190 protein-coding genes, 1 tRNA gene and 2 pseudogenes (1 of these 193 only partly in view) are annotated in these 230,686 nt (G+C 72.1%); 119 read left to right on the plus strand and 74 right to left on the minus strand.

The features are described 5' to 3' along the window. Positions 1–361 precede the first annotated feature (361 nt). Together ACIBCM_RS15735 and der are read left to right on the plus strand one after the other, a co-directional pair. Positions 362–955 (plus strand): lysophospholipid acyltransferase family protein, encoded by a 594-nt coding sequence (locus ACIBCM_RS15735; RefSeq protein WP_399243864.1) that lies wholly within the window; start codon positions 362–364, stop codon positions 953–955. A 56-nt stretch (positions 956–1,011) separates the two neighbouring features. Then, positions 1,012–2,460 (plus strand): ribosome biogenesis GTPase Der, encoded by a 1,449-nt coding sequence (der, locus tag ACIBCM_RS15740; protein ID WP_399243406.1) that lies wholly within the window; start codon positions 1,012–1,014, stop codon positions 2,458–2,460. A gap of 97 nt (positions 2,461–2,557) precedes the next feature. On the opposite strand, the gene ACIBCM_RS15745 is transcribed toward der, so the two are convergent. Next, positions 2,558–2,830, minus strand: coding sequence for a hypothetical protein (locus tag ACIBCM_RS15745; RefSeq protein ID WP_399243408.1), 273 nt, complete (start codon positions 2,828–2,830; stop codon positions 2,558–2,560). Between the two features lie 141 nt (positions 2,831–2,971). Next, complete coding sequence (locus ACIBCM_RS15750) at positions 2,972–3,787, minus strand: hypothetical protein (RefSeq protein WP_399243866.1); 816 nt, start codon at positions 3,785–3,787, stop codon at positions 2,972–2,974. A 560-nt stretch (positions 3,788–4,347) separates the two neighbouring features. Between ACIBCM_RS15750 and ACIBCM_RS15755 the strand changes: the two genes are divergently transcribed. The 5 genes from ACIBCM_RS15755 to ACIBCM_RS15775 all read left to right on the plus strand — a co-directional run bounded on the left by ACIBCM_RS15755 (position 4,348) and on the right by ACIBCM_RS15775 (position 9,143). Then, entirely contained in the window at positions 4,348–5,145 is a 798-nt protein-coding gene (locus ACIBCM_RS15755) for a transglycosylase family protein (protein ID WP_399243410.1), read from the plus strand. Positions 5,146–5,318: 173 nt separating this feature from the next. Continuing rightward, a complete protein-coding gene (locus ACIBCM_RS15760) occupies positions 5,319–5,906 on the plus strand; it encodes a transglycosylase family protein (protein ID WP_399243412.1) in 588 nt (195 codons plus the stop codon). Between the two features lie 192 nt (positions 5,907–6,098). Then, on the plus strand, positions 6,099–7,382 hold the full coding sequence (locus tag ACIBCM_RS15765) for a glycosyltransferase family 4 protein (protein ID WP_399243414.1): 1,284 nt from the start codon (positions 6,099–6,101) through the stop codon (positions 7,380–7,382). A 73-nt stretch (positions 7,383–7,455) separates the two neighbouring features. Continuing rightward, positions 7,456–8,412, plus strand: coding sequence for a helix-turn-helix transcriptional regulator (locus ACIBCM_RS15770; RefSeq protein WP_399243416.1), 957 nt, complete (start codon positions 7,456–7,458; stop codon positions 8,410–8,412). A gap of 515 nt (positions 8,413–8,927) precedes the next feature. Further along, entirely contained in the window at positions 8,928–9,143 is a 216-nt protein-coding gene (locus ACIBCM_RS15775) for an I78 family peptidase inhibitor (RefSeq protein ID WP_399243418.1), read from the plus strand. 206 nt (positions 9,144–9,349) lie between these two features. On the opposite strand, the gene ACIBCM_RS15780 is transcribed toward ACIBCM_RS15775, so the two are convergent. Beyond that, positions 9,350–10,330: a phosphatase PAP2 family protein gene (locus tag ACIBCM_RS15780; RefSeq protein ID WP_399243420.1), complete on the minus strand. Its 981-nt coding sequence runs from the start codon at positions 10,328–10,330 to the stop codon at positions 9,350–9,352. Between the two features lie 429 nt (positions 10,331–10,759). On the opposite strand from ACIBCM_RS15780, the gene ACIBCM_RS15785 reads away from it, so the two are divergent. Further along, positions 10,760–12,544, plus strand: coding sequence for an MFS transporter (locus ACIBCM_RS15785; protein WP_399243422.1), 1,785 nt, complete (start codon positions 10,760–10,762; stop codon positions 12,542–12,544). Positions 12,545–12,754: 210 nt separating this feature from the next. Next, positions 12,755–13,951 carry an acyl-CoA dehydrogenase family protein gene (locus ACIBCM_RS15790; protein WP_399243424.1) on the plus strand — a complete coding sequence of 399 codons (1,197 nt, stop codon included), beginning with the start codon at positions 12,755–12,757 and terminating at the stop codon, positions 13,949–13,951. A 43-nt stretch (positions 13,952–13,994) separates the two neighbouring features. Here the strand turns inward: ACIBCM_RS15790 and ACIBCM_RS15795 are convergent, their stop codons facing one another. After that, positions 13,995–14,429, minus strand: coding sequence for a cell division protein SepF (locus ACIBCM_RS15795; protein ID WP_399243425.1), 435 nt, complete (start codon positions 14,427–14,429; stop codon positions 13,995–13,997). A 292-nt stretch (positions 14,430–14,721) separates the two neighbouring features. Here ACIBCM_RS15795 and ACIBCM_RS15800 point away from each other — a divergent pair, with 292 nt between their 5' ends. The 6 genes from ACIBCM_RS15800 to ACIBCM_RS15825 all read left to right on the plus strand — a co-directional run bounded on the left by ACIBCM_RS15800 (position 14,722) and on the right by ACIBCM_RS15825 (position 22,421). Beyond that, the gene (locus ACIBCM_RS15800) at positions 14,722–16,011 is read left to right on the plus strand and encodes a DUF5685 family protein (RefSeq protein ID WP_399243427.1); all 1,290 of its coding nucleotides are present in this window, start codon (positions 14,722–14,724) and stop codon (positions 16,009–16,011) included. 1,047 nt (positions 16,012–17,058) lie between these two features. Further along, entirely contained in the window at positions 17,059–18,291 is a 1,233-nt protein-coding gene (locus tag ACIBCM_RS15805) for an LLM class flavin-dependent oxidoreductase (protein WP_399243429.1), read from the plus strand. Beyond that, the gene (locus ACIBCM_RS15810) at positions 18,288–19,571 is read left to right on the plus strand and encodes an LLM class flavin-dependent oxidoreductase (RefSeq protein ID WP_399243431.1); all 1,284 of its coding nucleotides are present in this window, start codon (positions 18,288–18,290) and stop codon (positions 19,569–19,571) included. Before ACIBCM_RS15805 ends, ACIBCM_RS15810 begins: the two co-directional genes overlap by 4 nt. Positions 19,572–19,574: 3 nt before the next feature. Beyond that, positions 19,575–20,519 (plus strand): DUF1684 domain-containing protein, encoded by a 945-nt coding sequence (locus ACIBCM_RS15815; protein ID WP_399243433.1) that lies wholly within the window; start codon positions 19,575–19,577, stop codon positions 20,517–20,519. A 258-nt stretch (positions 20,520–20,777) separates the two neighbouring features. After that, positions 20,778–21,686 carry a S1 family peptidase gene (locus ACIBCM_RS15820; protein WP_399243435.1) on the plus strand — a complete coding sequence of 303 codons (909 nt, stop codon included), beginning with the start codon at positions 20,778–20,780 and terminating at the stop codon, positions 21,684–21,686. Positions 21,687–21,941: 255 nt separating this feature from the next. Beyond that, a complete protein-coding gene (locus ACIBCM_RS15825) occupies positions 21,942–22,421 on the plus strand; it encodes a hypothetical protein (protein WP_399243868.1) in 480 nt (159 codons plus the stop codon). 254 nt (positions 22,422–22,675) lie between these two features. Here ACIBCM_RS15825 and ACIBCM_RS15830 read toward each other — a convergent pair whose 3' ends face one another. Continuing rightward, complete coding sequence (locus ACIBCM_RS15830) at positions 22,676–23,608, minus strand: DUF4231 domain-containing protein (protein ID WP_399243437.1); 933 nt, start codon at positions 23,606–23,608, stop codon at positions 22,676–22,678. 219 nt (positions 23,609–23,827) lie between these two features. Between ACIBCM_RS15830 and fxsA the strand changes: the two genes are divergently transcribed. From fxsA to fxsT, 5 genes are all read left to right on the plus strand, one after another. After that, positions 23,828–23,986: an FxSxx-COOH cyclophane-containing RiPP peptide gene (gene fxsA / locus ACIBCM_RS15835; RefSeq protein ID WP_399243439.1), complete on the plus strand. Its 159-nt coding sequence runs from the start codon at positions 23,828–23,830 to the stop codon at positions 23,984–23,986. A gap of 20 nt (positions 23,987–24,006) precedes the next feature. Further along, positions 24,007–26,361: a radical SAM/SPASM protein FxsBH, inactivated beta-hydroxylase extension form gene (fxsBH, locus tag ACIBCM_RS15840; protein WP_399243440.1), complete on the plus strand. Its 2,355-nt coding sequence runs from the start codon at positions 24,007–24,009 to the stop codon at positions 26,359–26,361. Next, the gene (locus tag ACIBCM_RS15845; RefSeq protein ID WP_399243441.1) at positions 26,354–27,130 is read left to right on the plus strand and encodes an aminoglycoside N(3)-acetyltransferase; all 777 of its coding nucleotides are present in this window, start codon (positions 26,354–26,356) and stop codon (positions 27,128–27,130) included. Before fxsBH ends, ACIBCM_RS15845 begins: the two co-directional genes overlap by 8 nt. Positions 27,131–27,229: 99 nt before the next feature. Further along, positions 27,230–28,591 (plus strand): TIR-like protein FxsC, encoded by a 1,362-nt coding sequence (locus ACIBCM_RS15850; protein ID WP_399243443.1) that lies wholly within the window; start codon positions 27,230–27,232, stop codon positions 28,589–28,591. After that, entirely contained in the window at positions 28,575–32,519 is a 3,945-nt protein-coding gene (fxsT, locus tag ACIBCM_RS15855; RefSeq protein WP_399243445.1) for an FxSxx-COOH system tetratricopeptide repeat protein, read from the plus strand. The genes ACIBCM_RS15850 and fxsT overlap by 17 nt, the downstream gene beginning before the upstream one ends. A 586-nt stretch (positions 32,520–33,105) precedes the next feature. Here fxsT and ACIBCM_RS15860 read toward each other — a convergent pair. Continuing rightward, positions 33,106–33,972 (minus strand): alpha/beta fold hydrolase, encoded by an 867-nt coding sequence (locus tag ACIBCM_RS15860; RefSeq protein WP_399243447.1) that lies wholly within the window; start codon positions 33,970–33,972, stop codon positions 33,106–33,108. 442 nt (positions 33,973–34,414) lie between these two features. Here ACIBCM_RS15860 and ACIBCM_RS15865 point away from each other — a divergent pair, with 442 nt between their 5' ends. Continuing rightward, a complete protein-coding gene (locus tag ACIBCM_RS15865) occupies positions 34,415–35,500 on the plus strand; it encodes a S1 family peptidase (RefSeq protein ID WP_399243449.1) in 1,086 nt (361 codons plus the stop codon). 172 nt (positions 35,501–35,672) lie between these two features. On the opposite strand, the gene ACIBCM_RS15870 is transcribed toward ACIBCM_RS15865, so the two are convergent. After that, complete coding sequence (locus tag ACIBCM_RS15870) at positions 35,673–36,758, minus strand: DUF3533 domain-containing protein (protein WP_399243451.1); 1,086 nt, start codon at positions 36,756–36,758, stop codon at positions 35,673–35,675. Between the two features lie 287 nt (positions 36,759–37,045). On the opposite strand from ACIBCM_RS15870, the gene ACIBCM_RS15875 reads away from it, so the two are divergent. After that, complete coding sequence (locus ACIBCM_RS15875) at positions 37,046–37,957, plus strand: esterase/lipase family protein (protein WP_399243453.1); 912 nt, start codon at positions 37,046–37,048, stop codon at positions 37,955–37,957. Positions 37,958–38,034: 77 nt separating this feature from the next. On the opposite strand, the gene ACIBCM_RS15880 is transcribed toward ACIBCM_RS15875, so the two are convergent. Together ACIBCM_RS15880 and ACIBCM_RS15885 are read right to left on the minus strand one after the other, a co-directional pair. Further along, entirely contained in the window at positions 38,035–39,033 is a 999-nt protein-coding gene (locus ACIBCM_RS15880) for a lytic polysaccharide monooxygenase (protein ID WP_399243455.1), read from the minus strand. A gap of 438 nt (positions 39,034–39,471) precedes the next feature. After that, positions 39,472–40,161: a response regulator gene (locus tag ACIBCM_RS15885; protein WP_399243457.1), complete on the minus strand. Its 690-nt coding sequence runs from the start codon at positions 40,159–40,161 to the stop codon at positions 39,472–39,474. A gap of 130 nt (positions 40,162–40,291) precedes the next feature. Between ACIBCM_RS15885 and ACIBCM_RS15890 the strand changes: the two genes are divergently transcribed. From ACIBCM_RS15890 to ACIBCM_RS15905, 4 genes are read left to right on the plus strand one after another with little or no spacing between them, the layout of a single operon-like run. After that, positions 40,292–41,275 carry a Bug family tripartite tricarboxylate transporter substrate binding protein gene (locus ACIBCM_RS15890; RefSeq protein ID WP_399243458.1) on the plus strand — a complete coding sequence of 328 codons (984 nt, stop codon included), beginning with the start codon at positions 40,292–40,294 and terminating at the stop codon, positions 41,273–41,275. Between the two features lie 26 nt (positions 41,276–41,301). After that, a complete protein-coding gene (locus tag ACIBCM_RS15895) occupies positions 41,302–41,829 on the plus strand; it encodes a tripartite tricarboxylate transporter TctB family protein (RefSeq protein ID WP_399243870.1) in 528 nt (175 codons plus the stop codon). 3 nt (positions 41,830–41,832) lie between these two features. After that, positions 41,833–43,323, plus strand: a complete 1,491-nt coding sequence (locus tag ACIBCM_RS15900) for a tripartite tricarboxylate transporter permease (protein WP_399243460.1) — start codon at positions 41,833–41,835, stop codon at positions 43,321–43,323. An 8-nt stretch (positions 43,324–43,331) separates the two neighbouring features. Continuing rightward, positions 43,332–43,772, plus strand: a complete 441-nt coding sequence (locus ACIBCM_RS15905; protein ID WP_399243872.1) for a GNAT family N-acetyltransferase — start codon at positions 43,332–43,334, stop codon at positions 43,770–43,772. A 44-nt stretch (positions 43,773–43,816) separates the two neighbouring features. Here ACIBCM_RS15905 and ACIBCM_RS15910 read toward each other — a convergent pair whose 3' ends face one another. Next, entirely contained in the window at positions 43,817–44,296 is a 480-nt protein-coding gene (locus ACIBCM_RS15910) for a DUF402 domain-containing protein (protein ID WP_399243461.1), read from the minus strand. 38 nt (positions 44,297–44,334) lie between these two features. On the opposite strand from ACIBCM_RS15910, the gene ACIBCM_RS15915 reads away from it, so the two are divergent. Further along, positions 44,335–44,709 (plus strand): GntR family transcriptional regulator, encoded by a 375-nt coding sequence (locus ACIBCM_RS15915; RefSeq protein ID WP_399243463.1) that lies wholly within the window; start codon positions 44,335–44,337, stop codon positions 44,707–44,709. A 133-nt stretch (positions 44,710–44,842) separates the two neighbouring features. Here the strand turns inward: ACIBCM_RS15915 and ACIBCM_RS15920 are convergent, their stop codons facing one another. The 5 genes from ACIBCM_RS15920 to ACIBCM_RS15940 all read right to left on the minus strand — a co-directional run bounded on the left by ACIBCM_RS15920 (position 44,843) and on the right by ACIBCM_RS15940 (position 49,741). After that, positions 44,843–45,937, minus strand: a complete 1,095-nt coding sequence (locus ACIBCM_RS15920; protein WP_399243465.1) for a DUF5925 domain-containing protein — start codon at positions 45,935–45,937, stop codon at positions 44,843–44,845. A gap of 195 nt (positions 45,938–46,132) precedes the next feature. Beyond that, a complete protein-coding gene (locus ACIBCM_RS15925) occupies positions 46,133–46,927 on the minus strand; it encodes a polysaccharide deacetylase family protein (RefSeq protein WP_399243874.1) in 795 nt (264 codons plus the stop codon). Between the two features lie 20 nt (positions 46,928–46,947). Continuing rightward, positions 46,948–48,009: a glycosyltransferase family 2 protein gene (locus ACIBCM_RS15930; protein WP_399243467.1), complete on the minus strand. Its 1,062-nt coding sequence runs from the start codon at positions 48,007–48,009 to the stop codon at positions 46,948–46,950. Continuing rightward, complete coding sequence (locus ACIBCM_RS15935) at positions 48,006–48,884, minus strand: glycosyltransferase family 2 protein (RefSeq protein WP_399243468.1); 879 nt, start codon at positions 48,882–48,884, stop codon at positions 48,006–48,008. The genes ACIBCM_RS15930 and ACIBCM_RS15935 overlap by 4 nt, the downstream gene beginning before the upstream one ends. Before the next feature lie 398 nt (positions 48,885–49,282). Then, positions 49,283–49,741: a hypothetical protein gene (locus ACIBCM_RS15940; RefSeq protein ID WP_399243470.1), complete on the minus strand. Its 459-nt coding sequence runs from the start codon at positions 49,739–49,741 to the stop codon at positions 49,283–49,285. A gap of 173 nt (positions 49,742–49,914) precedes the next feature. On the opposite strand from ACIBCM_RS15940, the gene ACIBCM_RS15945 reads away from it, so the two are divergent. Further along, a complete protein-coding gene (locus ACIBCM_RS15945) occupies positions 49,915–50,724 on the plus strand; it encodes an SGNH/GDSL hydrolase family protein (RefSeq protein ID WP_399243472.1) in 810 nt (269 codons plus the stop codon). On the opposite strand, the gene ACIBCM_RS15950 is transcribed toward ACIBCM_RS15945, so the two are convergent. From ACIBCM_RS15950 to ACIBCM_RS15965, 4 genes are all read right to left on the minus strand, one after another. Further along, entirely contained in the window at positions 50,708–52,363 is a 1,656-nt protein-coding gene (locus ACIBCM_RS15950) for a serine/threonine-protein kinase (RefSeq protein ID WP_399243474.1), read from the minus strand. The genes ACIBCM_RS15945 and ACIBCM_RS15950 overlap by 17 nt on opposite strands. A 56-nt stretch (positions 52,364–52,419) precedes the next feature. Next, complete coding sequence (locus tag ACIBCM_RS15955) at positions 52,420–54,024, minus strand: hypothetical protein (protein ID WP_399243476.1); 1,605 nt, start codon at positions 54,022–54,024, stop codon at positions 52,420–52,422. A 167-nt stretch (positions 54,025–54,191) separates the two neighbouring features. After that, positions 54,192–55,520, minus strand: coding sequence for a tetratricopeptide repeat protein (locus ACIBCM_RS15960; protein ID WP_399243478.1), 1,329 nt, complete (start codon positions 55,518–55,520; stop codon positions 54,192–54,194). A gap of 521 nt (positions 55,521–56,041) precedes the next feature. After that, positions 56,042–57,595, minus strand: a complete 1,554-nt coding sequence (locus ACIBCM_RS15965; protein WP_399243480.1) for a DUF4331 domain-containing protein — start codon at positions 57,593–57,595, stop codon at positions 56,042–56,044. Positions 57,596–57,862: 267 nt separating this feature from the next. On the opposite strand from ACIBCM_RS15965, the gene ACIBCM_RS15970 reads away from it, so the two are divergent. Next, positions 57,863–58,129 (plus strand): hypothetical protein, encoded by a 267-nt coding sequence (locus ACIBCM_RS15970; protein WP_389271757.1) that lies wholly within the window; start codon positions 57,863–57,865, stop codon positions 58,127–58,129. 132 nt (positions 58,130–58,261) lie between these two features. On the opposite strand, the gene ACIBCM_RS15975 is transcribed toward ACIBCM_RS15970, so the two are convergent. From ACIBCM_RS15975 to hmgA, 4 genes are all read right to left on the minus strand, one after another. Continuing rightward, a complete protein-coding gene (locus tag ACIBCM_RS15975) occupies positions 58,262–59,470 on the minus strand; it encodes a CaiB/BaiF CoA transferase family protein (RefSeq protein WP_399243482.1) in 1,209 nt (402 codons plus the stop codon). A gap of 70 nt (positions 59,471–59,540) precedes the next feature. Beyond that, a complete protein-coding gene (locus ACIBCM_RS15980; RefSeq protein ID WP_399243484.1) occupies positions 59,541–60,713 on the minus strand; it encodes a type ISP restriction/modification enzyme in 1,173 nt (390 codons plus the stop codon). 187 nt (positions 60,714–60,900) lie between these two features. Beyond that, entirely contained in the window at positions 60,901–61,653 is a 753-nt protein-coding gene (locus ACIBCM_RS15985) for a GntR family transcriptional regulator (RefSeq protein ID WP_399243486.1), read from the minus strand. Between the two features lie 12 nt (positions 61,654–61,665). Continuing rightward, a complete protein-coding gene (hmgA, locus tag ACIBCM_RS15990) occupies positions 61,666–63,033 on the minus strand; it encodes a homogentisate 1,2-dioxygenase (RefSeq protein ID WP_399243488.1) in 1,368 nt (455 codons plus the stop codon). Between the two features lie 206 nt (positions 63,034–63,239). Here hmgA and ACIBCM_RS15995 point away from each other — a divergent pair. The 3 genes and pseudogenes from ACIBCM_RS15995 (at position 63,240) to ACIBCM_RS16005 (ending at position 67,859) form a co-directional block, all read left to right on the plus strand. Then, a pseudogene (locus ACIBCM_RS15995) lies at positions 63,240–63,892 on the plus strand (TetR/AcrR family transcriptional regulator). 257 nt (positions 63,893–64,149) lie between these two features. Next, complete coding sequence (locus ACIBCM_RS16000) at positions 64,150–65,640, plus strand: CitMHS family transporter (protein ID WP_399243489.1); 1,491 nt, start codon at positions 64,150–64,152, stop codon at positions 65,638–65,640. Between the two features lie 860 nt (positions 65,641–66,500). Beyond that, positions 66,501–67,859 carry an ABC transporter ATP-binding protein gene (locus ACIBCM_RS16005; protein ID WP_399243491.1) on the plus strand — a complete coding sequence of 453 codons (1,359 nt, stop codon included), beginning with the start codon at positions 66,501–66,503 and terminating at the stop codon, positions 67,857–67,859. A gap of 122 nt (positions 67,860–67,981) precedes the next feature. Here ACIBCM_RS16005 and ACIBCM_RS16010 read toward each other — a convergent pair whose 3' ends face one another. After that, complete coding sequence (locus tag ACIBCM_RS16010; protein WP_399243493.1) at positions 67,982–68,626, minus strand: TetR/AcrR family transcriptional regulator; 645 nt, start codon at positions 68,624–68,626, stop codon at positions 67,982–67,984. 193 nt (positions 68,627–68,819) lie between these two features. Here ACIBCM_RS16010 and ACIBCM_RS16015 point away from each other — a divergent pair, with 193 nt between their 5' ends. After that, positions 68,820–69,443, plus strand: a complete 624-nt coding sequence (locus ACIBCM_RS16015; protein WP_399243494.1) for a TetR/AcrR family transcriptional regulator — start codon at positions 68,820–68,822, stop codon at positions 69,441–69,443. Between the two features lie 137 nt (positions 69,444–69,580). On the opposite strand, the gene ACIBCM_RS16020 is transcribed toward ACIBCM_RS16015, so the two are convergent. Further along, a complete protein-coding gene (locus ACIBCM_RS16020) occupies positions 69,581–70,042 on the minus strand; it encodes a MaoC family dehydratase (protein ID WP_399243496.1) in 462 nt (153 codons plus the stop codon). 113 nt (positions 70,043–70,155) lie between these two features. On the opposite strand from ACIBCM_RS16020, the gene soxR reads away from it, so the two are divergent. Beyond that, a complete protein-coding gene (gene soxR / locus ACIBCM_RS16025; protein WP_399243498.1) occupies positions 70,156–70,638 on the plus strand; it encodes a redox-sensitive transcriptional activator SoxR in 483 nt (160 codons plus the stop codon). Between the two features lie 880 nt (positions 70,639–71,518). Here the strand turns inward: soxR and ACIBCM_RS16030 are convergent. The 3 genes from ACIBCM_RS16030 to ACIBCM_RS16040 form a co-directional block, all read right to left on the minus strand. Beyond that, complete coding sequence (locus ACIBCM_RS16030) at positions 71,519–72,130, minus strand: hypothetical protein (RefSeq protein WP_399243500.1); 612 nt, start codon at positions 72,128–72,130, stop codon at positions 71,519–71,521. 545 nt (positions 72,131–72,675) lie between these two features. Next, on the minus strand, positions 72,676–74,232 hold the full coding sequence (locus ACIBCM_RS16035; RefSeq protein WP_399243502.1) for a serine-threonine protein kinase: 1,557 nt from the start codon (positions 74,230–74,232) through the stop codon (positions 72,676–72,678). A gap of 98 nt (positions 74,233–74,330) precedes the next feature. Beyond that, positions 74,331–75,590 carry an exo-beta-N-acetylmuramidase NamZ domain-containing protein gene (locus ACIBCM_RS16040; protein WP_399243503.1) on the minus strand — a complete coding sequence of 420 codons (1,260 nt, stop codon included), beginning with the start codon at positions 75,588–75,590 and terminating at the stop codon, positions 74,331–74,333. Positions 75,591–75,841: 251 nt separating this feature from the next. Between ACIBCM_RS16040 and ACIBCM_RS16045 the strand changes: the two genes are divergently transcribed. Together ACIBCM_RS16045 and ACIBCM_RS16050 are read left to right on the plus strand one after the other, a co-directional pair. Next, the gene (locus tag ACIBCM_RS16045) at positions 75,842–76,606 is read left to right on the plus strand and encodes an SDR family oxidoreductase (protein ID WP_399243505.1); all 765 of its coding nucleotides are present in this window, start codon (positions 75,842–75,844) and stop codon (positions 76,604–76,606) included. A 216-nt stretch (positions 76,607–76,822) separates the two neighbouring features. Continuing rightward, positions 76,823–77,416: a TetR/AcrR family transcriptional regulator gene (locus ACIBCM_RS16050; protein WP_399243506.1), complete on the plus strand. Its 594-nt coding sequence runs from the start codon at positions 76,823–76,825 to the stop codon at positions 77,414–77,416. 363 nt (positions 77,417–77,779) lie between these two features. Here the strand turns inward: ACIBCM_RS16050 and ACIBCM_RS16055 are convergent, their stop codons facing one another. The 5 genes from ACIBCM_RS16055 to ACIBCM_RS16075 form a co-directional block, all read right to left on the minus strand. Beyond that, a complete protein-coding gene (locus ACIBCM_RS16055) occupies positions 77,780–78,994 on the minus strand; it encodes an acyl-CoA dehydrogenase family protein (RefSeq protein ID WP_399243508.1) in 1,215 nt (404 codons plus the stop codon). An 8-nt stretch (positions 78,995–79,002) separates the two neighbouring features. After that, positions 79,003–80,025: a phosphotransferase family protein gene (locus ACIBCM_RS16060; protein WP_399243510.1), complete on the minus strand. Its 1,023-nt coding sequence runs from the start codon at positions 80,023–80,025 to the stop codon at positions 79,003–79,005. A 333-nt stretch (positions 80,026–80,358) separates the two neighbouring features. Further along, the gene (locus ACIBCM_RS16065; RefSeq protein ID WP_399243511.1) at positions 80,359–80,745 is read right to left on the minus strand and encodes a DUF202 domain-containing protein; all 387 of its coding nucleotides are present in this window, start codon (positions 80,743–80,745) and stop codon (positions 80,359–80,361) included. A gap of 4 nt (positions 80,746–80,749) precedes the next feature. Continuing rightward, entirely contained in the window at positions 80,750–81,148 is a 399-nt protein-coding gene (locus tag ACIBCM_RS16070) for a YidH family protein (RefSeq protein ID WP_399243513.1), read from the minus strand. Positions 81,149–81,356: 208 nt separating this feature from the next. Continuing rightward, positions 81,357–81,872, minus strand: coding sequence for an NUDIX hydrolase (locus ACIBCM_RS16075; protein ID WP_399243876.1), 516 nt, complete (start codon positions 81,870–81,872; stop codon positions 81,357–81,359). A gap of 123 nt (positions 81,873–81,995) precedes the next feature. Here ACIBCM_RS16075 and ACIBCM_RS16080 point away from each other — a divergent pair, with 123 nt between their 5' ends. Beyond that, a complete protein-coding gene (locus tag ACIBCM_RS16080; protein ID WP_399243515.1) occupies positions 81,996–83,651 on the plus strand; it encodes an FAD-binding dehydrogenase in 1,656 nt (551 codons plus the stop codon). Positions 83,652–83,793: 142 nt separating this feature from the next. Here the strand turns inward: ACIBCM_RS16080 and ACIBCM_RS16085 are convergent, their stop codons facing one another. Continuing rightward, a complete protein-coding gene (locus tag ACIBCM_RS16085) occupies positions 83,794–85,191 on the minus strand; it encodes a gluconate:H+ symporter (RefSeq protein WP_399243516.1) in 1,398 nt (465 codons plus the stop codon). A 100-nt stretch (positions 85,192–85,291) separates the two neighbouring features. Beyond that, positions 85,292–85,801, minus strand: coding sequence for a gluconokinase (locus tag ACIBCM_RS16090; protein WP_399243518.1), 510 nt, complete (start codon positions 85,799–85,801; stop codon positions 85,292–85,294). Between the two features lie 150 nt (positions 85,802–85,951). On the opposite strand from ACIBCM_RS16090, the gene ACIBCM_RS16095 reads away from it, so the two are divergent. The 3 genes from ACIBCM_RS16095 (at position 85,952) to ACIBCM_RS16105 (ending at position 89,165) form a co-directional block, all read left to right on the plus strand. Continuing rightward, positions 85,952–86,665: a FadR/GntR family transcriptional regulator gene (locus ACIBCM_RS16095; protein WP_399243520.1), complete on the plus strand. Its 714-nt coding sequence runs from the start codon at positions 85,952–85,954 to the stop codon at positions 86,663–86,665. 785 nt (positions 86,666–87,450) lie between these two features. Then, the gene (locus ACIBCM_RS16100) at positions 87,451–88,536 is read left to right on the plus strand and encodes an S-(hydroxymethyl)mycothiol dehydrogenase (RefSeq protein WP_399243521.1); all 1,086 of its coding nucleotides are present in this window, start codon (positions 87,451–87,453) and stop codon (positions 88,534–88,536) included. Continuing rightward, positions 88,536–89,165, plus strand: coding sequence for an MBL fold metallo-hydrolase (locus ACIBCM_RS16105; RefSeq protein ID WP_399243523.1), 630 nt, complete (start codon positions 88,536–88,538; stop codon positions 89,163–89,165). The genes ACIBCM_RS16100 and ACIBCM_RS16105 overlap by 1 nt, the downstream gene beginning before the upstream one ends. A 7-nt stretch (positions 89,166–89,172) precedes the next feature. On the opposite strand, the gene ACIBCM_RS16110 is transcribed toward ACIBCM_RS16105, so the two are convergent. Further along, positions 89,173–90,087 (minus strand): pseudouridine synthase, encoded by a 915-nt coding sequence (locus tag ACIBCM_RS16110; protein WP_399243525.1) that lies wholly within the window; start codon positions 90,085–90,087, stop codon positions 89,173–89,175. 209 nt (positions 90,088–90,296) lie between these two features. Beyond that, positions 90,297–90,381, minus strand: a tRNA-Leu gene (locus ACIBCM_RS16115). Between the two features lie 188 nt (positions 90,382–90,569). On the opposite strand from ACIBCM_RS16115, the gene ACIBCM_RS16120 reads away from it, so the two are divergent. The 3 genes from ACIBCM_RS16120 to ACIBCM_RS16130 all read left to right on the plus strand — a co-directional run bounded on the left by ACIBCM_RS16120 (position 90,570) and on the right by ACIBCM_RS16130 (position 93,252). After that, positions 90,570–91,895, plus strand: a complete 1,326-nt coding sequence (locus ACIBCM_RS16120; RefSeq protein ID WP_399243526.1) for a M20/M25/M40 family metallo-hydrolase — start codon at positions 90,570–90,572, stop codon at positions 91,893–91,895. A 194-nt stretch (positions 91,896–92,089) separates the two neighbouring features. Further along, the gene (gene chpH, locus ACIBCM_RS16125) at positions 92,090–92,323 is read left to right on the plus strand and encodes a chaplin ChpH (protein WP_399243527.1); all 234 of its coding nucleotides are present in this window, start codon (positions 92,090–92,092) and stop codon (positions 92,321–92,323) included. A gap of 149 nt (positions 92,324–92,472) precedes the next feature. Beyond that, complete coding sequence (locus ACIBCM_RS16130; RefSeq protein ID WP_399243529.1) at positions 92,473–93,252, plus strand: chaplin; 780 nt, start codon at positions 92,473–92,475, stop codon at positions 93,250–93,252. A gap of 178 nt (positions 93,253–93,430) precedes the next feature. On the opposite strand, the gene ACIBCM_RS16135 is transcribed toward ACIBCM_RS16130, so the two are convergent. Next, complete coding sequence (locus ACIBCM_RS16135; RefSeq protein ID WP_329114830.1) at positions 93,431–93,619, minus strand: DUF5703 family protein; 189 nt, start codon at positions 93,617–93,619, stop codon at positions 93,431–93,433. Between the two features lie 47 nt (positions 93,620–93,666). On the opposite strand from ACIBCM_RS16135, the gene ACIBCM_RS16140 reads away from it, so the two are divergent. Then, complete coding sequence (locus tag ACIBCM_RS16140) at positions 93,667–94,320, plus strand: hypothetical protein (protein ID WP_399243531.1); 654 nt, start codon at positions 93,667–93,669, stop codon at positions 94,318–94,320. 719 nt (positions 94,321–95,039) lie between these two features. Here the strand turns inward: ACIBCM_RS16140 and ACIBCM_RS16145 are convergent. Further along, the gene (locus ACIBCM_RS16145; protein ID WP_399243533.1) at positions 95,040–97,385 is read right to left on the minus strand and encodes a helix-hairpin-helix domain-containing protein; all 2,346 of its coding nucleotides are present in this window, start codon (positions 97,383–97,385) and stop codon (positions 95,040–95,042) included. After that, entirely contained in the window at positions 97,382–98,365 is a 984-nt protein-coding gene (locus ACIBCM_RS16150) for an aldo/keto reductase (protein WP_399243535.1), read from the minus strand. Before ACIBCM_RS16150 ends, ACIBCM_RS16145 begins: the two co-directional genes overlap by 4 nt. Positions 98,366–98,541: 176 nt before the next feature. Here ACIBCM_RS16150 and ACIBCM_RS16155 point away from each other — a divergent pair, with 176 nt between their 5' ends. Then, positions 98,542–99,591, plus strand: a complete 1,050-nt coding sequence (locus ACIBCM_RS16155) for an LLM class F420-dependent oxidoreductase (RefSeq protein WP_399243537.1) — start codon at positions 98,542–98,544, stop codon at positions 99,589–99,591. A 437-nt stretch (positions 99,592–100,028) separates the two neighbouring features. Continuing rightward, positions 100,029–100,814, plus strand: coding sequence for a ferritin-like domain-containing protein (locus tag ACIBCM_RS16160; protein ID WP_399243539.1), 786 nt, complete (start codon positions 100,029–100,031; stop codon positions 100,812–100,814). A gap of 181 nt (positions 100,815–100,995) precedes the next feature. On the opposite strand, the gene corA is transcribed toward ACIBCM_RS16160, so the two are convergent. Then, positions 100,996–101,991 (minus strand): magnesium/cobalt transporter CorA, encoded by a 996-nt coding sequence (corA, locus tag ACIBCM_RS16165; protein ID WP_399243541.1) that lies wholly within the window; start codon positions 101,989–101,991, stop codon positions 100,996–100,998. A 368-nt stretch (positions 101,992–102,359) separates the two neighbouring features. On the opposite strand from corA, the gene ACIBCM_RS16170 reads away from it, so the two are divergent. The 4 genes from ACIBCM_RS16170 to mshC all read left to right on the plus strand — a co-directional run bounded on the left by ACIBCM_RS16170 (position 102,360) and on the right by mshC (position 105,974). Further along, positions 102,360–103,055 carry a histidine phosphatase family protein gene (locus ACIBCM_RS16170; protein WP_399243543.1) on the plus strand — a complete coding sequence of 232 codons (696 nt, stop codon included), beginning with the start codon at positions 102,360–102,362 and terminating at the stop codon, positions 103,053–103,055. Between the two features lie 107 nt (positions 103,056–103,162). Then, on the plus strand, positions 103,163–103,753 hold the full coding sequence (locus ACIBCM_RS16175; protein WP_399243545.1) for a DUF3090 domain-containing protein: 591 nt from the start codon (positions 103,163–103,165) through the stop codon (positions 103,751–103,753). Then, complete coding sequence (locus ACIBCM_RS16180; protein WP_399243547.1) at positions 103,717–104,547, plus strand: SCO1664 family protein; 831 nt, start codon at positions 103,717–103,719, stop codon at positions 104,545–104,547. The genes ACIBCM_RS16175 and ACIBCM_RS16180 overlap by 37 nt, the downstream gene beginning before the upstream one ends. 197 nt (positions 104,548–104,744) lie before the next feature. Further along, entirely contained in the window at positions 104,745–105,974 is a 1,230-nt protein-coding gene (gene mshC / locus ACIBCM_RS16185; protein ID WP_399243549.1) for a cysteine--1-D-myo-inosityl 2-amino-2-deoxy-alpha-D-glucopyranoside ligase, read from the plus strand. A 218-nt stretch (positions 105,975–106,192) separates the two neighbouring features. Here mshC and ACIBCM_RS16190 read toward each other — a convergent pair whose 3' ends face one another. Continuing rightward, a complete protein-coding gene (locus ACIBCM_RS16190; protein ID WP_399243550.1) occupies positions 106,193–107,269 on the minus strand; it encodes a PAC2 family protein in 1,077 nt (358 codons plus the stop codon). Positions 107,270–108,225: 956 nt separating this feature from the next. Here ACIBCM_RS16190 and ACIBCM_RS16195 point away from each other — a divergent pair. Continuing rightward, entirely contained in the window at positions 108,226–108,348 is a 123-nt protein-coding gene (locus tag ACIBCM_RS16195; protein ID WP_399243552.1) for a hypothetical protein, read from the plus strand. Positions 108,349–108,373: 25 nt separating this feature from the next. On the opposite strand, the gene ACIBCM_RS16200 is transcribed toward ACIBCM_RS16195, so the two are convergent. From ACIBCM_RS16200 to ACIBCM_RS16220, 5 genes are all read right to left on the minus strand, one after another. Further along, positions 108,374–109,045: a FadR/GntR family transcriptional regulator gene (locus ACIBCM_RS16200; RefSeq protein ID WP_399243554.1), complete on the minus strand. Its 672-nt coding sequence runs from the start codon at positions 109,043–109,045 to the stop codon at positions 108,374–108,376. A gap of 98 nt (positions 109,046–109,143) precedes the next feature. Then, entirely contained in the window at positions 109,144–110,754 is a 1,611-nt protein-coding gene (locus ACIBCM_RS16205; protein ID WP_399243556.1) for an FAD-dependent oxidoreductase, read from the minus strand. A 15-nt stretch (positions 110,755–110,769) separates the two neighbouring features. After that, positions 110,770–112,317: a glycerol kinase GlpK gene (glpK, locus tag ACIBCM_RS16210; protein WP_399243558.1), complete on the minus strand. Its 1,548-nt coding sequence runs from the start codon at positions 112,315–112,317 to the stop codon at positions 110,770–110,772. A 103-nt stretch (positions 112,318–112,420) separates the two neighbouring features. After that, positions 112,421–113,203 carry an MIP/aquaporin family protein gene (locus ACIBCM_RS16215; RefSeq protein ID WP_399243560.1) on the minus strand — a complete coding sequence of 261 codons (783 nt, stop codon included), beginning with the start codon at positions 113,201–113,203 and terminating at the stop codon, positions 112,421–112,423. Positions 113,204–113,948: 745 nt separating this feature from the next. Continuing rightward, the gene (locus ACIBCM_RS16220) at positions 113,949–114,713 is read right to left on the minus strand and encodes an IclR family transcriptional regulator (protein WP_399243562.1); all 765 of its coding nucleotides are present in this window, start codon (positions 114,711–114,713) and stop codon (positions 113,949–113,951) included. 375 nt (positions 114,714–115,088) lie between these two features. On the opposite strand from ACIBCM_RS16220, the gene metH reads away from it, so the two are divergent. From metH to ACIBCM_RS16235, 3 genes are all read left to right on the plus strand, one after another. Further along, positions 115,089–118,628 carry a methionine synthase gene (metH, locus tag ACIBCM_RS16225; RefSeq protein ID WP_399243563.1) on the plus strand — a complete coding sequence of 1,180 codons (3,540 nt, stop codon included), beginning with the start codon at positions 115,089–115,091 and terminating at the stop codon, positions 118,626–118,628. 193 nt (positions 118,629–118,821) lie between these two features. Further along, the gene (locus ACIBCM_RS16230; protein ID WP_399243565.1) at positions 118,822–119,523 is read left to right on the plus strand and encodes an HAD family hydrolase; all 702 of its coding nucleotides are present in this window, start codon (positions 118,822–118,824) and stop codon (positions 119,521–119,523) included. A gap of 532 nt (positions 119,524–120,055) precedes the next feature. Next, positions 120,056–121,639 carry an ABC transporter substrate-binding protein gene (locus ACIBCM_RS16235; protein ID WP_399243567.1) on the plus strand — a complete coding sequence of 528 codons (1,584 nt, stop codon included), beginning with the start codon at positions 120,056–120,058 and terminating at the stop codon, positions 121,637–121,639. An 81-nt stretch (positions 121,640–121,720) separates the two neighbouring features. Here the strand turns inward: ACIBCM_RS16235 and ACIBCM_RS16240 are convergent, their stop codons facing one another. Continuing rightward, a complete protein-coding gene (locus ACIBCM_RS16240; protein WP_399243569.1) occupies positions 121,721–122,392 on the minus strand; it encodes a response regulator in 672 nt (223 codons plus the stop codon). Between the two features lie 15 nt (positions 122,393–122,407). Next, complete coding sequence (locus ACIBCM_RS16245) at positions 122,408–123,286, minus strand: RecB family exonuclease (protein WP_399243571.1); 879 nt, start codon at positions 123,284–123,286, stop codon at positions 122,408–122,410. A gap of 131 nt (positions 123,287–123,417) precedes the next feature. Here ACIBCM_RS16245 and ACIBCM_RS16250 point away from each other — a divergent pair, with 131 nt between their 5' ends. From ACIBCM_RS16250 to ACIBCM_RS16260, 3 genes are all read left to right on the plus strand, one after another. Further along, entirely contained in the window at positions 123,418–124,665 is a 1,248-nt protein-coding gene (locus tag ACIBCM_RS16250; RefSeq protein WP_399243573.1) for a site-2 protease family protein, read from the plus strand. A 458-nt stretch (positions 124,666–125,123) separates the two neighbouring features. Further along, entirely contained in the window at positions 125,124–126,011 is an 888-nt protein-coding gene (locus tag ACIBCM_RS16255) for a tRNA (adenine-N1)-methyltransferase (protein WP_389270124.1), read from the plus strand. A gap of 269 nt (positions 126,012–126,280) precedes the next feature. Further along, entirely contained in the window at positions 126,281–126,868 is a 588-nt protein-coding gene (locus ACIBCM_RS16260; RefSeq protein ID WP_399243575.1) for a hypothetical protein, read from the plus strand. 131 nt (positions 126,869–126,999) lie between these two features. Here the strand turns inward: ACIBCM_RS16260 and ACIBCM_RS16265 are convergent, their stop codons facing one another. Continuing rightward, entirely contained in the window at positions 127,000–127,320 is a 321-nt protein-coding gene (locus ACIBCM_RS16265) for a ferredoxin (RefSeq protein WP_399243577.1), read from the minus strand. 266 nt (positions 127,321–127,586) lie between these two features. On the opposite strand from ACIBCM_RS16265, the gene arc reads away from it, so the two are divergent. The 5 genes from arc to prcA all read left to right on the plus strand — a co-directional run bounded on the left by arc (position 127,587) and on the right by prcA (position 133,331). Continuing rightward, positions 127,587–129,353, plus strand: a complete 1,767-nt coding sequence (gene arc, locus ACIBCM_RS16270; RefSeq protein ID WP_399243579.1) for a proteasome ATPase — start codon at positions 127,587–127,589, stop codon at positions 129,351–129,353. Positions 129,354–129,609: 256 nt separating this feature from the next. Beyond that, entirely contained in the window at positions 129,610–131,121 is a 1,512-nt protein-coding gene (gene dop / locus ACIBCM_RS16275) for a depupylase/deamidase Dop (RefSeq protein ID WP_399243581.1), read from the plus strand. Positions 131,122–131,281: 160 nt separating this feature from the next. After that, positions 131,282–131,500 (plus strand): ubiquitin-like protein Pup, encoded by a 219-nt coding sequence (locus ACIBCM_RS16280; RefSeq protein WP_011027899.1) that lies wholly within the window; start codon positions 131,282–131,284, stop codon positions 131,498–131,500. Between the two features lie 170 nt (positions 131,501–131,670). Then, positions 131,671–132,516, plus strand: coding sequence for a proteasome subunit beta (gene prcB, locus ACIBCM_RS16285; protein WP_399243584.1), 846 nt, complete (start codon positions 131,671–131,673; stop codon positions 132,514–132,516). A 35-nt stretch (positions 132,517–132,551) separates the two neighbouring features. After that, positions 132,552–133,331 carry a proteasome subunit alpha gene (gene prcA, locus ACIBCM_RS16290; protein ID WP_399243586.1) on the plus strand — a complete coding sequence of 260 codons (780 nt, stop codon included), beginning with the start codon at positions 132,552–132,554 and terminating at the stop codon, positions 133,329–133,331. Positions 133,332–133,475: 144 nt separating this feature from the next. On the opposite strand, the gene ACIBCM_RS16295 is transcribed toward prcA, so the two are convergent. Further along, complete coding sequence (locus tag ACIBCM_RS16295) at positions 133,476–134,540, minus strand: hypothetical protein (protein ID WP_399243588.1); 1,065 nt, start codon at positions 134,538–134,540, stop codon at positions 133,476–133,478. Between the two features lie 33 nt (positions 134,541–134,573). Further along, a complete protein-coding gene (locus ACIBCM_RS16300; RefSeq protein WP_399243590.1) occupies positions 134,574–135,572 on the minus strand; it encodes a LacI family DNA-binding transcriptional regulator in 999 nt (332 codons plus the stop codon). A 419-nt stretch (positions 135,573–135,991) separates the two neighbouring features. Here ACIBCM_RS16300 and ACIBCM_RS16305 point away from each other — a divergent pair, with 419 nt between their 5' ends. The 12 genes from ACIBCM_RS16305 to ACIBCM_RS16360 all read left to right on the plus strand — a co-directional run bounded on the left by ACIBCM_RS16305 (position 135,992) and on the right by ACIBCM_RS16360 (position 150,069). Beyond that, complete coding sequence (locus ACIBCM_RS16305) at positions 135,992–137,284, plus strand: MFS transporter (protein ID WP_399243592.1); 1,293 nt, start codon at positions 135,992–135,994, stop codon at positions 137,282–137,284. Between the two features lie 9 nt (positions 137,285–137,293). Then, the gene (gene pafA, locus ACIBCM_RS16310) at positions 137,294–138,655 is read left to right on the plus strand and encodes a Pup--protein ligase (protein ID WP_399243594.1); all 1,362 of its coding nucleotides are present in this window, start codon (positions 137,294–137,296) and stop codon (positions 138,653–138,655) included. Between the two features lie 678 nt (positions 138,656–139,333). After that, positions 139,334–140,272 carry an FKBP-type peptidyl-prolyl cis-trans isomerase gene (locus tag ACIBCM_RS16315; protein WP_399243596.1) on the plus strand — a complete coding sequence of 313 codons (939 nt, stop codon included), beginning with the start codon at positions 139,334–139,336 and terminating at the stop codon, positions 140,270–140,272. A 43-nt stretch (positions 140,273–140,315) separates the two neighbouring features. After that, entirely contained in the window at positions 140,316–140,687 is a 372-nt protein-coding gene (locus ACIBCM_RS16320) for an FKBP-type peptidyl-prolyl cis-trans isomerase (protein WP_399243597.1), read from the plus strand. A 172-nt stretch (positions 140,688–140,859) separates the two neighbouring features. Continuing rightward, positions 140,860–141,840: a helix-turn-helix transcriptional regulator gene (locus ACIBCM_RS16325; protein ID WP_399243599.1), complete on the plus strand. Its 981-nt coding sequence runs from the start codon at positions 140,860–140,862 to the stop codon at positions 141,838–141,840. 18 nt (positions 141,841–141,858) lie between these two features. Next, the gene (locus ACIBCM_RS16330; RefSeq protein WP_399243601.1) at positions 141,859–142,815 is read left to right on the plus strand and encodes a helix-turn-helix transcriptional regulator; all 957 of its coding nucleotides are present in this window, start codon (positions 141,859–141,861) and stop codon (positions 142,813–142,815) included. Between the two features lie 352 nt (positions 142,816–143,167). Then, complete coding sequence (locus tag ACIBCM_RS16335) at positions 143,168–143,431, plus strand: hypothetical protein (protein WP_399243603.1); 264 nt, start codon at positions 143,168–143,170, stop codon at positions 143,429–143,431. A 14-nt stretch (positions 143,432–143,445) separates the two neighbouring features. Further along, complete coding sequence (locus ACIBCM_RS16340; RefSeq protein ID WP_399243605.1) at positions 143,446–143,646, plus strand: hypothetical protein; 201 nt, start codon at positions 143,446–143,448, stop codon at positions 143,644–143,646. 248 nt (positions 143,647–143,894) lie between these two features. After that, positions 143,895–144,191, plus strand: coding sequence for a Sec-independent protein translocase subunit TatA (tatA, locus tag ACIBCM_RS16345; RefSeq protein ID WP_399243607.1), 297 nt, complete (start codon positions 143,895–143,897; stop codon positions 144,189–144,191). A 102-nt stretch (positions 144,192–144,293) separates the two neighbouring features. Then, positions 144,294–145,196 (plus strand): twin-arginine translocase subunit TatC, encoded by a 903-nt coding sequence (gene tatC / locus ACIBCM_RS16350; protein ID WP_399243878.1) that lies wholly within the window; start codon positions 144,294–144,296, stop codon positions 145,194–145,196. 300 nt (positions 145,197–145,496) lie between these two features. Continuing rightward, positions 145,497–148,325 (plus strand): DEAD/DEAH box helicase, encoded by a 2,829-nt coding sequence (locus tag ACIBCM_RS16355; protein WP_399243880.1) that lies wholly within the window; start codon positions 145,497–145,499, stop codon positions 148,323–148,325. A 493-nt stretch (positions 148,326–148,818) separates the two neighbouring features. Continuing rightward, positions 148,819–150,069 (plus strand): class I SAM-dependent methyltransferase, encoded by a 1,251-nt coding sequence (locus ACIBCM_RS16360; protein WP_399243609.1) that lies wholly within the window; start codon positions 148,819–148,821, stop codon positions 150,067–150,069. Positions 150,070–150,311: 242 nt separating this feature from the next. Here the strand turns inward: ACIBCM_RS16360 and ACIBCM_RS16365 are convergent, their stop codons facing one another. From ACIBCM_RS16365 to ACIBCM_RS16385, 5 genes are all read right to left on the minus strand, one after another. Then, the gene (locus ACIBCM_RS16365) at positions 150,312–151,682 is read right to left on the minus strand and encodes a cryptochrome/photolyase family protein (protein WP_399243611.1); all 1,371 of its coding nucleotides are present in this window, start codon (positions 151,680–151,682) and stop codon (positions 150,312–150,314) included. A gap of 157 nt (positions 151,683–151,839) precedes the next feature. Beyond that, on the minus strand, positions 151,840–152,583 hold the full coding sequence (locus ACIBCM_RS16370) for an anti-sigma factor domain-containing protein (RefSeq protein ID WP_399243613.1): 744 nt from the start codon (positions 152,581–152,583) through the stop codon (positions 151,840–151,842). Next, positions 152,580–153,164 carry a sigma-70 family RNA polymerase sigma factor gene (locus tag ACIBCM_RS16375; RefSeq protein ID WP_399243614.1) on the minus strand — a complete coding sequence of 195 codons (585 nt, stop codon included), beginning with the start codon at positions 153,162–153,164 and terminating at the stop codon, positions 152,580–152,582. The genes ACIBCM_RS16370 and ACIBCM_RS16375 overlap by 4 nt, the downstream gene beginning before the upstream one ends. A 262-nt stretch (positions 153,165–153,426) precedes the next feature. Then, a complete protein-coding gene (locus ACIBCM_RS16380) occupies positions 153,427–154,269 on the minus strand; it encodes a siderophore-interacting protein (protein WP_399243615.1) in 843 nt (280 codons plus the stop codon). A 273-nt stretch (positions 154,270–154,542) separates the two neighbouring features. Further along, positions 154,543–155,448, minus strand: a complete 906-nt coding sequence (locus ACIBCM_RS16385) for a 5'-3' exonuclease H3TH domain-containing protein (protein ID WP_399243882.1) — start codon at positions 155,446–155,448, stop codon at positions 154,543–154,545. Positions 155,449–155,799: 351 nt separating this feature from the next. Between ACIBCM_RS16385 and ACIBCM_RS16390 the strand changes: the two are divergent. The 3 genes and pseudogenes from ACIBCM_RS16390 to ACIBCM_RS16400 form a co-directional block, all read left to right on the plus strand. Further along, positions 155,800–156,915: pseudogene (locus ACIBCM_RS16390) on the plus strand (glycine betaine/L-proline ABC transporter ATP-binding protein); the annotation flags it as partial. A gap of 280 nt (positions 156,916–157,195) precedes the next feature. Continuing rightward, positions 157,196–159,004 carry an ABC transporter permease/substrate binding protein gene (locus ACIBCM_RS16395; RefSeq protein ID WP_399243617.1) on the plus strand — a complete coding sequence of 603 codons (1,809 nt, stop codon included), beginning with the start codon at positions 157,196–157,198 and terminating at the stop codon, positions 159,002–159,004. A 156-nt stretch (positions 159,005–159,160) separates the two neighbouring features. After that, complete coding sequence (locus ACIBCM_RS16400; RefSeq protein WP_399243619.1) at positions 159,161–159,751, plus strand: helix-turn-helix domain-containing protein; 591 nt, start codon at positions 159,161–159,163, stop codon at positions 159,749–159,751. A 36-nt stretch (positions 159,752–159,787) separates the two neighbouring features. Here ACIBCM_RS16400 and ACIBCM_RS16405 read toward each other — a convergent pair whose 3' ends face one another. Next, entirely contained in the window at positions 159,788–160,951 is a 1,164-nt protein-coding gene (locus tag ACIBCM_RS16405; RefSeq protein ID WP_399243621.1) for a TDT family transporter, read from the minus strand. A 70-nt stretch (positions 160,952–161,021) separates the two neighbouring features. On the opposite strand from ACIBCM_RS16405, the gene ACIBCM_RS16410 reads away from it, so the two are divergent. Further along, positions 161,022–161,951: a LysR family transcriptional regulator gene (locus ACIBCM_RS16410; RefSeq protein ID WP_399243622.1), complete on the plus strand. Its 930-nt coding sequence runs from the start codon at positions 161,022–161,024 to the stop codon at positions 161,949–161,951. A 272-nt stretch (positions 161,952–162,223) separates the two neighbouring features. On the opposite strand, the gene ACIBCM_RS16415 is transcribed toward ACIBCM_RS16410, so the two are convergent. The 3 genes from ACIBCM_RS16415 to ACIBCM_RS16425 form a co-directional block, all read right to left on the minus strand. Next, positions 162,224–162,907, minus strand: coding sequence for a gamma-glutamyl-gamma-aminobutyrate hydrolase family protein (locus ACIBCM_RS16415; RefSeq protein ID WP_399243624.1), 684 nt, complete (start codon positions 162,905–162,907; stop codon positions 162,224–162,226). A 150-nt stretch (positions 162,908–163,057) separates the two neighbouring features. Next, positions 163,058–164,515, minus strand: a complete 1,458-nt coding sequence (gene eat, locus ACIBCM_RS16420; RefSeq protein ID WP_399243627.1) for an ethanolamine permease — start codon at positions 164,513–164,515, stop codon at positions 163,058–163,060. 404 nt (positions 164,516–164,919) lie between these two features. Continuing rightward, entirely contained in the window at positions 164,920–165,678 is a 759-nt protein-coding gene (locus ACIBCM_RS16425; protein ID WP_399243629.1) for a FadR/GntR family transcriptional regulator, read from the minus strand. Positions 165,679–165,755: 77 nt separating this feature from the next. On the opposite strand from ACIBCM_RS16425, the gene ACIBCM_RS16430 reads away from it, so the two are divergent. From ACIBCM_RS16430 to ACIBCM_RS16440, 3 genes are all read left to right on the plus strand, one after another. Continuing rightward, positions 165,756–167,120 (plus strand): glutamine synthetase family protein, encoded by a 1,365-nt coding sequence (locus ACIBCM_RS16430; protein ID WP_399243631.1) that lies wholly within the window; start codon positions 165,756–165,758, stop codon positions 167,118–167,120. 148 nt (positions 167,121–167,268) lie between these two features. After that, positions 167,269–168,636, plus strand: coding sequence for an aldehyde dehydrogenase family protein (locus tag ACIBCM_RS16435; protein WP_399243634.1), 1,368 nt, complete (start codon positions 167,269–167,271; stop codon positions 168,634–168,636). A 3-nt stretch (positions 168,637–168,639) separates the two neighbouring features. Then, positions 168,640–169,425, plus strand: coding sequence for a 3-oxoacyl-ACP reductase (locus ACIBCM_RS16440; protein WP_399243636.1), 786 nt, complete (start codon positions 168,640–168,642; stop codon positions 169,423–169,425). Positions 169,426–169,650: 225 nt separating this feature from the next. Here ACIBCM_RS16440 and ACIBCM_RS16445 read toward each other — a convergent pair whose 3' ends face one another. After that, complete coding sequence (locus tag ACIBCM_RS16445; protein ID WP_399243638.1) at positions 169,651–171,729, minus strand: restriction endonuclease; 2,079 nt, start codon at positions 171,727–171,729, stop codon at positions 169,651–169,653. Between the two features lie 362 nt (positions 171,730–172,091). Here ACIBCM_RS16445 and ACIBCM_RS16450 point away from each other — a divergent pair, with 362 nt between their 5' ends. Continuing rightward, the gene (locus tag ACIBCM_RS16450; RefSeq protein WP_399243884.1) at positions 172,092–173,165 is read left to right on the plus strand and encodes a DUF2510 domain-containing protein; all 1,074 of its coding nucleotides are present in this window, start codon (positions 172,092–172,094) and stop codon (positions 173,163–173,165) included. A gap of 109 nt (positions 173,166–173,274) precedes the next feature. Here the strand turns inward: ACIBCM_RS16450 and ACIBCM_RS16455 are convergent, their stop codons facing one another. Beyond that, a complete protein-coding gene (locus ACIBCM_RS16455) occupies positions 173,275–174,477 on the minus strand; it encodes an amino acid deaminase/aldolase (protein WP_399243641.1) in 1,203 nt (400 codons plus the stop codon). A 763-nt stretch (positions 174,478–175,240) separates the two neighbouring features. On the opposite strand from ACIBCM_RS16455, the gene ACIBCM_RS16460 reads away from it, so the two are divergent. From ACIBCM_RS16460 to ACIBCM_RS16470, 3 genes are read left to right on the plus strand one after another with little or no spacing between them, the layout of a single operon-like run. Then, positions 175,241–176,719 carry a hypothetical protein gene (locus ACIBCM_RS16460; RefSeq protein ID WP_399243643.1) on the plus strand — a complete coding sequence of 493 codons (1,479 nt, stop codon included), beginning with the start codon at positions 175,241–175,243 and terminating at the stop codon, positions 176,717–176,719. After that, positions 176,716–177,939 carry a type VII secretion-associated serine protease mycosin gene (gene mycP / locus ACIBCM_RS16465; protein ID WP_399243645.1) on the plus strand — a complete coding sequence of 408 codons (1,224 nt, stop codon included), beginning with the start codon at positions 176,716–176,718 and terminating at the stop codon, positions 177,937–177,939. Before ACIBCM_RS16460 ends, mycP begins: the two co-directional genes overlap by 4 nt. A gap of 9 nt (positions 177,940–177,948) precedes the next feature. After that, on the plus strand, positions 177,949–178,680 hold the full coding sequence (locus tag ACIBCM_RS16470; protein WP_399243647.1) for an SseB family protein: 732 nt from the start codon (positions 177,949–177,951) through the stop codon (positions 178,678–178,680). 29 nt (positions 178,681–178,709) lie between these two features. Here ACIBCM_RS16470 and ACIBCM_RS16475 read toward each other — a convergent pair whose 3' ends face one another. Further along, the gene (locus ACIBCM_RS16475; protein WP_399243649.1) at positions 178,710–179,111 is read right to left on the minus strand and encodes a DUF1844 domain-containing protein; all 402 of its coding nucleotides are present in this window, start codon (positions 179,109–179,111) and stop codon (positions 178,710–178,712) included. A gap of 316 nt (positions 179,112–179,427) precedes the next feature. Here ACIBCM_RS16475 and infC point away from each other — a divergent pair, with 316 nt between their 5' ends. The 10 genes from infC to ACIBCM_RS16525 all read left to right on the plus strand — a co-directional run bounded on the left by infC (position 179,428) and on the right by ACIBCM_RS16525 (position 191,242). Beyond that, the gene (gene infC, locus ACIBCM_RS16480; RefSeq protein WP_399243886.1) at positions 179,428–180,108 is read left to right on the plus strand and encodes a translation initiation factor IF-3; all 681 of its coding nucleotides are present in this window, start codon (positions 179,428–179,430) and stop codon (positions 180,106–180,108) included. Positions 180,109–180,231: 123 nt separating this feature from the next. Continuing rightward, positions 180,232–180,426 carry a 50S ribosomal protein L35 gene (rpmI, locus tag ACIBCM_RS16485; RefSeq protein WP_100106297.1) on the plus strand — a complete coding sequence of 65 codons (195 nt, stop codon included), beginning with the start codon at positions 180,232–180,234 and terminating at the stop codon, positions 180,424–180,426. Between the two features lie 117 nt (positions 180,427–180,543). Further along, positions 180,544–180,930, plus strand: coding sequence for a 50S ribosomal protein L20 (gene rplT, locus ACIBCM_RS16490; RefSeq protein ID WP_006350245.1), 387 nt, complete (start codon positions 180,544–180,546; stop codon positions 180,928–180,930). Between the two features lie 524 nt (positions 180,931–181,454). Then, on the plus strand, positions 181,455–182,291 hold the full coding sequence (locus ACIBCM_RS16495) for a TrmH family RNA methyltransferase (RefSeq protein WP_399243651.1): 837 nt from the start codon (positions 181,455–181,457) through the stop codon (positions 182,289–182,291). Between the two features lie 140 nt (positions 182,292–182,431). Continuing rightward, positions 182,432–183,562, plus strand: a complete 1,131-nt coding sequence (locus tag ACIBCM_RS16500) for an ATP-binding protein (protein ID WP_399243653.1) — start codon at positions 182,432–182,434, stop codon at positions 183,560–183,562. 170 nt (positions 183,563–183,732) lie between these two features. After that, positions 183,733–184,860, plus strand: a complete 1,128-nt coding sequence (gene pheS / locus ACIBCM_RS16505) for a phenylalanine--tRNA ligase subunit alpha (RefSeq protein ID WP_399243655.1) — start codon at positions 183,733–183,735, stop codon at positions 184,858–184,860. Further along, entirely contained in the window at positions 184,860–187,388 is a 2,529-nt protein-coding gene (pheT, locus tag ACIBCM_RS16510; RefSeq protein ID WP_399243657.1) for a phenylalanine--tRNA ligase subunit beta, read from the plus strand. The genes pheS and pheT overlap by 1 nt, the downstream gene beginning before the upstream one ends. Positions 187,389–187,945: 557 nt before the next feature. Then, positions 187,946–188,986, plus strand: a complete 1,041-nt coding sequence (locus ACIBCM_RS16515; RefSeq protein WP_399243889.1) for a PP2C family protein-serine/threonine phosphatase — start codon at positions 187,946–187,948, stop codon at positions 188,984–188,986. 274 nt (positions 188,987–189,260) lie between these two features. Next, positions 189,261–190,601 carry a transcriptional regulator gene (locus tag ACIBCM_RS16520; protein ID WP_399243659.1) on the plus strand — a complete coding sequence of 447 codons (1,341 nt, stop codon included), beginning with the start codon at positions 189,261–189,263 and terminating at the stop codon, positions 190,599–190,601. Positions 190,602–190,711: 110 nt separating this feature from the next. Continuing rightward, on the plus strand, positions 190,712–191,242 hold the full coding sequence (locus ACIBCM_RS16525; RefSeq protein WP_399243661.1) for an NUDIX hydrolase: 531 nt from the start codon (positions 190,712–190,714) through the stop codon (positions 191,240–191,242). 347 nt (positions 191,243–191,589) lie between these two features. Here the strand turns inward: ACIBCM_RS16525 and ACIBCM_RS16530 are convergent, their stop codons facing one another. Further along, positions 191,590–192,450 (minus strand): 3-hydroxybutyryl-CoA dehydrogenase, encoded by an 861-nt coding sequence (locus tag ACIBCM_RS16530; protein WP_399243663.1) that lies wholly within the window; start codon positions 192,448–192,450, stop codon positions 191,590–191,592. A 203-nt stretch (positions 192,451–192,653) separates the two neighbouring features. On the opposite strand from ACIBCM_RS16530, the gene ACIBCM_RS16535 reads away from it, so the two are divergent. Further along, the gene (locus tag ACIBCM_RS16535) at positions 192,654–193,892 is read left to right on the plus strand and encodes a glycoside hydrolase family 10 protein (protein ID WP_399243891.1); all 1,239 of its coding nucleotides are present in this window, start codon (positions 192,654–192,656) and stop codon (positions 193,890–193,892) included. Positions 193,893–193,952: 60 nt separating this feature from the next. On the opposite strand, the gene ACIBCM_RS16540 is transcribed toward ACIBCM_RS16535, so the two are convergent. Beyond that, positions 193,953–194,147: a DUF1918 domain-containing protein gene (locus ACIBCM_RS16540; protein ID WP_399243665.1), complete on the minus strand. Its 195-nt coding sequence runs from the start codon at positions 194,145–194,147 to the stop codon at positions 193,953–193,955. A gap of 186 nt (positions 194,148–194,333) precedes the next feature. After that, positions 194,334–195,242 carry a DMT family transporter gene (locus ACIBCM_RS16545; RefSeq protein WP_399243667.1) on the minus strand — a complete coding sequence of 303 codons (909 nt, stop codon included), beginning with the start codon at positions 195,240–195,242 and terminating at the stop codon, positions 194,334–194,336. Here ACIBCM_RS16545 and ACIBCM_RS16550 point away from each other — a divergent pair. Further along, the gene (locus tag ACIBCM_RS16550) at positions 195,241–196,716 is read left to right on the plus strand and encodes a PLP-dependent aminotransferase family protein (protein ID WP_399243670.1); all 1,476 of its coding nucleotides are present in this window, start codon (positions 195,241–195,243) and stop codon (positions 196,714–196,716) included. The two genes, ACIBCM_RS16545 and ACIBCM_RS16550, sit on opposite strands and share 2 nt — an antisense overlap. Positions 196,717–196,802: 86 nt before the next feature. Next, complete coding sequence (locus tag ACIBCM_RS16555) at positions 196,803–197,378, plus strand: histidine phosphatase family protein (RefSeq protein ID WP_399243672.1); 576 nt, start codon at positions 196,803–196,805, stop codon at positions 197,376–197,378. 97 nt (positions 197,379–197,475) lie between these two features. On the opposite strand, the gene ACIBCM_RS16560 is transcribed toward ACIBCM_RS16555, so the two are convergent. Next, positions 197,476–198,081, minus strand: a complete 606-nt coding sequence (locus ACIBCM_RS16560) for a CGNR zinc finger domain-containing protein (RefSeq protein WP_399243893.1) — start codon at positions 198,079–198,081, stop codon at positions 197,476–197,478. 140 nt (positions 198,082–198,221) lie between these two features. Between ACIBCM_RS16560 and ACIBCM_RS16565 the strand changes: the two genes are divergently transcribed. Both ACIBCM_RS16565 and ACIBCM_RS16570 read left to right on the plus strand, forming a co-directional pair. Next, on the plus strand, positions 198,222–199,853 hold the full coding sequence (locus ACIBCM_RS16565) for an MFS transporter (protein ID WP_399243674.1): 1,632 nt from the start codon (positions 198,222–198,224) through the stop codon (positions 199,851–199,853). Positions 199,854–200,202: 349 nt separating this feature from the next. Beyond that, entirely contained in the window at positions 200,203–201,318 is a 1,116-nt protein-coding gene (locus tag ACIBCM_RS16570; protein WP_399243676.1) for a hypothetical protein, read from the plus strand. Between the two features lie 231 nt (positions 201,319–201,549). Here ACIBCM_RS16570 and ACIBCM_RS16575 read toward each other — a convergent pair whose 3' ends face one another. Next, positions 201,550–202,302: a beta-glucanase gene (locus ACIBCM_RS16575; protein ID WP_399243678.1), complete on the minus strand. Its 753-nt coding sequence runs from the start codon at positions 202,300–202,302 to the stop codon at positions 201,550–201,552. A gap of 297 nt (positions 202,303–202,599) precedes the next feature. Between ACIBCM_RS16575 and argC the strand changes: the two genes are divergently transcribed. The 5 genes from argC to ACIBCM_RS16600 are packed head-to-tail and all read left to right on the plus strand — an operon-like array spanning position 202,600 to position 207,654. Continuing rightward, a complete protein-coding gene (gene argC, locus ACIBCM_RS16580; protein ID WP_399243681.1) occupies positions 202,600–203,628 on the plus strand; it encodes an N-acetyl-gamma-glutamyl-phosphate reductase in 1,029 nt (342 codons plus the stop codon). A gap of 34 nt (positions 203,629–203,662) precedes the next feature. After that, the gene (gene argJ / locus ACIBCM_RS16585; RefSeq protein ID WP_399243683.1) at positions 203,663–204,817 is read left to right on the plus strand and encodes a bifunctional glutamate N-acetyltransferase/amino-acid acetyltransferase ArgJ; all 1,155 of its coding nucleotides are present in this window, start codon (positions 203,663–203,665) and stop codon (positions 204,815–204,817) included. Further along, a complete protein-coding gene (argB, locus tag ACIBCM_RS16590; protein ID WP_399243685.1) occupies positions 204,814–205,746 on the plus strand; it encodes an acetylglutamate kinase in 933 nt (310 codons plus the stop codon). Before argJ ends, argB begins: the two co-directional genes overlap by 4 nt. After that, positions 205,746–207,110 carry an acetylornithine transaminase gene (locus ACIBCM_RS16595; protein WP_399243895.1) on the plus strand — a complete coding sequence of 455 codons (1,365 nt, stop codon included), beginning with the start codon at positions 205,746–205,748 and terminating at the stop codon, positions 207,108–207,110. Before argB ends, ACIBCM_RS16595 begins: the two co-directional genes overlap by 1 nt. Before the next feature lie 7 nt (positions 207,111–207,117). Beyond that, positions 207,118–207,654: an arginine repressor gene (locus ACIBCM_RS16600; protein WP_399243686.1), complete on the plus strand. Its 537-nt coding sequence runs from the start codon at positions 207,118–207,120 to the stop codon at positions 207,652–207,654. Positions 207,655–207,849: 195 nt separating this feature from the next. Here ACIBCM_RS16600 and ACIBCM_RS16605 read toward each other — a convergent pair whose 3' ends face one another. Next, on the minus strand, positions 207,850–208,437 hold the full coding sequence (locus ACIBCM_RS16605) for a pyridoxamine 5'-phosphate oxidase family protein (protein ID WP_399243689.1): 588 nt from the start codon (positions 208,435–208,437) through the stop codon (positions 207,850–207,852). Positions 208,438–208,584: 147 nt separating this feature from the next. Here ACIBCM_RS16605 and ACIBCM_RS16610 point away from each other — a divergent pair, with 147 nt between their 5' ends. Together ACIBCM_RS16610 and argH are read left to right on the plus strand one after the other, a co-directional pair. Then, entirely contained in the window at positions 208,585–209,781 is a 1,197-nt protein-coding gene (locus ACIBCM_RS16610; RefSeq protein WP_399243691.1) for an argininosuccinate synthase, read from the plus strand. A gap of 198 nt (positions 209,782–209,979) precedes the next feature. Beyond that, a complete protein-coding gene (gene argH, locus ACIBCM_RS16615; RefSeq protein ID WP_399243694.1) occupies positions 209,980–211,407 on the plus strand; it encodes an argininosuccinate lyase in 1,428 nt (475 codons plus the stop codon). A 178-nt stretch (positions 211,408–211,585) separates the two neighbouring features. Here the strand turns inward: argH and ACIBCM_RS16620 are convergent, their stop codons facing one another. Next, the gene (locus ACIBCM_RS16620) at positions 211,586–212,092 is read right to left on the minus strand and encodes an HAD domain-containing protein (RefSeq protein WP_399243696.1); all 507 of its coding nucleotides are present in this window, start codon (positions 212,090–212,092) and stop codon (positions 211,586–211,588) included. Between the two features lie 189 nt (positions 212,093–212,281). Between ACIBCM_RS16620 and ACIBCM_RS16625 the strand changes: the two genes are divergently transcribed. Both ACIBCM_RS16625 and ACIBCM_RS16630 read left to right on the plus strand, forming a co-directional pair. Next, positions 212,282–212,836: a TetR/AcrR family transcriptional regulator gene (locus tag ACIBCM_RS16625; RefSeq protein WP_399243698.1), complete on the plus strand. Its 555-nt coding sequence runs from the start codon at positions 212,282–212,284 to the stop codon at positions 212,834–212,836. Further along, on the plus strand, positions 212,833–214,371 hold the full coding sequence (locus ACIBCM_RS16630) for an MFS transporter (protein ID WP_399243700.1): 1,539 nt from the start codon (positions 212,833–212,835) through the stop codon (positions 214,369–214,371). Before ACIBCM_RS16625 ends, ACIBCM_RS16630 begins: the two co-directional genes overlap by 4 nt. Before the next feature lie 516 nt (positions 214,372–214,887). On the opposite strand, the gene ACIBCM_RS16635 is transcribed toward ACIBCM_RS16630, so the two are convergent. Further along, positions 214,888–215,553 (minus strand): lysophospholipid acyltransferase family protein, encoded by a 666-nt coding sequence (locus tag ACIBCM_RS16635; RefSeq protein WP_399243897.1) that lies wholly within the window; start codon positions 215,551–215,553, stop codon positions 214,888–214,890. A 235-nt stretch (positions 215,554–215,788) separates the two neighbouring features. Here ACIBCM_RS16635 and ACIBCM_RS16640 point away from each other — a divergent pair, with 235 nt between their 5' ends. The 3 genes from ACIBCM_RS16640 to ACIBCM_RS16650 all read left to right on the plus strand — a co-directional run bounded on the left by ACIBCM_RS16640 (position 215,789) and on the right by ACIBCM_RS16650 (position 218,357). After that, positions 215,789–216,973: a glycerophosphodiester phosphodiesterase gene (locus ACIBCM_RS16640; RefSeq protein ID WP_399243702.1), complete on the plus strand. Its 1,185-nt coding sequence runs from the start codon at positions 215,789–215,791 to the stop codon at positions 216,971–216,973. A 218-nt stretch (positions 216,974–217,191) separates the two neighbouring features. Continuing rightward, positions 217,192–217,815 (plus strand): sigma-70 family RNA polymerase sigma factor, encoded by a 624-nt coding sequence (locus ACIBCM_RS16645; protein WP_399243704.1) that lies wholly within the window; start codon positions 217,192–217,194, stop codon positions 217,813–217,815. Between the two features lie 38 nt (positions 217,816–217,853). Next, the gene (locus tag ACIBCM_RS16650; RefSeq protein WP_399243706.1) at positions 217,854–218,357 is read left to right on the plus strand and encodes a GNAT family N-acetyltransferase; all 504 of its coding nucleotides are present in this window, start codon (positions 217,854–217,856) and stop codon (positions 218,355–218,357) included. A 167-nt stretch (positions 218,358–218,524) separates the two neighbouring features. Here ACIBCM_RS16650 and ACIBCM_RS16655 read toward each other — a convergent pair whose 3' ends face one another. Together ACIBCM_RS16655 and ACIBCM_RS16660 are read right to left on the minus strand one after the other, a co-directional pair. Then, positions 218,525–218,986 (minus strand): hypothetical protein, encoded by a 462-nt coding sequence (locus tag ACIBCM_RS16655; RefSeq protein ID WP_399243708.1) that lies wholly within the window; start codon positions 218,984–218,986, stop codon positions 218,525–218,527. 2 nt (positions 218,987–218,988) lie between these two features. Continuing rightward, entirely contained in the window at positions 218,989–219,348 is a 360-nt protein-coding gene (locus ACIBCM_RS16660) for a hypothetical protein (protein WP_399243711.1), read from the minus strand. 656 nt (positions 219,349–220,004) lie between these two features. Between ACIBCM_RS16660 and ACIBCM_RS16665 the strand changes: the two genes are divergently transcribed. The 7 genes from ACIBCM_RS16665 to cobA all read left to right on the plus strand — a co-directional run. Next, on the plus strand, positions 220,005–221,102 hold the full coding sequence (locus ACIBCM_RS16665; RefSeq protein WP_399243713.1) for a methionine ABC transporter ATP-binding protein: 1,098 nt from the start codon (positions 220,005–220,007) through the stop codon (positions 221,100–221,102). Further along, a complete protein-coding gene (locus ACIBCM_RS16670; RefSeq protein WP_399243715.1) occupies positions 221,099–221,863 on the plus strand; it encodes a methionine ABC transporter permease in 765 nt (254 codons plus the stop codon). The genes ACIBCM_RS16665 and ACIBCM_RS16670 overlap by 4 nt, the downstream gene beginning before the upstream one ends. Positions 221,864–222,012: 149 nt before the next feature. Continuing rightward, complete coding sequence (locus ACIBCM_RS16675) at positions 222,013–222,846, plus strand: MetQ/NlpA family ABC transporter substrate-binding protein (RefSeq protein WP_399243716.1); 834 nt, start codon at positions 222,013–222,015, stop codon at positions 222,844–222,846. Positions 222,847–223,025: 179 nt separating this feature from the next. Then, the gene (locus tag ACIBCM_RS16680; protein ID WP_399243718.1) at positions 223,026–223,661 is read left to right on the plus strand and encodes a GNAT family N-acetyltransferase; all 636 of its coding nucleotides are present in this window, start codon (positions 223,026–223,028) and stop codon (positions 223,659–223,661) included. Positions 223,662–224,091: 430 nt separating this feature from the next. Continuing rightward, on the plus strand, positions 224,092–225,336 hold the full coding sequence (cbiE, locus tag ACIBCM_RS16685) for a precorrin-6y C5,15-methyltransferase (decarboxylating) subunit CbiE (RefSeq protein ID WP_399243720.1): 1,245 nt from the start codon (positions 224,092–224,094) through the stop codon (positions 225,334–225,336). Between the two features lie 344 nt (positions 225,337–225,680). Continuing rightward, positions 225,681–229,643, plus strand: a complete 3,963-nt coding sequence (gene cobT / locus ACIBCM_RS16690) for a nicotinate-nucleotide--dimethylbenzimidazole phosphoribosyltransferase (protein ID WP_399243722.1) — start codon at positions 225,681–225,683, stop codon at positions 229,641–229,643. 413 nt (positions 229,644–230,056) lie between these two features. After that, positions 230,057–230,686, plus strand: the 5' portion of a protein-coding gene (gene cobA, locus ACIBCM_RS16695; protein ID WP_399243724.1) for a uroporphyrinogen-III C-methyltransferase. Its footprint extends 615 nt past the window's final position; only the first 630 of its 1,245 coding nucleotides appear in the window; its start codon is at positions 230,057–230,059; its stop codon lies beyond the right edge, outside the window.

A 230,686-nucleotide genomic window follows, 5' to 3' on the forward strand; every position in this document is an offset into this window, starting at 1 on the left:
AGGTTGAGGGTGCCGAGCGAGGTACGAGTGAGGTGGACTCGGCCGGAGCGGAGTCGAGGCTGAGTGCGACCGACAGTGGCGTGCGGCGGAGTCGGGATGCAGCGCAGGTTGAGGGTGCCGAGCGAGGTACGAGTGAGGTGGACTCGGCCGGAGCGGAGTCGAGGCTGAGTGCGACCGACAGTGGCGTGCGGCGGAGTCGGGACGCAGCGCAGGTTGACGCGGAGTCGGAGCGACGTGCGGCCGACGGCACAGGCGGCACCGACGGCACCGGCGGGGCCGGGGACCGGAGTGTCGTGAAGTGACGGTCTCGGAACCCTCGCCCAGGGGGGCGGCGGTCGGGCGGCGTATCGGGATCGGCCTGATGTACGGCCTTTGGAGGCCGCGAGTGCTCGGCGCCTGGCGCGTCCCGGCGGCCGGGCCCGTGATCCTCGCCGTGAACCACTCGCACGGCATCGACGGCCCCATGCTGATGGGCACCGCGCCCCGGCCGGTGCACTTCCTGATCAAGAAGGAGGCGTTCGTCGGCCCCCTCGACCCGTTCCTGCTGGGAATCGGTCAGCTGAAGGTGGACCGTACGGGCACCGACCGGACCGCCGTCGCCGGCGCGCTGGGGGTGCTGGAGCGCGGCGGAGTGCTCGGCATCTTCCCGGAGGGCACCCGGGGCGAGGGCGACTTCGCCTCGCTGCGCGCGGGCCTCGCGTACTTCGCCGTACGCACCGGAGCCCCGATAGTGCCCGTCGCGGTCCTGGGAAGCGGCGAGCGGCCGGGGCGGCTGATCAAGGCGCTGCCCCCGCTGCGCGGCCGGGTGGACGTGGTCTTCGGAGACGCCTTCGAGGCGGGGGACGGCAGCGGCCGTCGTACGCGCAAGGCGCTGGACGAGGCCACCCTGCGCGTCCAGGGGCGGCTGACCGCCCACCTGGAAAACGCCAGGCGCCTGACCGGGCGCACCGGGTAAGACTTGAGCTGTGGATCACCCCATGTGATCCGGTTGAGACACGAGGAACGGACTTCATGAACGACCAGCACGACCACGGAGCGCTTGGCGACGCCGAGTACGCGGAGTTCATGGAGCTTGCCGCGGAAGAGGGCTTCGACACGGAGGAGGTCGAGAGCGCCATCGGCGAGGCCGGTCACGGCCCGCTGCCCGTCCTCGCCGTCGTCGGCCGCCCCAATGTCGGCAAATCGACGCTGGTGAACCGGATCATCGGCCGTCGTGAGGCCGTCGTCGAGGACAAGCCGGGCGTCACCCGCGACCGGGTCACCTACGAGGCCGAGTGGGCGGGCCGCCGTTTCAAGGTCGTCGACACCGGCGGCTGGGAGCAGGACGTCCTCGGCATCGACGCGTCGGTCGCCGCCCAGGCCGAGTACGCCATCGAGGCGGCCGACGCGGTCGTCTTCGTGGTGGACTCCACGGTCGGCGCGACCGACACCGACGAGGCGGTCGTCAAGCTGCTGCGCCGGGCCGGCAAGCCCGTGGTGCTCTGCGCCAACAAGGTCGACGGCCCGAGCGGTGAGGCGGACGCCGCCAGCCTGTGGTCGCTCGGTCTCGGCGAGCCGCACCCCGTCTCCTCGCTCCACGGCCGCGGTACGGGCGACATGCTCGACGCCGTCCTCGACGTACTGCCCGAGGCCCCCGCCCAGACCTTCGGCGAGGCCCTCGGCGGCCCGCGCCGGATCGCGCTGATCGGCCGTCCGAACGTCGGCAAGTCCTCGCTGCTCAACAAGGTCGCGAACGAGGAGCGGGTCGTCGTCAACGAGATCGCGGGCACCACCCGTGACCCGGTCGACGAGCTGATCCAGCTCGGCGGTGTCACCTGGAAGTTCATCGACACCGCCGGTATCCGCCGGCGGGTCCACCTCCAGGAGGGCGCCGACTACTACGCCTCGCTGCGCACCGCCGCCGCCGTGGAGAAGGCCGAGGTGGCGGTCGTCCTGATCGACGCGAGCGAGTCGATCAGCGTGCAGGACCAGCGGATCATCACCATGGCGGTGGAGGCGGGCCGCGCGATGGTCATCGCCTTCAACAAGTGGGACACCCTCGACGAGGAGCGCCGCTACTACCTGGAGCGCGAGATCGAGACCGAGCTGGGCCAGATCGCCTGGGCCCCCCGGGTCAATGTCTCCGCCCGCACCGGCCGCCATATGGAGAAGCTGGTCCCGGCGATCGAGACCGCGCTGGCGGGCTGGGAGACCCGGATCCCGACCGGACGGCTGAACGCCTTCCTCGGTGAGATCGTCGCCTCGCATCCGCATCCGATCAGGGGCGGCAAGCAGCCCCGTATCCTCTTCGGCACCCAGGCGGGCACCAAGCCGCCGCGGTTCGTCCTCTTCGCGTCCGGTTTCCTGGAGCACGGCTACCGCCGCTTCGTGGAGCGCAGGCTCCGCGAGGAGTTCGGCTTCGAGGGGACGCCCCTGCACATCTCGGTACGGGTACGGGAGAAGCGCGGCCGCAAGAAGTAGCGCGGCCGGACACGGACGAGGGCCCTGTCGCCACCGGTGTGTCCGGTGGGGGCGGGGCCCTCGTCCGTCACGGCGCCCGCACGCGCCGGAGGGTCGCTCAGTGGCTGCGGCGCGGGGCCGGCGGCAGCGCCGGGGGGTGGTGCCCCGCGTGGGAGCGGGGGTACGGCTGCCAGCCCACGGTCTGGTGGGTGGTGTAGAGGCCGTAGCCCCGGCTGCTCACCGGAGCGGCGCCGAAGCCCTGGAGGCCGAGGTCCTCCTCACCGGTCCGGTCGCCGGGCAGTGCCCGGAACGCCCTGCGGTACTCCGAGTACAGCGCGTCGTAGATGGGCGTGGGGGAGGGGCCTGCCGATACCTCGCGCGCGGGGCGCATGGCGGGGATCTGACTCTGGTACGGCTGGCGGGACGCTTCGTATGAGTGCACGTAGGTGCAACGACCCACGACCCCGGCCCGTCACTGTCCACCACCCTGTCCCGGTCCATGAAGCACCAGGACAGGGCGGGAAACGGAGCGTCAGGTACCGGCTAGAGGCATGGCCGCGGCCACCAGCCGGCCGCCCGCCGACGCCTTCTCCAGCGCGTCGCGCAGCAGATCCTCGCGCGGCTGCTGACCGATCGAGCCGACCGGGGCGGCGAACACCAGCACCCGGTGCGACTTGTTGGCGGCGGTGCGCCAGCCGTCGGTGACCTGGAGCGGCTGGTGGGCCTGCCACCAGGCGACCGGGCCCCCGCCGGGGGCCGAGGGCTGGAGTACGGCGTGCAGCTGACCCATGGCGAGCAGGACCGACCAGCCGGGCAGGGTCCCGGGCATCTGGTTCACATCGTGGACGGGCACGAAGCCCTGTTCGATGAGGAGCGGCAGGAAGTCGTCCCCGCCGTTGCCGGTGGTGCCGGGGCGGGCGATGGGCGCGGTGGGCTCGACGACCAGGGCGGGGTGCAGCTCGCCGTTGATGAGGACGAGCCCGCTGGTGACGCCGAGGACCGCCTGGCCCCCGCCGGTGCCGGGGGAGCCGGCGGGGGCGGTCGCGGCGGCGCTGTGGGCGGGGGCCGCGGCACCGGGCTCCTCGCCGGTGATGGACCGTACGGCGCCCTGGAGATGCTCCTCCGCGACCTGGACGACCTGTGAGGGAATGCAGGTGGCGTGGGCGAAGGCGAGCACCGCGGTTTCGGCGCCGACGAACAGCACCGTGCTGGTGCGCTCCTGCCCGGTGTCGCCCGGGGTACGGCAGGAGGTGCAGTCATAGCTGCCCGGGGCGGTCTCGCCGGCGAGCAGCCGCTCGGCTTCTTCGTCGCCGATCTCGGCGCGGACGTCCTCGCTGACGTCGAGCATGCGCGGCACGGGTGGCTCCTCGGAACTTGATCTTGTGCGCCGGGCGGATCCCGGCTCATAAAGGGTTCAACGGACGATCTGTGGCAGGGGTCACGCATCAGTGGAACGGAAGGGAACGGCCCGCTGCGGAGCGTGAGAATCGCCCGGGGAATTGACTACTCGCTGTCAATGGCGGGCGAGTGGGCGGACGTTGACGTGGTGAACCGGCTCACAGCGGCACCCGGCGGCTGACCGGGATATGCCGACTTTTTCCCATCAAGTGGGTGGCCGGAAATCGCCGCTACGGTGAGTAATAGTCAGCTGGCCTGGGAGGACGGGCGATTGGTTGATGGCGGGGCCGCCGGCTCTCTAGATTCCACCGCCGAGTGCACAGCGCACCGCCCTGGGCCAGCCCGCCCCGGCCGCCGCACAGCCAGTGCGGCCCATCGCGTCACCGGCCGCGCCGGCCGAGCACCACGGCGCGGCCCCTCAGACGGGCTGGGCGGAGCGGACCGGGACACGCCTGACGTGCCGCGGCCCGCCACCGTCTGAGGACCCCCGGGTCCTTTGAGAGGTCACTGATGTTCACGAGTTCCCGGAACACCCCCGGTTCCCCTCGGCGGCGCACCACGGCGGCGCTGGCAGGCGCGGCCCTGGTGGCGCCGCTGGCCCTCCTCGCCGCCACGGCGGGCGAGGCACGGGCGGCGGACGGCGGGGTGTGGGACCGCATCGCCGCGTGCGAGAGCGGCGGCAACTGGCGTATCAACACCGGCAACGGCTACTACGGCGGGCTCCAGTTCTCCGCCTCCACCTGGAACGCGTACGGCGGCAGGGCCTATGCGCCCACCGCGGACCGCGCGACCAGGGCCCAGCAGATCGCCGTCGCCACCAAGGTCCAGAAGGGCCAGGGCTGGGGCGCCTGGCCGACCTGCTCGAAGCGGGCGGGGGCGTACGGCAGCGCGCCCGCGGTCGCGAAGCCCGCGCACAAGTCCTCCGGCACCCGGTCCCGGGCCGACTCCACGGCCAGGACCCGGGCCGGGACGAAGGCCAAGGACCACTCCCGGACCAAGGACCACTCCCGGACCAAGGACCGGTCCGGGACCAGCGGCCAGTCCCGGAACCGGGCCGAGGATCAGACCAGGGACCAGACCAGGCACCAGGCCGGGGCCCTGCCGAAGGCCAAGGCCAAGGCCCCGCGCCCCGCGGCCCGCACCGGACGGGTCGGCGCCCGCGGCGGCTACACCGTCCGCGCCGGCGACACCCTCAGCGCCATCGCCGCCGCCCACGGCAGCAACTGGCGCGCGGTGTACGCGGCCAACCGTGCCGTCATCGGCGGTGACCCGGACCTCATCCTGCCCGGGCAGCGGCTCTCGCTCTGACCGTCATTCTCCGGGGCCCCGCCCGGATGCGGGGCACTCCCCCCGCCGCACGGCCCCGCCCGGGTCCGACCGGGTGGGGCCGTGCGCGTTCCGTGCGCGGCGGGGGCCCGCCCGTGACCGCTGTGCCTAGCGTGATCCGGGTGCCGAACGCTCTGCCACACGCTCTGTCACCGGTGAAACGAGCGCCGGACCCCGGTGTCCGCCGCCGCCCCGGGGCCGCCGCGGCGGCCGTGCTGCTCACGGCCCTCGCCGTCCTCACCGTCGTACCACCCGCCGCGGCCGCGCTGCCGCCACCGCCCGCGCCCGGCAGCCCCGGCGTCGGCACCGGTCCGGGCACGTACGCCTGCGCGGCGACCGGATGGCCGTGGAACTGCGTGGCCGAGTGCGAAAGCAGCGGCGACTGGAGCGCCAACACCGGCAACGGCTACTACGGAGGGCTTCAGTTCGGGCAGCCGACGTGGGAGGAGTTCGGCGGCCCGGCGTTCGCCGCCCGCGCCGATCTCGCCACGCGCGCCCAGCAGATCAGGGTCGCCGAGGAGGTCCTGACGGTCCAGGGCTGGGGCGCCTGGCCCGTGTGCTCCAAGCGGTACGGTCTCAGCGGCCGGGTCCACACCGTCCGCGCGGGCGACACGCTCTCCGCCATCGCCGTGCGCTACCGGGTCACGGGCGGCTGGCAGGCGCTGTACGAGGCCAACCGGGACGTCATCGGCAGCTCGCCCGACCGGCTGGCCGTCGGGATGATGCTCGCCATCCCGGGCTGACCGCGCGGGGCCCCGCGCTCGTCCCCACGGGCCGCGATCCGCCCTCCACCGGCTCCGATCGCCCTCCCGCCCGCCTTCCGGCCGCGCCCCCGTCCCTCGTATCACCGGGAGACTTCCGCCCGGGCCCGGCGGAGGGGTCAGCGCGCAGTAGAGTCGTCGCGACCACATCTCAACAGGGGGACGCCGCAGCACATGCGCATCTCTTTTCTGCTGCACAACGCGTACGGAATCGGGGGCACGATCCGTACGACCTTCAATCTGGCCCAGGTGCTCGCCCAGCGCCACGACGTGGAGATCGTCTCCGTCTTCCGCCACCGTGAGCAGCCGATGATGGGGGCACCCGCCGGGGTCACCATGCGTGAACTCGTCGACCTGCGGAGGAACAGTCCGGGGTACGCGGGTGACCACCCCGACCACCGGCGCCCCGCGAAGGTCTTCCCGCGCGGGGACGGCCGTCACAGGCAGTACAGCCGTCTCACCGACACCCGGATCGCCGAGCATCTGCGCTCCCTGGACGCCGATGTCGTCATCGGCACCCGGCCGGGGCTCAATGTGCATATCGCGCGCCAGACCCGCCGGGGTCCCGTCCGCGTGGCCCAGGAGCACCTCACCCTGGACGGCCACGGCTACCGGCTCCGCCGTGAGCTGGGCTACCGGTACGGGCTCCTCGACGCGATCACCACCGTCACCGAGGCGGACGCCCGCGCCTACCGCACCCGGCTGAAGCTGCCCGGCGTACGGATCGAGTCCGTGCCCAACAGCGTGCCCCGGCCCACCGTGCCGCCCTCCGACGGGAGGGGCAAGTTCGTCGTGGCGGCCGGGCGGCTCACCGGTGTGAAGCGGTACGACCTGCTGGTGAAGGCATTCTCCAAGGTCGTCGCCGCCCGGCCGGACTGGCGGCTGCGGATCTACGGCAGCGGGGACGCCACCGGCAATGAGCGCGATGCCCTCACCGCTCTCGTCGAGGAGCGGCAGCTGAAGGACCACGTCTTTCTGATGGGCAACGCCCACCCGCTCGAACCCGAGTGGGTCAAGGGCTCGATCGCCGCCGTCACCTCCAGCAAGGAGTCCTTCGGCATGACGATCGTCGAGGCGATGCGCTGCGGGCTGCCGGTCGTCTCCACCGACTGCCCCCACGGGCCGCGCGAGATCATCGAGGACGGCGTGGACGGGCGGCTGGTGCCGACCGGTGACGTGGACGCGATCGCGGACGCGCTCCTGGAACTGATCTGCGACGACGAACTGAGACTGCGTACCGGGGCGGCCGCCCTCGCCGCCTCCGAGCGCTTCGACCCCGTGCGGATCGCCGCGCGCCACGAGGCGCTCTTCTCGGAACTGGTCGAGCAGGCCCGGACCAGGGGGTCCCGCACCGCCGTGCGCGATGCCGTTCTCCGTTTCCGGGGCACGGTCTACGGCAGTGTGTACGCCCTGAGATATCTGGCCTCCGCCGTGCTCCGCCGGGCGGGCCGCTCCTAGTCTTCCGGGGAACGTCCCCACCCGGACGGACTTGAGGACAGAACCTGTCCGGGTGCTTGGCAGAATGCCTCTCATGCTGGAGACCTCGGCACGGCTGCTGCGCCTGCTCTCACTGTTCCAGACCCACCGGGACTGGTCCGGCGCCGAGCTGGCGCGACGGCTCGGCGTCACCCCGCGCACCGTACGGCGTGACGTCGAGCGGCTGCGCGAGCTGGGCTATCCCGTCAACGCCAGTCCCGGTACGGGCGGCGGCTACCAGCTCGGCGCGGGTGCCCGGCTGCCCCCGCTCCTGCTCGACGACGACGAGGCGGTCGCGGTGGCGGTCGGGCTGCGCACCGCGGCCGGCCAGGGAATCGAGGGCATCGGTGAGACCTCCGTACGCGCCCTGGCAAAGCTGGAGCACGTCCTGCCCGAGCGGCTGCGCCGGAGGGTGAGCGCGCTGAACTCCTTCACCGTGCCGATGCTGCACACGCCCCGGTCCCAGGTGGACGCCTCCGTGCTGACGGAGCTGGCCAACGCCTGCCGGGACGGTGAGCGGCTGCGGTTCGAGTACCGCGACCACGGCGGCTCCCTCACCCGCCGTACCGTCGAACCGCACCGGCTGGTGTGCACCGAGCGCCGCTGGTATCTCGTCGCCTGGGACACCGACCGGGCCGACTGGCGTACGTTCCGGGCGGACCGGATCGTTCCGACGCCGCCGCACGGCCCCCGGTTCACCCCGCGCACCCCGCCCGCCGAGGATCTGGCCGCCTATGTCTCCCGAGGGGTGTCCACCTCCGCGTACACCGACACGGCGGTGATCCGGCTGCTCGTACCGGCCGAGCGGGCGGCCGAGGTGGTGACGCCCTCCGACGGGGTGCTGGAGCCGGTCGACGACACGAGCTGCATTCTGCGCACGGGCGCGGCCGGCCCGGAACTGCTGGTGGTCCATGTGCTGCTGATGGGCGTGGACTTCGAGGTGATCGAGCCGGCCGGGCTGACCGAGTACATCAGGGCGGTCCGGGACCGGCTGTCCCGGGCGGTCGATTGACGAGGTCCTTCTCCGCCGTGGTTTCGCGGGCCGCGAATCGGGGCGGCGCAGTTCGAAAACCGGGGATTGCGACCGGAGCCCGGGGAGTGCGGTGACGCCGTGGCGGGCGGCATGTGTCTTCCCGCTGTCCGGGGCCGTATGCCGCACGGGCGTGTTCATGCCGGAAGTCATGCGGGACCGGGAGCTCCGGGGGCGGTCGGGGGCCCTCTTCGGGGACCGGCCGGGGACCCGATCGGGCGCGGGGATTCCGTAAGGAACCCGTGAATTGTTCACGGTCCGTCAATTCGTCCTCCGATGCTCGCCCGGGACAATTCGCCGCCGGAATTCCACCTGATCGACAGGCCGTCCGGAATTACCGCGGAGGCGGTGTCGAACTGCTCGTTCGGGTGACGGAGTGTGGGCTGAACGCGTGTCGCGGTCCTGTGACAGAAGCGTGACCGGTGGGGTGCGGGAGATCGCCGACGGCGGTCCCGGCTCCGCTACCGTCACCGTCCGCTGCCGCCTACCGTGGACGCATGGCACCCATACCGACCCCTTCGGCGGAGCCCGCCGACCCCACCGAGGCATATGTCGGCCTCGCCGCCGACGCCGCCGAACGACGGGCCCGCGAGCAGGGCTGGACTACGGTCAGATCCCTGCCGCCGGGCGCGATCATCACCCTGGAGTATCTGATCGGCCGGATCAACTTCGAGGTGGAGGGCGGTACGGTCATCCGCTGCTGGCGGGGCTGAGTGCGGGTGGGCGCCGGGGCCTTCCACGGCCGTTCCGCCCGGCCGCGCGATGGGGGCCGCGCGCAGGCCGGCGCCGTCCCGCGCGGGGTGCCGTCACCCGTACGGGCCCAGGGGCCGGGCGGCGCCTGGGCCGGGCCCGTACGGACAGCGCGAAGGCCCCGGCCGTTCCCCGGCCGGGGCCTCGCGTACACCGCTGGGAGAAGGGCTCAGCCGCCCGTCACCGACCGCGAGGAGGGCGGACGGCGGCTGCCCGACGGGGTGACCGGCGACCGCTCCGACCGCACCGTGTGCGACCGCTGCGGGGCGAGCTGCGCGGTGGACCTGCCGGACGGGCCGGGCATACCGCCCATGGCCCCCACCGGCTCCCGCGCGGGCTTCTCCTCCACCGGGCCGCGCGGTACGACCAGCGCCGGCCTCGGGCCGCCCGCCGCCACCGGCAGCGAGGGGGCGAGACGGCGGCGCGCCCGCCACTGCTCGCGCCGCGCGAAGATCCACGCCTCCGTCCGGCCGATCAGCGGCTCGCACCAGGGCAGCGCCAGCAGGATCAGCAGCCCCGCCGCCCAGCCGAGCAGAACATCGCTCAGCCAGTGCGTACCGAGATAGACGGTGGTGAGACCGACACCGAGCGAGACCGTCGCCGACAGTGCCGACAAATAGCGCCGGGTCTTCGGGGTCGTCGCCAGATACGCGAGGATTCCCCAGGTCACCACCGCGTTGGCGGTGTGCCCGGAGGGAAATATATCTCCGCCGGCGAACAGTTCGGGTGATCCGATCTGGGTCGCGTAATGGGGGCCGAGCCGGCCGAGACCGATCTTGACGGCGCCGACGGTCGCGTTGAGCAGCAGCAACGAGACGCCGAGCACCAGCAGGGGCCGCACGGTGTGCTGGCGCCAGGAGCGCCAGCCCAGCCACGCGGCGACCATCACGGCCGTGGGACCACGCTGGCCGAGCACCACGAAGTAATCGAGAAAGGGGTGCAGCTCCGGCCACTGCTGATAGGGCCGGAACAGCATGATCTTCCAGTCGATGATCACCAGCCAGGTCGACGCCAGAACGGCGACAACGATGGCGACGTAGAGCGCGGACGTCCCGCCGAAGAGGGCGAGACGGGTGCGGCTCATCCGCGGGATCTCTATCTTCGGCGGTTCCGGCTCCCGGTCCAGGCGGGCGAAGATGTCGGTACGCACCCAATCGACGTTACAGCGAGTGAGGGCGTGACTAGGCCGATCCAGCGGCTTTGTGATGACGATGTGATGTGGGGTAACCCGCTGACGCGGGATTTATTACTGGCCAATTCGGAAATCCCGCGAGGTCACGCCCGCCGTAATGCCGGGGCCGGTCCGACGGGGTGTCATTGGGCCGCGTAAATGACCGTTACCCGGTTCCCCGGATTAATTTTCTCTCATGTTCCGGGCCGCTGGATCCGGCCATGGCACACGGGGCGTGGCGCACACCACACACCCGTCCGCCAAGTGTGTGAGAGATGAACCACGCGCCATCGGCCGGAACTCGCGTACGCTGACGGCTCACTCGTCCGTCGATGCCGGACCGCCTGAGGGACCGTCCCCGTCCCCGGCTGGCCCGCCGAGCGCGAGGGAACCACTGGAGGTAGGTGCATGGCAGGGACGACTACGGCCGTGGCACGACTGCGTGCCGCAGGCGGCGGGGCCAACCGCTGGGTCGTCCTCCTCGTTCTCTGCGTGAGCCTGCTGCTGGTCGCCCTGGACGCCACCGTGCTCCATGTCGCGGTGCCGTCCGTCACGGAGGATCTGCGCCCCAGCGGTGTGGAGCTGCTGTGGATCGTGGACGCCTATCCGCTGATCTGCGCCGCGCTGCTCATCCTCTTCGGGACCCTCGGGGACCGCGTCGGCCGCCGCCGGGTGCTGATCATCGGATACGGCATCTTCGGCGCCGCGTCGGCGCTGGCCGCCCTCGCCACCACGCCCGAGGTGCTGATCGCCGCGCGTGCCCTGCTCGGCGTGGGCGGCGCGATGATTATGCCCGCGACGCTCTCGATCCTCCGCGCGGTCTTCCCCGACCGCCGGGAGAGGGCCATGGCGATCGGCATCTGGACCGCGGTGGCAGCCGTGGGCGCCGCCACCGGACCCGTCGTCGGCGGCTTCCTCGTCGAGCACTTCTGGTGGGGCTCCGTCTTCCTCGTCAACATCCCCCTGATGGCCCTCATCCTCCCGCTGGCCCGGTGGCTGCTGCCCGAGTCACGCGGCGCCCTCGGCGGGCCCTGGGACGTGCTCGGCGCGCTGATGGCCGCCGCCGGGGTGCTCGGCGTGGTCCTCGGTATGAAGCGGCTCGGCGCGGGCCACGGCCCGCTGGACGCCGGGACCGTCCTCCCGCTGCTGGCGGGCCTGGTCCTGCTGGCCCTGTTCGTACGGCGGCAGAGGCGCCGCGAGCATCCGCTGATCGACATCCGGATGTTCGCCACCACGACCTTCTCCACCTCCGTCGGCTGCATCGTGCTCGCCATGCTCGCGCTGGTCGGCCTCCAGCTCATCGCCGTCCAGTACCTCCAGCTGATCCTCGGGCTCAGCCCGCTGGAGACGGGCCTGCGTCTGCTGCCGCTGACCTTCGCCGCGATGGCCGCCGGTGCCACCGGCTCCTCCACCCTGCGCCGTCTCGGGCCGCGCCGGATGGCCGGCTGGGGATTCCTGCTCACCGCCGCGGCCGTGCTGCTGCTCACGCCGATGGGACAGCACGACCGGCCGCTGCTGCTCACCACCGGTTTCGTCCTGCTGGGCTTCGGGCTCCAGACCACGCTCTTCGCCGCGTACGAGTCGATGCTCAGCGAGGCGCCGCCGGAGCGCGCGGGCGGCGCGGCCGCGATCGGGGAGACCTCCTACCAACTCGGCGCGGGCATGGGGATCGCCCTGCTCGGCAGTGTGATGAACGCGGCCTACGCACCCGCCTTCAGCTCCCTCGCCGGGGTCCCCGCCTCCGCGGGCACCGCCGCGTCCCACTCGCTGGGGGAGGCGTACCAGGTCGCGGACCGGCTCGGCGGGAGCGCGGGCGAGGTGCTGCGCACCACCGCGCGCCACTCCTTCGTCCACGGCCTCCATGTCACGCTCCTGGTGAGCGCGGGTCTGCTGCTGCTCGGCGCACTCGCCGCGCTGCGGCTGCCGCGGATCATGGAGTGCGCGGAACCGGGCGAGCGCTGCGAGAACGCCGTACGGGCGGCCTTCCACCGTGAGGTCCCGGTCCCGGCGAGCCGTGAGCCCGCCGACCTCACCGGTATCCCCGGGATGTCCGGCGGCCCAGGGATCTCCCCGGCGGCCGGGATCCCCGGCGGTGCCTCGGGTGCCTCCGGTGTCTCGGTCGTGACGGTCGCCCGCGACACGGCCGCTCCGGCCGGCGGGGAGAGCCCGCGGATCCGCCCGGCCGCACGGTGACGGACCTCCGGAACCCCTGAGAGGCCCGGTCCGCGGAGCCGCGGGACCGGCGGTCCGGTGAACCGCGAGATCGTCGGACGGCCGTGGTTCCCCGTCCGGGGTTATCGCTGCTAGTTTTTCCGGACAGCCCTCGGCCGGCGGGCGTCCGCCGGCGCGTGCCCCGGTGCGCCCGCCCGCCGACTCCGCCCATCAGCCGCCGGAGGCCCCGCCATGCCCGTATCCCCGAAGCCCGCGCCCTTCGACCCGTACGACCCGCTCGGCATCGACGATCTGCTCAGCCCCGAGGACCTCGCCATCCGCGACACCGTGCGCGACTGGGCCGCCGACCGCGTCCTGCCGCACATCGCCGACTGGTACGAGCGCGGTGAGCTTCCCGGGATCCGGGAGCTGACCCGTGAACTGGGCGCGCTCGGCGCACTCGGCATGTCGCTCAAGGGGTACGGCTGCGCGGGGGCGAGCGCCGTGCAGTACGGACTGGCCTGCCTGGAGCTGGAGGCCGCCGACTCCGGCATCCGCTCCCTGGTCTCCGTACAGGGCTCGCTCGCCATGTACGCGATCCACCGGTTCGGCTCCGAGGAGCAGCGGCAGCGCTGGCTGCCCGGGATGGCGGCGGGCGAGATCATCGGCTGCTTCGGCCTCACCGAGCCCGACCACGGCTCCGACCCCGCCTCCATGCGCACCCACGCCAAGCGCGACGGCACGGACTGGGTGCTCAACGGCCGCAAGATGTGGATCACCAACGGCTCGGTCGCCGGGGTCGCCGTCGTCTGGGCGAGGACCGACGAGGAGGGCGGTATCCGCGGCTTCGTCGTCCCCGCGGGCACACCCGGATTCTCCGCCCCCGAGATCAAGCACAAGTGGTCCCTGCGCGCGAGCGTCACCAGCGAACTGGTCCTGGACGGGGTACGGCTGCCCGCCGACGCCGTACTGCCGGAGGCCACCGGGCTGCGCGGACCGCTGAGCTGTCTCGGTCACGCGCGGTACGGAATCGTCTGGGGCGCGATGGGAGCCGCCCGCGCGAGCTTCGCCTCGGCGCTGGAGTACGCCCGCACCCGTGAGCAGTTCGGCCGGCCCATCGGCGGTTTCCAGCTCACCCAGGCCAAACTCGCCGATATGGCGGTGGAGCTCCACAAGGGGATTCTGCTCGCCCACCACCTGGGACGCCGGATGGACGCGGGCAGGCTCCGCCCCGAGCAGGTCAGCTTCGGGAAGCTCAACAATGTGCGGGAGGCCATCGGGATCTGCCGCACCTCGCGCACGATCCTCGGCGCGAACGGGATCTCCCTGGAGTATCCCGTGATGCGGCACGCGACCAACCTGGAGTCGGTACTCACCTACGAGGGCACTGTCGAAATGCACCAGCTCGTCCTGGGCAAGGCGCTCACCGGCCTGGACGCCTTCCGGTGACCCGGCGTACCGGGCGACCGGACACGGCCGGCGAGCGCCCTGCTCAGCTCTGGTTGTAGAAGCCGTCCTGGACGCGGCCCGGGGCCTCGCCGTTGACGACCTGCGTGTGCGCGGGGCTCAGCAGGAAGACCCGGGTCGCCACCCGGTCGATGGAACCGCGCAGTCCGAACGTCAGCCCGGCGGCGAAGTCCACCACGCGCTTGGCGTCGGAGGGGTCCAGGGAGGTGAGGTTCACGATGACGGGCACACCGTCGCGGAACAACTCGCCGATGCCACGGGCGTCCCGGAAGCAGGAGGGAGAGACCGTGGCGATCCGGCGGCCCTCTTCCTGGGCGGAGTCGGAGGCAACACGCACTCGCGGGTCGGTGACCCACGCGTCACCGGTCTCGGCACCCTCGGCGTACTCATCGTCGTAGTAACGCTCGTCGCTGTCCTCGACGAGCCCCAGCCAGGCACTCGCCTTGCGCACAGATCCCATCGACGCCTCCTTTCGCTGTGGTCCGCTCACTAGCGGTCTCTTGTTCTTCCCTGTCCCTATGGTCGTCCATCATGCGGATCGCGTGCCACGTGGATAGCCGCCGTGCAGGGGATTCGTGACGGTACTGGTGCAGAGGATGTGGCGGTTCGTCAGGGTTCTTCCCAGATAAGACGCATGATCTGCTCAAAATATGAAAGTCGGGCCAGATGGGTGAAGCTGGGGACGTACAGATGAGCGGATCCCGTCCGGTTACGATGCCTGGATCGCACAACGACTCACGGGGGGCCGTGTTGTGTTCGGAATCGTCAGACCATGCGCCCATCGGCTCACCGACGGGCTGAAGGCCGAGTGGACGGCCCATCTCTGCGGGCTCTGTCTCGCGCTCCGCGCGGACCACGGGCAGTTCGCCCGGGTGGTCACCAACTACGACGGCCTGATCATCTCCGTTCTGACGGAGGCTCAGTCCGTCCGCACCCCGGACGCGCGGCGCACCGCCGGGCCCTGCCCGCTGCGGGGCATGCGGACCGCGCCCGTCGCCAGGGGGGAGGGCGCCCGGCTGGCGGCGGCGGTGTCCCTGGTGCTGGCGTCCGCGAAGGTACGCGACCATGTCGCCGACCGGGACGGGATGCTGGCGCGCAGGCCGGTGGCCGCCGCCGCGCGCAGGGTCGCGGCCGGCTGGGACCGGGCCGGTGCCCGCACCGGGGCGGAACTGGGCTTCGACACCGCCGTCCTGGTCGACGCGGTCGACCGGCAGACCGGGATCGAGACCCTGGCCGGCCCCGGCACCCCGCTGCTCACCGTCACCGAACCCACCGAGACGGCCACCGCCGCCGCGTTCGCGCACACCGCCGTGCTCGCCGGGCGGCCGGAGAACGCGGCCCCGCTCGCCGAGGCCGGAAGGCTCTTCGGCCGTCTCGCGCATCTGCTGGACGCGGTGGAGGACCGGGACGCCGATGCCGCGTCCGGCGCCTGGAACCCGCTGACGGCCACCGGTACCCCGCTCACTGAGGCCCGAAGGCTCGCCGACGACGCCGTTCACGGAGTACGGCTCGCGCTGCACGATGTGCGCCTGACCGACCGCCGGCTGGTCCATGTCCTGCTCGCCCATGAACTGGAGGTCGCGGTGAACCGCGCGTTCCGGGCGGCCTCCTGTGCGCACGAGGGGCAGGTCTCGACGCCGAACCCGCCCCCGGGCGGGGGCAATCCGTACGGCGGCGGCAATCCGTACAGCGGTGGCAGCGGTGGCGCCGGCGCCGGCTCCTGGGGGGCGGGCTCCGGTTCGGGCGGCTCGGGCGGCGGGCGGCGGTTCGGCGAGCTGCCGCCCGAGCCCGAACCACCGAAGGGCGGGGCTCCGAAGGGAGGACGGCGCAGCTTCCTGGGCGGCTGTCTGGCCGCCACCTGGCTGTGCTGCACGTGCCAGCCCTGCTGTGCCGACACCTTCGAGGGGCCCTGGTCCCGCAAGAAGCGCGAAGGCGCCGGCGGGGACTGCTGCCAGAGCCCGTGCGGGGGTTCCCATGCCGACGCCGGTACCGCTACCGGCGGCGACACGGGGTGCTGTTGCTCGTGCGACTGCGGGTCCTAGACCGTGTCACGGACAGCCTGGACACGCTGTGCGGCGAGGGGGAGAGGTACGTCGCTCGTGCGGTGACGGCGTGCGGGTGAAGGCGCGGGGCGGGCTTCGCTCAACAGGAACAGGACCACACACGACCGAAGTCGATGTGGGAGCGGGTGACCAGCCTCGGCTGCGCGTACATGGCACCCAGTGGAACAGGCATGCGGTGCCGCGTCAACTGCCGTAAGACGCACGGCTCACACTGTGGACAGCCTTGACATCGAGCACTGTTCACCCTCTAGCCTCACATCGAGGATCGTGCTGAGGGGCTCGGTCCGTGTCGTGCTGATGTGTCGCGTGCCGCCGTGCCTGTGGTGAAGGCCGTCCCGTGTTCGATCCCGTATCCACGGAGCCTTCGCATGGCTGTGCCCGCCTTTCCGTTTCCCGCAGACCGCCGTCCGGCCGGGCGTATCGCGTGGTGACGCCCTCGCCACCGCCGTCCGGGCGCGCCTCGTCCGCTGCCGGATTCTCCTCGTACGCCGGGGCCGCTCCGTCCGGAAGGAGCCGACTGTGTGCCCGGGCCGGACGACCGGGCAGGGAAGGGCCGCGGGGACCCGGCCGCCGGTGCTCACTGCGCGGATACGGGCGCCCGGCTCCGGGCCGTCCACGGTCCCCCGTGACGCCGTCGCGTGGATCCCCGGGACGTACGGTGGATCACTCCGCGCTCGGCTCGGTCTTCGCGCGGCCGGTGGCCTCCGCTGCTGTGCCGGAGTCCGCTACGGCCCCGGGGGACGACGCCCACGCCCTGAACCGGGCTGCGTCCGGGGGCGGTTGGCCGGGCCCGGTGCCCGGTGCCGGTCGGGGCGTGCAGCGGCGGGACGACGTCACCGCGCGTACGGCTCCCGATCGGCCGCGCGATCCATCCCGTCGGCCCGGGCGCCCGGCTCCCCGCGTCGGACGGCGCCGGGTCCCCGACCTCGCGGAGACCGCCCCGGGCCAACGGCCGGATCCCGGAGCCGACCGGCTCCACCCCCCGTCCGCCCGGCCAGGAACCGACCCTTCCGGAGAGGCCCCGACATGACCCCCCATCGCCCCCTGCATCTCGCCGTCGCCCTCGACGGGCCCGCGCGGTACGACGCCGGTCACTATGTCGATCTGGCCGTGCTCGCCGAGCGCGGGGCCCTCGACTTCGTCACGCTCGGCGACTCGTTCGCCCGGCCGGGTCCCGACGCCCTCGCGGTGCTGGCCCGGCTCGCGCCCGCCACCCACCGGATCGGTCTGGTGCCGACGGTGACCACCACGTACACCGAGCCCGTCCAAGTGGCCACGGCTCTCGCCACGCTCGACTGGGTGAGCGGCGGCCGCGCGGGCTGGGTGATCGGGGTCTCGGCGACCCAGGCCGAGGCAGGGCTCTTCGGCCGGGGGGCCGCCCCGGCGACCGCCGCGCTCTGGCGTGAGGCGGGCCGGGTCGCCGACACCGCCGGGCGCCTCTGGGACGGCTGGGCGGACGGCCCCGGAGCCGCCGGGACGGGACGGAGAGCCATCCGCGCCCCCGGATCCGCCCGCGCCCATGACACCGGACGTCACACCACCGGGCGCCACACCACGGGATGTCACGGCACAGAGCGTCAAGGCACAGAGCGTCAAGGCACAGAACGTCAAGGGACGGGGACAGATCGACCTGTCGACGAGAGCGGGCTACGCCATGTCGACTTCCGGGGGCCCTGTTCCGCCGCCCGCGGCCCGGTGACCGTCCCCGGGCCTCCCCAGGGCCGTCCCGTCACCGTCGTCGACATCAGCGGCACCCGCGACGAGGGCCGGCGGACGGCCGCGCGGTACGCCGATGTCGTTCTCGTCCGGGCCACCTCGCCCGAGCAGGCCGCCGCGCTCCGCTCCCGTATCCACCGGGACGCCGGGGCCCTCGGCCGCGACCCCCGGGAACTGCGGGTCCTCCAGTCGCTCCCCGTGGACCTCGGCGAGCGGGAACAGGGCGCGGAGCCGGGCCTCACCGGCCCCTACGGACGCGACGGCGGACCGCGGCTCGCCGCCCGGGGCACGTACTACAGCGGCGGACCGGTCGATCTCGCCGAGCTGATCACCCGCTGGCACCGCGGGGGAGCCGTGGACGGTTTCCATCTCGCGCCCATCGCCCCGCAGCGCGATCTGGAGCGGATCGTCAATGGAACGGTCGCGCTGCTCCAGCACCGCAGCCTGTTCCGGGTGTTCCACCCCGGCGGCACGCTCCGGGAGCACCTGGGGCTCGCCCGGCCCATGAACCGGTACGCCGGCGCGGCCCGGAGCACCTCATGACCGGCGCCCGACGGCTTCACCTCGCCGTACGCCTCCCTGACACCGGAGCCGACGGCGGTACGGGCGGCCGGGCGGACTTCGCGTCCCTCGTGCGGAGTGCGCGAACCGCCGAACGCGGGCTGTTCGACTTCCTGCTCCTCGGCGGCGGGACCCTTCCGTACGGAGCAGGGGACGGCGTCCACGACGGCGTCGACGCGGCCCTCCGCCCCGAGCCGGTCACCCTGCTCAGCGCGCTGGCGGCCGTCACCGACCGGCTGGGGCTCGCCGCCGCCGTCCTCGCCCGTACCGCCGAGCCGTTCACGGCAGCCCGCGCGCTCGCGTCCCTGGACCACCTCAGCGGCGGGCGGGCCGCCTGGCATATGGCCGATCCGCCCGGCGCCGGCGGTCGGGCGGAGGAGTTCATCCGTACGGCACGCCGGCTGTGGGACTCCTGGCCCTCCGGCGGCGAGGCGCGCCCCTTCTCCCACTCCGGCCCGTACTTCACCACGGAGGGCGAGTTCACCCTCCCGCGTCCGCCGCAGGGCCACCCCGTGATCATCCGGGCGGCCGTCCCCGGCGAGGACCCGGAGGAGGCCGCCGGCGTCGCGGACGTCCTGATCACCCGGTACGAACCGCAGGGCCCGCCCGGTACGGGCCGCGCGTCGGGGGCCGGGGCCGTAGGCGGTTCCGCCGCACATGAGGGGGAGCCCGGCGGCCGCAGCGTCATGGCGGATCGCAGGACACTGGCCGAGGTCACCGTGGTCCTCGGCGCGAGCGATGCGGAGGCACGGGAGAGGGCCGCCGAGATCCGCCGCCGGAGGATCCCGGCGGAGCGCGCGATCCCCGCGGTGGAGCGGATCCGGGGCCGGGACCTCCCCGACGGGCCGATCCCCGGCCTGCCCGGGGTCCCTGGTCCGCATGGTTCGCCTGGTCCGCAGGGTTCGCCCGGCTTCGACCCCGCCCCCGACTCCGTACTCACCGGGCGCCGGGTGCCGGAGGGGGACCGCGGGGCGATCCCGGAAGCGGGAGAACGGCCGGCCCGGGAGACCGTCGCCGAGGCGAGCGGTCGGCAGTCGTTCATCGGCACTCCCGGCCGGGTGGCCGCCGCGATGGAGGAGTACGTCCGCGGGGGCGCGGCCGACGGATTCGTCCTGGTGCCCCAGCCCGGCGGGGGCGGGCTCGGCGAATTCGTGGCGGGGGTGGTGCCGCTGCTCCAGGAACGAGGAGTGTTCCGTACGCGGTACACGGGGACGACGCTCCGTTCCCACCTCGGGCTCACCGAGCCGGTGTGGAAAGGTTGACGTATGAGCACGGACCCGAACCCAGCAGACCCGAGCGGTCACGACGGCCCCACGGGATCCGGCGGGCGCGGTGGCCCCGGCGGCCGGGAGGCCCATGGCGGCCCCGGCGGCCGGAGCGGGCGGGCGCGCCCCGCGCACGAGGAAGCGGAGCGCCCCGGCCACGGCGAACGGGAGCGCCGGCACTGGCGGAAGTGGCACGAACGGCGGCTGGAGACGATCACCGCGCCGTACGGGCCGCTCTCCCTGACGGCCACCCACTGGCTCGACGACTACCCGGAAGGGCGAATTCCGGCCGTGCCCGGCGACTGGCGGGCCGAGGGCGGCGAGGTGGTGCTCACCGCGGACCACGGCGACGGGCTCACGGTCGACGGCAAGCCCCTCACCGGCTCCGTCCGGCTGGGTGCCGACCATGGGCCGATCGACGGCGCCCGGGTCGGCTACGGCGCGCGGCGCCTGGTGGTGATGCGCCGTGAGGGACTGTGGGCGGTGCGTGACTTCGACCCCGACGCTCCGGCGCGGCGGGCGTTCGCGGGCATCGAGACGACGGAGTACGACCCCCGCTGGGCGGTGCCGGGGCACTTTCGCGCGTACCCGGAGAGCCGAGGTGTACGGGTGGAGAACGCCGACGGGCGCGAGCGCGGCCTCGGTCTCGCCGGGGAGATCGTCTTCCGGCTCGGTGGCGAGGAGCACACGCTGAGCGTGGCGATCGAGGACGACGGTTCACTGTGGGCCGTCTTCGCGGATGCCACCAGCGGAAACAGTAGCTACCGCTTCCGCTTTCTGCGGCCCCCGGCGCCGGACGGCGACGGCGCGGTGACGGTCGACTTCAACCGCGCGCTGCTGCCGCCGTGTGCCTTCGCGGACCACTTCATCTGCCCCTTCCCGCCGCCGGGCAACACCCTGGCGACGGGTGTGCCCGCGGGCGAGCGGAGGCTGCGCGCCCGATGATCGGCCACCGCTGACGCGAGCATTCCCCGACCCCGGCGACGCACAGGCGCCGGGGTCACGTCCGGCCCTCGCGTCCCACCGGCGCACTCACCCCTCACTCGACCGAAAGACGGCCTTGCGCGGGCGGTCGGCCGGTCGAATACTCCGAGCAGCGCTTGTCAGGGGCACGACGAAAAAGCCGGAGAACGGACCGTGCTCCATGGCCGCGCCTCACGGGCCCCACCCGACGGGCCCCCGATTCCCTCGGAGGAACGCGAAGTGAGGATCAAGCGCACCACCCCCCGCAGCACCCTCGGCAGACGGATGCGTCTGCTCGCCGTCACCACAGGGCTGTCCGTCGCCGGAGCGCTCGCCGTCGTCCCCGCGGCCGGTGCCGAGCCCGCGCCGGCCGCTGCATTTGACGCCCGGCAGCTCGGCAACGCGAGCGACGCCGTACTCGAAGCGGATGTGCCGGGCACCGCCTGGCACATCGACCCGGCGAAGGGAACCCTGGTCGTCCTGGCCGACAGCATGGTCTCCCGCGCCGGGATCGACAGGATCAGGCGGGCGGCCGGGCCCGACGCGGGCGCGATCCGCGTCGAGCGCGCCCCCGGTGTGCTCTCCATGCTCATCTCCGGCGGCGACGCGGTCTACGCGGCCGCCTGGCGCTGCTCGGCGGGCTTCAACGTCCGCAGCGGCAGCACCTATTACCTGCTGACCGCCGGGCACTGCACGGAGGGTGCCGGCACCTGGTACGCCAACTCCGCCCGTACCACCGCCATCGGCCCCACGGCCGGATCCAGCTTCCCGGGCAACGACTACGGCCTGGTGCGGTATTCCAATGCCGCCCTGCCCCGCCCCGGCACGGTCGCTGGCGTCGACATCACCGCCGCCGCCAGTGCCACGGTCGGTATGGCCGTCACCCGCAGGGGCTCCACCACGGGCATCCACAGCGGTACCGTCACCGGGCTCAACGCCACGGTCAACTACGGTGGCGGCGACATCGTGCAGGGGCTGATCCGGACCAATGTCTGCGCCGAGCCCGGCGACAGCGGCGGCCCCCTCTACTCGGGTACCCGGGCCATCGGACTGACCTCGGGCGGCAGCGGCAACTGCAGGTCGGGCGGTACGACCTTCTTCCAGCCCGTCACCGAGGCGCTCGGCGCCTACGGTGTGAGCGTCTACTGACCCGCTGACCCGCTGACCCGCTGACCCGCTCGCCGGCGTGACGGCGGACCGGCCCCGCTCCCGGACCGCTCCGGCGTCCGCCGGCGGGCGGAAGAGCCCGGTCCCGCGTCCCCGGGAAGGAACCGTGCGCCCGTCCCCTGAGTACCGCGACGGCCGAGTCCCCGTCCGTATGAAGGACGGGGACTCGACGCCACGCCCTCGTCTGGGACGATGTCAGAGCATCGGGAGCACGGCGGAGACGGGGGTCGCGAAGCAGTGAAGCGCATCGGAGTGACCGGTCACCGGAACATCCCTCCCGAGGCATACGCATATGTCCGCGCCGGGATCCACACGGCGCTGCGCCATCACGAAGGAGCGCTGGAGGCGTTCTCCAGCCTCGCGGTCGGCGCGGATCAGCTCTTCGCGGATCTCGCCCTGTCCTTCGGGGCCGAACTGACCGTGGTCATCCCGAGCGGCGACTACGAGGACGGCTTCAGCGCCCCCGGCGAGCTGGCGAGCTTCCGGCAGTTGCGGGGGCGTGCCACCCGGGAGGTCCGGCTCGCCTTCCCGCACTCCACGGACGAGGCGTACTACGCGGCGGGGGCGTACATCGCCGACAACTGCGACCGGCTGGTCGCCGTCTGGGACGGGGGCCCGTCGCGGGGGCTCGGCGGCACGGCGGACATCGTCCACTACGCGCGCGGCCTCGGAAAGCCGGTGACGATCATCTGGCGCGAGGGCGTCCGGCGGCCCTGAGCCCCGGGCGCGGGGCGCCCTAACCGGCGTTCCGGGCCCGGGTTCGCCCCGGGTCGCGGGCGCGTGGGCGTCCTGACACTGCGGTGGCTCACCACCGTACGCGGGCCGTGAACCCCCGACCCGGCACCCGTTCCGTCACTCGACCCGGCACCTGGCCTTCCGCGTACCCAGCCGTGTCCCGTACGCGCGCGGTCCTGGGCCATGTCCCGTGGCGGGCCCTGGTGTTCCCGTGCGGTCCGTCGCGTTCCTCCCGGTCAGCTGCGGTGGCGTACGAGCCAGTCCGTGTGCTGCGGGGAGACGATGCGCTCCGTCTCGTACACCGCGGAGGGCCACTGAGTGTCCGTCACCGTCGTCTCCATCGCCGTGTGCATCGCCGCGAGGTCCTCCTCCACGAGTGAGTGCGCGGCGATGAGGGGCTGATGGCGTCGGATCTCGCTCCAGGCCAGGCACGCCGCCGCGGCGGCCGAGAGCATGCCGACCACATCGACCGACTCGGCGAGTGAAAACGTGTGCAGAAGCGAAAAGAAGAAGGCGAGAAGCGTCAGTATCCCGATCGTCCCCGACCACAATAAGGTGGCCTTGCGGGAGATCTCCGCACTGCGGTGGTACCAGTTGCGCTGCTCGATCAGACGGTCCCTGATGTACGTCTCCTTGCGGATGCCGAACGGCTTGTCCCGCAGCCGCCGCATCGCCGGGGTGATGAGTTCTCCGTCCGCCACATCGGGAACATCCGTCCGGGGATCACGCCAGCCGACCTTGGAGAGCTCCCGCAGCCCTTCCTCCAGCCGCCGGGTGAACAATTCGTCCCCGTCCGGCGAGGACGCGTCGAACGGTGTTCCGTGCACCGAATAGCGCCAGCACATGGACTTGATGTACTCGGCGGCCGACCTGTTCAGTTGCCACTGCGACTTTGCCTTCCGCCGTGACACGCGGTAACCGAGCACCAGTACACCCGCGTACGCCAACGCGCTGAGAGCCCCGGGGAGTTGGAAGCTCTCGCCGAGCTTCCAGGAGGCGGGCAGGGCCGCCGCCGCGGCGCCCACCACCAGAAACAGCAGCTGGCGCCGGGTGGAGCCCACGGCCTCCCGCTGACGGGAAATGGCTATGGCGTCCGTGTGATGGAAGAGCGCGGGCAGATCACTGTTACGGAACACCGTGCTGTGCAGTGGGCCGGGAATCCCGGACATGCGCCCCCCTGTCTGCTGTTATGCCGTCACCCATTGGACGGAGTCACCCATTCCGCTCTGTTTTGCGGGAGTGTGACGCAACTCTTCCGACCGATGTTCACGTGCTGAGTTGCTGCGCGTGGCTGTGAGAGTAAAGTCGTGCCGCCGGGCACCGCAATGGTGCCTGGTTCCCGTGCTGTACAGCTGGATCATGTACACAGATCACAAGGACGGCCCCCCATGACGACCTCCGCATCCTTCGCCGCCGCGAAGCAGAACCGAGTCCCCCTGGCGCGGCTCGACGTCCGCGGTGGCGACGCCGCGAAGAAGCTGGCCCGGGTCGTCCCGGCTCCCGCCGACCGGACCGTGCGCGTCTCCACCTTCAACTCGTCGCTGTAGCCCGGCTCTAGACTGGTGGAATGACAGGCCCTCTGGTCCCATTCCGCGAGATCGTGCTGAAGGTCCACAGCAGATGCGATCTGGCCTGTGACCACTGCTACATCTACGAACACGCTGATCAGAGCTGGCGTACCCGCCCGAAGGCGATCTCTGACGAGGCGATTTCCTGGACAGCTCTGCGACTGGCCGAGCATGCCAAACATCATGCCCTGCCCTCCGTGTCAGTGATCCTGCACGGAGGGGAGCCGCTGCTGGCGGGGCCCGCGCGGCTGCGCCGCGTCTGCGAGGAACTGACCACGGCACTCGACGGCGTGGCGGAACTCGATCTGCGTATCCACACCAACGGCTTACAGCTGAGCCCCCGGTTTCTCGACCTGTTCGGCGAGTTCGACGTCAAGGTGGGCATCTCCCTCGACGGCGACCGCACCGCGAACGACCGGCACCGCCGGTTCGCCGACGGACGCACCAGCCATCCGCTGGTCCTCAGGGCCGTCGACCTTCTGCGCGAGGAGCGCTACCGCCCTCTCTACCTCGGTCTGCTGTGCACCGTCGACGTGGCCAACGACCCCGTCGCCGTGTACGACGCGCTCGCCGAGCTGGAACCCCCGCGCATCGACTTCCTCCTTCCGCACGCCACCTGGGACGAGCCTCCCGCCCGACCCGACGGCTCGCCCACCGCGTACGCCGACTGGCTGCTCACGGTCTTCGACCGCTGGGACGAGCGGGGCCGCCCCGTCCCGGTCCGGCTCTTCGGGTCCGTCCTGTCCACCCTCACCGGCGGCCCCAGCCTCACCGAGTCCCTGGGCCTCGCTCCCACGGACCTCGTCGTCGTGGAGACCGACGGAGCCCTGGAGCAGGTCGACTCGCTCAAGAGCGCCTACGAGGGAGCCGCGGCCACCGGATTCGACGTCTTCACCCACACATTCGACGAGGTCGCCGCCCACCCCGGGGTCAGAGCACGCCAGCTGGGGCTCTCCTCGGTCAGCGGGACCTGCCGGAGCTGCCCGGTCGTACGGTCCTGCGGCGGCGGGCTCTACACCCACCGTTACCGCACCGGGAACGGCTTCGACGACACCTCCGTGTACTGCACCGACCTCGAAGCGCTCATCCGCGGTGTCGAGCGGCGCACCGCCGACCGGCTGGTGCCGCTCTCCGTGTCCGAACCGGGCGCCCTGCTCGCCGACGACCAGGACGTGACCCGGCTGCTGACCGCCGCGCTCGGCCGTGAACTGGACGGACGCGGCGGCCGGGCGTGGCAGGACGCCTGGGAGCTGACCGTCGAGCTGGAGGGCAGCGGTGACCTCCTGGACACCGTCTGGGGCCACCCCTACACCCGTACCTGGCTGGAGGACGCGCTCGCCGCGCTCCGTGAGGACCGTCCGGACGCGGTCGCGCTCGCCCTGCGGCTGCCCGCGTATCTCGCCGCCGCGCTGATCGGGGCCGGCTCGGGACCCGCGCTCCGGGTGCCGTACGAGCGGGGGCTGCTGCGGCTGCCCATGCTCGGTGAGCTGACGCTCGGCGGCCCGGGCGAGGGCAGAAGCGGCCCGGGACCGGGCGGGAGCGAGAGCGGGCCCGGTGCGGGCAGAGGCGGCCCGGGTGGGAGCGGATCCGGTACGGGTGGGCCGGGCGAGAGCGGTCACGCACGGGTACAGCCCACCGGGAACGGCGGATTCCGGGTCACCGCCGAGGGGCGCGCGCCCCTGGCCGTACATCCCGGGGAGGACACCCCCGGCTGGCGGCCCGTGCGCACGGTGGGCGGACGGGACGGCACCCCCCTGCTGCGGCTGGACGACCTCGACCCCTACCGCGACCGCTTCGGCGCCCCCGCGCGAGGTCGGCTCGACCCGGCGGAGGCGGCCCTGTGGGACGAGCGGCTGACCGGGGCCTGGGCGCTGCTGCGCGCCGCCGCGCCCGCCCAGGCCGCCGAGGCGGCCGACTGCCTGACCACGCTGACCCCGCTGGCCGCCCCCGTACCAGCGGGATTTGGCCGGTCCTCCACGCGTGAGCGGGCCGTCGGCGGGCACGGTTATGGAGCGCTGGGAATCGCCCTGCCCCCCACCTCCCGCGAACTCGCGGTCGAGCTGCTGCGCGGTTTCCGGCGTACGAAGCTGAACGCCCTGCTCCAGGTCAGTGATCTCTACGCCCAGGACGGCCACTGGCGCCACCCGGCTCCCTGGCGGGACGAGGAGGTTCCGGTGTCCGAACTGCTGGCGGACGTCTGGGAGCGGGCCGGACTCGCGGCCTTCGAACCCCGGGGAGCGATTTCGGCCACGGCGGCCCTGGACACCCTTCAGGGCGCGGCCGAGTTCACCGTCGCCGGGCGGCGGCTCCTCGCCGGCCTGCGCGCGGAGCTGGACGGAGCGGGCCGTGGCTGAGACCCGCCACGCCGATCCGCTGGTGCTCTCACTCACCCGGCTGGGCGTGGACCACGGCACCACGCTGCTCGTGCACGCCTCCCTGAGCGGCACCGGGCTCGACGCGGACCCCCTCCGGGACGCCCTGCTCGCCGCGGTCGGCCCCGGCGGCACCCTGGTCGTCCCCGCCTTCACCGAGCAGAACTCCGACACCTCCCACGCCTTCCGCGCCCGGGTGCGCGACATGACACCCGAGCAGGCGGCGGCCTTCCGGGCGGACATGCCCGCCTTCGATCCGGCCACGACCCCGAGCCAGGGGATGGGCCGGCTGGCCGAGTCGGTGCGCCTCGCCGTCGGGGCCGTACGCAGCACCCATCCCCAGACGTCCTTCGCCGCCGTCGGCGCACGCGCCGGGGAACTGCTCGCCCGCCACCCGCTCACCTCCCACCTCGGCTGGGACTCCCCGCTCGGGGCCCTGTACGGAGCGGACGCGAAGGTGCTGCTGATCAATGTCGGATTCGATGTGTGCACCGCTTTCCACCTTGCCGAGTACCACCCGAAAGCTCCCAGAAGGCGCTACTCCTGTGTGGTTCGGCCGCCCGGCGGGGGTAAGGAATGGACGGAGTACGAGGACGTCGTCCTCGACGACGGCGAATTCGGCTCCATCGGCGCGGATTTCCCCTGGGGGATGGAACGGAAGGGACAGCTGGGAGGCCGGCCCGCGCGATTGTTCGCGATCAGGGACGCGGTCCGGCACGCGGAACACTGGATGTCCGAAAAGCGGCGGTGAATGACTGAAGGACGGGGGAAGGAGTGGGCCCGGCTCCGGAATGATTAATTCGCTCGCATCTCTCACCGATGCAGGGTGCGGAGGCCGGGTGGAGGGCGAGTGCTTACACAGGACGGGGGTCGTGTGTCGGATTCAGCGCAACGTGCGGCGGATCATCGGCCGTACTTTTTCTTGAGTTACGCCCACACACCGCGGTACGGGGCGGGGGGCCCCGACCCGGACATGTGGGTGGAGCGGCTCTTCCGGGATCTGTGCGGCCATGTGATGGCCATGACGGATCTGCCGGCCGGGGCACCGGCCGGATTCATGGACCGGGAGATCCGCTCGGGAGAGGGCTGGTCCGAGAGACTCGGTGAAGTCCTCGCCAACTGCCGGGTGTTCGTCCCCCTGTTCTCCCCCCGCTACTTCGCCAGCGAGATGTGCGGCAAGGAGTGGTACGCCTTCGCCCAGCGGGCCATCTACCACCAGGCCAAGAGCAACCGTCCCGCGGACGCGATCGTTCCCGCCCTGTGGGTGCCGATGCCCCCCGAACAGCTTCCCGGCCCCGCCGAGCGGCTCCAGTTCAACCACCGGGCCTTCGGCGACCGCTATGTCACCGACGGTCTCTACGGCCTGATCAAACTGCGGATATTCGCCGAGGAGTACGAAGCCGCCGTCTACGAACTGGCGAAACGGATCGTCGCCGTCGCGGACACCACCCGGGTCACCCCCGGCAGCCCGGTCGACTACCGCCATGCCCCCAGCGCGTTCGGAAAACCCACTGGAGGACCCCGGCCGATGCATCTGACGGTGGCCGCACCCACCCATCACGATCTCCCCGAAGGCCGCGCCCCCGACTACTACGGCAAACAGTCCCAGGACTGGAACCCGTACCACCCGGACTCGGCGCGGCCACTGGCGTATGTGGCGCAGGACCTCGTCCGCTCGCTGAACTACCAGGCGACGGTCTCCTCCTTCGACCACGAGACCCCGCCCGAACCCGGCCAGCCCCCCAGCCGCCCCGAGATCCTCCTCATCGACCGCTGGGCACTCGCGGACGACGAGAGATGCGCACGGCTCGCCGCCTTCGACGCCCAGCCGCGCCCCTGGGTGACCGTCGTCGTCCCCTGGAACCGCGACGACCCCCAGAGCCGGATATCCGAGGCCGAACTGGCCGAACGGCTGGAGCGGACCATGCCGCACCAACTGCACCACGGCCGCCCCGCCTGCCGGGCCGCCGCACGAGGCATCTTCAGCATGGAGGCGTTCGGGCAGATCCTCCCCCAGGTCGTCGAGGCGGCGGCCCAGGAGTATCTGCGCCACGCCGAGGTCTTCCCACCCGCACCACCACCGGGGACGGCGGCCCGGGGCGAACGCCCCAGACTCCGCGGCCCCATGGCCGAGTACGGCACCACCCAGTACGTCCCGGACATGCGCTCAGCAGCCCCCGATGCGGAGGACACGGATGACAGCCAGTCGTGACGGACGCATCGTCACCTTCTACTCGTACAAGGGGGGTACGGGCCGCACGATGGCCCTCGCCAACACGGCGTGGATCCTTGCCGCCAACGGCAAGCGGGTCCTCGCGGTCGACTGGGACCTGGAGGCGCCGGGCCTGCACCGCTTCTTCCACCCCTTTCTCGACCCCTCCACCCTCGGTGCCACCACGGGCATCATCGATCTGATCACCGAGTACGCCTGGGCCGCGATCACCCCCGACACCGTCCGCCGCGACGACTGGCACACGGACTACGCCCGGATCCAGCCGCACGCCGTCTCCCTCACCCCCGAGATCCTCGGCTGGGAGTTCCCCGACGGGGGCACCCTCGACTTCGTGTCCGCGGGCCGGCAGAACCGCGAGTACTCCGCCACCGTCTCCACCTTCGACTGGGACAACTTCTACGACCGGCTCGGCGGCGGCCTCTTCTTCGACGCGCTCCGAGACGACATGAAGGCCAACTACGACTACGTCCTCATCGACAGCCGTACCGGACTCAGCGACATAGCGGATATCTGCACCGTCCATCTGCCCGATGTGCTGGTCGACTGCTTCACCCTCAGCGACCAGTCCATCGACGGCGCGGCCTCCGTCGCCCGGCAGATCGACGAGCGCTACGGCGGCCGGGGCATCAAGATCTACCCCGTGCCGATGCGGATCGACGAGGGTGAGAAGGAGAAGGCGGACGCCGGACGGGCACTGGCCCGCGTCAAGTTCGACCGGTTTCCCAGCGGGCTCGCCGGAGACGAACTCACCTCCTACTGGGGCGCGGTGGAGATCCCGTACCGCCCCTACTACGCGTACGAGGAGACGCTCGCCACCTTCGGCGACGAGGCCGGTCTCACCAACTCGCTGCTCTCCGCCTTCGAGCGGCTCACCGCCGTCATCACCGAGCAGCAGGTCACCTCGATGCCCACCATCGGGGAGGACACCCGGCTGCGCATCAAGGACGCCTTCACCCGGCGCCGGCCCGCCCTGCCCGCCGATCTCTTCCTCAGCTATGTGGCGGAGAACCGGATGTGGGCCGACTGGATCGAGGCCCTGCTCACCCGCGCCGGATTCCGTGTCGTGCCCCGCGATGTCTCCGTCGACCGCGAACCGGGCGCCGACGACGGCATCGCCGCCGAGAACGCCGCACGGACCGTGGTGCTGCTCTCCGGCGCGTATCTGAAGTCCTCACGCGCGGTGGAGGTCTGGTCGCGGGCCGCCGCGGAGGACCCCAGCGGCGGACGGCACCATCTGCTGCCCATCCGGGTCGGCGACGTCAGGCTGACCACCCCCTACATCGACCGCAACCCCGTCGATCTGTTCCGCCTCGACGAGGTCCAGGCGACCAGCGCCCTGCTGCGCGCGCTGGACCGTCCCGTCCAGCTCCCGGACAGCACGTCGCCCGGTCCGCGCTTCCCCGGCACCGTGCCGAAGATCTGGAACGCGCCGCCCCGCAACCCCGGCTTCACCGGCCGGGCGGTCGCCCTGGAGCGGATGCGCGACCAGCTCGGCGGCGGGATGTCGGTGGCCGCCGTACTGCCGCAGCCGCAGACCCTGTACGGGCTCGGCGGCGTCGGCAAGACCCAGGTCGCCATCGAGTACGTCCACCGGTTCATGGCCGACTACGACCTCGTGTGGTGGATCTCCGCCGAGCAGAACGACGACGTCATCGCCGGGCTCGCCGAACTCGCCGTACGCCTCGGCGCACAGGGCGGCGACGACATGGCCGCCGCGTCCAGGGAGGCCATCGACCTCCTGCGGCGCGGAGTGCCCTCCACCCGCTGGCTGCTGGTCTTCGACAACGCCGACGATCCCGAGCAGCTCAAGCGGTTCTTCCCGCCGCAGGGCCCCGGGCACATCCTCGTCACCTCCAGGAACCAGACCTGGTCGCAGTACGGCGACGCCCTGCCCATCGACGTGTTCACCCGCGAGGAGTCCATCGAACACCTCCAGCGGCGGGCCCGGGGGCTGACCGTCGACGAAGCCGACCAGGTCGCCACCGCCGTCGGCGATCTGCCGCTCGCCGTCGAGCAGGCCGCGGCCTGGATCGCGGAGACGGCGACGCCCATCGCCGCGTATCTGGAACAGCTCAAGGAGCAGACCACCAGCGTTCTCGCGCTCAACCAGCCGGCCGGATACCCGGAGCCGGTCGCCGCCACCTGGAACGTCTCCATCGAGCGGCTCAAGGAGCGCTCGCCCGCGGCCGTCCGGCTGCTCCAGCTCTGCGCCTTCTTCGCCCCCGAGCCGATCTCGGCCAATCTGCTCTACAGCAAGGAGATGATCGACGCGCTCAAGCCGTACGACGCCTCCCTCCAGGAGAAGCTGGTGCTCGGCCGGGTCATCCGGGAGATCGGCCGGTTCGCCCTGGCCAAGGTCGACCAGGTCTCCAACAGCATCCAGGTCCACCGGCTCGTCCAGGCCGTCATCAGGGCCCAGCTCTCCGAGGAGGAGCAGCAGGCGGCCCGGCACGCCGTCCACCGGGTCCTCGCGGGCGCCCGGCCCGATGACGACGAACCCATCGACAACCCCGAGACCTGGCCCCGGTTCGCCACCATCTGGCCGCATCTGAGCACCTCGGAGGCGCGCAACTGCCGGGAGCCGGAGACCCGCCGGCTCCTCATCGACCGGGTGCGCTATCTGTGGAAGCGGGGCGACTGGGCCACCGCGGCCTCCCTCGGCAACGAAGTGCGCGCGAGCTGGCGGGAGATGCTGGGGAACGACGATCTCCAGTACCTCTACCTCCGCTTCCACCTCTCCAACATCTACCGTTCGCAGGGCCGCTACGTGGAGGCCAAGGAACTCGACGAGGTGACCCTGGAGCGCCAGCGCAAGGTGCTCGGCCCCACTCATCCGCACACCTATATGACCACCAGCGGTCTCGCGATGGACCTCGGCACCCTCGGGCACTACGGGAGGGCGATGGAGCTGGCCACCGAGGCCCATGAGGGCTTCAGCCAGATCTTCCACGAGTCCCATCCGCGTACGCTCGCCGCCGCCAACAACCTGGCGCTGAATCTGCGCATGGTCGGGCAGTACAGCAGGGCCCGCGAGATCGACCAGGAGGTCTTCGACCGCCGTACCGAGGTCCTCGGCCCGGAGCACCCCTACACCCTGTCCTCCGCCACCTCCCTCGCGCGCGATCTGCGCGAGGTCGGCCGTTACGAGGACTCCGTCAATCTGCTCGCCCGTACCTACGGACTGCTCAAGCAGCAGCTCGGACGTACCTTCCCCGGCACGCTGGCGGCGGGCAAGAGCCTCGCCGTGTCCCTGCGCAGGGCGGGGCATCTGGAGGACGCGCGGCGGCTGACCACGGCCACCCGCAACCGCTACCGCACCCAGTACTCGTCGGCGAACCCGGACACGCTCGCCTGCGATCTGAACCTGGCGGCCGACCTGTTCGCCGCGGGCGAGCCGGTCGCGGCGCGGGATCTGGCACAGGAGGTCGTCGACCAGTACATGCTGGTGCCGGGGGAGCGGCATCCGTACACCCTCGCCGCCATCAACAACCTGGGCATCTTCCACTGGGGATGCGGCGACCCGGAGGCGGCGGAGCAGCTGCTGATCCAGGTGACCGAGAAGATGACCGACATCCTCGGGGAGAGCCATCCGCACGCCCTGTACTGCACCATCAACCTCGCCAACGCCCTCGCCGACCTCGGTAATCTGCGGGACGCCCTGGACATCGAGCAGCGGACCGTGACCCGGCTGCGCGAGGTCCTGGGACCGCACCACCCCGAGGTGCTGGGCATCGCCTCCAACCTCGCCGTCACCCTGGGAATGCTGGGCCGCAAGGACGAGGCCGCGCAACTGAGGGCGGAGACCGTGGACGAACTGACCCGGCTGCTCGGGGAGGAGCACGCCCTCACCCGCATCGCCCGCGACGAACGCCGGGTCCACCGCGATCTGGAGCCCCTTGCGGTCTGATCCAGCCACACCCGGCCGGTCTCGGGGGCGCGCCCGCACCGGTCCCGGTGCGGGCGCCGGCCCATCGGGAGAAACCCAGCTCCGCCGGCGATTGCGGCGGCGTCCCGGGGGGGTTCGGGGGTGGGGGGGACACTTTTCAGCCTCGTCGGCGTCTGAGGGGCCGTCCCCGGGGTTCGGCCCTGGTTGCCCGGGGTTCGGGCGCCGGGCCCATCGGGACAAACCCAGCCTCGCCGGCGTTCGAGGCGCGGGGTCCGGGGCGGAGCCCCGGGGGTGCGGTGGCCGGCCTCTGGTTGCCCAGGGTTCGGGGTGGGGGCACTCCAGCCTCACCGGCATTTGAGGCGGCGCCCCCCGGGGTTCGGCCCTGGTTGCCCGGGGTTCAGGGTGGGGGGAACACTCCAGCCCCGCCGGCGTTTGAGGCGCCGGGTCCGGGGCGGAGCCCCGGGGGCGCGGAGCTCCCCTGGTAGTACGGGGCCCGGCCCCGGAAGCCCGAACCCGGGGGCCGGGCCCACCGGGAGAAACCCAGCCCCGCCGGCGTTTGAGGCGCCGGGTCCGGGACAGCGCCCCGGAGACGCCCCGGGCGCGGGTCTCACTGGTCCAGCAACCAGTTGAGGATGCCCGGCAACGCGTGCAACGCGTCAAAGTGCGCGGCGGCCGGTTCGAGGACCGCCGTCGCCCCGGGAATGCGCTCCGCGAGCCAGCGGGAGTGCCCCACGGGCGAGAAGACGTCCTTCTCCCCGTGCCAGAGCATGACCGGGCCCGTGATGTCCGCCGGGTCGAAGCCCCAGGGGCTGCAGAACGCGAGCGCGTCGTCGATCCAGCCGTACGCCGACGTACGCAGCGCCTCCTGGTAGTTGCGCAGCAGCATCCCCCGTACGCCCGCGTCCGCGACGACCATCCGGTCCGAGTCGGTCAGCTCCCTGCGCAGCTCGTCGAGGAGCCGGATCGGATCCCGCCGGATCTCCGCCGAGCGCAGGATGAACCGCTCGGCGAGCCCGGCCGGGTCGTCCAGGGCCGAGGTGTACGCGTGGACGTTGGACGCGGCCATGCCCTCGAACCAGTCGAGCCCGTCCGCGTCCCGGGGCGCGAGGGTGACCAGCGCGGCCGTACGGGTGACCCGGTCGGGCATCAGGGCGGCGCAGGCCAGCGCGTGCGGGGCACCGCCCGAGCGGCCCACGACGGCGAACCGGTCCAGTCCCAGCTCGTCCGCGATCGCCCGGACGTCCTGGGCCACATCGCCCACGCTCCGCCCGGCCAGCCGGTCCGAACCGCCGTAGCCGGGGCGGTCGTAGGCGATCAGCTGTGTACGGCGCTGGTAGAGCACCATGCCCCGTGGTGCCGGGCCGAGCCTGCTGCCCGGTGTGCCGTGGAGCAGGAAGACCGGCTTGCCGCGCGGATCCCCCAGCCGCTCCACCACCAGATGCCGCCCGTCCGCCGCGCGCACCCGACGTCGCACCCCCGCCCCCTTATCCGTGGATGCCCTGCGCGGGCACACACCACGACCTTGGCATTCCCCGCCCCCATGATGATGACCCATCGGTGGCCGGGAGCGGCTGTGATTTGTCATCACTTGGCGGCGGGTTCGATCGCTCCGAGGGACGGTGTGCCGGACTCCGGTCCCGTACGGGAGCGCGTTCCGGGCAGCGATGGTCGAAAACCGGACAGGTCCAGTCCTCACCCGTTGCCTCTGCTCCGGTCGCTCACGGTGTTCGCGGAGGTGACGTTCCTGCGGCGGGATGCCCGGTGAAGGCAGCGTGCGGGCGCCCGCGTTGCCGGGCCCGCGTCCTGAAGTCGGCCTTGTGCGGCGGCGATCCGCATCGGAATAGTGGGCCGTTGATCCTCCGTGTCCGCAACGCTCCCCACGCGCGCGCGGATACGGCCCCCACAGGAGGTCGACGTTGAAGCACCGACGCATACCGAAGCGAAAACTGGCCATCACCGGCGGCTCCGTTCTCGCGGTGATGGCGGCGGGCCTGACCTTGCAGAGCGCGAACGCGAGCGATGTCACCCAGCGGTATCCCGTGAAACCCCTGTCGGTGACGGCGGCCGGAAAACTCGCCTCCAGCCTGAGCGACGAACTCGGGCCCGATCTCATCGGCACGTACTACGACGCGGCGGCCGGATCGCTGGTCGTGAACGTCGCCGACGAGGCCGCCGCCGACTCGGTGCGCGACGCGGGCGGCCGGGCGAGGGTCGTGCAGAACACCCTCGCCGAACTGGCGGGCGCCCGGCGGACCCTCACCGACAAGGCGGCCATCCCGGGCACGTCCTGGGCCGTGGACCCGGTCACCAACAAGGTCGTCGTCACCGCCGACCGTACGGTCACGGGCGCGAGCTGGAACCGGCTCAGCGAGGTGGTCGAAGGGCTCGGCCACAAGGCCGAACTGAGGAAGTCCGCCGGGGAGTTCAAGCCCTTCGCCGCGGGCGGCGACGCCATCCACAACGACGGCGGACGCTGCTCCCTCGGCTTCAACGTCGTCAAGGACGGCGCCCCGCACTTTCTGACCGCCGGGCACTGCGGAGCGGTGGGCAGCCGCTGGTCCGCGTCCCCGGGCGGGCCGGACCTCGGGCGGATGGTGGACTCGCGGTTCCCCGGCGACGACTTCGCGCTGGTCGCGTACACCGCGGGCGGACTTCAGCCGAGCGAGGTCAACCTCTACGACGGCGGGACCCAGCGGATCACCGGAGCGGCCGAGGCGACCGTCGGGATGCCGGTGCGGCGCAGCGGCTCCACCACCCGGGTCCACGACGGCCAGGTCACCGGCCTCGACGCTACCGTGAACTACGGCAACGGTGACATCGTCAACGGACTCGTCGAGACCTCGGTCTGCGCCGAGCCCGGCGACAGCGGCGGCCCGCTGTTCTCCGGTGACCGGGCGGTCGGCCTCACCTCGGGCGGCAGCGGTGACTGCGCCTCGGGCGGACAGACGTTCTTCCAGCCCGTGACGGAGGCGCTCGGGGCGTACGGCGCGACCATCGGCTGAGGCTTCAGCGGTACGCGGGCACGGCGCGCCCGGGTGCCCCGGGCCCGGATCCCGTGCCCGGGGCCCCGCGCCCGCTCCGGCGGCCCGGTCCGCGCCCGCTCCGGTCCCGCGCGCTGACCCCGGGGGTCCTTCCGGCCGGTCCGGCGGCGGGCGTCCCGGGGCGCCGGGTTCCTCAGCCGGCGGGCCGGCCCTCACCCGGCGTCACGGTGTTCGCCGACCGGCGCCGCAGCAGCGCGCACACCATGGTGACCACCGTTCCACCCACCGCCCAGGCGGCGAGGACCAGCATCGGGCCGCCCGCGCCATTGCCCCGGAAGTACGCGATGGAGCGGGCCGCGAACGTCCCCGCGCCCGGCGGCAGCGCGGGCCCGATCGCCCGCCAGAACGACGGCAGCAGCGGATACGGATAGGCCCCGCCCGCGCTCGGATTGCCGAGGACGACCACCAGCAGGATCGCCAGCCCCACCCCGACGATGCCCGCGAGCCCCTGAAGGGCCAGGGTGACCGCGCCCACCGCGAAGACCAGCAGAGCCCCGAGCCCCCACAGGGCGGGCACACCTCCGGGCAGCGCGTCCAGCACCGGGCCGGCGATCACCGCGCCGAGCAGCCCCGCGACGATCGCGTACACCAGCAGTACCCCCAGCCGGATCAGGGCGCGCTCCGGGTTGGCGGGCCGCGCGCCCGCGCTGATGGCCAGCGCCGCCGCGCACAGATATCCGCCCACGCACCACCCCACGGCCAGATAGAAGGACGAGAGGCCCCGGGCGTCGCCGGGGGAGCCGGGGACCACGTCCACCACTTCCAGGGCGCGCCCCCGGGACTTCTCCACCGTGGCCACGACCTCGGTGAGGGCCTGGGCGAGCGAGGCGCCCGACGCCCCGGCGACGAGGAGGCGGTCGGGGCCCCGGGGGCCGATCACCAGTGCCCCGTCGACCTCCCGGTTCTCGATCTGGCGCCGTGCGGCGGCCTCGTCGGCGACGGCGCGCGGGTCGAGCGGATCGCCCGGAAGCGAGGCGAGCAGCGCCACCGTCTCCTGGCCGGCGGCGGCGGAGGGGGTGACGACGGCGAGCGGGATCCTGTGCGGTTTCGGCTCGTGGAAGGCTCCGATGTACGAGGCGATGAAGGCGAGCTGAAGCGCCAGCACCCCGATGACCAGGAGCGCGGCGCGTACGCCGACCGCGTCCCGGACCTCGGCCCGGAACCCGGTACGGGAGGGGGCAGGCGGGTCCTGGTGGGGGCCGTCCGATGTCCGCGTCATGGGCTCACGGTCGGCGGAGCGCCCGGATCGCGCAGTCGGGGCGGGGCCGAATGGCGGATGGCCGCGTCCGCCCGGGCTACCCGGGAACCCGCCCGCTCGCCGGGGCGACCCCGGGTGCCGGCGCTCGCCCGGGCGCCCGCCGAGCGTACTGACAGGGAATCAGTTTTTACCGACGCGTAACTTCCCAGCCACGGTTACCCGTGCGTAGCTTGTCGTGGGCACCACAATCTTCGCCGCCCCGATCCCCGCTCGTCGCCACTCCCCTTTAGCCGCAAGGAGACTGCTCGATGCTGCCCTGGAAACGCCTGCTCGGCCCCGCCGCCGCCGTGCTGCTGGCCGCGGCCGTCGGTCCGGCCCCCACCGCCACCGCCGTTCCCACCACGATCGCTTCCGCCTCCTCCGCTCCCGCCGCTGCCGGGGTGTCCACCGCCCCGGCTCCCCGCAGCGGCTGGAACGACTGGTCCTGCAAGCCGTCCGCCGCGCATCCCCGCCCGGTCGTCCTCGTCCACGGCACCCTGGGGAACGCCATCGACAACTGGCTCGGCCTCGCCCCCTATCTCGTCGCCCGCGGATACTGCGTCTACTCCCTCGACTACGGGCAGCTGCCCGGTGTGCCGTTCTTCCACGGCCTCGGCCCGGTCGACGCCTCGGCCGGTCAGCTCGGTGCCTTCGTCGACAGGGTGCTGGCGGCGACCGGAGCGTCCGAGACCGATCTCGTCGGCCACTCCCAGGGCGGCATGATGCCGCGCTACTACCTCAGGTACCTGGGCGGCGCCGCGAAGGTGAACGCGCTCATCGGCATCGCCCCCAGCAACCACGGAACCACCCTGTCCGGCCTTATCCGGCTGCTGCCGTACTTCCCCGGAGCCCGGGAGCTGATCTCGTCCGCCACCCCCGCGCTCGCCGATCAGATCGAGGGCTCCGCCTTCCTGCGCAGGCTCAACGAGGGCGGGGACACGGTGCCCGGGGTGCGGTACACCGTCATCGCCACCAGGTACGACCAGGTGGTCACCCCGTACCGCTCGCAGTTCCTGACGGGACCGGACGTCAGAAACGTGGTCGTCCAGGACCTGTGCGCGCTCGACGCGTCCGAGCATCTCGCCATCGGCCTCTTCGACCGGATCGCCCACCACGAGGTGGCCAACGCCCTCGATCCGGCGAAGGCCACCACAACGAACTGCGCGTCCGTCTTCGACTAGACGGACGCGCAGTTTCACCACCGGCGGTGCCGTGGGGGGAAGGTCGGTTTCACCACCGGTGGTGCCTTGGGGGAGGGTCAGCGGCCCCGGCCGCCGACCGCCCTGCGCCGCGCCGCGGCGAACATCACTCCGGCGCCGATCGCGAGAGCCGTGGCACCGCCCAGCGCGATGTACGGCGTGTTGCTGTCGCCGCCGGTCTTGGCGAGCCTCTCGGTGCCGCCGCCCTGGGCCTCGGGGGCGCTGCCGGAGGTGCCGGTCCCGGCCGTGGCCGTACCGTCGGCGGCGGTGCCGTCACCGGCCGCCGCGTTCTCGGCGTACGTCTCGTTCCGCTTGGCCTCGGCCGGAGTGTCGCCGCCGTGGCCGTTGTGGTCGACCGAGGACTTCGCCGTGCCCTTCTTGATCTGTCCGTCCGAGGGAGCCGCCGCGACGACGGCGCCGCCCGCGCCGCCGAAGACGACGTCGGAACAGGTGTAGAACGCCTCGGGGGAGTCCGAGCGCTGGAGGATCGAGTACACCAGGTGACGGCCGGACTTGTTCGGCACGGTGCCCTTGAAGACGAACGCGCCGTTCTCCAGCGACGGGTCGGTCACCGAGGCGAAGGGCTGCTCCTCCAGGTCCGACCACTTCAGCGGCTGGGCCGGGTCGTAGCCGTCCTTGGTGATGTACAGCGACAGCGTGCCCTTGTGCGGAGCGGTGGCCCGCCAGCGGAAGGTGTGGTCGCCCGCGGCCATCTTCGTGGACGGCCAGTCCGCGCGGGGGGCGTCCAGACCCTTGTACTTGTCACGTCCGGCACTACACAGCTTGCCGTCAGGGATCTTGCTCTTGTGGGCACCGGCGGCGTCGCCGATGTTGACCTCGTTCCAGTCGTACAGCGGCTGGGTGCCACCCGTCGAGACGAGAGACCTGCACGCGTCGGAGTCCGGGCTCTCCGGGCCCTCGGCGTAGCACGCGGCGATCCGGCTCACCGGGTCCGTCATGGAGCCGTGGGCGGAGGCCGGAGCTGCCGCCAGCCCGGCCAGCGCGAGCGGCGCGAAGCCGAGGGCGACGACCGTGGTGACCTTACGGCGAGCGGTCATGGTGACGTTCTCCTCAAGACGGGCATTCGTGGGGGTCCAGGGCTGGTCCGAACGGGCGGCGCGGCCCGTGTTCACCTCTTGCGCACTGGTTCGGACCAAGCCCCGGCGAGCAGCAAGCTAGCCCCTCGGCGCACCGGAATCGCCTCGGAGGACGACAACATCGTCATCCTTATCCTTGGCTTAAGGAGGCGCTAAGTACGGGCTGAGGAAGCGGCCGGAAAACGGCCCAGGAGCGGCATCGGGAGCGGGACCGGGGGCGGCTTCCCGGCCATCGGGCGCCCGCTCGGCCGGGCAGCGCACGGCCGGAGAGCGCACGACCGAGCAGCCCATGAATGAACGGCGCGCGAATGATCAGCGCACGACCGAGCAGCCCACGAAGGAACAGCGCGCGGATGAACGGCGCCCCGACTCCGGGCGAAGGAGCCACGGGAGCCGCTGTCAGGAGCCGCCGAGCAGACGGTAGCGGCGTTCCGGGCGTCCCGTACCGCCGTAACGGAGGGTGACCTCGACGCGTCCGGTCTCCACGAAGTACTCCAGATAGCGGCGGGCGCTGACGCGGGACAGCGAGCCCGCCTCGGCGCACTCCGAGGCCGAGAGATCACCGGGGTGCTCGCGGAGAATGCGCTCGACGAGCTCGGCGGTGTGGGCCGCGAGGCCCTTGGGGAGTTCACGGGAGCCGGGCGGGCGGGTGCCGAAGATCTGGTCCACGTCCTCCTGGCGGGCCTCTCCCAGCCGCTCGAAGCGGGAGCGCAGCGTGGCGACATGGCGCAACTGCTCCTGGAGGGCCGCCTGGTTGAACGGTTTGATCAGATAGTGCAGCGCGCCGGCGCGCAGCGCGGCCCGCACCAGGCCGGCGTCCCGCGCGGCCGTGATGAACAGCGCGTCGACCGTGGTGCGCGTCGCGTCCCGCTCCTCGGCGGCACGCAGTTCACGCAGCACCCTCAGACCGTCCATATCGGGCAGATAGATGTCCAGCAGGACAAGATCCGGCCGCAGCCGCTCCGCCGCGCGCAGCGCCTCCGCACCGCTGTGGGCCACCCCGACGACCCTGAATCCCTCCGTCGCCGCCACATAGCGGCAGTGCAGTTTGGCGACCATGAAGTCGTCGTCCACCACCAGCACACTCATCACGCGCACACGCTATGGCGCGACCACAACGACCACAACGTCCGTTGATTCCGGAAGAGAGACACTTCCTTAACGCACCGGCAACATGTGGGCCACCTCACACCTTCCCCCTACCTGAGAGGCGGCTCACGTGCGATTGCGCACTCCCCTCGCCCTGCTCGGGGCCGCGTTGCTGGTGATCGTGGGGCCGCCCCTGCTCAGCACCGGCGACGCCTCCGAAACCGGTACCCAGATCCCCGGTCTGCGGTTCATGGTCCCCAACACCCCCGGCGGGGGCTATGACATCACCGCACGGACAGCGGCCAAGAACGCCGAGGACGCCGATCTGACCCACAACATCGAGGTGTTCAACCTGCCCGGCGCCGGCGGCACGGTGGGTCTGGCCCGGCTGGTCGGCGAACACGGCAACGGCCGGCTCGCCATGTCCATGGGCCTGGGCGTCGTCGGAGCCGTACACACCAACAAATCCCCCAAGACGCTCTCCGACACGACCCCGATCGCCCGGCTCACCGAGGAGCAGGACATCGTCGTCGTCTCCAAGAGCTCCCCGTACAAGACCATCCAGGACCTGCTCACCGCCTGGAAGAAGAACCCCGGCAAGCTGGCCGTCGGAGGCGGCTCGTCACCCGGCGGGCCCGACCACCTCGCCCCCATGCTGATGGCCCAGGCCGCCGGGATCGCCCCCAAGACCGTGAACTACATCCCCTACGACGGCGGCGGCGAACTGCTCTCCTCCATCCTCGGGAACAAGGTCGCCTTCGGAGTCTCGGGCGTCGGCGAGTACCTCGACCAGATCAAGTCCGGTGAACTGCGGCTGCTCGCCGTCACCGGCCCCAAGCGGGTCCCCGGCCTGGACGCCCCCACGCTCCGCGAGGCCGGACTCGACACCGAGTTCACCAACTGGCGCGGCATCGTCGCCCCGCCCGGACTCTCCAAGGCCGAACGCGACAAGCTCATCAGCCTCATCGAGGCTCTCCACGACTCCGACCAGTGGCGGCAGTCGCTGACGAAGAACGGCTGGAGCGACGCCTTCCTCACCGGTGACGAGTTCGGTGACTTCCTCAAGGAGCAGGACAAGCGCGTGGACTCGGTGCTGAAGGAGCTGGGACTGTGAACTCGCAGAAATCTCCCGGGCCGCAGATGGCGGACAGCCCCCCGCGCGCGGGCGGTCCGGGCCGTACATGGCTGCGCGAACACTCCGAACTCGGCGTCAGCGTCCTGCTGTTCGCCATCGGAGTACTCGTCCTGACCGACGCGCTCACCATGGACGTCGAGATCGCCCAGCGCGGTCCCGTCGGCCCCAAGACCGTGCCCGTGGTCGTCGGCATCGGTCTGCTGCTCGTCGCCGTACTGCTCGCCGTCGACGTCCTGCGGGGCGGGCGCGGAGAGGCCGAGGGCGGTGAGGACATCGATCTGAGCGAACCCAGCGACTGGCAGACCGTCCTGCTGCTCGCCGGGGTCTTCCTCGCCTTCGCCGTGCTCATCGGCCCCATCGGCTTCCCCATCGCCGGAACCCTGCTCTTCTGGGGAGCGGCCTTCGCCCTCGGCAGCAGGAACTACACCCGCGACCCGATGATCGCCGCCGTACTCGCCCTCCTGACGTACTACGTCTTCAACGACCTGCTCGGCGTTCCCCTGCCGGGCGGCCCGCTCATGGGGGTGCTGTAGCCCGTGGACGCATTCAATTCGCTGCTGGACGGCTTCGGCACCGCCCTGACCCCGGTCAACCTCCTCTGGGCGGCGCTCGGCGTCCTCCTCGGCACCGCGATCGGTGTGCTGCCGGGCATCGGACCGGCGATGGCGGTGGCCCTGCTGCTGCCCGTGACGTACGGCCTGGAACCGACGGGCGCGTTCATCATGTTCGCCGGCATCTACTACGGCGCCATGTTCGGCGGCTCCACCACCTCCATCCTGCTCAACACCCCGGGGGAGAGCGCGGCCGTCGTCGCCGCCATCGAAGGCAATCCGATGGCCAAGGCGGGCCGAGGGTCCCAGGCACTGGCCGCCGCCGCGATCGGCCACTTCGCCGGCGGCATGATCGGTACGATCCTGCTGGTCGCCCTCGCCCCCAAGATCGCCGAACTCGCGGTCGACATCGGCGCCCCCGACTACTTCGCCATCATGGTGCTGGCGTTCATCGCGGTCACCTCCGTCCTCGGCTCCTCCCGGATCCGCGGACTCGCCTCCCTGCTGATCGGCCTCACCATCGGACTCGTCGGCCTCGACCAGATGACCGGCCAGCAGCGGCTCACCTTCGGCTCCCTCCAACTCGCCGACGGCATCGACGTCGTCATCGTCGCGGTCGGGCTCTTCGCCATCGGCGAGGCGCTCTGGGTCGCCGCCCATCTGCGCCGCAACACGGCGGAGCCGATACCCGTCGGCCGCCCCTGGCTCGCCAAGTCCGATGTACGGCGCACCTGGAAGTCCTGGCTGCGCGGCCCCGCCATCGGCTTTCCCTTCGGGGCGATCCCGGCGGGCGGTGCGGAGATCCCGACCTTCCTGTCGTACGTCACCGAGAAACGGCTCTCCAAGCACAAGGAGGAGTTCGGCAAGGGCGCGATCGAGGGTGTGGCCGGACCCGAGTCGGCGGCGTCCGCCTCGGCGGCGGGCACCCTCGTCTCGATGCTCACGCTCGGTCTGCCGACGACGGCGGTCGCCGCGGTGATGCTCGCCGCCTTCCGGCAGTACGGCATCCAGCCCGGACCGCTCCTCTTCGAGCGCGAGCCCGATCTGGTGTGGGGCCTGATCGCCTCCCTCTTCGTCGGCATGGTCCTGCTGCTCGCGCTGAACCTGCCGCTCGCCCCGGTCTGGGCGAAGCTGCTGCGGATCCCCCGTCCGTATCTGTACGCGGGAATCCTCTTCTTCGCCGGGGTCGGCGCGTACGCGGTCGGCGGCGAGGCACTCGATCTGGTCATCCTGCTGGTGATCGGTCTGATCGGCTTCGGGATGCGGCGGTACGGACTCCCCGTCCTGCCCGCCGTGATCGGTGTGATCCTCGGCCCGGCCGCCGAGCAGCAGCTGCGCCGGGCGCTCCAGATCAGCAACGGCAGCGTCTCCGGGCTGTTCAACACAGCGTTCTCCGTCACGGTCTACGCCGTGATCGTCATCCTGCTCGCGTGGCCGTGGTTGAAGAAGCTGATCATGCGCCGCAGTAACGTATAGGTATGAAAATGGACACTCGCCCCGCCGCACCCGAAGACGTTGTTCTGGTGAAAACCGTGACCGATGCGGCCTATCACCACTACATCGACCGGATCGGAGTCGTGCCCGCCCCCATGAAGGCGGATCACGCCGCCGATGTGGCGGCGGGGCGGGTGTTCGTCACGGGGGAACCCGTCCGGGGCGTCATCGTCCTCGTCCCGCACGACGACCATCTCTTCCTGGAGTCCGTCGCCGTCCACCCGGACGCCCGCGGCACCGGACTCGGCCGCGCGCTGCTGCGCCTCGCGGAGGCCCGGGCGCGTGAGCTGGGACTGGGGGAGATCCGCCTCTACACCAACGCGCTGATGTGGGAGAACCAGAACCTCTACGCGCGCTACGGCTACGAGGTGGAGGCGCGGCGCGCCGACGGCCGGTACGACCGCATCCACTACCGCAAGGCCGTCGCGTAGCTTCCCACCGGCCCCTCGCTGCGGGCCCTGTCACGGGCCGCCCGCTACCGGTGCGCCAGCAGTCCCTCCAGACCGCCGTCGAGCGACAGCGCCTGAAGTTCGTCCAGCGCGCTCACCGCGCGGGCCGCCGCCTCGGGGTCGCTCCCGGCGAGACCGCTCCGCGCGAACTCGTCCTCGTCCAGGCGGAGCACCTCGGCGCGATCCGCCGACACCCACAGATCGAGGTCCAGGTCCTCCACCGTCAGCACGCCCCCGCTCAGCTCGGCGGGCCGCGTGATGTCGCAGTACCAGCCCTTGAGGACTCCGTCCCCGGACCGTACCTCCTTCACCGCGTACCACCTGTCCCGCCAGTAGTGCTCGGTGAACACATCGCCCGGCTCGAAGCGGACGAAGCCGAAGTCGCGGACAGCGCCGGACGCCCAGGGGGCACGCACCACCAGATGACATCCGTCGTCCGCGACGGGCGCCGCCGGATAGCGGATCTTGGTTCTGCCCGCCTTGACCAGGTGTACCTCGACGGTCATACCGGCCGCCTCTCATATTGATGGGGGAGAATCCCCGTGTGACCTTGAAGATCGCCGTCGACGCCGATTCGGGCGTCGCACCATTCGAACAGCTCCGCGCCCGTATCTCCGAACTGGTCCGCTCCGGCGCGCTCCCCGTGGGCTACCGTCTGCCGACCGTACGGGGCCTCGCGGAGGACCTCGGCCTCGCCCCGAACACCGTCGCGAAGGCCTATCGCGCCCTGGAGTCCGACGGGGTCGTCGAAACCCGCGGCCGCCACGGAACCTTCGTCGCGGCGACGGGCGGCGCGGCGGAACGTGAGGTCGCCCTCGCGGCGAGCGCCTACGCGGAGCGGGCGAGGCGCCTGGGCCTCAGCCGTGACGAGGCACACGCGGCCGTGGACGACGCCCTGCGGGTGGCGTACGGCATCTGACCCCGCGCCACGGGCCGTGGACAGGCGGCCCCGAGTGCGGGCGGGCCGCCGGGTCCGGGCCGGGGCGCCCCCGCGAAAGCCCGGGCGGCGCCCCGGGGCGCTCCGGCCCCGGTCAGAGCCCGGCGCCCATGCCTCAGAGGTAGAGGCCCGCCGTCGGAGGGGCCTGGTCGGGGATCGACGGCGGCGTACTGCCCCGCCGCAGCGCGTACAGCTCCGCCAGCGTCGCCCCCTCACGGCGTACCCCTTCCTCCGTGCCCAGCCAGCCCACCGACTCCTCGCGGGTCAGCGGACCCACCTCGATCCGGGCCAGACAGCGGCCCGGCCGCACCACCGCGGGATGGAGGCGCTCCAGATCCTCGTTGGTCGTGACGCCGACGAGGACATTGCGGCCCTGGCCGAGGAGACCGTCCGTGAGGTTGAGCAGCCGGGACAGCGCCTGGCCCGCCGTGTGCTTCGCCTCACCCCGGATCAGTTCGTCGCAGTCCTCCAGCAGAAGCAGCCGCCACCGGCCCTTCGCCGTGCCCTCGTCCTCGCCGATCGCGATGTCCATGAGGTAGCCGACGTCGTTGAAGAGCCGCTCGGGGTCGAGAACGCAGTCGACCTGGCACCAGTCGCGCCAGGAGCGCGCCAGCGTCCGCAGCGCGGAGGTCTTGCCGGTGCCGGGCGGCCCGTGGAGGAGCAGCAGCCGGCCGGAGATGTCGTCCGGTGTGACCTTCATCAGCCGGTCCATCGCCTCGGCGACCGGCGCGGTGTAGTTGCCGCGGACCTCGTCCCACGTACCGGCCGCGATCTGGCGCGTGGTCCGGTGCGGACCGCGCCGCGGGGAGACGTACCAGAACCCCATGGTCACATTCTCCGGCTGCGGCTCGGGCTCGTCGGCCGCGTCCGCGGTCGCCTCCTTGAGGACGCTCTCGGCGAGTTCGGCGGTGACGGCCGTCACGGTGACATCGGCTCCCCGGCTCCAGCGGGAGACATGCACGGTCCAGCCGTCGCCCTCGGCGAGCACCCGGCTGCCGTCGTCGTCACGCGCGGTACGCAGGACGGTCGCTGCCGCCGGGAGCAGGGTGACCCCGGGCCGTACGCGGTCGATGCTGCTGCTGACGGAGTACGGCTGCGCCCCCGTCGTGAAGCGGCCGAGGAACAGCGCGTCCACGACGTCCAGGGGTGAGTCGCTGTCGTCGACGTTGAGCCGGATCGGGAGTGCTTCATGGGGCTGTGCGGGAGGCATGCGCCCATGATCCGGCACCGGCCCGCGTGTCGCACGGAGTTTTGTCCCGGGGCGCGGCGGGCGCGCGGTCCCCGTGACACGGCGGGCGGAACCGCCACGAGTCACGGCGGGCGGAAGCGTTACGGGTACGCGGATCCCCCGTCCGGCGGCTCCACCGGTCACAGCACCGGCCGGCCACCCGTGTCCCGCCGTGACTCAGTCGCCCGCCAGTGAGGCCGCGGCATGCCGGAGGACCGTGACCGCCCTGCGGGTCCGCCGTACCGCCGCGTACCCCTTGGTCAGGGCACGGTCCCTGGCGAAGTTCCGGCCGATGGCCCGCCCCTCGACGAGCCGTTCGAACTCCTCGATACCGGTACTGCGCCGCACGGTCACCCGTTCGATGGCGTACGGCCCCTGAGCGGGCCGCGCCAGCGCGTTGCCGACGGCGAAGGACTGCGCGAAGCCCGCCGCCCGTACGGTGGCCCGCACCCGGCGGCTGGAGTAGCCGTAGGGGTAGGCGAAGGAGACGGGCGCGCTGCCCAGTTCGTCCGCGATGATGTCGCGGCAGCGGACGGTCTCGTACCGCAGCCGCTCGTCGTCGAGCTGGTCCATCTGCGGATGGCTGTGGGTGTGGCCGCCGATCTCGGTGCCCGCGGCGGCCAGTTCCCGCACCTGGTTCCAGTCGAGCATGGTGTCGATCGCGCCGCCCTCGTCGTACTCCCCGCGCAGCCAGCCGGTCGAGACGAACAGGGTCGAGGCGAAACCGTGCTTCGCCAGAAGGGGGAGGGCGTGCCGGTGCACGCCCTCGTAACCGTCGTCGAAGGTGATCAGCACCGGCCGGCCGGGCAGCGGTTTGCGGCCGCCCGAGCGCCAGGACTCGCCCAGCTCGGCGGTGGAGACGGGGGTGAAGCCCCGCTCGCCGAGCAGTTCCATCTGCTCGGCGAAGGCCCCGGGGGAGACGGAGAGCCCCAGGGTCTCCTTCGCCGGGCGGTGTCCGACGGCGTGGTACATCAGAACGGGGACGGGCAGGTTCACCGGGCGGCCCCGCCCTGTGCGACGGAGGACGGGGACGGCGAACCGTCCGTGTCCTCGGCGGGCAACGGCCGGATCGGTCCCGACGAGAACGTCACACCGCCCTTGCGCGCCCGGGTGGTTCCGACCACATAGCCGCCCGCGGCCACCGCCACACCGGCGATGATCGCGCCCGCCCGGCCCGCTCCGCCCCGGCGTCCGCGGGCCGCGTCGCGCAGCCCGCGCACCACTCCGGCGGGCAGCACCCGTGTGGTGTAGCGGCGCTCGGACTCCAGACCCTTGCCCGCGCCCACGCTCTTGGCGACGAGCGCCTTGGACAGGCCCTCGGCGTAGGTGCGCGTACGGAAGTAGGCGAACCGCTCGCGCACGGCGGGGACCTTGTGGTGGATCACCGCACGGTCGTCGATGAGCAGCACCGCGCCCGGTACCGCCTCGGCGAGGCGGATGCACAGCTCGGTCTCCTCGCACCCGAGCGGGCGCTTGTCGCCGTCGCGCCCGATGCCGGTGGCGAAGCCGCCCGCAGCGTCGAACGCGGTACGCCGGAAGGAGGCGTTCCCCCCGAGTACGTTGCGCACCCGCACCTTTCCGGCGGGCAGTCCCCGGTAGGTGCAGCCCACGACCCAGTCGAACTCCTCGGGGAACCAGGCCGGCCGGCGCCCGGAGGCCCAGGCCGCGTCGGTCCGTCCCCCGACGGCCATGACCGCCGGGTCGTCGTACGCCTCGGCGAAGTACCGCAGCCAGTCCCGCTCGGCCACCGCGTCGTCGTCGAGGAAGGCGACGAATTCCCCGCGGGCGGCCGCGATCCCGGTGTTGCGGCCGGAGGACAGACCGCGGGGGCCCGCGTTGGCGAGCACCCGCACCCGAGCGCCCCCGGCCTGCTGCCCGTCCTCCTTGTACTCCCTGGTGAGCCGCTCCAGCAGCGCCGGATTGTGGTCCACCACGAGCAGCGTCTCCAGCGCGGGCAGCGACTGGCCGCGTACCGAGTCGACCGCCGCGAGGATGTCCTCCCAGCGGTCCTCGGTGTACGCGCAGATCACCACCGAGAAACGGTGGTCGCTCAAGACGTCTCTCCCCGTGCGACCCTCACACCGAGCGTGCCCGCACCCCGACGGCGTGCGGCACGGGTCACACCCTTCTCCTTGAGGATGACCTTGAGTACCCGGATTCCGTCGCGGACGGCGCTGAGGTTGCTGACGCCGTGGATGCGGTTGTACTCGTGGCTCGGAACCTCCTGGACGCGCAGCCCGGCCTTGACCACCCGGATGTTCATCAGGGTCTCGATCTCGAAGCCGGTGCAGTCGAGGGTGATCTCGTCGAGGCAGTGCTTCCAGAAGGCGTTGTACCCGTAGCAGAGATCGGTGTAGCGGGCGCCGAACTTGGCGTTGACGACGCTGCACAGGGCCCAGTTGCCCAGCTTGCGGATGAAGGTCATGTCGTCCGTGCCGCCGCCGTTGGCGAAACGGGAGCCCTTGGCGAAGTCGGCGCCGGAGACCAGCGCGGAGACATAGGAGACGATCTCGTTGCCGTCGGCGGAGCCGTCGGCGTCGACCATGACGATGATGTCGCCGGTGCAGGCGGCGAATCCGCTGATCAGCGCGTCGCCCTTGCCCTTGCCCGCCTGCTTGACCACCGTGACGTCGGGCCACAGCTCACGGGCGACCTCGACGGTGTTGTCGGTGGAGTTCCCGTCGACGAGGACCACTTCATGGATCCAGTCGGGCAGGGTCTTGAAGACGTACGGCAGGTTCTCGGCCTCGTTCATCGCGGGGATGACCACGCTCACGGGCGGGGTGATCGCCAGATGGGACGAGATCGGACGGTAGTGGGACTCCGCGGTTCCCGCCGTCGGCTGTATCGGAATTCGCACAGCGGATCGCTCGGCGGTCGACAAAGACGGATCTTGCCCCGGAGCGGCCGGGCGCAGGACTGAACTCATGGGTCTGTTTTCCCTCTCCACCGGTGGATCGCCCGCCCCCGGGCGATCCGGATCAGTGTCCGGTTTAAAGGGGGGTTACTTCTTCACCGGCCCATGGCGGAGCAGCACTCCGTACAGGTCCGGCGAGTTGCAGAACTGGCCGCGCGGCACGGCTCGGCAAGAGCACGAAAACCGAGCACGGCACCCCCCTACCGCACCCACTCGCTCCGGGCCATCGCGACGCTTGAGCCCTCCCCTAGAGCCGCTTAGCTGATGAACCATTGCGGGTGGAAGTGTGACGGTATTGATGTTTGCGACTGTATGACAAGCCCAGGAACGTGGTCTTGCTTTTTACATTTTTGATACCGATTTGGTGGCCAGTTGTGCAACTGCGCTGATCGGATTTCCTTGATCTTGTTTCATGGACGATCAAGTGGACTTGCGTCGTCCGTTTCCTCCTCGCGGAGGGGCCCGGCGACGCGGTCCGGCCTCCGGGTGGAGAGGGTCCGCCCGTTCCGGCGACCCCCCACCGCCCACAGGAACAACAGCGCGGTAACTACCACGATAGCGGCCACTCCGCCGTTTGCGGTCGGGGTGTTCAGAGGTGACAGCGCTCCGGCGACCGCGAGGTCGATGGCGACGGCCCCCGCGGCGGCCGTGGTGGCGCGGGTCGTGAACTCCAGTCCCCGCAGGGCCGCGTACAGTCCGGAGGCCGGTCCGACGAACAGGAAAAACAGGACAAAAGGAGCACGCAGGGGTGAATCCGCGTCGGCGAGCGCCAAGGTAACTCCGGTGCCCGAAATGGCGAATGTCACACCGGAAAGGATCGCCGGAAGATCATTTCCGACCAGAAGGGGTTTGCCTTTGATGCCCTGCATGACCGGATTTGCTCCCAGGCTGCCCGATATCGGTTCCTCATGCTGCTCAGCCTGCGGGCTTCCGTCAAGGACGCGAGCGCGGCGGTCTCCTGGAATTTTGTCATGGACACTTCCGGTGAAGTGGTCGGGCTGCTACGAAAGTTGTGGCAGAGATCCTGCTACAGGGAGGTTCCATGAAACTGTCCCGTATCGCGGCTTTCTCATCGTCACTCCTCCTCGCCGCCGCACTCGCTCTCACCGGAGCGAACCCGGCGCAGGCCCATGAAGACCCCGCCGCCCTGGACTACGCGGCGCTGGGCGACTCCTACTCATCGGGCGTCGGAGCCGGCGCCTACGACGGCGCGAGCGGCTCCTGCAAGCGCAGCGAGCGCGCCTTCCCCCGGCTCTGGGCGGCCCGGAACTCACCCTCGTCGTTCGTGTTCGCCGCTTGCTCGGGCGCTCGTACGGGTGATGTCACGGCGGACCAGCTCACCGCCCTCGGCCCCGCCACCGATCTCGTCTCCCTCACCGTCGGCGGCAACGACGCCGGCTTCGCCGACGTCATGACGACCTGCGTCCTCAAGTCCGAGTCCGCCTGCCTCGACCGGATCGACCGGGCGCGCTCGTACGTCGACCGCACCCTGCCCGGACGGCTCGACAGCGTGTACGCGGCGATCCGGGCCAAGGCTCCGTCCGCCCGGGTCGTCGTCCTCGGCTACCCCCGCTTCTACAAGCTCCGCGGGACCTGCGTCGCCGGACTCGGCGAACGGGAACGGTCCGCGATCAACGCCGCCGCGGACCATCTCAACACCGCCACTGCGAAGCGCGCGGCCGACCACGGCTACACGTTCGCGGAGGTCGTCACGGCCTTCACCGGGCACGAGATCTGCTCAGGGGCGGCCTGGCTGCACAGTGTGAACCCGCTCGGCATCGGTGAGTCGTACCACCCCACCGCCGCCGGTCAGTCCCGCGGCTATCTGCCCGTCTTCACCACGCACGCCTGACGGCCGCACCCGCCCGGGCGTCCGGCGAGCGGGAGGCGCTCTCCGAGGGCGCCTCCCGCACACAGGTGACCGAGAACGCGATCCAGCCGGACGCCGCCTCGACCGGGCTCCGGACCTCCACCCGGATCCGGTCCCGGCGCGTGCCGTCCTGCGGATACGCCAGTTCGGTGTGCTCGACCGTCTTCTGCTTCTCCCCGCCGGACGCGAACCTCAGCGTCCGCCAGCCGGCGTACGAGCCGTCCCCGCCCTCGGTCACCCAGCGGTACTCGACGGTCGCGGGGGTGCGCCCCACCGTGATCCGGGCCTGGAACGCAGGCGCCCCGGACGCGGGCGGCGGGCAGTCGCCGGAGTACGCGTCCCGTACGGCCTGGGCGTGCACCGTGACCGTCTGCGGCCGGTCGTCCGGTGGTGAGGTGTCGTCGCCGCCGGTGTTCCGGCTCTCCTCCCCGCCGCCCGGGTCCGGGGCACCACTGCCCGGCGCGCCCGCGATGGAGCCAGAGGGGGACGGGGGCGCGGACGACGACGTGCTGCCGGACGGGTCGCCGCCCTCGCCCCGGTCCCCGCCGTCCTGGTTCCGGTTCAGCAGCGCCCACGCGATACCGCTCACCGCGAGCAGCAGCACGGCGATCCCGGTGGCCAGCACGGCCACCGACCGGCGCGTATACGGCTGTGGCACCGGGCCCGTCGTGTCCGGTCCGCCCGGCGCCCCCGGCGGACCGGGGGCGGCGGCCGGCCCCGGACCGGCCCCCGTCGCCCGGGCCGAGACCGTCGGGCTGTACGGACCCGGTGGCACCGGCGCCGTCCGCGTCGTCCCTCCGGCACCCACCAGCCGCAGCAGACGCCCGGCCTCGGCGGCCGACATCCGCTCCGATGGCTCCTTGCGCAGCAGCCCGGCGATCACGGGCGCCAGCTCACCGGCCCGGCGCGGCGGCGGCAGTTCCTCGTCGACCACCGCGCGCAGAGTGCTGAGCGGGGTGTTCTGCCGGAACGGCGAGATGCCCTCCACCGCCGCGTACAGCAGTACGCCGAGCGACCACAGATCCGACTCGGGCCCCGGGGTCCGTCCCAGGGCCCGCTCGGGGGCGAGGAATTCGGGCGAGCCGATCAGCTCGCCGGTCATGGTCAGCTGGGAGGTGCCCTCGACCACCGCGATCCCGAAGTCGGAGAGCACGACCCGGCCGTCGTTGGCGATGAGGACGTTCCCCGGCTTGACGTCGCGGTGCAGCACCCCCGCGTCATGAGCCGCGTTCAGCGCCGCGAGGACGTCGGCGCCGATGAGCGCCGCGCGCCCGGGGGCGAGCGGACCGTCCGACTCCAGCGCGTCGGCCAGGGACAGCCCCCGGATCAGCTCCATCACGATCCAGGGGCGGCCGTCCTCGGTGGCCACGTCGAAAACCGTCACCACGTTGCGGTGCGAGATACGGCCGGCGGCCCATGCCTCCCGCTCCAGCCGCTGGTACAGCCGTCGTTCGTCGGCCGTACCCAGCCCGGCCGGGGCCCGTACCTCCTTGACGGCGACCTCGCGGTCGAGCACCTCGTCCCGGGCGCGCCAGACCACGCCCATACCGCCCTGGCCCAGTGGGCTCAGCAGCCGGTAACGCCCTGCGATCAGCTGGTTCTCCGGCACGCGAGCCCCCATCCGTAGCAGCAGCACGGCATCTCGTGGAATCCCGGTGGAAACCACTCCAAGCTAGCTCAACTCCAGGCCGCTGCCGCCCCCTTGAACAGCAATCCGCAGCCGAGGAGCAGAACCGTGCACGCGGTGCCCAGCGGAGCCGCGCGATGGGCCAGGGCGAGGAGCCGTCCGCCCGGCCTCCTCGGGGCCGCGAGCAGCGCGGCGGCGCGCTCGCCGAGCCGTGCGGCGAGGACACCAGCGGCGGCGAGCGTGAGGGCGAGTCCGGCGCCGTACGCGAGGACGAGGAGGAAGCCGAACCACGCCTGGCCGAGGGCCGCCGCGCCGACCAGGACGACCACGGCGGACGGGCTGGGCACGAGCCCGCCGGCGAAACCGAGGAGCAGGGTGCCGAGGGGGCCGCGCCGCTGGTCGCCGTGCTGGTGGTGACCGTCGTTTCCCTGGTGCCCGTCGTTTCCATGGCGCCCGTGATGCCTGTGGTGTCGGTCGTGCCCAGGGTGCGTGTGGTGTCCGTCGGTGTCCGCGCCTCGGCTGTGGTCCTCACTGTGCCGCTCGTGGCTGCTCGGGTGAGGTCCGTGGTGCCCGGGGGTTCCCGCGTGAGGGCCGTGAGGGTCATGGCCGTGGCGGTGCTCCTGTCCGGCACGGGAGTGGCCGTGATGGTGGTGATGGTGTGCGTGGGGCGGTAGTCCCCGGCGGCGCCAGGCCCTGCGGACGAGCGCGGCACCGGCCGCCGCCACGAGCGCGCCGCTCGCCACCCCCAGCCACGCCACCACCGAGGGAGCCGCGGCCGATCCGGCCGCCACCAGCCCTCCCAGGGCGAACACCCCGAGCGTGTGGGTGACGGTCACCGAGGCGCCGAGCACGAGGACGTCACGGATCGAGCGACGCCCGCCCGCGGCCGCGGCGGCGGCCATCAGCGTCTTGCCGTGACCGGGCGCCAGGGCGTGCATCGCGCCGAGCCCGGCGGAGACGACGATCGCGAGGGCGGCGAACGGCAGGGTGATGTCCCTGCGTTCCACGAGACCGGTGAGCGCCTGTGTCCAGCGGTCGGCCCCGCGCGGGAGAGCAGGGAAGACGCCGTCCGCGCCCGTACTCCCGTCGTCCGTCAGCGCCGGGCCGCCCGGGACGGCGGTCAGCTCCGCCCGCGTACGGCCCGGCGGTCGTGCGGGGCCGTCCTGCGGATAGTCCGTCAGCCGGCGGGAGGAGGACGCCTCCGGTGCGTCGGACCTCGTCAGCGTCATCCGGTCGCCGCGTGCCGTGATCTCACGCCAGCCCGGGGCGCCGTCACCTCCCGGGGCACGGAAGAGGACGGCCGCCCTCCCGTCCGGCAGCGGGGCCGTCAGCCGGCACTCCACCCGAAGGGTCGGCAGCCCCGCCTGCCCGGGGCGCAGTTCGGCCCGGCTCGCGCCCGGACTGAGCGCCACCGGGCGCCCGTTCACCTCGACGCGCCCCTCATGCGCCGCCCGGGCGCACCGGGCGCGGGCCCAGGAGGGCAGCCGCTCCGGCGTCCGCGAGGACGGGTCGATCTGCGCCGTGGGGATCTCGGCCAGATCCTCCACATGGTCCACCCGCAACTCGCCCCGGGCGACGACCAGTCCGTCGTAGCGGTTCACGGTGAAGTTGCCGAGAGGATGCGCGGTCGCGCTCCCGCCGAGGAGCAGGAACACCCCGGCGACCAGCGCCGCCGTGACGGCGATACGGCTCCGGGCGCGCCGGCCCCCGCCGGTCCGGCGCCCCCTCCGGCTTCCTCCCGTGGTGCCGTGGTCTCCACCGTTCCCACGCCCCGTCCGGTCTTCTCTCCCGGCGCCACGGACGCCGCCGTGCCCGGCGGACCTCACGCGTCCTCCCCGAGCACGCGCCGCGCGGTGGCCGCGCCGAGTGGTGAGAAGGCGGGGTTCAGCCGCAGCGCCTCGGTGAGGGTCCGCCGGGCGGCGGCCCTCTCGCCCGAGGCATGCTCGATCATGCCCCGGTGGTAGAGGAAGGCCGCGTCGCGGTACCCGCTCGCCGTGGCCTTCCGGGCGTACGGCAGCGCCTCCTCTGTCCTGCCCGCCCGGTGCAGCGCCCACGCCAGCGCGTCGGCCGTGTGCACGGTCGGGCGCCGCCGGTACTCCTCCCGGGCCGCGACCAGCGCCGCCGCCCGGTCGCCGTGGCCGGCCGCGGCGAGCACGGTGTCGGAGTCCGGGTTCACCCCGGCCGCGCGGGCGAGCGCGGTCCAGGTGCCGATCAGCGCGTACTGGCGGCGGGCGGGCTCCCGCCGCCCCGCCGCCTCGTACAGCTCGCCCAGCGCCACGGCCCTGCCGGGAAGCGGCGAGCGCGCCACGATCCGCTCGTACTCCGAGATCGCCTCGGCCGTACGCCCCCGTGCCGCGTACGTCCTCGCCCGGCACTCCTCCGCGGCGATGTTCCCCGGCTCGGCGCGCAGCGCGGTCGCGCAGTGGCCGAGGGCGGTGGCGTACCGTCCCCGCGACCAGGCGAGCTGTCCGAGCGCGGTCGCCACATAAGAGGTGTCGGCGGGTGTGCTCGCGGAGCGCAGCGCCAGCTTCAGCACCCTCTCGGCCTCCCCGGTGTTCCCGCGCAGCTCGTGTACGTACGCGAGCCGGGTGAAGACGGGGACGCCGGGGCGCCTGCGGTCCGCCTCCCCGGCGGCCCGCAACGCCTCGTCGTAGCGCCCGAGTTCGACGAGCGCGTCGATACGGACCGCGAGCCCCCGCTCGCTGTACGGGTTGACGGCTACGGCCCGCTCCGCGTCTCTGAGCGCGGCGGGGAAGTCGTGCCGGGCCGCCGCGAGCGAGGCGCGTCCGGCCAGCGCGGTGTCGTTGCCGTCCGGCCGCAGCGCGAGGGCCTCGGCGAACGCCTCGTCGGCGCGGGGGTAGCCGCCGGGGTCGCCGGAGGTCCGCGACCGTTCCACATACGCCGAGCCGAGGGCGGCCCACGCCCCGGCGTCCCGGGGCTGATCGCGCACCCGCGCCTCCAGCGCGGGCACTCCTGACGCGGGTCCGGGGGCGGCCCCCACGGAGTTGGGGGGAGCGGCCCCGTCACCGCCCCACACGGCGGCTCCCGCGCTGATCGCCAGCGCGACCCCGACGGCTCCGAGTCCGGTGGCGACCCGCCGCCGGATGCCGGTGCGCGGAGCGCGGAGGGCTTCGCCGGTCTGCTGAGACATTCTGTCGCCGTCCTCTCGGGTGGGGTTCGTCGGTGAGCGCGCCGGACGGGGGAGCGGGACGCGCGGGCGCTTCGGGCCTCCACCGGAACCGGGGGCGCCCGTCCCGGGGAGCGGGCCGCTCGATGACGGGAGGCGGTGTCGGCCCGCAGCCGGACCGCGTGCCCCGGCCGGGGCTCGGGGAACCCGGGCCGTGCTCCCCGGTCTTGGTTCCGGGGAGCCCGGGTGGTCCCCGGGGAACGGACCGCTCCGGTACGCGGAGGCCCGGTGGCCCGCAGCCGGACCGCGTGCCCCGGCCGGGGCACGGGAACCCGGGCCCCGCTTCCCGGCCTTGGTTCCGGGAGCCCGCTTGCTTCCGGGGAGCGGGGCCCCCGGGGACGGGGAACCCCGGCGGCCCGCAGCCGGAACCCCGTATCGGGCGCGTCCCCGGTCCGGCTTCCCGGACCGCCCGGTCACCCGGAGCCGGCAGCGCTGTCCGGGCGGCGCCCGGCGAACCTCCGGGCCCGGTCCGCCGCGCCCCGCACTCAGTAGTAGCCCTGGTTCCGTGTGCGCCTGCGCCACCAGGCCAGGGCCGTGCCGATCAGCAGGACTCCCACGACCGCGCCCCCCGCCGCCGTGTACAGGACGGTCTCGTCGGTGCCGCCGCCCGACGCCGACGACAGCGAGGCGCCCCCGTTCAGCGCGTCGCGGGAGCCGCCCTTCGCGGCCGGACCGCGCGAACCGGCGGTCGGCAGCGCGACATACGGGAAGCTCGTCCCGAACTCCTGGTCGTTGGCGTCCACCGCGTCGCCCAGATCGTTCGCCGCGCCCACCAGCTCGCCCTCCATGACCTGGAGCGCGATGTCGAGCACATCGTCGGTGAGCCTGCGTCCGTTGGGGAATCCCGCGTTGTCGCCGTCGAGTACACCCAGCCGTTCGGCCCGGGCGGCCGGCGGGACGGCCGTGTTGAGCCGCAGGGTCTCGGCCGGCCGGACACCGGGCGGCTGATTGAGGTCCTTCACACCGGTGAGGAAGACCGACACCAGGTCGTCCCGTGGCTCGGCGGGGGCCTTGATCCGGTGCACGGCCTCGATCAGCCTCGGCAGCTCGGGGTTGGTGACCGACTTCAGGAAGCCTGCGTCGTCACGGGGCGCGGACGCGTTGAACCCGTCCTTGTCCTTCAGCGGGATGACGACCTCGTTGACCAGCGGCATCCCCAGCCGCGACACCTGGGCGAAGCCGCCGCCCGCGGTCCTGCGCCCGGTCGTCGACCAGACACCGATCACCGGCTGCCGGGCGGACTGCCTCAGATAGTGGCTGGGGATCTGGAGGGCGACGGTGTTGACGTTGTAGCCCTTGAGCGTGTCGTTGCCGACCTCGGAGAGATCGCCTCCGTACAGCAGGTCGAAGACCCGCAGATCGAGGAAGAAGGGGTCGTCGGCCTGGCCCGCGAAGGCGGTGATACCGCTGGGCAGCCGGTGGACCGCCTGGTCGCGGAGGTCCGCGTACCGGGGCATGGACGCCTTGCCCACGTTCGACGGCGCCACCCGTACATCGTCGGCGATCTTGGTCGTGGAGTGCACCCGGTGGTGCCGCATCCGGAGGAGGTCGATGTCATAGGTCTGGCCGACGTTGAGGTCCGGGTCGTCGAGGCTGGTGACCGGGCCGGTGTTGTAGAGGAACGTGTCACCGTTCCGGATGCGGTCGGTGAAGGTCCAGCGGTAGACGAGGTCGGCCATCGCGTCGCCGTCGCTGTCGATGTTGATGTCGTACCGGGCGTCCTCGGCGAACCGGAAGAAGTTCGGCCCGCCCGCGGGCTCGGAGAACGGCAGCCAGTTGGCGACCAGCGTGGTGGTGTCCGGCCGGTCGGGGCTGACGAAGGCGTACACATCGGTGTTGTCGAACTGAGGCTGCCCCGAGACCAGCGGGGCCTCCCGGTGGCTGGAGGCGGTCGCCGGCGGGGGTGTGAGAGCACTCACACCGGCGGCGGTCAGCGCCCCGGCCGCCAGTGCTCCGCAGACGAGCGCGGCGAGGCCCCGGCGCCCCCGGACGACCCCGGCGGTACCGGGCCTCCACCCGCTCCTGTCGGTAGCGGTCATCGGTCCCTCCGTTCTGAGCAACGGGTTCGGTTGCCTTGCGCACGCCATTCGTGGCCGTGCGACGGATGGATTGGTGGAGCCCCGAAACTGTCCAACTCGCCCTGGAATCGGATGTATTCGTGGTGATGCCGTCAACTCCGATACCGGAGTGGTGAATCCTGCCGCCGGGATACACGGGTGTCACTGCGGGGCGATAGGGTTAACCTGCCCGGGCCGGGTGCGTCGTCCGGGTGGGCATGACGGTGGGGACTGACGGTGGGGAGTGACATGGAACAGATAACAGTGCGCAGCAGGCCGCGTGTGCCTGCGATCACCTGCGGGAACAGCGCGACCAGCTCGCGTCTCGACAGGCATCTCTCGGTGCTCGGCGGCCCCGCCGTCCCGCAGCGCGAGACGGTCGAGGCGACTTCGCTGATGCGTGAGCTGACCTCACGCGATGTGACGCGCGACCGCAACAAGTCCAAGAGCGGACGGGTCTCCCTCTTCGCGCCGCTGCGGAGACTGCGCCGGACGCTGTTCGGCAGCCGCCGCTGACACCGGGCCGCCGTCCGCCGGTACCCGTACCACTGCCGTCTCCGAACCCTCATGTGGCACCGCCTGTGCGGCCCCGCGCCCAGGCGATCACACTCCCCGGCGCCCGGGACACGGGCGTCCGTCACCACCTCCTCAGGCGATCACGCCGTCCCGGCGCAGCGCGGCCGTCCCCTCCCCGGTCATCCCCAGGGCCTTCAGCAGGGCGTCGGTGTGCTCACCCAGCGCCGGGACCGCTCCCATACGTGCCTCGGGACCGCCCGGCAGGGTGATCGGGGGCAGCAGCGCCTTCAGCGGTCCGGCCGGTGAGCCCACCTCCCGCCAGCGCTCCCGCGCGGCGAGCTGCGGATGCCCCGCCACATCCGTCACCGTGTTGAGCCGCGCGCAGGCGATGCCCGCCGCCTCCAGCCGAGCCACCGCCTCCGTGGTGGAGAGCCGTCCCAGCGCCTCGGCCACCGCCGCGTCCGTCCCGGCGCGGTTGGCGGTACGGGCCGTATTGGTCGCGAACAGGGGATCGAAGCCCAGCTCGGGCCGCTCCAGGACCTGTTCCGCCAGCCGCCGCCACTCGCGGTCGTTCTGCACCGACAGGAGCACCTGTCCGCCGTCGGCGGTCGGATAGGCGTCGTACGGCACGATGACGGCGTGCGCCACACCGGTACGCTCCGGGGGCTCGCCCCCGTGCATACCGAAGTGCAGCGGATGCCCCATCCATTCCGCCAGCGACTCCAGCATCGAGATCTCCACCGGGCCGCCGCGCCCCGTGACCCCGCGCCGCACCAGCGCCGCCAGCACCCCCGAGAAGGCGTACATGGCGGCCGCGATGTCGGCCGCCGGAATGCCCGCCTTCACGGGCTGTCGCGCGGTCCCGGTCACCGACACCAGACCGGCCTCGCACTGCACGAGCATGTCGTACGCCCGCTTGTGCGCGTACGGCCCCCGCGCGCCGTACCCGGAGATGTCCACGGCGATCAGCCGGGGGTGGACCGCGCACAGGGACGCCGCGTCCAGACCGAGCCGGGCGGCGGCGCCCTGGGCCAGGTTCTGGACGAACACATCGGCGTCCGCGATCAGCCTCCGTACGATGTCCCGTCCGCGCGGGTCCTTGAGATCGACGGCGAGGGACTCCTTGCCGCGGTTGCACCACACGAAGTGGGAGGCGAGCCCCCGGGCCGCCGTGTCGTAGTCCCGCGCGAAGTCGCCGCCGTCGGGACGCTCCACCTTGATGACCCGCGCGCCGAGATCGGCGAGCTGGCGGGTGGCGAAGGGGGCGGAGACCGCCTGCTCGACGGCGACGACGGTGATCCCGTCGAGGGGCAGCGGCGATGACGGTGGCTGAGTGCTCATGGTGCCGTGACTACCGTGTGTACGGTGCATTTGTCACGTCCCACCCGGGGGGCTCAGCGCGGTACCCGGCTCAGAGCAGGGCGAACTGACCGTCCGGGCCCTCCTCCGGATGGTCGAGCACGGACGCGGGACGACGGGCGGACCCGGGCGGCGGCAGTACGCCGGGCAGTTCCGTGATCTCGTGGTGGACGCTCAACTCCGCCTGCTGCCCGGCCAGTTCGCCCAGCAGTGCCAGTACGGTGATCAGCTCCAGCAGATCCGAGGTCCACTCCTGGGGCCAGGCCGGCGGGCGGATCGCGTCCAGTGTGCCGGGCGCGGCGGGAGCGGTACGCCGCTCGAACCACAGCTGGAGAACCCGTACGCCCCCGATCCGGAAGTCCCAGGCCGGCGCGGGCACCGGGGAGATACGGCCCTCACCGAGACTCAGCGTCTCCGTTCCCGGCTCGTATCCGATGTCCCCGGGCCGTGCGGGCACGGCGGCGCGCACATACGGTCGGCGCCCGCCCGGCAGCCGGGGCCGCTCACCGCCGCGGGCACCCCGGAGCTGGATCTCCAGCAGGCGCCGTCCCAGTTCCACCCCGGTCAGCCACACCTCGGGGTCGGCGGGCAGCGGCACCCTGCACCCCGAGGCCGAGGGCCGCGCCGCCGCCACGATCCAGGCGAACACCGCGTCCGCGTCGACCGGACGGCCGTAACGGGCCCCGAGCGCCGCGGGCAGCCCGGGCGCGAGATTCGGCTCGGCGCCACCGGGCCTGCGGTACAGCGGGCGGATCCGGCCCGGCCGGCCGGCGGGCGAGTACCCGTCGGGCAACTGCGCGGACACCACGACAGCCGGGCCCGGGGCCTCGGTGCCCGCCGGAAGCGGCCCCTGCTCGACCAGGAACACCTGGTGTCCGTCCGCGACCCGCCACAGCTCCGGGCGGGCCACATCGATCAGCCGGTGGTCCGGGATGATCCACTGCCGGTCGAAGGGGCCGTGGTCCATCCGCACGGGCGCCGGACACCGGCCGTCCTCCCCGGCGAAGGGACCCGTCCCCGTGGTCTGTCCGGGCAACTGGCCGACCGCGCTGCGCGGGGTACGGGCCCGGGTGCCGCCGAACAGCGCGTCCCGCTCGGCACCCCGCGCCCGTACGACCGTGTCCCAGCGTGCGATCAGCGACGCGGCGTCCGGGGCCATCACCCAGGTACGCCCCGTCCTCAGGGGGCGTACGCCCCAGGGCATCAGCTCGTCGAGCATCGGCATACGGACATTCTCCCGGACGCGGCGCGGGGGTCCCTCCGGCGGTGTGACGCACGGAACCGGGGCGCGTACGGGGCCGGAGCGCACCGGAGGACCCCGGCGTTTCCCACCGGAGCGCCGACGGAGAACCGGGCCGCTCCCCGCCGGGGACACGGCACGCGGGATCCCGCCGTTCCCACGGCAAGGGGGATCATTCCGCGTCGAGCGTGACCGAGAAGGAGAACCGGTCCCCCCGGTACCGGATACGCGCCACATCCACGACCCGCCCCGCCGTGTCATAGGTGACGCCCGTGTAGTGCAGGATCGGGCTCAGCAGCGGCACCTGGAGCAGCCGGGCCGTCGGCGGATCCGCGAGCCGGGCCTCCACGGTGTCGGTGATCCTGCCGATCCGTACACCGAGCGCGTCCCGCAGCACCTTCGTCATCGGCCAGCGCTCCAGATCCGCGAGATCCAGCCCGGCGGCGATCTCCGGACGGACCGCGTTCTCCGCCCAGTTGGTCGGCTCGCCGCTGTCGCCGTCGCAGCGCAGCCGGCGGTACGTCATCACCTCGGCCGTGTCCGGGAAGTGCTCGGCCAGTTCGACGGGCACCGGCTCGGGGCCGTGGTCCAGGATCGTCGTGCGCTCGCCCGACTGCTGCGCCACGATCGCGTCGACCGACCCCAGCAGCCGCCGTGGGGCGCCCCGGCGCGCGCCCGGCTCGATGAAGGTGCCGCGCCGGCGGTGCCGGCTGATCAGCCCCTCCTCCTCCAGTTCCTTGAGCGCCTGGCGCATGGTCAGCACGCTCACGCCGTAGTGGGCGGCGAGCTGCTCCTCGGTGGGCAGCCGCAGCGACGCCTCGGGCGCCCGGCCGAGTATGGAGGCGCGCAGCGACTGCGAGACCTGGTACCACAGCGGCAGTTTGCGGTTCAGGACCAGCGAGTCGGGGGCGAAGGAGGAGCTCACAGGGACTCCGTATCAGGACAAGAAATGACGCTCAAGACCCTGCCACACGTTGTCGTACCCCTTCTGCAGCTGATCCGCCCCCGCCGCCTGCCCGGTCACGGTCAGCGGCCAGCGGGTCTCGAACATGAACGCCAGCCCGTCGTCGACCCGCTGCGGCCGCAGCTCGGCGGCGCTCGCCCGCTCGAAGGTGTCCCGGTCGGGGCCGTGTGCCGACATCATGTTGTGCAGCGAGCCGCCCCCGGGCACGAAACCGCCCTGTCCGGCGGTCTTGGCGTCGTACGCGCCCTCGATCAGGCCCATGTACTCGCTCATCACATTGCGGTGGAAGTACGGCGGCCGGAAGGTGTCCTCGCCCACCAGCCAGCGCGGCGCGAAGACCACGAAGTCGACGTCGGCGAGACCCGGGGTGTCGGAGGGGGAGGTGAGGACCGTGAAGATCGACGGATCGGGGTGGTCGTAGGAGATGGTGCCGATGACATTGAAGCGGCGCAGATCGTAGACGTACGGCACGTGGTTGCCGTGCCAGGCGACCACATCGAGCGGGGAGTGGCCGTAGGCCGCGGACCAGAGGTTGCCGCAGAACTTGGTGACGACCTCCACCGGACGCTCCACGTCCTCGTACGCGGCGGCCGGCGCGAGGAAGTCACGGGCGTTCGCGAGGCCGTTGGCGCCGATCGGGCCGAGGTCGGGCAGCTGGAACGGCTGCCCGTGGTTCTCGCAGACGTAGCCGCGTGCCCGCCCGTCCAGCAGTTCCACCCGGAAGCGCACACCGCGCGGGATCAGCGCGATCTCGCCGGGGCGGGCGGCGAGCACGCCCAGCTCCGTGACCAGCAGCAGCCCGCCCTGCTCGGGGACGATCAGCAGTTCGCCGTCCGCGTTGCCGAACACCCGGTCGGTCATGGGGGAGTCGGCGTGGTACAGATGCACGGCCATGCCGGTGCGGCGGGCCGGGTCGCCGTTGCCGCCGAGTGTCCACAGCCCGTCCAGCCAGTCCGTGCCGGGCGCGGGCTCCGGCAGCGGGTCCCAGCGCAGCCGGTTGGGGTCGGGGACGGTCTCGGTGAACGGTCCCCCGCGGATGCCGCCGTTGTCGATGCGGTGGAACGGCGGGTGCGCCGCCGACGGACGGATGCGATACAGCCACGACCGGCGGTTCCGGCCGCGCGGTTCGGTGAACGCGGAGCCGCTCAGCTGCTCCGCGTACAGCCCGAGGGGGGCGCGCTGGGGTGAGTTGCGCCCGATGGGGAGCGCGCCGGGGACGGCCTCCGAGCTGTGCTCATTGCCGAAGCCGGGGGAGTACGTCAGGGACTCGGCCCTCTTGCGGGCGCTCTCCGCGCTCTTTCCGGACCCGGCTGTCCGGCCGGATGCCGGTCCTTCCGGCACCTGTGCCTCTTGCGGTTCTCCCGGCTCATCTGTTCGGCCGGGCTGGTGCGGCCGGTGTGGCTGATGGGGCCCCGTCCCTTCCGGTTGTGCCCTTCCGGACTGCGTCCGCCCGATCCCGCTCATCGTCAGCTCCCGGTACCCGAAGTAATCCTATGGACAACCGTAGGATTGCGGTGAGGTCCCGTCAACGCCATCGGGACGCCATCATGGTCGGCGTGTCCCGCGCTCCTCTCCGCCGTGAACCCGTCCAGCGGCGAGCACCCAGCGGCTCGCACGGATCCTGGACGCGTGCGCCGAACTCCTCGATGAATCGGGTTACGAGAAACTGCCCACGCGTGCGGTCGCCGAGCGGGCCGGGATGCCGATCGGGTCCGTGTACCGCTTTCTTCGGCAATAGGCGCGCTCTCGCGGACGCGGTGGCCGCGCGGAATCCGGACCGGTTCGCCGAGCGGGTCGGCACACGGCTCCCCGCCCTGGCCCCGGGGGACTGGCGGGGGCTCCTGGATGTCGTTCTGGACGAGTAGCTGGCGATGAAGCGCGCGGTTCCCGGGTTCTGTCCGGGGACTTCGGCCAGGGGACTCCGGTGGGCGCGCTTCCGGCCGTCGCGGACCACGGGGCCGGGAACCACCGGGCCGCGGACCGGCTGGTCCTCCTCGTCGCCGCGGGGGCCGGCCGGGAGGTGGACGAGGAACTGTCCCGGGCGGTCCCGGTGGCCGTGGAGGCGGCGGACGCCCTGCTCCAACTGGCGTTCAGGGTCGGCGCGCACGGCGACGAGGGGATCGTCATGGAGACGCGGAGGCTGCTGCGGGCGTATCCGGGCGGTGTGCCGGAGGGCCCGCCCGGTCCCTCGGGCGGCTGAGGGCGGACGAGGCCGGGGCGGTTCGTCCGGGGGCTGGAGGGGACCCTGTCCGGGAATGACCCGCCCGGCGGCCCCGGGAGCCCCCGCCCCCGGGTGCCCTCACCGCCGCCGGAATCAGAGACCCGCCCGTGACCTGGGGTTTTGCTCTTATTGCTCACGCGTCAACATCTTGTTAACGCTATTGGCCGCGTCCTAACGTCATCCGGACCGCCCACCCCCCCCGTGGTAGTTCGAGAATGAACGTTAGGTAACCCCCCATGCTGACAATGCTCGGCTTCGCCATGATCGCGACCTTCCTGGTCCTGATCATGACGAAGAAGATGTCGCCCATCGCGGCCCTGGTCCTCATTCCCGCGCTCTTCTGTGTGATCGTCGGGCAGGGCGCGCAGTTGGGGGACTACGTCATCGAAGGCGTCGGTAATCTCGCCCCCACCGCGGCGATGCTGATGTTCGCGATCGTCTATTTCGGCGTGATGATCGACGTCGGTCTCTTCGACCCGATCGTCCGCGGCATTCTGCGTTTCTGCAAGGCGGATCCGATGCGGGTCGTGGTCGGCACGGCGGTGCTCGCCGCGATCGTCTCGCTGGACGGCGACGGCTCGACCACCTTTATGATCACCGTCTCGGCGATGTATCCGCTCTACAAGCGCCTCGGGATGAGCCTGGTGGTGATGACGGGCGTGGCCGCGACGGCCAACGGTGTCATGAACACCCTGCCCTGGGGCGGGCCCACCGCCCGCGCGGCCACCGCGCTGAAACTGGACGCCGCCGACATCTTCGTGCCGATGATCCCGGCGCTCGCCGTCGGACTGCTCTTCGTCTTCGTACTGGCGTACGCGCTGGGCCTGCGGGAACGCAAGCGGCTCGGGTATCTGACGCTGGAGGAGGCCCTGGAGACCGAGCCGGACACCGAGACCGTGCTGGTGACGGCGGGCGGCGGCGCCGATGACACCCGTACGGCCTCCGGGGCCACGGGCGGCACCGAGTCCTTTGAGGGCGACCACGGTGACGACGGCGCCGAGCACCGGGGCCCGGACACCGGGCGGGACCCGGACCAGGGCGGCGGCCACGGACGCGCCGGCGCGCACGGGGAGGAGACCGGCGGCTTCCAGGGGCTCGACCCCCACCGCGAGACGCTGCGCCCGAAGCTCTACTGGTTCAACGCGGGCCTCACCCTCGCCCTCCTCACCGCGATGATCATGGAGTTGCTGCCCATCCCGGTCCTCTTCCTCCTCGGCGCGGCCCTCGCCCTCACCGTCAACTACCCGAAGATGGCCGACCAGCGGGCCCGTATCGGAGCGCACGCCGAGAACGTCCTCAATGTGTCCGGCATGGTCTTCGCCGCCGCCGTCTTCACCGGGGTCCTCACCGGCACCGGCATGGTCGAGCACATGGCGGACTGGCTGGTCGGCGCCATCCCCGACGGGATGGGCCCGCACATGGCCATCGTCACCGGAGTGCTCAGCCTCCCGCTCACCTACTTCATGTCGAACGACGGCTTCTACTTCGGCGTCCTGCCCGTACTCGCCGAGGCCGGCGCCGCCCACGGGGTCTCCCCGCTGGAGATCGCCCGCGCCTCACTCGTCGGCCAGGCGCTCCATATGTCCAGCCCGCTGGTCCCCGCCGTCTACGTCCTGGTGGGGATGGCCAAGGTCGAGTTCGGCGACCACACCCGGTTCACGGTCAAGTGGGCCGCGCTCACCTCGCTCGTGGTGCTGGCCGCCGGAGTCGCGATCGGCATCATCTGACGGCCTGCCGCCTGCCGCCTGCCGCCTGCCGCCTGCCGCCTGCCGCGTTCCGCCGTCCGTCTCCTGCCTCCTGCCTCCTGTCTCCGTACGGGACTCCGTCCTCGCCTTCGCCTTCGCACAGACAGCGGGGCGGCCGGTGAGGCCCACCGGCTCCTGCCGCGCTCCCACCTTCCCCGGGGTGCGCGGCAGGAGCGTTCCCGCCGGGCGGGTGCCTGCGGCGGCCCGGCGCACGGGGATGCTTCTCGGCCATCCGGGCGCCAGCGCCGACGCGCAGCCCATGGCCGGCGGCGGCTCGGCGTCCCCGGGCCGGGAGCCCGTTTCGGCCAGACGCCCCCAACTGCCCGCCGCCGCCCGGCCCGGACCCGGTCGCCGCTCCGGACCGGGCGACCGCGCGGGAGGGATCTCGCCCCGTGGGGCACCCCACCTCTGCGGCTCCCCCTGGACAGCCGGAGAGCGGCGCCCTGCTCCGTACCCCTGAGAGTCATGAGCCGACTGCCCGGTGACGGCTGCGACAGCCCGCGGCCACCGCCACGGGCCCCGGACCCGGGGACCCGGCCTCGTTCCCCGCGCGACGGTCCTCGCAACCGCCTCCGGCAGGGGGCTGCTGCGCGGTTCACCGCTCCTGCGGCGGCTTTCGTCCCACTTGATGCACTTCTTCTCCGAGGTGCGGCCCGGTATCCCCGAGCCGATTCCCCGGACGGAAAGGGAAATCAGTGGCACGGGCGTTCAACTACCGGCGCAGGCAACAATCCTGCATAAACCCAGAACGCCAACATCATCCGTCCGACTTATTCCCCGACAGGGATTGGTCGGCTAGTTTTCAGGGTCTCAGCCGCTCCCCCACTTCTCGGCGGATACATATGACTCGCGCCATCTCTCTTCGCAATGTCAGCAAGCGCTACGGACGCGCCTCGCGTGCCGTCGACCGTTTCACCCTCGATATCGAGCCAGGAGAATTCGTAGTTCTCCTCGGGCCGTCGGGCTGCGGAAAATCGACAGTGCTCCGCATGATCGCCGGTCTGGAGGAGATCACCGACGGTGAATTGCTTCTCGATGGCGAACCTGCCAACGAGATGCCCCCGCGCGACCGCGCCATGGCCATGGTGTTCCAGAACTTCGCCCTCTATCCGACCATGACCAATCGGGACAACATCGGCTTCCCGCTACGGCTGGAGAACCGCCGCTGGGACCGAAAGCCCCGGGTCGAGGCCACGGCCAAGGTTCTCGGGATCGAGGATGTACTCGACCGATACCCCAGCCAGCTCTCCGGCGGCGAACGCCAGCGGGTCGCGATGGGCCGGGCCATCTCCCGCCGGCCCACGGCCTTTCTGATGGACGAACCGCTGTCCAGTCTTGATGCCAAACTTCGCAACTATTTGCGAGCAGAAATTTCCCAGCTCACCCGGCAGCTGGGCGTCACCACGGTCTATGTCACCCACGACCAGGCGGAGGCGATGTCCCTGGGCGACCGTGTGGCGGTGATGCGCGGCGGTGCCCTCCAGCAGGTGAGCAGCCCGCGCGAGATCTATGCCCTGCCGGAGAACGTCTTCGTCGCTGCCTTCATCGGCACACCCCGGATCAATCTGCTCCAGGCCGTCGTGTACGCCCCGCTGGCCGACCATATGTCGCTTCTGCTGGGCGCCCAGCGTCTGCCGCTGCCCGAACCCCTCCGGCCGGACCACCAGTTGCTCCGTATCCACCAGGGCAAACAGCTCATCCTGGGGCTGCGCTCGGAGGCCGCGAGAATCGCCGCACCCGGCCAGGCGCACCCCGGGGAGGCCCTGCTGACCGGAACCGTGGAGTACGTGGAGTACCAGGGCCACGAGGTGCTGGTGCATCTCGACACCGGCTCCCGGCCCGCCGTGGTGCCGGAGCTGGAATCGGCCCGAGGACCTGAGACGCCCCCGCGCCGCCGTATGACCAGGAATGTGCCGAGCATGCTGAGCCGGCTGAAGGAACGGGCCGCCGCCCATGTCGGGGCGGCCCTGGTCCCGGTGGGGGAGCCGGAACCGCTGCCGTACGGGGCCTATGGACCGTACGACCCCGAGTGCCCGCCCGTCCCGTCGAGCGATCTGGTCATACGGACCAGCCCCGACACCTGGCTGCGCCCGGGCGCGCAGGTGCCGGTGCTGATCGATCTCGCCCAGCTGTACGTCTTCGACCACCGGGGCCGCAGGATCTGCCCGGCGCCCGCCCATCTGCTCGGTTTCGACGTCTGAGTCCCGGCCGTCTCCCGCGGTCCGCTCCCGCCGGGGTCCCGTGCCTTCCCGTACGGGGCCGCGGCGGAAGCTTTCCCCTTAACGGCGGCCGGGTCGCGGTCCCGGGCGCTCGCGGGACCGGCTCAGCCGTGTGCGACGGCCGCGTACTGGACGGCCAGTCCGTCGATGATCGCCCGCAGCCCCGTCTCGAACGCGCCCTCGTCCACCCGCTGCCCCCGCTCGGCGAGCAGATGGGCCTGGCCGAGGTGGGGATAGTCGGCGGGGTCGTACGCCGCCGCGTCGTCGACGAAGCCCTGGGCGAACGAGGCGAGCGCCGAGCCCGTGATGAAGTACCGCATCAGCGCGCCGATGTGCGTCGCCTGGGCGGGCGGCCAGCCCGCGCGCACCATGGCGCCGAAGATCGCGTCCGCCACCCGCAGCGCCGCCGGACGGCGACCGGGACCCCTGGCGAACACCGGGATGATGTGGGGGTGGGCCTTGAGAGCGGCACGGTAGGAGATCGCGCAGTCGTGGAGCGCGGTCTGCCAGTCCCGGCCGTCGCCCTCGTCGAACATCGACAGATCGACCTGGGCGCTGACGGCGTCGGCGACCGCTTCGAGAATCTCGTCCTTGGTGCGGAAGTGGTTGTAGAGGGAGGGGCCGCTGACTCCCAGTTCGGCCGCGAGCCGGCGGGTGGAGAGCCCCTCCAGACCCTGGGCGTCCACGAGCGCGCAGGCGGTCTCGACGATGCGTTCCCGGCTGAGGAGCGGCTTGCTGGGTCGGGCCATGCGGCACATAGTAGGGCCGCCGCCCGGAAGCGCGCCCCGGCGGGCGCCGGGGCGGGAACGCGGGCGGCGGCGCCCGCAGGGGACCGGGGCCAGAGCCGTGCGGGGGGTCTTCGGGGCCGTCCGCCCGGAGCCCCTAAGCGCTTGCTCAGCTTCACGGTATGGTGTTCCCCCCTGATGAGCCGAAGGAGAGCCGATGACTGCGGCGGAGGACACGAGCGGCGAGGACGTGCCGTGGGGCGAGGTAACGCCCGAAGCGGCGAGGAAGCTGCTCGTCGCCGCCGTCGAGGCGTTCGCCGAACGGGGGTACCACGCCACCACGACCCGTGACATCGCGGGCCGTGCCGGAATGAGCCCCGCCGCGCTCTACATCCACTACAAGACCAAGGAAGAACTCCTCCACCGGATCAGCCGCAACGGCCACACCCGCGCGCTGGAGGTCCTGGAGCGCGCGTCCGCCGGGGGCGGGACGCCCGGGGAGCGGCTCGCCGAGGCCGTCAGCGCCTTCGTCCGCTGGCACGCGGTACGGCACGACACCGCGCGCGTGGTCCAGTACGAACTCGACGCCCTCTCACCCGGGCACCGGGTGGAGATTGTGGAGCTGCGTCGCCGCTGCGACGCCGTGGTGCGCGGGATCCTGCGCGAAGGAGTGGAGTCGGGGGAGTTCGACGTACCGGATGTGCCGGGGACCACGCTCGCCGTGATGTCGCTCTGCATCGACGTGGCGCGCTGGTTCAACACCCGGGGGATCCGGACCCCGGAAGAGGTCGGCGCGCTCTACGCCGACCTCGTCCTGCGTATGGTCTCCGCGCGCCGATAGCACCGGATGGATCGCGTGCGAACGCGCGGGTACGCGAACGGGCCTGGGTGCACGCGCGCGGGCACGGACGGACGGCCGCCCGGCGCGCGCGGAGGTGTTCCGGCGCCTGCCGTTCCGGCACCGGCGCGGTCGGGGCGTCAGAAGTAGTAGCGGGACACCGTCTCGGCCACACAGACCGGCTTCTCGCCGCCCTCGCGCTCGACCGTGACGATGGAGGTCACCTGGACGCCGCCCCCGGCTTCCTCCGCGCTCTTCAGGGTCACCGAGGCGCGCAGCCGTGAGTCCACGGGTACGGGAGCGGGGAAGCGGACCTTGTTCGTCCCGTAGTTGATGCCCATCTTCATGCCCTCGACCCGCAGGACCTGGGGGAGCAGCGACGGCAGCAGCGAGAGCGTCAGATAGCCATGGGCGATCGTCTTCCCGAAGGGTCCGTCCGCCGCACGCTCGGGATCCACATGGATCCACTGGTGATCGCCGGTCGCCTCCGCGAACAGGTCGATCCGCTTCTGGTCGACCTCCAGCCAGTCGCTGTGCCCCAGCTCCTCGCCGACCCCGGCGCGCAGCTCCTCTGCGGAGGTGAAGATCCTCGGCTCGGCCATGTCCCTCGTCCCTGCCTTTCGCACACTGTGAGCATCACGCCGTCGACTGAGCGCTTGCTCAGCATGAAGTGCCCGTGTGCTCCTGTCAACGGACCACCAGTAGGCTTCGAGAGGTGCCCCAGATTTCCGAGAACCCCGTCGAGCTCACGGTCGGCCAGCTGTCGTCGCGCAGCGGCGCCGCCGTCTCCGCCCTGCACTTCTACGAGTCCAAGGGCTTGATCCGGAGCCGCAGGACCAGCGGCAATCAGCGCCGCTACACCAGGGACACTTTGCGCCGGGTGGCGTTCGTCCGGGCCGCGCAGCGGGTGGGCATCCCCCTCGCGACGATCCGGGACGCCCTTGCCGAACTGCCCGAGGAACGCACGCCGGACCGCGAGGACTGGGCCCGGCTGTCCGAGGCATGGCGGGGTGAGCTGGACGAACGGATCAGACAGCTCGGACGGCTGCGGGACACGCTCACCGAGTGCATCGGCTGTGGCTGCCTCTCACTGGAGACCTGTGTGCTGTCCAACCCGGAGGACGCGTTCGGCCGGACGCAGGCCGGATCGCGGCTGATGCCGGTGAGCCGCAAGAAGAACTGCGAAGGCGACTGCTGAGCACCAGCTGCCGACCTGTGCTGAGTACGGGCCGCCGACCTCCGCCGTGCGCTGCGCCGCACCGGACGCCGCCAACGGCAACCCTTCCCGGCCACAGCACCAGATCCCGGGGCGGGCCCGCACCCCCGTCGCGGGCCCGCCCTCGCGGTCTGAGGGCCCCGGGGAAGAGGTCCCGGGGCGTGTCTCATCCGGGCTCCACTCTCCCGGCGGGAATCCGGTGGGGCGAGTGAATTTCCGTCTGCTACGGTCTGCCCCGCCCTCGCCCTCGACCGACCGGCTCCGCGGTCGAGCAGGGCCAGCGGTCCGGTCGGGGACCCTCTCGGAACATCGCCGGCGTCCGGACTGCGGAAGGGGGCGTACTCCGGGCCCGATGCGGGGCGGCCGCACCGCCGCGGTGACCGGCTCGGCGCCGTCCTCGCTCGGCCAACCGGACCTGGCCCCGGCCACGGCCGGGCCCGATTGCCGTATTCACGCGCCCGGCCGCGTCGGCTCCCACCGCGCGACGCCGGTACGCCACCGGATCCGGCGCCGTCCCCGCATCTGTCGTCCCAACGGGAACGACCCCGTCCAGCGGCCCGGCGACAACGGGCCCCGACGGGGTTCCGCCGCCGCACGGCGTCCGGGTGACAGCTCGTCGGCACCGGTCACCGCCGTCCGCCGGCACGGGGGATGCCGTCAGCGGCCCGGCGGCACCCTCCGGGCAGATGTGAAGCATGAGTCCGATGGTGCCGGACACCACTGACAGCGGCCGGGTGCCCGTCGGCGAACCGGCACCCGGTCATTGTCGGTGTCCACCAGCGCCGCGGCGACGGCGCTGCCGTGCGTCCGGCCCACCGCACCACGGGGGCGTGCCACCCACCGAGGCCCGCCCCCGGGCCGCTCAGGCCACCGACGCCAGTGCCCGGCGTCCGGCCTCCTTGGCCGCGGCGACGGCCTCGGACGTCAGAACGGGCCGCGGCACCAGGATGCCGCAGCCCGTGCACACCGGTCCGGTCCAGGGTTCTCCGGCCAGGTCCTGCCGCCATACGATGCCGGTCGACCCGCAGACCGGGCAGGCGGCACCCGGCTCGTCCTCCAGCGCGGCGATCAGCCGCCGCAGCACCTCGTCGAGGGGCGCCGAGGGATGCTCGGCCGGGCTGTCGCAGCGCGCGACCCCGTTCCCGCCCCAGGTGTGCCGGTGCCAGTCGTCGATCGGCGACGGCCGTCGCAGGCCGAAGTGCTTCTCGCGCTTGCGGCGGTCGGCGAAGTTCTCCTCGTACGCGAGCCAGACGGCCCGCGCCTCTTCCAGTTCATCGAGCGCGGCCACCAGTCGCGCCGGATCGGGAGCCCGGTCCTCGGGCTCGATACCGTGCCGGACGCACAGGTGGTCCCACGTCGCCCGGTGTCCATAAGGGGCAAATCGTTCCAGGCACTTGCGCAGCGAGTAGCGCCGCAGCGCCAGATCACATCGCGGATCGCGCACCTGTCTAGCAAGACTCCGGAAACCGGCCATCGATACTGCCACCTCCGTCGCTGGTACATCGGCGTTGAGATATGGACGTACGAGTGCCCAATCCGGCTCCATCGAAAATCCGATGGCCCCCATCAGCGAACCCACCCCGACCGCCCACCGACACCCCCAGAACCCGCCCCACGGTCAACCCGCGCCACAAGAAGCCCAGGTGAGCCCGTAACGCCGAACACTCGTAGACCCTGCGCCCCTTGACCAAGTGAGTTGTAGCGCCGCTCGGGGTGCCGAGCATTCGTAGACCCTCTGCCCGTTGGGCGAGTGAGCCGAAGGGCCGTGCGGGTGTCGAAAGGGAGAGCGCGCGGAGGTCCCGAGGAACGAGGGATCGAGCACGGTCGACCGTCGACGCACGCTTAAGCGGCCCGGAGGTAAACCGAGCCACAAAAAAGAAGACCGCGCGTCGGTCACCGTACAGAGACCCTCCGCCCGGCCCCCCCCGTTCGAGCACGGTCGACCGTCGACGCACGCTCAAGCGGCCCGGTGGGGGTCCCCCCGGACGGAGTCTGGGGGAGAACCGAGCCACAAGAAAATCAACGCCCGATACGCCCCGCCGAGACGACCACCTGTGCCAGTTCCCGGTGGCAGATGTCGCTGTGCGCGCCCGAGGGCGGGCCGCCGCGTCGGACCACCGACGCCGCGTCCACGCTGACGCAGCCGGCGGCGGGTACTCCGTGTGCCAGTACCTCGTCGAGGTCGAGGCGGGCCGACGGCCGGACGGCCTGGAAGCCGTCGTGGCCGATCGCCCACCAGCGCTTGTCGGGCCGGATCGGGACGGTGAACGCCCGGTCGTCCCTGGCGAGGCTCGACGCCATCGGGTAGATCGTGCCCAGCGCGCTGTCGTGCCGGGAGTAGCAGGCCACCACCGGCCCGTCCACGCGCTGTTCCAGGGACCTCAGAGCGCCCGCGTGTCCCGGGGCGTGCGGCAGGCTCGGGGAGAACGCGTAGTGCGAGAACGCGCCCTGGAGCAGCGTCACAGATTTCACGTTCCGGGCGCCGTCGGGCAGCCCCCGCAGGGCGAAGGCGACCAGCCGGGCACCCTGGCTGTGACCCACCAGGTGCACTCGCATCGCCGGGCGGCTGCGGGCGAGCTGCCCGAGCAGCGGCCCGAGACCCAGCTCGCCGACCGTGCCCGCGCGGCGCTTCATCGCGTAGTACGTGGTCTGCCGCAGCAGCTCCTTGGCGCCCTTCCAGGTCTTCTTCAGCGCGCCGGGTACGGGGATGGCCTCGGGGGCCGCCTCCCCGCCCGCCACCGTGGCTTCCGGGGATCCCTCCAGGGCCCGGGTGAATCTCCGGCACATCGTGAACGCGTCCTCGAACAGGACGGCCGGCGGGCCCTGTTCGTCGTCCGGGAGATCGTCCGTGAAGCAGGACGTCTCCAGTCCGCCCGCGGGTGCCTCCGCGAGCCGCCGTGCGAGCCTGCCGAACTCGGCGAACGCCTCCGGCGACTCGGGCCGCTCGTCGAGGAGCCGCGCCAGCCGTTCCACGGTCTCCCCGTGCCCGGGGAACAGCGCGTTGAGGGCGAGCCGCGTCTCCGTGTCCAGGGCGATGTCCGGGTCGTCCGGCCCGCCCCGGGCGCCGTCGCCGAAACCCGCCTCAGCCGACGGGGACGCGGACGGAGAAGCAGACGCGGACCGCGGCGGGACCGGTACCTGAACCGGGCTCGCAGAAGACACGGGAAGCCCCTCCGGCGCGCTCCCCGGAGCGGCCCGTGAGCCGTCCGCCGCGCTCTCCGGAGCGTCCCGCCCGGCGTCCCGCGAGCCGTCCGGCCCGGTGCGCGGGCCCGCCGGCGGTACGGCCCCGGCGGCCCTCGGCGCGAAGTCGGGAATCGGCTCGTCGGTGAACTTCATCGACGGCCACACCACACCCGCGTACCCCAGCCGCACCCCTTCCCCCAACAGTTCAGGGAAGGGCGCGAAGAACGCGGAGTACAGCCGGCCGGCGACCGAGGGGGAGTTGTTCCAGCCATGCGCGAACATCACCAGATCGGTGACCTCCATCCCCAGCAGCCGGTCGCGCTGCGCGCGGTCGACATCGCCGTCCTTGTCGAACGTGATGTCCTGGTACGGCCCCACACTCATCCCCGCCATGACGGCCTCCCCCTGGTTGTCGCTCTGTCAGCAGGATGCTGCGCAAGGGGGGATACGGCCATACCCCGCGACGCGCGCGGTGGGCGCAGTACGCCCGATCAGTACCGCAGATACCGCTTCCGTACGGCCCGGAACGCGGTCAGATCCTCCTGCCACGCGCCCACGACCTCGTCCGTTCCGGCCCTCGCGTCGATCATCGTGCGGACCCTCGCCGAGCCCGTGAGCTTGTCGATCCAGGTCGGATCGGTGCGCAGCCAGGCGAAGTCGCGCCAGCTCCGCCGGGCCGTCACCAGCAGGCCGATACCGGTACGTACAGGGTCGTACACGCTCCGGTCGTGCACATGCACCTGAACCCCGCCGATCGTCTGCCCCGCGAACTTGGAGAACGTCGGCGTGAAATACGCCTCGCGGAAACGTACGCCCGGCAGCCCCAGCGCATTGGCCGCCTCCGCCCATCTCCAGTCGACGTCCTTCGCCCCGAGCAGTTCGAAGGGACGGGTCGTGCCGCGCCCCTCCGACAGCTCCGTTCCCTCGAACAGACAGGTGCCCGCGTAGACGAGCGCCGTCGAGGGTGTGGGCATATTGGGGCTCGGCGGCACCCAGGGCAGCCCCGTCTGGTCGAAGAAGTCGGAGCGGCGCCAGCCCGACATCCGTACGGTCTCCAGTTCGGCGGGCCGCTCCCGCAGGAACTCGCCGTTGAACAGGTGCGCCAGTTCCGCGACGGTCATCCCGTGGGCCTGCGCGATCGGCTCACGGCCGACGAAGGTCCCGAACGCCCGGTCCAGTACCGGTCCCAGGGCGGACCGTCCCGTCACCGGGTTCGGCCGGTCGAGGACGACGAATCGCTTGCCCGCCGTCGCCGCCGCCCGCATGCAGTCGTACAGCGTCCAGATATAGGTGTAGAAGCGGGCGCCCACGTCTTGGATGTCGAAGACGATCGTTTCCACCCCCGAGGCGGTGAAGACGTCGGCGAGCGGCTGCCCGTACTTCCGGTACGTGTCGTAGACCGGCAGCCCGGTCGCCGGGTCGTCGTAGCGCCCCTGGGAGCCGCCCGCCTGCGCGGTGCCCCGGAAGCCGTGCTCGGGGCCGAAGACGGCGACGAGGTTCACGCGTTCGTCGGCGTGCATCACATCCACGATGTGGTGGACGGCGGAGGTGATCCCGGTCGGGTTGGTGACGACACCGACGCGCTGCCCCGCCAGCGTGCCGTAGCCGTCGGCGACCAGGCGGTCGAAGCCGGTGCGCACCCGTGGGCGCGCGGCGGGGGAACCACTCGCCGCCCGGGCGCCGGAAGCACCCGCGGCGAGCGCGCCCGCCGCCCCCGACACGGCGAGCAGACCCCGTCTGGACAGGCTCATCGGACTCCCTCCGGAAGGATGTCTGTCATGACCACGCACGCTAGCGCGGAGGGCGGGCGCGAGGAACGATCCGGGCCGTCGTGGCGGTATCACATCGTCGGCGCAAGGGTGTCACCGTCCGCGCGGCCCGGGGGCGGGCCTCCCTTCCCTAGAACATACCGACTGGTTAGTCTGTTCGGAACGCGGTCCGGGCAAGGGCCCGGGAGAGGGCCTGAGCGGCCTGGGAGTGGGCCCGGGAGAGGTGGAGAGCGATGAGCACGATGCAGGGCGCCGGAGTGGTGGTCACCGGCGCGGGCGGCGGTATCGGAGCCGCGCTCGCCCGCAGATACGCGGCGGAGGGCGCCCGGGTCGTCGTCAACGACATCGACGCGGACCGGGCACGGGCCGTCGCCGACGAGATCGGCGCGAGGGCCGTCCCCGGAGACGCCTCCGGGATCGTCGAGGCCGCGCGCGACGCCCTCGACGGCACGGTCGACGTCTACTGCGCCAACGCGGGACTCGCCTCGCCCGGCGACGCGTTCGCCGACGAGCAGGTCTGGGCGGCGGCCTGGGACGTCAATGTGATGGCCCATGTCCGGGCGGTCCGTACCCTGCTGCCCGACTGGCTGGAGCGCGGCGGCGGACGCTTCGTCTCCACCGTCTCCGCCGCCGGGCTGCTCACCATGGTCGGCGCCGCCCCCTACAGCGTTTCCAAGCACGGGGCGTACGCCTTCGCCGAATGGCTCTCGCTCACCTACCGCCACCGGGGCCTGAAGGTGCACGCCATCTGTCCCCAGGGCGTACGTACGGACATGCTCACCGCGGCCGGATCGGCGGGCGAACTGGTCCTCGCCCCCGGCGCGATCGAGCCCGAGGACGTCGTGACCGCGCTCTTCGAGGGCATCGCCGCCGACCGCTTCCTGATCCTGCCGCACCCCGAGGTCGCCGGGTACTACCGCGCCCGCGCGGCCGAGCCCGAGCGGTGGCTGTCCGGAATGAACCACCTCCAGCGGAAGTGGGAGGACGCCGGGACGTGAGTCCGGCGGCGGCGGGCGGGCTCCCGCGCCGGCCGTCGGGGAGAAACGGTGAAGGCGTACACCAGTACGTGCCCCGCGGCCGAAGCTGAGCGGGCGCTCCCCGCGCTCACCGGCGCGCGGAGCCGCGCGGGGCGACAAGTGGGAAGATCCTCGGGCGGGGACTCCGCTTTCCCGGAAACGTTACCGAGTGTTACCGATTGAGAGGTGGGTGGCGGCATGGCCAGGACGACGGACGGGGATGACACCCCCGTACCGCAGAAGCTGCTGGCCGCCGCCACCAGGCTGTTCGCCGAGCGCGGATACGACCGCACCTCCGTCCAGGAGATCGTCGAGGCGGCAGGGGTCACCAAGGGCGCGCTGTACCACTACTTCGGGTCCAAGGAGGACCTCCTCCAGGAGGTCTACGCCCGGATGCTCCGCCTCCAGCAGGAACGCCTCGACGCCTTCGCCGACGCCGACGAGCCCGTGGAGCAGCGCCTGCGCGGGGCCGCGGCCGATGTCGTCGTGACGACCATCGACAACCTCGAGGACGCGCACATCTTCTTCCGCTCGATGCACCATCTGAGCCCGGAGAAGCTCAAGCAGGTGCGGGCGGAGCGGCGCCGGTACCACGAGCGCTTCCGGGCGCTGGTGGAGGAGGGGCAGGCGAGCGGGGTGTTCTCGTCGGCGACCCCGGCGGACCTGGTCGTGGACTACCACTTCGGGTCGGTCCACCATCTGTCCACGTGGTACCGCCCCGACGGCCCCCTGACCAAGCAGCAGGTCGCCGGCCACCTCGCGGACCTCCTGCTCCGCGCCCTGCGCCCCTGATCCGCCGCGGGGGCAGGGGCGGGGAAGGGCCGTTCGCCCGGTCAGCCCGGGACCGGACCGGCCCCGGCCCCGGTTCTTCACGGGCCTCGGACCCGGCCCTCAAGGCCGTCGCCTTGCGGCAGGCGCCCCAGCCTCCCGCCGAGCGCCGGTGCCGGGAAGCGGGCCTCCGTGACGGGCAAGGGGCCGGACCCGGGGGCCCACCCCGGATCCGGCGCCTCGTCCCGGCCATGGCCTCAGCCACGGCTACGCGTACGGCTTCAGCTACGTCTACGCGTACGGCTTCAGCTACGTCTACGCGTACGGCTTCAGCTACGTCTACGCGTACGGCTTCAGCTACGTCTACGCGTACGGCCTTCGCCACGGCTACGCGTACGGCTTGAGCTCACGCCTCGCCAGTGACCGCTGATGCACCTCGTCCGGCCCGTCCGCCAGCCTGAGCGTCCTCGCCGCCGCCCACAGCTCCGCCAGCGGGAAGTCCTGGCTCACCCCGCCCGCGCCGTGGAGCTGGACCGCCTGGTCCAGGATGTCCACCACGGCCCGCGGGGTCGCGATCTTGATCGCCTGGATCTCGGTGTGCGCACCCCGGTTGCCGACCGTGTCCATGAGCCACGCGGTCTTGAGGACCAGCAGCCGCAGCTGCTCGACCGTCACCCGGGCGTCGGCGATCCAGTTCTGGATCACACCCTGCTGGGCGAGCGGCTTCCCGAAGGCGGTACGGGACACGGCCCGCCGGCACATCAGCTCGATCGCGCGCTCGGCCATACCGATCAGCCGCATGCAGTGGTGGATACGGCCCGGACCGAGCCGTGCCTGCGCGATCGCGAACCCGCCGCCCTCCTCGCCGACGAGGTTCGCCACGGGCACCCGGACGTCGTCGAAGGAGACCTCGGCGTGCCCGCCGTGCCAGTGGTCCTCGTAGCCGTACACACGCATGGCGCGCCGGACCTCCAGCCCCGGGGTGTCCCTCGGCACCAGGACCATGGACTGCTGGCGGCGGATGTCCTCGCCGTCCGGGTCGGTCTTGCCCATCACGATGAAGATCCGGCAATCGGGGTTCATCGCACCGGAGATGTACCATTTGCGGCCGTTGATGACATAGTCGTCGCCGTCACGGTCGATCCGCGTCCGGATGTTCGTCGCGTCCGACGACGCGACCTCGGGCTCGGTCATCGCGAAGGCCGAGCGGATCTCGCCGGAGAGCAGCGGCTCCAGCCACTGCTTCTTCTGGGCTTCGCTGCCGAACTGGGCGAGCACCTCCATGTTCCCGGTGTCGGGGGCCGCGCAGTTGACCGCCGCCGGGCCCAGCTGGGGGCTGCGGCCGGTGATCTCGGCGAGGGGCGCGTACTGAAGGTTCGTCAGGCCGGCTCCGTGCTCCTCGTCGGGCAGGAAGAGGTTCCACAGGCCCTGCTTGCGCGCCCGGGCCTTGAGGTCCTCCAGGATCGCGGGCGTCTCCCACGGAGAGGCGAGCCGCGCGCGCTGTTCCTCGGCCACGGGCTCGGCGGGCAGGACGTGCTCCTCCATGAAGGCGAGCAGCCGGCCCCGCAGCTCTTCGGTACGGGCGTCGAATGCGAAGTCCATGGGTGTCCTCAGCCTTTCTGGAGGGTGTTGAGGCCGTGCTCGATGAAGACGGGCACGAGGCCGCCGATCCGGTCGAAGCCGTCGCCGACGGTCTGCCCGAGGGTGTACCGGTAGTGGATGCCCTCCAGGATCACGGCGAGCTTGAACCAGGCGAAGGCCGTGTACCAGGAGATGGCGGAGGTGTCCCGGCCGGACCGGGCCGCGTACCGCTCGATCAGCTCGGCGGTCGGCGGGTGGCCCGCCGCGGCGGCCGTGGTGCTGATCGGCGCGTCGGGCACATCCAGCTTCTCGCTGTACATCGCCAGCAGCCCGAGGTCGGTCAGCGGATCGCCGAGGGTGGACATCTCCCAGTCCAGGACTGCCTTGATCTTCTCGTCCCCACCGACGAGAACGTTGTCGAGCCGGTAGTCGCCGTGGACGACGGCGGGCGCGGGGGAGGCGGGCAGTGAGCGGCCGAGTGCGGCCTGGAGTTCGTCGATCCCGGCGAGTTCGCGGTTGCGGGAGGCGTCCAGTTGCTTGCCCCACCGCCGCAGCTGCCGGTCGAGGAAGCCCTCGGGGCGGCCGAAGTCGCCGAGGCCGACCGACTCCGGGTCGACGGCGTGCAGCTCGACGAGGGTGTCGACCAGTGCGAGTACGACCTCCCGGGTCCGCTCGGGGCCGATCGGCGCCAGCTCCTCCGCCGTGCGGTACGGCGTACCCTCCACGAACTCCATGACGTAGAACGGCGATCCGACGACCGACTCGTCCTCGCACAGCAGCACCGGCTCGGGCACCGGGACCCTCGTGGGGTGCAGCGCGCTGATCACCCGGTGCTCCCGCTTCATGTCGTGCGCCGTGGCCAGGACATGTCCGAGCGGGGGACGGCGCACCACCCAGCGGCCCGTGCCGTCGGTGACGGAGTAGGTGAGGTTGGAGCGCCCGCCCTGGATCAGCCGGGCGCTGAGCGGTCCGCTCACCAGGCCCGGCCGCTCGCGGTCGAGGAGACCGCGGAGGTTCACGGGGTCGAGGCCCGGCGGGGGGACATGGCTCATCAGGGCACCTCCGGGGGAGGACGGACATGACCTCCCGATAATGACCGACCAGTCGGTATGTAGTCCAGTGCGCAACGGAAACGGGGTCCGGATCACATCCGGGGAGTCGGTGGCCTGCCGGAATCCGCGGCCGGGAAACGCACGGCTCCCGGGGCGCGAGCCGCACGGGGAGCCGGAGAACGGAGTATCAGGGGCAGGATCGGGAGGCGGGAAACGGGGGCGGGGCCCCGGCGGTACGCCGGTGCGCGAGGCGGAGTCCACGCGACGCCCACCGCACCGCAGGGCCCACGCGCCCCCACTGCACCGATGGCCCCACGCGCCGCCCACCGGGCGTCACCTCACGATCGCCGCCGCCGAGGCCGCCACGGTCACCGTGAACCCCACCGCCGCCAGCGCCGCCCGCACGGGAAGGACCCCCGGGCGGGCGCCGGCCCCCAGGAGCCGTATGCGCCGCTGCGCCACCAGAAGGAATCCGAGCCACATCAGCAGAGTGAACGCCAGGCCCACCACCGACGCCGTGCCCATCTCCTCGCCGCTCACCGTCCCCCGGGCGGCGAGCACGGTCACCACCGTGAACGCCAGCGTGGTCCGGCGCCACGCCAGCCGGGTCCGCTCCGGCTGGAGTCCCGGATCCCGCGCCGAAACGCCCGGGTCCTCGGGGGACGCCGTCACCGTTCCGCCCCGGTCCACACGGGCGCGGTGCCCGGTCCGGCGGCGCACGGGTTCACCGGGCGCCCTCCCAGCCGAACAGCACCACGACCACCATCCCCAGCGCGACGAGGCCGATCACCAGACTCAGCAGCGCGGGCAGCCGGGACACCGGCAGATCCTCCCCGCGGCGCATGGCCCGCTCGCACCGCACCCAGTGGTTGACCGCCCGGAGCGCGCACAGCACCCCGGCCGCCAGCAGCGCCAGCGCCATGCCCGCCCGGACCGCCCACCGCAGATCGGGCAGGAACTGGTCGACGGCGAAGCCGCCCGCGATGAGTGCGAGGGCCGTCCGGAGCCAGGCGAGAAAGGTCCGCTCATTGGCCAGCGAGAAGCGGTAGTCGGGGGTCTCGCCCTCGTCCCGCACCCGCTCGGGCGCGAACCACAGCCGCATACTCCGTACGAATTCCGTCACCTTTCGCACCCTACTCGCACCATGATCACGGGGCTTCGTGGTCCCTGTCACGTCCCGGGCGCCGGGCCCGGGACGCGCCGGGCCCTGGAACGCGGGAGGCCGGGGGCACCCGGCTCCAGGCCGCGCCACCGACCCGCCCCGGCTCCAGGCCCCCCGGCACCGGCCCGCACGCCTGCCCGCCCGGCCCCGGTCCAGGCTCCGCTGCGGGTCAGACCCCCGGTCGCCCCGCGCGCAGCCGTGCATAGGCCGCGAGCCCGTCGGGCACCCACTCCCACTCGCCGAGCCGCCGCCCGACCTCGTCCTCCGTCAGAAAGGCGTGCCAGGCGACCTCTTCGGCCCGGGGCCGCACGGGCAGCTCACAGCGGACCTCGTAGACCGCCGACCACCAGGACCGGCCGCGGCCGTCGTCGTACAGAAATCTGAACAGGGGTACGGGCCGGGGGAGCCCCCGTACGCCCAGCTCCTCCCCGGCCTCCCGCAGCGCCGCGTCGTCGTAGCTCTCGCCCGCCCCGACGACTCCGCCCACGAACATGTCGTACAGCGAGGGGAAGATCAGCTTGCCCGCCGTCCGGCGGTGGACGAAGATCCGGCCGTCCGCGTCCCTGACCAGGACGAACACGGCACGGTGGCACAGCCCTCGGGCGTAGACATCACCCCGGCGGGCCCGGCCGACGACCCGGTCGGACGCGTCGACGACATCGAGGATCTCGTCGGCGGAACCCATCCCCTCACTCATGCCCCTTATTCCATCACCACCCCGTCCGCCCCTGCGGTTGACTCGTTACCGGCCCGTACGGAGGATCGGACCAGCCCAACTGCCCGACCCGGCCGGACAAGGATGGACACCATGGCGTACGACGCTGATGTGATCGTGATCGGGGCGGGCCTCGCCGGTCTGGTGGCCACCGCGGAACTCGTCGACGCCGGGCGCAAGGTGATCCTCCTGGACCAGGAGCCGGAGCAGTCCTTCGGCGGCCAGGCGCACTGGTCCTTCGGCGGACTGTTCCTCGTCGGCTCGCCCGAGCAGCGCCGGATGAGGATCAGGGACAGCCGGGACCTGGCGTACCAGGACTGGCTGGGCACGGCCGGGTTCGACCGCGAGGAGGACCGCTGGCCGCGCCGGTGGGCCGAGGCGTACGTCGACTTCGCGTCCGGGGAGAAACGGGCCTGGCTGCACGAGCGGGGTGTGCGGTTCTTCCCGGTCGTCGGCTGGGCCGAGCGGGGCGGTTACGACGCCACCGGCCACGGCAACTCCGTCCCCCGGTTCCACATCACCTGGGGTACGGGCCCCGGGCTGGTCGCCCCCTTCGAGCGGCGGGTCAGGGAGGGGATGGCACGCGGGCTCGTGCGGACCGCGTTCCGGCACCGGGTCACCGCGCTCGGCAGCAGCGGCGGCGCGCTCGACACCGTCAGCGGCGAGGTGCTCGAACCGTCCGCCGCCCGGCGCGGCACCGCCAGCAGCCGTGAGGTCGCCGGGGCCTTCGAGTTCCGCGCCCAGGCCGTGATCGTCACCTCGGGCGGCATCGGCGGCAACCACGACCTCGTACGCGCCCAGTGGCCGGGCCGGCTCGGCGCGCCGCCGGAGCGGATGCTCTCCGGGGTGCCCGCGCACGTCGACGGTCTGATGCTGGGCATCGCGGAGCGCGCGGGCGCCAGCCACATCAACCGGGACCGGATGTGGCACTACACCGAGGGCATCGAGAACTGGAACCCGGTCTGGGCCCGGCACGGCATCCGTATCCTGCCCGGCCCCTCCTCGCTCTGGCTCGACGCGCGGGGGAAGAGGCTGCCGGTACCGCTCTTCCCCGGCTTCGACACCCTCGGCACGCTCGAACACATCATGCGGTCCGGCTACGACTACACCTGGTTCGTCCTCGACCGGAGGATCATCGGCAAGGAGTTCGCCCTCTCGGGCTCCGAGCAGAACCCCGACCTCACCGGGAAGTCGGTGCGCGGGGTCGTCGGGCGCGCCAGGGCCGATGTCCCGGGCCCGGTGCGGGCGTTCATGGAGCGCGGGGCGGACTTCGTCGTGGAGGACGACCTCCCGGCCCTCGTACGCGGGATGAACGCGCTCACCAAGGAGCCCTTGATCGAGGAGGCGGAACTGCGGCGCGAGATCGTCGCCAGGGACCGTGAGATCCGGAACCCGTTCACCAAGGACCTCCAGGTCACGGCCATTCGCGGGGCCCGCAACTATCTCGGCGACAGGCTGATCCGTACGGCGGCCCCGCACCGGATACTCGACCCCGCCGCCGGTCCGCTGATCGCCGTGCGGCTGAGCGTCCTCACCCGTAAGTCGCTCGGCGGGCTGGAGACCGATCTGTCCTCCCGGGTCCTCACCGAGGACGGTGCCCCGCTGCCGGGACTGTACGCGGCGGGGGAGGCGGCCGGCTTCGGCGGCGGCGGGGTCCACGGGTACCGGTCCCTGGAGGGCACCTTCCTCGGCGGCTGTATCTTCTCCGGGCGTGCGGCGGGGCGCGCCGCCGCCGCGGCGACCGCCTGAGCCCCGCCCTCGTCGTCCAGACGGCGCGGCGGGTATCGGCGGGCACCCGCGTCAAACGCGGGTCCACCCCGGGACACGCGGATGTCCCGCGGTCGGGGCGGACCCACCGCGGGACATCCGGTGCACGGGCACCGCTCCAGCGCTACAGCACCAGCGAGAGCAGCAGCACGAAGACGATGCCGACGACCGAGATGATCGTCTCCATCACCGACCAGGTCTTGATCGTCTGGCCGACGCTCATGCCGAAGTACTCCTTCACCAGCCAGAAACCGGCGTCGTTGACATGGCTGAAGAAGAGGGAACCGGCACCGATGGCCAGCACCAGCAGCGCGGACTCCGTCGTCGACATCCCGGCCGCGAGCGGTGCGACCAGACCGGCCGCGGAGATCGTGGCCACCGTCGCGGAGCCGGTCGCCAGCCGGATCGCCACCGCGATCAGCCAGGCCAGCAGCAGCGTCGGGATCGACCAGTTCTCGGAGAAGTCCAGGATCATCTGGCCCACGCCGACGTCGATCAGGGTCTGCTTGAAGCCGCCGCCCGCGCCCACGATCAGCAGCACACCCGCGATCGGGGCGAGCGAGGTCTCGACGGTGGTGGAGATCCGCTCTTTGGTGAACCCGGCGGCGCGGCCCAGGGTGAACAGCCCCACGAGCACGGCGGCGAGCAGCGCGATCAGCGGTGAGCCGATGACGTCGGTGACCTTCTGCACCGGGTTCCCGGGGTCGTCCACGACGATCTCGACGAGCGCGTTCGAGAGCATCAGCACCACGGGCAGCAGCACGGTGAACACGGTCGCGCCGAAGCCGGGGCGCCTGTCCAGGTCCTCCGAGGGGCGCGCCGGGATCATCTTCTCCGGTGCGGGGATGTCGACCCAGCGGGCCGCGTAACGGGAGAACAGCGGACCGGCGATGATCACGGTCGGAATGGAGACCAGAACACCGAGCGCCAGGGTGACCCCGAGGTTGGCGCCGAGGGCGTCGATCGCCACCAGCGGGCCGGGGTGCGGCGGAATCAGACCGTGCATCACCGAGAGTCCGGCCAGCGCGGGTATACCGATCCGCATCAGCGAGTAGTTGCCGCGCTTGGCGACCATCAGCACCACCGGGATCAGCAGGACGATGCCGACCTCGAAGAACAGCGGCAGACCGATGACCGAGGCGATCAGCACCATCGCCCAGGGCATCGTCCGGCCGTTCGCCCTCGCCAGGATCGTGTCCACGATTCTGTCGCCGCCGCCCGAGTCGGCCAGCAGCTTGCCGAGGATCGCGCCCAGCGCGATCAGCACACCCACACCGGCGACCGTCGAGCCGAGGCCCTTGGAGAACGCCTCGATGGCCTTGCCGAGCGGGGCGCCCGCGAACGCCCCGAGCGCGAGCGACCCGATGGTCAGCGCGAGGAACGCGTGCATCTTGAACTTGGTGATGAGCAGCACGATGACGGCGATGCCCGCGAGGACGGCGATGCCGAGCTGGGCGTTGCCCGCCGAGGTGATGGGCTCGGTGGCGCCCGCCGCCAGCGTCTCGACGCTGAGACTGGTCACGGTGATTCCTTCGTGGAGGGAGACTGGTGTCGTACGGAGGACACAAGGAACGACACAGGGGACACGGGGGACACAGGGGAGTTGCGGGAGGTACGGGAGGTCATGGCGCCAGGCGGCTCAGTCCGGTGAGTGCCCGTGCGGTGATCTCCTCCGGGGTGCCGGTCACCTCGACGGCGACGCCCCGCTCGTCCGCGTCGAGCGACTGGAGCGCGGCGAACTGGGAGTCCAGCAGACGGGTGGGCATGAAGTGCCCCTTGCGCCCGGCCATCCGGCGCTCGATGAGGTCCCGCTCCCCGGTGAGGTGGAGGAACACCGCGTCCGGGGCGGCGGCCCGCAGCCGGTCGCGGTAGGCCCGCTTGAGCGCCGAACTGGAGACCACCCCGCCCGCGCCCGCCCGCCCGTGCGCCCACTGCCCGATCGCGTCGAGCCAGGGCCACCGGTCGTGGTCGCCCAGCGGTGTACCGGCGGACATCTTGGCGATGTTCTCCGGCGGATGGAAGTCGTCGCCCTCGGCGTAGGGAACGCCCAGTGCGCGCGCGAGCAGGGGCCCGATCGTGGTCTTGCCGGTTCCTGCCACGCCCATCACCACGACGACCTGTGGGGTGCTCATCTCTGGGTGCCTCGCTGTCTGGGACGCCGACTCCGCTGTCGACATCGGTCCGTCGCGCTACTGAAACCCATTACGTATGACTTATTCAAGAGGTCGAGACCTAAACGTCATACTTTTTAGGTGTGAGGTACGCCCCGTAGGCTGGGATTCATGACCACAGCGGGCCCTGGCCTCCATACACATGTGCTGGACACCCTCGGCCTCGCGATCACGGCGGGCGAGTACGGACAAGGCAGCGTGCTGCGGACCGACGAGATCGCCCGGCGCTTCGACGTCTCGCGTACGGTCGTCCGTGAAGTGGTCCGCGTCCTGGAATCGATGCGCCTGGTGGAGTCCCGGCGGCGGGTCGGTGTGACCGTACGGCCCATCGAGGAGTGGAACGTCTACGACCCCCGGGTCATCCGCTGGCGGCTGGCCGGCGCCGACCGCCCCCGCCAGCTGCGTTCACTGACCGTGCTGCGCTCCGCGATCGAGCCGGTCGCCGCCGGACTCGCCGCCCGCAACGCCACTCCCGAGCAGTGCGCCCGGCTCACCGAGTGCGCGCTCGGCATGGTGGCCACCTCGCGCGGACAGCAGCTGGAGCGCTATCTGGAACACGACATCGCGTTCCACCGGATCGTGCTGAGCGCGTCCGGCAACGAGATGTTCGCGCGGCTCGGCGATGTGGTGGCGGCGATCCTCACCGGCCGTACGCACCACCAGGTCATGTTCGACGACCCGGATCCGGCCGCCGTCACCCTGCACGTGCAGGTCGCCGAGGCCGTACGGGCGGGGGACGCGGTCCGGGCCGAGGAGGTCACCCGGCAGATCGCGGTCGGCGCCCTCGCCGAGCTGGACGTCCTCGCGCCGGACCCGGCGACCTGACCCTCAAGGCGTCGACCCCCTGATGTGCCCCGGCGACATCAAGCCGCGCCCGCGAGGGCCCACTCCTGCTGAAGCCCCGGCATTCCTCAAGCTCCGGCACTCCTCAAGCTCCGGCACTCCGGAAGTCCCGACGCGGAGGTCCCCCGCCCGGCCGGTACCCGGCGGTCCTCACCCGTGACGCGCCATTCGGCGCCCCGACCGGGCCTTCCGTCTGTTCTCCGGCACGGTCTCCCGGCGCGTTCTCCCGGCCCGGAGGCAACCGGCACGGTCCCCGTCCATATCCCCAACCTCAGAAATAGCTCAGATCTCTGTCTGCGCGGCCTGAACACTGACACCATCCGAGAGGTGCCCCGGTGTGCCGTCGGGCGGTTTCCCCGGTGACCACCCCCCATCGTGGCCGAGGCCCGACCGGCACCCCGAGCACCCGGCACGGGCGCACCGCGCCCCGGCCTGAGCCCTGAAGCGCAGGGCCCCTGAACGTATACCGCACAGGTATACAGGCAGGGCTCGCGGAGACGGCGGATTCCGCGGGCCCTGCCGGACAGGCCGCCGCCCTCGCCGCCCCGTCGTCCGGGACCGAGCCCCGCACCCCGGACCGAACCCGACCGTCACCCTCCGCCCCCGTATGCGAAGTCCGCCGCGCCACAGCACGGTGTTCCCCGGGCTCCGCGCCGAGGGCTCACCCGTAAGGACCGGTGTGCCCCCTATGTCCGGGCCGTCGCGGTCCACCGCGGGTCCGGTCCGTAGGGTGGTCGGAACCGATATGCGCAGAAGGGCAGGGTGTGATGTCACAGCAGGTGCGGGGTGTGATCGCTCCGGGCAGGGACGAGCCGGTACGGGTGGAGACGATCGTCGTTCCCGATCCCGGTCCGGGCGAGGCCGTGGTGACGGTGCAGGCGTGCGGCGTCTGCCATACCGATCTGCACTACAAGCAGGGCGGGATCAGCGACGACTTCCCGTTCCTGCTGGGCCATGAGGCGGCGGGCGTGGTCGAGTCGGTGGGCGAGGGCGTCACCGATGTGGAGCCCGGGGACTTCGTGATCCTCAACTGGCGTGCGGTGTGCGGCCGTTGCCGTGCGTGCCGGCGGGGCCGGCCGTGGTACTGCTTCGACACCCACAACGCCCGGCAGAAGATGACGCTCACCGATGGAACGGAGCTGTCCCCGGCGCTGGGCATCGGGGCCTTCGCTGAGAAGACGCTGGTCGCGGCCGGGCAGTGCACCAAGGTCGACCCCGGGGTGCTGCCCGCTGTGGCGGGTCTGCTGGGGTGCGGGGTCATGGCGGGGATCGGCGCGGCGATCAACACCGGCGAGGTCGGCCGGGGCGACAGCGTCGCGGTGATCGGGTGCGGCGGTGTGGGCGACGCGGCGATCGTGGGGGCGAAGCTGGCGGGTGCGGCGCGGATCATCGCGGTGGACATCGACGACCGCAAGCTGGAGACGGCGACATCGATGGGCGCCACCCACACCGTCAACTCCCGTGCGGTGGACCCCGTGACGGCGATCCGCGAGCTGACCGGCGGGTTCGGCGCGGATGTGGTGATCGAGGCGGTGGGCCGCCCGGAGACGTATCAGCAGGCGTTCTACGCACGTGATCTGGCGGGCACGGTCGTACTCGTGGGCGTGCCGACACCGGAGATGAAGCTGGAACTGCCGCTGCTGGATGTGTTCGGGCGCGGCGGCGCGCTGAAGTCGTCGTGGTACGGGGACTGTCTGCCGTCGCGTGACTTCCCGATGCTGATCGATCTGCACCAGCAGGGCCGGATCGATCTGGGAGCGTTCGTCACGGAGACGATCGGGCTCGACGAGGTCGAGACCGCGTTCACCCGGATGCACGAGGGTGACGTCCTGCGCTCCGTGGTGGTGTTCTGATGACCGCGCGCATCGAACGGCTCGTCACCTCCGGCACATTCTCCCTCGACGGCGGCACCTGGGACGTCGACAACAACGTCTGGATCGTCGGCGACGACTCGGAGGCGATCGTCGTCGACGCCGCCCATGACGCCGCCGCCATCGAGGCCGCGCTGAGCGGCCGGGCCCTCCGCGCGATCGTCTGCACCCACGCCCACAACGACCACATCGACGCGGCCCCGGCCCTCGCCGCCGCCACCGGCGCGCCGATCCTGCTGCACCCCGGCGATCTGCCGCTGTGGCAGCAGACCCACCCCGACCGCGCCCCCGACGGGGAACTGGCCGACGGCCAGACCCTCACCGTCGCCGGCACCGAACTCACCGTGCTCCACACCCCGGGGCACGCGCCGGGCGCGGTCTGCCTGTACGCCCCCGCCCTCGCGACCGTCTTCACCGGTGACACCCTCTTCCAGGGCGGCCCGGGCGCGACCGGCCGGTCCTTCAGCGACTTCCCCACCATCATCGGCTCGATCCGCGAACGGCTGCTGACGCTGCCGCCCGCGACGGAGGTCCTCACGGGCCACGGCGACCCGACCACCATCGCCGCCGAGGCGCCCCAGCTGGAGGAGTGGATCCGGCGCGGCCACTGAGCCGTTGTCACCGCCAGCGGGAGAGCCGCAGCCGGCTGTCAAAGCGGTACGGCTCTCCCGTCACCGGATCGGTGAACTCCAGTACCTTCGCGAGGAGTTGCAGCGGCCGGGACCAGTCGCCCTCCTCGGGCTCCCGGACGACGGGGAACAGCGGATCGTCCAGGAGCGGCAGCCCGAGCGCGTTCATATGCACCCTGAGCTGATGGGTGCGCCCGGTGGTGGGCAGCAGCCGGTAGCGGCCGAGCCCGCCCCGACGCTCCACCAGTTCGATCCGGCTCTCGCTGTTCGGCTCGCCCGCCACCTCATGGGCCGCCATCACCCCGTGCTCCTTCACGATCCGGCTGCGTACGGTCCGGGGAAGCTCCACCCCGGGATCGTGGCGGGCCACCCCCTCGTACTCCTTGCGCACCCTCCGCTCGCCGAACAGCCTCTGATACGCGCCCCGGTCCTCCTCCCGTACGACGAAGAGCACCAGCCCCGCCGTGAGCCGGTCCAGCCGGTGTGCCGGCTGGAGCCCCGGCAGCCCGAGATCCCTCCGCAGCCGCGCGAGCGCGGTCTCGGTGATGTGGCGCCCGCGCGGTGTGGTGGCGAGGAAGTGCGGCTTGTCCACGACCAGCAGCCGCTCGTCGCGGTGCACGATCCCGATCTCGAACGGAACGTGCTCCTCGGGCGCGAAGTCCCGGTGGAACCAGAGATACCGCCCGGCGGTGTACGGCTCGTCCGCCGTGACGCTCCCCTCCACGGAGACGATCCGGCGCCCGGCGAACATCGCGCCCGCCCGCTCGGGCCCGTACCGCGCCGCGACATGGTCGTACACCGTCGCCCACCGCCCGCCGGGGTCCTCCGGCAGCCGGATCCGGACGGGGTCGATCCCGTCACGCTGGGGGAGCGGGCTGGGCGGCGGCCGGCGTCTGCGTCTCACCGACGTGACTGTATGCGGCGACGGCGGGCACAGCGGACAGCGGCACCGGGGCACCTGCTGCTCCACGCCCCCCGGCCCCACCGGGAGGCCGCTGCCACACAGGACCCAGGATCCAGTCGGACCAGGCGGACCAGACGGGCCACGGACACAAAAAAGCGGGCCGTGACCGCTGAGTCACCACCCACTGCCCGTACCGCTGTGAAAAAGTGTGTCCGAGGGGGGACTTGAACCCCCACGCCCGATAAAGGGCACTAGCACCTCAAGCTAGCGCGTCTGCCATTCCGCCACCCGGACCAGGTGTCTGCCGGAGGGCCTGGGCCGTTCCGACGTGGGAAACCATAGCAAACATTCGGCTGTGCCCGATCCCCCTCCACGGCCGCCCCGGGCGGGCGGGCGACGGGCGGCCGGGCTCTCTTGGGGTCCGGCCCCGGGCGCGGGAGTATGAGGAGGAACCACCAGCGGCGACATCGGGAGGAATCAGCGTGAGCGAGTCGAATACGGCCCGTACCGTCTCGGGCGAGGACGAGGTCGTCGACCTCTGCCGTGAGCTGATCCGGATCGACACCAGCAACTACGGGGACCACTCGGGTCCGGGGGAGCGGGCGGCGGCCGAGTACGTCGCGGAGAAGCTCGCCGAGGTCGGGCTCGAACCGACGATCATCGAGTCCCACAAGGGACGCGCCTCCACCGTGGCCCGGATCGAGGGAGAGGACCCCTCCCGGCCCGCGCTGCTCATCCACGGCCACACCGATGTCGTGCCGGCCAACGCGGACGACTGGACGCACCACCCGTTCTCCGGCGAGATCGCGGACGGCTGCGTCTGGGGCCGTGGTGCCGTCGACATGAAGGACATGGACGCGATGACGCTCGCCGTCGTACGGGACCGGCTGCGCTCCGGGCGCAAGCCCCCGCGCGATGTGGTGCTCGCCTTCGTCGCCGACGAGGAGGCCGGCGGAACCTACGGCGCCCGCCACCTCGTCGACCGGCACCCCGATCTCTTCGAGGGCGTCACGGAGGGCATCGGCGAGGTCGGGGGATTCTCCTTCACCGTCAACGAGAATCTGCGGCTCTATCTCGTCGAGACGGCGCAGAAGGGCATGCACTGGATGCGGCTGACCGTGGACGGCACCGCCGGCCACGGGTCGATGACCAACGACGACAACGCCATCACCGAGCTGTGCGAGGCCGTCGGACGGCTCGGCCGTCACACCTGGCCGGTGCGGGTGACCAAGACCGTACGGTCGTTCCTGGACGAACTCTCCGACGCGCTCGGCACCCCGCTCGACCCGGAGGACATGGACGCCACCCTCGCCAAGCTGGGCGGGATCGCGAAGATGGTCGGCGCGACCCTCCGCAACTCCGCCGCCCCCACGATGCTCGGCGCGGGCTACAAGGTGAACGTCATCCCCGGTCAGGCCACCGCCCATGTCGACGGCCGCTTTCTGCCGGGGTACGAGGAGGAGTTCCTGGCCGACATCGACCGGCTCATCGGGCCGAGGGTCCGCCGTGAGGACGTGCACGGCGACAAGGCGCTGGAGACCAGCTTCGACGGCGATCTCGTGGACGCGATGCAGACCGCGCTCAGCGCCGAGGACCCCATCGCCCGGGCCGTCCCGTACATGCTGTCCGGGGGCACGGACGCCAAGTCCTTCGACGACCTCGGCATCCGCTGCTTCGGCTTCGCACCGCTGCGGCTGCCGCCCGAGCTGGACTTCGCGGGAATGTTCCACGGAGTGGACGAGCGGGTGCCGGTCGACGGCCTGAAGTTCGGGGTGCGAGTGCTTGACCGCTTCCTCGACGCCTGCTGAACCGGATCGGGTGAGGTGCCCCGGCGGGTGAGACGCCCGTTAGGTGAAGTGAAACGAAACTCCAATAATCGTCCCTGTGTGCGCTGTTGACTGAGAAGAGTGAAAGGAGCATCGCCCGCGTAGCCCCTTCGCCCCCTCCTCGTTACAGGTGTTGCGGTCCGCGGCTGGGACCGCATTGTCAACAAGGAGGAATAATGATCAAGAAGGTCGTCGCTGCTGCGGCTGCCACAGGTGGTCTGGTACTCGCCGGTGCGGGCGTGGCCATGGCCGACTCGGGTGCTCAGGGCGCTGCCGTGGGCTCCCCCGGTGTGCTTTCCGGCAACGTTCTTCAGGTCCCGGTCCACGTGCCGGTGAACGTGTGCGGCAACACGGTCTCCGTGATCGGGCTCCTGAACCCCACCTTCGGCAACACCTGCATCAACGGCTGATGCTGTGACTCGACCCCTTCGGGTTCGGGTGTGAACCCGGGCGGTCCCGGAGTGCGTGCCATGCACTCCGGGGCCGCCCGGCATTCCGCCTCCGGGCGAACCGGCCCCCGGCGGAATTCCTGACGAGGCGAAGAAGGCAGGAACCACCTATGCGACAGGTCACTCGTAAGGGCCTGATCACCATGGCCGCAGCCGGCGGGGCGCTCGCCCTGGGCGGCGGCTACGCGCACGCGGGCGCCGGGGCGGCCGGAGGGGCGTCCGACTCTCCGGGCGTCGCGTCCGGGAACACGGTCCAGGTGCCGGTGAGCGTTCCGGTGAACGCGTGCGGCAACACCGTGAACGTCGTCGGTCTGCTCAACCCGGCCGCCGGCAACACCTGCGCGAACAAGTCCGGCACCGGCAGCCACGGCACCGGTCCCGGCACGGGGAGCCCCGGATCCGGGACCCCGGGCTCGGGCACCCCCGGAACCGGGACCCCGGGCTCCGGCACCCAGACCGGAGGGGGCTCCCACGCGAGCGGCAGTACCTCCCACTCTCCCGGTGTCGGCTCCGGCAACGTCATCCAGGCACCGGTCGACGTTCCGGTGAACGCGTGCGGAAACACCGTGGACATCGTCGGTCTGCTCAACCCGGCCGCCGGCAACAACTGCGGCAACAACGCCGTCCCCCCGACGGAGAAGCCCGAGGAGCCGGTCAAGCCGGGCGAGCCCGGGAACCCGGGCAAGCCCCGCGAGGCCGAGCCGTCGAACCCCGGCACCAAGCCGGCGACCCGTGACGGGAACGACCCCGTGGCGCAGGCCGCGCACTCGGACGACTCCGAGGCCCTCGCGCACACCGGCGCGGGTTCGCTGGGGATGATCATCCCGGCCGGCGCCGGACTGCTGCTCGGTGGCGCGGTGCTCTACCGAAGGGCCCGGGCCTCCGCCTGAGCGGTCCGCCCGCCGGCGTACTCAGGCGCCGTACGGCCGGCTCCTTGCCGGCCGGACCGTCCACGGGCCACCGGCACCGTCCGTGCCCGGCCCGGGGCGCGGTGTGACGGCGTGCGGTGGCACGGGACAGCATGGACACCGAGAGGGCCTCGCCACGACGAGGCCCTCTTCGCGCTGATCACCAGGTGGCGCGCACCTGACGGATGATGCGCCGGCGCAGCCGCACTCTGCGGCTGCCGTCCCGGTGCAGACTCAGTCGGTCCAACTCCCAGTGTCCGTACTCGGCATGGTCGGTCAGCAGACGGGTCGCCTCATTGCGGGAGACCCCGCGCGGGACGTACACGTCGACAAATTCGTATTCCGGCATCGCATCTATTGTGCGGGCAGAGCCCTGCTACGGATAGCGTCTGCACTATGTCTGATGCTGCGCAGCCCACCGCTGCCGAGGTACGTGCCGCCGCCGAGGCGGTCAAAGCCGCACTGGACCGTCACCTCGCGGCGGTCGAGAACCGCACGGGAGAGGACGACCCGGCCGTCTACGAAGCGTTCAACGCGCTGGCCGTGGCCGCGGAGGTCTACGACGAGCGCCTCTACGACCGCTACGACGAGGTCACACCCTTCGAGATCCCGGGAGCGGACGACTCACTGCCGCCCTACGCGGGCCCCGACGAGCCGAACGCGCTCAGCGTGCTCATCCGCCGTGACTACGCGGTGGTGGAGCCCCAGCGGCTGCTGGCACAGGCACAGCGCATCGCCGATGCCGACCCCGACGACGGCCCCGAGGACTCGGAGATCGTGGGCGCGAGCGTGCACGCCGCGCTCGGTGTGCTCTTCGGGGAGTACGAACCGGATGAAATCGCCTCCCGGCACAAGGAGTTCGGCCTGGAGGAAGGCGACTCCACCCTCTGGGTGTCGGCCGCGGACGAGGTGTCCGAGCCGGGCGAATGGCTGAGCGCCCCCTTCGAGCAGGCCGACGCGCAGCGGGTGATCTGCCGTTTCGACGTGAGTGCCGTCTTCGACGAGGACGATCTCGGCGAGGGGCTGGACCTCGACGAAGTACGACGCTGAGACGGCGCGGGCCGGCCTCTACCGTCCCTCCCCGCCCGGCCCCGAGGCCCCCGCGTCCCGTGGACCGCACCCGGTCCCGGTGACACGGGGGCTTCGGCGTGCGTGGCCCGTCCTCCCGGGCGACGGCGGGCGGGCCTGTGCCGTACGCGGGCCGGCCGCCGGAGGACGGGGCTGCGGCGGGTGACAGGTGCCGGGGGTGGCGCCGGGGCCTCGGGCGAGGGTCCCTGGCCGGGGCTGTGCTGCGACGGGCCCGGGTGCCGGGGGCCGGGTGGTGCCGTGGGATACGGCGGCGGGTCCCCGGACGGAGGGGGCCGGACCTGACCGCCGGGGTCCCGCGGTCGGGCCGGGTGACCGGTGGCCCTGCGGTACGGCGTGGTGCGGGCACTCGGCCGAGGGCGGTGTGGCGGTGGCGCTGTGGGGCGCGGCGGCGGCCGGTGAAGGAGAGGGACGCGCCCGGGTGCCGGTGTGCCGGGTGGTCCGTCGTTGCCGTTGGGGGCCGTGGTCGGGCCGGGGTGGCGGTCGTGCCGTGGGGTGATCCCCGGTGGAGTGAGGGCATGGGCGCCCGGCGTGGGCCGCCTCTGTCCCGGAGACCCGATGGGGCCGTGCGCGGGCCGTACGGAGTCCGGCCTCATGTATCCATCGGCGGTGGCCTGCCCGCCGTCGGTACGCCGGCACCGGGGCGGGTGCGGCGCCCCGGTGTTCTCCCGTACCCCGGTCGGTTACGGCGTGGGGGCCAGCAGGCCCTCCAGCAGCGGCCGGAGGCGTGTGGTGCGCTCCTGGGCGGGGATCTCCGCCACCGCGCGTGACAGGGCCTGGTCCACGCCGTGCACCACCGAGAGATGGCGCTCACCACGGCCGAACGCCGTATAGACCCAGGGGCGGCTGAGCCCTCCTGCCGCGTCCCCCGGCAGCACCACGACCGCCGCCGGCCAGCGCATCCCCGCCGCCTGGTGCGCGGTCATCGCCCAGCCGTGCCGGACCGCCGACTCGACCCGGTCCTTCGGCACCGTCACCGGTCCGCCCTCGCACTCCAGGCGCAGACCCTCCGCGTCCGCCGAGACGACGGTGCCGGGCATGGTCCGGCCCGTGGCCGGGGCGTACGCCACCCGGTCGCCGGGGTCGAAACCGGCGAACCGGCCGGGGCCCGGGTTCAGCCGCTCCTTGAGCGCCGCGTTCAGGGCGCGGGTGCCCGCGGAGCCGCCGTGGCCGACCGTGATCACCTGGGTCTGCCCCGCGGGCACCCCGATCGCCCGCGGCACCGAGTCCGCGACGAGCTGCACCGTACGGTGAACGGCCTCGCCCGCGTCCCGTACCGGCACGATGACGACCTCCCTGCCCGGCGCCTCCACCTGATTCAGCTCGCCGACGCCGATCCCCGAGACCAGCTCGCCGATGGGGCCCGGATCCGGGATCCGCGAGGCAACCTGGGGGCATACCCGGGCGGCCAGCAGATCGGCGAAGACTCGCCCGGCGCCCGCCGAGAACAACTCTTCCGGGTCACCGCTGAGGACGAGCCGGCCGCCGTCCGGCAGCGACTCGACCAGCATCGCGGCCGTCTCCACATCGAGGCGCGGCGCGTCCAGGACGACCAGCAGGTCCAGTGCCAGCGCGCCGTCCTCGTCACGGCCCGGCCCCTGCGTACCGGACAGCAGACCGGAGACGGTGACCGCCGCACGGTCCTGGCCGTCGTGTCCTCGGGGGCTGTGGACCGCGACGACCGCGCGCAGGCCGAGGGCTCCGGCGGCATCCGCCAGGGCGACGGGCTCCGCGCGAGCGGCCTCACCGCCGGTGTGGACGACCAGTCCGCTCGCCGCGACAGCCCGGGCCAGCTCGGCGGGCTCCGCTCCGGCCCACCGTGCGTCGGCGCCCGCCCTGGCGAGCCGGGCCAGTCCGTCCGCGAGGCTCTCCTCCGCCAGTGCGTACCGGTCGAGGCCGAGCAGGACCGGGGCTTCCGGCTGCTGGGTCGGCGGCTCTTCCTCCGTCGCGTCGCCCGTTCCGCCCTCCGTCCGCTCCTGCGGCTCCCCGCCGTCCTGGAACAGCAGCACGGCTCCGTCGGACACGGCCTGCCGGAGGGCCTCGTCCGGATCGGGCACCGACAGCTCGGCCAGCGCTTCCCGTACGGAGGAGGACTCCAGCACGGTGTGCCCCTGGAGGGCCGCACGTTCCAGCCGCCAGGTGACCAGGGCAGCCGTACGCCGCTCGTCACCCGGGCCGCACTCGCCGCCGAGCAGGGCGCGAGCGAATCCGTCGGCCTGTCCGGGCCGCACACCCGGCACGGACAGCAGCTGCCAGGGGTCCTCCCGCAGCACTCCCTCGGCCCCCTCCCCGAGCACGTCCGCGACCTGCACGGCGAGCGACTCGGGCGCACCGCCCTGGGCGAGCACCGCCCGGACGGCCGCCACGGCCCCGGGCGCGGTCGGCCCCGGGACACCCGGTACGGCCGGAGCGGTGGGCCGGTGGCCCGGCCCGGCCGCCGGAACCCGGGGGGCCGGGGACGCGGCCGGTGCGGCCCGGGGCGCTGTGGGCGCGGGTGGGCTGTCGTAGTACGCCCCCGCCGACTTCTCGCCGCTCTCCACCGCGCGCACGGCCGCCAGCAGATCGGCCGCCGTGCCGCTGAGCTTGGAGCCGCTCGCGATGGGCGCGTCTTTCTCGGCCTTCCGCCGCTCGATCCTCGCCCGCAACTCCCGCTGCGCGGCAAGTTCCGCCTCGGCCTCGGACAGGTCCCCGCCCGAGCCGGGGTCCGCGTCCGCCTCCGTGCCGCCGTCCGAGCCCGCGCGGGTCTCCGCGCCCCCGTCCGTACCGCCGTCCGTGTCTTCGCCGGACTCCGCGTCCGTGCCCTCGTCGGCGTCGGTGTCGGCGTCGTCCGGGAGACCGGCCGCCACCGCGTCCCCACCGGAGGGCTCGCCCAGCGTGTCGCCCGGGCCGGGCGCGCCGGTCCCGGGAGCGGGTGCGGCGCCGTCCCCCCGGGGTGCCCCGGCGGGCTCCTCCGGGGCGGCGGCTCCGTCCGCGAACGTCTGGTCGTCGGCCGGGGGTTCGGGGTTCGGCCCCCGGGAAGGCGCGGTCACAGCGTGCTCCAGTCCTGGTCGGGATAGCGGTGCACGGGCGCCGACACATCGTCGAGCGCCTGGCAGATCTCGTCTGGAAGAGTAAGCGCCTCCACTGACAACGCGGCCGTGAGCTGCTGCGCGTTGCGCGCGCCGACGATCGGGGCGACCACACCCGGCCGGTCCCGCACCCAGGCGAGCGCCACCTGGAGGGCCGTCGTCGCCAGCCCGTCCGCCGCCGTCGCCACCGCGTCCACGATGCTGCTCGCGGTCTCGTCGAGATACGGCTCCACAAAGGGCGCGAGGTGTTCGGAGGCACCCCGCGAATCCGCCGGCGTCCCCTGGCGGTACTTGCCCGTCAGCACCCCGCGCCCCAGCGGCGACGACGGCAGCAGGCCCACGCCCAGGTCCAGCGCGGCGGGCAGCACCTCGCGCTCCACGCCCCGCTGGAGCAGGGAGTACTCCATCTGCGTACTGGCCAGCCGGGTGCGCACCCCGGGGGACGCCAGCTGCCAGGTCGCCGCCTTGGCGAGCTGCCAGCCGCAGAAGTTCGACACGCCCGCGTATCTCGCCCGGCCGCTGCTCACGGCGATGTCCAGGGCCTGGAGGGTCTCGTCCAGAGGCGTGAGGGGGTCGAAGGCGTGGACCTGCCAGAGATCGACATACGTCGTCCCGAGCCGCTCCAGCGATTCGTCGAGGGCGGCGAGCAGATGGCCGCGGGAGCCGTCGAAGCGGCGGTCCGGATCGGGCACGCTGCCCGCCTTGGTCGCGATCACCAGATCACGCCGTGGTACCAGCCGCTCGACGAGCTGCCCGAGCAGATACTCCGCGTCCCCGCCCCCGTACACATCGGCGGTGTCGACCAGTGTCCCGCCGGCCTCCCAGAACGCCTTCAGCTGGTCGGCGGCGTCATGCTCATCGGTGTCCCGGCCCCAGGTCAGGGTGCCGAGCCCGATCCGGGACACGCGCAGGCCGGTGCGGCCGAGATGCCTCTGCTCCATGAGCGCTGAGATTACTGGCCGGGGCCCCGCCTCGCGGGAGCCTGTGGACAACCACCGGAAGCCGCCCCGGGTCACCGGCGGCCCGCGCAGTGAGCAAACTCTCCTCCGACGGATGGATCCAGCCGCGCTAGAGTCCCCGCAACAAGGACGTTACCGATCGGTAAGAGGGAGCTTTCATGCGGCTCGGCATCAACCTCGGCTACTGGGGCGCGGGAATGGACGGCGACAATCTCGCGGTCGCCCAGGAGGCCGACCGGCTCGGCTACGACGTCTGCTGGGCCGCGGAGGCATACGGCTCCGACGCGCCCACCGTCCTCAGCTGGGTCGCGGCCCGGACCGAGCGGATCGATGTCGGATCGGCGATCATGCAGATCCCCGCCCGGCAGCCCGCCATGACGGCGATGACCGCCGCCACCCTCGACTCCCTCTCCGGCGGCCGCTTCCGCCTCGGTCTCGGGGTCTCGGGCCCCCAGGTCTCCGAGGGCTGGTACGGCGTCAGGTTCGACAAGCCGCTGGCCCGCACCCGGGAGTACGTCGAGATCATCCGCAGGGCGATGTCCCGCGAGCGCCTCTCCTTCGAGGGCGAGCACTGGACCCTGCCGCTGCCCGGCGGCCCGGGCAAGCCGCTGAAGCTCACGGTCCACCCCGAGCGTGAGCACATCCCGCTCTACATCGCCGCCATCGGCCCCAGGAACCTGGAGCAGACCGGTGAGATCGCCGACGGCGCGCTGCTGCTGTTCTGCGCGGCCGACCAGCTGGAGGACACGGCGCTCCGTCATCTGCGGGCGGGCCGTCTGCGGGCCGGGAAGACGCTGGAGGGCTTCGACGTCTGTCCGACCCTGCCGCTGGCCCTCGGCGACGACATTCCCGCCCTCGCCGACCAGTTGAGGCCGTACACCGCGCTGTACGTCGGCGGTATGGGCAGCCGCAGGCAGAACTTCTACAACCAGCTCGCGCGGCGCATGGGGTACGAGAAGGAAGCCGCCGAGATCCAGGACAAGTACCTCTCCGGCGACAAGGCGGGCGCGGCGGCGGCCGTTCCGCACCGGCTGATCGACTCCATCGCCCTGCTGGGCTCCGTGGAGCGGATCGCCGAGCGGATGCAGGCGTACGCGGAGGCCGGGGTCACGACGCTGACGCTCTCCCCGGCCGGGTTCACGCTCGACGAGCGGATCGCGGCGCTCCGGGCGGGCACCGAGGCGCTGGAGCGTTCCGGCCTGGCCTGAGGGCCCCGGCCAGGGGTCTCGGCCAGGGGGCCCCGGCCGGCTCCTTGGGGGCCGTCTCGTGTGATCGTGCGGCGGTCATCGGGGCCGCCGTAGACCGGGCCGTGCGGCAGCCGGCCCCCGGGCCGGGCGTGCGCCGGCGTGCCGGGCCCCGGGACCGGTGGCGGCCCCGGACAGGCGGGCTTGCGGTGGAGTGGTTCCGCGGCCGTGGTGGGGGCTCGGGGGGTCTCCCCGCCACGGCCGTCACGCGTACAACGCCCGGGGACCCGCCTCGGTTACTGCCGTTCACAGCGGCCCCCCGGCGCACCGCCCGCCGGGGCGACTTCGCCCGAAGGGCGCGGATGTCGTCCGATCAGCGCAGTTGTCCGGCTCTGCTGTTGCCAGCTCCCCGATACCGCACTTGACTCTTTCTTTGCGGATGCTTTCAGGAGGTGGCAGTAGTGCTCTCGGCCCGAAGCCTGTTCCAGGAAATCCTCGACAACGACGACTCCTACCGGCTCTTCTGCTCCATCGCGGCCAGCGGCGAGGCACAGGGCGGCTGGGAGAACGCCCGTATCGCCGCCCTCGTGCCCGACAGCATGCGGGCTCTCGCGCCGAGGATCACACGCCACGGCGCGGACGAGGACAAGCACGGCCGGATCTTCCATGCGCTCCTCAGGAAGCGCGGCCTCGAACCGCTCCCCGTACCGCCCGAGACGGACTACACGATGCTCCTGGAACGGCAGGGCATCGGCCTCACCCACGACAAGCTGCGCCGCGAGGAACCCCTCAGCGATGAGGACATCGTCGTCTATCTCTCGCACAGCAGGGTCACCGAGCAGCGTGCCGCCGACCAGATGGTGATGCTGGTGAAGTACTTCGGCGACCACCCCGAGGTCGGCAGAGCCATCAGGATGATCAGCAACGACGAGGACAACCACCTCGCGTACTGCCACGAGGAACTGCTGCGCCTGGCCTCCGAGGGACACGGCCGCACCATCCAGCGCGTGCTGCGCGAGAGCGCGCTCGCAGAGATCAGGATCTACCGCGATGTGAGCCTCGCGGTGATGTCCCACATGGGGCGGCTGCTGCACTGGCCCGCGCCGAAGGCGGCGGCGCTCGCGGCGGGCATCCACGGGCTGTACACCTACGAGCGGCTCGGCGGCTGGCACCGCATGATCAGCCTCCGGATGCCGGAGCGCAGGGGCGCCCTCGACGGGCCGGCTCCCGCCGCGCCCGCCTTCTGAGAAGCACGTTCGGGCGGGCACGGTCCGGCGGCGACGTACCGGTGCGGGTGTTCCCGTGAGGACCGGGCGAACCGTCCGGGGAGCGAGCCGGGTGACCTCTCCGTCACCCGGCGACGGCGCCTCCGGCTGCGGTCACCCGGCGACGGCGCCTCCGGCTCACCCGGCGGTCACCCGTCCGCGCCTAGAGCCAGCCCCGGCGCTTGAACAGCCGGTACAGACCGTAGACCGTGCCCGCCATCAGCAGCAGTACGGCGGGATAGGCCCAGACCCATCGCAGCTCGGGCATATGGTCGAAGTTCATGCCGTAGATCCCGGCGACCATCGTGGGAACCGCGGCCATGGCCGCCCACGCCGAGATCTTGCGCATATCGTCGTTCTGGCGCACCCCCTGCTGCGCGAGATGCGCGGCCAGGATGTCCGACAGCAGCCGGTCCAGGCCCTCCACCTGCTCGTACGCGCGGGTCAGATGGTCGTTCACATCCCGGAAGAACGGCCGGGAGTGCTCGTGTACGAACGGCACATCCGCACTCGCCAGCCGGGCCATCGGCACCCCGAGCGGCCCCGCCGCGCGCCGGAACTCCAGCACCTGGCGTTTGAAGACATAGATCCGGGCCGCCGTGGCGCGCCCCGGGCCGCCGCCCGTGGGGGAGAAGACCTCGGCCTCCATCTCCTCCAGGTCGATCTGGAGCTCCGCCGCGACCTCCATGTAGTGGTCGACGACGGCGTCGCTGACCGCGTACAGCACGGCGGTCGGCCCGTGCCGGAGCACATGCGGCTCGGCCTCCAGCCGCTTGCGCACATCGGTGAGCGGGGACCCCTCGCCATGGCGGACCGTCACCACGAACGAATCGCCGATGAAGAGCATCAGCTCGCCGGTGGTGACCGTGTCGCTCTCCTGGTCGTACACCACCGGTTTGAGGACGACGAACAGCGAGTCGTCGTAGACCTCCAGCTTGGGCCGCTGATGGGCCCTGAGCGCGTCCTCCACGGCGAGCGGATGCAGCCCGAACTCCTGCTTGACGAGGTCGAACTCCTCCTCGGTGGGCTCGTACATCCCGACCCACAGGAACGCGTCACCGCTCGCGCGCGCCCGGGCGAGCGCCTCCGAGAGATCGCCGGGGCCCTCGGTCCGGCGCCCCTCCCGGTAGATGGCGCAGTCCACGATCACAGCGGGCATTCTTCCCTGCACACGCTCCCGGCGCACCCCGGAGGCACACTGCCGGGGACCCGCCGGGCGGTGACCGGCACGCCCGGGCCGACGGCCCGGTCGATCCCGGGCCGTGTCGCCGGAATGGAGCCGTCCGCCCTGAGGACGGGGGAGACGCCGCAAGGCCGGAACCCGGAGGACCGCGCTCGTACCGTACAGGCCTGCACCGGACGTGTGTGTACCGGACAGGCCCCCACCGGACAGGCCCGCACCGGATGCGTCCGTGCGCGGCGTGCTCGTACCCGACGCGCCCGGGCGATCAGGGGAACGCGGCGAAGGGCCGCGCCGGGCGCCATGGGCCGGTGAACGTTTCCGGTCACCGCACTAGGCTGACGGGCATGGCCACGCTGATCCTCGTACGTCACGGACGCTCCACCGCGAACACCGCGGGGGTGCTCGCGGGCTGGACCCCGGGGGTCCATCTCGACGAGCGGGGCGCCGCCCAGGCGGCCGCGCTGCCGGAACGTATCGCCTCCGTACCGCTCGCCCTGGCCGTGAGCAGCCCCCTGGAGCGCTGCCGGGAGACGCTCCAGCCGCTCCTCGACGCCCGGCCGGATCTGGAGCTGCGGACCGACGAGCGGATCGGCGAGTGCGACTACGGCGACTGGTCGGGCCGCAAACTCAAGGAGCTCAACGGCGAGCCCCTGATGGAGGTCGTCCAGCACCATCCCTCGGCCGCCGCCTTCCCCGGCGGGGAATCCATGCGGGCCATGCAGGCACGTGCCGTCGAGGCCGTACGCGACTGGAACGCGCGCGTCGACGCCGGACACGGCGCCGACGCGGCCTATGTCATGTGCTCCCACGGCGACATCGTCAAGTCGCTCGTCGCCGACGCGCTCGGTATGCATCTCGATCTCTTCCAGCGGATCCATGTGGAACCGTGTTCCATCACCGTGATCCGTTACACCCGGACCCGGCCCTTTCTTCTGCGGCTCGGCGACACCGGGGACTTCGACGTCCTCGCCCCGCGCGCGGGCGGGGAGGAGGGCGACAACGGGAACGCCGTCGTCGGGGGCGGCGCGGGCGCCCCGTGATCGCCTTCAGCAGTAGGGTGGACGGGCCGAATGCCTGTATGGCCCGCGAGGCTTGTGCCGACCGCGGCCGGCATTGATCATTTCCGAGTTTTTGAGGGAGACAGAGCGTGTCCCGTCAGGTGTTCCTCTACGATCCGCCGGACCGTTTCGTGGCCGGTACCGTCGGGCTGCCTGGACGCCGTACGTTCTTCCTCCAGGCCTCGGCCGGAGGGCGCGTCACCAGCGTGGCCCTGGAGAAGACCCAGGTGGCCGCGCTCGCCGAGCGTATCGACGAACTGCTCGACGAGGTCGTCCGCCGTACGGGGGGCAACGCCCCCGTGCCCGCCGTCGCCCCCGCGGACGTCGCCGACACCGCGCCCCTCGACGCTCCCGTGGAGGAGGAGTTCCGCGTCGGCACGATGGCGCTGGCCTGGGACGGCGAGGAGCAGCGCATGATCGTCGAGGCCCAGGCGCTGGTGGAACTGGACGCCGACTCCGACGAGGACCTCGCCGAGGCCGAGGAGCGACTGCTCCAGGACGAGGAGAACGGGCCGCCGATGCTGCGTGTCCGGCTGTCCGGGGCGCAGGCGCGTGCCTTCGCCAAGCGCGCCCTGGACGTGGTGAACGCGGGCCGTCCGCCCTGTCCCCTGTGCAGCCTCCCGCTCGATCCGGAAGGACACGTATGCCCGCGCCAGAACGGATACCGACGGGGAGCGTGACCTCCCTGGACCTGCTCTCCAGGGGGGAGCTGACCGTACGCGGCCGGGTCCGCGAGGCGTCCAACGCGGTGCTGTTCTGTTCCGTCTCGTACGCGGGGGAGAAAGCCTCCTGCGTCTACAAGCCGATCGCGGGCGAACGCCCCCTGTGGGACTTCCCGGACGGCACCCTCGCCGAGCGCGAGGTCGCGGCCTACGAGGTCTCCGAGGCCCTCGGCTGGGGGCTGGTCCCCCCGACGGTCCTGCGGGACGGCCCCTACGGCTGCGGCATGGTCCAGCTCTGGATCGAGGCGGACCCCGGTGCCGGCGCCGACCGGCCGCTGCTCGCCCTCGTCGAGGACGAGGAACCCGGCGACGGCTGGAAGGCGGTGGGACTGGCCGAGGTCGGCGAAGGCCGCACGGCGCTCCTGGTCCACGCGGACGACGCACGGCTGCGGCGGCTGGCGGTCCTGGACGCGGTGATCAACAATGGCGACCGCAAGGGCGGGCATCTGCTGCCGTCGGCCGACGGCGCGCTGTACGCCATCGACCACGGTGTCACGTTCAACGTCGACGACAAGCTCCGCACCCTGCTGTGGGGCTGGGCCGGCACCCCGCTTCCCGCCGAGACCCTCGACGCCCTGCGCGCACTGGCCGCCGAACTGTCTCCCGGCGAGCCGCTGGCCACCCGACTGACCGAGCTGCTCACACCCGCGGAAGTGGAGGCGGTGCGATCCCGGGTGCGGGGTCTGCTGTCGACGGGTGTCCACCCGGCACCGTCGGGCGACTGGCCGTCGATCCCGTGGCCGCCGATATGAGGATGTACGCCCGGGGGTGACCCGCGGCCGGGGCGAAGGGGCGGCGCGAGGACCCCTGACCCGAACACCCTCACCCGAAAACCCCCACCTGGAAACCCCACCCGAAGAACCCCCTCACCCGGATACCCGCTCCGGGCCGTACAAGATCCGTAACCCGCGGGTGGGTACACACCGGCCGTGCGGTTAGGCTCAATGACATGTATGCCTGGCCCGCTTCTGAGGTCCCCGCCCTGCCCGGCAAGGGCCGCGACCTTCGGATTCACGACACCGCGACCGGAGGGTCCGTCACCCTCACCCCCGGTCCCGTCGCCCGTATCTACGTCTGCGGCATCACGCCGTACGACGCGACCCACCTGGGTCACGCGGCGACCTACAACGCGTTCGACCTCGTCCAGCGCGTGTGGCTCGACACCAAGCGCCAGGTTCACTATGTGCAGAACGTGACGGACATCGACGATCCGCTGCTGGAGCGGGCCGTACGGGACGGCCGGGACTGGACCGAACTGGCGGAGCGCGAGACCGCGCTGTTCCGCGAGGACATGACCGCTCTGCGGATGCTCCCCCCGCGGCACTACATCGGCGCCGTCGAGTCGATACCGGGCATCGTCCCCCTCGTCGAGCGTCTGAGGGACGCGGGAGCCGCGTACGAACTCGACGGCGATGTGTACTTCTCCGTGGAGAGCGACCCGCGGTTCGGCGAGGTCTCGCACCTCGACGCGGAGGCCATGCGCCTGCTGTCCGCCGAGCGCGGCGGGGACCCGGAGCGCCCGGGCAAGAAGAACCCGGTCGACCCCATGCTGTGGATGGCGGCCCGCGAGGGCGAGCCCAGCTGGGACGGCGGCAGCCTCGGCCCCGGCCGGCCGGGCTGGCACATCGAGTGTGTGGCCATCGCGCTGGACCATCTCGGCATGGGCTTCGACGTCCAGGGCGGCGGCTCGGACCTCGTCTTCCCGCACCACGAGATGGGTGCGTCGCACGCCCAGGTCCTCACCGGCGAGCACCCGTTCGCCCGGGCGTACGTCCATGCGGGAATGGTCGCCCTCGACGGCGAGAAGATGTCGAAGTCCAAGGGCAACCTGGTCTTCGTCTCCCGGCTGCGCCACGACGGCGTCGATCCGGCCGCCATCCGGCTCGCGCTGCTCTCCCACCACTACCGCGCCGACTGGGAGTGGACCGACCGGATCCTCCAGGACGCGGTGGACCGGCTCGGGCGGTGGCGCGCTGCCGTCTCGCGTCCCGACGGCCCGTCCGCCGACGCCCTGATCGAGGAGATCCGCGACGCCCTCGCCGACGATCTCGACGCCCCCGCCGCTCTCGCCGCCGTGGACCGCTGGGTCGCCGGGCAGGAGGCTCAGGGAGGCACGGACGAGGGAGCGCCCGGTCTGGTCTCCCGGGGCGTCGACGCCCTGCTGGGCGTGGCGCTGTAGGGCAACGCGCCCCCACCGGCGTCCCCGGCGGGCACGGCGGGCACGGCCACCGGCGGTACGGCGATCAGTGCTACGGCGACCTGTGGTACGGCCACCGGCGGCACGGATATCAGCGAACGGATATCAGCGATACGAGAACGGCTGACAGCGGTACGAGAAGGGGCGGTGCCGGAAGTTCCGGTACCGCCCCACCGCTCTTCACCGCCGTCCGCTCCTCGTCACTCCTCGGGGGAAGACGGGCCGGAGGGGGAGTCCCCCTCGTCGTCGTCCGCTTCGTGCTCAGGCCCGGGCTCCCGCTCCGGCTCCGAACGCGGCGGCTTCGACGGCTTGTTCAGCCCGCTCGCGGGATCCCGCAGATACGAGCCTCCGGGGCCTCCCGACGACGCCAGGTCCCCGCCCTCGGTCGCCACTCCGGGGCCGGGGCCTCCCGGACCGCCGTGACCGGTGCCCGGACCGCCGTCCCGGCGCCGGAGATACCGCTCGAACTCGCGGGCGATCGCCTCTCCGGACGCCTCGGGAAGCTCCGCGGTGTCCCGCGCCTCCTCCAGCGTCTGTACGTACTCCGCGACCTCGCTGTCCTCGGCGGCCAGTTGGTCCACTCCCAGCTGCCACGCCCGCGCGTCCTCGGGCAGTTCGCCGAGCGGGATGCGCAGCCCGATCAGATCCTCCAGCCGGTTGAGCAGCGCCAGCGTCGCCTTGGGATTCGGCGGCTGGGAGACATAGTGCGGAACCGCGGCCCACAGGCTCACCGCGGGCACCCCCGCGTGGGTGCAGGCCTCCTGGAGGATGCCGACGATCCCGGTCGGCCCCTCGTACCGCGTCTCCTCCAGATCCATGGTCCGGGCCAGGTCGGAGTCCGAGGTGACCCCACTGACCGGCACCGGGCGGGTGTGCGGGGTGTCCCCGAGCAGCGCGCCGAGGATCACCACCATCTCCACGCCCAGTTCATGGGCGAAGCCCAGGATCTCGTTGCAGAACGACCGCCACCGCATGGACGGCTCGATGCCCCGCACCAGGACCAGGTCCCGGGGGTTGTCCCCGCCGACGCGGACCACGGAGAGCCGGGTCGTGGGCCAGGTGATCTTCCGTACTCCGCCGTCCAGGAACACCGTGGGCCGGTTGACCTGGAAGTCGTAGTAGTCCTCGGCGTCGAGCGCCGCGAACACCTCGCCCTTCCATTCCCGGTCCAGATGCGCGACCGCGGTGGAGGCGGCGTCGCCGGCGTCGTTCCAGCCCTCGAACGCGGCCACCATGACCGGGTCGATCAGCTCGGGTACCCCCTCGAGCTCGATCACCCAGTGCCTCCTTCCGAAGTTCCCTGTTCGTACGCCCCAACCTTACGGCTTACGGGCCATCCCGCCGCAGCCCCGGTGCACGGCCGGGTGAACTTCGGCTGCCCGATGCAGGCACCGGTCAACCGTCCTGATCGATCGAAGATTCATCCGAGCTGTCATCAGGATTCCGGGTCACTTCCGTGCCCGGAGGGGCCTACCCCGAGTGGATGGACGCCATACATCGGATGACCAAGAGGTCGGATGTTCTGTCCGAGGCGTGGCCGACGGGTGGCCCTGAGGACGTTCGGCGGGCGACGGGCCCGTGGTCGCGAGCCGGTGCGGCAGGGGCGGCCGGACTGTTCCTGTGGACGTTCCTGCGGCCCGGCCCGCTGCTGATCTCCCGCGAAGCGGCAGCCGCCGCGCCGCCCGGGCCCGCAGACGCGCCGCCCGGCGAGGCACCGGCGGCAGCGCACCGGCCGCGGACGCGCCGCGCGCCGACCGGCGCGGAGTGATCACGGGCGCGGCCGTGAGGTCCGCAGCCGGCTCGTGAAGATCGGGATCACGACCATGACCGCGGTCCATAGGGCGGCCCCCCGACACAGCACCCCGACCGCGGGGCCGGTCATCGGACCGCACCTCGGCGCGATGCGTCTGTCGTCGCCGCTGTCCGGCCGTCCCGTCGGCAAGGCCGGGGGACCGCCCACCGCCGCCCTGCCCGCGCCGTGCTCTTCGCGGCGGCGCTCACCGCCTTCCTCGGCACGCCGGATCCGTCGGTGCCGCCGCCCGTCGCCCTCGTCCTGCCGGGCATCGGCTGGAACCCGGGCTTCATCAGCGGCTCGGCTGGAACCCCGGCCTCGTCAGCGGCTCGGCCGTGCTCACCGACGCGCTGCCCGCCGCCATCCGCGCCCCGGCCCGGGGGACGGTGGACGTGGGCGTCCCGATCGCGGGGAGCCCACCGGGGGCATCGCCTCGGCCCGGTGGTCGCGCCGGGCGGCTACGACCCGCAGACGCTCGGGGGCGGGCCGCTGATCCTCACCCTGGTACCGCAGGTCGCCCTGAGGCGCGCCGCGGAGCGCGAGACCCTCCGGGGACGGGCGTAGGGGCCGTCCCGTGGTCCGCCGCCGATCACGGGACCGCGCGTAGCCACTGCTCGGCACCGGCGATATGGACCGTCGCCCACGACCGGGCCGCCTCGGCGTCCCGGTCGCGCAGGGCCCCCAGAATCGCCCGGTGCTCACGCAGCGTACGGCCGATCGCGTCCTGGGGGTCCGGCCCGCTCCACACCCGCGCCCGGGTGGCCGGGCCCGACAGACCCTCCAGCAGCGAGCACAGCACCGCGTTGCCCGACGCCCGTGCGATCCCCCGGTGGAACTCCAGGTCCGCCGCGGCCAGTTCCTCCACCGGGGGATCGGACCCGAGGGCGTCCAGCCGGCCGGTCAGCGCGTCCAGTTCGTCCTCGCCGATCCGGGCGGCGGCCATCGCCGTAGCCGCGGGCTCCAGGATCCGGCGTACGGCGAGGAACTCCCGCGCGCTGTCGTCCCGGTGGAAGTCCACGGCGAAACTCAGCGCCCCCAGCAGCAGCTGTGGATCGAGGCTGGTGACATAGGTGCCGTCGCCCTGGCGGACGTCCAGGATCCGGATCAGCGACAGCGCGCGTACGGCCTCGCGGAGCGAATTGCGCGACAGGCCCAGCGCGGCGGCGAGCTCGCTCTCCCTGGGGAGCCGGTCACCGGGACGCAGCTCACCCGAGACGATCATGGACTTGATCTTCTCGATCGCCTCGTCGGTGACTGCCACGGCGGCCCGCCCTCGATTCATCCGATGTCTGCTGCTGACCGAGGGTACAGCGTGGGCGGCCCCGGGGAGCCGCCCACGTCAGCGGGGTTGCCGGGCCGTCAGGAGCGGCGGTCCAGCAGATCGGTGACCTTCTCGCGGATCCCGTCGGTCGCGAGCCCCCGGATCGTGAGTGTCGTACGGCGGCGCAGCACGTCGTCCGCCGTGTGCGCCCACTCCTGGTCCCGCGCGTAGACGACCTGCGCCCAGATCTCGGGCGCGTCCGGGTGGACGCGCGCGCCGAGCGCCGGATCCTCCCGGACCATCCGCGCGATGTCGAAGGCGAGCGAGCCGTAGTGGGTGGCCAGATGACGTGCGGTGTCCGGCGCCATCCGCGGCCCGGGGGATTCGCCGCCGGCCAGCAGCCGGTGCTCCACCGCCCTCGGATTGGCCATCCCCGGCAGCGGCGGCTTCCGGGGCAGCCGGGACACCGGCTCCATACCGTCGGCGAGCGGCCTCCCGGGCAGTACGGCCAGCTTGTTCAGCACCGTACGGCCGATATGACGGAACGTCGTCCACTTCCCGCCCGCCACGGACAGCATGCCGCCGGGCCCCTCGGTCACCACCGTCTCCCGCCGGGCCTTCGAGGTGTCACCGGGGCCGCCGGGCAGCACCCGCAGCCCCGCGAAGGAGTACGTGATCAGCTCCCGGGACAGCTGCCGGTCCCGCACCGAGTACGCGGCCTCGTCCAGGATCTGCGCGATGTCCTTCTCGGTGACCGCGACCTCGCCGGGATCGCCCTCGTACTCCTCGTCCGTGGTCCCCAGCAGCAGCATGTCCTCCCAGGGGAGGGCGAAGGTGATCCGGTACCGGTCGATCGGGGTCGCCAGTGCCGCCCGCCACGGCGAGGTGCGCCTGAGCACCAGATGGGCGCCCTTGGACAGCCGGATCGACGGGTCCGCGCCCGGGTCCTCCATCCGGCGCAGCCGGTCCACCCAGGGGCCGGTGGCGTTGAGCACGAGCCGGGCGCCGACCCCGAACTCCGTACCGTCGGCCCGGTCCCTCAGCTCCGCGCCCGTCACCCGGCCGCCGGTGAACCGCAGCCCGGTGACCTCGGCGTGGTTGAGGACGTCCGCGCCCGCCGCGACGGCGGCCCGTACCGTCATCAGCGCCATCCGGGCGTCGTTCATCTGGTCGTCCCCGTACACGGCGACGGCCCGCAGACCGTCCGTACGCAGTTCGGGTACGTCGCGCCGCGCCTTCGCCGGGCCGATCACATGGCCGACGCCGTCACCGAAGGCGGAGAGCGCCGAGTACGCGAACACTCCCGCGCCGAGCTTCGCCGCGCCGTGCGGTCCGCCCTTGTAGACGGGCAGATAGAACCTGAGCGGGTTCGCGAGATGGGGAGCCACCTCGCGGGAGAGGGCGCGGCGCTCGAAGTGGTTCTCCGCGACCAGCTTCACCGCGCCCGTCTGGAGGTAGCGCAGACCGCCGTGGAGGAGCTTGGAGGAGGCGGAGGACGTGGCACCGGCGAAGTCGCCGGCGTCGACCAGAGCCACCCGCAGCCCGGACTGCGCGGCGTGCCAGGCGGTGGAGATGCCCAGGATGCCGCCGCCGACGACCAGCAGGTCGTACGTCACCCGGGAGAGCAGCTCCCGGGTCTCGGCGCGGCCCGGCAGACAGCCGGAGGCCGGGTGCGTCCCACGGGCCGGGACGCGTTGCGGGGTGGTCATGGTGCGGACTCCTCGTCAGTTTTCCTCGTCGAGCCAGCCCATGGTCCGTTCCACGGCCTTGAGCCAGCTCTTGTACTCCCGTTCGCGCCGGTCGCCGTCCATGCGCGGGGTCCATTCCGCCGCCCGGCGCCAGTTGGCGCGCAGGGCGTCGGTGTCCGGCCAGAAGCCGACGGCGAGTCCGGCGGCGTAGGCGGCGCCGAGACAGGTGGTCTCGGCGACCATCGGGCGTACGACCGGTGCGTCCAGGAAGTCCGAGAGGGTCTGCATCAGCAGATTGTTCGAGGTCATACCGCCGTCGACCTTGAGGGCGGTCAGCTCGACGCCGGAGTCCTTCGTCATGGCGTCGGTGATCTCCCGGGTCTGCCAGGCGGTCGCCTCCAGCACGGCGCGTGCGATATGCGCCTTGGTGACATAGCGGGTGAGACCGGCGATCACCCCGCGGGCGTCGGAGCGCCAGTAGGGGGCGAACAGTCCGGAGAACGCGGGTACGAAGTACGCGCCGCCGTTGTCCTCCACCGACAGTGCCAGGGTCTCGATCTCGGCCGCGGAGTTGATCAGGCCCATCTGGTCGCGCATCCACTGCACCAGCGAACCGGTGACGGCGATCGACCCCTCCAGGGCGTACACAGCCTTCTCGTCGCCGATGCGGTAGCCGACCGTGGTGAGCAGCCCGTTGTACGAGTTGACGGGGGTTCCGCCGGTGTTCATCAGCATGAAGGTGCCGGTGCCGTACGTGGACTTGGCCTCGCCCCTGGAGAAACACGTCTGGCCGAAGAGGGCGGCCTGCTGGTCGCCGAGCGCGGACGCCACGGGGATCCCGTCCAGCACCCCGCCCCTGGCGGTGCCGTACACCTCGGCGGAGGAGCGGATCTCCGGCAGCACGGCGGCCGGGATCTCCATGGAACTGAGGATCTTGGGATCCCACTGCATGGTGTGCAGATTCATCAGCATGGTGCGGGAGGCGTTGGTGACATCGGTGACGTGCACGCCGCCGTCGGTGCCCCCGGTCAGATTCCAGATGACCCAGGAGTCCATCGTCCCGAAGAGGATCTCGCCGCGCTCGGCGCGCTCACGCAGCCCCTCGACGTTGTCCAGCAGCCAGCGGACCTTGGGCCCGGCGAAGTAGCTGGCGAGCGGGAGTCCGGTCTCGCGGCGGAAACGGTCCTGGCCGACATTGCGGCCCAGCTCCTTGCAGAGGGCGTCGGTACGGGTGTCCTGCCAGACGAGGGCGTTGTGGACGGGTTCACCGGTGCTGCGGTCCCAGAGCAGGGTGGTCTCGCGCTGGTTGGTGATGCCGATGGCCTTCACATCGGCCGCCGTGATGCCCGCCTTGCGCACGGCGCCCGCGACGACCTCCTGGACATTGACCCAGATCTCGGTGGCGTTGTGCTCCACCCAGCCGGGCTTCGGGAAGATCTGCTCGTGTTCCTTCTGGTCGACGGAGACGATCCGCCCGTCCCGGTCGAAGACGATGCAGCGGCTGGACGTGGTGCCCTGGTCGATGGCGGCGATGAACGGTCCATGCCCGCGGGAGAGAGGGCCGTCGGTGTGCGCTTCGGTCACGGTGTGCTCCTGCTCGGGTCGGGTGGGGCTGCGGCTGTACCTGTCATACCTGTGCTTCCCGCGGAACCGCCCGTGAGGCGTACGGCGTACGGGCGCATCGGGTTCAGACGAACGCGAGGTCGTAGATACCCGCGGCGAGGGCTCCGCCGGCCAGCGGGCCCACCACGGGGATCCAGGCGTATCCCCAGTCGGAGCCGCCCTTGTTCGGCAGCGGCAGCAGGGCGTGCACGATCCGGGGGCCCAGATCGCGGGCCGGGTTGATCGCGTACCCCGTCGGTCCGCCCAGCGAGAGGCCGATGCCGACGACGACGAACGCGGTGATCAGGCCGCCGAGGGTGCTCAGGCCCTTGCCGTCGTCGTTGAGCCCCTGGGTGAGCACGGCGAGGACCAGCACGGCGGTACCGATGATCTCGGTGGCGAGGTTCTGCCAGACGACACGGATCTCGGGGCCGGTGGAGAAGATGCCCAGCACGGGTCCGGCGCCGCCGTTGTGCGCGCCCTCGATGGGCATGTCCGCCTTGTCGCCGATGATCTCCCGGTCCGTGAGATGGGCGCGGAACTGCCCGTAGTACGCCACCCAGACCAGCGTCGCGCCGATCATCGCGCCGAGGAGCTGGCCGGCGAGGTAGACGGGAACGTCCGACCAGGACTCGTCCTTGATGGCGATGCCGAGGGTGACGGCGGGGTTGAGATGGGCGCCGGAGAGGGCGGCGGTCATATAGACGGCTGTCATGACGGCGAAGCCCCAGCCGAAGGTGATGGCGAGCCAGCCGGCGCCGCGCGCCTTGGAGTTCTTCAGTGACACGGCGGCCACGACGCCGCCGCCGAGCAGGATGAGTACGGCTGTTCCGATGGTCTCGCCGATGAAGATGTCGGAGCTGGACACCGCGACTCCTTTGTCCTTGGTCCAGGGATGGCGATTCCCCGGCTCCCGCCGGGGGATCGCGCCCTCAACTGAGGGCTTTCCGGCCCTTGGCGCTGTCACACTCTAGCGTGAATTGCCGGAAGGTGTTCGACAATGCCGACCGGTGAACGGCAGTCTTTCTCCGCGCCAACATCACGTCAAGACCTGCACGACCGAAAATTCGATCGCTATCAGATGATGCGACGGAAATGCTGGTTTCGCCCGGTCGGGAGTGTGTGCGGGGCGGGGGAGGTCCGTGGCCGGGTGTACGGAGAGGGCCGGCGAGGACCGGCGCGGTGGCGGGTCATGCGGCCGGGCGGGCGCCGGCGCGGTGGCGGGGCGTGGCGAGGGCGGTCACCCCCGGCGGGCGGGCGTGGAGCCGGGGCGGGCGCGTTCTCGCTCGGAGGGCGGTGCGCCCCTGTGCGGGTCGGCGTGCCCGCCCCGCGGGCGGTGGTGAAGGGGTGCCGGTCGACCGAATCGTGGGCGAGCCGGGAGTCTGGGCCGTGGGGGAGCGGCGCAGGCAGGCTCCGAACCGGTGGACCGGGCCCTGGGGCCGGGTGCCTGCCCGGGGCCGGCGCGGTGTCCGGCCCGGGGGAGTCGCCCACCGCGGATCGGCCGGCTGTCCGGCCCCGACGGCGGGGCTCCTGCTCCGGGCCCGGCCGCCTCGGGGCCGGCTTCCCGGCCCCGTGCCCGCCGTGCCCGGAACGCCGGGCGCCCGCCCCGGTGTTCAGAACCGGCCGGCGCCCAGATCGCGGGAGACCGCCCGCGCACACTCCCGTACGGCCGTGATCAGCGCGGGCCGCAGCTCGGTACCGTCGCAGATCCGCTCGACCGAGCCCGTGATCGCGACCGCCCCCACCGGCATCCGGCGGCGGTCGTGGATGGGCGCGGCCACGGCCGCGACCCCCTCCCAGGTCTCCTCCACATCGGCCGCCCAGCCGCGGGCACGGGTCCCGTCGAGCACCGCCTCGAACTCCTCCAGGTCCGTCACCGTCCGGGGTGTGAAGGACTTGCGGTCGCTCTCCACCGCCTCGGTGTGCGCCACCGGGTCGTACGCCGCCAGGACCTTGCCCAGGGCCGTGGAGTGCAGCGGCTGCATGGCCCCCACCTCCAGGACCTGCCGGCTGTCGTCCGGCCGGAAGACATGGTGGACGACGAGCACTCCGTGCTGGTGCAGCACACCGAGGTGGACGCTCTCGCCGCTGGAGCGCGCCAGGTCGTCCGTCCAGACGAGGGCCCGCGCACGCAGCTCGTGCACATCGAGATAGCTATTGCCGAGCCGCAGCAGCTCGGCCCCCAGCTGATAGCGGCCGGACGCCGGGTCCTGCTCGACGAATCCCTCCGCCTGGAGCGTGCGCAGAATGCCGTGCGCGGTGCCCTTGGCCAGATCCAGCGAGGAGGCGATGTCCGACAGGCCGAGCCGGCGCTCCCCGCCCGCGAGCAGCCGCAGCATCGCGGCCGCGCGCTCGAGAGACTGGATGTTCTTCGCCATCGGATCGGCCCTCTCCACTGCTGTTCGACAATGCTGAACACTATCGGCCGATGTCGACCTGGGTCCCGCCGAGTGAGTATCTCGCGCCGGGGGCTTCACAGAAAACCCACAACGAGAGCCCCCATCGGGGGAGGCGTCGCGAACCCCGTCGCGAGGGCCGGCCCCCGCGACGGCCGGGGGTCCCGGTTCCGGACGCCGGGCGCTCCGGTGAGGGACATGGTGGGGCACCCGTGGCGAGCTCGGGGAGCGCGGGGGGAAGGAGTCCGCCCCGTGGGACAATCTGCCCCGCGGCGCCCCGCCCGGTTACTCTGACTTCGTGCGCCTTCCACCGGAAGCCGCAAAGCCGACAGCCGTCGCAGCCCAGGGAGCCCGTTCATGGCCTCGTCGCCGTCCCCTTCCGTACCGTCCGCCGACAGCCGGACCCGCATCGAAGCACTCCGCGAGGCCCTCGCCACGCGGGTCGTCGTCGCCGACGGGGCGATGGGCACCATGCTCCAGGCCCAGGATCCGACACTGGAGGACTTCCAGGACCTCGAAGGCTGCAACGAGATCCTGAACATCACCCGTCCCGACATCGTGCGGTCCGTCCATTCGGCCTATTTCGAGGTCGGAGTCGACTGCGTCGAGACCAACACCTTCGGTGCCAACTTCGCCGCACTGGCGGAGTACGACATCCCCGAACGCGTCCACGAACTCTCCGAGGCGGGCGCGCGCCTCGCCCGCGAGGCCGCCGACGAGGCCACCGCCGCCACCGGACAGCAGCGCTGGGTCCTCGGCTCGATGGGCCCCGGCACCAAGCTGCCGACGCTCGGCCACGCCCCGTACACCACCCTTCGCGACGCCTACCAGAGCAACGCGGAAGGCATGATCGCGGGCGGTGCCGACGCCCTGATCGTGGAGACCACCCAGGACCTCCTCCAGACCAAGGCCGCCGTCCTCGGCGCCCGCCGCGCCCTCGGGGCCACCGGCGCCGATCTGCCGCTGATCTGCTCGGTCACCGTCGAGACCACCGGCACGATGCTGCTCGGATCCGAGATCGGGGCCGCGCTCACCGCGCTGGAGCCGCTCGGTATCGACATGATCGGGCTCAACTGCGCCACCGGCCCCGCCGAGATGAGCGAGCATCTGCGCTATCTGGCCCGCCACTCCCGTATCCCGCTGTCCTGTATGCCCAACGCGGGGCTGCCCGTCCTCGGCAAGGACGGCGCCCACTACCCCCTGACGGCGGACGAGCTGGCCGACGCCCAGGAGACCTTCGTCCGCGAGTACGGCCTCTCCCTGGTCGGCGGCTGCTGCGGTACGACCCCGGAGCATCTGCGCCGGGTCGTGGAGCGCGTACGGGGAATCGCGCCCACCGAGCGCCGGCCGAGGCCCGAGCCGGGAGCGGCCTCGCTCTACCAGACCGTGCCGTTCCGCCAGGACACCGCGTACATGGCGATCGGGGAGCGGACCAACGCCAATGGATCCAAGAAGTTCCGCGAGGCCATGCTGGAGGGCCGCTGGGACGACTGCGTGGAGCTGGCCCGCGACCAGATCCGCGAGGGCGCGCACATGCTCGACCTGTGCGTCGACTACGTCGGCCGCGACGGCGTCGCCGACATGGAGGAGCTGGCCGGCCGCTTCGCCACCGCCTCCACCCTGCCGATCGTGCTGGACTCCACCGAGGTCGACGTCATCCGCGCCGGCCTGGAGAAGCTGGGCGGCCGGGCCGTCATCAACTCCGTCAACTACGAGGACGGCGACGGCCCCGACTCCCGCTTCGCCAAGGTCACCCGGCTGGCGCAGGAGCACGGCGCAGCCCTGATCGCCCTGACCATCGACGAGGAGGGCCAGGCCCGCTCGGTCGAGCACAAGGTCGCCGTCGCGCAACGGCTCATCGCCGATCTGACCGGCAACTGGGGCATCCACGAGTCCGACATCCTCATCGACACCCTGACCTTCACCATCTGCACGGGCCAGGAGGAGTCCCGCAAGGACGGCGTTCACACCATCGAGGCGATCCGGGAGCTCAAGCGGCGCCACCCCGACGTCCAGACCACCCTCGGCCTCTCCAACATCTCCTTCGGCCTCAACCCGGCCGCCCGGATCCTCCTCAACTCCGTCTTCCTCGACGAGTGCGTCAAGGCCGGTCTGGACTCCGCGATCGTGCACGCGAGCAAGATCCTCCCGATCGCGCGCTTCGACGAGGAGCAGGTCACCACCGCCCTCGACCTCATCCACGACCGCCGCCGGGAGGGCTACGACCCGCTCCAGCGGCTGATGGAGCTGTTCGAGGGCGTCGACACCAAGTCCCTGAAAGCGGGCAAGGCCGAGGAACTGCTGGCCCTGCCGCTGGAGGAGCGGCTGCGGCGCCGGATCGTCGACGGCGAGAAGAACGGCCTGGAGGCCGACCTCGCCGAGGCGCTCGAGGAGCGCCCCGCCCTCGACATCGTCAACGACACCCTCCTGGAGGGCATGAAGGTCGTCGGTGAACTGTTCGGCTCCGGCCAGATGCAGCTGCCGTTCGTCCTCCAGTCCGCCGAGGTGATGAAGATCGCGGTGGCCTGGCTGGAGCCGCACATGGAGAAGGTGGACGGGCCGGGCGGAGCGGGCAAGGGCACCATCGTGCTGGCCACCGTGCGCGGGGACGTCCATGACATCGGCAAGAACCTCGTCGACATCATCCTCTCCAACAACGGCTACAACGTGGTCAATCTGGGCATCAAGCAGCCCGTCTCCGCGATTCTGGAGGCCGCCGAGGAGCACCGGGCGGATGTGATCGGCATGTCCGGCCTGCTGGTGAAGTCCACGGTGATCATGAAGGAGAACCTGGAGGAGCTGAACCAGCGCAAGCTGGCCGCCGAGTACCCGGTCATCCTTGGCGGGGCCGCCCTGACCCGCGCCTATGTGGAGCAGGACCTCCACGAGATCTACGAGGGCGAGGTCCGTTACGCCCGTGACGCCTTCGAGGGACTGCGGCTGATGGACGCCCTGATCTCCGTGAAGCGGGGGGTCCCGGGTGCCACCCTCCCCGAGCTGAAGCAGCGCCGCGTCAGGGCCACGGCCACCGCCGTCACCGAGGAGCGGGCCGGCGAGGAGGCCGAAGGCGCTGTACGCTCCGACGTCGCCGTCGACAACCCCGTCCCCGAGCCGCCGTTCTGGGGCACCCGGGTGATCAAGGGCATCCAGCTGAAGGAGTACGCCTCCTGGCTGGACGAAGGCGCCCTCTTCAAGGGCCAGTGGGGACTGAAGCAGGCCCGCGCCGGCGACGGACCGACGTACGAGGAGCTGGTGGAGACCGAGGGACGGCCCCGGCTGCGCGGTCTGCTGGACCGGCTCCACACCGGCAATCTGCTGGAGGCGGCCGTGGTCTACGGCTACTTCCCCTGTGTCTCCAAGGGCGACGATCTGATCCTGCTCAACGAGGACGGCTCGGAACGCACCCGGTTCTCCTTCCCGCGCCAGCGGCGGGGCCGCCGGCTCTGCCTCGCGGACTTCTTCCGCCCGGAGGAGTCCGGCGAGCGGGATGTCGTGGGGCTCCAGGTGGTCACCGTCGGCTCCAGGATCGGGGAGGCCACCGCCGAGCTGTTCGCCTCGGACTCCTACCGCGACTATCTGGAGCTGCACGGGCTCTCCGTCCAGCTGGCGGAGGCGCTGGCCGAGTACTGGCACGCGCGGGTGCGCGCCGAGCTGGGCTTCGGGGGCGAGGACCCGGCCGACGTCGAGGACATGTTCGCCCTCAAGTACCGGGGCGCGCGGTTCTCGCTCGGCTACGGAGCGTGCCCCGACCTGGAGGACCGGGCGAAGATCGCCGAGCTGCTGGAGCCGGAGCGGATCGGGGTCAAGCTCTCCGAGGAGTTCCAGCTCCACCCGGAGCAGTCCACGGACGCCATCGTGATCCACCACCCCGAGGCGAAGTACTTCAACGCCCGCTGAGGAATGCGCGCGGTGCGGCCGTGACCGCCGGGCGGACCGTGTGATCCAGATCGCACGCCGTCTCGCGCGGTTCCCGGCAGCATCGCCGGACGAGTCGTAGACTGGTCGGTCCAACGCAGGCCGGTCGCCCGTCCCCCTGGGAAAGCCGTGGGGAAAGGCGGCCGGCCTTCTCGTCCCTCACGGAGGTGTGCCGATGACCAGCACGATCCCCGCGTCCCTCACCCGTACGGCCGAGGGCTCGGCACTCCAGGCCGTGCTGCTGGACATGGACGGCACCCTCGTCGACACCGAAGGCTTCTGGTGGGACGCCGAGGTGCGGGTCTTCGCGGAGCTGGGGCACACGCTGGACGAAGCATGGCGGGACGTGGTCGTCGGCGGCCCCATGACGCGCAGCGCCGGTTATCTCATCGAGGTGACGGGCGCCGACATCACCCTGCCCGAGGTGACCGTGCTGCTCAACGACGCCTTCGAGAAGCGCATCAGCCAGGGCGTGCCGCTGATGCCGGGCGCGGAGCGCCTGCTCGCGGAGCTGGCCGACCAGCGGGTGCCCACCGCCCTGGTCTCCGCCTCGCACCGCCGGATCATCGACCGGGTCCTCGGGTCGCTGGGCCCGGAGTACTTCGCGCTCTCCGTCGCGGGCGACGAGGTCCCGCGGACCAAGCCGCACCCGGACCCCTATCTGCTCGCCGCGCGCGGGCTGGGCGCCGAGCCCGCGAGATGCGCCGTCATCGAGGACACGGCCACCGGGGTGGCCGCCGCCGAGGCCGCGGGCTGCCGGGTCGTGGCGGTGCCGTCGGTTGCGCCGATCGCACCTGCGGAGGGCCGGGTCGTCGTGGGCTCCCTCGAAGAAGTGGACCTCGGTTTCCTCCGGGCGCTCATCACCTCGCCGAAGTGATGCGTGTACTGTCCGTGCATCTTGAATGCAAGAGAAAATCCGGCCGTTCCCGGTGAATATCCCATCGGCCCCCGCGTCTTTTCCCTGATCTTTTTCAGCGCCCTTTCGGCGGGGTTTGCCGACGTGACATTCATCACCGCAAACGCTCTGGACGGATGAGTCCAGAGCGGCCCTCGCCCCCGGACAGGGGCGTCCGGGGGTTCTTTGTGTCCGCATTGATGGACCCCTGTACGAAACATTCCGTGGCGCGGTCGGCCACGCAGGGACATATTTGATCACTGAGCGAATACGGCCCAACTCGGGTCCGGTGAAACCGTTATGGGCCCGGTGAAACCTGTCCGGCCGACTCCGACTAATCTCTTCGCGAGTCTTCGCCGCAACACCCGATGCGCCCCGGCGGTCGCGCAACCGCCGTGAAAACAGGGCCGACCGTCCTGCCTCCCGGCCTCTGCGGAACCGCCCCGACCGGGCGGCCCGCGGCGAAGTCTCCCTTGCACGCCGTACCCAGTGCCGGATGAGGAGAACGTCCAGGATGAACCGTAAGACTCTGGTGCTGCCGGCCCTCGCCGGACTGCTCGCCCCCGTACTCGCCGGCTGCGGCGGTTCGACGGGCGGGTCCGGCGGCGATGACACCATTGTCGTGGGCACCACGGACCAGCTCATCGCCGACAGCAAGGGCCCGGCACCGCTCGACCCGGCGTACGCCTACGACACCGGCTCCTGGAACGTGCTCCGCCAGACCGTCCAGACCCTGCTGTACGCCCCGCGCGGCGGCAAGCCCGTGCCGGACGCGGCCAAGTCCTGCGGGTTCACCGACCGGGCCTCCCAGAGCTACCGCTGCACACTCCGCAGCGGGCTGACGTTCTCCGACGGCAGTCCCATCACCGTCGAGGACGTCAAGTTCTCCGTCGAGCGGCTGCTGGCCATCAACGACGACAACGGCGCCGCCGCCCTGCTGTCGAACGTCGACGCCATCGACACCAAGGGCTCCGAGATCGTCTTCCATCTCGCCACCCCGGACGCGACGTTCCCCTTCAAACTGTCCACGCCGGCCGCCGCGATCCTCAGCAAGAAGAAGTACGACGGCCACAGGCTCCGCGCCGGCTTCCAGGTCGACGGCTCGGGCCCGTACACGATGAAGGCCGACACCGAGAAGGGCAAAGCCACCAGGATCGTCTTCTCGAAGAACAAGGCGTACCGGGGCGACGCCCGGCTGCGGAACTCCAAGGTCGTGCTGAGGATCTTCAAGGACTCCAAGGACATGACCGGCGCGCTGGAGAAGGGCGAGATCGACATCGCCACCCGCGAGCTGGCCACGGAACACATCACGGGCATGCTGAACAAGCCCAAGAAGGGCATCGAACTCACCGAACTGCCCGGACTCTCCATCCAGTACCTGGCGTTCAACACGAACGACCCCTCGGTGAAGAACAAGGCCGTCCGCCAGGCGATGGCCTCCGTCATCGACCGCGGCGAGATCGCCGCCAAGGTCTACGGCTCCACCGCCGAGCCCCTGTACTCGCTGATCCCGGCGAACGTCCTCGCGCACAAGAACTCCTTCTACAACCGGTACGGCGATCCCGACCGGAAGAAGGCCGCACGGATCCTGCGGGCGGCGGACATCACCACTCCCGTGAAGGTCACGCTCCACTACGCCGCGGACCGCTACGCGGCCAAGGAGTACGAGGTCATCCGGGACCAGCTGAACGCCACCGGGCTGTTCTCCGTCACGGTCAAGGGCTCCGCGTGGTCCGAGTTCCGCACGGCGGGCAAGCGGGGCGACTACCCCGTCTACGGCCTCGGCTGGGTACCCGACTTCCCCGACCCCGACAACTACATCGCGCCCTTCCTGGAGAAGGACAACTTCCTCGGCTCGCCCTACCGGAGCGACGAGGCACTGGCGCTGATACCCCAGTCGCGCCGCCAGGCCGACCGGGGCGCCGCCATCCGGACCTTCGGCCAGATCCAGGACATCGTCGCGGAGGACGTACCCGTACTGCCGCTGTGGCAGAGCAAGCACTACGTCGCCGCCCGCACCGATGTCACCGGAGTCGAGCGACTCCTCAACGCCAGCGCGGACCTTCAGCTCTGGGAACTGGGCAAAGGCGTGAAGTAGCCGTCAGACGCCACACGGCCGGGCGGCGGCGGGCACCTGCCCGCCACCGCCCGGCCGTGTACGACGGGGGGCCGCCGGGGTTTACTGCGCCCCGGGCCGGACCAGACCGCTCTCGTACGCGTAGACCGCGGCCTGGACACGGTCACGCAGGGACAGCTTGGTCAGCACATGACCCACATGCGTCTTCACGGTCGTCTCGCTGACGAACAGATCCGCGGCGATCTCGGCGTTCGACAGCCCGCGCGCCACGAGCTTCAGCACCTCCACCTCACGCTCGGTCAGCGTGTGCAGAGTGTCCGGAACGGCCTCCTCGCCCGAGGGCAGATGCTCCGCGTACTTGTCGAGGAGCCTGCGGGTGATGCTCGGCGCCAGCATCGCCTCGCCCGCGGCGACCACCCGGATCGCCTGCACCAGCTCATTCGCCGGCGCGTCCTTCAGCAGAAAGCCCGAGGCACCCGCCCGCAGCGCCTCCACCACATACTCATCGAGATCGAACGTCGTCAGCACCAGCACCTTCGCCGGGCCGTCCCGGCCGGGACCGGTGATCTGCCGGGTCGCCTCCACCCCGTCCATCCGGGGCATCCGGATGTCCATCAGCACCACATCGGGCTGAAGCGCGCGCACCTGGTCGAGCGCCTGAAGACCGTCCCCGGCCTCGCCGACGACCGCGATGTCCTGCTCGGCCTCCAGGATCATCCGGAATCCGGTGCGCAACAGCGGCTGGTCATCGACCAGCAGGACGCGAATAGCCACAGGAACTCCTCACATTCAGTCCGGACCCATTCTGCCCTGACCGTCCTCGGACGACCCGCGCGGGGAAACGCTCAGCGGATAGACCGGGGGAGTACCCCCGAATTCCGGGCAGACCGACCGGTGATCGCACCAGCCGCACAGCTTCGTCGGCCGAGGCCGCCAGTCCCCCGACTCGGTCGCCTGCCTGATCGCCTCCCACAGCGCCAGCAGCTTGCGCTCCACCCGCTCCAGATCCTCCGGAACCGGGTCGTACGTCAGCACATCCCCGCTGCCCAGATACACCAGCTGGAGCCGGCGCGGCACCACCCGCTTCAGCCGCCAGATCACCAGCGCGTAGAACTTCATCTGGAACAGCGCGCCCTCGCTGTACTCCGGACGCGGAGCCTTGCCCGTCTTGTAGTCGACGATCCGCACCTCGCCCGTCGGCGCCACATCCACCCGGTCGATCACCCCGCGCAGCCGCAGCCCCGAATCCAGCTCGGTCTCGACGGACATCTCCCGCTCGGCCGGCTCCAGACGCGTCGGATCCTCCAGCGAGAACCACCGCTCCACCAGCGCCTCGGCCTCGCCCAGCCAGCGCGCCAGCCGCTCACCGCCCTCGTCCCCGGCGAAGAGATCCCCCAGCTCGGGCCGGGACTCCAGCAGTCTGTCCCACTGGCCCGGAATCAGTGCCTTCGCCCGCGGCGGCGTCCGCTCCACCGCCGGTGCGTCGAAAAGCCGCTCCAGAACCGCATGCACCAGCGTCCCCCGGGTAGCCGCCTCACTCGGCTTCTCCGGAAGTCTGTCGATCACACGGAACCGGTACAGCAGGGGGCACTGCATGAAATCGCTCGCCCGGGAAGGCGAAAGAGACATGGGCACGGCCCCCGGTGAAGGCTCCTGACTTGTCCTCATGACGCAGACCCTACGGCCCGCCACTGACAGCGAGCGCAATACCATCGACCACAGAGGACCGCGCACTGCATGATCGGACGAGAGATGATCGAGGCAGGGACCGATCGGCGGTCTCGCGACGAAGGGACCCCGTGAACCAGGACGATTCGAGAGGCGAGCGCTCACGCGCGACGTCCGACACGGGGGGAACACCCCCGAAGGACGGCAAGCGGCAGCGCCCCGACGGCCCCGGCGGAGGCATCCTGATGGGCCGCCCCTTCGGCGTGCCCGTATACGTCGCCCCCAGCTGGTTCCTCGTCGCCGCCCTGATCACCTGGGTCTTCGGCGGCCAGCTCAACCGGGTCCTCCCCGAACTCGGCGGGCTCTCCTACCTCGTCTCCCTCTTCTTCGCGGTCGCCTTCTACGCCTCCGTACTCGTCCATGAGCTGGCGCACACCGTCGCCGCGCTCCGCTTCAAACTCCCGGTGCGCCGGATCCAGCTCCAGTTCTTCGGCGGGGTCTCCGAGATCGAGAAGGAGTCCGAGACCCCGGGCCGCGAATTCATCCTGGCCTTCGTCGGGCCGCTGCTCTCGCTCGTCCTCGCGGGCGTCTTCTACCTGAGCATGCAGGCCGTCGAGCCCGGAACCGTACCGGGCGTGCTGCTCGCGGGGCTGATGATCTCCAACCTGATCGTCGCCGTCTTCAATCTGCTGCCCGGTCTGCCGCTGGACGGCGGCCGTATGCTGCGCGCCGTGGTCTGGAAGATCACCGGCAAACCGATGAGCGGCACGGTCGCCGCCGCCTGGGTCGGCAGGGCGCTCGCCGTCTCCGTCCTGATCGGTCTCCCGCTGCTGACGCACACCGGCGCGCTCGGCAACCCCGCGCAGGAGATCGGCGGCATGGAGACCGTGACCGACGCCCTGCTCGCCGCGATCCTCGCCGCGATCATCTGGACCGGGGCCGGAAACAGTCTGCGCATGGCGCGGCTGCGCGAGCACCTCCCCGAACTCCAGGCCCGCACCCTCACCCGCCGCGCGGTCCCCGTGGAGTCCGACACCCCCCTCTCCGAGGCCCTCCGCCGTGCCAACGAGGCCGGTGCCCGGGCCCTCGTCGTCGTCGACGGCCAGGGCAACCCGACCGCCCTGGTCCGTGAGACCGCCATCGTGGGAGTCCCCGAGCACCGCCGCCCCTGGGTCGCGGTGAGCGGACTCGCCCAGGACCTCACCGACGGTATGCGGGTCCCCGCGGACCTCGCGGGCGAACCGCTGCTGGAGACCCTGCGTGCGACCCCGGCCACGGAGTACCTGGTGGTGGAGGACACGGGAGAGATCTACGGCGTCCTCTCGGCGGCGGACGTCGAAAAAGCCTTCGTGGCGGCCATGGCCCGCCCCTCCGGCTAGCCACACCCCTTCCCTTCACCCCGTCTCACCCGTTGTGCCTGGCGGCTGAGTTTCAGGGGGCCTGCGCCCGGGTGCCCCGGGTGGGTGAGCGAACGAGGTCCCGCACCCTTTCCTTTCGCCCGTTGTGCTTGGCGAGTGAGCCGAAGGGGGCCGTGGGTGTCGAAAGGGAGAACGCGCGGAGGCCGCGAGGAACGAGTGGTCGAGCACGATCGACCGTCGACACACACTTCAGGCCCCCGGTGGGGGTCCCCCCGGACGGAGTCTGGGGGAGAACCGAGCCACAAAAAACACCGCGCGTCGGTCACCGTCCGGAGACCCCCCGCCCGGCCCCGGTCCAGCCCGCTCACCCCCGCCCACTGAAGGCCCCCGGTGGGGGTCCCCCGGACTCCGTCCGAGGGAGAACCGAGCCACAAAAGACACTGGTCCCGGCATACCCGCGTGGCCGGTAGGCTGGTCACATGTCCGAACCGACCGGTGCCGCCCGCCGACGCGGGCCCTTCAAGGTCGGGGACCAGGTCCAGCTCACCGACCCCAAGGGACGCCACTACACGTTCACGCTCGAAGCCGGGAAGAACTTCCACACCCACAAGGGTTCCTTCCCGCACGACGAGCTGATCGGTGCTCCCGAGGGCAGTGTTGTCCGAACCACGGGAAACGTCGCCTACCTCGCGCTGCGACCCCTGCTCCCCGACTACGTCCTGTCCATGCCCCGCGGCGCCGCCGTGGTCTACCCCAAGGACGCGGGGCAGATCCTGGCCTTCGCGGACATCTTCGCCGGCGCCCGCGTCGTCGAGGCCGGAGTGGGCTCGGGATCACTGAGCGCCTTCCTGCTGCGCGCCATCGGTGACCACGGCATGCTGCACTCGTACGAGCGGCGCCCGGACTTCGCGGAGATCGCCCAGCAGAACGTGGAGCGCTACTTCGGCGGTCCCCACCCCGCCTGGCAGCTCACGGTCGGCGACCTCCAGGACAATCTGTCCGACGCGGACGTCGACCGGGTCATCCTGGACATGCTGGCGCCCTGGGAGTGCCTGGAGGCCGTCTCCAAGGCGCTCGTGCCGGGCGGGATCCTCTGCTGCTACGTGGCCACCACGACCCAGCTCGCGCGGACCGTGGAGTCCATCCGGGAGATCGGCTGCTTCGCCGAGCCGCAGCCCTGGGAATCGATGATCCGCAACTGGCACGTCGAAGGACTGGCCGTCCGCCCGGACCACCGGATGATCGGCCACACGGGCTTCCTGGTCACCGCGCGTCGGCTGGCCGACGGCGTGGAGCCGCCGATGCGCCGCCGCAGGCCCGCCAAGGGCGCGTACGGTGAGGACTACGAGGGGCCCAACAAGTCCTGACACACGGCCCCGAGGACGCGGTGGCCCGGGACGGCCGCCGCCTGTGAGGGGCTGACGCCGGGACAGGGCCAGGGCGCCGACGTGGAGTTCTCGTTCGCAATCGGGAACTTCGCATCGGCGCCTTCGTGTTGGGCGACCCGAAGTCCGTGACCGTACCGCAAACGTACCCGGGCCCCGCTGTTCCGCCCACCTGTGACGTATGGCACGATGCAAACCTCCCTCCCGCCGCCGACCTCGTGCCGGCACCGCAGTCACAGGAGACTTCCCGCGTGCAGACCTCCGCCGTCCCGGACCTCGCGCACACGCACAACCGCCCCGTGCACTGGCTCGCGACCGCGGCGGCGATGGCCGGGGTCGTCGCCGTGGCGGGGCTGCTCCAGCCCGGGGACGCCACCGCCAGCCAGTCCCCCTCCGGGAAGGCGCCCAAGCCCGGGCGGACGGCCGCCGTGGCTCCCGCGCCCGACCCGGCCGAGGTGGAGCTCCCGCTGGAGTGCGGCGGGGTGCCGGGCCGCGTCGTCCGGACGGTGACCGGCGACCTCGACGGTGACGGCGGCCCCGAAACGGTGGTCGAGGCCCGCTGTGAAGCGGGTTCCGGCACACCGCCGAGCGGGATCTATGTGCTGGCCGGGTCCCGGGACGGCGGCCCCCGCGTGGTGGCCACCCTGCTCGCGACCGCCGACAAGGCCAGCGTGGAGGACATCGCGCTGAGTGACGGGGTGATCGCGGCGACGCTGCTCGGCTACTCCTCGCCCGAGGTGCCCTCGTGCTGCCCCGACCGGCGGGAGCGGGTCAAGTGGCAGTGGCAGGGCGGCAAGTTCGTCCGTACCTCCGGCGAGGCCGGGAGCCAATCCCTCTGAAGAGGGTTGGGTAGAGGAGTGGCATATGCCACAACGGACCCCGCGGTACGGGTCGGATGATCTGCTGAACCGATCCCGCTCGACCTCGTGAACCGGTTCCCGACGGCCCCTGTCGGAAAGTGATCACACCATCACTCGGCGTCCGGGCCGTAGACTTCCACCCTGTCCGAGACGCGACGCACATGGATGCAGTCGCCCGGACACTCCTTCGCGGAGTCCACCACGTCCCTGAGCAGGGGCAGCGGCACCCGGGTCGTCGCCCCCGGATCCTGGAGGAGCTCGTCCTCGGGGCTCTTCACATACGCCAGCCCGTCGATGTCCAGCTCGAACACATCCGGGGCGTACTGCGCACAGATCCCGTCCCCCGTGCAGAGGTCCTGGTCGATCCAGACCTCCAGCTCCTCGGCGCCGTCGGCGGCGCTCCGGGGCGGAACCTCGTGCTGCACGGTCATGTCTCCTGCCGTTTCCCGCGCGGGATACGCGCATCCGGTGAGCCGACGTGAAGCAAGTCGTGCCAGCCCTGACGGGTGTTGAACACTTCGACGATACAACCGCCCGCTTTCGGATGTTGCTGGGTGGGTATTCCCCTGGCGTGAGGGAGAGCGCAAGGGTGAAGATCGGACACGCCCCCACGGTCTTTGTGATCTAGGGGTTTCAATCACCACCCACCCAGGTAGGGTCAGGAAGCGTCCAGCTCCCCTTGGAGGAGGTGAGGACCGTGGCAGCCCACGACGACGACATCAACCGCGGCATCCGGCCGGGGCGGGGGTCTGAAGACCCTGCCGGCCAGGTTGCCTATCTCGAGCAGGAAATCGCCGTCCTGCGCCGCAAGCTCGCCGACTCTCCGCGACACACGAGGATTCTCGAAGAGCGGATCGTCGAGCTACAGACAAACCTGGCCGGCGTGTCCGCGCAGAACGAGCGGCTCGCGAATACGCTCCGTGAGGCCCGCGACCAGATCGTGGCCCTCAAGGAGGAGGTCGACCGGCTCGCGCAGCCGCCGGCCGGATTCGGTGTCTTCCTGCAGGCCAATGAGGACGGCACCTGCGACATCTTCACCGGGGGCCGCAAGCTCCGGGTGAATGTCAGCCCCAGCGTCGAGCTCGACGAGCTCAGGCGCGGCCAGGAGGTCATGCTCAACGAAGCGCTCAATGTGGTCGAGGCCATGCTGTTCGAGCGCGCCGGGGACATCGTCACCCTCAAGGAGATCCTTGAGGACGGCGAGCGTGCCCTGGTGGTCGGGCACACCGACGAGGAGCGGGTGGTACGGCTCGCCGAGCCGCTGCTGGACATCACCATCCGCCCCGGCGACGCCCTGCTGCTGGAGCCGCGCTCCGGGTACGTCTACGAGGTCGTGCCCAAGAGCGAGGTCGAGGAGCTGGTCCTCGAAGAGGTCCCCGACGTCGACTACGACAAGATCGGCGGCCTCGGCGGGCAGATCGAGATGATCCGCGACGCCGTCGAGCTCCCGTACCTCTACCCCGACCTCTTCAAGGAGCACGAACTGCGGCCGCCGAAGGGCATCCTGCTCTACGGCCCGCCGGGCTGCGGCAAGACGCTGATCGCGAAGGCGGTCGCCAACTCCCTTGCCAAGAAGGTCGCCGAGGTGACCGGGCAGCCCGCGGGGAAGAGCTACTTCCTCAATATCAAGGGCCCGGAGCTGCTCAACAAGTACGTCGGCGAGACCGAGCGGCACATCCGCCTCGTCTTCCAGCGTGCCCGTGAGAAGGCCAGTGAGGGCACCCCCGTCATCGTCTTCTTCGACGAGATGGAGTCCCTCTTCCGCACCCGTGGCTCGGGCGTCAGCTCGGACGTGGAGAACACCATCGTTCCGCAGCTCCTCGCCGAGATCGACGGTGTGGAGGGCCTGGAGAACGTGATCGTGATCGGCGCCTCGAACCGCGAGGACATGATCGACCCCGCGATCCTGCGCCCCGGCCGGCTCGATGTGAAGATCAAGATCGAGCGTCCGGACGCGGAGGCGGCGAAGGACATCTTCGCGAAGTATCTGACCGCCTCGCTGCCGCTGCACGCCGACGACCTCTCGGAGCACAACGGCTCCAAGGCCGCCGCGGCCCACGCGATGATCCAGTCCGTGGTCGAGCAGATGTACGCGGAGTCCGAGGAGAACCGCTTCCTGGAGGTCACGTACGCCAACGGTGACAAGGAAGTCCTCTACTTCAAGGACTTCAACTCCGGAGCGATGATCCAGAACATCGTGGACCGGGCCAAGAAGATGGCGATCAAGGCCTTCCTGGACCACAACCAGAAGGGTCTGAGGGTCTCCCACCTCCTCCAGGCGTGCGTGGACGAGTTCAAGGAGAACGAGGACCTGCCCAACACCACCAACCCGGACGACTGGGCCCGGATCTCCGGCAAGAAGGGCGAGCGGATCGTCTTCATCCGTACCCTCGTCACCGGAAAGCAGGGCGCGGACACCGGCCGCTCCATCGACACGGTGGCGAACACCGGACAGTACCTGTAGAGCGCACACCGGCTGCGGACGCCCGGTCCGGGTGTCCGCAGCCGGTGTCTTTCCCCACACGCACAGCCACACCGCATACGCAGAGCCACACCGCAGCAATGACGAAAACGATCTCCCCACCAGCGCAGAGGCGTTCTAGGCTCGTCGGTACCGCCGAGTCGCGCAGTGCGGGGACGGGCACCGCACACGCACCGGAGCAACAGCGGTACTTGAGCGCCGTTCCCGAACGGGAACGCCGCCGGGCAAGGAGGGCCGCATGACCGTACGGCGAGTAATGGGTATCGAGACGGAGTACGGCATCTCCGTCCCGGGGCACCCGAACGCCAATGCCATGCTCACCTCGTCCCAGATCGTCAACGCCTACGCGGCGGCGATGCACCGGGCGCGGCGAGCCCGCTGGGACTTCGAGGAGGAGAATCCGCTGCGCGACGCGCGGGGCTTCGACCTCGCCCGCGAGGCGGCCGACTCCAGCCAGCTCACGGACGAGGACATCGGTCTCGCGAATGTGATCCTCACCAACGGCGCCCGGCTCTACGTCGACCACGCGCACCCCGAGTACAGCTCACCGGAGGTCACCAACCCGCTCGACGCCGTCCTGTGGGACAAGGCCGGGGAGCGGATCATGGCCGAGGCGGCCGAGCGCGCCGCCCAGCTCCCCGGCGCACAGCCCATCCATCTGTACAAGAACAACACCGACAACAAGGGCGCGTCCTACGGCACCCACGAGAACTATCTGATGAAGCGGGAGACCCCCTTCTCGGACATCGTGCGCCATCTGACGCCGTTCTTCGTCTCCCGCCAGGTCGTCACCGGCGCGGGACGGGTCGGAATCGGCCAGGACGGCCATGAGCACGGCTTCCAGATCAGCCAGCGGGCCGACTATTTCGAGGTCGAGGTCGGTCTGGAGACCACGCTGAAGCGCCCCATCATCAATACCCGCGACGAGCCCCACTCCGACGCCGAGAAGTACCGCAGGCTCCATGTGATCATCGGAGACGCGAATCTCTCGGAGATCTCGACCTATCTCAAGCTGGGCACCACCGCACTGGTGCTGTCGATGATCGAGGACGGCTTCATCGCCGTCGATCTCGCGGTCGACCAGCCGGTGCGCACCCTGCACCAGGTCTCGCACGATCCGGGGCTGGAGCGGCTGATCACTCTGCGCAGCGGCCGGACACTCACCGCGGTCCAGCTCCAGATGGAGTACTTCGAGCTGGCCAGGAAGTACGTCGAGGAACGCTTCGGCGCGGACGCCGACGAGCAGACCAAGGACGTCCTGGCCCGCTGGGAGGACACGCTCAACCGTCTGGAGAACGATCCGATGAGCCTGTCGGGCGAGCTGGACTGGATCGCGAAGAAGGAGCTGATGGAGGGCTACCGCAGGCGGGACGGCCTCGACTGGGACGCGGCCCGCCTCCATCTGGTGGACCTCCAGTACGCGGACGTACGGCCCGACAAGGGCCTGTACAACCGTCTGGCGGCCCGCGGGAAGATGAAGCGGCTCCTGGACGAGCAGGACGTCGCACGGGCCGGGACCAAGCCACCGGAGGACACCAGGGCCTACTTCCGGGGCCGGTGCCTGGAGCAGTACGCGGACGACGTGGCCGCGGCCTCCTGGGACTCGGTGATCTTCGATCTGCCGGGCCGTGACTCCCTCCAGCGGGTGCCCACCCTGGAGCCGCTGAGGGGCACGCGCAACCACGTCAAGGAGCTCCTGGACCGCTGCCGGACCGCGGAAGACCTGGTCCGGGTGCTGTCCGGAGGCTAAAAGGCTCCCGTCCGGGAATCATGTCCGGGAATCATGAAGGTGGTCCCCGGACGTTGAGAGAAGTGCGGGGCCGATGTCAGACGCTCCTTGTAGTGTCTGGGTAGCGTCTGATCTTGACCGGACGAACTCACGTCAGGGCAAACCGAGCGGGGTGAGGGACATGGCGACCAAGGACACCGGCGGCGGACAGCAGAAGGCCACGCGTTCCACGGAGGAGGTCGAGGAGCAGGCGCAGGACGCGCAGGCCTCGGAAGACCTCAAGGAGCGCCAGGAGAAGCTGTCCGACGACGTGGACTCCGTACTCGACGAAATCGACGACGTGCTCGAGGAGAACGCCGAGGACTTCGTGCGTTCCTTTGTGCAAAAGGGCGGAGAGTAGCTCCCCCGGACCGCAGGGGGACATCTCCCCCGTCCATCCGTTCCGGTGCGCCGGCGAGAGCCGCGCACCGGGGCGGATGAGCGGTCACGGCGCGGGTAAGGTCCGTGCACAGTTCGTAAGATCGGCCCGCGCCCGACACGGCGGGCCGCCGCCTATCCGGAAGGAAACTCGTGGAAGCCAACACTCGTGGCACCGGGCGTCTGCCAGCAGCCTTCCTGACACCGGGCTCCTCGTCCTTCATGGACTTCCTCGGCGACCACTCCCCGGAGCTGCTGCCCGGGAAGCGGGTGCTGCCGCCCGTGCAGGGGGCCTTCGAGGCCCCGCACGGCACGACGATCGTGGCCGTGACGTTCCCCGGGGGCGTGGTGCTCGCCGGTGACCGCCGCGCCACGATGGGGAACATGATCGCGCAGCGGGACATGGAGAAGGTGTTCCCGGCCGATGAGTACTCGGCGGTGGGCATCGCGGGCAGCGCGGGGCTCGCCGTGGAGATGGTCAAGCTGTTCCAGCTGGAGCTGGAGCACTTCGAGAAGGTCGAGGGCGCCCAGCTCTCCCTGGAGGGCAAGGCCAACCGGCTGTCCACCATGATCCGCGGCAATCTCGGCATGGCCATGCAGGGCCTGGCCGTGGTGCCCCTCTTCGCGGGGTACGACGTGGACCGCGGCACCGGCCGTATCTTCTCCTACGACGTGACCGGCGGCCGCTCCGAGGAGCAGGGGTACGCGGGCACCGGTTCCGGCTCGATCTTCGCCCGCGGGGCCATGAAGAAGCTCTACCGCGACGATCTGACCGAGGAACAGGCCACCACACTGGTGGTCCAGGCGTTGTACGACGCGGCGGACGACGACTCGGCGACCGGCGGGCCCGATATCGCCCGCCGGATCTTCCCGCTCGTCACCGTGATCACCGAGGACGGTTTCCGCCGCCTCACCGACGAGGAGTCCTCCGCGGTCGCCCGCTCGATCGTGGACCGCCGTCTCGAACAGCCCGACGGCCCGCGCGCCGCGCTCCTCTGATGTACTCGCCACTGACAGAAAGGGACGGATAGCCGGTGACGACGCCGTTCTATGTCTCGCCCGCCCAGGCCATGCAGGACCGGGCGGAATTCGCCCGCAAAGGCATCGCCCGCGGCCGCAGTCTTGTTGTGCTCCAGTACGCCGACGGCATTGTCTTCGTCGGTGAGAACCCGTCCCGTGCGCTGCACAAATTCAGCGAGATCTACGACCGGATCGCCTTCGCCGCGGCCGGAAAGTACAACGAGTACGAAAACCTCCGGATCGGCGGAGTCCGCTATGCCGATCTGCGCGGCTACACCTATCACCGTGAGGATGTGACCGCCCGCGGTCTGGCGAATGTGTACGCCCAGACGCTCGGCACCATTTTCTCCAGCCAGGCCGAGAAGCCCTATGAGGTGGAACTGGTCGTCGCCGAGGTCGGCGCCACCCCGGACGGCGACCAGATCTACCGGCTGCCGCACGACGGGTCGATCGTGGACGAGCACGGTTCGGTCGCGGTCGGCGGCAACGCGGAGCAGCTCAGTACCTTCCTCGACCAGCGGCACCGTGACGGGATGTCGCTCGCCGAGGCGCTGAAGCTGGCCGTGGAGGCCCTGTCGAACCAGCCGAACGGCAGCGACCGGGAGATCCCCGCGGAGCGGCTGGAGGTGGCGGTCCTGGACCGTACGCGACCCCAGCAGCGGAAGTTCAAGCGGATCGTGGGCCGGCAGCTCGCCCGGCTGCTGGACGCGGACGGGGCGGCTTCGGCGCCGACGGACGCGCCGTCCGACTCCGTGGAGGAGACCGAGGAGGGCGAGGAGAGCGGCGAGCAGTAGCGCATCGGCGTATCGCCCGGAGTCACAGGAAGCAACGGCAGCGTTCAGCGTTCGGCCGGCGCTTGTCCAGCGGCCCCGGCCCAGGGCCGCCCACGTGGGGAGCCCGGGCCGGGGCCGTTCCCGTACCGCGCCGGTCGCGTGCGCTCAGGGCAGCGTCCAGCGGTGGAGTCCCCTCGGACCGCGGGTCAGCCAGGTGCCGTCGCCGAGCGCGGTCACCCGGTCGGCCGAAGCCGGATAGCGCATCCTGCCCAGCGGCCGGAGCGTGATCGCGTCGCACAGCCAGTGACGTCCGGTGCTCCGCCGTCCCGGACCGCGGAGCCGGCCCGTGACCAGAAGATGCCGGTCGTCGAGGAGGAAGGCGTCGTCGAACTCGTCGCCGCCCTCCTGAGGCCCATGGCACCGGTCGCGGTCGCCGGTGAGCCGGGTGAGGTCGTACAGGGCCGCAGGTTCGTCCGCGGCCACATCGTGCGAGGCCAGCTCGTCACGGTCGTCGTTGGGGGCGATCTGTTCGGCGCGCCGCATGGTGAGCACCCGTGACACCCCGGGCAGAAAGCCGATCACCTCGCGCATCAGGGTGCCGCCCCTGATGTGGAGCCCGTCGTGGCGCGGTTCGATCCACCAGGTCGACCAGCTGTACCGGGCCGTCCAGCAGGACAGGGCGAGCAGCGAGCCGTGGGGATGCCAGCGCTGGGTGACCGCGGCGGCGCTGCCGTCGACCGGGCGGCCGGTACGGATCCGCCCGGTGAGGGCGTCGAGCAACAGCAGCACATTGCGTGCGCCGCGCGGCCGGCTCCGGCCGTCCGGGGGCCGGGTTCCACCGCCGCCGGGCCCCGGCACCAGCACACTGACCAGACCGCCGTCCGCGCTCACGGCGGGCGGTCCGGGTGCGCGCGGGCCCCGGGGCCCGCCCTGCCAGGGAGCGTGCGGTAACGCCCAGCGGGTGCTTCCGTCCGGCCCGATACGGCGGATTCCTCCGGCCTCACAGACGACGGCCCCGTCCTCCAGCGGGGTCGCCGCCGCGCGCCGGGGCAGGGAGAGCGTCCGTACGGGGGTGAGTGTGCCGGTCAGGAAGGCACCGGCGTCATGGATCTCCAGCCGGCTCCGGTCCACCACCGCCAGCCGTCCGCCGCCGAGCGGAGTCACCGTGCCCGGCGCGGCGACCGTCCCGATCAGGACAGCGTCGATCGGGGTCTGGGCCGGACACGTCATGATCGTGATCGTGACACGGCGCCGCCCGTGGTCTCAAGGGGCCGTTCCACGGTCCCCGTCCCGGGCGGGGCCCGAGGAGCCGCGGACGACCAGTTCGACCGGCAGATCGTCCCCCTCCGGCCGCTGTCCGTGGAGGACCGCGAGCAGTGCCGACATCCCGCGCTCGCCGACCCGCTCGGCGGGCAGGCGCACGGTGGTCAGCTCCGGCTCCAGCGCGGTGGCGAGGCTGAGGTCGTCGAACCCGGTGACCGAGATATCGCCGGGAACGCCCAGCCCGAGACGGCGTACGGCCTTGCAGGCCCCGGCCGCCAGGATGTCCCCGTCGCACACGATCGCGGTGGGCCGCGGGCCCGGCCCGCCGAGCGCCGCTTCCGCGGCCTCACGGGCGGCGTCCACGGAGAACGGCACGCGGACGGACCGTACCGAAGTGCCGGTGACCCGGTCGAGCGCGGCCGTGAGCGACCGGGCACGGGTGTCGAACGTCCAGGAGGTCACCGCCGACGCGAGATGCACGAACCGCCGGTGGCCGAGGGCCAGCAGATGCTCCGCCGTCCGCCGCATGCCGTCCGCGATGTCGAGATTCACATGGGCGGCGGCTCCCCGGTCGGACGGGTCGCTGTCGAGCAGGACGAGCGGGAGATCGGTGCCCCGGAACGCGGCGAGGGCCTCGGAGGCCATGGAGGAGGCGATCACGCCGTCGAGGGCGGCCCGGGCGGAGGCGAAGGGGTCCCTGGCGGGGCCGATGCCGTCGGGGGAGGGGTAGACGACCACACCGAAGCCGTGCTCGGCCGCCACGGAGGCGGCCCCCGTGTACACACGGGCGAAGAACTCGTTGGTGAGGGCGGGGACCACCAGCAGCGCGGTCCTGGTCCGCCCGAGGCGGAGATTCCGGGCGGCCAGATTGGGCCGGTACCCGAGCGCCGTGGCCTTGTCCCGTACGGCGTCGGCGGTCGTCACGGAGACCCTGCCGCGCCACTTGCCGCCCATCACCAGGGACACGGTCGCCTGCGAGACGCCCGCGGCGCGTGCCACATCGCGGCTGGTGGGCCGCGCGCCCGGGGCGGTTCCGGCCCCGGGAGGGGCGTCCCGTGCCTCGCCGGCGGTCCCATGACCGCCCGGGGGCCCGGGGGCCGCACCTCCGGGGCCCTGCCGCCGCGGGCCCGTGTCACCACGGCCGTCGGCGCCGGTCCCGGACGCGGGCACCCCGTGGCCCCGGTCAGCCGTCGCGCCGTCCGGATCCGGCCCGTTCCCGCCGCCCGCCGGAACGCGCGGGCCGGTGCCGTGTCCTCGGGACCCCTGTGCCATGACTGCCGTCCTCCGGCGGGTGGCCGCCCGGCGATCGTATGGTCCCCCGGACGGCGGCGCATGGACCGGAGGCTGCAGACATGGTACGTATAACGTCGCCAGGTTATACGTAAAACTCGGCCCGGGCCGGGAGAGAGGAGCCCGACATGGCCCAGGGAACCGGCGGCTACGCGGACATCCTCAAGGCCCCCCACGCCGCACGGCTGCTCGCCGGGACGCTCGTGGGGCGGCTGCCCAACGCCACCGCGCCCGTGGCCATCGTGCTGTTCACCCGGGCGGAGGGCGGGAGCTACAGCCTCGCCGGCGGGCTCGCCGCGGCGTACGGGATCGCCAACGCCGTCGGGCAGCCCCTCCTCGGGCGGGCCGTCGACCTGCGCGGCCAGCCGCGCGTCCAGCTGCCCACCGCCGTCGTCTCCGCGCTCGGCATGGTGCTGCTCGCCGTCGCGGGGACCGGCTCGCTCCCCGTCGCCTACGCGGCCGTCGCCGTCGCCGGACTCTTCACCCCGCCCCTGGAGGGCGGACTGCGCGCCCTGTGGCCGGGAGTCCTGGGCCGGGAGGACCGGGTCCACCGCGCGTACGCCCTGGACGCGGTCGCCCAGGAGATCATGTTCACCCTCGGACCGCTTCTGGTCACCCTGCTCGTCTCGCTCTGGTCCGCGGGCGCCGCGCTGCTGGTGATCAACGTTCTCGGCGTGCTGGGCGCGCTCAGCGTGGTCGTGTCCGAGCCCTCCAGGCTCTGGCGCTCCGCGCCCCGCGAGGCCCACTGGCTCGGCGCCCTGCGCTCACCCGGTCTGCTCGCCCTGCTCGGGGCGTTCTTCTTCGTCGGGCTGGCACTCGGCTCGATCACCGTCGCCGCGGTCGCCTACGCTGACGGGCACGGCGGCGAGGCCGTGTACGGCTGGCTGATGGCAGCGCTCGGCCTCGGGGCGCTCATCGGAGGCGTCCTGTACGGCGCCCGGGAGTGGACGGGCGCCCCCGAACGCAGGCTCCGCGTCCTCGTGGCGCTGCTCGCGCTCGGCTATCTGCCGCCCGCGCTCACGCCCGGTGTCCCCGCCATGGCCGCGCTCTGCGCCGCCGCCGGGGTGTTCCTCGCCCCCGCGATCGCCTGCGCCTTCGTCGTCGTGGACCGGCACGCGCCCAGGGGCACGGTCACCGAGGCGTTCTCCTGGCTGGTGACCACCTTCGGAGTCGGCGCGGCGGCCGGCACCGCCGTCGCGGGGCCCGTGGTCGAGATGGGCGGCACAGCCCGCGGCTTCGCCGTCGCCGGGGCCGGCGGAATCGCCGCGCTGCTGGTGCTGACGGCCACCCGGCGGGTGCTGTCCGCTCCCGTACGCACCGAGGACACCAGGGGTTCCGCGACCGGTCCGCCGGCCGCCGCCGTGGAAGATGATCGGAACGGTGTCGGCGAACCCGGTTTGAGCTCAGGGCTTGAGGCGTAATGTTCAGACATGGACCGCCGCATTTTCGGGCTGGAGAACGAGTACGGCGTCACGTGCACGTTCAGGGGACAGCGCCGACTGTCACCTGACGAAGTGGCGCGCTACCTCTTCCGCCGTGTCGTCTCATGGGGCCGCAGCAGCAATGTCTTCCTGCGGAACGGCGCCCGCCTCTACCTCGACGTGGGTTCGCATCCGGAATACGCCACACCCGAATGCGACAATGTGACCGAGCTGGTCACCCACGACAAGGCGGGCGAGCGCATTCTCGAAGGACTGCTCGTCGACGCCGAACGCCGTCTGCACGAGGAGGGAATCGCGGGCGACGTCTATCTGTTCAAGAACAACACCGACTCGGCGGGAAACTCCTACGGCTGCCACGAGAACTACCTCGTCGCCCGCCACGGCGAGTTCTCCCGGCTCGCGGACATCCTCATCCCCTTCCTGGTCACCCGTCAGCTGCTCTGCGGCGCGGGCAAGGTGCTCCAGACCCCGCGCGGCGCGGTCTACTGCGTCAGCCAGCGCGCCGAACACATCTGGGAGGGGGTCAGCTCCGCGACCACCCGTTCGCGCCCGATCATCAACACCCGGGACGAGCCGCACGCGGACGCCGAGCGCTACCGCCGCCTCCATGTCATCGTCGGCGACTCGAACATGTCCGAGACGACCATGCTCCTCAAGGTCGGCGCGACCGACCTCGTGCTGCGCATGATCGAGGCGGGCACCGTGATGCGCGACCTCACCCTGGAGAACCCGATCCGGGCGATCCGCGAGGTCAGCCACGACATCACCGGACAGCGCAAGGTGCGCCTCGCCAGCGGGCGCGAGGCGTCCGCGCTGGAGGTCCAGCGGGAGTACTACGAGAAGGCCGTCGACTTCGTCGACCGGCGGGGCATCCGCACCGGCGTCGTCGAACAGGTGCTGGAGCTGTGGGGCCGCACGCTGGACGCGATCGACTCGGAGGACCTCGACCGCATCGGCACCGAGATCGACTGGGTCATGAAGTACAAGCTCATCGAGCGCTACCGGGCCAAGCACAACATGACCATGTCCCATCCGCGGGTCGCCCAGATAGACCTCGCCTACCACGACATCCACCGCAGGCGCGGGCTGTACTACCTCCTGGAGCGCAAGGGCCAGGCTGCCCGGATCTGCAACGACCTGAAGATCTTCGAGGGCAAGTCCGTGCCCCCGCAGACCACCCGGGCACGGCTGCGCGGCGACTTCATCCGCCGCGCCCAGGAGCAGCGGCGGGACTTCACCGTCGACTGGGTCCACCTCAAGCTGAACGACCAGGCACAGCGGACCGTGCTGTGCAAGGACCCCTTCCGCTCCGTGGACGACCGGGTCGAGAAGCTCATCGCAGGCATGTAGCACCCCACCCGACCGGGCACCCGCGAGCCGGCCGAAGGCGCCCGGGGCTGCCCGGTCGGGAGGTTGCGCGGTGCCCGGTGCCGCACCCACAGGCGCGGCAACCGAGCTTTCCACGAGTGAGCCGAAGAGGCGCGCGGCGTCCGGTCGGGAGTATGCGCGGTGGCTGGTGCCGCACCTGCGGGGGTGGTGACCGGGCTTTCCGCGAGTGGGCCGAAGAGACGTGCCGGGCCGATAGGGAGGTCGCGCGATGCCCGTGCCGCGCCAGCGGGGGGTGGGTGACCGGGTTTTCCGGGAGTGGGCTGAAGAGAGAGCCGGGCCGATAGGGGGGTCGCGCGGAGGCGGGTGCCGCGCCTGTGGGGTTGGGTGACCGGGTGTTTCGCGAGTGAGCTGAAGAGGCGCGCGGGTGCCGAAAGGGAGAACGCGCGGAGGCCGCGAGGAACGAGTGGTCGAGCACGATCGACCGTCGGTGCACGCTTGAGCGCCTCGGAGGTGACCCGAGCGCTCAAAAAGGCAGGCACGATCGACCGTCGGTGCACGCTAAAGCGCCTCGGAGGTGAACCGAGCGCCCAAAAGAGGGGGGAACGCCACTCGGGCCCCGTACGTTCCGCGTACGGGGCCCTCGGCACGGCCTAGAGTGTCGGGGGACTGTTACCGTGCCGTCTGAGATCTGAGGAACACGTGCGCCGAATTGCCGGCCTTCTTGTCGTCCCCCTGCTGCTGTTGTCGACAGCGGCGTGCGGCAGTGAGGACAAGGGCTCCGACTCCATCTCGTCCAAGGGCGGCCTCCCCGCCATCACCGCCGGTGCCGAGTTCGGGAAGAAACCGACTCTGGCGAAGGGCGAGGGCGACCCGCCGAAGCAGCTGAAGATCGAGGTCATCAGCGAGGGCAAGGGAGCCGTCCTCAAGAAGGGCGACCAGGCCTCGGTGAACTACCTCGGCCAGGAGTGGGACGAGAACAAGCCCTTCGACGAAAGCTTCAAGCGCGGCGAGCCCTTCGATGTCTCCATCGGGGGCCAGGGCGTGATCGAGGGCTGGCAGAAGGCCCTGGAGGGCCAGAAGATCGGCAGCCGCCTTGAGGTGGCCATTCCGCCGAGCCTCGGCTACGGCAGCGAGGCCAAGGGCGACATCAAGGCCAACGCCACGCTGGTCTTCGTCATGGACATCGTCAAGGGCACCAGTGTTCCGGTGTCCGCCAAGGGCACCGCGGTCGCCCAGACCGACACCGACCTGCCGAAGGTGGGCACCAACGACGACGGCAAGGCCCCCTCGCTTACCGTCCCGAAGTCGGCCGCCCCCAAGAAGCTCGTCTCCAACTACGTCCTGGAGGGCAAGGGCCCCCTGGTCACCGCCAAGGACAACGTCGTCGTCAAGTACGAGGCGTACCTGTGGGAGGGCGGCAAGCAGTTCGACAGCACGTACAAGGCGCAGACCACCCAGACCTTCCCGCTGGACCAGCTCACGCTGAAGGGCCTCAAGGACGGTCTCGCGGGCAAGAAGCTCGGCAGCCGCGTCCTGCTGGTCATCCCGCCGGACCAGGGCTTCGGCGCCAAGGAGCAGCAGGGCATCCCGAAGAACTCCACGCTGGTCTTCAGCGTGGACCTTCTGGCGAAGGTGTAAGACTGTCCCGGTTGCCCGTTCACCTTTGTGAGGAGCTAGTTCAGTGAGCATCGAGAAGCCCGAGATCGATTTCCCGGGCGGCGAGCCGCCGGCCGACCTGGAGATCAAGGACATCTGGGAGGGTGACGGCCCGGAGGCCAAGGCGGGCGACTTCGTCTCCGTCCACTATGTGGGTGTGGCCTTCTCCACCGGTGAGGAGTTCGACGCGTCCTGGAACCGCGGCCAGCCGCTGAAGTTCCAGCTCGGTGTCGGCCAGGTCATCCCCGGCTGGGACCAGGGAGTGCAGGGCATGAAGGTCGGCGGGCGCCGTCAGCTGATCATCCCCGCGAAGCTCGCCTACGGCGACCGTGGCGCGGGCGGCCGGATCAAGCCGGGCGAGACCCTGATCTTCGTCTGCGACCTGGTGTCCGTCTGAGCCGGTGACGGCCGGTGCAGGGCCCCTGCTCCCCGGAGCATGGGCCCTCGGTCTTTGCCTCATTTTTTGCCGCGTTTTTGCTGAGGGCCGCCCTCGGCTTTTCCCGTGACACCCCGGGGCTGTACGGTCATCGGGCGGAACGCGACTCGATCAGAAGAGGTGCAGGGCGTCGATGGCCATTGCCAAGGCCGAGCGGCTGATGAATCTGGCGCTGTGCCTGCTGGGGACGCGGCGCCCGCTCAGCAAGCGCGAACTTCGCGAGTCCATCGAAGCCTATGTCGAGGCGTTCCGCTCCGCCGAGTCCGGGACGGCGTCCGAGGACTCCTTCAACCGGATGTTCGAGCGCGACAAGGACGATCTGCGCGAACTCGGTCTGGTCATCGAGACGGTGGAGAACCTCGACGGCGAGGTCGGCTATCTCGCCCGCCGCGACAGCAACCGGCTGCCCCCGATCACCTTCGACGCGGAGGAGGCCGCCGCGCTCGGTCTCGCCGCCAAGGTGTGGCAGCAGGCGCGGCTCGCCGGTGCCGCCAGCGGTGCGCTCCAGAAGCTGCGCGCCGCGGGGATGCCCGAGGCGGAGGACTCGTACGAGGCCCAGCACAGCGCGCTGGAGCCGCGGATCCCGGTCCACGAGGCCGCGTTCGAGCCCCTGATGCTCGCCTGCCGTGACCGCAGGCCCGTCGTCTTCGACTACCGCAAGGCCAACGCCGCGCGTCCCGGGCAGCGTACGGTCGAGCCGTGGACGCTGGAGTGCTGGCGCGGCCACTGGTATCTGGCGGGCTGGGACCGGGACCGGGCCGCCGAACGGGTGTTCCGGCTCTCCCGGATCACCGGCCGGGTCCGCTCGCGCGCCGGGTCGTTCACCGCGCCCGTGCCCGATGTGGTCACCGTCCGGGAGACCGTGGAGACCTGGGCGGGCGAGACGGCGACCCGTACCGCCCGGATCAGACTGCGCTCCGGCTCCGGCTATCCGCTGCGCGCCCGCGCCGGGTCGGTGCGGGAAGTGGACGGCGACTGGGACGAGTTGGAGATTCCGTACGGACACGGACTGGACGCCTGGCTGGTGGAGTTCGGCCCGGACGTGGTCGTGCTGGAGCCCGCCGATCTGCGGGCCGATGTCGTGGACCGGCTGCGTGCCGTGGCCAAGGGCTGAGGGGAAGGCGTACGGACCATGGCCACCAACGCCATTGACCAGACCCGGCGGATGCTCTCGCTGGTGACCTATCTGAGGGAGCGCCCCGGCGCCCATGTGGCCGATGTGGCCCGTGCGTTCGGGATCAGTGAGGACGAGCTGATCTCCGATCTCGATGTGCTGCCGATGTGCGGGACCAGCTTCCGGGGCGGCGACCTCCTCGATATCGACACCGACGGCGACCGCATCTGGTGGCACAACCCGGACGATGTCGCCGAGCCGCTGCGGCTCGCGGCCGACGAGGCGACCGCGCTCCTGGTGGCCGCGCGCGCCGTGGCGACGCTGCCGGGGCTGCGCGAGGGCGACCGGGAGGCGCTGGTGCGCGCCACCGCGAAGCTGGAGACGGCGGCGGGGGAGGTGGCCGGGGCGTCCGCCCGGATGGCGGTGACCTTCGAGTCCGAGGGCGGGGTCTTCGCCGAGGTGGACCGGGCCATTTCGGAGCGGCGGCGGCTGTGGCTGCGCTACTACTCGCCCGCGCGGGACGAGCTGACCGAGCGTGAGGTCGATCCGATCCGGCTCTTCGCCGTCGGGCACACCTATATGGAGGCGTGGTGCCGGCTCTCCGAGGCGCGCCGGACCTTCCGGCTGGACCGGGTGGCGGAGATCCGGCTGCTGGACGCTCCGGCCGCGCCGCCCGAGATAGAGCTGAGGGATCTGTCGGAGGGGCTGGTGCAGCCCTCGGCGGACGATCCCGAGGTGGTGGTCGAGGTCGGGCCCGGCGGGCGGTGGGTGGCCGAGTACTACCCCCACGACCGGGCGGAGGATCTGGCCGACGGCGGCCTGCGGATCACCCTGCGGACTCCGTCTCCGGCCTCCCTGCGCCGGCTCGCGCTGCGGCTCGGGCAGGACGGGCGGATCGTCGCACCGGAGGAGCTGGCGGAAAGTGCCAGGCAGGCGGCCCGTGACGCCCTCGCCGCGTATGGCGACGCGGTCTAGTGCTGTGACCGGAGAGGTTCACCGGCCCGCGACGCCCTGCACGGCTCCCCCTGGGCCCGGCGGCCCGGAGGTACCCCCAGCTGCGTTGTCGGACCGCGCGAGTACGGCGAGTACGGGCTGCGGACCTCCGCCTTGCGCTGCACCGCACCGGACGCCGCGGGCCCACGGCAAACCTTTCCGGCCACAGCACTACCGGTCCGGAACGCCGGCATCGATTTCCGGCCGGGGCAGACAGCGGCCCGGGCGGCGCGGGATCATCGGTCGGGAGTGGCAGGAAAGAGCTGTCCGCGATGAGTGACGGAATGAGCGGCGGTCGGGAGTCGCCGGTCAGGAATAGGGAGATTTGCGTCGTATGTCTCTGATGTCAGATATTGCGGCCTCGGTGGGCCCTGTTCACTTCCGGGCCGCGTGCCCCGACTGCCGTGCCCGTTTCGAACTGGCCGCGGACGCGCTGCGGCTGGCGATCGGCGGCAGCCCCCGTACGACGTTCTACTCCTTCACCTGCCCCGAGTGCGGCTCCGCCGTACGCAAGCCGGCCGGTGAGCGGATCGTCGAACTCCTCACCGGCGGAGGCGTCCGCACGCTCCGCCTCCAGCCCGCCGCTCCGAACGCCTGAGTGAGGAGCAGTCCGTGTACTGGCCCATGATCGCCGTCGTCCTCGGCTTCGCCGGGATCGCCGTCCTCGGCGTCCTCGGGATCCGAGTGTTCATCGAGGCCCAGCGGCTGGGGCGCGAGGTCGCGCACACGGCGGAGCGGATCAACCGGGCCGCGGAGGACCTGGAGCGGGCCGCCGCGGACCTCGCCCGCGACGGGGAGACCCTGCGGCGCTGACGCGCCCGGAATTTGTGACTGTGTCGTACAAATGGTGGCGGACACACTCTGATGTACGGGCGTTGTGGACGGTACGCTGAAGCGGCGGCAGCAGGCAATGAGGCGCCTGCCGCCAACGGGAGTACGTCAGGGGATTGCCTTGCGTTCACCCGTGAGAGTTACGATCGCTGCTGGTCGTGGCCGGGACACCGCCACCACGGTCCACAGCCCAGCCCCATGCCGCCTCGGTGAGAAGGTAGACACCCGTTATGTTCCGACAGATCGGTCCGTTGGAGATCACCCTCATCCTCCTTGCCATCTTTCTCCTCTTCGGGGCCAAGAAGCTTCCCGACATGGCCCGTTCGCTGGGCAAGTCCGCCCGCATCCTGAAGAGCGAGGCCCGGGCGATGAAGTCCGAGGGCGGCCCGTCGTCCACCGCCCCCGCCGACCCGCCGCAGGACCCGGCTCCGGGGCAGACCACCGCCCCGCGGACGATCCAGGCGTCGCCCGGCGATGTGACGAGCGCCCGTCCCGTGGCCGAGCCCACCGACACCCCCCAGCGCTGACCACAAGGCCGCCCCCGCTGGGCTGTCTGCCGCACGAGATGAGGACGTGGGTTGCTCAAGCCTGCCCGCTCGAAACAGAAGGCGAAGGACCCCGAGGGGCGGATGCCGCTCGCGGACCATCTGCGTGAGCTGCGCAACCGGCTCGCGAAGGGACTGCTGGCGATCATCGTCGCCAGCATCATCGCCGGCTTCTACAACAAGGAGCTGATGGACTTCCTCGCGGCGCCCGTCCCGGCGTGCGAGCCGGGCCAGACCAACACCGGCGGCAAGTGCGCCAACATCGTCTTCAACAAGCTGCTGTCGCCCTTCACCACCACCGTGAAGGTGACCCTGCTGGCGGGCGTGGTCCTCTCCTGTCCGGTCTGGCTGTACCAGCTCTGGGCGTTCGTCGCCCCCGGGCTGCACCGCAGCGAGAAGAAGTACACGTACTACTTCGTCGCCGCCGCCGTGCCGCTCTTCATGGCCGGCGCCTACCTCGCGTACGTGGTCATGCCGATCAGCGTCAAGGTCCTGATCAGCATCACCCCCGACGCGGCGGGCAACCTCCTCGAACTGGACGACGTCCTCGACTTCACCGTGCGCATGGTGCTGGTGTTCGGGCTGGCCTTCGAACTCCCCCTGCTGCTGATCATGCTGAATCTGGTGGGTCTGGTCACCGGGCGCAGGATGGTCCACTGGTGGCGGGCCGTGGTGATGGGCGTCTTCGTCTTCGGCGCGATCGCCACCCCCACGACCGACCCCATCGGCATGATCGCCCTCTCCGGGCCGATCATCGTCCTGTACTTCGCGGCCGTGGGATTCGCGATGATCAACGACAGGCGCCGCGCACGGCGGAACCCGGACGCGGGACTCGACGACGACGAGGCGTCGCACCTGGACCTCACCCCCGAGGCCGTCGGCGGGACCGAACCGGTCGCCGCGGCACGCGCCCTGCCCGAGCAGGCGGGCGGCGAGGCGGACGGCGGGCGCGCTCCCCGGGTGAACGGATACGACGACATCACCTGAGACCGGGCGTCGCCACCCGGCGCGGGTACACCGGGATGCCACCGCAGGGGCCGGACGGACTTCATCCGTCACGGCCCCGCGCCATGTCGGGGCCCGCGCCGTCTCCGTCTCCGGCGCGTCCCGGCCCGTACCGTGTCCTGGCCCGTACCGTGTCCGGCTCCGAGCCACGTTCCGGCCCCGCTCCGCGCCTCGCTCCCGCCCCGCCCGGTGGGGCACGGACCCGGGCCGGAGGGGGATGGGTGCTCGGGGCGATTAACTCCGCGCTGACTGTCGTACCTGGCGGGTAGGCTCGTGACCAAGATGACCGAGGATCTCTCTCCCGCCGAGCGCTTCGCCGCCGCCCGCGTCCGCGCCGCCGACGAGGCGACCGCGCTGGCCCCCTTCCGCCGGATGTACGCCTTCGACCTGGACCCCTTCCAGCTCGAAGCCTGTCAGGCCCTGGAGGCGGGGAAGGGCGTGCTCGTCGCCGCGCCCACCGGCTCCGGCAAGACCATCGTCGGCGAGTTCGCCGTCCATCTCGCGCTCCAGCAGGGCCGCAAGTGCTTCTACACCACGCCGATCAAGGCGCTGTCCAACCAGAAGTACACCGACCTCGCCAAGCGCTACGGCGCCGGCCGGGTCGGCCTGCTGACCGGTGACAACAGCGTCAACGCCGATGCCCCGGTCGTCGTCATGACCACCGAGGTCCTGCGGAACATGCTGTACGCGGGCTCGCAGTCGCTGGTCAACCTGGGCTATGTGGTCATGGACGAGGTCCACTACCTCTCCGACCGCTTCCGCGGCGCCGTCTGGGAAGAGGTGATCATCCATCTGCCCGATTCCGTGACCCTGGTGTCACTGAGCGCGACCGTTTCGAATGCGGAGGAGTTCGGCGACTGGCTGGACACCGTCCGCGGCGACACCGAGGTCATCGTCTCCGAGCACCGGCCCGTGCCGCTGTGGCAGCACGTGATGGCCGGGCGCCGGATGTACGACCTCTTCGAGGAGGAGAGCGACCACGGGGGCCGGGGCACCGCCCGCCGTGAGGTCAACCCCGATCTCGTGCGCCTCGCGCGGATGGAGAACCAGCGCACGTACAACCCCCGCGACCGGCGGCGCGGCAAGATGATCCGCGAGGCCGACCGCGAGCGCGAGCGCCGCCAGCGCAGCCGGGTCTGGACACCCGGACGGCCCGAGGTCATCGAGCGCCTCGACGCTGAGGGGCTGCTGCCCGCGATCACCTTCATCTTCAGCCGGGCCGGGTGCGAGGCCGCCGTACAGCAGTGCCTGTACGCCGGACTGCGGCTCAACGACGAGGACGCCCGCGCCCGGGTCCGCGCCATCGTCGAGGAGCGGACCGCCGCCATCCCCACCGAGGATCTGAACGTCCTCGGCTACTACGAGTGGCTGGAAGGTCTCGAACGGGGCATCGCCGCGCACCACGCCGGCATGCTCCCGACCTTCAAGGAGGTCGTGGAGGAGCTGTTCGTCCGCGGGCTGGTGAAGGCCGTGTTCGCGACCGAGACCCTGGCCCTCGGCATCAATATGCCCGCCCGCTCCGTGGTCCTGGAGAAGCTCGTCAAATGGAACGGCGAGCAGCACGCCGACATCACCCCCGGTGAGTACACCCAGCTCACCGGGCGCGCCGGACGCCGGGGCATCGACATCGAGGGCCACGCGGTCGTGCTGTGGCAGCGCGCCATGGACCCGGCGGCCCTCGCGGGGCTCGCCGGCACCCGCACCTACCCGCTGCGCTCCAGCTTCAAGCCGTCGTACAACATGGCGGTCAATCTGGTGCAGCAGTTCGGGCGGCACCGCTCGCGCGAGCTGCTGGAGACCTCGTTCGCGCAGTTCCAGGCGGACCGTTCCGTCGTCGGCATCTCCCGCCAGGTCCAGAAGAACGAGGCGGGGCTGGAGGGCTACCGCGAGGGCATGACCTGCCACCTCGGCGACTTCGAGGAGTACGCGCGGCTGCGCCGCGACCTCAAGGACCGGGAGACGGAGCTGGCCAAGCAGGGCGCGGCCCAGCGCAGGGCCGCCGCCGCCGTCTCGCTGGAGAAGCTCAAGCCCGGCGATGTCATCCATGTCCCCACGGGCAAGTTCGCGGGCCTCGCGCTGGTCCTCGACCCGGGGATTCCCGCGGGCCGCACCAACGGCCACCGGGGCTTCGAGTACCACGACGGCCCGCGTCCGCTCGTCCTCACCGCCGAGCGGCAGGTCAAGCGGCTCGCGTCGATCGACTTCCCGGTGCCCGTGGAGGCGCTGGAGCGGATGCGGATCCCCAAGTCCTTCAATCCGCGCTCGCCCCAGTCCCGGCGGGATCTGGCGTCCGCGCTGCGTACCAAGGCCGGGCACATCGTCCCCGAGCGGCACCGCAAGCCGCGCTCGGCCGCCGCCGACGACCGCGAGATCGCCCGGCTGCGCGCGGAGCTGCGCGCCCACCCCTGCCACGGCTGCGCCGAGCGGGAGGACCACGCCCGCTGGGCCGAGCGCTACCACCGCCTCCAGCGGGACACCCGCCAGCTGGAGCACCGCATCGAGGGCCGTACGAACACGATCGCCCGCACCTTCGACCGTATCGTCGCTCTGCTCACCGAGATGGACTACCTCCGCGACGACGAGGTCACCGAGCACGGCAGGCGTCTCGCCCGCCTCTACGGCGAGCTGGACCTGCTGGCGAGCGAATGCCTCCGCGACGGCGTCTGGGAGGGTCTCGACCCGGCCGAGCTGGCCGCCTGTGTCTCGGCGCTGGTGTACGAGTCCCGTCAGGCCGATGACGCGGTCGCACCCAAGGTCCCCGGCGGCAGGGCGAAGACGGCGCTCGGGGAGATGGTCCGCATCTGGGGCAGGCTCGACGCCCTGGAGGAGGACTTCAGGATCAACCAGGCCGAGGGTGTCGGCCAGCGCGAGCCCGATCTCGGCTTCGCCTGGGCCGTCCACCAGTGGGCGTCGGACAAGAGCCTCGACGAGGTGCTGCGCGAGGCCGAGATGCCCGCCGGTGACTTCGTGCGCTGGTCGAAGCAGGTCATCGACGTACTCGGCCAGATCGCGGCGGCGGCTCCCCGGGAGAACAGCACGGTCGCGAAGAACGCGCGCAAGGCGGTGGACGCGCTGCTGAGAGGCGTGGTGGCGTACAGCTCGGTGGGCTGACGCGGGACGCCGGGCCGACCGGCTGGGTCGGCTGGGTCGGCTGCCCATGGGGCGCTTGGCCGACCGGCCGGTGGGGCAGGCCCGGTGGTCTCCCGCTCCCGGCCCCCGCGTCCGCACGGCACGGAGTGCGGATCCGACCAATCCGGGGTCCGTCCGGTACCGAATCCCCCGTCAGGAGCGGTGTCCGGCCGTCCCGGAGGGAGCGGTATGGCGGGGAAACGGTGGCGCACGGCCGTGGTGGACAGCAGGGCGGCGGGACTCAGCGCCGGGTCCGGGCCGCCGCGCCCACACCACGGGGTCCGGTACGAGGTGTACGGCCGACTCGGCGGGCATACGCGCACCCATGACGTACCGCCGGCCGTCGGGCCTGCGGACCGGTCGATCCGGATTCAGGGAAACGGTTCTCCGCCGGGCCGCGACACGGGCGTACGAGCGTCGCCGTCCGAGGCGGTCGGACCGGTGTCCGTCTGCCGGGCCTGGCGGGGGTGAGGTCATGGCAGCCTTCCTGACGGAACCGCCGTCCCCGCCGCTCCCGGGCGTGAGGCCCGCCGATGCCCGGTGCCGGCCCGGGGTCGCCGCTCCACCCGCGATGTCCCGGTTGCGTACCGCCGCCGCCGAGCGGTTCGTACGGCGTACTCTCGGCGGGCTGCCCCTGCGGGTACGATTCGGCGGCGGCGGGTCCGCGGGGCTCGGCGGGCCGCTGCTGGAGGTCCATGAGCCGCGCACCTTCGCCCGCCGGATCGGCGCCGGCGGGTTCACCGGCTTCGCCGAGTCCTATACGGCGGGGGAGTGGGACACCCCCGACGCGGTGGGCGTGCTCACCGTGCTCGCCGCGAGCGGCACCTCGCTCGTACCCGCCCGGCTCCGGCCGCCGCGACGCGCGGTCCCGGTGTACGGCCCCCCGGCCGGGCCCGTCGGCGCCGGTGGCCTTCCCGCCCGCTCCGGCGCGCTGTTCGGGCTCTTCCTGGACGAGACCATGTCGTACTCCTGCGCCGTCTTCCGCGGATTTCCCGCCGAGGAGCATCTGCTCGCCACCGCACAGCGGCGCGCGTGCGACCGGCTGCTCGACCTGGTGAACGCCACCGAGGGCACCCAGTTGCTGGAGATCGGCGCGGGCTGGGGCGAACTGGCGATCCGGGCCGCCCGCCGGGGTGCCCGGGTTCTCGCGATAGCCCTCACCCGCGAGCAGCGGGACCTGGCCCGGATGCGCGTTCTCCAGGAGGGGCTGGAGGACCGGGTGTCGGTGCTGCTGCGGGACTACCGCAAGGTGCTCGGACGGTTCGACGCCGTTGTGAGCGTCGAGACGGTCGAGACCGTCGGCGCGGAGCTGTGGCCCGACTGGTTCATGACCCTCGACCGGCTCCTCGCCCCCGGCGGGCGGGCCGCCCTCCAGACCGTCACCGTGCCGCACGAATGGCTCGTCTTCCCGGGCGGCGCCCCCGCCTGGAGCGGGGCGTACCTCTCCCCGGGCGTACAGCCGCCGTCGACCAGGGCGATCGAGGAGATTTCCCTGGGCTGCACGGCACTGCGCCCGGCCGCGCGCGACACCTTCGGTCCGCACTACGCCGAGACGCTGCGGCTGTGGCGGGAGCGCTTCACCGCACGGTCGGACGAGGCCGGGGCGCTCGGCTTCGGCACGGCGTTCCGGCGAATGTGGACCTTCCGTCTCGCCGCCGCCGAGGCGGGGTTCCGGGCGGGCTGTCTGGATGTGGAGCAGCTGTTGTTCACCAAGGCGGAGGGGTGAGCCGGACGCGAAGGGAGCGGGTGCCCGCACAGGGGCGGGCCCCGGGGACCGACCGGGGCCGGGCCGGGTTTTCCCGGGCCTGTCCGGCTCCCCCCGGTTTCCGTGTCCGGGGCCGGACAGCGTCTCGGCTCCGGTTGCCGGCGGGCCCCGGCCCGGTATCCCGGCTCCGGTTGCCGGCGGGCCCCGGTCCCGGTTGCCGGTCCCGGCTGTCGGCAGGGGCCCGGCCCCCATCCGGTCGGGGTTCAGTCCAGCCCGCGTGCCCGTGCGAACCGGGCCCGGCCCTCCGCCGGGTCCACCAGTGGTTCCGGGTAGTCGAGCCGTGAGCGCTGCGGGCGGGGCAGCTCCTGCGGGCGGTGGACCCCGGGGCCCGGCAGCGAGGACAGTTCGGGCACCCAGCGGCGTACATAGTCACCCCGCGGGTCGAACCGCCGGGCCTGGGCGAGCGGGTTGAGGATCCGGTTGGGGCGTGTGTCCGTACCCGTGCCCGCCGCCCACTGCCAGTTGAGCTGATTGTTGGCGATGTCCCCGTCGACCAGGAGGTCCAGGAAGTGGCGGGCGCCGATCCGCCAGTCCGTGTACAGGGTCTTGGTGAGATAGCTCGCCGCCAGCAACCGCGCCCGGTTGGGCATCCAGCCCTCGTGCAGCAGCTGCCGCATGCCCGCGTCCACGATCGGGCAGCCCGTACGGCCCTCCTTCCAGGCGGTGATCTCCTTCTCGTCCTCGCGCCAGCGGTCGCCGCGGGCCCGGTAGTCGGTGTGCGAGGCGTCGGGCCGGGCGGACAGCACCTGATGGTGGAAGTCCCGCCAGGCCAGCTGCCGTACGAAGGCCGCCGCCCCCGGACCGCCCTTGCGCCGTGCCCGCTGGACGAGTTCGGTCGCCGACAGCGTGCCGAAGTGCAGATGCGGGGACAGCCGCGAGGTCGTGTCCCCCGGCAGATCGTCGTGGCGCTCCTCGTACGCCCGGATACCGGTACGGGGGCGGGTCAGCCAGGAGGTGAGCCGGTGCCGTCCCTCGTACTCCCCGCCGCGCGCGAGCCCCGGCGACACCCCGGTCACCGCGCCGCGCCGGGGCAGCGGCCGCCCGGCCAGCTCCGGCACCACCACCCTCCGGGGCGCGGCCAGGGTCCGGCGCAGCCCGGTCTCCTCCCATCTGCGGAAGTACGGGGTGAAGACCGCGAAGTGGTCGCGGTCCGCGGGGGTCACCCGCCCGGGCGGCAGCGCGGTGACCACGCCGTCGTGGACGTGCAGGGCGCACCGGATGTCCGTCAGCGCCCGCCGCAGCCGGTCCTCCCTGCGCTGGGCATACGCGCTGACGCCCGCGGCGATGTGCACCGACCGCGCGCCCGTCTCGGTGACGACCCGGCAGACCTGCTCCGTGACCTCGCCGAGCCGGACGACCAGCCGGCCGCCGCGCTCCCGCAGCCCGGTGTCCAGCGAGGCGAGGCAGTCGGCCAGGAAGGCGCGCCGGTTGGGCGCGTCGAACCCCGCCCGCCGCACGCCCTGGTCGACCACGAACAGCGGTACCACCGTCTCGGCCGCGTCCACCGCGGCGCTCAGGGCCGGCTGGTCGTGGACCCGCAGGTCGGAGGTGAAGAGCATGACGGAAACAGTCATATGCCGTCCTTCCTCGGAGGGGAAGCGCCACAGGCGGGGAAAGCCGGCGGTGGATGGGCGGCTCGGATCGGGGAGCGGCCCCGCTGGCATGCCGACCGTATCGGTCAAACGGTGGAATCCCGGCCATCAAGGCGCCAGGTGCGTCATATCAGGTGCGTCATACCGAAAAGGTCATCTGAGTGACGGGGACGGTCGTCGGCGCGGCCGAGCCGCCCGCCGGTTCGAGGGTGAGGCCCATGCCCGCGGCCGGGCCCACCGGCCCGTCCATGATCGCTGCGCCGTCGGAGGTGCTCCGGTCCAGCAGCCCGGCCGGGCGCATCGTGCCGCCGTCGTCGAACCAGAGCTGGTAGACCTTGCCCGCAGGGGGTTCGGGCAGCCCGGTCACGAGGAAGGCGGCCCGGTCGCGGCTCCGGGAGACCACGACCGTGCCGCTGCCGCCCGTCCGCAGCCGTGCCGTGGTGGCCTTCGCGTCGGGCGCGGCGAGCACCGCGGCCAGTTCGGCCGTCGTCCGTTCCGCGCGCTCCGCCGCCCGGCGCGCGTCCTTCGCCTCCTGGTGCTGCCAGAAGGACACCCCGCCGAAGGCGGCGGCGGCCGCGACACAGGCGGCCAGGACGAATCGCGACACCGGGCCGCCGCGCCGGCGTTCCGCCCGTACCCGGTCGACACGCGGCGGATGCTGGCGCTCGGCCGAAATCCGCCGCATCACCTGGTCCTTGAGCGCGGGCGGCGGTGTCACAGCCTCCGCGAGGGCCAGTCTGCCGACCGTGGCGGCCAGTTCGCGGACCTCCTGTGCGCAGGAGGGACACTCGGTGAGGTGGCGCTCGAACGCAGCGGTCTCCTCGGGCTCCAGCGCGTGCAGCACATAGGCACCGGTCAGGGTGTGCAGATCCGCGGCGGTCACGCGCTCACCCCCAGGCAGTCACGCAGCCGGATGAGTCCGTCGCGCAGTCTCGTCTTGACCGTGCCGAGCGGGACGGAGAGCAGTTCGGCCACTTCCCGGTAGGCCAGCCCCCGGTAGTAGGCGAGGGTCACCGACTGCCGCTGAAGCTCCGTCAGTCCGCGCAGACAGCGCCGTACCTGCTCGCGTTCGAGCCGGGCCTCGACCTGCTCGGCGACCTGGTCGTACGCGGGCGTACGGTCGAGCAGCGCCGCTCTGCGCTCGCGGTCGGACGCCGCCTGCGCCGATCGGACCCGGTCCACCGCGCGCCGGTGGGCGAGGGTGAGGATCCAGGTCATGGCCGAGCCGCGGGACGGCTGGAAGCGGGCGGCGGTCCGCCACACCTCGATCAGTACTTCCTGGGTCACCTCCTCCGACTGGGCCGGATCCCGCAGTACGGCCCGCACCAGCCCGAGCACCGGCCCGCACACCGTGTCGTACACCCGTGAGAAGGCCTCGTGGTCCCCGCGGGCCACCAGGCCCAGCAGTTGGTGCAGATCCGGTCTCGCCGAGGCGGGACCACCGACGAATACGGGGTCGTTCACGCGGCTTTCCTCCACTGTGCGGCCAGGGGTCCGGACAGATCTCACCGGTCATTCGGCGCCGGAGCGGCGGTGGATTGGTCCGGGTGCGCAGATGGTCGCACGGGGAGCGGCAGGTGGCCGCACGGGGGAGCGGCAGTCGGCCGGCGCAGCGATTGCGGTCGTGGGGAGATCACGTACGGACGCGGTCCGGCGAACGGCTCTCTGTGCCGCACGCCGGACCGCGTCCGTACGTGATGAAGAACGCAGGGGCCTCCCGGCCTTCTCAGGCCGCCTGCTCCTGCTCCCGCTCCACCTGCTCGTTCCACTCGCGCTTGACCGCGCGCCAGGCCTCGTCCGACTTGCCGAGCCGCCAGTACCCCGAGATCGACAGATCCTCGCGCGGCACCTGACGCTCCAGCCGCAGATGACGCCGGAGCTCCTTCACGGCTCCGGCCTCACCGTGGACGAAGGCGCAGACCCGGCCCCCGGGGAAGTCCAGCCCGGTCACGGCGGCCACCAGGGCCTCACCGACGGGACGGCCCTCACGGTGGAGCCACCGGACCTCGACCCCGTCCGGGGCCGTGAGCTTCTGCTCCTCCCCGGCGTTCTCGACCTCCACGAAGGCGTGCACGACCGCGCCCCCGGGCATCTGCTCCAGCGCTGCCGCGATCGCCGGGAGCGCGCTCTCGTCGCCCACCAGCAGATGCCAGTCGGCCTCCGGGTTCGGCGCGTAACCCCCGCCGGGGCCGATGATCCGCATCGTGTCGCCGACGCGGGCGCTCGCCGCCCACGGCCCGGCGAGTCCCGAGTCGCCGTGGACGACGAAATCGATCGTCAGCTCACGGGCGGCCTCGTCCCAGGTCCGTACGGTGTACGTACGGTTGGCGGGCCACTGGTCGCGCGGGAACTCCTCCCGGATCCGGTCCATGTCGAACGGCTCCGGATAGCTCACGCCCTCGGGCGGGAAGAGGAGCTTCACATAGTGGTCGGTACAGCCGTCGAGGGAGAAGCCGGCCAGGCCCTCACCGCCGAGGACGATGCGCGTCATATGCGGAGTGAGGCGCTCGGTGTGGACTACACGGGCCTCGAAGGGCGTCGGTGACCTGCGGGCCGGTTGTTCTGCCACGGCGCTCTCCCTGATCGGTGTATCGGCGTGCCCAGGAACTTCTTAGGCTTGCCTAAGTTAACACCTCGCAGCTGAAACGACAGCCCCGGAAGCCCGTTCCGCCGCCGTTGTCCCTTGGGTTCCGGGGGGAGGGACCCGGGTCCGGGCCCCGGGGACGAGCCCGGCGGACGGTCCGCACCACCCGCCGCTCGCCGTCCGCTGTTCCGGCCGCCCGTTCGGCTACCGCCCGGCGTTTGTGCCGCGTCCGTACGTCCGTCGTCGACAGCCGAACCCTTAGGGAGCGAGTGTCGTCAGCAGCCGCTGGAGCGCCCCGCCCAGCCCCCAGCGCGCCGACAGCGCGTCGAGCGCGGCCGGATCGCGCGGCCCGGACGGCAGCGCCGGGTCGAACGGGGGCAGCGGCACATCGGCCGCCACCCGTACGACCTCCGGCGCCACCGCCACATAGTCACGGGCCTCGTCCAGCCGCTTGCGCTGCGAGGGGGTCAGCCCGGACCGGGGATCGTCGACGGCGGCCATGATCCCGGCGAGGTCACCGAACGCGTCGAGCAGCCTGGCCGCGGTCTTCTCCCCGATTCCGGGCACGCCCGGAAGGCCGTCGCTGGGGTCGCCGCGCAGCAGCGCCAGATCCGCGTAGCCGGAGCCGTCCACGCCGTACTTCCCGCGCAGCCATGCCTCGTCGGTCGTCTGGAGGCTGCCGACGCCCTTCAGCGGATACAGCACCCGCCGTCCGCGTGCGTCGTCCACCAGCTGGAACAGGTCGCGGTCGCCGGTGACGATGTCGACCGGGCCGGTGGCGCGCGCGGTGAGGGTGCCGATCACATCGTCCGCCTCGTACCCGTCGGCGCCGACACGGGCGACACCGAGCGCGTCCAGCACCTCGGCGATCACGGGGACCTGGGGCGAGAGGGTGTCCGGGGTCTCCTCCTCGTCGGGACCCAGCTCGGTCTCGACGGCCACCCGGTGCGCCTTGTACGAGGGGATCAGCTCGACCCGCCAGTGCGGACGCCAGTCGTTGTCCCAGCAGGCGACCAGGTCGTCCGGGTGGTGGTCCTGGACCAGCCGGGTGATGAAGTCGAGCAGCCCGCGCACGGCGTTCACCGGAGTGCCGTCGGGTGCCCGGACCGAGTCGGGGACCCCGAAATAGGCCCGGAAGTACAGAGAAGCGGTGTCGAGGAGCATCAGGCGTCGCGTCACAACCCGAATGATGCACCACGGCACCGACAGCGGCCCGTGGACGAGGCCCAGGGCCCCTCCCCGCCGTCCCCCGTCGAAGACGACCCCTTCCCATCGGCTCCGCCCCGGCTCCGAACCCGCCCCGGCCCACGTTCTGGCCAAGGCTTTGACCAGCAGTGTTGCGTGATGTGAATCACTGTTGCGTTTGGTGCGACAGTCCGGGGGCAGGCGCGAGCCCGGAGTGGACCCGATGGCGCAGGACAGGCCCCGGGTGGGCGGGCGGAACCCGCCGTACTCCACGGTCGGCCGCGCGGTGGGGGTCGGCGGACCGTTTTCACTGCTACGCGTGAGGTTTATGTGTCAAGGCTCCAGGCGGAGCACCTGTACAAGGTGTTCGGCAGACGACCCGGTGATGCGGTCCGCAGACTCGAAGGCGGCGCGGACCGCGACGAACTGCGCGCCGACGGCACCACGGCGGCGGTGATCGACGCGTCGTTCACCGTCGAGCCCGGCCAGACCTTCGTCGTCATGGGTCTCTCCGGATCCGGCAAGTCCACCCTGCTGCGCATGCTGAACGGGCTGCTGCCACCCACGTCCGGCCGGGTGCTCCACGACGGCCGGGACCTGACCGCCCTGAGCCCGCGCGAGCTGCGCACCGTACGCTCCACCAAGATCAGCATGGTCTTCCAGCACTTCGCGCTCTTCCCCCACCGGAGCGTCCTGGAGAACGCCGGATACGGCCTGGAGGTCCAGGGCGTCGACCGGCCCGAACGCGATCGGCGCGCCGCCGAGGCGCTCGCCCTGACCGGCCTCGCCGGCTGGGAGGACTCCTGGCCCGACGAGCTGTCCGGCGGGATGCAGCAGCGCGTCGGTCTCGCCCGCGCGCTCGCCACCGACGCGGATCTGCTGCTGATGGACGAGTCCTTCAGCGCGCTCGACCCGCTGATCCGCCGCGATATGCAGGACCAGCTCCTGGAACTCCAGAAGACACTGAGGAAGACGATCGTCTTCATCACCCACGACCTCAACGAGGCCATGCGCCTCGGCGACCGGATCGCGGTGATGCGGGACGGCAGGATCGTCCAGACCGGCACCGCCGAGGACATCCTCGTCAGCCCGGCCAACGACTATGTCGCGTCCTTCACCCAGGACGTCGACCGCTCACGGGTTCTCACCGCGGGCGCGATCATGGCCGACCCCCGGACCGTGTACGGCACCGGGGCCGACGGCGGCGAGGAACTGCGGACCCCGGAGGACGTCCTGGCGGCCACGCCCGCCGTGGTCCGGGCCGATACTCCCGTGACCGAGCTGTTCACCCCCTGCTCGGCGAGCGGGGTCGCCGTGGCCGTCACGGACGGCGGCGGCGGGCTGATCGGGGTCGTCAGCCGGTCCCGGCTGCTCGCCGTCCTGGGCGAGCCGGCACAGCGGACGGCCCCGGCGGACGGCTGCCCTCCGGCCGCGGGCCGGGCCCCGGCGGACACGGCCACCGATGCGCCCGGCGCCGGGCCGACGGGCTCCGGGGCACCCGGCGGCGGCTCGCGGAGCGCCGCTGCCCCGCGCACTGGATCCCTGGGCACTGGATCCCTGGGCACTGGATCCCCGGGCACTGGATCCCCGGGCACCGGATCCCCTGGCGCCGCCGGTTCCGTACGTACCGGAACGGAGACCGCCGGATCCGCGCGGCCGAAGTCCCCCGCCACCGGATCCCCGGGTGCCGGGGCCTCCGGCGCCGGTGCCGCCAAGGCGGTGGCCGGTGCCTAGGATTCCCCTCGGCGACTGGGTCGACTCCGGAGTCGACTGGCTCCAGTCCCATCTCGCCTGGCTGTTCGACGCCATCGCCTCCCTCGTCACCGGGATGTACGACGGACTCGACGCCGCCCTGACCGCGCCCGAACCGCTGCTGCTGGCGGGCATCCTCGCCGTCCTCGCCTGGTGGCTGCGCGGGCTGCTCGCCGGTGTCCTCGGCTTCGCGGGCTTCGCGCTGATCGACTCCGTCGGCCTGTGGGACGAGGCGATGTCGACACTGTCCCTGGTGCTGGTGGCCACCCTCGTCACCCTGGTGATGGCCGTCCCGCTCGGCATCTGGTCCTCGCGCTCGACCGCGGTCAGCTCGGTGACCCGGCCGGTGCTGGACTTCATGCAGACCATGCCCGCCATGGTCTATCTGATCCCCGGCATCATCTTCTTCGGCGTGGGGGTGGTGCCCGGCATCATCGCCTGCATCGTCTTCGCGATCCCCCCGGGCGTACGGATGACGGAACTCGGCATCCGGCAGGTCGACAAGGAACTCGTCGAGGCCGCCGAGGCGTTCGGCACCGCTCCCCGCGACATCCTGCTGCGCGTCCAGCTCCCCCTCGCCCTGCCCACGATCATGGCCGGGGTCAACCAGGTCATCATGCTGGGCCTGTCGATGGTGGTCATCGCCGGGATGGTCGGCGGCGGGGGACTCGGCGGCGAGGTCTACAGCGCGATCGGCAACGTCGACATCGGCCTCGGCTTCGAGGCGGGCGTCTCCATCGTGATCCTCGCGATGTACCTGGACCGGATCACCGGCGAGCTGGGCCGCCAGGTCTCCCCGCTCGGCCGCCGTGCCATCGCCAAGGCCAGGGCCCTGGCGGGCGGCAAGGGACTGTGGGCCCACCGCCCCCGGCCCTCGGTCGCGGTCGTCGGTGTGATCGTCCTCGCGCTCGTCGCGGGCGGTGTGAACATCTTCGGCGGTGCCACGGGACCGGCGTCCGGCCCCTCGGGCGCGGCGAACGTCGGCAAGGGCGAGAAGCTCACCGTGGGATACATCCCCTGGGACGAGGCCATCGCCTCCACCTTCCTGTGGAAGGAGATCCTGGAGCAGCGGGGCTTCGAGGTCGAGGCCAGACAGCTGGAGGCCGGCGCCCTCTACACCGGTATGGCGGGCGGCCAGATCGATTTCCAGACCGACAGCTGGCTGCCGGTCACCCACGCCTCGTACTGGAAGAAGTACGGCGACCGGCTGGAGGACCTCGGCTCCTGGTACGGCCCCACCTCGCTGGAGCTGGCCGTTCCCTCGTACGTCGAGGGCATCGACTCCCTCGACGACCTCAAGGGGCAGTCCGCGAGGTTCAAGGGCCGGATCGTCGGCATCGAGCCGAGCGCCGGAATGATGGGACTGCTCAAGGACGAGGTCCTCGGCGCGTACGGCCTGGAGGGGGAGTACGAGGTCGTCGACGGTTCGACGCCCGGCATGCTCGCCGAGCTGAAGCGCGCGTACGCCAAGAAGGAGCCCGTCGTCACCACGCTCTGGTCACCGCACTGGGCGTACAGCGGCTACGACCTCAAGAAGCTCAAGGACCCGAAGGGCGCCTGGGGCAAGGGCGACGAGGTGCACACCCTCGCCCGCGAGGGCTTCACCGGCGATCACCCCGAGGCCGGGAAGTGGCTCAAGGACTTCCGGATGACCGAGAAGCAGCTCACCGATCTGGAGGCCGGGATCCAGCGCGGCGGAAAGGGCCGGGAGCAGGAGGCGGTACGCACCTGGCTCAAGGCCAATCCCGGTTTTGTGGACCAGGTGGCCCCGGTGCCCCAGTAGGTTCTGTCACGCAGGGGAACGGGGCGGTTCCCGCCGGTGGCCGGAACCGCCCCGTCCGGGTTCCCCGGGAGGTAGCGGCCCGTGACCTCCGAGCGGGGGAAGCCGCGCCGGAAGCTGCGTAAGGTTGTACAGAACGCAGGAAGGGGAGCCCGGCGCATGGACGCTGACGCCAAGGACGGCAAGGACCCGAAGGAGACCGAGCGTCTTCGGGTGGGCGCCGCCGTGCGCAGGCGACGGCGGGCGCTCGATCTCACCCTCGCCTCGGTCGCGGAGCGCAGCGGGCTGTCCGTGCCCTTCCTCAGCCAGATCGAGAACGACCGTGCCCGGCCCAGCGAGCGCTCGCTCGAAAGGGTCGCCGACGCCCTGGAGACGACGACCGTGCGGCTGATCGCCGCGTCCGACGCCGCTCGGACCGTCGCCGTCGTACGCGCCGACCAGGACGGCCCTCCGGCGGTGCCGAGGGCCCGGCGGCTCGTCCGGGGGCGGCATCAGCTGGAGGCCCTGGAGTTCAGCGGGGAGCACGACACCGAGGGCGAGTTCCAGCACCGCAACGACGAGCTGATGTACATCGCCGACGGGACGGTCGAGGTCGAGGCCGAGGGCCGCGCGTACCGGCTGGGGCGCGGTGACACGCTGTTCCTGTCCGGTGGCGTACGGCACCGGTGGCGGGCGAGCGGCCATGAGACCCGCATCGTCGTCGTCACGGTCGCCGAGCACATCGAGACACCCCCGGGACCGGCGGGCTGACCGCGCCCCGGGACCGTCCTCCGCACGGACCTGCCGTCATCTCTCCGCGGGCGCGGCCGTCCGCGGCTCCACCGGAGCCGCCACCCGCGCCGGTTCCGCGATGACCGTTCCGCCGCCGAGCAGGGCGCGTACGACGCATACGGTACGGAAGCCCACGACCGCCCAGGCCGTCACCAGCAGCCCGTACAGCAGGACCGCGAGCCAGGCCAGGGCCGCGAGGCCCGTACGGTCCGCGAGACTCGCCGCCCCGAGGACACAGGTGCCGACGGGGAAGGTGAACGCCCACCACGTCATCGAGAACGGCATCCCCCTCCGTACGGCCCGCACCACCAGCGCACCCGCCAGGGCCAGCCACAGCAGGGCGAAGCCCGTCACCGGTACGCCGTAGAGCAGGGCGAACGCGCCGAACCCGCGCGGGTGGGCCGCCGCGCTCCCCGCAGCGTCCGCGGCATTGCCGACCGCGGTCGTCGACTGGCCCAGCGGACCCAGCACCAGGAAGAGCGAGGGAGTGAGCGCGAGCGGCAGCGGGCCGTGGTGCACCAGCCGGGCGAACACCAGCGGCAGGATCAGCAGCGTCGCCAGCAGGCTCAGCCCGAACATCCCGAGGCTCCCCAGCAGCAGCGCCGCCCGCCACTGGCCGGGCGGCAGCCGGGGTACGAGCAGCGGACCGAAGGAGGCGCCGACCATCGGAGCCACCACCGGCAGCAGCCACACCGGCGAGGCGGTCCCGGGCGCCGGCCGATGGCGGACGATCATCAGATACGGCACGGCGACGGCCGCGGCGAGCCCGGTGACGGTCCCGGCGGCGAAGAGCCCGGCCGCGATCGCCACGGCCGCCGACTCCCCGGTCACCCGCGAGCCCACGGTGAGCGTGCCGGTGCCCACGGACAGCAGCGCCATCGACAGACAGCCGTAGAAGGGCGCGACCGAGAGATCGAGGAGATGGGCGCGGGCCTGGTCGCGGTGGTACGCCCAGTGCGCGGCCCGCGCGGCCGCCACCAGGACGAGGAGCACCGCCGAGACCGCCCACACCGTGACGAGGGCGGGCCCCGGGACCGGCACGGGGAGCGCGGCGCCCGCGACGGCGACGATGGCGGTGCCCATGACCGGGGCGTACCACTGGGGGCCGACGTGACGCGAGGACACCGGTCGTACGGCGGGCGCCGAGGCGCGGGGGCGTGCGTGCACGGCGGTGACCATGACACCACTGTCGCCGCGGCGCCCGGGGCCCACCAGGGATCACTCCTCTATGACCTCATAAGCTGGGCTGATGAGTGAGGACGACCGGCGGGTACCGCTCGCGCACCGGGTGCCGGATCTCGGGGCGCTGGAGCTGCTGCTCGCCGTCGCCCGGCACGGGAGCCTCGGCCGGGCCGCCCGGGAGATGGGGATCACCCAGCCCGCGGCGAGCAGCCGGGTCCGCTCGATGGAGCGCCGGCTGGGCGTGGCCCTGGTGGACCGCTCGCCGCGCGGGTCCCGGCTCACCGAGGCGGGCGCCCTGGTGACGGACTGGGCCCGGCGGGTGATCGAGGCGGCGGAGGCGTTCGACGCGGGAACGCAGGCGCTCCGGGGGCAGCGGGACTCCCGGCTGCGGGTCGCCGCGTCCATGACCATCGCGGAGTATCTGCTGCCGGGCTGGCTCATCGCGCTCCGCACCCGGCTCCCGGACACTGCGGTCTCCCTGCTGGCCGGGAACTCCGCCGCGGTCGCCGCCCATCTGCTGGAGGGCGGGGCAGATCTGGGGTTCGTGGAGGGCCTCGCGCTGCCGGACGGCCTGGACGGCACGGTCATCGGCCATGACCGGCTGGTCGTCGTCACCGCGCCCGGCCATCCCTGGGCCCGCCGGCGGACCCCGCTCGGCCCGGCCGAACTGGCCGCGACCCCGCTGATCATGCGGGAACGCGGCTCCGGCACCCGCCAGGTACTCCACTCGGCGCTCGCCGGACACGGCGGCCCGGCCGAGCCCTTGCTCGAACTCGCCTCCACGACCGCGGTGAAGTCCTCCGCGGTCAGCGGGGCGGGTCCGGCCGTCCTCAGCGAGCTGGCGGTGCGCGAAGAGGTCTCCTCCCGCCGTCTGGTGGCGGTACGGGTGTCGGGCGTGCCTCTCGACCGCGCGCTCCGGGCGGTGTGGCGCCGTTCCCAGAAGCCCCGGGGTCCGGGCCGCGAACTGCTGGGACTCGCGGACACGGGCGGGGCCTGAGCGGGGGTACGGGGGCGGGAGGCGGGGCCGTCCGGGGGCGGCGTCGGCCGGGGGTGTCGGGCCGTGGTTGCGCCGTACGGGGCCGGGCCCCGGGCGGGGGCCCCGGGACGAGGGCTGCTCCGGGGCGCCGGGAACCACGGGTGAGGGGCCGGGCGGGGGTCCACGGGGCGGGGCCGGGGTGTCAGGAACCCGGGGTGAACGGGCGGGCCGGGGTCCATGGGCGAAGGGGCGGCCCGGTGTCAGGAATCCGGGGCGGGGAGCCGGGGCGGGCGTCAGGAACCCGCCGCCCTGATCAGCGCCTCCATCACCCGGGTGTCCTCGCCCATCTCCGGGTGCCACTGCACCCCGAGCGTCCAGCCCCCGCCCGCCTGCTCCACCGCCTCCACGGTGCCGTCGTCCGCGTACGCGGAGACCGTGAGCCCGGTGGCCGTCCGGTCGACGGCCTGGTGGTGATACGTCGGGACCAGGGCGGGCTCCGGCACGACGGACGCGTAGAGGGTGTCCGGGACGGGGGTCACGGTGTGGGCGCCGATGACCCCGATGTCCTTGATATGCCCCTCCAGATGCTGGCGCAGGGTGCCGCCGAGCGCGACGTTCAGGAGCTGCATGCCCCGGCAGATGCCCAGCAGCGGCGTCCCCGAGGCGAGGGCCGCGTGGATCAGGGCCAGCTCCCAGGCGTCCCGCTCGCGGGCGGGAGGGCCCGTGCGCGGGTGCGGCTCGGCCCCGTACCGTACGGGCTCCACATCCGCGCCGCCCGCGACGACCAGACCGTCCAGCCGGGCCACGACCGCCTCCGCGGCCGTGGCGCCTGCGTCCGGGGGGAGCATCGCCACCAGTCCTCCCGCCCGCTGGACGAGGGCCGGATAGGCGGCGGGCAGCAGGGCGGCGGGCATCTTCCACACCCCCCATGCGGCCTGGTCGAGATAGGTCGTGACACCAATGAGGGGCGTGGCCACTGTGACTCCGTTCCGTTCCTTGCCTGTGGAGCGTCTGGTGCGTTGGTGCGGGTGGTTCCACTGTTCTACGGGTGACGCGAGATGGCACGGGCCGCGCCTGCGGCTCGGTCTCGTACAGCTCGCTCTCGTACGGCTCCGTCGTGTGCGGGCTCAGTCGCGTTCCAGCTCGGCCTCGGCAGCCGCGAGCGCCGCGAACTCCTCCTCCGGCGCTCTGGCGACCAGATGACGGCGACTGTAGATCGCGAAGTAGGCCAGCGCGACGGCATAGACGCCCAGCGCGATGAACGCCGCGTCCTTGTCCACCAGGAACGTCGCCACCAGCGCGGACAGCGCGAGCACAAAGGCCGTGGTCGAGGTGAGCGTGCCGCCCGGGGTGCGGTACGGACGGTGCAGATGCGGCTCGCGGCGGCGCAGCACGATGTGCGACAGCGCCATCAGGGCGTAGCTGATCGTCGCCCCGAAGACCGCGATGTTCAGCATCCGGGCGCCGTTGCCGGTGGAGGCGGCCAGCGCGAAGCCGATCGCACCGGGGATCAGCAGTCCCAGGTACGGCGATTTGCGACGGCTGGTCAGGGAAAGGAAGCGGGGCAGATATCCCGCGCGGGAGAGAGCGAAGAGCTGGCGGGAACCGGCGTAGATGAGCGAGAAGAACGAGGCGACCAGGCCCGCCAGCCCCGCGTAGTTCACAAATCTGCTCAGGGCACTCGCCTCGCCGTCCCCCTGGAGCGCCACCACCAGCGGGTTTCCCGCCTCCTGGATCGCGGCGGAGCCCCGGGCGCCCGTCGCGGCGAAGAAGGTCAGCACGGCCAGCAGTACCAGGATGCCCATGGAGACGGCGAGCGCCCTCGGCATCGACCGCACCGGGTCCTTGGCCTCCTCCGCCGCCAGCGGCACGCCCTCGACACCGAGGAAGAACCACATCCCGAACGGGAACGCCGCCCAGATGCCGAGCAGTCCGAACGGCAGCCACGAGCCCGACCCGAACGCGTCCCCGTCGACCGGGATGTCATCGAGGTTGCCCGCGCTGAAGTCCGTGAACGCGCCCACCGCGAAGATCAGCAGCGCGGCCACGGCGATGGCCGTCACGACCAGGCTGAACCGCAGTGCCTCGCCCACGCCCCACAGATGGATGCCGATGAAGACCGCGAAGCAGGCGAGGTAGACGGGCCACCCCGACTCCAGGCCGAACAGCCCCAGCGATTCGACGTAGTCGCCGATGAAGATCGAGATCGCGGCGGGCGCGAGGATGTATTCGATCAGGATCGCCGTACCGGTCAGAAACCCGCCCCATGTCCCGAGCGCGCGCCGGGCGAAGCCGTAACCCCCGCCCGCGGTGGGCAGGATGGCCGACAGTTCGGCGAGGGCGAACACGAGGCAGGCGTACATCACGCCCATCAGCACCGTGGCGATCGCGAGCCCGCCGAAGCCCCCCTTGGACAGCCCGATGTTCCATCCGGAGAAGTCTCCGGACACCACATAGGCGACCCCGAGCCCGGTGAGCAGCAGCCAGCCGGCCGAGCCCCTGCGCAGCATGCGGCGTTTCAGATAGGTGTCGTCGGAGTGGGCGTCGGCGGTGTACGTGGTCTTCCGAGTGGTGCCTTCGGCCATGAGTCACTCCCGGCTTCAAAGGTTTGTGCGGACACCTTTGCGCCGGGAATCAAGAATGCGCAACCCCTGTGCACCATCCCGCGCGGGCCGCGCGACTCCGGTCCCGCGGGGTGGGGCCGCCTCCGGCCTCGCGGGGTGCGTGCCGCCGGTGTGCCCGGACGGGGCGGGGGCAACCTCCGGCCTTGCGGGCGTGTGCGGCCCGTATGTCCGTCCGGGCGGCTACATCCGGCATCACCGGCACGCGCCGGAATGCCCGTATCCCGGACGCGGGGCCGTGCACGGTCCCGACTTCGCCGGCACGGGCGACCCGTATGCCTCCGGGGCGGGGGTGACCTCCAGCCTCGCCGGCGTCTGAGGCGCGGGGTCCGGGGCGGAGCCCCGGGAGAACCCGGCCGCGGCGGCGCTCACGACAGAAAGCCCCGCAGCAATGCCGCCGTCCCCTCGCAGTGCTCCCGCATCACCGCCCTCGCCCCCTCCGCGTCCCCGTCGAGCACCGCCTCCACCACCGCCGTGTGCTGCTGCTGCGAGTGCTCCAGGTTCCGTACGAGCAGCGGAATGCAGTCCAGCAGATCGTTGAGCGTGGCCCGCACACCCGCGTACCGCGCCGTCAGGCTCGGCGACCCGGACAGCTCGGCGAGCGTCAGATGCAGCAGGGTGTCCCGGCGCCGGTACGCCCCCAGGGGAGCGTCGTGCGTCGCCGCCAGGGCCTGCCGCAGCCGCCGCGCGTCCTCGGCGGTGAGCCCGTGTGACGCGCACAGGCCCGCCGCCCCCACCTCCAGGACCTCGCGGAAGCGGAGGGTGTCCTCCACGTCCACCCCGGCCAACCGGCGGCGCAGCTCGTCCTCGCCGTGGGTGTCGGGACGGCTCAGTACGAACGTTCCCCCGTACCGTCCGCGTCTGCTCTCCACCAGCCCCTGATCCGTGAGGACCTTCAGCACCTCGCGCAGGGTGACCCGGCTGATCCCCATCCGCTCGGCCAGCTCGCGCTCCGCGGGCAGCCGCTCCCCGCCGGGCACCAGACCCAGGCGCAGCAGCTGGAGGATCTGCTCCAGTGCCTCCTCGAACCCGTTGCCCGCGCGCACGGGACGCAGTACGGGAGTGAGTCGGTCACCGCCCGCGCCCGCGGTACCCGCCGCGGTCGCCGCGTCATCCGTCTTCGCCACGTCGCGTTTCCTCTTCCCAGGCAATGGTCTTCAGTAATACCTTATGGCTCCCGGCCGATCCAAGGAGGCGGAATTCCGTGGCAGACCGCAAACCCCCGCTCGCGGTCGAGGAGCTGCGCGCCCTCGTCGCGACCGGAGAGATCGACACCGTGGTACTCGCCTTCCCGGACATGCAGGGACGGCTCCAGGGAAAGCGGTTCGCCGCCGAGTTCTTCCTGGACGAGGTCCTGGAGCACGGCACCGAGGGCTGCAACTACCTCCTCGCCGTGGACACGGACATGAACACCGTCGACGGATACGAGATGTCGTCCTGGGAGCGCGGTTACGGCGACTTCGCCATGCGCCCCGACCCCGCCACCCTGCGCCGGGTCCCCTGGAACGAGGGCACCGCCCTCCTCGTCGCCGATCTCGCCTGGAACGACGGCGCACCCGTCGCCGCCGCCCCCCGCCAGGTGCTGCGCCGCCAACTGGAGCGGCTGGCCGGGCTGGGCCTCACCGCCCATGTCGGCACCGAGCTGGAGTTCATCGTCTTCAAGGACACCTACGAGCAGGCGTGGGACCGCGACTACCGCGGGCTCACCCCGGCCAATCAGTACAACATCGACTACTCGGTCCTCGGCACCGGGCGCATCGAACCCCTGCTGCGCCGTATCCGCAACGAGATGACCGCGGCGGGACTGACCGTCGAGTCCGCCAAGGGCGAGTGCAATCCGGGCCAGCACGAGATCGTGTTCCGGTACGACGAGGCACTGGTCACCTGTGACCAGCACGCCGTCTACAAGACCGGGGCCAAGGAGATCGCCGCGCAGGAAGGCGTCTCGCTCACCTTCATGGCCAAGTACAACGAGCGCGAGGGCAACTCCTGCCACATCCATCTCTCGCTCACCGACGGGGACGGCACCCCGGTCATGGCCGGAGACGGTCCGGGCGGGATGTCACCGCTCATGCGGCACTTCCTCGCCGGGCAGCTGGCCGCGCTGCGCGACTTCGCCCTCCTCTACGCCCCCAACATCAACTCGTACAAGAGATTCCAGCCCGGCTCGTTCGCTCCGACCGCCGTGGCCTGGGGCTACGACAACCGCACCTGCGCCCTGCGTGTGGTCGGCCACGGCCGCTCGACCCGTTTCGAGAACCGGCTCCCCGGCGGGGACGTCAATCCGCATCTGGCCGTCGCCGGACTGGTCGCCGCCGGACTCCACGGGGTGGAGCAGGGGCTGGAACTGCCTCAGGAGTGCACCGGAAACGCCTACACGGCGGGGTACGCGCAGGTCCCGACCACCCTGCGGGAAGCCGCCGAACTGTGGGAGACCAGCCCCATCGCCAAGGAGGCGTTCGGCGACGAGGTCGTCGCGCACTATCTGAACATGGCGCGGGTCGAACTCGCCGCGTTCGACTCCACGGTGACCGACTGGGAGCTGCGCCGCTCCTTCGAACGCCTCTGAGAGCGGCCGGACACCCCTGCGGCCCGCAACGGTCCCTGGACCGGGCCCCGCCCCGCGCCGGAACCACCGGCACCCGAGTCCGGCGCCCCCGGCCCGCCCGAAGCCCCGCGCCCCTCCGCCCCCAGCACCGACACCTGCGAGGAACGCCTTGCCGAACACGTACCACGAGGTCCTCGACCCCACCACCGGCACACTCGTCGAGAAGGTCGCCGCCACGACAGTCGCCGAGGTCGGCACCGCCGTCGCCCTCGCCGCCAGGGCCCAGGAGGGCTGGGCCGCGGCCGCCCCCGCCGACCGGGCGAGACTGCTGCGCCGTTTCGCGGCCGTCGTCGACGAACACCTCGAAGAACTCGCCCTTCTGGAGGTACGGGAGGCCGGACACCTCATCGGCAACGCGCGCTGGGAGGCCGGCAACGTCCGCGACCTCCTCGACTTCGCCGCCGGGGGAGTGGAGCGCCTGAGCGGCCGTCAGATCCCCGTCGCCGGGGGCCTCGACATCACCTTCCTCGAACCGCTCGGTGTCGTCGGGGTGATCGCGCCCTGGAACTTCCCCATGCCGATCGCCGCCTGGGCCACCGCACCGGCCCTCGCGGCCGGCAACGCCGTACTCCTCAAACCGGCCGAGACCACCCCGCTGACCGCACTGCGTCTGGCCGGGCTCGCCCGGGAGGCGGGGCTGCCGGAACACCTGTTCCAGGTACTGCCGGGCGCGGGCGAGGTCACCGGCGACGCACTCGTGGAACACCCGGGCGTCGCGAAGATCGTGTTCACGGGATCCACCCGGGTGGGCAAACGGATCATGGCGAAGTGCGCCGACCGGCTGAAGCGGGTGACCCTGGAACTCGGCGGCAAGAGCCCCAACATCGTCTTCGCCGACTCCGATCTCGAAGCGGCCGCCGCCGCCACCCCCATGTCCTTCCTGGACAACAGCGGCCAGGACTGCTGCGCCCGCACCCGTATCCTCGTCCAGCGCCCGGTGTACGACCGCTTCCTCGAACTGCTCGCGCCCGCGATCGAGTCCGTCGTCGTCGGCGACCCCGCGGACGAGTCGACGCAGATGGGGCCGCTGATCTCCCGGACCCAGCTGGAGAGGGTGCGCTCCTACGTCCCCGAGGGCCTCCCCGGCATCCGCGGCAGCGCCCCCGACGGCCCCGGGTTCTGGTTCCCGCCCACCGTCCTCACCGATATCGCGCCCGACGCCCCGGCCGCCCGCGAGGAGGTGTTCGGGCCGGTGGCCGCCGTGCTGCCCTTCGACGACGAGGCCGACGCGATCCGGCTGGCCAATGCCACCGAGTACGGACTCTCCGGCTCGGTGTGGACCCGTGACCTCGGCCGCGCGATCCGGGTATCCCGCGCGGTCCAGGCGGGCAATCTCTCCGTCAACTCCCACTCCAGCGTCCGCTACTGGGCACCGTTCGGCGGCTACAAACAGTCCGGCCTGGGACGGGAACTGGGCCCCGACGCCCTCGCGGCCTTCACCGAAACCAAGAACGTCTTCTTCAGCACGGAGGTCTGAGCCATGACCACGACCGAGAACGTCTGCCGCCGCCTGGCCGGGCGTACCGCCGTCATCACCGGCGCCGGCAGCGGCATCGGGCTGGCCACCGCGCGCCGGCTCGCCTCCGAGGGCGCCAACGTCGTCTGCGCGGACATCGACGAGCCTACGGGCAAAGCTGCGGCCGACGAGGCCGGCGGCACCTTCGTCCGGGTGGACGTCACCCGGGGCGACCAGGTGGAGGCGCTCTTCGAGACGGCGTACCGGACCTACGGCTCCGTCGACATCGCCTTCAACAACGCGGGCATCTCGCCCCCCGAGGACGATTCGATCCTCACCACGGGGCTGGAGGCGTGGCAGCGGGTCCAGGAGGTCAACCTCACCTCCGTCTATCTGTGCTGCAAGGCCGCCATCCCCTATATGAGGCGCCAGGGCCGGGGCTCCATCATCAACACCGCCTCCTTCGTGGCGGTCATGGGCGCGGCGACCTCCCAGATCTCGTACACCGCCTCCAAGGGCGGTGTACTCGCCATGTCCCGCGAACTCGGGGTGCAGTTCGCCCGTGAGGGAATCCGGGTGAACGCGCTCTGCCCGGGGCCGGTCAACACCCCGCTCCTCCAGGAGCTGTTCGCCAAGGACCCCGAGCGGGCCGCGCGCCGACTCGTGCACATTCCGGCCGGACGGTTCGCGGAGGCGGACGAGATCGCCGCGGCCGTGGCCTTCCTCGCCAGCGACGACTCCTCGTTCGTCAACGCGACGGACTTCCTGGTCGACGGCGGTATCGCGGGGGCGTACGTCACCCCGCTGTAGCCGGGGCCCGCGGTCGGTTCCGGAAACCGGGTCCGGCGCGTCACGCGGTCGACGACGCGGACCCGGGCAGGGCTTCACCGGCGTGGGCACCCGGTTCCCGGAGAGGGGCCGGACGTCACGGCAACGTGTCTTCCCACCGGCGCGCGCCCCCGGGCTCCTCACCCGAGGGCCGCCCGCCCCGGGGCCCATGTGATCCACCCGTGCCTGCCCCGGGGACGCGGATCGCTACTCCACTTCGATGCCGTACTCCTGGATCAGTTCCTCCAAGCCGCCCCGGTACCCCTTGCCCCCGGCGACGAAGTCCCAGTCACCGTTCGCGCGGCGACGGAAGGACCCCAGGACGAGGGCGGTTTCGCCGGGGCGGCCGTCGGAGACCTCCAACCGGTCGAGCGGCGTTCCCTCGGAGTCCAGCAGCCGGATACCGGCGTCGGTGAAACCGGACAGGTCGGACGTGGGGTTGGCTTCGGGGTCGACGGCGGCGATGAGGACGAGGCGGTCGGCGCGCGCCGGCAGCGCGTCGAAGGAGACCTGGACGGCGGCCCTGTCCGGCGCGACCGGGATGAGCGCGCGGACCGTGCCGTCGGGCGTCCGGGGGTTGTTGAAGAAGACGAAGTGGTCGTCGTCCAGAACCCGGTTGCCGTGGCAGACGAGTGCGCACACGTCCAGGGCGACGCCGCCCGACCAGTACATGCCCAACACATTGTGGTCGTCGGTGCCGGTCTCGTCGTCCGGCGCGGTCCGTGGGGGCGGCACCGAGGGCTCGCCGCTGCCCAGTCGCCCGCGCAGTCCGTGCCGGTGGAGCAGATCCACCAGTTCGGAGCCCGCCACCAGTTCCAGGGGCTTGCCGTTGGCGAAGGTGTGCGAACCGGGACCGAAGCCGGACGTCGTCACCAGCACACCCTTGTTGGCGCCCGCGTCCTGGACCGTCCCGTACAGGTCGCGGACGGCCGTCGGGGGCACCGTGTTGCGGTACCGCTTGACCTGTACGACGATCTTTCCGCCGCGGATCGGGGTCGGGTCGAGCGCGTCGACGTCCACACCGCCGTCGTTCGAACGCTGTGTGGTCACGGCCTGCATGCCCATGGCGCGGAACAGATCGGCGACCAGAGCCTCGAAGGCGATGGGATCCATCGCGTGCAGATCCGGCTCCTCGTCGCCTCCGTGGGTGACGACGGCATGGCCGACGTCCTCGGGGACCCGGCCGGGACGTACGGGCGCGTACTGGTCGGGACGCGAGGACAACTGCCCCCGCAGGCCGTCCACCAGGCAGTTGACGGCGTTCACCTGTTCCAGATGCAGGGCGGCGAATGTCGAACGCGACGCCATGACGGTGCCGAGGAACATGGCTGCCCGTCTACCCGTCGTCGGGTCGTGATCGTCCACGAACCCGTTCAACGCGACCGATTCCAGAGCCCCGAACTCATCGGCCGCGAAGAGATCACGCAGGACCAGCAGGAGACACTGCGCGAGTACGTCCCGGTACAGGGCGCGGCGCTGGGTGACCGGCCGCGGCGACTCCTTCTCCTGGTCGGCGTTGATCATGTAGCGCACCGACTTCGCCTCCGGCACGATGTCGTACCTGGGCAGCTCCCAGTTGAGGACTAACTGGCGCGCACCGGGGTCGTACGCCGCTGACACCTGGCGGGGCAGGTCCTCCGGCCATCCGGTCGAGGCGTACAGAGCAGCGGAGAAGTACTCCACCGCCGCCTCGGGATCCCCGCCGCGAAGCCCCGTCGTCATCTCGACGATGCCGGCGTTGTGCCGACGGATCTCGCCCAGCCGGCCATCGGCCCACTGCTGGTACTGCCGCTGGTAGGCGGCCAGCTGCTGCTGCCGCTGTGTTTCCGCCGCCTGAGCGGCCCCCCAGTCGCGCTCGAATCTGGACCGGGCCTCCGCCTGCGCCTGGGCACGCCGTGCGGCGGTCCAACCGCCGCCCGGCTGGTACTGGTTCGGGTCCGGCATCGGAACGGGCTGCGCGAGCTGACCGGGGGCGAACGGCTCGACCCGCTCCGCCCGCGTCAGCGCCTCCGCCCGGAACGCCGGAGCCCGGCACCCCGCCGCCAGCAGCCCCTGCAAGGACTCCACCCGCGCGTCGATCTCCTGCGTCCGCCGCCGCGCCTCCGCCTCCCGCAGCTCCCGGTACGCGGCCTTCTGCTCGCGCTGGCGGCGCGCGAGCTCTCGCTGGTGGTCGCGTTGCTGCCTCTCCTGATCCCGCTGATACCTGGCTTGCGCCTCACGTTGACGTTGCTGTTGGCGCTGCGCCTCGGCCCAGACACCGACCAACCCATTGGAGCGACGACTCATGCTCTACAGGCCCTCCCCACCAGTGACCCGGCGTGCGTGCACCAAGCCCCTGACCCCATAACCAGCAGTGATGAACCGACTCTAGTTGGCAATCAACGGCGCGCCCATGCTCTTGCCGCAGATGCCCTCCGCCCCGACCCGCTCATGCGAGCCCACACGAGAGGCCGGGTGGGACAGGGCGGCGGGGCTGTCAGCGCGCACGCGTCACGGCATTTCCGGTCGAGGCATTTCCGGACGGGGCGCCGGAGCTCTCCGCTGAGGAATCGCGGACGTAAGGGCTGTCCCGTCATCGGCGGTGGATCAGCGAGCGGCGGACAGCCCTTACCCTTCGGAACCCATCATCTAGGGTGTCCGGGGTGAGCATGACGACTCCGGCCGGCTGGTACCCGGACCCGAGCGCGCCCGGCACCGAACGCTGGTGGGACGGAACGGCGTGGAGCGCGCGGACACGACCCACCCAGTCCGCCGACGAACCCGCGCCCCCGGCCGGCGGTTTCGGACCCTCCGCGGGCGGTTTCGGCCCCCCGGCAGGGGAATTCGGCCCTCCGGCCGCCGGGTTCGGGCCACCCACGGCGGGGCAGGGCCCGCCTTCCACCGGGTTCGGGCCACCCACGGCGGGGCAGGGCCAGCCCTCCGCCGGGTTCGGGCCCCTGTCCGACCCCGTCTCAACGGCACCGCCCCGGAACAACCGCGGCCGGTGGATCGCCCTGATCACCGCCGCCGCCGTACTCGCCACGGCGACCACCGTCGTGCTGCTCACCCGTGACGACGGCTCCGGCGAACCCGCGGCCGCACCCACCACGACCGCGCCGACGGCGCCCCCGACGAGCGCCGCCCCCACCCCCTCCCCGGAGCCGTCCGCGTCCGGCGCCCCCGATCTGCTGACCGATCAGCTCAACGGGATCTCCATGCCCGTCCCCGACGGCTGGGAGAAGTCGTCCAGCTCCCTCGACGAGGGCGCCACGATGTACACGGACCTGACGTACGAGTGCCCCGGCGGAGGCTCCTCCCTCTGCCGGCGGGGACGGGTGTCCTCCCTCACCGCGACCCGAACCGATGTGACCTCGCCCGCCGTTCTCGCCCGGCAGGACATCACGACCGCGGTGGACAAGGCGTACGGAGAAGACCCGCTCGGCCGCCGGATCTACGGTGGTATCAGCTCGCAGACCGAGGTGAGGTCCCAGTCCGTCGCGGTCGCCGGCCGCACCGGCCATCTGGTGCGCCGGCGCGTCGTCACCGGCTCGGGACCCGGGGGCTACGTCCAGTCCCTGGTCTTCCCCGCGCCCAAGGGCGCCGGATCGCTGGTGATCGTCCGCTTCGCCTTCGACGCGGGCCCCGGCGCGCCCACCCTCGCCGAGATGGACCGCATCATGGCGAGCATCCGGCCGATCGGCGACGCGACCAGCGGTGGAGTCGGCAGCAGCATCGGCCCCTGACCCGCACCGGCATCCGGGCCGCAGGCGACCCCGGACGAGCGGCGCACCACAGGCCGGGCCGTACAGGAGACGGGCGCGGGGCGGAAACGGGCGGGGCAGCAGCGGTACGTCACAGGAAGGTCCGGCCCTCGCCCCGGTAGGTCGGTACGGTCCCGACCACCCGGTCGCCCCCGATGAGCCGCAGCGCGTCGAAGCGCTCGCACAACTCACCGGCCTTCGCGTGCCGGAACCACACCTTGTCGCCGATCAGCAGATCGTCGGCGGGCGAGCCGACCAGCGGGGTCTGCACCTCGCCCGCGCCCTCCCGCCGGTCGTAGCGCAGTCCCTCCGGCAGATACGGAACCGGCAGCCGGTCCCTGCCCGCCGCGCCCGACGCGGGGTATCCGCCGCCGAGCACCGTCACCACCCCCAGCCCGGGCCGCCGCACCACCGGCTGGGCGAAGAGCGCGGCCGGGCGCCCGGAGAACGAGGCGAAGGTGTCGAACAGCGACGGCACATACAGCCCGGAACCCGCCGCGATCTCGGTTACCGCCTCCTCGGCGGCCGTGTGCTGCACACTCCCGGTGCCGCCGCCGTTCACGAACTCCAGGTCCGGCGCCACCGCCCTGACCGCCCGGACCGAGGCGGCCCGCCGCTCCGTCAGTTCCCGGCGGGCGACCCGCTGCATCAGCCGTACGCCAGCCGAGGTGACCGGACTTCCCGTATAGGTGTCGCCGACCCCCGCGATATGCGCCTCGTACGCCATCAGGCCCACCAGCCGGAACCCCGGACGCCGGACCACCGAGCGGGCCAGCTCCGCCAGCCGGGCCGGTTCCCGGAGCGGTGAACGGCGCGCCCCGATCCGTACCCGCCCGCCGAGCAGACGCAGGGCGGTGTCGAGTTCCAGACACACCCGGATCACCTCCCGGCCGCCCTCGCGCGCACGGTCGATCAGCTCCAGCTGAGCCATGTCGTCGACCATCACCGTCACGGCGGCGGCCGGCCCGGGATCCCCCGCCAGCTCCGCGAAGCCGGCCCGGTCCGCCGACGGATAGGCCAGCAGGATGTCGTCGAACCCCGCCCGCGCCAGCCACAGAGACTCGGCCAGCGTGAACGACATGATTCCCGAGAACCCGTCCCGTGCCAGCACCCGTTCCAGGAGGGCCCGGCAGCGGACGGACTTGCTCGCGACCCTGATCGGCTTGCCCCCGGCCCTGCGCACGAGATCGTCGGCGTTGGCGTCGAAGGCGCCCAGGTCCACCACGGCGAGCGGGGCGTCGAGATGGGCGGTGGCGCGGTCGTACCGGGCCCGGTCGGTGGCGCGGGGAGTCATGGGCCGAGCCTGCCAGACCCGATTACCCGGGGGTAGGGGGATGTTCTGGGCAGATCCCCACGGAGCCGCGGACTCGGTGCCGGGGGCCCGGCCGGAACCCGTAGAGTGACGCGGACGCGGCGGTGAACGGGCCTGCTGGGAAAGGCGATCGTCGCGGTTCGGTACGAGAGACGGGGGCGGCATGAGCACGGAGGCACCGCGCCCTCCCGGCCGTCCCGACGACGCACCGCAGCCTCCTCCCAGGTCCCGCATCACGGACGCGCTGCTCCCGCCCGAACCGTCCCGGCCCCCGGGTACCGCCGCGGCGCCTCGGCCCACGGCTCCGGCCGGACCCCGCCCGGACACGGCCCGGCCTCCGGGCACGGCCGAGGCACCGCGCCCTGCGGCTTCCGCCGGACCCGGCCCGGACACCGCTCCCGAGGGGGCCCGTTCCGTCCCGCCGCGCCCGGCGGCCCCGCCTCCGGCCGGCGCCCCGCCGACCCCGGACATCCCGGCGCCCTCGCCGGGCGGCCGCCCCGCCGTGCCCCCCCTTCCGGCCGGACCGCCCGCCCGGGGGCCGGCCGGCGCCACCCCGGCGTACGGTTCGCGGAACACCACCGGCAGCCCCGCCGTACCCCCGCTCCCGGACCTTCCGCCCCCGGTACCCGGCACCGCCGTACCGGGCATCCCCGTGCCGAACGGTCTCCGCCGCCCCGCGCCGGAGGGACCGGACGCGCCGGACCCCGCCTCACACCCGGCCGCGAGGACGGCACCCCGCCCGTCCATGCCACCCGGGCAGGACGAGGACACCCGCCGGCTGCGCGCCGAGCCCACCGCAACGGGCACGGCGGGCGACCGGCCCGCCGGGGACCTCTCCCGCCCGGACACATCGCCGCCGGGCGGTCGTCCGGGGGCGTACGGCGCCACGCCCCGCGCCTCCGCGGAGACACCGGATGCCTTGGGCCGCCCGGCAGTCCCGCCGCGCCCCGGGGTGCCGCCCGCCCGGACGGGAGCGCGCCGCCCCGGGCCCGGCGTACCGCCCGACGAGGACACCCGGCGGCTGCGCGCCGAGCCGTCCGGCACACGAGCCGACGCCACCGGAACCGGCGGCACCGCGCCGGCGGGCGACGTCGGCACCACGGGCAGTACCGCCACCGCGGTCCACGGCCTGCCGACGCCGTCCCGCCCCTCCGCCACCTCCACTGCCTTCGCGGCCACCCCGGCCGCCCCTGCCACCCCGGTCTCCCCAGCCCCCGAGGGCTTCCACCCGATCGAGACCCCGGCCGCCCCCCGCCCGGCCGCGCCCGCCCCGCCCATGGCGCCCGTACCGTCCCCGGGACCCGGCATACCGCCACGGCCGGACGCCCCTCCGGTGGAGACCACCACCCGGCTGAGGCCCATCGTCCCGACCCCTTCCGGGCCACCGCCCGCCCGGGTGGGGCGCAATCCCTTCGACCCCCCGGAGGTGCCCTCCGAGGTGACCGCACGTCTGCGCCCCATACGCGACCGGCGCACCGGGCGGGCCGTCGGCGCCGTCGCCTGCGCCGTCCTCGGCCTCGGTCTGATCGGGGGCGCGGTCACCGCCCGCTGGCTGACCGGTGACTCCAGCGCCGACTCCGCGCGCGGGACCAACTACGCCAAGGGCCGCACCCTGTGGCACAGCGTCCCCGTGGACACCCTCTTCCCCCGCACGATCAAGGGTGAGAGCGCGGGCCCCGGCAGGGCCGACCGCGTCTGGACCCGGGTGGCCGTCGCCCCGGACGGCGACTGCGCGAGCGCCCTCGGCCCCCTGCTGGTCACCACGCTGCAGCAGGCGGGCTGCGCCCGGGTGCTGCGCGCCACCTACACCGACGCCACCTCGACCCATGTGACCACGGTCGGCATGGTCTTCACCGAGGCGGGCGAGGACGCCATGGACGCCCTCGCCCTGCGTTTCCGGAAGGAGAGCCTGGCCGAGCGCCCCGATCTGATCCCCCGTACCTTCCCCGCCCAGGGCACGGTCGCCGCCGGGTTCGGGGACCGGCAGCGGGCGAGCTGGGCCATCAGCGTTCTCACCGACGTGCCCGTCGTCGTCTACGCCGTCTCCGGGTTCGCCGACGGCCGCGTGGTGAACGATCCGCAGCCCGCCGACGCGGCCAGGGCGAGGGGAGCCACCTCGGCGCCCGCGCAGGCGGGGCTGGGCCATGAGGCCGAGGGCCTCGCCGCCGGTGCCGAACGCGCGCTCATGAAGTCCCTGCCCCCGGCCACGGAGCCCTCGACATGACCCCAGTGACCAGGGCGCGCCGCCGTCGCCACCGTGTCGCCGCCCTCCTCGCGGCCACCTCCCTCGCCTTGTTCCCCGCCGTCCCGGCGCACGCCGACGGCATCCGGGCCCAGCAGTGGGGCCTCGCGGCGATGAACACGGACGAGGTCTGGCGTACGACCAAGGGCGAGGGCATCACCGTCGCCGTCCTCGACACGGGCGTCGACGACCAGCACGCCGACCTCAGGGACTCCGTCCTGCCCGGCAAGGACTTCATCGGCTTCGGCGCGTCCCGGGGCGATCGCGCCTGGGCCCGCCACGGCACCGCCATGGCCGGGATCATCGCGGCCCACGGCCACGGGCCCGGCAACGAGGCCGGAGTCATCGGCATAGCCCCCAAGGCGAAGATCCTTCCCGTGCGGGTCATCCTCGAAAGCACCGACGGCGCCCGCGGAAAGGCCCGCAAGTCCCGGGGCGACGCGCTGGCGCAGGGCATCCGCTGGGCCGCCGACCAGGGCGCGGACGTCATCAATCTGTCCCTCGGCGACGACAGCGAGTCCGCGCACCCGGAGGCCGGTGAGGACGCGGCCGTGCAGTACGCGCTCGCCAAGGGCGCCGTCGTCGTCGCGTCGGCCGGGAACGGCGGCGAGAAGGGCGATCACATCTCCTACCCCGCGGCCTATCCCGGGGTGATCGCCGTGACGGCGGTCGACCGCTACGGCAACCGGGCCCCGTTCTCCACCCGCCGCTGGTACGCCACGGTCAGCGCGCCCGGCGTGGACATCGTGATACCGGACCCGGACGGGAAGTACTACGAGGGCTGGGGCACCAGTGCCGCCGCCGCGTTCGTCTCCGGCGCCGCCGCCCTCGTACGCTCCGCATACCCCGGACTGACCCCGGCGCAGATCAAGAAGCTGCTCGCGGACACGGCGGGCGACAGCCCCCGAGCGGGCCGCGACGACGCCCGCGGCTACGGCATGGTCGACCCGGCCGCCGCGGTCGAGGCGGCGGCGAAGCTGCGCCCCGGCGACCCGAAGGCACGGTCGGCGGGGTACTCCGGGACGTACTTCGGCAAGGGACCCCGGGCGCAGGGACCCGACTCCAACCCGGCGGGCTGGCTCGCCCCGCTCACCGGCGGGATCGGCGCGCTGGTCCTCGCGGGCGCGGTGGTCCTCTGGCGCGGCCCCCGCCTCTCCGGCGGAGCCCCACCCGCCGCGGCCCGGGAGTGGCCCGGCGACTAGGCTCGGCGCGTGGCGCTCAAGAACATTCCCGACCCCGGTTTCTCCGACGACGACGGCGGCGCCGACCCCCGTCTGGCGGCGGCGCTCGCCGCCTGGGCCGAGGACAGGTCGGCCGAGCGGCCGGTGCTGGAGGCCCTGACCGGCGCGCGCCTGCTCGTCCCGGTCGTCGCCGTCCTCGGTGAGACCGAGACCGACGAGAACGGGCTGCGGCGCGAGAAGACCAGCGACATGGCGGTGCCGACGCTGACTGCGGGGGACCGCAGGGCGCTGCCCGCGTTCACCTCCATGGACGCGCTCCACCGCTGGGACCCGGCCGCCAGGCCCGTCGCCGTACCGCTGCACCAGGCGCTCCGGGCCGTCGCCCATGAGCGCGCCGACACCCTGGTACTGGATCTGGCCGGGCCGGTGCCCTATCAGCTGACCGGCCCCGCCCTGCTGGCGCTTGCCGAGGGCCGCACGAGCGCGGATCCGCTGGACGACCCCGCCGTCACGGGAGCGGTACGGGAGGCGGTGGCGGCCGAGCCCGCCGTACTCCGGGCCCATCTGCTGCCCGGGGGCGAGGGCGGCACCCTCGCCCTGGTGCTCTCCGACGGCGCCGTCCCCGCCGAGGCCGCCCGCCGGGTCGCCGGGGCGATCGCAGGCCACGACGTACTGAGGGCCCGCCTGGTACGGGGCCTCGACCTGGCGCTGCTGCCGGCCGGGGCCACCCCACCGGGCGAGCCCTTGTTCGTACGCCCGTAGGACCGCCCCGGCGGGCGGGCGCGGTGGCGTCAGCCGTAGACCGGGCCGGTGTACTTCTCACCCGGTCCCTGGCCCGGCTGGTCCGGTACCAGCGACGCCTCGCGGAAGGCGAGCTGGAGCGACTTCAGCCCGTCGCGCAGCGGCGCGGCGTGGAAGGAGCTGATCTCGGTGGTGCTCGCGTCCATCAGCCCGGCCAGCGCGTGCACCAGCTTCCGTGCCTCGTCGAGGTCCTTGTGCTCCGCGCCGTCCTCGGTGAGGCCGAGTTTCACGGCGGCGGCGCTCATCAGATTCACCGCGACCGTGACGATCACCTCGACGGCGGGGACCTCGGCGATATCGCGGGTCATCGAGTCGAAGTCCGGGGACTCCCCGGAGCCGGCGGAGGCAGCGGAGGCAGCTGAGTCGGGGGAAGAAGGAGTCGCGTCGCTCATGACGGACACGATAGGCCCCGGCCCGTCCGACACGGCCGGTGCCACCGGTTAGCTCCCGGGGTCCGGAGCTGCTAGCCTGAGAGGACGACCGGCTGGACATCTGTGTGCCCAGCCCACAAGTGGAGGCTCCGCTCTCCCACCTGGCCGTCCTCCGGGACGGCGGGTCACCGGTCAGGTGGTGCCCATCGTTCCGTACGGACGATGGAAGCCGCCCGATGTGCGCCCCGCGGCAGACCGCGGCGGTGCTCCGGTATTCAAGGAGCTGCCGCCTGTGTCCCGTCCGGGGCATTTTTCGTTCCCCGGCGCGGTTGGTCTGATCAAAGAGACGTTACGCGGCGCTCCCCAGCCGGCCGCGTGGTGCTACCGAGGAGGATCCATCAGCGCCGAGCCCCGCATCAACGACCGGATTCGCGTTCCCGAAGTGCGGCTTGTCGGTCCGAGCGGCGAGCAGGTGGGCATCGTCCCGCTCGCCAAGGCCCTTGAGCTCGCTCAGGAGTACGACCTCGACCTGGTCGAGGTCGCGGCGAACGCCCGGCCGCCCGTGTGCAAGCTCATGGACTACGGGAAGTTCAAGTACGAGTCGGCCATGAAGGCACGTGAGGCGCGCAAGAACCAGGCGCACACGGTCATCAAGGAAATGAAGCTCCGGCCGAAGATCGACCCGCACGACTACGACACCAAGAAGGGTCATGTCGTCCGGTTCCTCAAGCAGGGTGACAAGGTCAAGATCACGATCATGTTCCGTGGTCGTGAGCAGTCCCGCCCCGAGCTTGGCTTCCGCCTGCTTCAGCGACTCGCCTCCGATGTCGAGGACCTCGGGTTCATCGAGTCCAACCCCAAGCAGGACGGCCGGAACATGATCATGGTTCTTGGCCCGCACAAGAAGAAGACCGAGGCCATGGCCGAGGCGCGTGAGGCCCAGGCCGCGCGCAAGGCCGACCGCGACGCGACGAAGGCCCAGGCCGACGCGCCCGCGGAGACGCCCGCCGAGGGGTGACCCCGGGGGCCGCCCGCACAAGGCGCCCCGGGTCCCGCCCGGACCCAGAAACGAAGACTGACGCTCCCCGCTGTCCGGTGCCCGTGCGCCGGGGGAGCGCCACTGACGAGGAGATACGGCGCGATGCCGAAGAACAAGACGCACAGCGGTGCCAAGAAGCGCTTCAAGATCACCGGCTCCGGCAAGGTGCTCCGTGAGCGCGCCGGCAAGCGCCACCTGCTCGAGCACAAGCCGTCCACGCTGACGCGCCGCCTCACGGGCAACGCGGAGATGGCTCCCGCCGACGCCAAGAAGATCAAGAAGCTTCTCGGCAAGTGATGTCGCTCCCGGCTCCGCTGACGGAGACGGGGATGTGACGCCTCGACCGGGACCTATTCGAATTCGGGTTGGGCCGCTGAGAAAGTGAGCCCCGGCCCCGCTACAAGGAGTTAACAAGTGGCACGCGTCAAGCGGGCAGTCAACGCCCACAAGAAGCGCCGGGCGATCCTGGAGCAGGCCAGCGGCTACCGCGGTCAGCGTTCGCGCCTGTACCGCAAGGCCAAGGAGCAGGTCACCCACTCGCTGGTCTACAACTACAACGACCGCAAGAAGCGCAAGGGTGACTTCCGCCAGCTGTGGATCCAGCGCATCAACGCCGCCGCCCGCCAGAACGGCATGACGTACAACCGCCTCATCCAGGGTCTGAAGGCCGCCAACATCGAGGTGGACCGCAAGATCCTCGCGGAGCTGGCCGTCAACGACGCCAACGCGTTCGCCGCGCTGGTCGAGGTCGCGCAGAAGGCCCTCCCGGCCGACGTCAACGCGCCCAAGGCCGCGGCCTGAGCCGTGCGCTGAGGTGTATGCCTCCGGACCCGTAGGCCCTGTGGTCTGCGGGTCCGGCCGCGTTTGCCGCGATGCCCGCGGAGGTACGGGCCCGGGTGCGTCAGCCGGGTGCCGCGGGTGTGCGGTGCGGCGCTTTGCCCCGGTGCGCCCCGGTGCGCCGGTTCTGGGTGTCTACGGTCCGGTTCCGTCCCCGTGGCGTCGGGCCGGTGCGTCCTCCGCCGGAGCCCGGCGCCGTTTCCCGCGTCCGTCGCGGCCGGACGGTATCTGTGCGCCGGGCCCGCGTCCCCCGCGGTGGGTCCCACCGGTCCGGCCACGGGCCTCGCGTCCGGTTGTACGGGCCGCACGCCGGGGGAGCGGGCCGCCCCGCGAGCCGGTGGCCGCCCGGGCCGGTGCGTACAGCGAAGTCCGTTCGATCATGCCGTTGCCCCGGCAACCAGGTACAACGGCAATCCCGGTATCCCGGTATCCCGGTATCCGGACATCCCGACCTTCCGAACTCCGACGACATCTCCGAGAGTGAGTCCATGGCCGCCCCCGAGTTGATCTCCCCGCGTTCGTCCCGCGTCGCCGCCGCCCGGCGGCTGGCGAAGCGGAACTTCCGGGGCAAGGAGCGGCTGTTCCTCGCCGAGGGGCCCCAGGCCGTACGGGAGGCCGCCGGGCACCGCAGCGGCGGGACGCCGACGCTGACGGAACTGTTCGCGACCCCCGAGGCCGCCGGGCGCTACGCGGACATCGTCGGCGCGGCCCGTGACACGGGCGCGCGGATCCATCTCGCGGACGAGAGCGTGATCGCGGACATCTCCACCACCGTCACCCCGCAGGGACTCGTCGGGGTCTGCCGGTTCCTGGACTCGCCCTTCGACGACATCGCCGCGGCCCGGCCCCGGCTGGTCGCCGTGCTCGCCCATGTGCGCGACCCCGGGAACGCCGGCACCGTCCTGCGGTGCGCGGACGCCGCCGGGGCCGATGCCGTCGTCTTCACCGACGCCTCCGTCGACCTCTACAACCCGAAGGCCGTCCGCGCCTCGGTCGGCTCGCACTTCCATCTGCCCGTCGCCGTCGGCGTACCTGTCGAACGGGCCGTACGCGCGCTGAAGGACGCCGGAGTGCGGGTACTGGCCGCCGACGGCGCGGGCGAGGACGACCTCGACGACGAACTCGACGCGGGCACCATGGGCGGCCCCACCGCATGGATCTTCGGCAACGAGGCATGGGGCCTGCCCGAGGAGACCAGGGCGCTGGCCGACGCCGTGATCCGCGTTCCCATCCACGGAAAAGCCGAGAGTCTGAACCTCGCGACCGCCGCGGCCGTATGTCTCTACGCCTCGGCGCGCGCCCAGCGCGCCGGCGGCGCTCGCTGAACGGGGGCGGCGGGCCCGGCGACCGTGCCGGGCCCGCCGAAGAGGGCGGTCTCGCTCAGGGGCTCCGCGCCGTCACCTTGAGCTAGTAGGGTGACGGGCTCGGGGGGCCCACTGCGCCGGCGGAGAGGTGGGGTACGGGGATGGTTGTCGGGACGAGCAGGCTCGCGGAGACACACGGCACCTTGTTGTGCCCGTCGTCCAATCCGGAGGCGTTGGCCATCGACCCGGACGAGCTTCCCGACGGTCTGGTCGTCGCCGACGAGACGGGCCGGGTGATCTGCTTCAACGACGCTGCCGTCCGGATCACCACCACCGCCAAGACCGACGCCATCGGGCTGCCGCTGGAGCGGGTCCTCCCGCTGGAGGACCTCAAGGGGCGCCGCTGGTGGGCGCTGACCGACCCGTACGGCGGCCTCGCCACCCGTGTCGGCCAGCCCGAGCGCTATCTCCTGCTCCCCGGCGGCCGGGAGGTCCTCGTCTCCGCCCGCTATGTGCGCGAGCGCCCCACCGGGCCGATACGCAGGCTCGTCGTCAGCCTGCGCGGCACCGAGGCCCGCCGCCGCAACGAGCGCAGCCACGCCGAGCTGATAGCCACCGTCGCCCATGAGCTGCGCTCCCCCCTGACCTCGGTGAAGGGCTTCACGGCGACCCTGCTCGCCAAGTGGGAGCGCTTCACCGACGACCAGAAGCGGCTGATGCTGGAGACCGTCGACGCCGACGCCAACCGTGTCACCCGGCTGATCGCGGAGCTGCTCGACATCTCCCGTATCGACTCCGGACGCCTGGAGGTCCGCCGCCAGCCCGTGGACATCGCCGCGGCCGTCGAACGCCATGTCCAGGCCCTCATAGCGAGCGGCCAGCGCCCCGACCGCTTCCTCGTCAGCATCCGCGGCGGACTGCCCGATCTGTGGGCCGACCCCGACAAGATCGACCAGGTGCTCGGCAATCTGCTCGAAAACGCCGTGCGCCACGGCGAGGGAACCGTCACCATCGAGGTGGCGCCGGGTTCGGCGAAGTCGGCGAAGAACGACGAGAAGGGTACGGCCGTCACTGTGAGCGACGAAGGCCCCGGCATCCCCGAGGAGTCGATGGGCCGTGTCTTCACCCGCTTCTGGCGCGGCAGCAAACGCGGCGGAACCGGCCTCGGCCTGTACATCGTCAAGGGCATCGTCGAGGCCCACGGCGGCACGATCACCGTCGGCCGGGGGCCCGGCGGCGGTGCCGAGTTCCGATTTATCCTGCCCGTCGGCGCCCCGGCCTATCTGTCGTAACCGGCCAGGAGCGGCCCACGGGCGGCACTCCGCGGGTACGGCCCGGCCCCCGGCGCCGTCCCCCGCCATCGCACACCTCCGGCGACCTTTAGACTCGTCCTTTGGCACCTTCGCGTCCTCAGTCGTCGAGCGTGGTCGCGCCCATCAGCCAATCGGAAGCACGGGAAGAGATGTCGGCACCCAACAAGTCCTACGACCCGGTCGAGGTCGAGGCACTGAAACCGGAAGAGATCGAGCGCATGCGGGACGAGGCGCTCGCCGCCTTCGCCGCCGCGGGCGACCTCGACGCGCTCGCCCACGCGAAGGTCGCGCACACCGGCGGAACATCGCCGCTCGCGCTCGCCAACCGTGAGATCGGCGCCCTGCCGCCCCAGGCGAAGGCCGAGGCCGGCAAGCGCGTCGGCCAGGCTCGCGGCGCCGTGAACAAGGCGCTCGCCACCCGCCAGGCCGAGCTGGAGGCCGAGCGCGACGCCCGGGTGCTGGTCGAGGAGGCGGTGGACGTCACCCTGCCGTACGACCGGATCCCGCCGGGCGCCCGGCACCCCCTCACCACGCTCTCGGAGCGCATCGAGGACATCTTCGTGGCCATGGGCTACGAGGTCGCCGAGGGTCCCCAGGCCGAGGCCGAGTGGTTCAACTTCGACGCCCTGAACATCGGCCCCGACCACCCCGCCCGGGGCGAGGCGGACACCTTCTTCGTCCAGGGGCCCGAGGGCGCCGAGCACGGCTCCGGAGTCGTCCTGCGGACCCACACCTCCCCCGTGCAGATCCGCTCGCTCATGGACCGCGAGCCGCCGGTGTACGTCATCTGCCCCGGCCGGGTCTACCGCACCGACGAGCTGGACGCGACCCACACCCCCGTCTTCCACCAGGTCGAGCTGCTCGCCGTCGACGAGGGACTCACCATGGCCGACCTCAAGGGCACCCTGGACCACATGGTCCAGTCGCTCTTCGGCGGCGAGGGCATGAAGACCCGGCTGCGGCCGAACTTCTTCCCGTTCACCGAGCCGTCCGCCGAGATGGACATGGTCTGCTACGTCTGCCGCGGCGAGTCCGTCGGCAACCCGGACCGGCCCTGCCGCACCTGCTCCAGCGAGGGCTGGATCGAGCTGGGCGGCTGCGGGATGGTCAACCCCAAGGTCCTGGTCGCCTGCGGGGTCGACCCTCAGAAGTACAGCGGATTCGCCTTCGGGTTCGGCATCGAACGGATGCTGATGTTCCGCCACAACGTCGAGGACATGCGAGACATGGTCGAGGGTGACGTCCGGTTCACCCGGCCGTTCGGGATGGAGATCTGATGCGGGTCCCGCTTTCCTGGCTGCGGGAGTACGTCGACCTGCCGGCGGCCGAGACCGGCCGTGACGTACAGACGAAGCTCATCGCGGCAGGTCTCGAGGTCGAGACCGTCGAGCAGCTCGGCGCCGGGCTCAAGGGCCCCCTGGTCGTCGGCCGGGTCCTCACCGTCGAGGAACTGACCGGGTTCAAGAAGCCCATCCGCTTCTGCACCGTGGACGTGGGGCAGGCCAACGGCACCGGCGAACCGCAGGAGATCGTCTGCGGTGCCCGGAACTTCGCCGTCGGCGACAAGGTCGTCGTCGTCCTGCCCGGCGCCGTGCTCCCCGGAGACTTCCAGATCGCCGAACGCAAGACGTACGGCCGGATCTCCCGCGGCATGATCTGCTCCGCCTCCGAGCTCGGCATGGGCGACGACAACAGCGACGGCATCATCGTCCTGCCGCCCGAGCACGAGGCCGGCACCGACGCCATCGAGCTGCTGGAACTGCACGACGAGGTCCTCGACATCGCCGTCACCCCCGACCGCGGCTACGCCCTGTCCCTGCGCGGTGTCGCCCGTGAGGCCGCCACCGCCTACGGGCTGCCGCTGCGCGACCCGGCGCTCCTGGACGTGCCCGGGCCGAACTCGTACGGCTACCCGGTCAAGGTCGACGACCCCGTCGGCTGCGACCGCTTCACCGCGCGGACCGTCACCGGGCTCGACCCCGAGGCCCGCTCCCCGATCTGGCTGACGCGCCGCCTCCAGAAGGCGGGCATGCGCCCGATCTCACTCGCCGTCGACATCACCAACTACGTGATGCTGGAACTCGGCCAGCCGCTGCACGCCTACGACCGCACGCTCGTCGACGGCCCCATCGGGGTCCGCCGCGCCGAGCCCGGCGAGAAGCTCACCACCCTCGACGGCGTCCAGCGGGTGCTGGACACCGATGACCTGGTCATCACCGACAACCGGGGGCCGATCGGCCTGGCGGGCGTGATGGGCGGCGCCAACACCGAGATCGCCGACGCGGCCCCCGACCCCGGGACCGGCCGGGTCCGGGGCACGACGGAGGTGGTCATCGAGGCCGCGCACTTCGACGCCGTCTCCATCGCCCGCACCGCGCGCCGCCACAAGCTCACCTCCGAGGCGTCCCGGCGCTTCGAGCGCGGTGTCGACCCGCTGGCGGGCGCCGCAGCCGCCCAGCGCACCGTCGATCTGCTGGTGCTGCTCGCCGGAGGCACCGCCGAGGCCGGCGTCACCCATGTGATCGCGCCGTCCGCCCCGCGCACCGTCGCCATGCCCGCCGACCACCCCGACCGGGTCGCCGGGGTCGCCTACGGCCGGGAGACCGTCGTACGGCGGCTCCAGGAGATCGGCTGCGACGTCTACGGCCAGGACGAACTGGTCGTCACCGTCCCGTCCTGGCGTCCCGACCTCGCCGCGCCCAACGACCTCGCCGAGGAGGTCATCCGCCTGGAGGGGTACGAGAACCTGCCCTCCTCGCTGCCCAGGCCGCCGTCCGGCCGGGGACTGACCGCCCGCCAGCGGCTGCACCGCCGGGTGGGCCGCGCGCTCGCCGGAGCGGGCTATGTGGAGGCGCTCGCCTACCCCTTCATCGGCGAGCGGGTGCTCGACCAGCTCGACCTCCCGGCGGACGACCCGGCCCGGCGCCTGGTCCGGCTCGTCAACCCCCTCTCCGACGAGGAGCCCGCGCTCCGCAGCACACTGCTGCCAGGACTGCTCGGCGCGCTCCGGCGCAACCACGGACGCGGCAGCCACGACCTCGCGCTCTTCGAGACCGGGCTGGTCTTCCACCCGGTGGACGAGCCCCGCGTCCCGGCCGCGCCGCCCGTCGACCGCAGGCCCACCGACGAGGAACTGGCCGGGCTCGACGCCGCCCTGCCCGTACAGCCCCGGCACGCCGCCGTGGTGCTCGCCGGGGCCCGCGAGCAGTCCGGCTGGTGGGGGAAGGGCCGTCCCGCCGACTGGGCGGACGCGGTGGAGGCCGCCCGGCTGATCGCCGGTGAGGCCGGGACCGGACTCGCCGTCGAACAGGCGCAGTACGGACCCTGGCACCCCGGCCGGTGCGCCGCGCTCTTCGTCGCCCTCGACGGGGTGAAGACCCCCGTCGGACACGCGGGCGAACTGCACCCCCGGGTCGTCAAGGCGCTGGGCCTGCCCGACCGCACCTGTGCGATGGAGCTGGATCTGGACCTGGTGGAGCGGGCCTCGCAAGGGTCGCTGACCGCGCCCCGGATCTCCTCCTTCCCGGTCGCCACCCAGGACGTCGCACTCGTCGTCGGGGCGGACGTCCCGGCCGCGGCCGTGGAGAATCTGCTCGCGGCCGGTGCGGGCGAACTGCTGGAGTCCATCCGGCTGTTCGACGTCTTCACCGGTGAGCAGCTCGGCGAGGGCAAGAAGTCGCTGGCGTACGCCCTGCGGTTCCGCGCCCCCGACCGGACGCTGACGGTGGAGGAGGTGACCGCCGCGCGTGACGCGGCGGTCGCGCTCGCCGCCGAGCGCCTCGGGGCGGTCCTGCGCGGAGCCTGACCGCATAGGGGAGGCGCGCATCCGGTTCGCCGGATGCGCCCCTTTTCTCGTGAGTCCCGGCCCGCTCACTCATTTGAGTGAGAACGGGGGACGTTGTTCCCTTCGTCCCCGCACGGTCGACAGAATCGACCCGGCCGTTCGGGCGGCCGGCGAGCCGGGCAGGGGCCTACGAGGGGACCATCGGCATGATCCGTATCAGGTCTGTACGTCCCTTTCCGGCCGTGCACCGGGCCAAGCACGCCCGCGGGCACGGCCCGGCGGGCGCGACACGGGCACAGCAGGACCCGGCCGGCGGCTTCCGGCTCCGCCGGGGGCCGGGCGGCGGTTCCTGGCGGAGCCGGATCCCGGGCCGTGGCGGCCGGCTCGGGCAGCCGGCGGGTGGCGACGCGTTGCTGAGGCCGGGCACGCGCCGCACCTCCTGGCTCCGGTGGGGCCCGCCCGCGGTCTCCTGGTGGCGCCGGGGCGGGGGCGGCTCCTGGTTACGGCGGGGACCGGGCGGGGGCCCGTGGCGGGGGCGGATTCCGGCGGGGCGCCGGGGAGCGCGCCGGCTGCTGCCGCTGGGACTGCCCGCCGTCTGCGGGGCAGCCGCCCTCACCTGGCGGGTCGCCCTGCCGCCCGACCATCCGGAGAGCCTCGGCGAGCGCATCGTCGCCGGGGTCGTCCTCCTGTCCGTCGGCACGGGACTGGTCCTCGGGGTGCGGCGGCGGTTCGTCCGCGAGCTGCGGCATGTGCGCGCCGTCGCCGATGCCGCCCAGAGCGTGCTGCTGCGCCCGCTGCCCCCGCGACTCGACAGGTTCGCGCTCGCCGCGAGCCAGCTGTCCGCGAGTCCCGGCGCGAGCGTCGGCGGCGATCTGTACGAGGCCCTGGCCACTCCCCACGGAGTGCGCGTCGTCATCGGCGATGTCCGGGGACACGGGCTGCCCGCGATCGGAGCGGTCGCCGCCGTCCTCGGCAGCTTCCGGGAGGCCGCGTACGACGAACCCGAACTCGGCGGCGTCCTGCGGCGGCTGGACCGGGCCGTACAGCGCCATCTGCGGGAACGGGCCCGGGAGGAGCATCCGGCGGCCTGCGAGGGCGAGCCGCACAGCCCGTCCTCGGAGGAGTTCGTCACCGTACTGCTGCTGGAGATCGGACCCGACGGCCGCGTACTGGCCCTGAACTGCGGACACCCCTGGCCCTACCGGCTCGGCACCGGAACCGCGGGAGCCCGGCCGCTGACGGGCGGCGATCCGCTGCCGCCGCTCGGGCTGTTCCCGCTGCCGGCCGAGCTGGAGCCGCACCGGTGGGACGGACTGCTGCCCGGGGAGTCACTGGTCCTGCACACGGACGGGGCGGTGGACGCCCGGGACCCGGCGGGGCGGTTCTTCGGCCTGGAGGCCGTTCTCGAACGGGCCGCGCTCGATCCGCCGCCGACGCCCGCCGCCGTGATCACGGCCGTCCACGCGGAGCTGCTGCGGCACACCGGCGGGCGGCTCACCGACGATGTGGCGCTGCTGGTGCTGCGCGACGACCGCTCCCGGGTCCCGGCGCGGTACGGGGAGGCCGTACCGCGCCGTACCCGGCGGAACCCTCCCATCGCTGAGACATCGCGTCGTTGACGGCGGGATCCGCCGCCGGCTGCCGTGCGCGGCCGGCGCCGTCCGCCCTGCCGCGGAGTGTCGGGCAGTCGGCAGGGCAGACGGCGCGAACGAGGACCGCCGCACTGTACGAGGGGGAGCCGGCGGTCCGGCCGCCTCCTGAGAGGCAGTTCAGTCAACCGGTGCGCACGGCAGGGCGGGAGAGCACACCGGGTGCCGGACGGGGCACTGCATTCACACCACGTGTGAAAGCCCCGTCCACTACCCTGGGCTGACCGAGCCTCCGGAGGGCCTGATGCAGCCCAATACCCTGCTCGACGCCCTCCTCGACGAGGCGGGTATCTCGAACGCGGGCCTCGCCGCCCGGGTGAACCAGGCGGGCCGCGCCAGGGGACTGTCCCTGCGGTACGAGCACACGGCCGTGGCACGGTGGCTCAAGGGCCAGCGCCCGCGCGGCCAGGTGCCCGATCTGATCTGCGAGGTGCTCGCCGCCCGGCTGCACCGCGCCCTGACACTCAGCGACATCGGCCTCGGGGTGGGCGGCGACTGGGGCACCGGCTCCGGCTCCCCGCTCTCCGGGTTCGTCGAACGGGCCACCGCGCTGTGGCGCTCCGACGAGCAGCAGCGGCGCCATGTCATCGAGGCGCCCGCCGTCACCGGGACGCCCGCGGTGATGCCCGTATGGGAGTGGGAGAACCCGCCGGAGGACGCGGATGTCTCCCGCAGCGGTCAGACCCGGGTCTCGATGGCCGACATCTGGATGCTGCGGGCCGCGCGGGCCCACTACGAGCTGATGTACCGCAGGGCCGGGGGTATCGCGACGAGGGCCCGGATCGTCGGATTCCTCAACTCCGAGACGGCACCGCTGCTGCGGGGCGCCTACAGTGACGGCCTCGGCCGTCAGCTGCACCGGGCGACGGGCGGACTCGTGGCGGTCGCCGGTATCTGTGCGTACGACTCCGACGCCCACGGGCTCGCCCAGCGCTACTTCCATCAGGGGCTGCGGCTCGCGAAGGCCAGCGGCGACCGGGGGCTGGGCGCCTATGTGATCGCTCTGCTGGTCACCCAGTCGCTGTTCCTCTCCGAGCACCGCCAGGCGGTGGCCTTCGCTGAGGCGGCGCTGCGGGCCGCGGGCGGGCAGATCACCCCGGCGCTCGCCGCCGATCTGTATGTGATGCAGGCGAAGGCGTACGCGAACCTCGGCGACCGGGCCTCCGCCCTGCGGTGCATCCGGCGCGCGGAGCTGGAGGTGGAGCGCATCCAGCCCGGATACGAGCCGGACGAGACCGGCTATGTCCAGCCCGGTCTGGTCAATGTGCAGGCCGCCGAGGCCCTGCTGAGCCTCGGTGATCTCAAGGCCGCGCGGGAGCAGGCGACGGCCGCCGTCGGTACTCCCGCCCACGACCGGGGCCGGGTGCACCGGCTCGCCATGCTCTGCCAGATCGAGCTACGCCAGGGCGAGCCCGACCGGGCCGCGGAGGCGGCGGTGGAGATGGCGGAGCGGGCGAGGGGTATGGAGTCCCAGCGGCTGCGCGACCGGCTGCGGGAGGTGCGGGAACAGCTCGCGGTGAGCGGGAGTTCCCATGCGGAGGAGGCGGCGGGACTGATCGACGAGTCCCTGCGCGTGCCCCTGTGACGGACCGTCGGGAGTGAGCCGAACTGGCTCGTCCGCGGCCCTCACCGATTCCCCTCCGGCTGACTGGCTGCTGCCATGTTGCCACCTACTGGTCGAAAGGTGGCAGAAAAGTGCAGTGGACAAAGCTAAACGAAAAAACCGTGTACAAAAACCGCTGGTTCAGTGTGAATCTGGCCGATGTCGAACTTCCGGACGGCCGTCATCTGGACCACTTTCTGATCCGGCTGAGGGCCGTCGCCGTCGCGACCGCGGTCAACGAGTCCAATGAGGTGCTGATGCTCTGGCGCCACCGCTTCATCACCGACAGCTGGGGCTGGGAACTGGCGGCGGGGGTCGTCGAGGACGGCGAGGACGTCGAGACCGCGGCGGCCCGCGAGATGGAGGAGGAGACGGGCTGGCGCCCGGGTCCCCTGAGGCATCTGATGACGGTGGAGCCGTCCAACGGCCTCACCGACTCCCGCCACCATCTCTACTGGGCCGAGGGCGCCACCTACATCGGCCATCCCGAGGACGACTTCGAGTCCTCGCGCCGTGAGTGGGTGCCGCTGAAACTGATTCCCGGCATGATCGCGAGAGGCGAGATCCCGGCCGCCAATATGGCGGCCGGGCTGCTGATGCTCCACCATATGCGCCTGGGCTGACCGGGCGCGGGGGCCTTTGTCTCCACAACCGGGAGTGCAAAGGCCCCACCCGCCGCCGGCTGTCCGGCATTTCCGGTATCCACGGGCCGCGGGCGGAGGGGAAACGGCTCTCCGGGCGAACCGCGCCGTGAATTCCCGGCACCCGGTGAGGGCGCGAGGGCACGGAAAAGGAAGACGCGCACCGACGGGCAACGGTGCCAGGGGAATTGTTCCGGCGGGTTCCCTCGGATATCGGGCGGGATCCCGCCTGCCGCCGTCGTATCGGCGCCCGGGGCCCTGAGAGGACGGGTGGGGCCTCTGGAGCCGGGAAGTCTCGGGCGCCGGGAGGTCTCAGGAGGAGCGCGGTCTCAGGAGTACGGGTAGAAGCCCGACCCCGTCTTACGGCCGAGGCGCCCCGCGTCCACCATCCGCTGGAGCAGCGGGGGAGCGGCGTACAGGGGCTCCTTGAATTCCGCGTACATCGAGTCGGCGACCGAGGCGACGGTGTCCAGGCCGATCAGATCGGAGAGCTTCAGCGGGCCCATGGGGTGGGCGCAGCCCAGCTCCATGCCGTTGTCGATGTCCTCTCGGCTGGCGATGCCCGACTCGAACATCCGGATCGCCGAGAGGAGATACGGAATGAGGAGGGCGTTCACGACGAAGCCGGAGCGGTCCTGGGCGCGGATGGCGTGCTTGCCGAGCAACTGCGCCACCACGGCCTCGGAGCGCTTGACCGTCTCGTCGGACGTCGTCAGCGCCGGGATCAGCTCGACCAGCTTCTGCACGGGGGCCGGGTTGAAGAAGTGGATACCGATCACCTGGTCGGGCCGCGAGGTCGCGACGGCCAGCTTCACCAGGGGGATGGACGAGGTGTTGGAGGCGAGGATCGCGTCGGGCCGGGTGACCACCTGGTCGAGCACCTGGAAAATCTCGGTCTTGACCTGCTCGTTCTCCACCACGGCCTCGATGACGAGATCACGGTCGGCGAACTCCCCGAGGTCCGTGGTGAAGCTCAGCCGCTCCAGGGCCGCGTCACGCTCCGCCTCGGTGATCTTGCCGCGCTCGGCCGCCTTCGAGAGGGAGTTGAAGAGCCGGGTCCGGCCGATCTCCAGGGCCTCACCCGTCGTCTCGGCGACCTTCACCTCCAGGCCGCTGCGGGCACACACCTCCGCGATGCCCGCGCCCATCTGGCCACAGCCCACCACTCCGACGCGTGCAATGTCGGCCATTGAGTCCGTCACCTCGTGCCTTTCGCTGTTTCCGTGCGGGAATCCCGTAAGGTTCCGGCGCCCGCCTCGACCCCACGACGTTACTCCGGGTGCGGAGGGAGGAGACGCCCAGGGCGGGCGCGCTGTGCGGACACAGCGACCGGCATTGCGAACGTATCGCCAGAATCCAGAACATGGAGCGGAACATGGGATTTATCGGTCGAATGGGGAGTATGGGCAGAAGGAGGGTGCTGATGGCGGGGGCGGGGGCGCTGGCCGGGCTGGCGACCGCCGGTGACGCGGCGGCCCACCCCGAGAGCGGCCGGCGTGCCGAGCGCCGGGAGTTCCGCGGGATGTGGCTGGCCACCGTCGCCAACCGCGACTGGCCGTCCAAGCCCGGCCTCACGGCCGCCCGGCAGCGTACGGAACTCCTCGCCCATCTCGACACGGCCGTCGCCCGCCGGCTGAACACGGTCGTCTTCCAGGTACGGCCGTCGGCGGACGCCCTGTGGCCCTCCCCGTACGAACCCTGGTCGCGCTCCCTCACCGGCGTCCAGGGCGGGGACCCCGGCTGGGACCCGCTCGGCACGGCCGTGGCGGAGGCCCGCCGCCGGGGGCTCGCGCTGCACGCCTGGTTCAACCCGTACCGCGTCGCCTCCCACACCGATCCCTCCCTGCTCGCCGAGGGGCATCCGGCCAGGGAGAACCCGCACTGGGTGCTCCCGTACAACGGGAAGCTGTACTACAACCCCGGCCTGCCGGAGGTCCGCGCCTTCGTCCGGACGGCGATGCTCGACGCCGTACGCCGCTACGACATCGACGGTGTCCACTTCGACGACTACTTCTACCCCTATCCCGCGGCGGGAGAGACCTTCGACGACGCCGACGCCTACGCGCGCCACGGCGCGGGCTTTGCCGACCGGGCGTCCTGGCGGCGCGACAACATCGACCGGCTGATCCGCGAGATGTCGGAGGGCGTCAAGGAGACGAGGCCGGGAGCCGCCTTCGGCGTCAGCCCCTTCGCGGTCTGGCGCAACGCCTCCACCGATCCGCTCGGCTCCGACACCCGCGCGGGTGTGCAGACCTACGACGATCTCCACGCCGACACCCGCTCCTGGGTCACGAAGGGCTGGATCGACTACATCGTCCCGCAGATCTACTGGAACATCGGCTTCGCCGCCGCCGACTACGCCAAACTGCTGCCCTGGTGGGACGATCTCGTCCGCGGTACGGGGGTCGACCTCTATATCGGCGAGGCCCTCTACAAGGCCGGCGATCCCGCGCAGGCCGCGCCCTGGCGGGACCCGGCCGAACTCTCCCGCCATCTGACGCTGGCCCGCACCTACGGCTCGGTCCGCGGCCACTGCTTCTTCTCCGCCAAGGAGGTCGCCACGGACCGGATCGGCGCTATGGCGCGGGTGGTGGCCGACCACTACCCCGCCAGGGCCCTGCCGCCCGCCTGACCCGCCCGCCACCCGTGCAGAGCCGGGACCGGCCGGGCGGGCCGGTCCCGGGAGCGGTGGTCAGGCGTGTTCGTGCGGCCTGACGACGGTGTCGGGGCCGGGGGAGACCAGGGCTTCGTGCCCGTCGTCGTCGAAACGGACGCGGTAGGGGGGATCACCCTTGCGCCCCAGCACCTCGACGACCTCGGCGGTCCGGTCGTGCTGTCCCACGGTCCTGCCGTGCACCAGCAGCTTGTCGCCCACGTTCGCATGCATCGGGAGTGACCTCCTCGAAGCGGGTTTCCGTTGTTCCGAGTCTACGACCGTGAGGCTCCCGGGGCCCGCGCCGGGCCTTCGGCCACGGCCATGGGGCTCTCCGGCCCGGGTCCGGGCCCGGCTGCGTCCCGGGACGTACGAGCGGATGTACGAGCGGTGGGGTGCCGGGCGTGAGAGCGCCCGGTCTCACGCCCTCGCCCGCTGCGTCACCGCGATACACACCAGGACCCCCGCCGCGGCCACCGGTGCCGCCGGGGACAGCCGCTCCCCGAGCAGCGCCACCGACCACACGAGCGTCAGCAGCGGCTGTGCGAGCTGCAACTGGCTCGCCCGGGCGATCCCGATCGACGCCATGCCCCGGTACCACACGTACAGCCCGAAGAACGTCGACCCGGCGGCCACCCACACCAGCCCCGCCACGCCCTGCCCGGTCAGCCGTACGGGCTCGTACGCCAGGCTCACCGCCGCCCCCGCCGTCGCCACGGGCAGACACAGGACCAGCGCCCAGCCGACCACCTGCCACCCCGGCATCTGCGCGGCCAGCCGCCCGCCCTCGGTGTAGCCCGCCGCGCACACCAGCAGCGCGCCGAAGAGATACAGATCCGCGCGCTGGAGCCCCCCGCCGCTCCCCGACACCGTGAACGCGATCACCACCGCCGCCCCGGCGAGCGCGGCCACCCAGAACGTACGCGAGGGCCTGCGACCGGTGCGTACGGCCGCGAAGACGGCGGTCGTCAGGGGCAGCAGCCCCACCACCACCGCCGCGTGGGACGTCGTGGAGGTCTGGAGCGCCAGCGTCGTCAGCAACGGGAACCCGACGACCACACCACCGGCGACGACCGCGAGGGACCCCCAGTGGCGGCGCTTGGGCGGCCGCACCCGCAGGGCCAGCAGAAATCCGCCGGCGATCAGTGCCGCGAGCACACTCCGCAGCGCCACCAGCGACCAGGGCCCGAAGGATTCCAGCCCCCAGACCGTGGACGGGAACGTCAGCGAGAAGGCGATCACGCCCAGCGCGGCGAGCAGGGTGCCGCCACCGGTCGCGGGGCCGACCGCTACTGGGGAGGTGTGAGTAGCGCTATCCTGTACTGTCATGCAGGAGCGTAGCAGTGTGCAGGAGCTGGCGGATTCTCTGAAGCGAGAGCTTCACCGCTACTCACCCGGAGGGAAGCTGCCGTCGAGCCGTGCGCTCGTCGAGCGCTACCGCGTCTCCCCGGTGACCGTCTCCCGTGCGCTCGCCCGCCTCACCGCCGAGGGGCTGGTCGTCACCCGCCCCGGCGCCGGTGCCTTCCGTGCCCCGCCCCGCCCCGCACCCCCGGCCGCCGGGGACACCTCCTGGCAGGAGGTCACCCTCAGCGCGTCCGTCGCGGGCGAACTCGTACCGCGCACCGTGGACGCCTCCGGGGTGCTCGCCACCCTCGCCGCGCCGCCGCCGGGAGTCGTCGAGTTCAACGGCGGCTATCTGCACCCGTCCCTCCAGCCCGAGCGCGCGATGGCCGCCGCCCTGGCCCGGGCGGGCCGCCGCCCCGGAGCCTGGGGGCGCCCGCCCGCCGAGGGCCTGCCCGAACTGCGCGAGTGGTTCGCCCGCGATCTCGGCGACCACATCACCGCCGCCGATGTACTGATCACCGCCGGCGGCCAGTCCGCCCTGGCCACCGCCCTGCGCGCACTCGCCCCGCCCGGCGCGCCCGTCCTGGTCGAGTCACCCACCTACCCCGGCATGCTCGCCATCGCCCGTGCGGCGGGACTGCGTCCCGTCCCCGTGCCCGTGGACGGCCAGGGTGTACGGACGGAACTGCTCGCCGACGCCTTCGGGGCCACCGGAGCCCGGGTCTTCATCTGCCAGCCCGTCTTCCAGAACCCGACCGGCACCGTCCTCGCCCCCGCCCGCCGCGCCGAGGTGCTGCGGATCGCCCGGGTCGCCGGGGCCTTCGTCGTCGAGGACGACTTCGCGCGACGGCTGGTGCACGCGGACGCGGGGCCGCCGCCCGGAGCCCTCGCCGCGGACGACCACGACGGTGTCGTCGTCCATGTCGGCTCACTGACCAAGGTGACCTCGCCCAGCCTGCGGGTGGGCATGCTCGCGGCCCGCGGCCCCGCGCTGGAGCGGCTGCGCGCCATCCACGTCGTCGACAGTTTCTTCGTCGCCCGCCCGCTTCAGGAAGCCGCCCTGGAACTCGTCGGCGCCCCCGCCTGGAGCCGTCATCTGCGCACGGTGGCCGCCGCGTTGCGGGACCGCAGGAACGCCCTGACGGGGGCTCTGCTGAGCGGGCTGCCGGAACTGTCCCTGCCGTACATCCCGTCCGGCGGCCACCATCTGTGGCTGCGGCTGCCCGACGGAGCCGACGAGGGCGGGCTGCTCTCCGCCGCCCTGCGCGCGGGTGTGGCGCTCGCTCCGGGCCGCCCGTACTTCTCGGCGGAGCCCCCTGCCGGACATATCCGGCTCAGCTTCGCCGGAGTGGCGGGTATCACCGAACTCGCGGAGGGCGTGCGCCGGTTGCGTACGGCGTGTGACGAGGTGCTGGTCCGCGGGGGTTCCGGTCCCCGCCCGGGACGGTCCGTGGCGTGACCGTCCGGGAGGCGCGCGCTCCGCCCCGCCCGGGGTGGGCGATCTGTCCCTTGACCGGTACGGCTCCTCCCGCTCACCATCGCGCCATGAACGTTCGGATCACGCTGGTGGCTGCCGCTCGCAGCTCCTCACTGCTCGCCGAGCGCTTCGACGACGACCGGTCGCTCGATCAGGCCGGATGGTACGAGGTGCAGCTCGCCGCCCATGCCCTCGTACCGCTCAACGCCGCCGAACTGCGGTACTGCTCGCCGACCGTCCGCAGCCGCGCGACCGCCCAGGCGCTCGGCTTTGCCCCGATGGCACAACCCGACCTGCGCGACTGCGACATGGGCCGCTGGCGCGGCTCCACCCTCGCGGAGGTCACCGCACGCGAGCCGGGCGCGGTCGACGTCTGGCTCGCCGACCCGTGCTCGGCACCGCACGGAGGCGAGTCCCTCCTGTCGTTCATCGGGCGCATAGGGGGCTGGCTCGACACCCGGCCCGCATACGACGGCGGCTCCGTCGTCGCCGTCGCCGAACCCGCGGTCGTACGGGCGGCGTTGGTGTACGCGCTCCAGGCGCCGCCGACCTCGTACTGGAACGTGGACGTCCGCCCGTTGTCCACGGTGGTCCTCAGCGGGGGGTCGGGCTACTGGAACCTGTGCCTCCAGACCGCTGCCTAGGCGGGGTGCGGGTGCTTCGGAGTGCCGGGCTGTACGCCCGGGGGAGTTGCGGCGTGCGGCTCCGGGCGGTCCGGGGGCCGTAGCGGGGAGCCCGCCGTCACTCCGGGGCGGCGGCGGCCCTTCTGGCCCTGCGGTGGGCGGCGACACGTTCGCGGGTGGCGCACCGCCGTGAGCAGTAGCGGCGCACCGGCCCGCTGCCCTGGGTGAGGAAGACGTTCCGGCAGGCGGATGAGGCGCACACCCCGCCGGGCGGACGCTGCCGGTCCCAGACGAGGACGGTCAGCGCCAGACACGACGACGCGAGGAGCCACTCACCCCACGGGGCGTCGTCGTCGCTGTCGAGATGCGGGTGCCAGGGCGAGGCTCCGTGGTGCGAGCTGAGCCGCAGCCGTCCGGTGTTCTCCGGGAGCAGCGTGTTGAGCATTTCGGCCGCCTCGCCGGTGCTCCGCGCCGCGAACACCTCGCGCAGCTTCCCGGCGGCCGTACGCATCTCGGTGACATCCCGGCTCGACACCCGGAGGCGGCCGGTCTCGCCGTGCGCGCGCAGTACGCCGGCGATGGCCTCCGGATCCGGATCCGGGGCTTGATCCGGTGCTTGATCTGGGGCTCGGTCCGGGGCCTGGTCCGGGCCGGGGTAGGGGGCCGGGTCCCCGCCGGTCAGGGCGTTGACGAGGGCCGCGGTCCGCGCGGCGACGGCCTGCACCGAGTGCCGGGCCGACCAGCCGCTGTCGGAGGTGCCGTGTTCATCACGATGTTCGTCACGATTCGCCATGCCGCCTGCTGTGCCGTCCGCCGTGCCTCTTGTTGTCGCCACGGCCCGAATGTAACGCATCTGGTGAAGGTTTGAGTTACCTGCGTAACGTGATCGCCATGCGGGAGCGTTACGGATGGTGGAGTTACGCCGTCGGGGCGGCGGCGGCCCGGACCGGTGACGAGATGTCGGGCCCCGCCCTGATGCTGACCGCCCTCGCCGTCACCGGTTCGGCGGTCGCGGCCTCCTCGCTGCTCGCGGGCATCACGGTCGCGGCGGCGGCCGGCGGCCCGCTCTTCGGGGTGCTCCTGGACCGTGCCCCGAACCCCGGACGACTGCTCGCGGCGGCACTCGCCGGGTACGGCACGGCCCTGCTGGTGATCCTCTTCGCCCTGGGCCGGCTCCCTGTCGCCTTCACGGTCGTCCTCGCGGTCCTCGCGGGCCTGCTGGGTCCCGCACTGGCGGGCGGCTGGACTTCCCAGCTCCCGAGGGTCGTCCCGTCGCCGGGGCTCCCGCGCGCGAACGCACTCGACGCGATGACGTACAGCGCCGCCGGTCTGCTGGGGCCGGCCGCGGCGGGCGCCGCCGCCCATCTCGCGGGGGCGGCGGCGGGGGTGGTGATGTCGGCCGCCCTGATCGGGCTCGCCCTGCCGTCGGCGCTGGCGCTGCCGGGGCGGGGTGGGGGCGGGGAGACGGGTGCTGCCCGTGGGACCGGGTGGGATTCGTTGAGGGGGACAGGCCCAGGTGCGTCGAGCCGGACCCGGCGCGGGGCGGTTCCGGAGTTCGAGGGGGACCCTCCCGTGTCCGGTGCGCGTCCGGCGGGGGCCGCACCGGCCTCCGGAGCGCCGGACCGGGCGGGTCCTCCCTCAGTGAGCGGCGCCGGAGCCACGGTGACCCGTGGCGGAGCCGCGCCGGCTCCCGGCCGGGGCGTGGGACTGCTCGGTGGAGGCACCGGGCTTCCCGTCGCGGGCGGAGCGTCGCCCGCCTGGGGCACAGGGCTTCCCGGCACACCCGGGCCGGAGCAGGCGGCCCTCAGCGAGGTATCCGGATCGGCGCCGAGCGACGTGTCCGGATCAGCGTCGAGCGAGGTGTCCGGGGCGGTCCCGCTCCCGGCTCCGAGCCCCTCCCTCCGCGCCGAACTCGCCGCCGGGTTCCGGGCCATCGCGGGAATACGGCCCCTGGCCCGGGCGACCGCGGCCTCGACCGTCTCCTGCGCGGGCCAGGGCATGTTCGTCGCCTGTGCTCCCCTGCTGGGTGAGCGTGCCCTCGGTGGGGCGGGGCAGGGCACGGTCCTGCTCTCCGGCGTCGCCGTGACCGCGCTCGCGGCGAACGCGGTGCTCGCCCGTCGCCCCCGGCTACTGAGCCCGGACACGGTCGTCGGATGGAGCACCGTCGTCCTCGCCGTGGCTCTCGCCCTCACGGCGACGGCCCACCCGGTCCTGCTGGCCGTCGCCGTCGTCCTCATCGGCATGGGTGAGGGCCCACAGCTCACCGCGCTGTTCGCGATCCGCCACCGGGAGGCCCCCGAGCGGCTGCGCGCCCGGATCTTCACCACCGGCGCGAGCCTCAAGATCACGGGGTTCGCGGTCGGCGCGGCCGCCGCGGGCCCGCTGGCCGTCCGCTCCCTGCCCGGCGCCCTGCTGAGCGCCGCGGCCCTCCAGCTGCCGGCGGCACTGTGCTGCGTTCCCCGGCCCACCGCGCAGCGACCCCGGGGAGCCCGTTGACACGGGTGGAGGCGCGAAGGCGACGGGTAGCCGTCGTCACCCGACTCCGATACCACCGCCGGCTGTCCGTGCCCGGCACCCGGGGTCCCTGCCCGCGCCGGTTCCCGGCAAGAGCGTGCGGGACCCCGGCACAAGCAGGGGCGGACGTACGGACACCTCCTTCCCGCCGCTCCCACGACGAGCAGCCGCTCGGGCGACGGGCCACCGCTCGGGCGACCGTCCGCCCGACCGGAGGCAGTCACGTCAGGCGCGGACCGCCGATGTCAGTGGCGGCAGGCATGATCGGATGTCAGCGCCCGCTCCGACGGGGCGCCTTGGACCGGGCGAGGGGACTGGGAGGGGGTTCGCGGTGAAGACGCTGCTCAGCGGAGACGCGCACGTTCACTACGGCCAGATCTATGTGGAGAGCGACCCGGAGGGTGAGGGGCTCGACCTCGACGACGCCTTCGCGGGCCAGGCCGCCGGACTGTGCGGCGCGGCGATCGAGGGCGCCTTGTGGCTGACGACCGGGCTCCACACCGGGCACGTGGGATTCACGGTCGAACTCCACGAGACCCGGCCACCGTACGACGACGCCTGGGAGGAGATCGTGGAGGCGCCGTTCACCCCCGCGTCCGACGACACCTGCCTTGTGGAGTGGGCGGGGGGAAGCATCCTGGAACTGGGGCTCGGCCGGGGCGATTACCGGGTGCGGTACTGCGCCACGGGTATGGACGCGGGCAGGGCCGCGGACACCCGCCTGGAAGGCGAGCCCCCAATGGACCGCTACCTGCTCCAGTTCTGGCCGGGCCCGCCGGCCCCGGCCCGGGTGCTGAAGCAGACCGGCGACATCGCCGCCTACTGGCACCGGTGGGCCCGTGAACTCCCGCCTCCGCCGCCGCCCGAGGCCGTCGCCGAGCGCAAGCGCCTCGCCGCGCTGGAGAGCGAGGAGGAGACCCGCCGGGTGCTGCTGGAAGCCGAGCGGCTGCACTGGGGCGGGCGGCCCCCGAGCCGGAGACTGCGGGCCGTCGAGGAGAGCGCGCTGGGGCTGCTGGCGCTCGACCCCGGTCTCGTCCACCGTATCGACGCGGCGGACAGGGTGCTCCAGAGCACCGTCGCCCGCCTCGCGGCCCGCCGTGCCTGCGTCCGGGCCGGGTTGGGGGAGGCGGAGTGGCTCGTCCCGGCGCTCGAAGCGCTCGACGGCGGCCGGCGGCCGCCTCCTCCGTTCGACGATCCGGACCGTGTGTGGGAACTCCTCGAGAGCGACCCCCGGCTGCCGGATTCCCCGGTGGTCTCACCGCGCGGCGATCTGCCCCGCCTCTCGCAGCCGCATATGGCGATATCCGCCGTCCTCGGCGCGGCGGAGGCCGATCCGCTGCGGGCCGCGCTCGCCGCCGTCCATGCCGCCGCGTACACCTACGGCGGCGACCACCGCACGATCCTCGACGAGATCCACGCACTGCTTCCGGAGCCGAAGCCCGGCTGAAACACACCGGCGCCGTACCGGCCGGTGCCCGTACCTCAATTGGAGCCCGTACGCAGGCCGGGCCCGTACGCCGTCCGCCGGAGCCCTGTCCGCGCCGGGACCGTACTGCCGACGGATCCGGGCCCGGCCCTGAGGCCCCTCACCCGTGCGTGCACGACACCCCCGGACCACCTCCGTGGAGGGTCCCCGATGGCCGGTGCCGCCCCGCCGGGCCCCGGGTCCGCCCGGGTCCTACGGCCGGTGGACCCGCAGATGCGTCACTTCGTACGACATCTCCGAGACATCCGGGCGGGGAGCCGGGTGGTAACGCCCGGCGCAGACGGACAGGTTGACGATGAGATACGCCCGCCAGCGCCGCCCCACTCCCCGCCGATCGGCGAAGGCCCGCTCGCCGTTGACCCACCACACCACCGAGCGCGCACCGAACTCCACACGCAGATCCACCCAGCCACCCGGTTGGATCGAGGGGTTCCGGTAGTAGTGGTAGCCGCCTCTGACCCGGTTCGACAGCTCCAGCAGATCCGGATTGTCCGGGTGGTACTCAAAGACGTCGATCTCCTGGTCCCCGTCCAGCCAGGTCCAGATCGCCGGCCAGGCGCCGACCGCCTCGGGCAGCCGCACCCGGGTCTCCAGCACATCCCCGGCGCGCACCATGAACCCCTCGTCGCTGCCCTCCGTGGTCAGCAGCCCCGCGTCCCATCTGCCGTCCCCGCGCCGGGTGGCCCGGAAGACACCGGTACGGCTGTACGAGGGGTCCTCCACCAGATAGTCGAGCTTGTTGTCCCCGGGGTTGACCGGCCCGCCGCCGGGATAGGCCCAGGACCGCCCGGCAGCCCACTGGGCGGCCGAGCCGAAGTCCGCGTCGAGAACCAAGCCCCGCGCCCCCGGCGCCCGTACCACCCCGCCCCCACTGCTGCCCCGCCCGGCACCACCGCCGAGCCGTGCCGCCTGCCGTGTGAACCAGGCGAGAACGTCGGTGAGCATGTCGCTCCTTTCGCAAGGGGCGAATTCCCCGGAGCCGTTTTCTGCCCACTCGCAGGCGGCACAAGCGGGAACCCCTGCGCAAGGTGAGGCATTCATCACGCACGGCGACGGGCGCCGGCCCGGCGCACGCACACTCCCGCGTCCGCGGACCCCGCCGACTCCCTTCGGCGGGCGGGGCGGTTCGGGCCGCCGCGCCCACTCGCCGGATGGAGTGCCCGGGCCGTCGGCATCCCGCTCGGGCATGATTGCATAAAAGTGCGGCGATGCGTATAGTCATGCCATCAATGAGGAGGTTCGATGGCGGTACGGGCAGCAGTGGCAGGTGCGAGCGGATACGCGGGCGGAGAGCTTCTCCGGCTGCTCCTCGTGCACCCCGGTGTGGAGATCGGCGCGCTCACGGCCAACACCAACGCGGGGCAGACGCTCGGCAGCCTCCAGCCGCATCTGGTGCCGCTCGCGGACCGGGTGCTCCAGCCGACCACGGCCGAGGTGCTCGCCGGGCACGACGTCGTCTTTCTCGCGCTCCCGCACGGGCAGTCCGCGGCCGTCGCCGAGCAGCTCGGGGACGAGGTCCTCGTCGTCGACATGGGCGCCGACTTCCGGCTCGCCAACGCGGCCGACTGGGAGAAGTTCTACGGCTCCCCGCACGCCGGGACCTGGCCCTACGGGCTCCCCGAGCTGCCGGGCGCCCGAGCGGCGCTGGCGGGGACCCGCCGTATCGCCGTGCCCGGCTGCTACCCCACCGCCGTCTCGCTCGCGCTCTACCCGGCGTACGCGGCGGGGCTCGTCGAGCCCGAGGCCGTGATCACCGCGGCGTCCGGCACCTCCGGCGCCGGCAAGGCGCCCAAGCCGCATCTGCTCGGGTCCGAGGTGATGGGCTCCATGAGCCCGTACGGAGTCGGCGGCTCCCACCGCCACACCCCCGAGATGATCCAGAACCTGAGCGTGGCGGCGGGGGAGCCGGTCACCGTCTCCTTCACCCCCACCCTCGCGCCCATGTCCCGCGGCATCCTCGCCACCTGCTCCGCCCGGGCGAAGCCGGGCACCACCGCGCAGGACGTCCGGGCCGCGTACGAGAAGGCCTTCGCGGACGAGCCGTTCGTCCACCTCCTGCCGGAGGGCCGCTGGCCCGCCACCGCCTCCGTCCACGGATCGAACGCCGCCCAGATCCAGGTGGCGTACGACGGCACCGCCGGGCGGGTCATCGCGATCAGCGCCATCGACAATCTCACCAAGGGCACCGCCGGAGGTGCCCTGCAGAGCATGAACATCGCCCTCGGCCTCCCCGAGGACACCGGACTTTCCACGATCGGTGTGGCCCCGTGAACGCACACGGGACCACCGCGACAAAGGAGAAGCAGTGAGCGTCACCGCAGCGAAGGGATTCACGGCCGCGGGCATCGCCGCCGGAATCAAGGAGAACGGCAACCCGGACCTGGCCCTCGTGGTCAACACCGGTCCCCGCCGCGCCGCCGCGGGCGTCTTCACCTCCAACCGCGTCAAGGCCGCCCCCGTCCTGTGGTCCGAGCAGGTCCTCAAGGGCGGCGCGGTCACCGCCGTCGTCCTCAACTCCGGCGGAGCCAACGCCTGCACCGGCCCCCAGGGCTTCCAGGACACCCACGCCACCGCCGAGAAGGCCGCCGAGGTCCTCCCGGGCCACAGCGCGGGCGAGATCGCCGTCGCCTCCACCGGGCTGATCGGGCTGCTGCTCCCGATGGACAAGCTGCTCCCCGGCCTGGAGACGGCCGCGGGGGAGCTGTCCGAGCACGGCGGTGAGAAGGCCGCCATCGCCATCAAGACCACCGACTCCGTGCACAAGACCGCCGTCCACCAGGGCGACGGCTGGACCGTCGGGGGGATGGCCAAGGGCGCGGGTATGCTCGCCCCCGGCCTCGCCACCATGCTCGTCGTCCTCACCACCGACGCCGATGTGGACGGCCCCACCCTCGACCGGGCGCTCCGGGACGCCACCCGCGTCACCTTCGACCGGGTCGACTCCGACGGCTGTATGTCCACCAACGACACCGTGCTGCTGCTCGCCTCGGGAGCGGCGGGCACCACCCCGGCGTACGACGACTTCGCCGCCGGGGTCCGGGCCGTCTGCGACGACCTCGCCCGCCGGCTCATCGGGGACGCCGAGGGCGCCTCCAAGGACATCCGGATCGAGGTCGTGGGCGCCGCCAGCGAGGCCGACGCCGTCGAGGTCGGGCGCTCCATCGCCCGTAACAACCTCCTCAAGTGCGCCCTCCACGGCGAGGACCCCAACTGGGGCCGGGTGCTCTCCGCGATCGGAACCACCGGGGCCGTGTTCGTGCCCGACCAGCTGAACGTCGCCATCAACGGCGTCTGGGTCTGCAAGAACGGCTCCGTCGGCGAGGACCGGGCCCTGGTCGACATGCGCTTCCGCGAGGTGAGGATCACGGCCGATCTCTCCGCCGGGACCGAGTCCGCGGTGATCTGGACCAATGACCTCACCGCCGACTACGTCCACGAGAACAGCGCGTACAGCTCATGACCGACACCAAGGGCGGGACCCGGAAACACACCGCGCTGCCCAAGGCACGGATCCTCATCGAGGCGCTGCCCTGGCTGACCCGGCACAACGGCCGGATCGTCGTCGTCAAGTTCGGCGGCAACGCCATGATCGACGAGGACCTCAAGGCCGCCTTCGCCCAGGACGTCGTCTTTCTGCGCCAGGCCGGCCTCAAACCGGTCGTCGTCCACGGCGGCGGCCCGCAGATCAGCGCGCAGCTCGATCTGCACGGCCTGGAGAGCGAGTTCAAGGCGGGTCTGCGGGTCACCACACCCGAGGCGATGGACGTCGTACGGATGGTGCTGGCCGGACGGGTGCAGCGCGAGCTGGTCGGGCTGCTCAACGAGCACGGCCCGCTCGCCGTCGGCCTCACCGGTGAGGACGGGCACACCATCACCGCCACCCGGCACCGGCCGACCATCGACGGGGAACGCGTCGACATCGGCCGGGTCGGCGAGATCAGCGCGATCGACACGGGTGTCATCGAGGCGCTCCTGGACGACGGGCGCATCCCCGTCGTCTCCTCGATCGCCCGCGCCGAGGACGACGGGCACATCTACAACGTCAACGCGGACACGGCCGCCGCCGCGCTCGCGGCGGCCCTGGGCGCGGAGACCCTGATGGTCCTCACCGACGTCGAGGGCCTGTACGAGGACTGGCCCCACAGCGACGAGGTGATCAGCAGGCTCACCGCGAGCCAGCTGGAGAAGCTGCTGCCCGATCTCTCCAGCGGCATGGTGCCCAAGATGGAGGGCTGTCTGTACGCCGTACGCAACGGTGTGAACACCGCCCGGGTCATCGACGGCCGGGTGCCGCACTCCATCCTGCTGGAGATCTTCACCGACGACGGCGTCGGCACGATGGTCGTGCCCGACGGCCCCTCGGAATCCGAGGGAACTCAGGGGGAATGATGAGCAATCAGGAACTCGTCCGGCGCTGGCAGGACGTGATGACCGACAACTACGGCACCCCCGGGCTCTCGCTGGTACGCGGCGAGGGTGTCACGGTCTGGGACGCCGACGGCACCGCCTACACCGACTTCGTCGGCGGTATCGCGGTCAACGCGCTCGGCCACGCCCACCCGGCCGTCGTCGAGGCCGTCTCCCGCCAGATCGCGTCCCTCGGCCATGTCTCCAACCTCTACATCTCCGAGACGCCCCTCGCGCTCGCCGAGCGGCTGATCCAGCTCGCGGGCCGCCCCGGCCGGGTCTTCTTCTGCAACTCCGGCGCCGAGGCCAATGAAGCCGCCTTCAAGATCGGGCGGCTGACGGGCCGTCGGCACATGGTCGCCACCCACGGCGGCTTCCACGGCCGGACCATGGGCGCGCTGGCGCTCACCGGCCAGCCGGACAAGCAGGAACCATTCTTCCCGCTGCCGGGCGAGGTCACCCATGTGCCCTACGGAGACGCCGAGGCGCTGCGCGCGGCCGTCACCGAGGAGACCGCGCTGGTCGTCGTCGAGCCCGTCCAGGGTGAGAACGGCGTGGTCGTGCCGCCCAAGGGGTATCTGACGGCCGCCCGGGAGATCACCCGCGCCACCGGCACCCTGCTCGTCCTCGACGAGGTCCAGACCGGCATCGGGCGTACGGGCCACTGGTTCGCGGCCCAGGCCGAGGGCGTTGAGGCCGATGTCATCACCCTCGCCAAGGCGCTCGGCGGCGGGCTGCCGCTCGGCGCGACCCTCGTCTTCGGCGAGGCGGCCGGGCTGCTGAAGCCCGGTCAGCACGGCACCACCTTCGGCGGCAACCCCGTCTCGTGCGCCGCCGGGCTCGCCGTTCTGGACACACTGGCGGCCGGTGGAGTACTCGACGAGGTCAAGCGGCTCGGGGAGAAGATCCGCGATGGCGTCGAGGCCCTGGGGCACCCGCTCGTCTCCCATGTCCGCGGTGCGGGCCTGCTGCTGGGTATCGTGCTCAACGAGCCGCTCGCGCCCCAGGTGCGGCAGGCGGCTCAGAGCGCCGGGTTCCTGGTGAACGTCCCGGCTCCCGATGTCGTACGGCTGATGCCGCCGCTGAACATCGGCGAGGCGGCCGTGGACGCGTTCATCGCGGCACTGCCCGGCGTTCTCGACACCGCGGCCGGAGCCGGTGGCGGGCGCGCCGCCGGAGGTCCGGACGCCGTCGGCGCGAACACCAGTGCCGCGAGCACCAGTGGCACGAACGCCAGTGGCACGAACGCCAGCGGCGGGAACACCGGCGGCGAGAATTCCGGTGGTACGAACGTCAGCGGTACGAACGTCAGCGGTACCAACGGGGAAGGACGAACCGGGGAATGAGACGACGATGACCGAGGCGCAGGAGACCGAACACGGGGGGCCCGCCGTCCCGCAGACCCGGATGGCCCGCCACCGCCGGATCGTGGACATCCTCAACCGCAAGCCGGTGCGCTCCCAGAGCCAGCTGGCCAGGCTGCTCGCCGACAGCGGACTGACCGTCACTCAGGCCACGCTCTCGCGCGACCTCGACGAGCTGGGCGCGGTGAAGATCCGCAACACCGGCGGTGAGCTGATCTACGCGGTGCCCAGCGAGGGAGGCTTCCGGACCCCGCAGGCCCCGCTCGGGGAGTCCGCCAAGGAGGAGCGGATGCGCCGCCTCTCCGGTGAGCTGCTGATCTCCGCGGAGGCGTCCGCCAATCTGGTGGTGCTGCGGACGCCCCCGGGGGCGGCCCAGTTCCTCGCCTCGGCCATCGACCAGGCCGAACTGCACGACATCCTCGGCACCATCGCCGGGGACGACACCGTGCTGCTGATCAGCCGGGACCCCATGGGCGGCCAGGCCCTCGCGGACCATCTGCTGCGGCTGGCGCAGAACGACCGCTAGCGCCCTGGCCGGAAGGTCGGGCCGGTGAAACGTTTCCGGTCGCAGCACCGGCAGCGGACGGCCACCGGGCGGGGGCGCGGTGATACGGATTCCGTAGCACCGCGCCCCCGCCCGTTCCCGTATGCCCCTGTGCCCGCTCCCGCAAGTCCCCGTCCGTACCGGATGGCCGTACCGGATGTCCGTCCGTGCCAGGTGTCAGTCCGTGCGCGCCGGAAGCGGCAGCGGCAGGGCCGGGAGGCCGTCCAGGCTCACCCCGACGTGCTCCTTCTTCTCGCAGTACGCGGCGAACTCCTCGTCCGACTTGCGGCCGAAGTGCTCCGCGTGCTGGGTGCGCTCCTCCCGGTAGTCCATGAACGGGACGGCGAACCCGCAGGCGTCGCTGATCCTGTGCGCGCGGACGACGACGATCGCCCGGGCACCCGGTCCGTCGGCGTCCTCGAAGCGGCCGATGAGGTTCCCCCAGCGCGGGTCGTCACGGAAGACGGCCTCCCCGCTGCCGTGCACCCGCAGCACCTTGGGCGGACCGGTGAAGGCGCACCACATCAGGGTGATGCGGCCGTTCCCCTCCTCGCGCAGATGGGCGATGGTCTCCGCACCGCTGCCCCCGAAGTCGAGATAGGCGAGGGTCCGGTCGTCGATCACGGCGAGGGTGCCGCGCCGGCCCTTGGGGGAGAGGTTCACATGGCCGTCGGCGGCCAGTGGCGCGGTGGCGGTGAAGAAGACGGGCTGCTGCTCGATGAATGCGCGGATACGGCCCTCTATGCGTGCGTAGCGCTGTCCCATACACGCAAGTATCCGGTACGGGCGGTTTCCGGCCCCGGCCCGCGGTCGCACAGGGGCCGCCGGGGAACCCCGGGGGAGCGGCGTTGACGAAACATGCGAACCGATGCATACTTATGCCATCACCGAATGCACCGTAAGGAGAATCCCGTGACCGAGCGCGTCGTACTCGCCTATTCGGGCGGTCTGGACACCTCCGTCGCCATCGGCTGGATCGCCGAGGAGACGGGCGCCGAGGTCATCGCCGTTGCCGTGGACGTCGGCCAGGGCGGCGAGGACCTGGACGTCATCCGCAAGCGCGCGCTCGCCTGCGGTGCCGTCGAGGCCGAGGTCGCGGACGCGAAGGACGAGTTCGCCGACGAGTACTGCCTCCCGGCGATCAAGGCCAATGCCCTCTACATGGACCGCTACCCGCTGGTGTCCGCCCTCTCCCGGCCCACCATCGTCAAGCACCTGGTTGCCGCCGCCCGCAAGCACGACGCCGGCATCGTCGCCCACGGCTGCACCGGCAAGGGCAACGACCAGGTCCGCTTCGAGGCGGGCATCTCCGCGCTCGGCCCCGACCTGAAGTGCATCGCTCCCGTCCGGGACTACGCGATGACCCGGGACAAGGCGATCGCCTTCTGCGAGGAGAAGCAGCTCCCGATCGCGACCACCAAGAAGTCGCCGTACTCCATCGACCAGAACGTCTTCGGACGGGCCGTCGAGACCGGCTTCCTGGAGGACATCTGGAACGCGCCGATCGAGGACATCTACGAGTACACCTCCAACCCGGCCGAGCCCCGCGAGGCCGACGAGGTCGTCATCTCCTTCAAGCAGGGCGTGCCGGTCGCCATCGACGGCAAGCCCGTCACCGTCCTCCAGGCGATCCAGCAGCTCAACGAGCGCGCGGGCGGCCAGGGCATCGGCCGGATCGACATGGTCGAGGACCGGCTCGTCGGCATCAAGTCCCGTGAGGTGTACGAGGCCCCGGGCGCGATCGCGCTGATCACCGCCCATCAGGAGCTGGAGAACGTCACCGTCGAGCGCGAGCTGGCCCGCTACAAGCGGCAGGTCGAGCAGCGCTGGGGCGAGCTGGTCTACGACGGCCTGTGGTTCTCCCCGCTCAAGCGCGCCCTCGACGGCTTCATCAACGAGGCCAACCAGCATGTCACCGGCGACATCCGGATGACCCTGCACGGCGGCCGTGCCGTCGTCACCGGCCGGAAGTCCGAGGAGTCGCTGTACGACTTCAACCTGGCGACGTACGACTCGGGCGACACGTTCGACCAGTCGAAGGCGCAGGGCTTCATCGAGATCTTCGGCCTCTCGTCGAAGATCGCGGCGAAGCGCGACCTGGCCGGCTGAGAGCCTTCCGCTTCCGGCCGAGCCGACCCCCTTCCGGCGGAGTCCGGAGGCGGGGCGGCTCGGGCCTCACCGGGCCCGTCGCCCGGCGGGCCCGGACCCGGTCCGGCCGGCCCGATGTGATACGCGTACGACAGCGGCCTCCCCGTTCCTTCGCGCCGGGGAGGCCGCGGCACATCCACCTCCTGAGGAGTTCGAGCTGTGAGCAGCAACAACGGTGACGTCCGGCTCTGGGGCGGCCGGTTCGCCGACGGTCCGGCCGAGGCGCTGGCGAAACTCTCCGCGTCGGTCCACTTCGACTGGCGGCTCGCGCCGTACGACATCGCCGGATCCCGTGCCCACGCCCGGGTGCTCCACAAGGCGGGCCTGCTCACCGAGGACGAACTGACCCGGATGCTCGCCGGGCTCGACCGGCTCGAAGCGGTGGTGGCCGACGGCACCTTCACCGGCACGATCGCAGACGAGGACGTGCACACCGCGCTGGAACGGGGCCTCCTGGAGATCCTCGGCCCCGACCTCGGGGGCAAGCTGCGCGCGGGCCGCTCCCGCAACGACCAGGTCGCCACCCTCTTCCGGATGTATCTGCGCGACCACGCCCGGATCATCGGCGGGCTGATCGCCGAACTCCAGGACGCGCTGGTGTCTCTCGCCGAGGCCCACCCGGAGGTCGCCATGCCGGGCCGTACGCATCTCCAGCACGCCCAGCCCGTGCTCTTCGCCCACCATGTGCTCGCCCACGCGCAGTCGCTGTCCCGGGACGCGGAGCGGCTGCGGCAGTGGGACGAGCGCACCGCCGTCTCGCCGTACGGCTCCGGCGCGCTCGCCGGGTCGTCCCTCGGGCTCGACCCGGAGGCGGTCGCGGCCGACCTCGGCTTCGAGCGCGGCTCCGCGGGCAACTCGATCGACGGCACGGCCTCGCGCGACTTCGTGGCGGAGTTCGCGTTCATCACCGCGATGATCGGGGTGAATCTCTCCCGGATCGCGGAGGAGATCATCATCTGGAACACGAAGGAGTTCTCCTTCGTCACCCTGCACGACGCCTTCTCCACCGGCTCCTCGATCATGCCGCAGAAGAAGAACCCGGACATCGCCGAGCTGGCGCGGGGCAAGTCCGGCCGGCTCATCGGCAATCTCACGGGCCTGATGGCGACGCTGAAGGCCCTGCCCCTGGCGTACAACCGCGATCTCCAGGAGGACAAGGAGCCGGTCTTCGACTCCTGCGACACCCTTGAGGTGCTGCTGCCCGCGTTCACCGGGATGATGGCCACGCTGACCGTGCACCGGGAGCGGGTGGAGGAGCTGGCCCCGGCGGGCTTCTCGCTGGCGACGGACATCGCGGAGTGGCTGGTCAAGCAGGGTGTGCCGTTCCGGGTCGCGCACGAGGTCGCGGGCGGGTGCGTCAAGGAGTGCGAGGAGCACGGGATCGAGCTGGACCAGCTCACCGACGAGCAGTTCGCCAAGATCTCCGGGCATCTGACCCCGGAGGTCCGTACGGTCCTGAATGTGCCGGGCGCCCTCGCCTCCCGCAGCGGGCGCGGCGGGACCGCCCCTTCGGCGGTGGCCGTCCAGCTGGCCGAGGTGAAGGCCGATCTGGCCGTCCAGCACGCCTGGGCCGCCGCCAAGGGGTAGCCGCCCGTCTCGCGGGCCGAGGGTCGGGGGCCGTGCGGCCGGAATCCCGCCCGGTCCGTCCACCCGCCGTGCCGCGGGGACGCCGGGGCGCGTCCCCGTACGGGAGTCACCTCCGCTGCGCGACCGAACGCGCCGGACGCCGGAACTCCGGCGTCCGGCGCCGTCGTGACCAGGCGGCCTACAGCGCCGCCGCCCACTCCGCCAGCGCGTCGAAGTCCGGCCGGGTCAGCCCGATCCGGGGGTCGACCCGCAGCAGCCGGGCGTCGGCGAGGTGTTCCCGGTCCACGTACTCGCGGTCCGCGTCCGTGATCTCGTCGTCGATCCAGGCGAACGGCCGCCCCATCGCGTACCGCAGGATGTACTGCGTCTTCCAGAAGGTGGCGCGCGGCGCCGCTCCGTGCATCACGGGCCAGGAGATGTACGGCAGCTCCGGCAGTCCCAGCCGGGGGCCGATCCAGACGTTCGCCTCCGCCTCCCAGGTCGTCGCCCACACCAGCTCATAGCGGTCGGCGAGCGCCAGCAGCTCCCCGCCATGGGTCGGGTCGAGCCACACCCGCAGGGGCCTGCGGTCCGTCCAGCCGGCGGGGCGCATGCGGTAGGTCAGATACCCCTCGGGCCGGCGCTCCGGCCGTGCGGCGTACGGATTCAGCGGTCCGTCGACATCGATCAGCAGCAGCGGCTTCATCGGCACATCTTTCCCTTTCGAGGCGTGTGAGGTCCCCTCCCCGTGATGAGGGTCGGGGTCTGTTACGAGGCGGCAACCGACGCCGTTCCCCGCTCGGCCGGGCCCCTTCGAGGCCGTCTCCCCGTGCCTTGGTGAGCCGGGGCGGTATCTGGTGAGACATTGATGTCTCATATAGGTTATGCTCGTCTCATGTCAGTCGATCGTGAGCAGGTTCTGCGGGCCGCCGGCGCCCTTCTCTCCCGTAAGGCCACCGCGACCATGGACGAGGTCGCCAGGGCCGCGGGGATCGGCCGGGCCACCCTGCACCGGCACTTCGCCGGGCGGGACAGCCTGGTGCGGGCGCTGGAGGACTTCGGGCTCCGTGAGTTCGAGGCGGCCATCGCGGCCGCCCGGCTCGACGAGGGCAGCGCGTCCGACGCCCTGCGCCGGCTCATCGCCGAGTCCGAGCCCTGTGCCGGACTGCTCGCCTTCCTCATCACCGAGAACCAGCTCTTCGAGGGCGCGGACGTCAACCAGGGCTGGGCCAGGGTCGACGGCAGCGTCTCCGCGCTCGTCCAGCGGGGCCAGGAGCAGGGCGTCTTCCGGATCGACCTGACGGCCGCCTGGATCACCGAGGCCCTGTACGGGCTCATCAGCTCGGGCGCCTGGAGCGTGCAGTCCGGCCGGGTGGCCGCCCAGGACTACCAGTACATGATCGCCGAGCTGCTGCTCGGCGGCGTCACACGACGGAGCGTGGAAAAATGACCGGGACCGCCCAGCTGACGAAGGAGACCGTCCGCGCGTCGGGCCGCTGGCTCGCGCTGGCCGCCCTCGTGCTGGCCGTGCTGCTCGTCGCGGTCGACGCCACGGTCCTCGGTCTGGCCACACCCTATCTGAGCGAGGACCTCCGGCCGAGCGGCACCCAGCTGCTGTGGATCGGCGATGTGTACTCGTTCGTCATCGCGGGTCTGCTGATCTCGATGGGCAGCCTCGGCGACCGTATCGGCCGCAAGAAGCTGCTGCTGACGGGTGCGGTCGCGTTCGGCGCGGTCTCGGTGCTCAACGCGTACGCCACCAGCCCCGAGATGATGATCGTCGCACGGGCGCTCCTCGGCGTCGCGGGGGCGACCCTGATGCCGTCCACGCTCGCCCTGATCCGCAATATCTTCCACGACCCCAGGGAACGCAGCATCGCCGTCGGCATCTGGGGCGCGGCGGCCTCCGCGGGCGCGGCGGTCGGGCCCGTCGTCGGCGGCTTCCTGCTGGAGCACTTCTGGTGGGGCTCGGTCTTCCTGATCAATCTGCCCGTGATGGCGGTCCTCGTCGTCATCGGCATCAAGCTGCTGCCCGAGTCGCGCAACCCGAACCCGGGTCCCTGGGACCTCCTCAGCGTCGGTCTCTCGCTGATCGGCATGGTCTCCGTCGTCTACGCGGTCAAGGAGACGGCGGTCCACGGCATCGCCGCGGGCTCGTCCGCGGCGGCTGTCGTCGGGATCGGCGCGCTGGTCTGGTTCGTACGGCGGCAGCTGACGCTGCCCTCGCCCCTGCTGGATGTACGGCTGTTCCACAACCGGGGCTTCTCCGGCGCGGTGCTGGCGGATCTGCTGACCATTCTCGGTCTCTCCGGGCTGGTCTTCTTCCTCTCGCAGTTCCTCCAGCTCGTCCAGGGGCGCTCACCCCTGGAGGCGGGCCTGATCGAGTTGCCCGCGGCGATCGGCGCGGTGGGCGCGGGTCTGCTGGCCGGGCTGCTCGCCCGGCGGTGGTCCGTACGCGGCACGGTCTCCTTCGGCCTGGGCGCGGTCGGTCTCGCCCTCGCGGCCTGCACGCTGCTGACGAAGGACACGGGAGTCCTGGCTCTGGGCCTCGCGCTGTTCATCGGCGGGCTCGGCGCCGGGCTCGCCTTCACGGTGACCGCGGACGTCATCCTCTCCAGCGTTCCCAAGGAGCAGGCCGGTGCGGCGTCGGCCGTCTCCGAGACGGCGTACGAACTGGGCGCGGCGCTCGGGATCGCGCTGCTCGGCTCGATCGTGACGGGGGTCTACCGGGGCTTCACGGTGCCCGAGGACGTCCCGGCGGGTGCGGCGGACGCGGCCCGTGACTCCCTCGGCGGCGCGGCGGAGGCGGCCCACGCCCTGCCCCAGGAACAGGCGGCCGCGCTGCTGACCTCGGCGCGGGACGCCTTCGCGGACGGTTTCCATGTCGCGGGCGCGGTGGGGTCCGTGGTCCTCTTCGCGACGGCGATCGCGGCGTGGTTCCTGCTCCGGGGCCAGCGCCTCGAATCCTCCCCGGACCACGCCTGAGCGCGTGCGCGCGTTTCGGGGGGTGCGGGTGCGGGTGCCTGTGCTTGGGGTGCCGGGGTGCGGGTCCTTGTCGGGCGACCGGTCTTGTACCTCGGGTCCGTCCTCAATCGCCGGACGGGCTGGTTGTCCGGGGCTGGGGAGGCATTTCAGCCCGGGTGTGTGGCGTCTTCCGGGCCGGGAGCGGCAATTCCAGCCTCTCCGGCGTTTGAGGAGCGGGGTTCGGGGCGGAGCCCCGACAAGGTGCGGGCGTGGCCGGGCTCCTTGGGCCCAGGCGTCCTGGTGCCTTACGGGTGGGGGTGCCCGGAATCAGCCTCTCCGGCGTTTGAGGAGCCGGGTCCGGGGGCGGAGCCCCGGCACGGGCCCTCACCGGGGGAGGAGACGAGAGACGTGCCCCCCGGGCAGACGCCCCCGGCTACGGGAAGCCGGAAGCCCGGGGATCCGGAGGGCCCAGACAACAGGGCCCCGGTGCTCGGGACCCCTGGTTGCCCGGGCGGAGCCCAGAAGCGGCCCGAGAAGTCAGGCCGCCTCCTTCGCCTTCGTGGCGTAGATGTCCACATACTCCTGCCCCGACAGCGCCATCACCTCCGCCATCACCGAGTCCGTCACCGCCCGCAGCACATAGCGGTCCCGGTCCATGCCCTCGTACCGCGAGAACTCCAGCGGCTCACCGAAGCGGATCGTCACCCTTCCCGGCCGCGGCAGCCCCGTACCGCCCGGCTGGAGCTTGTCCGTGCCGATGACGGCGAAGGGCACGACCGGCGCCCCGGTCATCAGGGTGAGCCGGGCGATCCCGGTCCGCCCCCGGTACAGCCGCCCGTCGGGGGAGCGCGTGCCCTCGGGGTAGATGCCGAAGATCCGCCCCCTCTCCAGCACCCGCCGACCCGTCATCAGCGCGGCCACCCCGCCGTTGGCACCGTCGCGGTCCACCGGGATCATGCCGACACCCGTGAAGAACCACGCCATCAGCCGGCCCTTGAGGCCCTTGCCCGTCACATACTCGTCCTTGCCGATGAAGTAGACCGGCCGCGAGCACACCAGCGGAAGGATCATCGAGTCGATGAAGGTCAGATGGTTCCCGGCCAGAATGACGGCACCCGAGCCCGGAATGTTCTCGACGCCTTCCACCCGGGGACGGAACATCAGGCGCAGGATCGGTCCTAGAACGGCCTTGATGAGCGACAAGCGGGACAACGGGGCCTCCGACGGCGACCAGATGCGGTGAGGTCTGTGCAGGTGAGGACGATACTCGCGGCTCGGGCGTTGCCGCACATCGGGTTCACAGGGCATCAAGACCGTGTCGACAGGTGTTCGGTCGCCGTTTCCCCCTGGTCTTCCCCGCCGAAGGCAACCCTCCCTAGCGTCGTCATCACCTGACAGGTGCCGGACATCACAAGGAATTTCACGCGGAGGAAACCCGATGACACAGGGCACGGAGTCCAGCCCGGGACGGCGCACGGTACTCGGAGCGGCGATGCTCTCCACGGCCGTGATCGGCGCCGGCGGCACCCTCGCCGCAGCCGCCCCGGCGGCGGCGGACGACCGCCACGAAGGGGAGCGGGGCGGCTCGTACCGGGATCTGCCCCGCCCCACGGTGATCGCCCACCGGGGCGCCAGCGGCTACCGGCCCGAGCACACCATCGGCGCCTACCAGCTCGCTCTCGACATGGGCGCGCACGTCGTCGAGCAGGATCTGGTGCCGACCGGGGACGGTCATCTCGTCTGCCGTCACGAGAACGACATCACGGGGACCACGGATGTCGCCGACCACCCGGAGTTCGCGTCCCGCAGGACGACGAAGAAGGTCGACGGCACCGATATCACCGGCTGGTTCACCGAGGACTTCACCCTCGCCGAACTGAAGACGCTGCGGGCGAAGGAGCGCATCCCCGGCACCCGCCCCGACAACACCCTCTACGACGGTCGCTGGACGATCCCCTCCTTCGAGGAGGTGCTGCGCTGGGCCCGGAAGGAGGGCCGGCGCCGGGGCCGTCCCGTGTGGCTCCATGTCGAGACCAAGCACCCCACGTACTTCCGGGGGCTCGGCCTCGGCCTTGAGGAGCCGCTGGCGAAGCTGCTGCGGCGGTACGGGCGCGACCGGCGTGACTCGGCCGTCTTCCTCCAGTCGTTCGAGCCGGGCAGCATGCAGCGCATGGCCCGGCTGGTGTCCTCGCCCCGGGTCGTCCTGCTCTCGGGGGCGCGCACCCGGCCCTGGGACTTCCAGGAGGCCGGCGACCCGCGCACGGTGGCCGATCTGATCACGCCGGAGGGCCTGAAGTGGATCGCCTCGTACGCCCAGGGCATCGGCCCCACCCTGGAGCTGATCATTCCGCGGGGGCCGGACGGACGGCTCGGGTCGCCGACCACGCTGGTGCGCGACGCCCACCGGCAGGGGCTGATCCTCCACCCCTACACGATGCGGAACGAGAACACCTTCCTTCCGGCCGACTTCCGGCGGGACCGGGACGGCGCGCCCGGCGTCGATCCGAACGCGTACGGGGATGTCTTCGGCGCCTTCCGGCGGTACTTCGAGACGGGCATCGACGGGATCTTCACCGACCACCCGGACACCGGCCTGCTGGCCGCCGCCGACTTCGGCCGCTGAACGAGCCGCTGAACGAGCCGGGGAGCGATCCGTTCAGCGCGCTGCCGGCAAGCGGCTGTTCAGTGCCTGCCCCGGCCGGGGCCTGATGCCCATGGGCCGTCGGCCTGATATCCAGGGGCCGTTCGGCCGGTCCCTCCGGGGCGCGGGGCGGGCGCCCGTACGGGTGACGGAGCCGCCGTACGGCAACCGCCGCCGCGCGGGGGCTCGTCCCGCCGGGCATGACGCCACTCGCAGACCCCGTCCACGGCACCGACCGCACAGTCCCCGTCAGCCGCGCGGCCGGTGCCGCCCCCGCCGACCCGGGGGTCCTCGCGTCCCCGGACGGCGGCGGGGACCTGGTCAGCGCCCTGCGCCCGCTGGTCACGGCGGAGGCGAGGGCCGAGGCCCCCGGCGCGGCCATGGACGCGGGCGATCTGGAACAGGCGGTCTGGGTGCGGCTGTTCGAGCGGCTCGGCGGTTCGGGGCCGCCGTCCGACACGGCCGGCTGGGTGCGTGCGGCCGTACGGGCCGAGGCCCGGCGCGCCCGCCGCACGGCCGCGCGGGAGCACCCGCTCGGCCGCCCCGAACCGCCCTCCGATCCGGCGGGCGGCCCCGAACCCGCCGTACTCAGGGCGGAACGGCGCCGTACGGTACGGGCCGCCGTCGCCCGTACCCCGGGAGCCTGCCCACGGCTCCTGGCTGCGATGTTGTCCCCGAGCGACCCCACATACCGCGAAATCGCAGGAGAGTTGGGAATCTCACAAGGAAGTCTAGGGCCCATGCGTTCCCGTTGCCTGGGATGCCTGCGCAGAATGCTCACGTCAGAGGTTGCGGCTCCGGCCCCCGGGGGAATGGAGCGATAGACAACCGGCGTGGACAGGTGAGCGGGAGGCGTGCGCACATGGGCATGAGCGTGACCATCTCAGCGGCGAGAGCGCAGGACGCGGAGCAGATCCTCAAGCTCCAGTATCTGTGCTACCAGAGCGAGGCGGAGCTCTACGGCGACTACTCCATCGAGCCCCTCACCCAGTCGCTCGACGATCTGCGGGCCGAGATCGGCCGGGGCCACGCCCTGGTGGCCCGGCTCGGTGACGAGGTGATCGCGTCCGTGCGGGGCACGGTCGACGAGGACGGCACCGCGCGGATCGCCAAGCTGATCGTCCATCCGCGGATGCAGCGCCACGGTCTCGGCGGCCGGCTGCTCGACGCGATCGAGACCCACTTCGCCGCGGAGCCCTCCGCACGCCGCTTCCAGCTCTTCACCGGCCACCGCAGCGAGGGCAACCTCCGGCTCTACCGCAGCCGGGGCTATGTCCCGGTCGCGCGGGAGGAGATCGGCCCGAGGCTCACCCTGGTCACACTGGAGAAGGAGGCCGCGGCGCAGGCGTACGCGGCCAGCGCCTGAGGGGCGGCGGACTCCGGCGGTCGCCGCCGGCCCCGGCCGTCGCGGCTCTGTCGGTCGCGGGTCAGCCGTCCGGTCGTCGGGTCGGGGCGTCGGTTACGCAGGCGGTCCGGTCGTCGGGTCGGGTCGTCGGTTACGCAGGCGGTCCGGTCGTCGGGTCGGGTCGTCGGTCAGGCCGTCGCGGGCGGCCGCTGCGCGCGCGAGCGGCGAAGCCACAGCATCCCGGTGACCGGCAGGAGCACCGGGATGAAGACGTATCCCATGCCGTACCCCGACCAGACCGTGCTGTCGGGGAAGGCGGACGGGTCCACCACGGTCCAGGTGCCGACGATCAGCACACCGGCCAGTTCGGCGGCGCAGCACACCAGCGCCGCCCTGCGGGCCTTCTCCCCGCCGCGGACGAGGGTGTACGTGATGAACGCGTACACCACGGCCGCGACGGCGGAGAGCCCGTGCGCGAGCGGGGCGCTGTCGAAGTCGGTGAAGATGTGGAAGATCGAGCGCGAGACCGCGCCGACCGACATCACCCCGTAGAGCCAGACCAGCAGCAGTCCGGGCCCCCGGACCAGTCGGGTGTCCCGTCCGGTGCTCCCGGTGGTGTCCGTGCTCCCGGTGGTGACGGGCCGGGCCATCGTCAGCCTCCCCAGATGTCGTAGAGCCGTACTTCGAGTACCGCGAGCACGACCGCGCCGGCCGCGACCGTGGCCGAACCCCAGCGGGTCCGCTCGCCCAGTGACAGAAATCCGGCCGCCGGGACGGTGGCGAACGATCCGATCAGATAGGCGATGAAGATCGTCGAGCCCTGGTCCGGCTTCTCTCCCCGTGCGAGCTGCGCGATCCCGATGACCAGCTGCGCCAGCGCCAGCACCGACACCACCGCCATGCCGATGAAGTGCCAGTCCTTCGTGGGCTGATTCCGGTACGCGGCGAAACCGCACCAGGCGGCGAGAGCGAGCGCGGTCACGGCGACCGCGACCGTCAGGGCGTCGAGCATGGCCCCGAGCGTATTACGGGCCGGGGGCCGCGCCGCGAGCGGCCCGGGCGCTCCCGGGCCGCTCAGGGCTCCCCGGAAGCGCCGGGCGGTGGCCGCACGGTCGGGAATCGTGGTCTTGACCACAGCACGCTCGTTCCCGGTGGCGGCCGTCTCCGGGGGAGCTGATCGGTGCCGCACGTTATTCTCCCAGGTCAGAGCCGTCTGAGCGGTCACTGGAGAAGCGGAATTGATTCATCCGGATCTCGTCTCGCCGCTGTCCGTCATACGGACCGCCCGATTCGCCTGCTCAGACCATCTGCTTTACTTACCGCCATGACCACGACGAGCAGCCGCATCCTTGCGACCGAGGCGATCACCACGCCCGGTGCTCGTTGTCTGTGTCGAATGTGCGCCTTCTGAGGGCCCCTGACTTTTCCTCGCGCCCCGAAGTGAGACCCGGCGGACCCCGGGCCGGCTGACCCGGACCGCCGCCCCGCGCACGAGTCGTCCTCCCCGTACTGCCGGAGCCCTCCCTGGGCGCCGGGCCGCGGCGGCGCTCCCGAGCGAGACCGTGCTGTGTCGGCGTTTCGACGACGAACGCCCTGAAGAGCCCCGCAGACGAACGCCCCGTGCCCGGCGAGCAACCGAGCCGCGCACTCGACAGTACGGACCATCCAGTGATCACCACATCGGGCCTGACCAAGGTCTACCGCTCGCGAGGACGCGAGGTCACCGCCCTGGACGGCGTCGACCTCCATGTCAGGGAGGGCGAGGTGTACGGCGTCATCGGCCAGAGCGGCGCCGGCAAGTCCTCCCTCATCCGCTGCGTCAACCTCCTCGAACGCCCCACCTCCGGCACCGTGACCGTGGCCGGTCAGGAACTCACCGCACTCGCCGGAAGCGGGCCCCGCGCGGGCCGGCGGCTGCGCGAGGCCCGCAGCCGGATCGGCATGGTCTTCCAGCATTTCAATCTGCTGTCCTCCCGCTCGGTGCAGGACAACGTCGAACTGCCCCTGGAGATCCTCGGCCTCTCCGGCCGGGAGCGCGCCCGCAAGGCACGGGAACTGCTCGACCTGGTCGGCCTCTCCGACAAGGCCAGGTCCTATCCCGGCCAGCTCTCCGGCGGACAGAAGCAGCGCGTAGGCATCGCCCGTGCCCTCGCCGGGGACCCCAAGGTCCTCCTGTCCGACGAGGCGACCAGCGCGCTCGACCCCGAGACCACCCGCTCGATCCTCGAACTGCTGCGTGATCTCAACCGCAGGCTCGGACTCACCGTGCTGCTGATCACGCACGAGATGGATGTGGTCAAGACCGTCTGCGACTCGGCCGCCCTGATGGCGAACGGCAGGATCGTCGAGTCCGGCACGGTGGACGAACTGCTCGCCACCCCGGGCTCCGAACTGGCCGCCGCGCTCTTCCCGGTCAGCGGTGCCGCCTCCGGTGCCGACCGCACGGTCGTGGACATCACCTTCCACGGCGACGCGGCCACCCGGCCGGTGATCTCCGAGCTCTCGCGCACGTACAACGTCGACATCTCGATCCTGGGTGCCGCGATGGACACCGTCGGGGGCAGGCAGGTCGGCCGGATGCGTATCGAACTGCCCGGCCGCTTCGAGGAGAACGTCGTCCCCATCGGCTTTCTGCGCGAACAGGGGCTCCAGGTCGACATCGCTCCTCCCGAGGCTTCGCCCGCCTCCGGGGCTCCCCGGGCTTCCGAAGGGGCCGGAGCCGCCGGTGCCACGGGCCCGGACCTGGTGAAGGACGGTGCCAAGTGACCTGGTCCGAGATGTGGCCCCTGCTGGAGCAGGCGTGCTGGGACACCTTCTACATGGTGGGCTGGTCCACCGTCATCGCGGTCGTCGCCGGGCTGCCGCTCGGCATCGTGCTCGTCCTGACCGACAAGGGCGGTCTGCTGGGCAACGCGTTCGCCAACAAGGTGATCGGCCAGATCGTCAATGTCACGCGCTCGATGCCGTTCATCATCCTCATGGTCGCCCTGATGCCCTTCACCAAGGCGGTCACCGGCACCACCATCGGCCGTGAGGGCGCGATCGTGCCGCTCGCGATCGGTGCGATCCCCTTCTTCGCCCGGCTGGTGGAGACCTCCGTACGGGAGGTCGACCACGGGCTCGTGGAGGCCGTGCAGTCGATGGGCGGCAGCATCTGGACCGTCGTACGCAAGGTCCTGGTGCCCGAGTCACTGCCGTCGCTGATCTCCAGCGCCACCACCACCGTCGTCGCGCTGATCGGATACTCGGCGATGGCGGGCACGGTCGGCGCCGGCGGACTCGGTGACGTCGCCATCCGCTACGGCTACCAGCGCTTCGAGACCGAACTGATGTGGGTCACGGTCGCCGTGCTCGCCGTCGTCATCTCGGTCATCCAGTTCGCCGGGGACTTCGCGGCCCGTGGTCTGCACCGCCGGGGACGCGGCGGTTCCGCTCCCCGCCTGCGGTTCCTCCGGGCCGACGCCGTTCCGCTGTCCCCGACGGCGGCCACCGCCGAAGCCGCTCCGGAGCCCGTCAAGACCCCCTGACGAACCCCTTTCCGGCCGGGGCACCCGGCCGGACCCCTGCCACCAGAGAACCCGAGACCCGGGACGGCATGAAGTCCCGAGGTCCTGCCCCGACGTGACCCCACCCGGGTCCGTACCACCCGCACCACCCATGGAGAAAGGCACTTTTCGTGCGTAACACCACCAAGATCACCACCACTGTCCTGGCCGTCGGAGCCCTCACCCTCGGGCTCTCCGCCTGCGGCGGAGACAGCGGCTCGGACGCCAAGTCCGGCTCCGACGGACCGCTCGTCGTCGCCGCCAGCCCCGTCCCGCACGCCGAGATCCTCGGCTATGTGAAGGACAACCTGGCGGAGAAGGAAGACCTCGACCTGGAGGTCAGGGAGTTCGCCGACTACGTGACGCCCAACACGGCCACCCAGAGCGGTGAGGTCGGCGCCAACTTCTTCCAGCACAAGCCGTACCTCGACGACTTCAACAAGAAGAACGACACGACCATCGTTCCCGTCGGCACGGTCCACCTGGAGCCGCTCGGCCTCTACTCCAAGAAGGCCGACAAGATCACCGACCTCAAGAGCGGCGCCACGATCGCCCTGCCCAACGACACCACCAACGAGGCGCGCGCCCTCAAGCTCCTTGAGGCGAACGGCCTCATCGAGCTGAAGCCCGGCGCGGGCAACGAGGCGACGCCCAAGGACATCGCGTCCAACCCCAAGAAGATCCAGTTCAAGGAGCTGGAGGCGGCCCAGGTGCCGCGCGCGCTCGACGACGTCGACGCCGCCGTCATCAACGGCAACTACGCCGTCGAGGCCAAGCTCAGCCCCAAGAAGGACTCGCTCGTACTGGAGTCCGCCCAGAACAACCCGTACGGCAACTTCCTGGCCGTCAAGGAGGGCAACGAGAAGGACCCGCGGGTCGTGAAGCTCGTGAAGCTGCTGAACTCGCCCGAGGTGAAGAAGTTCATCGAGGACCGGTACGACGGCTCCGTGATCCCCGCGTTCTGACCGGGCCCGGCCGGCGGGCCCCGCACTCCTTCGGGGGGTGTGCGGGGCCCGTGCCTTTCCGGACACCCCACAAGTGCGGCACCCTGTGGTGCGGTTCGGCCGACTCATGCTGCATGCTGGGCTTTTCGGCGGAGCCCCTGCTTCCTGGTTCCCTCAGGCCCCTGGTTACGGAGCGGCGCATGACGACCACCTTTCCGGACGTGTCCATCAGTACGGAGCGATTGGTGCTGCGCCCCTTCGAGGAGGGCGACATCCCCGCGTACACCGAGATGATGAACGACGAACCCGTCATCGCCTGGACCTCGGAACCCCATCCGTACACCGCGGAAGACGCGGCGGAGTGGGTGCGAAGAATCGCTCCCTCTCAGCGCACGGAGGGCCGGGGAATCGCCCTGGCCGTGACCGAGTTCCTCACCCAGCGGCTCGTCGGGGGCGTCTGCCTGCGCAGCACCGACTGGCGCACGCGTGCCACCGAGGCCGCCTATGTCACCGCTCCCTGGGCGCGCGGTGAGGGATACGCCACCGAATCCGTGCTGGCCGTCGCCCAATGGCTCTTCCGCGACCAGAAGTTCGAACGGCTGGAACTGCGTACGGCCGCCGACAACACCGCCGCCCAGCAGGTCGCGCAGAAGATGGGCTGCATCAGCGAGGGCGTGCTGCGCAGCGCCGGGACGGCGCGCACCCGCACGGCGGACGGCGGCTGGGCCGACACCCGCACCGATCTGATCGTGTGGAGCCTGCTGCCCGAGGACCTGGAGGGGTTCGCGGACGAGTCGGCGGAGTCCGGCTACGCCTCCTTCACCGACTGGAACTGACGCCTCCGGGCGCCTCCGCGGCGCCACGCCGTGCCCGCGCCGCACCGTGCCGGCCCCGTACGGCACGCGGTCCCGTCTCCGGCGCGCACTCCGTTCCCCGCCCGCGGGCTGGACGACCGGCCCGGCATGCGGATGCCTCTGCGGCCCGGGGAGATTCCCCGCCTCTGCTCGGCCTTCTCCCTGATCTCTCCTCGCTCCGGACCTCTCCTCGCTCCGGACCTCTCCTCGCTCCGGACCTCTCCGAGCCCCCACCGACCCCTCCGGACCTCCTGGGAGGGCCCGGAATCGGCCTGATCCGCCGGAACTCGACGATCCGGTGGCACACCCCGCCCCGACCTGATTCAGTGAGTGCCTACTCCAGGTAGTCTCGGCCTGCCCGCGCACTCCGCGCACCGCCCCACCTGCGACAGCACCAGGGAGATTGACGACCATGGCCGACCGCGTCACGGTGATCGGCTGGGACGGTTCGCCCCTCACCGCGGCAGCGAGGTCCGCCCTCTCGGCCGCCACCCTCGTGGCAGGGGCGCCCCACCATCTCGCCCTCCCCGAAGTACCGGGGCGCGCCGAGCGGATCCGCCTCGGCAGTGTCGACCTCGCGGCCCGCAGAATCGCCGGGCACCGCGGCACCGCCGTCGTCCTCGCCGACGGAGACCCCGGCTTCTTCGGAGTCGTCCGCACCCTGCGCGCCCCCGAACACGGCCTGGAGGTCGAGGTCGTGCCCGCGGTCTCGTCCGTCGCCGCCGCGTTCGCACGGGCGTCGATGCCGTGGGACGACGCCCGGATCGTCGTCGCCCACCCCCGTACGCTCCGCCGAGCCGTCAATGTCTGCCGGGCGTACCCCAAGGTCGCCGTCCTCACCTCCCCGGGCGCGGGCCCCGCAGAACTGGCCCTGCTCCTCGAAGGCGTCCACCGCACCTTCGTCATCTGCGAGGAACTGGGCACCGACCGCGAGCAGGTCACGGTCCTCACCTCCGACAAGGCCGCCGACCACGCCTGGCGCGACCCCAATGTCGTGATCGCCATCGGCGGCACCGGCACCCACACCGTGCGCGGCGGCGGCTGGATCGCGGGCCGCGAGGCCGGATTTCCCTCCCCGGTGCGGGGATGGGCCCTGCCCGCCTCCTCGTACGCCCCCGAAGGCGGATACGGCGCCGAGAAGCCCGGCGAGGGCGAGTCCCCCTCACTGCGCGCCGCCCAACTCGCCCGCCTCGGGCCGCGCGTCGGCGATCTGGTCTGGGACATCGGCTCCGGCGGCGGGGCGCTCGCCGCCGAGGCCGCGCGCTTCGGCGCCGCCGTCATCGCCGTGGACGCGGACCCGGCCGCCTGCGCCCGTACCGACGCGGCCGCCCGGGTCGCGGGCGTTCAGGTGCAGATCGTCAACGGCCGGGCCCCACAGGTGCTGGAGCGTCTGCCCGAACCCGATGTCGTACGCATCGGTGGCGGCGGCGCGCCCGTCGTCACCGCCGTCGTCGACCGGCGGCCCGAACGCATCGTCACCCACTCCTCCTCCCGCGACGAGGCCGAGGCGATCTGCGCGGCCCTGTCGGCCGGCGGCTACACCGTCGAGTGCGCCCTGCTCCAGTCCGTGGAACTGGACCCCGCGGGGTGGTCGGAGCGGGAGCGTTCCGTCGTCTTCCTGTGCTCCGGCAGACAACCGGAACGCACCGCCCCGTGACCCCCGCTGTCAGAGGCGCGAGGTAGGCTGACCGACCGTTGTACCGCACCTGGATGTGTATCGCTTCGTTCGGCATTGTCCGGGAAACCTGGAAAACGAGTGTCGCTTTGACTCCGGTATGTGGTACGTCGTAACCGGGGGGCGCGCAACGTGGCGCAGCCCACAGCGGACCGTGGCGGATCTCCCTGCCAGGGCCGCGATCGGCCGCGAGAATGCTTGGGAGTCCGTGGGCCGTCGTGCCGCGTGGCACACGCGCTCGTTCTTGTTGACGGGCGTCGGACGTGCCGCGAGCGGGCGTCCGGGCGATGGGCGAAGGATGACCAGCGATGGGGCGAGGGGTACGCATGACTGACACCGGTCAGATCCCGGGCGAGGGGCTGCCGGAGAACGCAGGCGTGGTGGAGCAGCAGCCGGGCGACGCGCCCGGTTCGGACGCTTACACCTTCCTGGGCCCCTCCGAGCACCCGGCCGAAGAGGACGACCTGCTGCTGATGCCGGGGGCGCAGGGCGCCTGGAGCGATCCGCAGGCCGCGGCGTCACCACCACCCCAACAGGCCGTGGCGGCCCAGCCCCTGCACGCGGGGCAGCACCACGGCCGTCCCGGACAGCAGGGCGGTGCGGTGCGGACGCGGACGGCGGTCGTCCCCGAGCACCTGGCCGTCGTCGGCGCCCAGCCCGGCGCCGCCGCCGCGCAGCCCGGTCACCCCGCCGCTCAGCCGGCCGCGCCCTTCGTGCCCGCACAGCACCCGGATGCCCAGCAGACCCAGCAGGCCCAAGTGCCGCAGCAGCAGGCCGAGGTCTCCGAACTGCTCCAGGTGCGGCTGCCCTCGGGTCCCGAGCTGACGGCCCCGACCGATCTCGGCTCCCCGGACCTCGGTGATGCGCAGGACGCGGTCGCCGGTCCGGAGCACGGCGGACAGGAACTCGTCGGCGCCACGGATGTGGTGGTCGCGCCCGAGCTGGCCGCTCCCACCGATCTGGGCGCTCCGGACCACGGGACGCCGGAGCATGCCACTCCGGTGACGGTGATACAGCCGGCGGCGGAGCCGGTCGCCGGTCCGCACACGGGCGAACAGCCGGACGGACAGGGCGCCGAGGCGCCCGCGCCCGAGCATGGCGCCGGGGGGCCTCTCCCCGGGCAGCCCGACGCCGGGCAGCCGGTTACGGAGCTGGCGGTCGCGGAGCCGTCCGCCGAGGGTCAGCAGAACGGCGGTGACGCAGCCGCCGGGCAGCCCGGGGCGGGCGTACCCCGGACCGCGCAGGAGTTCCCCGCGGCCCCCGCCGCCGAACAGCCCGCCCCCGCACAGGGCTCCGCCCCCGCCGTGGCCTCCACCGCCACCCCGACACCGCCGCCGTCCCGGCGTCCGCTGCACATGGGACCGCCGCTGCCCGACACCTCGGGCGGTGTGGTGCGCTCGCTCGCCGACCGGGGACCCGCCGGGGTGCCCCCGCACCCCCTGACCGTGCAGAACAACCCCGGTCCGCCCACGATGGGGCCCGAGTACCTCGACGTTCCCCAGGAGGAGACCGAGCCCGTGCCGCCCGGTCCGCAGCCGGCCCAGATCCCGCCCCAGGCGGGGGCCCCTTGGGGCGCGCAGCCACCGGAGGCCGGGGCTTCCGCACCGGCGGAGGCGGGCGTTGTGGAAGCCGCCGTCGCGGAGGCGGTCGTTACGGAGGCGGTGGCCGCCGTTCCCACGGCTCCCGCCGCCCCCGCCGCGGGGGAGGCGGCCGAAGGGCAGCCGGTGGTGGAGTCGGTCGCCGAGCCACTGCCCGCGGCAGGGCCCGCCGCGGTCGCCGCACCCGAGCCCGTTCCCGGCGGCGACCCCGTGCAGAACGCGGCCGCGACCGGCGAACCGGCGCAGGAGGGCACCCCGGAGGAGGCTCCGGACGCGGTCGGCCCGGCCGCGCCCGGGGAAGCGCCCGTACCCGGACCCGAGGTCACGGCGCAGGACGGCCCCGAGGTCGAGTTGCAGGGCGGACCTGAAGCCCAGGTGGAGGAAGAGCCCGAGGCCCGGGCCGCGGGGCAGCAGCAGGCGGAGGAGCCCGCCGGGCCGCAGGCGGAGACGTCCGCTACCGGCGGGGCGGAGGGAGCCGCCCCCGTGGAGCCTGCCGGTACCGGCTCCGTACCGGAGACCGAGCAGGTCCAGGCCGCAGTGGCCGTGGAGCAGGAGACCAACGGGGCGGAGGCCGCCGTCGTACCGGACGCCGGTGCCGCCGTACCGGAGCCCGCTGCCGCACCCGCACCGGCCGGTGATTCCGTGCCGCAGACCGGTGAGCCCGCCGAGGCCGTGGTCCCGGCCGCCGGGGCGGTATCCGCTCAGCCGATGCAAGCCGCGGAAACCACAGAAATCACGGAAACCACAGAAACCACGCAAGCCACGGAAGCCGCAGCACCGGCGGAGGCCGAGGCAGCGGCTGACCCCGGTCAGTCCGCTGAAGGCGCCGGAGCCGCCGAGGGAGCCGCCGAACCGGCCGAGGCCGCTGAGAAGGCCGAGCCGATTCCCCTGCCGGTACCCGCGCCGGAACCGGCCCCCGAGCCCGGGTCGGAACCCGAGCCGATCGCGGCCGAGGCCGGGCCGCCCGCGCCCGGCTTCGACGACGCCGAGCGCGAAGCAGTCCTGCGCGTGATGCGCGAGCGCCGCGACATCCGCAACGGCTTCCGCGACGACCCCATCCCGCACGAGGTGCTGCTGCGCGTCCTGGAGGCCGCGCACACCGCGCCCAGCGTCGGCCACTCCCAGCCCTGGGACTTCGTCGTCATCCGGTCCGCCGAGACCCGGCGCACCATGCACGAACTGGCGCAGCGTCAGCGGGACGCGTACGCCAAGTCGCTGCCGAAGGGCAGGGCCAAGCAGTTCAAGGAACTGAAGATCGAGGCGATCCTCGAAACCCCGGTCAATATCGTCGTCACCGCCGACCCGACGCGCGGCGGCCGTCACACCCTCGGCCGTCACACCCAGCCGCAGATGGCCCCCTACTCCTCGGCGCTCGCCGTCGAGAACCTCTGGCTCGCCGCGCGGGCCGAGGGCCTCGGCGTCGGCTGGGTGAGCTTCTTCGACGAGCACGAGATGGTCCGCGCCCTGGGCCTGCCGGAGCACCTGGAGGTCGTGGCGTACCTCTGCGTCGGATACGTCGACGAGTTCCCCGAGGACCCCGAGCTGATGCAGTCCGGCTGGTCCAAGCGCCGGCCGCTGTCCTGGGTCGTCCACGAGGAGACCTACGGCCGCCGTGCCCTGCCCGGCGAGGAGCCGCACGATCTGCTCCAGGAGACCGTGACCAATATCCGCCCGCTGGACGCGAAGGCGCTCGGCGAGGCGTGGGAGCGGCAGAAGCGGATGACCAAGCCCGCCGGCGCCCTCGGCATGCTGGAGATCATCTCCGCGCAGCTCAGCGGGCTCTCGCGGATGTGTCCGCCGCCGATCCCCGAGCCCGCCGCGGTCGCGGTCTTCGCGGGCGACCACGGGGTGCACGCGCAGGGGGTCACGGCCTGGCCCCAGGAGGTCACCGGCCAGATGGTCGCCAACTTCCTCGGCGGGGGAGCCGTCTGCAACGCCTTCGCCAACCAGGTCGGGGCCGAGGTCTGCGTCATCGACGTCGGAGTCGCGTCCGATCTGCCCGCCACGCCCGGACTGCTGCCCCGCAAGGTGCGTCCCGGGACCGCCGACTTCACCGCCGGCCCCGCGCTGACCCGTGAGGAGGCGCTGTCCGCGATCGATGTCGGCATCGAGACCGCCCGTGACCTGGTGGCGGCGGGCAACAAGGCGCTGCTCACCGGTGAGATGGGCATCGCCAATACGACGGTCTCGGCGGCGCTGATCTCTGTGTACACCGGCACCGATCCGGCCGAGGTCACCGGCCGTGGCACCGGCATCAACGACGAGATGCACGCCCGCAAGGTCGATGTCGTCCGCCGTGCCCTCGAACTCCACAAGCCCGACCCCGCCGACCCCGTCGGTGTTCTCGCGGCGGTCGGCGGCCTGGAGCACGCGGCCCTGGTCGGCTTCATCCTGGGCGGCGCGTCCCTGCGTACACCGGTCGTCCTCGACGGTGTCTCCGCGGGTGCCGCGGCGCTGGTCGCCCGTGCGATCGCCCCCGAGGCCCTGGCCGCGTGCATCGCGGGCCACCGCAGCGCCGAGCCCGGCCATGTCGCGGCCCTGAACAAGCTCGGTCTGCGCCCGCTGGTCGACCTCGACCTACGCCTCGGCGAGGGTACGGGCGCGCTGCTGGCGCTGCCGGTGGTGCAGAGCGCGGCGAGGGCCATGCACGAGGTCGCGACCTTCGACTCCGCGGGCGTCACCGAGAAGTAGCGTCCGTTCGCCGCCCCGGCCCGTCGTCCCGGGGCGGCCGGTCCGCCCATGGTCCGGGCAGAGGGAGCGTACGGCTCCCGCCGGTCCGGCGGCCGGGTTCTCCTGGCTGCCCGGTCCTCCGGATGGACAGAGCCGATGGACAGACCACCGCCGATGGCGGTCGACGCACAGAGCCGGAGCCGCCGTCGCCCGGCACGGGCGTTCACGGGGTTCGGCGGCCGCTCCCCATGGGTCCGGCGCCGGGGACGGACGTGTGTCCGGGGGCACGGCCCGATACATGGCTCCGCCCCGTAAAGTGGCCCGGGACACCGCCCCACCAGCCGCTTCAGCGCCGCCGGAGCCCGCCGCACCACACCGGACCCACCACATCGCACCGGGACCCGGACCCGTACGCCCGAGGGAGTAGCACCACCATGGCCGAGCCAGCGCACCCGCACCCCGCCTACCCCGTGGGGCTCCGGCTCTCCGGGCGGCGGGTCGTCGTCATCGGCGGGGGCCAGGTCGCCCAGCGCCGGCTGCCCGCGCTCATCGCCGCCGGCGCGGACATCGTGCTCGTCTCCCCGGCCGCGACCCCCTCCGTCGAGGCCATGGCCACCGCGGGAGAGATCCGCTGGGAGCGGCGACCGTACGCCGAGGGCGACCTCGCCGACGCCTGGTACGTCCTCATCGCGACCTCGGACTCCGGGGCCAACGCCCGTGCCTCCGCCGAGGCCGAGCGCACCCGCACCTGGTGCGTACGCTCCGACGACGCCGACGCGGCCACCGCGTGGACCCCGGCGACCGGCCGCTCGGAAGGGGTGACGGTCGCCGTGATGACGACCGATGTGCACGGCAGGGACCCCCGCCGCTCCGCCGCCGTGCGTGACGCGATCGTCGAGGGCCTGCGCGACGGAACCATCGCGGCGCCCCACCACCGTACGAGAACACCCGGCGTCGCCCTCGTCGGCGGCGGCCCCGGCGACCCCGACCTGATCACCGTCCGTGGCCGGCGGCTGCTCGCCGAGGCGGATGTCGTGATCGCCGACCGGCTCGGCCCGCGCGAT

The sequence above is a fragment of the Streptomyces sp. NPDC051018 genome, from assembly GCF_044456085.1.
Lineage (GTDB): Bacteria > Actinomycetota > Actinomycetes > Streptomycetales > Streptomycetaceae > Streptomyces.

Bases quoted from the DNA above. Each gene is read 5' to 3' on its own strand.
- ACIBCM_RS15735 (WP_399243864.1), top strand. From the start codon at position 362: ATGTACGGCCTTTGGAGGCCGCGAGTGCTCGGCGCCTGGCGCGTCCCG.
- der (WP_399243406.1), top strand. From the start codon at position 1,012: ATGAACGACCAGCACGACCACGGAGCGCTTGGCGACGCCGAGTACGCG.
- ACIBCM_RS15745 (WP_399243408.1), bottom strand. From the start codon at position 2,830: ATGCGCCCCGCGCGCGAGGTATCGGCAGGCCCCTCCCCCACGCCCATC.
- ACIBCM_RS15750 (WP_399243866.1), bottom strand. From the start codon at position 3,787: ATGCTCGACGTCAGCGAGGACGTCCGCGCCGAGATCGGCGACGAAGAA.
- ACIBCM_RS15755 (WP_399243410.1), top strand. From the start codon at position 4,348: ATGTTCACGAGTTCCCGGAACACCCCCGGTTCCCCTCGGCGGCGCACC.
- ACIBCM_RS15765 (WP_399243414.1), top strand. From the start codon at position 6,099: ATGCGCATCTCTTTTCTGCTGCACAACGCGTACGGAATCGGGGGCACG.
- ACIBCM_RS15770 (WP_399243416.1), top strand. From the start codon at position 7,456: ATGCTGGAGACCTCGGCACGGCTGCTGCGCCTGCTCTCACTGTTCCAG.
- ACIBCM_RS15775 (WP_399243418.1), top strand. From the start codon at position 8,928: ATGGCACCCATACCGACCCCTTCGGCGGAGCCCGCCGACCCCACCGAG.
- ACIBCM_RS15785 (WP_399243422.1), top strand. From the start codon at position 10,760: ATGGCAGGGACGACTACGGCCGTGGCACGACTGCGTGCCGCAGGCGGC.
- ACIBCM_RS15790 (WP_399243424.1), top strand. From the start codon at position 12,755: ATGCCCGTATCCCCGAAGCCCGCGCCCTTCGACCCGTACGACCCGCTC.
- ACIBCM_RS15795 (WP_399243425.1), bottom strand. From the start codon at position 14,429: ATGGGATCTGTGCGCAAGGCGAGTGCCTGGCTGGGGCTCGTCGAGGAC.
- ACIBCM_RS15805 (WP_399243429.1), top strand. From the start codon at position 17,059: ATGACCCCCCATCGCCCCCTGCATCTCGCCGTCGCCCTCGACGGGCCC.
- ACIBCM_RS15810 (WP_399243431.1), top strand. From the start codon at position 18,288: ATGACCGGCGCCCGACGGCTTCACCTCGCCGTACGCCTCCCTGACACC.
- ACIBCM_RS15815 (WP_399243433.1), top strand. From the start codon at position 19,575: ATGAGCACGGACCCGAACCCAGCAGACCCGAGCGGTCACGACGGCCCC.
- ACIBCM_RS15830 (WP_399243437.1), bottom strand. From the start codon at position 23,608: ATGTCCGGGATTCCCGGCCCACTGCACAGCACGGTGTTCCGTAACAGT.
- fxsA (WP_399243439.1), top strand. From the start codon at position 23,828: ATGACGACCTCCGCATCCTTCGCCGCCGCGAAGCAGAACCGAGTCCCC.
- fxsBH (WP_399243440.1), top strand. From the start codon at position 24,007: ATGACAGGCCCTCTGGTCCCATTCCGCGAGATCGTGCTGAAGGTCCAC.
- fxsT (WP_399243445.1), top strand. From the start codon at position 28,575: ATGACAGCCAGTCGTGACGGACGCATCGTCACCTTCTACTCGTACAAG.
- ACIBCM_RS15870 (WP_399243451.1), bottom strand. From the start codon at position 36,758: ATGACGCGGACATCGGACGGCCCCCACCAGGACCCGCCTGCCCCCTCC.
- ACIBCM_RS15875 (WP_399243453.1), top strand. From the start codon at position 37,046: ATGCTGCCCTGGAAACGCCTGCTCGGCCCCGCCGCCGCCGTGCTGCTG.
- ACIBCM_RS15880 (WP_399243455.1), bottom strand. From the start codon at position 39,033: ATGACCGCTCGCCGTAAGGTCACCACGGTCGTCGCCCTCGGCTTCGCG.
- ACIBCM_RS15885 (WP_399243457.1), bottom strand. From the start codon at position 40,161: ATGAGTGTGCTGGTGGTGGACGACGACTTCATGGTCGCCAAACTGCAC.
- ACIBCM_RS15895 (WP_399243870.1), top strand. From the start codon at position 41,302: ATGGCGGACAGCCCCCCGCGCGCGGGCGGTCCGGGCCGTACATGGCTG.
- ACIBCM_RS15905 (WP_399243872.1), top strand. From the start codon at position 43,332: ATGGACACTCGCCCCGCCGCACCCGAAGACGTTGTTCTGGTGAAAACC.
- ACIBCM_RS15910 (WP_399243461.1), bottom strand. From the start codon at position 44,296: ATGACCGTCGAGGTACACCTGGTCAAGGCGGGCAGAACCAAGATCCGC.
- ACIBCM_RS15920 (WP_399243465.1), bottom strand. From the start codon at position 45,937: ATGCCTCCCGCACAGCCCCATGAAGCACTCCCGATCCGGCTCAACGTC.
- ACIBCM_RS15925 (WP_399243874.1), bottom strand. From the start codon at position 46,927: ATGTACCACGCCGTCGGACACCGCCCGGCGAAGGAGACCCTGGGGCTC.
- ACIBCM_RS15935 (WP_399243468.1), bottom strand. From the start codon at position 48,884: ATGAGTTCAGTCCTGCGCCCGGCCGCTCCGGGGCAAGATCCGTCTTTG.
- ACIBCM_RS15940 (WP_399243470.1), bottom strand. From the start codon at position 49,741: ATGCAGGGCATCAAAGGCAAACCCCTTCTGGTCGGAAATGATCTTCCG.
- ACIBCM_RS15945 (WP_399243472.1), top strand. From the start codon at position 49,915: ATGAAACTGTCCCGTATCGCGGCTTTCTCATCGTCACTCCTCCTCGCC.
- ACIBCM_RS15950 (WP_399243474.1), bottom strand. From the start codon at position 52,363: ATGGGGGCTCGCGTGCCGGAGAACCAGCTGATCGCAGGGCGTTACCGG.
- ACIBCM_RS15960 (WP_399243478.1), bottom strand. From the start codon at position 55,520: ATGTCTCAGCAGACCGGCGAAGCCCTCCGCGCTCCGCGCACCGGCATC.
- ACIBCM_RS15965 (WP_399243480.1), bottom strand. From the start codon at position 57,595: ATGACCGCTACCGACAGGAGCGGGTGGAGGCCCGGTACCGCCGGGGTC.
- ACIBCM_RS15970 (WP_389271757.1), top strand. From the start codon at position 57,863: ATGGAACAGATAACAGTGCGCAGCAGGCCGCGTGTGCCTGCGATCACC.
- ACIBCM_RS15975 (WP_399243482.1), bottom strand. From the start codon at position 59,470: ATGAGCACTCAGCCACCGTCATCGCCGCTGCCCCTCGACGGGATCACC.
- ACIBCM_RS15980 (WP_399243484.1), bottom strand. From the start codon at position 60,713: ATGCCGATGCTCGACGAGCTGATGCCCTGGGGCGTACGCCCCCTGAGG.
- ACIBCM_RS16000 (WP_399243489.1), top strand. From the start codon at position 64,150: ATGCTGACAATGCTCGGCTTCGCCATGATCGCGACCTTCCTGGTCCTG.
- ACIBCM_RS16005 (WP_399243491.1), top strand. From the start codon at position 66,501: ATGACTCGCGCCATCTCTCTTCGCAATGTCAGCAAGCGCTACGGACGC.
- ACIBCM_RS16010 (WP_399243493.1), bottom strand. From the start codon at position 68,626: ATGGCCCGACCCAGCAAGCCGCTCCTCAGCCGGGAACGCATCGTCGAG.
- ACIBCM_RS16015 (WP_399243494.1), top strand. From the start codon at position 68,820: ATGACTGCGGCGGAGGACACGAGCGGCGAGGACGTGCCGTGGGGCGAG.
- ACIBCM_RS16020 (WP_399243496.1), bottom strand. From the start codon at position 70,042: ATGGCCGAGCCGAGGATCTTCACCTCCGCAGAGGAGCTGCGCGCCGGG.
- ACIBCM_RS16030 (WP_399243500.1), bottom strand. From the start codon at position 72,130: ATGGCCGGTTTCCGGAGTCTTGCTAGACAGGTGCGCGATCCGCGATGT.
- ACIBCM_RS16035 (WP_399243502.1), bottom strand. From the start codon at position 74,232: ATGGCGGGGATGAGTGTGGGGCCGTACCAGGACATCACGTTCGACAAG.
- ACIBCM_RS16040 (WP_399243503.1), bottom strand. From the start codon at position 75,590: ATGAGCCTGTCCAGACGGGGTCTGCTCGCCGTGTCGGGGGCGGCGGGC.
- ACIBCM_RS16045 (WP_399243505.1), top strand. From the start codon at position 75,842: ATGAGCACGATGCAGGGCGCCGGAGTGGTGGTCACCGGCGCGGGCGGC.
- ACIBCM_RS16050 (WP_399243506.1), top strand. From the start codon at position 76,823: ATGGCCAGGACGACGGACGGGGATGACACCCCCGTACCGCAGAAGCTG.
- ACIBCM_RS16055 (WP_399243508.1), bottom strand. From the start codon at position 78,994: ATGGACTTCGCATTCGACGCCCGTACCGAAGAGCTGCGGGGCCGGCTG.
- ACIBCM_RS16060 (WP_399243510.1), bottom strand. From the start codon at position 80,025: ATGAGCCATGTCCCCCCGCCGGGCCTCGACCCCGTGAACCTCCGCGGT.
- ACIBCM_RS16075 (WP_399243876.1), bottom strand. From the start codon at position 81,872: ATGGGTTCCGCCGACGAGATCCTCGATGTCGTCGACGCGTCCGACCGG.
- ACIBCM_RS16080 (WP_399243515.1), top strand. From the start codon at position 81,996: ATGGCGTACGACGCTGATGTGATCGTGATCGGGGCGGGCCTCGCCGGT.
- ACIBCM_RS16090 (WP_399243518.1), bottom strand. From the start codon at position 85,801: ATGAGCACCCCACAGGTCGTCGTGGTGATGGGCGTGGCAGGAACCGGC.
- ACIBCM_RS16095 (WP_399243520.1), top strand. From the start codon at position 85,952: ATGACCACAGCGGGCCCTGGCCTCCATACACATGTGCTGGACACCCTC.
- ACIBCM_RS16100 (WP_399243521.1), top strand. From the start codon at position 87,451: ATGTCACAGCAGGTGCGGGGTGTGATCGCTCCGGGCAGGGACGAGCCG.
- ACIBCM_RS16105 (WP_399243523.1), top strand. From the start codon at position 88,536: ATGACCGCGCGCATCGAACGGCTCGTCACCTCCGGCACATTCTCCCTC.
- chpH (WP_399243527.1), top strand. From the start codon at position 92,090: ATGATCAAGAAGGTCGTCGCTGCTGCGGCTGCCACAGGTGGTCTGGTA.
- ACIBCM_RS16130 (WP_399243529.1), top strand. From the start codon at position 92,473: ATGCGACAGGTCACTCGTAAGGGCCTGATCACCATGGCCGCAGCCGGC.
- ACIBCM_RS16135 (WP_329114830.1), bottom strand. From the start codon at position 93,619: ATGCCGGAATACGAATTTGTCGACGTGTACGTCCCGCGCGGGGTCTCC.
- ACIBCM_RS16140 (WP_399243531.1), top strand. From the start codon at position 93,667: ATGTCTGATGCTGCGCAGCCCACCGCTGCCGAGGTACGTGCCGCCGCC.
- ACIBCM_RS16150 (WP_399243535.1), bottom strand. From the start codon at position 98,365: ATGGAGCAGAGGCATCTCGGCCGCACCGGCCTGCGCGTGTCCCGGATC.
- ACIBCM_RS16155 (WP_399243537.1), top strand. From the start codon at position 98,542: ATGCGGCTCGGCATCAACCTCGGCTACTGGGGCGCGGGAATGGACGGC.
- corA (WP_399243541.1), bottom strand. From the start codon at position 101,991: ATGCCCGCTGTGATCGTGGACTGCGCCATCTACCGGGAGGGGCGCCGG.
- ACIBCM_RS16170 (WP_399243543.1), top strand. From the start codon at position 102,360: ATGGCCACGCTGATCCTCGTACGTCACGGACGCTCCACCGCGAACACC.
- ACIBCM_RS16180 (WP_399243547.1), top strand. From the start codon at position 103,717: ATGCCCGCGCCAGAACGGATACCGACGGGGAGCGTGACCTCCCTGGAC.
- mshC (WP_399243549.1), top strand. From the start codon at position 104,745: ATGTATGCCTGGCCCGCTTCTGAGGTCCCCGCCCTGCCCGGCAAGGGC.
- ACIBCM_RS16205 (WP_399243556.1), bottom strand. From the start codon at position 110,754: ATGACCACCCCGCAACGCGTCCCGGCCCGTGGGACGCACCCGGCCTCC.
- ACIBCM_RS16220 (WP_399243562.1), bottom strand. From the start codon at position 114,713: ATGGCGAAGAACATCCAGTCTCTCGAGCGCGCGGCCGCGATGCTGCGG.
- metH (WP_399243563.1), top strand. From the start codon at position 115,089: ATGGCCTCGTCGCCGTCCCCTTCCGTACCGTCCGCCGACAGCCGGACC.
- ACIBCM_RS16230 (WP_399243565.1), top strand. From the start codon at position 118,822: ATGACCAGCACGATCCCCGCGTCCCTCACCCGTACGGCCGAGGGCTCG.
- ACIBCM_RS16235 (WP_399243567.1), top strand. From the start codon at position 120,056: ATGAACCGTAAGACTCTGGTGCTGCCGGCCCTCGCCGGACTGCTCGCC.
- ACIBCM_RS16245 (WP_399243571.1), bottom strand. From the start codon at position 123,286: ATGAGGACAAGTCAGGAGCCTTCACCGGGGGCCGTGCCCATGTCTCTT.
- ACIBCM_RS16255 (WP_389270124.1), top strand. From the start codon at position 125,124: ATGTCCGAACCGACCGGTGCCGCCCGCCGACGCGGGCCCTTCAAGGTC.
- ACIBCM_RS16265 (WP_399243577.1), bottom strand. From the start codon at position 127,320: ATGACCGTGCAGCACGAGGTTCCGCCCCGGAGCGCCGCCGACGGCGCC.
- dop (WP_399243581.1), top strand. From the start codon at position 129,610: ATGACCGTACGGCGAGTAATGGGTATCGAGACGGAGTACGGCATCTCC.
- ACIBCM_RS16280 (WP_011027899.1), top strand. From the start codon at position 131,282: ATGGCGACCAAGGACACCGGCGGCGGACAGCAGAAGGCCACGCGTTCC.
- ACIBCM_RS16295 (WP_399243588.1), bottom strand. From the start codon at position 134,540: ATGACGTGTCCGGCCCAGACCCCGATCGACGCTGTCCTGATCGGGACG.
- ACIBCM_RS16305 (WP_399243592.1), top strand. From the start codon at position 135,992: ATGGCCCAGGGAACCGGCGGCTACGCGGACATCCTCAAGGCCCCCCAC.
- pafA (WP_399243594.1), top strand. From the start codon at position 137,294: ATGGACCGCCGCATTTTCGGGCTGGAGAACGAGTACGGCGTCACGTGC.
- ACIBCM_RS16325 (WP_399243599.1), top strand. From the start codon at position 140,860: ATGGCCATTGCCAAGGCCGAGCGGCTGATGAATCTGGCGCTGTGCCTG.
- ACIBCM_RS16330 (WP_399243601.1), top strand. From the start codon at position 141,859: ATGGCCACCAACGCCATTGACCAGACCCGGCGGATGCTCTCGCTGGTG.
- ACIBCM_RS16335 (WP_399243603.1), top strand. From the start codon at position 143,168: ATGTCTCTGATGTCAGATATTGCGGCCTCGGTGGGCCCTGTTCACTTC.
- tatA (WP_399243607.1), top strand. From the start codon at position 143,895: ATGTTCCGACAGATCGGTCCGTTGGAGATCACCCTCATCCTCCTTGCC.
- tatC (WP_399243878.1), top strand. From the start codon at position 144,294: ATGCCGCTCGCGGACCATCTGCGTGAGCTGCGCAACCGGCTCGCGAAG.
- ACIBCM_RS16355 (WP_399243880.1), top strand. From the start codon at position 145,497: ATGACCGAGGATCTCTCTCCCGCCGAGCGCTTCGCCGCCGCCCGCGTC.
- ACIBCM_RS16360 (WP_399243609.1), top strand. From the start codon at position 148,819: ATGGCAGCCTTCCTGACGGAACCGCCGTCCCCGCCGCTCCCGGGCGTG.
- ACIBCM_RS16365 (WP_399243611.1), bottom strand. From the start codon at position 151,682: ATGACTGTTTCCGTCATGCTCTTCACCTCCGACCTGCGGGTCCACGAC.
- ACIBCM_RS16385 (WP_399243882.1), bottom strand. From the start codon at position 155,448: ATGCTCCTCGACACCGCTTCTCTGTACTTCCGGGCCTATTTCGGGGTC.
- ACIBCM_RS16400 (WP_399243619.1), top strand. From the start codon at position 159,161: ATGGACGCTGACGCCAAGGACGGCAAGGACCCGAAGGAGACCGAGCGT.
- ACIBCM_RS16405 (WP_399243621.1), bottom strand. From the start codon at position 160,951: ATGGTCACCGCCGTGCACGCACGCCCCCGCGCCTCGGCGCCCGCCGTA.
- ACIBCM_RS16410 (WP_399243622.1), top strand. From the start codon at position 161,022: ATGAGTGAGGACGACCGGCGGGTACCGCTCGCGCACCGGGTGCCGGAT.
- eat (WP_399243627.1), bottom strand. From the start codon at position 164,515: ATGGCCGAAGGCACCACTCGGAAGACCACGTACACCGCCGACGCCCAC.
- ACIBCM_RS16440 (WP_399243636.1), top strand. From the start codon at position 168,640: ATGACCACGACCGAGAACGTCTGCCGCCGCCTGGCCGGGCGTACCGCC.
- ACIBCM_RS16445 (WP_399243638.1), bottom strand. From the start codon at position 171,729: ATGAGTCGTCGCTCCAATGGGTTGGTCGGTGTCTGGGCCGAGGCGCAG.
- ACIBCM_RS16450 (WP_399243884.1), top strand. From the start codon at position 172,092: ATGACGACTCCGGCCGGCTGGTACCCGGACCCGAGCGCGCCCGGCACC.
- ACIBCM_RS16455 (WP_399243641.1), bottom strand. From the start codon at position 174,477: ATGACTCCCCGCGCCACCGACCGGGCCCGGTACGACCGCGCCACCGCC.
- ACIBCM_RS16460 (WP_399243643.1), top strand. From the start codon at position 175,241: ATGCCACCCGGGCAGGACGAGGACACCCGCCGGCTGCGCGCCGAGCCC.
- mycP (WP_399243645.1), top strand. From the start codon at position 176,716: ATGACCCCAGTGACCAGGGCGCGCCGCCGTCGCCACCGTGTCGCCGCC.
- ACIBCM_RS16475 (WP_399243649.1), bottom strand. From the start codon at position 179,111: ATGAGCGACGCGACTCCTTCTTCCCCCGACTCAGCTGCCTCCGCTGCC.
- rpmI (WP_100106297.1), top strand. From the start codon at position 180,232: ATGCCGAAGAACAAGACGCACAGCGGTGCCAAGAAGCGCTTCAAGATC.
- ACIBCM_RS16495 (WP_399243651.1), top strand. From the start codon at position 181,455: ATGGCCGCCCCCGAGTTGATCTCCCCGCGTTCGTCCCGCGTCGCCGCC.
- ACIBCM_RS16500 (WP_399243653.1), top strand. From the start codon at position 182,432: ATGGTTGTCGGGACGAGCAGGCTCGCGGAGACACACGGCACCTTGTTG.
- pheS (WP_399243655.1), top strand. From the start codon at position 183,733: ATGTCGGCACCCAACAAGTCCTACGACCCGGTCGAGGTCGAGGCACTG.
- pheT (WP_399243657.1), top strand. From the start codon at position 184,860: ATGCGGGTCCCGCTTTCCTGGCTGCGGGAGTACGTCGACCTGCCGGCG.
- ACIBCM_RS16520 (WP_399243659.1), top strand. From the start codon at position 189,261: ATGCAGCCCAATACCCTGCTCGACGCCCTCCTCGACGAGGCGGGTATC.
- ACIBCM_RS16530 (WP_399243663.1), bottom strand. From the start codon at position 192,450: ATGGCCGACATTGCACGCGTCGGAGTGGTGGGCTGTGGCCAGATGGGC.
- ACIBCM_RS16535 (WP_399243891.1), top strand. From the start codon at position 192,654: ATGGGGAGTATGGGCAGAAGGAGGGTGCTGATGGCGGGGGCGGGGGCG.
- ACIBCM_RS16540 (WP_399243665.1), bottom strand. From the start codon at position 194,147: ATGCATGCGAACGTGGGCGACAAGCTGCTGGTGCACGGCAGGACCGTG.
- ACIBCM_RS16550 (WP_399243670.1), top strand. From the start codon at position 195,241: ATGCAGGAGCGTAGCAGTGTGCAGGAGCTGGCGGATTCTCTGAAGCGA.
- ACIBCM_RS16545 (WP_399243667.1), bottom strand. From the start codon at position 195,242: ATGACAGTACAGGATAGCGCTACTCACACCTCCCCAGTAGCGGTCGGC.
- ACIBCM_RS16555 (WP_399243672.1), top strand. From the start codon at position 196,803: ATGAACGTTCGGATCACGCTGGTGGCTGCCGCTCGCAGCTCCTCACTG.
- ACIBCM_RS16575 (WP_399243678.1), bottom strand. From the start codon at position 202,302: ATGCTCACCGACGTTCTCGCCTGGTTCACACGGCAGGCGGCACGGCTC.
- argC (WP_399243681.1), top strand. From the start codon at position 202,600: ATGGCGGTACGGGCAGCAGTGGCAGGTGCGAGCGGATACGCGGGCGGA.
- argB (WP_399243685.1), top strand. From the start codon at position 204,814: ATGACCGACACCAAGGGCGGGACCCGGAAACACACCGCGCTGCCCAAG.
- ACIBCM_RS16595 (WP_399243895.1), top strand. From the start codon at position 205,746: ATGAGCAATCAGGAACTCGTCCGGCGCTGGCAGGACGTGATGACCGAC.
- ACIBCM_RS16600 (WP_399243686.1), top strand. From the start codon at position 207,118: ATGACCGAGGCGCAGGAGACCGAACACGGGGGGCCCGCCGTCCCGCAG.
- ACIBCM_RS16605 (WP_399243689.1), bottom strand. From the start codon at position 208,437: ATGGGACAGCGCTACGCACGCATAGAGGGCCGTATCCGCGCATTCATC.
- ACIBCM_RS16620 (WP_399243696.1), bottom strand. From the start codon at position 212,092: ATGAAGCCGCTGCTGCTGATCGATGTCGACGGACCGCTGAATCCGTAC.
- ACIBCM_RS16625 (WP_399243698.1), top strand. From the start codon at position 212,282: ATGTCAGTCGATCGTGAGCAGGTTCTGCGGGCCGCCGGCGCCCTTCTC.
- ACIBCM_RS16630 (WP_399243700.1), top strand. From the start codon at position 212,833: ATGACCGGGACCGCCCAGCTGACGAAGGAGACCGTCCGCGCGTCGGGC.
- ACIBCM_RS16640 (WP_399243702.1), top strand. From the start codon at position 215,789: ATGACACAGGGCACGGAGTCCAGCCCGGGACGGCGCACGGTACTCGGA.
- ACIBCM_RS16645 (WP_399243704.1), top strand. From the start codon at position 217,192: ATGACGCCACTCGCAGACCCCGTCCACGGCACCGACCGCACAGTCCCC.
- ACIBCM_RS16650 (WP_399243706.1), top strand. From the start codon at position 217,854: ATGGGCATGAGCGTGACCATCTCAGCGGCGAGAGCGCAGGACGCGGAG.
- ACIBCM_RS16655 (WP_399243708.1), bottom strand. From the start codon at position 218,986: ATGGCCCGGCCCGTCACCACCGGGAGCACGGACACCACCGGGAGCACC.
- ACIBCM_RS16660 (WP_399243711.1), bottom strand. From the start codon at position 219,348: ATGCTCGACGCCCTGACGGTCGCGGTCGCCGTGACCGCGCTCGCTCTC.
- ACIBCM_RS16680 (WP_399243718.1), top strand. From the start codon at position 223,026: ATGACGACCACCTTTCCGGACGTGTCCATCAGTACGGAGCGATTGGTG.
- cbiE (WP_399243720.1), top strand. From the start codon at position 224,092: ATGGCCGACCGCGTCACGGTGATCGGCTGGGACGGTTCGCCCCTCACC.
- cobT (WP_399243722.1), top strand. From the start codon at position 225,681: ATGACTGACACCGGTCAGATCCCGGGCGAGGGGCTGCCGGAGAACGCA.